The organism is Cedecea sp. B1(4) (assembly GCF_059414925.1).
In genome coordinates, this window is record NZ_JCAHMZ010000001.1 from 454,235 (window position 1) to 681,305 (window position 227,071).

Genomic DNA, 227,071 nt, shown 5'->3' on the forward strand with positions numbered 1-227,071 from the left:
CAGCAGGAGCCCGCGCTGCAGGCGGAAATCCGCACGATGATGAAAGGCTATGACGACCCGGTTGAGTTCTACGTAGGCCGCCTGACAGAAGGGATCGCGACTTTGGGCGCGGCGTTCTGGCCGAAGCGCGTGATTGTGCGTCTGTCTGACTTCAAATCTAACGAATACGCCAACCTGGTGGGCGGCGAGCGTTATGAGCCGGAAGAAGAGAACCCAATGCTGGGCTTCCGTGGGGCAGGTCGCTACGTGGCAGACAGCTTCCGCGACTGCTTCGCGCTGGAATGTGCGGCCATGAAGCGCGTGCGTAATGAAATGGGCCTTACCAACGTCGAAGTGATGGTGCCGTTTGTGCGTACCGTTGCCCAGGCAAAAGCGGTGGTTGAGGAGCTGGAACGTCAGGGCCTGAAGCGCGGTGAGAACGGGCTGAAGATCATCATGATGTGCGAGATCCCGTCCAACGCCCTGCTGGCGGACGAGTTCCTGCAATACTTTGACGGCTTCTCCATTGGCTCGAACGACATGACGCAGCTCGCGCTGGGCCTGGATCGCGACTCTGGTGTGGTGTCTGAACTGTTTGACGAGCGTAACGACGCGGTGAAAGCGCTGCTGTCGATGGCGATTAAAGCGGCGAAGAAACAGGGTAAATACGTCGGGATCTGTGGGCAGGGGCCGTCCGATCACGAAGACTTTGCCGCCTGGCTGATGGAAGAGGGGATTGACAGCCTTTCCCTGAACCCGGACACCGTGGTGCAAACCTGGCTCAGCCTTGCTGAACTGAATAAGTAACGTTCAACCCTTCTTTGCAATAAAGAGAGGGGATCCGGCCCGGAGCCTGCCAGCGTTATGCGGGGCAGGCCACCGGGCCGACACTTATCCCCGCTTAATCAATTCCTTCATGCCGGTAATAATGGCCTCGCACCAGGCGGCGTAATCATGCCCGCTCGACCAGGGATTAAAGCTCACCTCGTAGCCCTTTTCACGCAGCACGGCTTCAAGCTGTTGCGTATTACGGTAAATACCGCCGTCTGCGCCTTTGCTTTCAAAGCGTCCCGCCTGCAGCCAAAATCGCACCGGCAAGCGTGGGGATGCCTGATACTGACGGGTAAGCCAGCCCGGCGCTTCGCCCTCGGGTGCCCACCAGTAAGAGCCGGACAAACTCAGCACGTTGCCAAACGCTTCGGGGTGACGGAGCGCCACCCAGGCTGAAGCCAGGCCGCCGTAGCTGGAGCCTGCCACGATGGTTTTTTGTGCCGGGGTGGCGATGCCCTGGCGGTGCAGCCACGGCACTAACTCTTCGGCCATAAAATCAGCGAAATTAGGATTGGGCGGCAGCTCTTTTTCACGTCGTTCGCCGTCGAGGCTGTCGATAAACACGGCGTTAACCGGCGGCAGGGCATGACGGGCTATCAGGCCGTCCAGCACATTGGCGAGATGATAACGGTCCTGGTACATACGGCCATCGAACAGCATTAGCGTCCAGCGGGCAGGCTGCCCCCCGCGTGGCCGGTAGACGGCCACTTCCCGACGGTTGGCCAGCTTGTTGCTGTCTACCTGATAGCGAACCAGGGAGCCCTGCCGAATCGGCTCGGCGGTTGCCTGCGGGGTAAAATAGCGGTGGGTGGTCAGGTCCAAAAGCGAGAAACGATTCCAGCGGTCGCCTTTGCCTGCGGGGCTGAATTGCGGGTTAAGCGGGTCAGTCTGGGCCGACACCAGAATCGCCCGGCGCTGGTCGCGCGCGGTGCCTTCCACAAGGGGAACGTCGGGGGCAAGTTTGTACTGCATAAGCGTATCTGCCGGTACCACATAGCTGCGGTACCAGACATCGGACTGCCCGAGGCGGAACATCGGGTCATGGTCACCGGCCGGTGAACCGAGCACGAACACGTTGCCCTGTGCGCCTCGCCACAGGAACGTCACGCGTTTGCGGCTGGCATCGATGGGCTCGACTAGCGGCGTCCCCTGCTCGCGCCTTTCCTGCCAGAAGGCTTCCGTACTTGCGCCATGGCTCAGAGCCTGCTCAAGCGCCAGCAGTGCCGGGCTTTCCGGGGATTGTTCGTCGTTACGATTGAGCGGCACGGTTTCACGGATCTGCCAGCGAAACAGCCAGCGCCTGCCGGGTTCACCGCGAAGCACCAGCGTAGAAGGCTGACCGACGGGCAGGGCAAAAAGCGGATTATGCTGGCCATCCACCGGCCCATTTTCCACCAGCGAACGCCAGAGCCTGCCTTTGCTGTCCACCAGGCTGGCGTCGGTTACGCCGCTCAACCGGACGTTGGCGTAATTTTCACCCAGCGCCGGAAGGCCAAAGCAAATTTCGCCGCTGGCGTCGAACTTCCCATCCTGCTCACCCTGACTGCCGGTAAAAGTACAGGTCGCGGCCACCGCCGACGCTGAACAAAGCCCCAACATTAATGCGCTCCACGCGGCTCTCATCGTGTTTATCATTCCTGATAAAAAAGTGCATACACGCTAATGCAAATGAGAGTGATTTGCAATAACATTGCGAGTCGTTGCGTTTTACGACAAAACGTAACAGGAGAGAAAGGCGAACTTAATTCACCTAATCACATGGGATGTTACGGTCATGCACTTTAAAAATAATAAGGTAACCCGCGGCCTTTGGCTGATGGGATTCAGTGCCCTGGGGATGGGAAACGGCGTTCAGGCGCAGGAGCGGCAGGGCAGCGAGGAAACTCTGGTTGTCACCGGCTCCGTTAGCGAGGATCCTTCTGCGCCGCTGAAGGGGATGGTGGCTACCAAAACGCTGTCTGCAACGAAAACCGCGGCTGATTTGCTCAAAACGCCGCAGTCGGTTTCGGTGATTACCCGCGACCAAATGAACGCGCAGGATGTTACCTCCGTGTCGCAGGCTTTGCGCTATTCGGCCGGGGTGCTGACGGAGTATCGGGGCAGTTCGAACCGCAACGATGAGGTGTTTGTGCGCGGCTTCATCTATGTCCCAAAATATCTTGACGGACTGAGCTATGGCGCGACGGCGTCTTCCCAAACTGGGACGTTTGACCCGTGGCTGCTTGAGCGCGTGGAGCTGGTGCGCGGCCCGGCATCCGTGCTGTTCGGCCAGGTGAACCCCGGCGGGCTTATCAGCATGACCAGCAAGCGGCCGACAAGGGAAGCGATACATGAAGTGCAGCTCCGCTCAGGCAACCAGCATCTGGCCGAGGGGGCTTTTGATTTTGGTGGCTCGCTAAGCGACGATAATCGGGTGCTTTATCGCCTGAACGGCATCGCACGCACGCAGCACAGCCAGGTTGCCGATTACAAAGAGCAGCGCCTGGCGATTGCGCCGGCGCTGACCTGGTATCCCAACGAGCAGACTCGTTTTACTTTACTGACCAGCTACCAGAAAGACCCGAAGGCGGGCTATCGTAACTTCCTGCCTGCCGCAGGCCTGGTGACGGAAACCACGGCGGGGTATATCCCGCTGGACTTTAACGTTAGCGATCCCAATTACGACCAGTCGTGGCGCGAGCAAACGATGGTGGGTTATGAGTTCGAGCACAGCTTCAACGATATCTTCACCTTCCGCCAGAACGCCCGCTACGCCAGCATCAAACAGAAGTACCGTTACCTCGTGTATTCCACCTCTAAAAGCGAGACGCTACTTTCGCGCCGTGCGCAGCGAGAAACGCGTGATACCGATGAGTTTGGCTTGGATAACCAGCTTGAGGCGCAGTTTGATACCGGCGCGCTGGGGCATACGCTGTTAGGCGGCCTGGATTACAAGTCTAACCATGACCGGCAGCAGCTCAGCCGCGGTACCGGGGCGAAATACGATCTGTACTGGCCGAATCCGGTATATGGTCTCAATGTGGACGAAAGCACCTTCAGCGCGGTGAACGACGACCAGCAGAATCTCGACCAGACGGGCGTGTACCTGCAGGATCAGCTCAGCTGGAACAACTGGCAACTGCTGCTTTCCGGGCGTTATGATTGGGCCGAAGTGCGCACGACGGACAGGTTAAAAAGCAAAACGACGCAGCAGAATGACAGCAAGTTCACCTGGCGTACGGGGCTGCTTTACGCCTTTGATTTCGGCCTGTCGCCGTATATCAGCTACAGCACCTCGTTTGAACCCAATCTGCAGACCAACCGCGCGCCGGGCGCTGCGCCGTTCGACCCAAGCCTGGGCAAGCAGACCGAAGTGGGCCTTAAGTATCAGCCGCTGAAAGAGACCTTCATGACGCTGGCGCTGTTCGATCTCCGCCAGACAAACGTCGGGACCTACAACAGTGCGCTGGGTTGGTTTGAAAACGCCGGTGAAATCCGTTCTAAAGGGCTTGAGGCGGAGGTGCATTCCACGCTGTTTAACAGCCTCAACCTGATAGGCTCTTACACCTGGACGGATGCGGAAACCGTGAGCACCACCGTGGCGGGCACCGAAGGAAAAACGCCCGCGCGTGTTCCAACACATATGGCGTCGGCGTGGGGCAGTTACACTATTCCTGCAGGCCTGCTGAAAAACCTGACGGCAGGTGTTGGGGTTCGCTACATCGGGACCAGCTATGGCGATGCGAAAAATAGCTTTAAAGTGGCGGCCGTGGATCTCTATGACGCCATGCTGCGTTACGAACTGGGAGAAGTGAGTCCTGATTTAAAAGGGGCCGCCCTGCAGTTCAACGTCAATAATCTGTCGGACACAAAATACGTGGCGTCCTGCGCGTCGGATTCAGCCTGTTTCTATGGCATTGGCCGCACCTTAACCGCTACCGTCAGCTATCGCTGGTAAGGAGAACTTTTGCGCTATCTGCTTATGGCGCTTATCGCACTCGCTGCTCCTTCGGGGGCAGCGGTCATTGAGGATAAGCCCTACACGCTGGCGAATACGCTGGTACACAGTCTGCACTCGCCGGAAAACGGCGAGTATAAAATTATGGTTTCCTGGCCTGAAGGCGAACCTCCGTCAGAAGGCTGGCCGGTGATTTACCTTCTGGACGGTGAGTCCGTCTTCCCCGGCGCGGTGTCGCTGATGCAGCGCCTGACCTGCGAGCGTTGCCCGTTGACGCCGGGCGTGGTGGTGGCGATTGACTACCCGGAAAACAGCCGCCGGGAGCGGGATTATCGACCTGCGGTAGAAAAAGTGGTGCTGGAGCCGAATCCTGCAGGGGGCACTTATCCGCCTGGCGCACCCGGCGAGGCGCAGAAATTCTGGCGGTTTATTGACGCTGAACTCCGGCCCTGGGTCGAAAAGCAGTGGAAAATCAATCCGCAGCGGCAGGCGCTTTTTGGGCACTCCTATGGCGGCCTGTTCACTACCTGGCTGTTTATGACCTCACCGGGCGCTTTCCAGCATTATTACGCCTCAAGCCCCTCGGTGTGGTGGAACGACCGCTATCTGCTGCGAATGGCGCAAAACTGGCGGCCTGATAAGGGAAATGCTCAGCTATCGCTCTCCGTGGGGAGTTATGAACAGTCGCTGCAGCCGCAGGAGGCCAGGCTGTCGGAAGAGAAGCGCGCCACGCTATTAAAACATCGTGGGCAGCGAGCGATGGTAGACGGGAACCGCGAAATGGCTAATGCCTTGATAGCTAATGCCCCGACCCGGGTTGATTTTACGCTGGTAGAAGGGCAGAGCCACCTGACCGTTGCCCCGTTGGTTCTACATGGGGCGCTTATCAATCACTTTGCGAAATCAGAATAAAAAAAAGCCCATCATCAAGATGGGCAAAGACTACACACAGCAATTCGTTGTTTCACTCAGGGGATTTCGATGTTTATAAATCAACGTGTTGATTCATAACCGTGAGTTAAATAGTAGGCATCTCACTAAGTGGCGTCACTCAGATTCGTCTCAATCGTTAACAGAAGGTAAATAACTTGAGACAGCATAGCCCGGAGTGGGGGCTTCAATGGCCGGAATAGCGAAGGGAAAATGCGTTATTGATTAGATTTATTAACCATTTGCGTTAAGTCACTGCTTTAGTCGCAAGTTATTCTGTCGTTAAAAAAGTTCCTGTGGAGATGTAGAGGATGTGAACGGAAACTTAGCTATTGTCGCATAGAGGGTTTGAGCGAACAGGAACTCCTCAAACCCTCCGCATCCTTATTTCTTCACATTCAGCGTCTGCTGCTCCTCAAGCAGTTCGACCACCTCTTGTGGATCGTCCTGTGGGGCAGGCGCCTCGTGCATCCAGACCGAAATCAGGCGATAAGAAACCGCCAGCAGCACCGGGCCGATAAACAGGCCAATCATCCCGAAGGCAATCAAGCCGCCGATCACGCCGGAAAGAATCAGAATCATCGGCAAGTCCGCGCCCATGCGAATAAGCACCGGGCGAATCACGTTATCCATGGTGCCAACGACACAACTCCATACCAGCAGCACCGTCCCCCAGGTGGTATCCCCGCTCCAGTACAGCCAGATAATGGCGGGCACCAGAATCACCAGCGGGCCAAGCTGAATCAGGCAGCTAAGCACCATCAGCACCGTAAGCAGCGCGGCGTAAGGAATGCCGGACACCGCCAGGCCAATACCGCCCAGTACACCCTGTGCTAGCGCGGTGACAACCACGCCCAGCGCTACGGCGCGAATTGCCTGGCCGGCCAGCAGTACGGCAGCATCACCGCGTTTGTCCGCGAGGCGGAAGGCGAAATGACGAATGCCGTTCCCCAGCGTCTCACCTTTGGCATACAGCAGCACGCTGAACAGCAGCATCAGGCCGAGATGCACCAGCAGAGTACCTATGTGTACGGCCTGACCAAGGAACCAACTGGTCGTCGTGCCGATATAGGGCCGGATCTTTTCCATAATCGCACTGCCGCCGCTGCTCACCAGCGTGTTCCAGCCGCTGTAAAGTTTATCGCCAATAAGTGGGACGCTGTGCAGCCATTCGAAGGCGGGCAGCGCCATGTGCCCTTTGGTCGCCCAGTTAATCACCGGGCCGCTGTTGTCCACCAGGCTGTTCACTAACATCGCGACCGGGATGACAAACAGCATCAGCAGGAGCAGCGTCATCACCAGCACTGCAAGGGAGCGTTTGCCCCACAGCAGCTTTTGCAATTTGATGAGCAGCGGCCAGGTCGCAATGACGATGGTTCCGGCCCAGGCGAAGCCCAAAACAAACGGGCGGACAATCCACAGACAGGCAAGAATCATCACCGAAATAAACAGCACGGACAGCAGGATCTGCAGCAGATCCTTTGGCTGACTGACTTTGATCATAGGAAGAATCACCTCAATAAAATGCACCCGCGCTAAATTCGCATGGCGATAATTTAATGATGATGTATTTCCTCGATTTTTGACAGGTGCATTTCGCATCGCGTTATCTGAAATAACAGCCGCAAATCGCGACGGAATATGATAAAAACAAAACAGACACGCAAACGATAACTCTTACTAAGCAACACAGGGTCGACCCGTCAATGATCCCACAAATTTCTCAGGCACCAGGCGTCGTTCAGCTGGTGCTCAGCTATTTAGCATCACTGGAGCAACAGGGCTTTACCGGCGATACCGCCACCAGCTACGCAGACCGCCTGACCATGGCGACCGACAACAGTATTTACCAACTGCTGCCGGATGCGGTGCTTTTCCCTCGTTCAACCGCCGACGTCACGCTGATTACCCGCGTGGCCTCCGAAGAGCGCTTTAAATCCCTGGTGTTTACCCCGCGCGGCGGCGGCACCGGCACCAACGGGCAGTCGCTGAACGGCGGCATCGTGGTGGACATGTCCCGCTACATGAATCGCATTATCGAAATCAACCCGGAACAAGGTTGGGTGCGGGTCGAAGCCGGCGTGATTAAAGACCAGCTCAACCAGTTCCTGAAGCCGCACGGCTACTTCTTTGCCCCGGAATTGTCGACCAGTAACCGCGCCACGCTGGGCGGGATGATCAACACCGATGCCTCCGGCCAGGGATCGCTGGTGTACGGTAAAACCTCCGATCATGTGCTGGGCGTGCGCGCCGTGCTGATGGACGGTGAAATTCTGGACACGCACCAGATGGCAACCGAGCTTGCCGAAGAGCTGGGCCGCGAAGAGACATCGAGCGGTAAAATCTACCGTACCGTGCTTGAACGCTGCCGCCAGCAGCGTGCGCTGATTATCGATAAATTCCCCAAACTAAACCGCTTTCTTACCGGCTATGACCTGCGCCACGTCTTTAATGACGATTTGAGCAAGTTCGATTTAACCCGCATTCTTACCGGCTCAGAGGGGACGCTGGCCTTTATCACCGAGGCGAAGCTGGATATCACCCGCTTGCCGAAGGTGCGCCGGCTGGTGAACGTCAAGTATGACTCCTTCGATTCAGCCCTGCGTAATGCGCCCTTTATGGTGGATGCTCGGGCGCTGTCGGTGGAAACCGTCGACTCCAAAGTCCTGAACCTGGCGCGGGAAGATATCGTCTGGCACTCGGTCAGCGAATTGATCACCGACGTGCCGAACAAAGAGATGCTCGGGCTCAACATCGTTGAGTTTGCCGGGGACGATCAGGCACTGATCGACGGCCAGGTCACTGAGCTATGTACTCGCCTCGATGCGCTAATAGCCGCAGGCGAGGGCGGGGTGATTGGCTGGCAGGTTTGTGACGAGCTGGCCGGTATCGAAAAAATCTACGGCATGCGGAAAAAAGCCGTTGGCCTGCTGGGGAACGCCAAAGGCCAGGCTAAACCGATCCCGTTTGCCGAAGACACCTGCGTGCCGCCGCAGCATCTGGCGGACTACATTGTTGAATTCCGCGCTCTGCTGGACAGCCACAACCTGAGCTACGGGATGTTTGGTCACGTTGATGCAGGCGTGTTGCACGTTCGCCCTGCGCTTGATATGTGCGATCCGCAGCAGGAAATGCTGATGAAAAGCATCTCCGACGACGTGGTGGCGCTGACGGCAAAATACGGCGGTCTGCTGTGGGGCGAACATGGCAAAGGGTTCCGGGCCGAGTACAGCCCGGCCTTCTTCGGTGAAACGCTGTATGAAGAACTGCGCCGGATTAAAGCCGTGTTTGACCCGGCTAACCGGCTGAACCCCGGGAAGATTTGCCCGCCGCTCGGCGTGGACGACCCGATGATGCAGGTCGATGCCGTTAAGCGCGGAACGTTTGACCGACAAATCCCGATTGCGGTACGCACCTCCTGGCGCGGTGCGATGGAGTGCAACGGCAATGGCCTGTGCTTTAACTTCGACGTGAAAAGCCCGATGTGCCCGTCGATGAAAATCTCCAGCAACCGTATCCACTCCCCGAAAGGGCGAGCCACGCTGACCCGTGAATGGCTGCGGCTGCTGGCCGAGCGAGGCGTTGACCCGCTGCAGCTTGAGAAACAGCTGCCGGAGCAGCGCGCCAGCCTGCGAGGCCTTATCGAGCGTACCCGCAACTCGTGGCACGCCAGCAAGGGCGAGTACGATTTTTCCCACGAAGTGAAAGAGGCGATGTCCGGCTGCCTGGCCTGTAAAGCCTGCTCGACCCAATGCCCGATTAAAATCGACGTGCCGGAGTTCCGCTCTCGCTTCCTGCAGCTTTACCACACGCGCTATCTGCGCCCGCTGCGCGATCACGTTGTGGCCTCCGTGGAGAGCTACGCGCCGCTGATGGCGCGTGCGCCAAAAACCTTCAACTTCTTTATGAGCCAGCCGTGGGTCCAGAATTTGTCCCGCAGGCACATCGGTATGGTTGACCTGCCTATGCTGTCCACGCCGACGCTGCAGCAGCAGTTGGTCGGGCACCGCTCAGCCAACGTCACGCTGGAAGAGCTGGAGCATTACTCAGATGAGCAGCGCGCCAAAACCGTGCTGGTGGTGCAGGACCCGTTCACCAGCTATTACGATGCTCAGGTGGTGGTTGATTTTATTAAGCTTGCAGATAAGCTAGGCTTTGAACCTGTGGTGCTGCCGTTCTCACCGAACGGTAAGGCTCAGCATATTAAAGGGTTCCTGCAGCGTTTTGCGCGCACGGCGAGTAAAACGTCTGAGTTCCTGAACCGCATTGCGAAACTGGGTATGCCGATGGTCGGCGTCGATCCGGCGCTGGTCCTGTGCTACCGCGATGAATATAAACAGACATTAGGCGAAGAGCGCGGTGATTTTCAGGTGCAGCTGGTGCACGAATGGCTCCAGACTGCGCTGAAAGAACGGGAAGTGCAGGGCGCGGGAGGGGAAGCATGGTACCTCTTTGGCCACTGTACCGAAGTAACGGCGTTGCCGGCGACACCGAATCAGTGGGCCGGTATTTTTGCTCGTTTTGGCGCGAAGCTCGAGAGCGTGAGCGTTGGCTGCTGCGGCATGGCTGGCACTTACGGGCACGAGGTGAAGAATCTCGCCAATTCATTGGGCATCTATGAACTCTCCTGGCATCAGGCGATGCAGCGCCTGCCTCGCAACCGCTGTCTGGCAACCGGCTACTCCTGCCGCAGTCAGGTCAAGCGCGTTGAGGGCAACGGCGTGCGGCATCCATTACAGGCTCTTCTGGAGATTATCGGATGATTTGGCGACGTGAAGCCACGCTTGCCGCGCTCAATAAAATGGGCGCGAACAATATGGTCGGCCATGTAGGCATTGAATTTACACGTTTTGACGACAACGAAATTGAGGCCACCATGCCGGTGGATGAGCGCACCCGGCAGCCGTTTGGCCTGCTGCACGGCGGCGCGTCGGTAGTGCTGGCGGAAACGCTGGGTTCCGTGGCGGGCTACCTGTGCACCGAAGGCGACCAGAAGGTGGTTGGGCTGGAAGTGAACGCCAACCACATCCGCTCGGCGCGAGAAGGCGTGGTGCGCGGCGTTTGTCGCGCGGTGCACGCGGGGCGTCGTCATCAGGTGTGGCAAATTGATATCTACGATCAGCAAGACCAGCTGTGCTGTACCTCCCGCCTGACCACGGCGGTGGTGTAAAACAACGGCTAAAATATTCCCACGTTCAGCCCTCGGGGACGTGGGATTGTTTTGATTTGTGATTATTTCCTTAAAAAACTATATATCCACTCCCCATTTTGCTAAAAAGCCTGTCTCAGGATATTTTCAAGCTTAAGGAAAAACGATGTGGATATTGCTGGCAACCGCCTTACTGATATTACAATTTAATAAAAAGATTTCCCTCGGATTATTACTGGCGACGGTGATATGGGGGGCCGTTGACGGCGTACTCGACTGGCAGGCGCTGGCTTCACTGGCGATAATCACCGTGCTTGCCGTCGCTTATTTAAAAGCCGTAAACAGAAAACCCGTTCGCTACGTGCTTGAGCTTTTGCTTGTCGCCGCCGCGGTAGCGCTGACCATCCATGTTATTCCTGGTTTCCATAATCCAAAGGTGCTGGACTCGGTGAGCGCCGGGCCGCAAAGCGCGCCGTTTTCCATGTATTACAACTTCGACAAAGCGCTGGTGCCCTTTATTTTGCTGGTGATGATGAAGTCGCTGTTTGTCAGCGAGCCGAAATATCAGCCCGCTAAGCTCTGGTGGATCTTGCTGGTTGCTTTGATCCCAGGGCTGTTGCTATTGGCGGTAGCTTTGGGTGGCTTAAAGATTGAACCTCATTTCCCGCAGTGGCTGCCGCCGTTCCTGTTCGCAAATATTTTCTTTGTTTCGCTGGCGGAGGAAGCGCTCTTCCGGGGGTATCTCCAGCAGCGTTTATCCGGCTTTATGCACTCGGTTGTGGCGCTGATTATTTCAGCCGCGATATTTGGCGGACTGCATTTCGCCGGTGGCCCGCTGCTGATTGTTTTTGCCGCACTGGCGGGGCTTATTTACGGCCTGGCGTGGATGTGGAGCGGGCGGCTGTGGGTTGCCGTGGCGTTTCATGTCGGGCTGAATATGACCCATTTATTGCTGTTTACCTATCCGGTGCTGCAGCATTCTGTGCACTAGTTTTTTACGACATCGGAACCTGGCTCCGATGTCGTAAATCTCATCGCCTTAACAACCGAATAACCAGCCATGCGCTTCCCGCAATAGCAAACAACAAGCCAAGTACAGGGAAAAATGGGATGCCAAACAGCGTCCAGTTCAACCCGAGCAGCCATGGAGCTATCGCGATTGTCAGGGCGGCTAAAACAAGGGCGAGCGCCAGAGTAGAGGCCGCTCGCTCCAGCGACTTTCCGAGCTGGTTAATATTCTCTACGTTAATGTCCGCGTGCAGCTTACCGTGACGAAGCCTTTGCATCACCAGACGTAGGGTCTGCGGCAGAGAATCACCTCCCTCAAGAAGCTGGTTGCCGAGTTTAAGCAGGCGTCTGCGGCTTCCGAGGCGGGTATAGCGTTTTAACAGCTCCTGCTTAATCACCGGGCGAAGAATGCGAATAATGTCGAACTGCGGATCCATTCTCAGCAATACGCCGTCCGCGGTGATCAACGCCTTAAACAATAAAACCAAATCCGGCGGCAGCGACAGCTGGAATTCCCGGACGGTGGAAAGCATATCGGTCAGCGCTTTTCCAAGCTGTAGCGGGAGGTTGCCCTGTTTTTGCAGAAAATAGCTGGCGGCAAGTTCCAGTTCGGTAAGATCTAGTGTCTCCTGGCCACTCCAGGCGATGAGGGCATCGACAATCCCGCTGGCGTCACGCTCGCTGATGGCATAAATCAGCGACAACAGCTCGTCGCGTCGCGCCTGGCTCAGGCTTCCCACCATGCCGAAATCAATGAAGCCGACCCGGTTGCCCGCCAGGGCCATGACATTGCCGGGATGCGGATCTGCGTGGTAAGTCCGCAGGTCAAAGAGCATATTGATAAACGCTGTCGCGCCTTTACGCGCCAACAAGGGGCCATCAAACCCGGCGGCGGCAAGCTGCTGGCCGTCAACCGGCGCCACGCCGGGCAAAAATGCCTGCACCATCAGCGTAGGGTGGCACCAGTCCCAATAAATCCTGGGGATGACGACGTCGTTGTTGTCGGCGAAAAACTGATAAATCTTTTCCCCGTTGGCGGCTTCATGGCAAAAATCCAGTTCCTGATTCAGGGCGTTTTCCAGATAACGCACCAGCATCACCGGCTGAAAGCGAGCCAGCCCCGCGCTCTGCTGCTCCAGACTTTCCGCCAGGTAACGGAGTAAACGCAGGTCGGCCTTGAGGGTTGTTTCAATCCCGGGGCGCTGAATTTTGACGATAACCTCGTCGCCATTTTTCAGCGTGGCCCGGTGAATTTGTGCTATCGAGCCACTGGCCAGCGGGGTTTCATCAAAGATAGCGAAAACCTCCGCAGGCGGAGCCCCGAGCGTCGCTACAACGCCTGGTTCAAGCTGCGGCCAGGGCAGAGGGCTGGCGCTCGAATTCAACTGGCTAAGCGCTTCCGTCCATGCGGGGTCAAGCAGGTCGCTACGGGTCGAGAGGATTTGCCCGAGCTTAACGAACGTCGGGCCCAGTTCTTCCAGCGCCGCGCACAGGCGCTGCGGCATCGGCAAAGCATCGTGTTGGCTGTTGCCACGTATTTTGTCATGCAGCGAGGACAGGCCCAGCAAACGCACAATGTCCTGCAATCCATAGCGGAGGAAAACGCCGATAATTTCCTGCAGCCTTACGCGATCGCGGGCGGTGACCATAATCATTTTCAGCATTGGACAAGCTCCCTTTTTTCTTAACAGGAGGATAGTCGATAAATCGGAATATTTTCACGCCATTCTTATCTCAGGGCAGAGGGTTAGCCTGTCGCATACAGGCTGCGGGAAATTTGACGTTAAAGCGATGGAAGGTAATGAGAGTCGTCAATAAAAGCTAACTGATCTTCATCTCATCTATTTATCTTGTTTTTTTTTGGTATGTGTATGGTTTTCTCTTATTGCTAAATCTGATTTTTATTATCGATTTTTTACCACTTTTGCCCGAGGTGAATTCTGAAAGTCTGGTGGTTTTTGATGTGTTTGTTTATGTCTAATTTTTTGTTTTTTTGTTTTTATTGTTTTAAGAACAATGAGTTAATTTTATTTTTTATGGCTAAGAATATTCGCTTTAGGCTATTTTTATCATTATTTCTGTGTTGCCTTGTTAATTCTATTTATGAATAATTTCTCCGCACAGTAATGGTTTAATTATAATAATGGAGTAATTTTAATGAATAATAAGTCTTTGTTGGCCTTTCTTGTTTCTGGATTATTAGTCACCCAGTCTGTCTCTGCTCTTGAATGGGGGGACTGGTCATCAGACGTGACTTCCAGTAACTCCCATGCTGATGCTGATAAAACCAATGGAAATTTCGGTGATATTAAAAATAACGTTGATACCATTGATTCAGCGCTGAATGAAAGCATTCAAAAACAGCAGACAGTCAATGACCAACAAAAAATGCTCAACGATCGGCAGAATGCCACCAACGTCAAGCAGGCCGAGTGGAATGAGAACCAGAACAGCGTAAATAGCCAGCAGAATGCGGTGAATCAACAGCAGTCCACGGTTAATGCGAACCAGGCTAACGTCAACAATCAGCAGGGGGCCATTAATCAGACCCAGGCAAATCTGAACAATCAGCAGGGGGCCATTAATCAGACTCAGGCAAATCTGAACAATCAGCAGGGGGCCATTAATCAGACTCAGGCAAATCTGAACAATCAGCAGGGGGCCATTAACCAGTCTCAGGCAAATCTGAATACGCAGCAGAATACCATTAACCAGAGTCAGGCCAGGAGCAATGCTCAGTTCCAGGACTCCATCACCCAGCTTAATGGCGATCTTAACCATCTCGGTAACCGCGTGGATAAACTGGATCACAAAATGAAGCGTGGGTTTGCCTCCCAGGCGGCGCTCTCAGGGCTTTTCCAGCCCTACAGCGTTGGCAAATTCAACCTTTCTGGCTCGCTAGGCGGGTATGAATCTACCAGCGCGATGGCCATTGGTAGCGGGTATCGGTTCAATGAAAATGTCGCCGCAAAGGCCGGGATTTCAACCAATACCGAGGACTTCAAGGCCGTGACATACAATGCGGCAGTCAACTTTGAGTGGTAATGCAGCTCAACATAGCTAACTCAGTTCCCCTGGTTAACCTTATGCCCTGGTAACCAGGGGGCGGATTTTTCTGAACAGATACCTTAATCCCCCTGCGACCGCACCTCTTCTTGTTCCCGTAAAACTGAAAATTACTGGTACTTTATGGCGCTAATTTCGCATTCAGTGCGCTTCCAATCACATAAATAGATATTTTCTATACATCTTTTGTCTTGCCCGGTTCAGGCGTTTTTCATCTTTGATATTTCCTTTTACACCAGTGGCTTAAACAGCTCTTTTCGCCATCTGCAAGAGTTTCATGACGGTCTATCCTTAGTAAAGACGCCCAAAAAACCAGCGTTTCGCGAATACCCCTGTTTTCATAACGTTGTATTGATAATTGTTATCATTAACATAAGGGTATCGGCCTTCGGGCGCAGAGAATAATGAGGTGAAGAATGGATGTGCAAACCGGTTCCTTTGATCCCAATGATTTTGCCTGGCAGGGGCTGACCCTGACCCCGGCCGCCAGCGCGCATATCCGCGATCTGGCCGCCAAACAACCCGAGCTTAAAGGCATCCGCCTGAGTATCAAACAGACGGGCTGCGCTGGCTTTGGCTACGTGCTGGACACGGTCACCGAGCCGAAGCCGGACGATCTGGTCTATGAGTTTTACGGCGCGCGCCTGTGGGTGCCGCTCTCCGCCATGCCTTTTATCGACGGCACGGAAGTGGATTACGTGCGTGAAGGCCTGAATCAGATCTTTAAATTTAATAACCCGAAAGCGCAGCACGAATGCGGCTGCGGCGAAAGCTTTGGGGTATAGGCGGTACTATGTCTCGTAATACTGAAGCAACTGACGATGTCAAAACCTGGACCGGCAACCTCAATTATAAAGAGGGCTTTTTCACCGAGCTGCAGACCGAGCAGCTGGCGAAGGGCATAAATGAAGAGGTGGTTCGGGCAATCTCTGCCCGTCGTAACGAGCCCGAATGGATGCTGGAGTTTCGTCTCAATGCCTTCCATGCATGGTTGAAAATGGAAGAGCCGCACTGGCTGAAGGCGAATTACGACAAACTGAATTACCAGGATTACAGCTATTACTCTGCGCCATCCTGCGGGAGCTGCGACGACACCTGTGCGTCCCAGCCCGGAGCGGTGCAACAGCCACCTAATGCTTTCCTGACGAACGAAGTCGAAGACGCGTTTAAGCAGCTTGGTGTACCGGTGCGCGAAGGTAGCGAAGTGGCGGTTGACGCCATTTTTGACTCCGTGTCTGTGGCAACCACTTACCGCGAAAAACTCTCCGAGCAGGGCATTATCTTCTGCTCCTTCGGCGAGGCGATTCACGATTACCCGGAACTGGTCAAAAAATACCTGGGTACCGTGGTGCCGTCTAACGATAACTTCTTCGCCGCGCTTAACGCCGCGGTGGCCTCTGACGGCACCTTTATTTACATCCCGAAAGGCGTGCGTTGCCCGATGGAGCTGTCCACCTATTTCCGGATCAACGCGGAAAAAACCGGTCAGTTCGAGCGCACTATTTTAGTGGCGGATGAAGGCAGCTATGTGAGCTACATCGAGGGCTGTTCTGCACCAGTGCGCGACAGCTACCAGCTCCACGCCGCCGTAGTGGAAGTGATTATTCACCGCGATGCGGAAGTGAAGTACTCCACGGTGCAAAACTGGTTCCCGGGGGATAACAACACTGGCGGCATCCTGAACTTCGTCACCAAGCGCGCCCTGTGCGAAGGTGAGAACAGCAAGATGTCCTGGACACAGTCAGAAACCGGCTCTGCCATCACCTGGAAGTACCCGAGCGTGATCCTGCGTGGCGACAACTCCATCGGCGAGTTCTTCTCCGTGGCGCTGACCTCCGGCCATCAGCAGGCGGACACCGGCACCAAAATGATCCACATCGGCAAGAACACCAAATCGACGATCATCTCGAAAGGGATCTCCGCCGGCCATAGCCAGAACAGCTACCGCGGCCTGGTGAAAATCATGCCCACCGCGACCAACGCCCGTAACTTCACCCAGTGCGACTCGATGTTGATCGGGCCGGACAGCGGGGCGCACACCTTCCCGTACGTGGAGTGCCGCAACAACACGGCGCAGCTGGAGCACGAAGCCACCACGTCGCGCATTGGTGAAGATCAGCTGTTCTACTGCCTGCAGCGTGGCATCAGCGAAGATGACGCCATCTCGATGATCGTCAACGGGTTCTGCAAAGACGTGTTCTCAGAGTTACCGCTCGAATTCGCGGTGGAAGCACAAAAATTATTAGCCATCAGCCTCGAACACAGCGTCGGTTAAGGATTAAGGGAAAACTATGTTAAGCATTAAAGATTTACAGGTCAGCGTTGAGGATAAAGAGATCCTGCGTGGCTTAAACCTCGAAGTGAAGCCGGGAGAAGTTCACGCCATTATGGGGCCAAACGGCTCCGGGAAAAGTACCTTATCCGCCACGCTTGCCGGTCGTGAAGACTACGAAGTGACCGGCGGATCTGTGCAGTTCAACGGCAAAGACCTGCTGGAACTGTCGCCGGAAGACCGCTCCGGCGAAGGTATTTTTATGGCCTTCCAGTACCCGGTGGAAATTCCCGGCGTCAGCAACCAGTTCTTCCTGCAAACCGCGCTGAATGCGGTGCGGGAATACCGGGGCCTCGAATCGCTGGATCGCTTTGATTTTCAGGATCTGATGGAAGAGAAAATCAAGCTGCTGCAAATGCCGGAAGATTTACTCACCCGCTCGGTGAACGTCGGCTTCTCCGGCGGCGAGAAAAAGCGTAACGACATTCTGCAAATGGCGGTGCTGGAGCCGGAGCTGTGTATTCTCGATGAAACCGACTCCGGGCTGGATATTGATGCCCTGAAGATTGTGGCCGAAGGCGTTAACTCGCTGCGTGACGGCAAGCGTTCATTTATCGTGGTCACCCACTACCAGCGTATCCTTGACTACATCAAGCCGGACTTTGTTCACGTGCTGTATCAGGGGCGCATCGTTAAATCTGGCGATTTCAGCCTGGTGAAACAACTGGAGGAGCAGGGTTATGGCTGGCTTACCGAACAGCAGTAACGGCAACGCGCTCCAGCAGTGGCATCATCTGTTTGAAGCTCAGGGCACGGGCCGCTCGCAGGTGGCCCAGCAGCATATGCAGCAGCTGTTGCGCCTGGGTTTACCGACACGCAAGCATGAAAACTGGAAATACACGCCGCTCGACGGGTTGCTGAATAACCAGTTTGTCTTTGCGCCTCAGTCGCCTTTAAGTGCGCAACAGCGTGACGAGCTTGCCCTGCCTGTAGACGCGCTGCGGCTGGTGTTTGTTGACGGGCATTTCAGCGCCGAACTGAGCGATGACATCGCCGACAGCGGTTTTGTGATCAGCATCGACGATAACCGCCAGACGCTGCCCGCGCCGGTTCAGGGCGAAGTGTTCCTGCACCTGACGGAAAGCCTGGCGGAGACCGTGACGCATATCCGCGTGGCGCGCAACACGCAGCCTGAAAAAGCGCTGTTGCTGATGCACGTCACGCGCGGCAGCAAGGCGCAGGAGATGGCGACGGCGCATTACCGTCACCACCTGATCCTTGAGCAGGGCGCTCAGGCCACGGTGATGGAGCACTTCGTCAGCCTTGACGAGGCGGCGCATTTCACCGGCGCACGATTTACCGCCGAAGTGGCCGCTAACGCGCAGCTTAGCCACTACAAGCTGGCGTTTGAAAATGCCGCCAGCTACCACTTTGCGCACAACGATCTACTGATTGAGCAGGACTCGACGGTGAGCAGCCACAGCTTCCTGTTGGGGGCTGCAGTGCTGCGCCACAACACCAGCACGCAGCTTAACGGCGAGAACAACCAGCTGCACATCAACAGTCTGGCGCTGCCGGTAAATAACGAAGTGTGCGACACCCGAACCTGGCTTGAGCATAACAAGGGCTACTGCAACAGCCGCCAGCTGCATAAAACCATCGTGCGTGATAAAGGCCGGGCGGTGTTTAACGGCATGATCAAAGTGGCTCAGCACGCGATTAAAACCGATGGGCAGATGACCAACAATAACCTGTTGCTTGGCCGCCTGGCTGAGGTGGACACCAAGCCACAGCTAGAAATCTACGCCGATGACGTGAAGTGCAGCCATGGCGCAACCATTGGGCGCATTGATGACGAACAGATGTTCTACCTGCGCTCCCGTGGTATCAGCGAACAGGCTGCACAGCAGATGATAATCTTCGCCTTTGCCGCAGAGCTTACCGAAAGTATTCGCGACGAGGCCTTAAAACAGCAGGTGCTGGCACGTATCGCCCGGCGCTTTGCAGGGGGCGAGGCATGAGTTTTTCAATTGAGCAGGTCAGGGCTGATTTCCCGATTCTGAGCCGTGAGGTCAACGGCCAGCCGCTGGCCTATCTGGACAGCGCCGCCAGCGCGCAGAAACCACAGGCGGTGATTGACGCCGAGCTTGAGTTTTATCGCCATGGGTATGCCGCAGTGCACCGTGGCATTCATACTCTGAGCGCAGAAGCAACCACCCTGATGGAAAACGTGCGCAGTCAGGCGGCACGCTTTATCAACGCGGCAAAACCGGAAGAGATTGTCTTTGTGCGTGGCACCACCGAGGGGATAAACCTCGTGGCCAATAGCTGGGGCAGCGCCAACGTCCAGGCCGGGGATAACATCATCATCAGCGCCATGGAACACCACGCTAACATCGTGCCGTGGCAGATGCTGTGTGAGCGTACCGGCGCGGAGCTGCGCGTTATCCCGCTCAACCAGGACGGCACGCTGCAGCTTGATGTCTTCCCGACGCTGATTGACGAGCGCACAAAACTGTTGGCGATTGCCCACGTTTCTAACGTGCTCGGTACCGAAAACCCGGTGAAGGAGATGATCGCTACCGCGCATCAGGCGGGCGTCAAAGTGCTGGTGGATGGCGCACAGGCGGTGATGCACCACGTCACGGATGTGGCGGCGCTGGACTGCGATTTTTATCTTTTCTCCGGGCACAAGATTTACGGGCCAACGGGGATTGGCGTGTTGTATGTGAAAGAAAGCATTCTGCAGGATATGCCGCCATGGGAAGGCGGTGGGTCGATGATTGCTACCGTCAGCCTGACTGCAGGGACGACTTACGCCGCAGCACCGTGGCGCTTTGAAGCCGGGACGCCGAACACGGCTGGCATTATCGGCCTTGGGGCAGCGTTGAGCTACGTTGAAGGGCTGGGCATGGAGGCGATTGGCGAGTATGAACGCAACCTGATGCGCTATGCTCAACACGCGCTGCAGGCCGTGCCCGATCTCACCGTATACGGCCCGGCAGAGCGCCGTGGTGTGTTGGCGTTTAATCTCGGGAAACATCATGCCTATGACGTCGGCAGCTTCCTCGACAACTACGGCATTGCGGTCCGCACCGGACACCATTGCGCCATGCCGCTGATGGCGTTCTACAGCGTACCGGCCATGTGCCGCGCCTCCTTTGCCATGTACAATACCGAACAAGAAGTGGATCGCCTGGTCGCCGGCCTGCAGCGTATCCACAGCCTGTTAGGATAACGGAGACGGTCATGGCCACGCTGCCGGATAAAGACAAACTGCTAAAAAACTTCAGCCGCTGTGCGAACTGGGAAGAGAAGTATCTCTACATTATCGAACTGGGCAGCCGCCTGCCGGAACTGGCGGCGGAGCAGCACAAGCCTGAACATATTATTCAGGGCTGCCAGAGCCAGGTGTGGATAGTCATGCACCAGCAGCCCGATGGGGTGATTACGTTGGAGGGTGACAGCGATGCCGCTATCGTTAAAGGGCTGATCGCTATCGTATTTATTCTCTATCAGCAAATGACGCCGCAGGATATCGTGGCGTTTGATGTGCGCCCGTGGTTTGAAAAAATGGCGCTCGCACAGCATCTGACGCCGTCCCGCTCTCAGGGGCTGGAAGCGATGATTCGCGCAATTCGCAACCAAGCCACCAATCTCATTTAAGTTAGCTAAACTTAATCATACCTATGGTCCTGTTTTGCGAGGCGGTTTTCTGCCTCGCTTGTCTTTCAGCCTGCTGGCGCTCGCCAGCGTGACTACAGGAATAAAAAGTATGAAATACGCGTCTTTACTCACACTAGCCATTATCGGCGCGCTGAGCGCCATTCAGCCCGCTTTAGCCCTGGATTATCCCTTACCGCCGGAAGGCAGCCGCCTGATTGGCCAAAACCAGACTTATACCGTACAGGAAGGCGATCGTAACCTGCAGGCTATTGCCAGGCGTTTTGACACCGGTGCGATGCTGCTGCTGGAGGCCAATAACACCATTGCGCCAGTGCCTAAACCCGGCACGGTGCTGACCATCCCCAGCCAGTTGCTGCTGCCGGACGTGCCGCGCGAGGGGATTGTGGTGAATCTTGCCGAACTGCGGCTGTATTACTTCCCGCCGGGGCAAAACATTGTGCAGGTTTATTCGATTGGTATTGGTCTGCAGGGGCTGGAGACGCCGCTGATGACCACCAGGATTGGGCAAAAGATCCCCAACCCTACCTGGACACCTACCGCCGGTATTCGCCAGCGCTCCCTGGAAAAAGGGATCAAGCTGCCGCCTGTCGTGCCTGCCGGGCCTAATAACCCGCTGGGGAGATTCGCCATGCGGCTGGCCTACGGCAATGGCGAGTACCTGATCCACGGCACCAGTGCGCCGGACAGCGTGGGGCTGCGCGTCAGCTCCGGTTGTATCAGAATGAATGCCCCCGACATCAAGGCCCTGTTTGAGCAAACGAAAACTGGCACGACGGTGCGGGTGATTAACGATCCGGTGAAATTCTCCGTTGAGCCAAACGGCGTTCGCTACGTCGAAGTCCATCGGCCGCTTTCTCAGGATGAGCAGCAGAACACGCAGACTATGCCTTACGTTCTCCCCGCTGGCTTTAGCGAGTTCCGGGCCGGTAGCGGCGTGGAGAAAGAGTTAGTGGAGAAGGCGCTATACAGGCGTGCGGGGTATCCCGTTGTGGTCTCTGCGGGGCAAACACCTGCGGCAACGATGGCGGTGCAGTCGGCAAGGAATGGCGAGGTAAATGCTGAAGAGGCGACTAGCGCGACACAGTAGCAGGTGGGGATAAATGACCGGCAAAAAAAATGGCGCACATTGTGCGCCATTTTATACCAGTGACTCTTACTTACGGTAAGAGTGAGCCTGGTTGTCCAGACGCTGGTTAGCGCGAGCGGCGTCGTCTTTAGCAGCCTGAACGTCAGAACGCACTGCGTTCACGTCGTTGCTCAGCTGATCAACTTTAGCGTTCAGAGTCTGAACGTCAGAAGACAGTTGATCGATTTTAGCGTTAGAAGAACAACCTGCCAGCATAGTAGAAGCCAGGATTACCGCGCCCAGTACCAGTTTAGTACGATTCATTATTAATACCCTCTAGATTGAGTTAATCTCCATGTAGCGTTACAAGTATTACACAAACTTTTTTGTGATGAGAATAATTTTTTGTCGTGAATACCCCTAAATTTGATCGTTCGCTCAAAGAAGCACCGAACGGAGCCGGAAAGTTAAAAAAAAGAGAGAAAACAGGGGAATTTCATCGGATTCATCTTAATTAAGAGTAAGCTTAAATAGTAAAATCCGATTTGCATTTTTATTAAGATCTGACTGCAAGTGATATAAAAAAAGCGCCCGGAGGCGCTTTTTGGTTAATTAAACTTGTTAACAAGTCAATTACAGAACATGGACCGAGGCGGTGTTAGTGGTGCCGCTTGGGACCAGCGCACCAGAAACCATCACCACGATGTCGCCTTTTCGAGCCAGGCCACTTTCCAGCGCCACTTCTTTACCCAGGCGGTAGAAGTCGTCGGTGGAGGCAATCTCTTTCACCATCTGGGTGACAACGCCTTTGCTCAGCACCAGCTGGCGCGCGGTTACTTCGTTGGTGGTCAGCGCCAGAATAGTCGCGTTCGGGAAGTATTTACGGACGGCTTTAGCGGATTTACCGCCCTGGGTGGCAACCACGATCAGCGGTGCTTCCAGTTTTTCTGCGGTTTCAACGGCGCCACGGCAAACGGCTTCGGTGATGCGCAGTTTACGGCTGTCGTTGCTGTTGTCCAGGCGGCTGGTCATCACGCGGTCGGTACGCTCGCAGATAGTGGCCATGATGGTCACAGCTTCCAGCGGGTATTTACCTTTTGCAGACTCACCGGACAGCATCACTGCGTCGGTGCCGTCGATGATGGCGTTAGCAACGTCACCGGCTTCTGCGCGGGTAGGGCGCGGGTTTTTGATCATGGAGTCGAGCATCTGGGTTGCGGTAATAACCACTTTACGTGCACGAACGCATTTCTCGATCATCATCTTCTGCGCGAAGATAACTTCTTCCACCGGGATTTCAACGCCCAGGTCGCCACGAGCAACCATGATGCCGTCAGATGCTTCGAGGATTTCGTCGAAGTTGTTCAGGCCTTCCTGGTTTTCGATCTTGGAGATGATCTGAATCTTCTCGCCGCCGTGGGCTTTCAGGTGCTCGCGAATTTCAACCACGTCAGAACGCTTACGGATGAAGGAGGCTGCCACGAAGTCAACGCCCTGTTCGCAGCCGAAGATCAGATCCTGTTTGTCTTTCTCAGCCAGCGCTGGCAGCGCGATGGACACGCCCGGCAGGTTAACGCCTTTGTTCTCACCGAGGTCGCCGTTGTTCAGCACTTTACAGATAACTTTGTTGCCTTCGATAGCGGTGACTTCCATGCCGATCAGGCCATCGTCCACCAGAACGGTGTTGCCCACGGTCAGGTCATTGGTGAAGCCTTCGTAGGTCACTGCGACGATTTCGCTGTTGCCAACCACGGATTTGTCGGTGGTGAAGGTAAAGGTTTGGCCTGCTTTCAGGGAGACGTCGTTACCGTCTTCCAGCTTGATGGTACGGATTTCTGGCCCTTTGGTGTCCAGCAGGATAGCGGCTTTTTTACCTGTTTTAGCAACGACGTTGCGCAGGTTTTTGATGCGCTGGCCGTGTTCTGCATAGTCACCGTGGGAGAAGTTCAGACGCATAACGTTCATGCCCGCGTCGAGCATTTTAGACAGCATCTCTTCGGATTCGGTTTTTGGACCGATGGTGCAAACGATTTTAGTCTTTTTCATGACAGTCTTATCTATAAGTTGAGGAGGAATGTTGAAATCGTGTTCCGGGAGACCGGGCTGCCGGAGCTTAAAAGAATACTGTGGTGTTGAAAGTGGCACCTGGTAAGGATAGGTGACAGAAATAAAGCGTGCAGAGGAAAGTGTGCTTGTGGTTCAGCAGGGGAAAGCGTTAGACGATGTTGTTGTATAAAAAAGGAGTCCAATGAGCTGAAACCATTCAAGTTAAGAACGGGCGTAGTATAGATAAATCTGGCTGGAAAAGGAATCAAAACCGTTGATTCAGCGACGGAGTGCACAGTTTTACAGCGAGTTGTTATCAGGGCGTTGCCAGATGTTTGAGCGTTTTCAGAGATGATGAAAATAAAAAGAAATGGTGCGTTCAATTGGACTCGAACCAACGACCCCCACCATGTCAAGGTGGTGCTCTAACCAACTGAGCTATGAACGCATTTAATACAATTTATAAAACGATAACCGACTGAATTGATTATTGTTTTATATTCTTTGGTGAGAATTGACAACATTATGACGGGCAATCGGGATGTTGACAAGCCCCGTAGAAACTGTCCGGTGAATGTTTGAGCTTTTTATGCTTGTTCTGGCTGGCGTTTCAATCTGGCTGCTGATAAAACCGTTTCTTCTCCGACAGTCAGAGGCATTTTTATGATAACCATTATTGGCGCTGGTGTAGCGGGGCCGCTGCTGGCTTACATGTTGCACCGCCAGGGTATTGCGGTCTGTATTTCCGAGGCTGATGCTTTTCTCGATTCACGCCATCAGGGTGGCATGCTCAATCTGAACGAAGGCACGGGTAAACCTGCACTTCGAGCGGCGGGATTGTATGAAGCCGCAATGGCTCTGGTGTTGGAGGGGGCGGATGCAACTCTGATGCGTGATAAAAACGGCCATATCTTGTATCAGGATGAAGGTGATGGCTCCCGCCCGGAAGTCGACCGCGGCGCGTTGCGCAAACTAGTGATAGAGGCGTTGCCCAAGGGGATCATTCGTTGGAACAGTCGGGTAAGGTCCGTCGAACGACAGGGCACAGGCTTTCTTCTCCGGCTAGAGAACGGCAGTACGCATGTTTGTGATGCCCTGATAGGCGCCGATGGTGCGTGGTCGAAAGTCAGGCCTTTGTTAACGGGACAGCAACCGCTTTATTCCGGAATAACCTTTGTTGAGCTGCGTTACCCGAACGTAAGCCAGCAATATCCTGCGGTGAAAGCGCTGGTGGGCAAGGGGTCGTTGTTTGCTCTGAGCGAAGGCCGGGGCATCATGGCTCACTGTGAACCTGGAGACGAGGTTTCAGCCTATGCCGCCATACCCGTACCGGAAGCGCAATCGCGCAGAACCTTTACTCGTGATGAATTGGCTGAACACTTCCGTGACTGGGGCGAATGCTATCGCGAGATGTTAATGCAAAGTGAGGGGCCGATGGTTGCCAGGCCAATCTATGTGTTAGCTACCGCGGAGTTCTGGAAGGCAGCGGGAAATGTGACCCTGATTGGTGATGCCGCGCATGTTATGTCACCTTTTGCCGGGGAGGGCGTGAATCTGGCGATGGCGGATGCCGTCGATCTCGCCTATGCCATCATTTCCCAGCCTTCCAGCCTGGAGGGTGCTTTTAAGGTATATCAGGAGGCAATGGCTGCACGAACCGTTCGTTTTCAGCAGGAGTCTGCCGCGAATTTTGCCATGGGGTTTGCGGCTGATGCGCCGCGGGAACTGCTGGGGTTATTCACCGGGTTAGGATCGCGGGATTAGGGCCTGTAATCTCCACAGCATTTCATCGGGATGTTGTTAATGGGCCATATGCTTCACCAGGCTGTCGATAAACAGCCTCACTTTGGCTGCCAGATGTTTCCGATTAGGGTATACCACGCTCGCGTTCAGTGGCGTGCCGCCTAATTCAGGCAGTACAGGCACCAGTGTGCCCTCTGCGACATGCCGGGCAACGAGAAAAGCTGGCAGAAAAGCGATGCCTAAGCCTGCAACAGCGGCGGCGCAAATAGCCTCTCCGCTGTCGAAGCGGATCCTGCTGTGCCCTTCAACCAACACGCTCTCATTGCTGGCCGTGAACAGCGTCCAGTTTGTCGTTTGAGGGCTCAGGCCGTAAATCAGCCGCTGGTGAAGGCGAAGATCTTCTGGCGAACCTGGTATACCTGAACTGGCCAGGTAGTCTGGGGAAGCAAACAGATGAGGGCGAATGCGCTGCACGGTTCGTGCAATAAGCTGCGAATCTTTCGGTAAATCACCCAGTCGGAGGCTGAGATCGAACCCCTCCGCGACGAGGTCCACCACGCGGTCGGTGAAATTGACTTCAATATCCAGTCTCGGGTAGGCCGCCATGATGTGCTTCAGAAAAGGCAGAAGCACTACTTTGCCCCACGTTTCCGGGACGCTGAGCCTCAGCACTCCGCTGGGGTTGGAAAAATTCTGCCGGACACTCGCTTCTGCTTCTTCAATATCCTGCAAAATCTGTGCGCAGCGTTCATAAAAACCGTAGCCATCGCGGGTCAGGGCGACGCTTCGCGTCGTACGATTAAATAGCCGCGTTTCCAGCTGTGCTTCAAGGCGTGCAATCGCTTTTCCTGCGGCGGAACGGGTTAAGCCCAGCGCCTTTCCTCCGGCGACAAAGCTCCCGCTTTCCACGATAGCCACGAAAACTCGAAGGCTGCCGAGATCGAGGTCTGAATGGCTTTTAGTGCCTGTGCGGAGCGGCATTGGCGAACCTATTTCGTCAAAAAATTAAGCATAATCTTTTTTGTTTAATCATAGTAGACAATGGAGAAAGAAATGCTTCCTGATAACGCACAGGCAGCCCTTAGCGGCTGGATAAAAGCCGCCGGGCCGGTTGTGAAGAAGGTATATGGCCAGTCTGATGCTGACTGGAAAGTAGTTCGGGCTGACTATGTGAAGCAGCTTGATGAGTTGTTCCCTGCCGTGGAGGGCGTAACCTTTGCGGATGCCAGCCTGGGCGGTATTGGTGCGATGTTGGTCACGCCTGAGGAAGTCATTGAGGGTCGGGTGATGATTTATATCCATGGCGGAGGCTATGTTCACGGTGGAGTCGAAGCTTATCGGGGATTAACCGGGCGTTATGCTCGCGCCTTGAAGGCTAAAGTATATGCGGTAGATTATCGTCAGGCGCCTGAGTTTCCTTTCCCGACGCCAATTGATGATGTCTTTCAGGCCTACCGAGCCTTGCTTGAGCAGGGGACAAACCCGCGCTCGCTGATGATTTCGGGGGATTCTGCCGGTGGGGCGATGGTTGTCACAGTAATGCGTAAAGCGCGCGATGCTGGCCTGGCATTACCCGCCGCCGCAGTAGCTATTTCACCGTGGGCTAACTTAACGCATAGCGGCGCATCTGCAACGGTGCGGGATGGGCTGGACCCTTTATGCAGCGTAGCTTTCCTGAACCAACTGGCCCGAAGTTTCCTTGCCGGAGAACTGCCCACACATCCAGATGCTTCTCCGGTTTTTGCCGGTGTACAAGGCCTTTCTCCCACGCTGATACAGGTTGGTGAAAACGAGGTGATGCTGAGCGACGCCATTCGCCTTGCATCCCACATGAGTGAAAGCCGGGTTCGTACCACACTAGAAGTTTGGCCGGAAATGTTTCACGTCTGGCATTTGTTTGCCGGGATATTGCCGCAGGCAGATCAGGCGCTACGAAACGCGATAAGATTCTTCGAAGATGCGCTAAACCCGGCCAGCATCGGGTGAGATAAAAATGATTCATCTGCAGGCGCGTGAATTGCGCGCCTTTGTATAATGGGGAGAGACAGTCGTGTCAGACAGAGAAATTATTATGCCACCTTCCATGCAAGTACTTGCTGAACGGGCGGGATATGCACCTGCGGTGGTGGTAGGTAACACGGTTTATTGTGCCGGGCAGGTTGGGCGCACGTCTGATTTACAGGTGATAGCTGACCCAAGGGCACAGTTTATGGCCTGCTGGGAAAACCTGCGTCTGGTCCTTCAGGCCGCGGGCTGCAACTTTGAAGACGTTGTGGAAATGACGACTTACCACGTAGACATGAAAGAACACATGGATGTTTTTCGGGAGGTGAAAGACGAGCTGTTTCCGCGGGGACACTGTGCCTGGACATGCATCGGCGTGTCTGAACTGGCTCGCCCAGGGCTGCTGGTGGAAGTGAAATGTATTGCCGTGAGAAGAACGGCGTAACATAAAAAAACCGGCTGAGTAAGCCGGTTTTTTATCAGATTTTGCAGGCGTCGCCGCAGTCGTCATCGGCCACAACGGCCTGAGCTTTTTTGTCTGCGTCTTCCTGGCGCTCAGCGTTGCGCGCTTCGGCTTCATCTAACCCGGAAAACACCAGATTATTGAGATCGATTTCCATAAGTTACCTGTCGTGGTTTAGTGAATAACTCGCTTTATGATATGCAACCTTTCGGGTTTTCGCATCCCCATACACAGGCGGACGCTCAAAACGCTAAAAAAGACGTTTTCATGCGCTACGGGCTTGCGTGTAAAAATGAAATTTGGAATTTATCAGCTTGAAGAAAAGCGAGTTAAAGAAGGGAACTGCTTTAGCAAATATGGTGCGTCCGAGTGGACTCGAACCACCGACCCCCACCATGTCAAGGTGGTGCTCTAACCAACTGAGCTACGGACGCACTGATATATTTGAAAATGGTGCGTTCAATTGGACTCGAACCAACGACCCCCACCATGTCAAGGTGGTGCTCTAACCAACTGAGCTATGAACGCATTGTTGTCTTGGCGACAGCGGGGACGAATATTAGCGATACACCTCGGGGCTTGCAAGGGGAAACTCGCAATTTTATTCCAGATTTCACACGATTGCCGAGCATCTGCGCAGAATGGAGAGAAAGTAGCCGCGGATGCGGCTACTGTTGTTTAATTAACGAGCGGCGCGCTGCAGGATTGTGACGGAAGGCTGACGCTGCAGCCAACGCATACGCAACATCATCATGATCGCAGCGGAAGTCAGGCCGATAATAAAGCCGATCCAGAACCCGGCCGGGCCCATCGGTTCAACGACCCAGTCGGTTAGCCCCAGAATATAGCCGGCTGGCAGCCCCAGCACCCAGTACGCGATGAACGTAATAAAGAAGATCGAGCGGGTATCTTTGTAGCCACGCAGAACGCCGCTGCCAATTACCTGGATTGAGTCGGATATCTGGTAAATGGCCGCCAGCAGCATCAGATGCGCCGCCAGCGCGACAACTGCCGGATTGTCGTTGTACAGCAGAGCAATGTGCTCCCGGAAAATAACGGTAAACAACGCGGTGCACATCGCCAGGCAAATGGCCACGCCAACCCCAGTGCGGGCGGCGATTTGTGCATCCAGGGTTGAGCCCTGCCCAAGACGGAAACCGACGCGAATAGTCACCGCGGCCCCTAAAGAGAGCGGCAGCACAAACATCAGCGAGCTGAAGTTGAGGGCAATCTGGTGCCCGGCAACGTCGGTGATGCCCAGCGGGGAAACCAGCAGGGCGACAACGGCAAACAGCGTGACTTCGAAGAATAACGCCAGGGCAATCGGCAGCCCGAGCTGGCTCAGGCGCTTGACCACCGCCCAGTCCGGCTTGCTGAAACCTTCCGGGTTTTTGATGTCGCGCATCGAACGCGCTTTCTTGATGTAAGACAGCATGCTGAAGAACATCACCCAGTACACCGCCGCCGTTGCCACGCCGCAGCCCACGCCGCCCAGTTCGGGCATGCCGAAATGGCCATAAATGAAGACGTAGTTAACCGGAATATTGACCAGCAGGCCGATAAAGCCCATCACCATACCTGGCTTGGTTTTGGCCAGGCCTTCGCACTGGTTACGTCCTACCTGGAAGAACAGGTATCCCGGCGCCCCCCACAGCAGCGCGCGGAGATAGCGGACGGCTTTATCCGCCAGTTCAGGATCGATGTTGTGCATAGCGTGAATGATATGGCCCGCGTTCCACAACACCACCATCACCAGCACGGAAACCATGCCAGCCAGCCAGAACCCCTGGCGAACCTGGTGCGCAATGCGGTCACGGCGTGCCGAACCGTTGAGTTGCGCAACGGTTGGCGTTAAGGCCAATAGCAGCCCGTGGCCGAACAGAATAGCGGGCAGCCAGATGGAGGTGCCGATCGCCACGGCGGCCATGTCGGTGGCGCTGTAGCCGCCAGCCATCACGGTATCGACGAATCCCATTGCAGTTTGAGCGACCTGCGCGATGATGACAGGTATCGCCAGGGCAAGGAGCTGGCGAGCTTCGGTGAGGTACTTCTGCATGATTACACCTGATTATTTTTATATGTATGAGAGACTAAAAAAGCCGCCAAAACAGGCAGCAAGAAGATGAACTGGGGAAATAACCAGTCTATTGTAGCGGGAGTTTATTTATACGCCAGTCAAAAATAGAGTCAGCGCACGCCCCGCACTGGCAAGCTGATTTTCCAACTGCTAAAGTGCGAAAATGTCTGTTAATGGCGGTAGCGTTACCGTCTGCGAATTGCCAGGAGTTTTTAGATGTTTACAGGTATTGTGCAGGGCACGGCGACCCTGGTTTCCATCGATGAGAAACCGAATTTCCGCACCCACGTAATTGATATGCCGACTGAAATGCTGCCAGACCTCGAAACCGGGGCTTCGGTGGCGCATAACGGCTGCTGCCTGACCGTAACCGAAATCAACGGCAATCACGTTAGCTTTGATTTGATGAAAGAGACGTTGCGCATCACCAACCTCGGTGAGCTAAGCGTGGGTGACAGCGTGAACGTTGAGCGTGCTGCCAAATTTAACGACGAAATCGGCGGACATTTAATGTCGGGTCATATTATGACCACGGCCGAAATTTCAAAGATTCTGACCTCAGAAAATAACCGCCAAATCTGGTTTAAGATTCAGGATAAGACCCTGATGAAATATATCCTCTATAAAGGTTATGTGGGCATCGACGGGATTAGCCTGACGGTGGGTGAGGTGACCGCCACGCGTTTTTGCGTGCATCTGATCCCTGAAACACTTGAACGCACTACGCTTGGTGCTAAAAAACTGGGGCAGCGCGTGAACATTGAAATTGACCCGCAGACCCAGGCAATTGTCGACACCGTTGAACGCGTGCTGGCTAGCCGTGAAGCGGCAATGGCAGCGGCGATTCCCGCTAGCGAATAAACATTCTTCAGCCATAAAAAACGGGGCCAATTGGCCCCGTTTCTCGTTCTTAACCAGGATTAATCTTCTTCGTTAAACCCGTTTTCGACTGCAGTTTTCATAAACCACTCGCCGCTTTTCTTAATCGTGCGCTGCTGTGTATTAAGATCCAGCGACACAAAGCCATAGCGGTTTTTGTAGGCGTTGCACCACGACCAGTTATCGATAAAGGTCCACATGTGGTAACCAAGGCAGTTGCTGCCCTCGCTGATCCCTTTATGCAGCCACTTCAGGTGGTCACGAACGAAATCAATCCGGTAATCATCGTTGATTTGGCCGTTGTCGATAAAGCGCTGTTCGTTTTCGACGCCCATGCCGTTTTCTGAAATATAGCAGGCCGGATTGCCGTAATTTTCACGCAGGTTGGTGAGAATGTCGTAGATCCCACGCTCGTAGATTTCCCAGCCACGATAAGGGTTCATTTTGCGACCCGGCATTTCGTAGGACTCAAAGAACCACTCCGGCATAAACGGACTTTCCGGGTTAACCAGCGTGTCGCGACACTTAATGCGGCGCGGCTGGTAGTAGTTAATCCCCAGTAAGTCTACGACGCCCGCGGCGAGCAGGGCTTTGTCTTCAGGCTGACAGGCCGGAAGTTTATCGTGCTCTTTCAGGAACGCGACCAGCTCAACAGGATATTCACCGCGCAGTGCCGGGTCGAGGAAACTGCGGTTAAACATCAGGTCGGCCAGGTTGGCGGCCTTTACGTCAGCCGGGTTTTGCGAACGAGGGTAAGATGGCGTCAGGTTGAGAATGATGCCAATCTGACCGTCATCGCTGCGGGCATGGTAAGCCTTGACCGCTTTAGCGTGGGCAAGCATGGTGTGGTAAGCGACGGTCACCGCGCGGTTGAAATCCACCACGTTAGGGTAGTGGTAGTCATAGAGGTAGCCGCATTCAACCGGAACAACCGGCTCATTGAAGGTAAACCAGTGCTTCACGCGATCGCCGAAAAGCTCGAAACAGGTATTGGCGTAGGCGGCGTAGGCGTCAACCACTTCACGGCTTTCCCAGCCGCCTTTTTCCTGCATCACCATTGGCATATCAAAGTGGTACAGGTTGATAAATGGCTTAATGCCCTGAGCCAACAGTTCGTCAATCACCTGGTTATAGAACTCAACCGCCAGCGGGTTGACTTCCCCCGTGCCCTCGGGAATCAGACGAGCCCAGGAAATGGAGGTGCGGAAAGTATTGTGATTGAGCTTTTTCAGCAGGGCGATGTCCTGCTTCCAGCGCTGATAAAAAGTTGAGGTGTTTTGCGGCCCGACGCCGTGGTGGAAACGGTTAGGCTGCTCGGCGAACCATCGGTCCCAGATGGTTTCAGATTTGCCAAAGTTCAGCGCTTCACCCTCGGTTTGTGGGCCGGAGGCTGCGCTGCCCCACCAGAAATGCTCAGGAAATGCGTATTTCATCGTTGTCCTCACGGTCTGACCTGCCATCTCCGACAGGCAATCATTGATACGGCTAATGCCCAGATTGTCTGTGATTGATGAAACCGGTTTCCATCATAGGAAATGATATCTGTTAAGCAGATCAAGCCGCTAAGCGCAGACAGGGCTAAACCTGTGAGGTGAATCACATTGGTGCGCAAAGAGAGACAATTGAAAAGAAGAAAACCCGGCATTCACCGGGTCTGTTTTAACGGGGTACGCGCAGACCGTGCTCAATGCCTCGGCTGAAAACAACCTGCCAGAGCTGAATGTCGCGCGCCCGGAAAGCGCCGGCGCAGGCATTCAGGTAGTAGCTAAACATCCTTTTAAAGCGCTCAGAATAGTTGCCTTCGATTTCTGACCAGGTTGCCAGAAAACGCTCGTGCCAGGCCATCAGCGTTTTGTCATAGTCGGCGCCGAAGTTGTGCCAGTCTTCCATCACAAAATGCGGTTCGCTGGCGTCGGCAATCTGCCGTACCGACGGCAGGCAGCCATTAGGGAAAATGTACTTATTGATCCACGGATCGACATTATTGTCGGTCTTTTTAGAACCTATTGTGTGTAGCAGGAAAATGCCGTCTGGCTTGAGGTTGCGGTCGGCAACGTCAAAGTAGGTGGCATAATTTTTAGGCCCGACGTGCTCAAACATGCCGACGGAAACAATGCGGTCAAATTGTTCGTTCAGGTCGCGGTAGTCCTGTAAAAGGATGGTGACATCCAGACCTTTGCAACGCGCCTGCGCCATTTTTTGCTGTTCCGCGGAGATCGTCACACCAAAGACGGATACGCCGTAGTTGCGTGCTGCAAACTCGGCCAGACCGCCCCAGCCGCAGCCGATATCCAGCAGCTTCATACCGGGTTTCAGCTGCAGTTTTTCGCAGATCATTTTGAGCTTGGCATCCTGAGCGTCGCTGAGATTTGTCGCGTCTTTCCAGTAACCGCAGGAGTATTGCATGTGCTTGTCCAGCATCCGGCTGAACAGATCGTTGCCAAGATCGTAATGCTCTTTCCCGACTATCCATGCGCGTTTTTTAGACTGCAGGTTAACCAGTCTTGCCGCCGCAATGCGCAGGGTATCTTTGAAATGGTGGGGGAGTTGGTTTTCCAGCCCGGCACGCAGGACTTTAGTGAAAAAGATATCCAGCCGTTCGCATTCCCACCAGCCGTCCATATAGCTTTCGCCAAGGCCGAGAGAACCTTCCTGCAGAACGCGTTTAAAAAAGTTCGGGTTTTTGACCTGAATATCAAAGGGGTTTGGGCCGTTGAGGGTGATACCTGCCCGGCTCAGCATTTCATTTGCGATACGATACCATTCGTTATCTCGTACGCTCACTTCTTCTATACACGATGAACTCATAGCTTCTCCATCACCTTGTTGTGATCAGAACCTTAAAACAGCGTAGACGCTATTCCCGGCTTGTGAGAACTCTCACGGAAAATTCCGCGTGCCTGATATCCGACGTAGAACAGAGAAAGGGGGGATTCTCCCTTACTGAAAGGCCATCCATGGAAAAACGGAAGCGCTCCGGCTTCCGCAAAATAAAATTGATAAGGCTTATCGTAGAACCGCAATTACTATAAGCCCGTTTAATTGAGGGTTCAATGGAATATTGTTAGCAAGCTAATCACACAACATTCACATTATCATGAAGGTTACTGTGCGCGGGACAGCTCGCTGTGGCCCTTGTTTGGTGCTTCGCGTTGGGCCGCGTGTTGCAGGGCATAGCCCAGACCAGCAAGCAGGACTGTCGCCAGCATCACGCTGGTGGTGGTCAGCAGCGGCGTAGTGACCAGCCAGGAAACCATTAAGCTTGCCAGGAAGCAAAGCCCAAGCTGCAGGGTGTTTTGCAGTGCTGCGGCTTTCCCGGTTGCCTGCGGGAAAGGCAGCAGGGCCGAGGACACCACGATAGGGTAGATGGCGCCGTTCGCCGCGGCCATCACGCAGAACGGAATAAGCAGCAGCGTCAGATCAGCATGGCCGCTCACCGCCACGCCCCAGGTGGCGACCACGCTCAGGGTATACAGAGCCAGCAGCCACGGAAGTAGCTGTTTGCCACTCCACTTTTGCAGCGCACTGCGGCAGCCATAGCCACCAACCAGGAAAGCGACAGTCTGCGGCATGTAGCTCAGGCCAATTGCCGCGGGGCTGTAGCCCATCTCATTCAGAATAAACGGCGAGCCGGTGAGCCAGGCGAAAAAGCTGGCGGAACAGGCGGCGTAAATCAGCACGTTGCCACCGTAAACGCGGGAACGTAATAAAGAGAAGAAGCTGACTTTATTGTCTTGGGTTTGCTCGTGGTGCTGAGTCCGGGGCTTGAGGCGCAGCGTGGGGATCATCAGCAGCAAAGCGACGGCGAACAGCACGGCGAAAATAGCCTGCCATTCAAAATGGTTCAGCAGCCAGCTGCCGAGCAGCGGGGCCAGCGCCGGAGAAAGCCCGACCAGCGGCATGATGGTGGCAAAAATGCGGCCAGCGCGGTTGGCGGGATAATAATCAGTCACCAGGGCCTGCCAGCTAACGGCGGCTGAGCAGACGCCCACGGCCTGAATAAAGCGCAGCACCAGCAGCGTGGTGGCATCCTGCACCCAAAGCATCCCGATACAGCCGACGGCAAACATGACCAGGCCAATCAACAGCACAGGTTTACGCCCGAAGCGGTCGGAAAGCGGGCCCCAGATTAGCTGGGCGAAAGCAAAGCCAGCGAGGAACAGGCTCAGGCTGGCACTCACGGCGGAGGCGGTGGTACCCAGATCTTGTTGAATGGCGGCAAAGGCGGGCAGGTACATGTCGGTGGCCAGGAAACCCAGCACGCTCAGCCCCGCAAGCCAGATAAGAAATCCCTTTGATGGTTGCATATTTCACTCTTGATTTTGATAGCAGGTTAACGGGGCAGGAGTCTACGGAGTGCAAAACCGCTTGTGAAACGCTAATATTTGCAAATTGCATTCAAATTTTTTGCAGGCAGAAATATGTGGTCTGAATATTCGCTGGAAGTGGTTGATGCCGTGGCGCGAAACGGCAGCTTTAGCGGTGCGGCCCAGGAGCTGCATCGCGTGCCCTCTGCCATCAGCTACACGGTGCGTCAGCTTGAAGAATGGCTGGCCGTACCGCTGTTTGAACGGCGTCATCGGGACGTTGAGCTGACCGCCGCCGGGGCGTTTTTTCTCAAAGAAGGTCGGTCTGTTATCAAAAAAATGATGGCAACGCGCCAGCAGTGCCAGCAGATAGCCAACGGCTGGCGTGGGCACCTGTCCATTGCGGTAGACAATATCGTTAAACCTGAGCGTACTCGTCAGCTGGTGCTGGATTTTTATCGTCATTTCCCGGATATCGAGTTAAGGGTTTCCCAGGAAGTGTTCAACGGCGTGTGGGATGCGCTTGCCGACGGGCGAGTTGAGGCGGCGATTGGCGCCACGCAGGCTATCCCGGTCGGGGGGCGTTACGCATTTCGGGACATGGGGGCGCTAAGCTGGCGCTGTGTGGTTTCCGCTGACCATCCGCTTGCGCAACGGGAAGGTATCATTCTGGATGATGACATTCGTCCCTGGCCATCCCTTGTGCTAGAAGACACATCCCGTTCGTTACCCAAGCGCATTACCTGGCTGCTGGACAACCAGCGCCGCGTGGTGGTGCCGGACTGGGCGTCGGGGGCGGATTGCCTGACGGCGGGATTATGCATTGGTATGGTGCCGACACACATTGCCCAGTCGTGGCTCGTCAGGGGCGACTGGAAAGAGTTGATGCTGGAGAATCCATTCCCGGACGCGGCCTGCTGCTTAACCTGGCGGCAGGATGATGCTTCGCCCGCTTTGAGCTGGCTGCTGGACTATTTGGGTGACAGTGAGACGATGAATCAGGAGTGGCTGCAGGAGCCGGGTAACATATTCCCGGCCCCCGAAGAGGCTTAGCGGCGGTAATCGCGGAACGGGCCGTCGGCCACCGAGCGGCGTTCAATCAGACGAGGATGGACTTCAATCGTCTGCGACTCTTCGCGCTTATTAATGATGCGGTCGAGCAGCATGTTAAACGCCGTTTCGCCCAGGCGCTCTTTCGGCTGGTGGATTGTGGTCAGCGCCGGAGAGAAATAGCGGGCGTTGCGCACGTTGTCATAGCCAATGATAGAAATGTCCTGCGGCACGCGCAGCCCCATTTCGTCTGCGGCGCAAATTGCACCCATCGCCATAATATCGCCGCCGCAGAAAACGGCGGTAGGGCGATGCGGCTGGTTAAGCAGTTGCTGCATGGCGCGATAACCAGACTCTGGTTCGAAATCACCCTGAACCACCCAGTTATCCGGCACTTTGATATTGGCTTCTTCAAGCGCCTTCAGGAACCCTGCATGGCGGCCGCCGCCGGTATTTCGCTCCAGCTGACCCGGAATAGCACCGATATCGCGATGGCCACGTTCAATCAGGTAGCGGCCCGCAAGGTAGCCGCCGTGGAATGCGTTATCGACCACGGAATCGGTAAAGTCCGCACGAGCTTCGCCCCAGTCCATCACCACCATCGGAATATGGCGGTACTCTTCCAGGGTTGAAAGCAGCGTCTCAGGGTATTCGGAACACATGACCAGCAGCCCGTCCACGCGTTTTTGCGCCATCATGGACAGGTAAGCGCGCTGCTTTTCAAAGTTGTTGTGCGCGTTGCCCAGAATCAGGGTGTAGCCCTTGGCGAAACAGCTGTTCTCAACGGATTCAATAATTTCCGCAAAATAAGGGGCTTCGCTTGAGGTGGCAAGCAGGCCGATAGATTTGGTGTGGTTGACCTTCAGGCTGCGAGCCACGGCGCTTGGCGAATAGTGCAGCTCTTTGATGGCTGCCCAGACGGCGTTGCGTGTCTCTTCCGCCACAAAACGGGTCTTGTTAATGACATGTGACACAGTGGTAGTGGAAACGTTTGCGCGCTTCGCTACGTCCTTAATCGTTGCCATTAGATGTCACTCCAGACCATATCGTAAACTCCTGATAACTCATGTGTTAAACGTTTGCCTTCGCTAACTCCTGGGGCAACACGTTGGTTGCAGGCCTGTCGGGGATGCGACATACAGCGGGAGGAGGGCGTTGCCGGGCGATACGCGGTAAATTAGCGAAGGATTTTGGCTTATCCCGGGGCAAAGTGGAAGAGGGAAAACCGATATCTGTGCAAATCCAGCAGGATTTTTATCGCTAATTGTGGGAAAATCACCCCACATACACTTTGTAGGGAAATAAAAGGAGCTTACGATGAGTACCGATCTGAAGTTTTCCGTGGTGACTACGGTTATCGTACTGAGTCTGATTGTTGCCGGGGCGCTAACCGCCGTCCTGCACTGATTTACAAAGGGCCGCTTTCGCGGCCCTTCTCGTATATAGAAGAAAAGCGTTGCTTCCCTCCTTCGTGACTAACCGTTAAAAATCAGCCTGCCAGGTTTTGCGCAACAAATTCCCAGTTGACCAGCGCCCAGAAGTGGTCGAGATAAACCGGGCGCGCATTGCGGTAATCAATGTAGTAGGCATGCTCCCATACGTCCACGGTCAGCAGCGGTTTTGCTCCGGTTGTTAACGGGGTGCCTGCGTTAGAGGTCGAGACGATTGCCAGGCTGCCGTCGCTCTTTTTCACCAGCCATGTCCAGCCGGAGCCAAAGTTTTTGATGGCCGCTTCGGTGAACTGCTTTTTAAAGGCTTCCACGCTGCCAAAAGCGTGGTTGATGGCTGCCAGCACGTCACCGGTCGGCTCCCCGCCGGCATTCGGCGCCAGGCAGTGCCAGTAGAACGTATGGTTCCAGACCTGGGCTGCGTTATTGAAGATCCCGCCGTCAGATTCTGTCACGATCTCTTCCAGCGTTTTACCTTCAAACGGGCTGCCTTTGATCAGATTATTCAGGTTAGTGACGTAGGTCTGGTGGTGTTTGCCGTAATGGTACTCGAGGGTTTCGGCTGAGATATGCGGTGCCAGCGCATCTTTGGCATAGGGCAGGGCGGGTAGTTCGAACGACATGGCTTCACTCCTTGTTATTTTGCTTCACAATATAACTACATTTTGTGTGGTCATAAGGTTAGCAAATTACGAGAGTGCAAAAAAGCGCAATGAAACAACAAAATAAAACAGCCCGTTGCCGGGCTGTTTTATTTTAATCAGTCTGATTAGCCCGAAAGGGCGCGATAAGATTAACGAATAGTTTTTGGCGTCATGACCCGGCGGGCGCCGACGTAATGGCGCTGCCAGTAATCTTCGCTTAGGGAGGTGATCTGAATATCGCGGCCGCTGCGCGGGGACTGAATAAACTTCCCGTTGCCAACGTAGACGCCAACGTGATCGGCGGTGCCACGGCCCTGGGTACGGAAGAACACCAGGTCACCGCTTTCCAGTTCGCCGCGGTCAACGGAGGAGGCATCGCGCAGGTGATACATTTCATTGGCGGTGCGTGGAATACGGATATTCACCAGATCTTTATAAGCGTAATAAATCAGCCCGCTGCAGTCGAAACCGGTGCGCGGAGAAGTGCCACCCCAGCGATACGGTTTGCCAATTTGCCCCATCAGCTTGTTCATGGCCGTTTTTTGAGCTTTCTGCACGCGCACTTTATGTGCCTGCGCGATGGTCAGATTTTTTTCCGACTTCACCTTAACGCACTGCTTTTTATGCCCTTTACGATGAGTGCATTTTTCAGTGTAGGCAACGGTGGCTGAAGCTGGCTGTAGGGCTAATTTCTGCGAGGTTTTTTTGCTGCTGGTTTTAGCGAGGGTGCTGCTTTTGCCGGTGGTGGTGTGTTTAGCCACTTTGGCTTTTGCCGGCGAGGTGTCTTTTTTACCGGACTTCTTTTTTGTGGAGGCTGTGCTGACCTTCGGTTTTGCTTTCTCTTTGCCCTTGTTGCTTTTACTGGTTGTTGTCTTGGCCGGATGGCCTTTTTGTGCAACAGGATGGCGGACGTGCTCAGACGCCTGCGCCAAAGGTGTATAGGGCAAAGCAAATAGCAGAGCACATAGCGTGATAGAGATTTTATTTATCCGCGCCACTCGTCAATCCCCTGATAAATGAAGACATGATGCTAACGATCATGCCTGCGTATGATTTTTGCGAAACCCGACGATTCTAATGCATAAAAGCCGATAATGTTAATAGGCAAATACTATTTAACGGCCAAAAGTGGAAGCTATAGCTAAAAAATTAGCCATTCCAGGGTGTTATCCGCTGTTTAATTGATCTTGAATGAAGCAAATTGCTCATTTTCGCGCGCCGTAAAAGTGTTATTCTTAAGGTATGTTTGCGCGCCAGGCGGGGGAAAGAGAAACCCTGATAAAAATGGTGTTTTCTGCCCGGGGCGCAACTGGCTACAATGGCAGACTATTGCCGTATCAAGGTTTGAGGAAGCAAGACAATGAGCACTATTGAAAAAATTCAACGCCAGATCGCTGAGAACCCGATTCTTCTCTATATGAAAGGTTCCCCGAAGCTGCCGAGCTGCGGCTTCTCCGCTCAGGCCGTTCAGGCGCTGTCCGCCTGCGGCGAGCGTTTCGCCTATGTGGATATTCTGCAAAACCCGGACATCCGTGCCGAGTTGCCAAAATACGCTAACTGGCCAACGTTCCCGCAGCTGTGGGTGGACGGTGAGCTGGTCGGCGGCTGCGACATCATCATCGAGATGTACCAGCGCGGCGAACTGCAATCGCTTATCAAAGAGACCGCAGAGAAGCATAAATCTGAAGAGCCTGGCGCAGAGTAATTTCGCCGGCCAGTAAAAAAGCGACCCTTAGGTCGCTTTTTTTATGCCTCAGATTCCGGCTCGTCGGCCATTGGCAGCGGCCAGCCGCCGAGGCGTTTCCAACGGTTGACGATTTCGCAGAACAGCAGGGCGGTTTGCTCGGTGTCGTACAGGGCGGAGTGGGCCTGCGAGCTGTCAAACTTCTGACCTGCGGCGATGCAGGCTTTTGCCAGCACGGTTTGCCCCAGCACCAGGCCGCTCAGGGCCGCAGTATCAAACGTCACAAACGGATGGAACGGGTTGCGTTTCAAAGAGGCTCGCTCTGCGGCCGCCATCATAAAGCTGTGATCGAACGTGGCGTTGTGCGCCACCATAATCGCCCGGCTGCAGCCGCTGTCTTTAATCCCTTTGCGCACGGCTTTGAAAATCGCGTGCAGGGCATCGTATTCGCTGACGGCACCACGCAGGGGGTTATGCGGGTCAATGCCGTTAAACGCCAGGGCTTCAGGCTGCAGGTTCGCGCCCTCAAACGGATCGACATGGAAGTGCAGCGTTTCGTCGGGGGATAACCAGCCGTCTTCATCCATCTTCAGGGTAACGGCAGCGATCTCCAGTAACGCATCGGTTTTAGCGTTAAAACCTGCGGTTTCAACGTCGATCACTACCGGATAAAAACCACGAAAACGGTCGCACAGGCCATGCAATTGCGTGTTGTCTGACATCAGCTTCTCTTAATACGGGGAAAATGCAGCGCGCATTATGGCAAATTTCGGGGAGTGTTGCAGTAAAGGCCGCACAACGTGCGCCTTCAGGGTGTGGTAACTCTCCAATAATAGGAGAGGCGACCCGAAGTCATTATGAAATAAACCAGAAAAATCAATTCATTGATTTTCATCTGTTAACCACAAAGAGGGAAAAACCACGCTTTTTCCCTCTTTGTTAGCAACCTTCAGGGCGCACAACACGCCCCTTGTTTGACGCTAATCGCCTGAAAATCAGTTACCCAGGCCTTTGCCCGCGTGCTTCTCTTCGATCAGCTCGATTTTGTAACCGTCCGGATCTTCGACAAAAGCGATAACGGTGGTGCCGCCTTTTACCGGGCCGGCTTCACGGGTCACGTTGCCGCCGTTATTGCGAATGCGTTCGCAGGCGTCTGCGGCGTTATCCACGCTAAGCGCGATGTGGCCGTAAGCGGTGCCCAGCTCATAGCTGTCCACGCCCCAGTTATAGGTCAGTTCGATAACCGCCGTGTCGCTTTCATCGCCATAGCCGACAAACGCAAGAGAGTATTTGTATTCGGTGTTTTCGCTGGTACGCAGCAATTTCATGCCCAGCACTTTGGTATAGAACTCGATGGAGCGTTGCAGGTCGCCAACGCGCAGCATGGTATGAAGTAGACGCATAAAATCCTCGTCGAATGAGACAGTTATTTCTGGAATCGTTGAGTATAGCGGCGTTTGTGCGCCGCTATCAATGAAAGGTACTGCGGAGTTACAGCGTTGGGTAGTCGGTGTAGCCTTCCGCGCCGCCGCCGTAGAAGGACTCTGGGCGCTGTGGGTTCAGCTCGGCATTTTTGTGCAGACGAGCCACCAGGTCCGGGTTGGCAATGAACGAACGGCCAAACGCGACGGCGTCGATCAGGCCTTTGCCGATCAGGTCTTCTGCTTTCTCCGGGGTATAGGCGCCAGCGCCAACGATCACGCCGCTAAAACGCTCACGGACTTTGGCACGGAATGCTTCGGTGTACGGTTCGCCACCGGCCCAGTCCGGCTCGGACATGTGCAGATAAGCAATACCGCGTTTGCCCAGCTCTTCAATCAGGTACAGCGCGTCAGCTTCTTCGTTCGGGCCGTTGTCCACGTTCTGGAACGAGCCAATCGGCGACACGCGGATCCCGATGCGATCGGCACCCCATTCTTTGATCCCGGCATCAACCACTTCCAGCACCAGGCGAGCACGGTTCTCGCGGCTGCCGCCGTATTCGTCGGTACGGTGGTTCGAAGAAGGAGACAGGAATTGGTGCAGCAGATAGCCGTGGGCGGAGTGCAGCTCAACCAGGTCAAAACCGGCGTCGCGTGCATTGCCAATTGCTTTGCGGAAGTCATCCACGATGCCCGGAATTTCGTTCAGTTCCAGCGCGCGAGGCATGGAAGTATCTTCACGAACGGCGTTGCCGTTTTCGTCACGCAGCGAGGTACGGGTCCCGGCACTCAGCGCGGAAGGCGCGACCGGAGCCTGCTGGCCTGGCTGGAGGGTAAAGTGGGAAATACGGCCGGTGTGCCACAGCTGTACCGCCATGTGGCCTTTTTCAGCGTGAACGCCAGCGGTGATTTTTTTCCACGCGGCGATTTGCTCTTCGCTGTGCAGACCCGGTGCGCCCGCATAGCCTTTAGCCTGAGCGGACATCTGGGTTGCTTCGCTGATGATAAGCCCGGCGCTGGCGCGCTGGCGGTAATATTCGCCCATCAGCGGGGTTGGGATATCGCCTGGCTCGATGCTGCGCAGGCGCGTCAGCGGAGCCATAAAGATACGGTTTGGTACGGTAATAGCGCCAACTTTGAGCGGCGTAAACAGTTTATCTGCTGACATGGAGGTTCCTCAAGTAGACCGGTCGTCTAGTAATTCAGTAAATAAAAAACCTGTCAGGCGACAGGTTCTGCCAATAAGATTCTTACATGTGCTAACGCGCTTTCCAGCGGCAGCGCACTGCGGGAAATTTTTGCCTGCAGGCTGGCGCCTAACCACAGCGAGTACAGCACCATGGCCTGCTCGAGCGCTTCGCCCTCAAAGCGCAGGCTTTTTTCGCTGCGGCCTTTCTCCAGCGCATCCGCGAGCAGGGAGATGACCTGCGAGCCGCCGTTATTCAGTGCGCCACGCATATCTTCCGAAAGGTCACAGACTTCTGCTGAGAGTTTCACTATCAGGCAGTTGCTCAGGTTTCCACTCTGGCAGAAGTAGCTCAGCATATCCTGGTACCACTTCAGCAGGCGCTGGCGATAATTGCCTTCGCCGTGCGAAAAGTGTTCCGCCACGCGCAGATTAGAAGCCTGGTAATAGCGCTCCAGCATTGCCACGCCAAACGCTTCTTTCGAGCGGAAGTAGTGGTAGAAAGAGCCTTTGGGCACTTCCGCAGTGCGCAACAATTCGCTTAACCCCATGCCGGTAAAGCCCCGGGCAAGGCACAGCCGCTCGCCAATGGCGAGGAGATGTTCGCGAGTGTCGTGTTCAGGATGTCGATTCATGTAGACAAATGTAGTAGACCAGTCAGTCTAATGCAATAGGCGGCGGACACTTTTTTGTGACCGCCATCCCATTAGCTCCTGCGGCAGTCGGCAAGAATATCCGTATCTTTTTGATAAACCGAGGTATGAATATTCATCATACCAAGCAGGGTAGAGAACAAATTGTCCTGGGACTCGGGGTCGCTGGCGGCCTTATTGGCCAGGCACTCGCTGTCCAGCGCAAAGCTTCGCTGATAATCCTGTGACAGCCAGAACAGCAGCGGGATATGTGTCTGCTGCGAAGGCGCGAGCATATACGGCGTACCGTGCAGGTAAATACCGCTTTCCCCGAGAGATTCCCCGTGATCGGCCAGGTAAACCAGCGCCGTATTCAGTTTATCCTGATGCTGTTTCAGCTTGTCGATAGTGCGGCTCAGCACGTCGTCGGTGTGCAGGATAGTATTGTCGTAGGTGTTAATCAGCGCCTGGCGATCACAGTCCTGAATTTGATTACTGTCGCAGGTGGGAGTGAAGCGACGGAAGCTGGCCGGATAGCGCTGGTAATAAGCCGGCCCGTGGCTGCCCATCAGATGCAGCACCAGGACGGTATCCCGCTGCAGGCCGTCGAGAACATTGTCCAGGCGGTGGAGCAGCACATCGTCAAAGCAGGCGCCGTCTTTGCAGTAAACGTCCAGCTTCCACTGGGTCATATCCGTGTGTGGGACACGGTCGCAGGCGCCTTTGCAGCCGCCGTCGTTATCCCGCCACAGCACGTTCACGCCGCCGTGAGCCAGCACGTCCAGCAGGCCTTCCTGGTGCCGGGCGAGATCCGCATCGTAGGTTTTACGCGGCATAACTGAGAACATACAGGGCACAGAAACCGCGGTTTCCGTCCCGCAGGACGAGGCGTCCTGGAAGTAAATCACGCCCTGTTTTTTGAGCTGGGGATTGGTTTCACGCCCATAGCCGCCCAGCGAATAGTTCTCGGCTCTTGAGGCTTCACCGACGACCAACACCACCAGCGTTTTCTTCGGCTGCTGTTTAATCAGCGGGCCTCTTTGCGCGTCTTCGCCAATTTTAATCAGCGTCTGATCCCCGGCAAACCAGCGTTCTTTGCTGTAGCGGCTAATGGCGCTGATGTAGTTTGCCGGCGTGACCATTTTCACCACGCTTTTATTGTTCCGGAACAGCGAAGCGTAGTCTTTGTAAAACACGGCGGCGATGAGGATTATCACCAGCAGTCCGGCGAGAATGCCGACCAGACGAGTCAGCACGGTATGCCACCAGCGCGCCGGCTGAACCTTCACCAGGGAAAGCAACAGGGCGGGGATAATACCCAGCAAGGCCAGCCAGCTGACTAGCTGCGGCGTAACCAGCGCGGTGGCTTCCTGAGAATCGGTTTCAAACACGTTGACCATCATGTTTTTATCAATGACGGCGCCGTAGGTGAACATAAAGTAGTTGCTGGCAGCGCAGCCGATGACCAGCAGCACCAGCACGGGTTTGCGCATCCAGGGCAGGTTCACCACGCTGAAAATCATTAGCCAGCCGCAGAACAGCACCACCGGCACCGAAGCGGCAAACAGCCAGCTATGGAGCGAGTCCGGGGCAATTAGCTGCCAGCTGCGGTGGATAAAAAGAGAATTGATCAGCGTAAAGAAAAATGCGCAGCAGAGGTTAAACTGCGCATCGTTACACTGTAACTTTTTTAAAAGGTTCATATAAGCCGTGAAAACAAAACTGAATATGCGCTATCCTGGAGAGAGAAGATTAGTTGAACCTTAATTTTCAGCCGCTTTCAGTCGAGAGGCGATTTTTTAGCCGCCCCGCTTGCATCCGGGGCAGACTCAGGCTTCAATTGATGCAAAGTCGTTAATGAGGCGGGTTAGTGTCTGAGCAGCTAGAGTTCTTCCCCATTCAAAGCCCCTGCCGCGGGATCTGCCAGTCGGATGAACGCGGCTTTTGCCGTGGCTGTATGCGCAGCCGGGACGAGCGTTTCCAGTGGCAGCAAATGAGCGACGCCCAAAAGCAGGACGTGCTGCGGCTCTGCCGCCAGCGCTTATTGCGCAAGTTACGAGCAAACAAGCCAAATTCTCCTGAAGAACCTGAGCAGCCCTCACTGTTTTAATCATTCACCGCCGTTATACTCGGGGAAGTTTTTTTCCTTTTTTGAGGTCATTTTTTTATGGTACAGCGTATTACGATTGCCCCGCAGGGCCCGGAGTTTTCACGCCTGGTGATGGGCTACTGGCGTTTGATGGAATGGAACATGTCCCCGCGCGAGCTGGCGAGCTTTATTGAAGAGCACGTTGAGATGGGGATCACCACGGCGGATCACGCCGATATTTACGGCGGTTACGCTTGTGAAGCGGCCTTTGGCGAAGCGATGAGTCTGGTACCACATCTGCGCAGCAAAATGGAGATTGTCACCAAGTGCGGTATCGCCACCACCGCGAAGCCAGAAAATGCCCTTGGCCACTATATTACCGATCGCGATTACATCATCAGCAGTGCAGAAAGCTCGCTGAAAAAACTGGCCACCGACTATCTGGATTTGCTGCTGATCCACCGCCCGGACCCGCTGATGGACGCCGACGAAGTGGCGGAAGCCTTCACCGCGCTGCATCATAGCGGTAAGGTGCGCCATTTCGGCGTGTCTAACTTTACCCCGGCGCAGTTTTCCCTGCTGCAGTCTCGCCTGCCGTTCACCCTGGCAACAAACCAGGTTGAGCTTTCGCCTGTGCACCAGCCGCTGCTGCTGGACGGCACGCTGGACCAGCTCCAGCAGCTGCGCATTCGTCCGATGGCGTGGTCCTGCCTTGGGGGCGGCCGTCTGTTTAACGACGATGAATTCCAGCCGCTGCGCGCCGAACTGCAGAAGGTGGCGGAAGAACTTGGGGCCGACACCATTGAACAGGTGGTTTATGCCTGGGTGATGCGCCTGCCATCTTCCCCGCTGCCGATCATCGGGTCCGGCAAAATCGAACGTGTGCGCTCTGCCATTCACTCGCTGTCTCTGGAGATGACTCGCCAGCAGTGGTTCCGCATTCGTAAGGCCGCGCTCGGCTACGACGTGCCTTAATCGTTACTGACCGCCTGCCAGGGTTCCGGCAGGCGGTGCCTGTTCCAGCTGGGACAGCGAGCAGTAAAGCCGCCAGATAATTCCCGCCAGTTCCCGCGCCGCCGGGTCGTGATGATGCGACAGCGTGTCGCACATTCTTTGCAGTTCTTTCAGTGATTCCGCCAGCGGCCTTTGCAGTACACCCCGTTCACTCATCACGTCCCGCAGCGTGTGCAGGCAAACGTCCCTGACCATCGACAGCGGGTCGGAGCGTGTTTCCCAGCCGCGCAGCTGCCAGACTACGTGCGAGCAGTTGAGCAGCACCACGCCCCAGCGCAGAAGCCAGCGGCGGGCCGCCTCTTCTTTGCTACTGCTAAGCTGGCTGATGTGGTGGTACACCAGCGATTCAAACTGGCTCTCGCTGTGCTGCGGTTTGCGGCTGAGCTGGTCGATAAACCCGCGCCGCAGCGCCCGAATATGGCGGCGGCTCCTGCGGGTGTCGGAGCTGGGGCGCAGCACCGAAAAAGCCAGCCATGAAATGCCCACGCCGAGGACTTTGGCGAGGTTGTCATTCATAAACCCGGCAAAGTCGTACACCGGCGGATTGCTGACCGACAGAAACGATCCCATAAAGACAATGAGCTGCCCCCAAAGCGCGGCGCGCTTTGCCTGCTGGAGTTTCAGTAACTGCATGGTGAGCAGCAGCGGCAGCAGGAAAATAAGGAACTGCCACAGCTGGGTGACCTGAATCATCAAGCCAAATTTCACCAGGAAACTGAACAGCGACAGCCAAAGCAGGGTCCGCATCAGCAGCGTGAGCGAGCCGAGCGGCGAGGCGACCGAAGAGTAGAGCACACAGCTAATGGCGGCGAGGGACAGCGCGCCGCCGCCGGACTCCCACTGGGTACCGATGCACCAGGCGCCGGTCAGGACGATCGTTGCAAAAGTGCGCACGGCACTCCACAGCGCTTCGGCATTGTCGGTATGGCGCGCCAGCGGCGGGGCTTCGGGCGGCGTAATTACCGACACCGGCGTGGCGTTTTCCAGCTCTCTTAGCCAGCGGCTGCTGTTGAGATAGAGCCAGCAGAAATAGCGCAGGCGGTGCCAGAATGCCTGGTGGCGATAATCGTCCTGAGAATGAGGGGCGATTTGTTGCAGCAGCCGGGCAACGGTGTATTTATCGGCGTTGGGCTTTGCCAGCTCCCGCAGCAGGCTGTCCAGCACCGACCAGATATTGGCGGGTGCCTCCGGCCAGTTGAGCAGCATCCGACGCAGGCTGGATATCACGCTGGTCAGGCGCAATTGCTGGTGAAGCAGATAGTTCAGCAGGTTGTTCTGGCGGCGGAAGCGATAGTGGCTCCAGAAGGCCTGAATGCGCAGCAGATTCATGGTCAGGATCTGGCCGATAATCCCTTCATGCGCGGTGCGAATAGCGTCGGTGGTTTCCGGCTGCCAGAGCAGGCTGGCGTGTTCGAGCAGCCGGGCGTGCATGTTCTTCAGGGCGCTAACCAGGGCGCTGCCGTCCGAGGTGCTGGGCAGCACCATCATCATAAAGCCGCCGCACAATATCCCGACCACCACCTCGCACACGCGGGCCTGGGCGATATCCCACAGCTCCGTTGATTCCACGGTATTGATCATCGGGAAGGCAATAATCGCGGCGGTGTACCCGGCGAGCATGAAGGCGTAGGCCACGTTATTCTGAAAATGGCTGGAGGCCCAGGTACAAAGCGCCAGCCAGCTTGCCATGGCGAAGGTGAACAGCCAGGGATCGTTCAGCGCGTTGCCGGCAATCATTAACGAGGCTGCCGCGCCGATAAAACTGCCCGCAATTCGCCCCAGACTTTTGCTTATCACGCCGCCAACGGTGGGGAAGCTGACCACGGCGGCGGAGGTCATCGCCCAATAGGGCTCATCCAGATTCAGGCCGTAGGCAATGGACAGCGCCATGCCCATGGCAATGGCGTTACGCAGCGCATAGCGCCATTGCCCGTCGGTGGCTTTTCCCCACGGCGTGTTATGCCACGCCAGAAAACTGAGATTCATCAGGGCTGAACGCTAACGGTGCAGGTGGTGCCCGACACCAGCGTCACGCCATCAGGAATGGCATCCAGGCTAATGCGCACCGGCACGCGCTGCGCAAGGCGAACCCACGGCACGTTCGGCTTAATGTCCGGGACCAGGTCGCTGTCGCTTTCGATGCTTTGGTCGTAGATCGCGCGACCCATACTTTCTACTTTGCCGCTCAGCTTTTGGTTGCCGTTGTACAGCACGATCTGCACGGCATTACCCGGCTGAATGCGGCGCAGCTTGGTCTCTTCGAAATAGCCCACCACGTAAAACGAGTGGCTGTCCACCAGCGCGAAGACCGGCTTGCCTTCGCTGGCGTAGTTCCCGACGCGGGAGGTCAGGTTGGTGACCCAGCCGTCTACCGGGGCAGTGACTGTGGTTTGCGAAAGCTGCCACTGCGCCTGCTCCAGCGTGGCCTGGGCGACTTTCACCGCCGCCTGCATCGCTTTAACGTTAATGTTGGCGGTGTCCATGTCTTCGGCAGAAATGTAGTTGCGCGGCAGATTCTGGCGGCGGTTCGCCTCGTTGCTGGCTTTGGCCAGATCGGACTGGGCCTTCGCCAGCTGCGCCTCGGCGTTTAGCACCGCAATGTGGTAAGGCGTGGCGTCGAGGGTGAACAACGGAGTGCCTTTACTCACAAACTGGTTGTCTTTCACGTTCAGGGTCGCGATGGTGCCGGACACCTGCGGCGTGATGCTCACCTGTTCGGCGCGCACTTTGCCGTCCCGCGTCCAGGGCGACTGCATGTAATAGTTCCATAACAGCCAGCCTGCCAGCAGCGCGGCGGCAAAAACGATGAGGGTAGAAAAATATTTTATTGTTTTGATATTCATTGCGTTACCACATCACCAAAAGAGCCATGCCGGCGCTGACGGACAGCGCGAAAAGGGATAAGTCCATTAACGTGGGGTGCCAGATTTCGCCGGAATAAATCCAGTCGCGCAGCAAACGGTGGACGATCAGCCAGATGAAAAAGCCGACAAACACGGCCTTGAACAGCGGAGGGAAGTAGACCGATGCCCCGACCACAAGATCCTGAAGCGGGAAGCCGGACGGGCTAAAAGTGAGACTCACGTAGTGATAATCCTTTAAAAAACGGGGGTGGCTGCCGTTTCCCCTCACTTAGATGTAGAATAAAAGTATAGCTGGTTGCATAACTTCAGTGAAAGTAAGGGATTTGTTTTTAACAATTAATGCCTGCACAATAGTCTAAAATCAGTATAATAAGTTAGCAAGCTAATTATAAGGAGATGAAATTGGAATCGCCATCGCCATTAGGTTCGGATCTGGCCCGCCTGGTACGTATCTGGCGTGCTCTGATTGACCATCGCCTGAAACCTCTGGAATTGACACAGACACACTGGGTAACGCTGCATAATATTCATCAGCTGCCGCCAGATCAGTCACAGATTCAGTTGGCTAAAGCGATCGGCATTGAGCAGCCATCACTGGTTCGTACGCTCGATCAACTCGAAGAGAAAGGGTTAATCTCGCGCAAAACCTGTGCAAACGACCGTCGGGCAAAACGGATTAAATTGACCGAGCAGGCCGCGCCTATCATTGAAAAGATGGAAGGCGTAATAAACGAAACGCGGGGAGAAATTCTGTCGGGTATTACTCGCGAAGAGCAGGTGCTGTTAAGCAGCCTGATTAATCGGCTTGAGCAAAATATTATTGAACTGCAGGCCCGGGATTAATCTCCGCGGTTGAACCAAAGCCTCGCTGCTTATCCAGCGGGGTTTTTTTTTACCTGACGATCCGTTACCTGCAAAAATATTCGCCCGGTAGCAAAGCGTTGAGCAGGCGTGTGAGTTTGTTTATCTCTATTTCAGAAGTCTAAATGTAAATTAATTGTTTCTCACCGCCGTCTCCCGCTTTTAATAATGCAGGCATGTTTTTAACAATGAGCCTGCATTATGTCTTATCGCATCAGTATCCTGGATAAAAGTCCGCTTGCGCCCAACGACAGCGCGTCGGATGCCCTGGCCCGTACGCTGCATCTCGCGCAGCAGGCAGAAACCTGGGGCTATCACCGCTTTTGGCTAGCTGAGCACCACAACACGCCCCAGCTTGCCAGCCCTTCCCCGGAAGTGCTGATTGCCTGGATTGCCGGGCAGACTCGCCGGATTCGCGTGGGCTCCGGCGGCGTGATGCTTCAGCATTACAGCCCTTACAAAGTGGCCGAAAACTTCAATCTGCTGTCGTCCCTTGCGCCTGGCCGCATCGATCTCGGCGTCGGTAAAGCGCCGGGGGGCTTGCCGCTTTCGACGCAGGCGCTGCAGCACGGGCAATCGCCGGCGGTAAAAGGCAGCTTTGATGAACAGCTCACGCAGCTCGATGACTGGCTCTCGCGACGTGAACCCGCGACGGACGAAAGCGTTCGCGCCACGCCGCTACCGGCCCAGCGCCCGGAAGGCTTTTTATTAGGCGCCAGCCTGCAAAGCGCCAGGCTGGCGGCCAGCCTGGACTGGAACTTTGTTTTTGCCGCCCATTTAAACGGCGATAAAACACTGCTGCGCGACGTAGTGACTGACTGGAAAAAGAACAGCCGCCGCGACGTGCTGGTGGCCGTACAGGCTATCGTGGCACGGGATGCAGGCCGCGCAGAAGAGCTTGCCCGACAGGTGGAAATCTGGGGCGTGGAGCTTGAAAACGGCCAGCGCGTGAGCGTGGCAAGCGAAGAGCAGGCCCACAGCTTTGCCCGCCAGTCCGGCAGTACGCTGCGTAGCCTGACGCGCCGTGAACCTTCGTTGTTCAAAGGCACGCCTGAGGCGGTGCGGGAAGCGCTGCAGGCGCTGCACGAAGAGTACGGCATCGATGAATTTATTATTGATACGCCGGTGGCAGAAGGAGCAGAACGTCTGGCTTCGCTGCAGCTGCTGGCAGAGGCCCATGCGGCTGCGGAGGTGGCTGTATGACGTTTGCTCAGCAACTGATCGACTGGCGTCGCGAGCTGCACCGGTTCCCGGAATTATCCCTTGAAGAAGTGGCAACCACTTCGCGCATCTGCGACTGGTTGCAAAGCGCGGGTATCCGCCTGCTGCCGTATTCGCTTCACACCGGTGTAGTGGCGGAAATTGGCGAAGGGGAGAACGCTATTGCGCTGCGGGCTGATATCGACGCGCTGCCCATTGAAGAAGCCAGCGGCGTGGCCTTTAGTTCGCAGAATCCGGGGGTAATGCACGCCTGCGGACATGACGTTCACAGCAGCGTGATGCTGGGCGCGGCGCTGTTGCTTAAGCAGAACGAAGCGCAGCTTAACGGCCGGGTTCGCATTCTGTTTCAGCCCGCAGAGGAGCGTTTCGGTGGGGCAACCACGCTGGTCAAGGCCGGCGTGCTGGAGGGGATCTCCGCCATTTTTGGCATGCACAATGAGCCAGGCCTGCCTGTCGGGGCGTTTGCCACACGCGGCGGCCCGTTCTATGCCAATGTTGACCGGCTGGTCATTCAGGTGCGGGGCAAAGGCGCGCATGCGGCGCGCCCGCATGAAGGCAAAGACGCGATATTGCTTGCCAGCCAATTAGTTACCCTGCTGCAAAGTATCACCAGCCGGGAGGTCAACACGCTGGATTCAGCCGTATTGAGCATTACCCGTATTGCGGGCGGTAACACCTGGAACGTGCTGCCGGAAAGCGTTGAGCTGGAAGGTACGCTGCGCACCCACAGTGCCAGCGTGCGAGAGGCGGTTAAAGCTCGCGTTATTGAGATTGCGGCCGGTCTTGCCAGCGCCTTTGGGGCGGAAATCGACGTCACCTGGCATTTGGGGCCTGACGCGCTGGTTAACGATGAGCGCTGGGCAGCCTTTGCCAGTGAAGTTGCTGCCGCGGAAGGTTACGCCACGCATCATGCCGATCTGCATCTGGGCGGCGAAGATTTTGCGGTTTATCTCCAGCATATTCCCGGCGCGTTTGTCAGCATCGGCAGCGACAGCCGCTATGGGCTTCATCATCCGGCCTTCGATCCCGATGAAAGACTGATTGAACCCGCAGCCCGTTATTTCGCCCGGTTAGCCCAATCGGCGCTACAACAACTTTAACTCTAATCAGCGACGGCGGATTTTAACGTTCCGCATAAGGATAAGGCATGTCTGCAACACGACAATTAAGACTGGGTACGATATTACATGGCGCGTCGGGAAATATGTCGGCCTGGCGCCATCCTGCTGCGGTAGACGATGCCAGTATTAATTTTGAGTTCGTCAAACAAACGGCATTCAAGGCGGAAGAGGGGAAGCTGGATTTTATCTTTGTGGCCGACGGACTTTATATTAACGAAAAATCTATCCCGCACTTTTTAAATCGCTTTGAGCCGCTGACGGTATTATCTGCCCTGGCGAGCGTGACGAAGCATTTGGGCCTGGTGGGGACATTGTCGACGTCGTACAGCGACCCTTTTACCACGGCGCGCCAGTTTGCGAGTCTCGATCATCTGAGCAACGGCCGCGCGGGCTGGAACGTGGTCACGTCTCCGCTGGAAGGATCGGCTAAAAACTTCTCCAGAACCCAGCATCCTGAACACGCGCTGCGCTACCGCATCGCCGATGAATATCTGGACGTCGTAAAAGGGCTCTGGGATTCATGGGAAGAAGATGCTTTTGTGCGCAATAAAGAAAGCGGGCAGTTCTTCGCCCCTGAAAAGCTGCACGCGCTCAATCATCAGGGGGATTTCTTCCAGGTCGCGGGGCCGCTGAACATTGGCCGCACGCCACAGGGCAGACCAATTTTGTTCCAGGCCGGAGCCTCGGAAGACGGCAAAAAGCTGGCGGCAAAACATGCTGATGCCATTTTTACTCACCATGAATCGCTCGATGAGGCAAAAGCCTTTTACCGGGATGTGAAAAACCAACTGGAAGGGCAAGGCCGCGAGGCTGACTCGCTGCACATTTTCCAGGGGGTGAGCGTCATCGTTGGCACGGATGCCGAGGACGCCGAGCAGCAGTATCAGACCACCGCCGCGCTGGTCTCCGTCAGCGATGCCCTGAATTACCTGGGCCGCTATTTCGAACACCATGACTTTAGCCAGTACCCACTGGACGAGCCTTTTCCCGATATCGGCGAACTGGGCCAGAACAGCTTCCGCAGCACCACCGATGAGATCAAACGCAACGCCCGCGAGCGCGGGTTAACCCTGCGCCAGGTCGCGCTTGAAGCCGCCAGCCCAAGACCGCGTTTTTCCGGTTCGCCGGAACAGGTGGCGGACGGCCTGCAACAGTGGTTTGACGAGCGAGCGGCAGACGGATTCATCATCCAGGGCGGCACCCCGGACACCTTCCCGCGTTTTGTGGAGCAGGTTGTACCGGTACTTCAGGCGCGCGGCCTGTTCCGCACCGAATACCCCGGCACCACGCTGCGCGAAAGCTTTGACCTTGCGCAACCCAAAAATCGCTACGGCAAATAAAACAAATAAAGAGAAAAACTATGCAAAAAACATCCCTGCTGCTGGCTATTGCGCTGGCGTGGACGCCGCTTACCTGGGCGAACGACGTGACCATCAACGGCACCGGCGTCAGCCTGGAAGCCAACAAAGCGCCGATCAATACCGCTAAAAATCCTCAGGCCATCGCGCAGCTGCCTAAAGATTATCGATTTGCCGTTCCCGGTAAATTTACCGTGGCAGTGGCGGCGCTCAATTCGCCGCCACTGACGGTTTTTTCTGATGACAATAAAACCCTGCTCGGCAGCGAAGTCGACATTGCCCGCCTGGTTGCCGACAGTCTTGGGCTGGAGCTGAACGTGGTCCCGACCTCCTGGGAGGACTGGCCGCTCGGCGTAGCTTCCGGGAAATATGATGCCGCGATCAGCAATATTACCGTCACCAAAGATCGCAAAGAGAAGTTCGATTTTGCCACCTACCGCAAAGACTCGCTGGGCTTTTATGTGAAGTCCAGCAGCCCGATTAAATCGCTCGCCCACGCGGAAGATATCGCCGGATTGCGCATCGTCGTTGGGTCCGGCACCAATCAAGAAGCGATCCTGCTGGCGTGGAATGCGGAAAACGAGAAAAAAGGGCTGAAGCCGTTTACGCCGGTCTACACCAAAGACGATGCCGCGCTCACGCTGGCTCTGCAGTCCGGGCGAGCCGATGCCTGGTTTGGGCCTAATGTCACCGGGGCATGGAAAGCAGCGCTGACCGGTAAAACAAAGCTGGTGGGCAGCGTGGACGGCGGCTGGCCAAAAGCGGCACACATCGCGGTGACGCTGAAAAAAGGCAGTGGCCTGGTAGAACCGGTGCAGACGGCGCTCAACGGCGCGATTCAGCAGGGCGATTACGACAAAGTTTTAAAGCGCTGGGGTGAGGACGTGGAACGTATTCCTGCCTCGGAAGTTAACCCTGCCGGTTTAGGCGATTGAGGAGGCGCACATGAGCGAACATTTTCGCGTTTTATCCCCAGAAGCGCCAGAGCTGCAGCCGATCATTCGCGGCCTTTTTGGCGAGTATGCCGCCCGCTACGGGGATTTTTTCTCCCGTGATGCCGAAGTGGAGCTGACCGAATGGTATCTGCCGCCGCAGGGCATTTTTATCGTGCTGGAGCGCGAGGGTGAAATTATTGCCACCGGGGCCTACAAGCCCTACGACCAGCAAACCGCCGAGATCAAACGTATCTGGACGAAAAGTACGCTGCGCAAGCAGGGCCTGGCCGGACGAGTGGTTCGCGAACTGGAGCGTCTGGCCCTTCAGGCTGGCTACAGTCGCATCTATCTCACCACCGGCTTTCGTCAGCCGGAGGCCGTCAGGCTTTATCTGAGCGAGGGCTACGATCCGCAGTTCAGCCTGGAGGTTGACCCCGAAACGTTCAGCCTGCCGCCCTACGACGGGCGGCTACGGTTCACCAAAATCTTAGCGCTGGAAAGCCTGAGTAAAACGGCCTGAGGAGTGACGATGAAAACGTCTGAAACCATTAAAGTGGTGCCCGCGCGTTACCCGCTGCGCACCGTGGGGGCAGTGGTTGCTCTGTTTGTGCTGGCGGTGGTGGTGCAATCCGTCGCGTTTAACCCTCGCTGGGAATGGGGTGTTTTTGCCCACTGGTTTTTTGATCCGGTCATTCTGGAGGGGTTAGGGCAAACTCTGTTGTTAACGCTGCTGGGCACGGCGCTGAGCGTGGTGCTCGGGGGCTTACTCGCGCTGGCAAGACTCTCTTCTTCCTGGCTGTTGAGCAGCCTGGCCTGGAGTTACATCTGGCTCTTTCGCTCCCTGCCGCTGATTGTCGTGCTGATCGTGCTCTACAACTTCTCCTACCTGTACGACACGCTGTCGATTGGGCTGCCTTTCACCAGCATCGTCTGGGGCAGCTACGACACGATTAACGTGTTGGGGCAGTTTTCGACGGCAGTAGTGGGGCTGACGCTGGTGCAGAGCGCCTACACCGCAGAGATTGTTCGAGGTGGTTTTCTGGGGGTGGATCACGGGCAATACGAAGCCGCCGCAGCGTTAGGCCTGCCCGCGTGGCGGCGTACCGTGCGGATTATTTTGCCGCAGGCGCTGCGCACGATCCTGCCCGCCGGGTTCAACGAAATCATCAGCCTCGCCAAAGGCACGGCGATGGTTTACGTGCTGGCGATGCCGGAACTATTTTACACCATCCAGATGATTTACAACCGCACGCAGCAGGTGATCCCGCTGCTGATGGTGGCGGCGGTCTGGTATCTGGTGATCACCAGCGTACTGTCGGTGATTCAGTACCTGGTTGAACGCTCGCTCGCCCGCAGCGAACGCCGCTCCGCCATCAACCAAACGCGCACCGCCCGCAGCGCTGCGCCGTCCACAGCCCCCGTTGCCCAGGAGCCGGTCCATGCCAACCTCTCATAACGGCCATATTTCCATTACCGGCGTCAGCAAATATTTCGGTCGTCATAAGGCGCTGGATGATGTCTCGCTTGAGATCCCGCCAGGCACGGTGACGGTGATCCTCGGGCCATCCGGCTCCGGTAAATCTACGCTGTTGCGCACCATCAACCACCTTGAGCGGGTGGACGAAGGCTACATCCAGATTGACGGCGATTACATTGGTTACCGCCTGAAAGGGGACAAACTGTACGAGCTGAAAGAAAAGGAGATCCTACGCCAGCGGGCCAACGTGGGCTATGTCTTTCAGAACTTCAATCTGTTTCCCCACATGACGGTGCTGGAAAACCTGATTGAAGCGCCGGTGGCCCATAAACAGCTGAGCCGTAAAGAGGCGATTGAGCGTGCGTATGACCTGCTGGACGTCGTCGGGCTGCGCAATAAAGCCGATGCCTGGTCGCGGCATTTATCCGGCGGGCAGCAGCAGCGTATTGCCATTGCCCGCGCGCTGGCGCTGAGCCCACGGGTGATGCTGTTTGATGAGCCAACGTCAGCGCTTGACCCTGAGCTGGTTGGCGAAGTGCTGGACGTGATTAAAAGACTGTCCCGTTCGGGCACGACGCTTGTAGTCGTCACGCATGAAATAGGCTTTGCACGGGAAGTGGCCGATCAGGTGGTGTTTATGGTCGACGGCAAGATTGTTGAGCAGGGAAGCAGCGACGAAGTGCTGAATCGCCCGCAGCATCCGCGCACCCGTCAGTTTTTATCGAAGGTGCTGTGATATGAAATATGGATTTATCGCGCTGTTGGTCTCTTTTTCCGCTTTGTCCGCGCAGAGGAATATTGACCTTGTTGCCAATGAAAAGCCTTTGAGCGTGGCGCGGGATGAAAAGGCGATTGCCAAAATCCCCGCAGGCTACAGGTTTGTCGAGCCCGGTACATTAACGGTGGCGATCTCCGCGCTTAACTCTCCGCCGCTGGCGCTGCTGGCCAGCGATAACCGCACGCGCGTAGGCAGCGACCCGGACATAGCCCGCCTGCTGGCCGGTAGCCTTGGCCTGAAACTGAAGCTGGTGCCGACCGCGTGGGAAGACTGGCCGCTGGGCATCACCTCCGGGCGCTATGATGTGGCGCTGGTAAACATTGCCGTGACGGAGCAGCGGAAAGAGAAATTTGATTTTGCCACCTATCGCGTGGACTCGCTCTCTTTTGCGGTGAAGGCCAGCAGCCCGATTCAGTCTATCGCTAAGGCAGAAGATCTCGCCGGGCGGAAGGTTATCGTCGGGTCAGGCACAAATCAGGAGCGTATTTTGCTAGGCTGGAATGCAGAAAACGAAGGTGCCGGGCGCGAGCCCGCCTTGCCTGTGTATGTGACCGACGATGCCTCCGCCAACCTTTATATTCAGTCTGGCCGGGCCGACGTGTTCTTTGGGCCGCAGTCAATTACGGCTTATAAAGCGGCACTAACCGGCACCACGCGGGTGGTCGGGCTGGGGCCGAAAAAGGCCTATGTGGCGACGACAACGAAAAAGGGCAACGGGCTGGTGTACGCCCTGCAGGCGGCGCTGGATGGCGCTATTCAGCGGGGAGAGTATCAGCAGGTGCTTGCGCGGTGGGGGGAACAGGGGGAAGAAGTTGCCCAGTCGGAGGTGAATCCGCCCGGCATTACGTACTAACAGAAAAGGCCCGCTATGCGGGCCTTAAATCATTTGGCGATGTTGTCTTAGCGAGGTGCAACGGTGATGTTGTTGCCGCTGCCGGAGATGGCTACACGCTGGCCAACGGAGTAACGGGTGTCACCCTGTTTCTGCACGGCGATGATGGTCTGGCCGTCATCTTTACGGATTTCCAGCTCAACGCCTTTGCTGTTGCCCATTGCGCCGCCGACGGCATCACCCGCCAGGCCACCGGCTACGGCGCCGCCTGCGGTTGCCAGAGTACGTCCGGTGCCACCGCCGACGGTGTTACCCAACAGGCCACCCAGTACCGCACCGCCGATAGCCCCGATAGTGCTATTGCTGTCGCTGCCTTTGATTGTCACCGCGCGAACGTGGGTAATGGTACCGTAGGTCACGGTTCTTACCTGTTTAGCTTCAGACGCGTTGTAAACATCGCCGGACAGCCCTTCGTTGGCGCAGCCAGCAAGGGTGAAAGCAACCAGTGAAACTGCCAAAATACGTGAAATCATTTGTACCTCTCCTGTGAACCATCAACGCTCGGTGAGCATCCGTTATGACTAAATTATATGGCAATTCCTGGCCATAGTTCATGTTTGTTCTACAACAATCCTGTAAAAATAGTAAATCAAATGTCTTTAACAACAATTAAACCGCCGCGCTGTGCGAGTTTGGCTTAAATGCCGTACTGCTTTCTGCCGCGACTGACACAGATTATTAATTAAAATTATTAATAAATCATAATATTGCGTGCTAGTTTAACCACATTAATTTACCGCCCCGGCGAGAATAAGGAGTGACGGATGAAGTCAGGTCGTTATATAGGCGTGATGTCAGGCACCAGTCTGGATGGTATCGATGTGGTGCTGGCTGCTATCGACGAATATCTGGTCGTTCAGCAGGCGAGCTACAGCCACCCGATGCCGCTGGCCATCAAAAACGCGGTTCTTGCCGTTTGCCAGGGGCAGCAACTCACGCTGTCCCAGCTAGGCCAGTTGGACAACCGGCTGGGTAAATTGTTCGCCGAGGCGGTGCAAATCCTTATTAAGCGCGAAGGGCTGCGGCCTGAAGACGTCACGGCCATTGGCTGCCACGGGCAAACCGTCTGGCATGAGCCGCAGGGCGAGGCCGCCCACACTATGCAAATTGGCGACAACAACCATATTGCCGCGCTGACCGGTATTACCGTCGTCGGTGATTTTCGCCGCCGCGATATGGCGCTTGGCGGGCAGGGCGCGCCGCTGGTGCCGGCGTTTCACCAGGCGCTGCTTGCGCATCCGGTTGAGCGCAGAATGGTGCTCAACATCGGCGGCATTGCCAACCTCTCTTTGCTGATCCCAGATCAGCCGGTGAGAGGCTACGACACCGGGCCCGGTAATATGCTGATGGATGCGTGGATCTGGCGGCAGCGTGGAAAAGGCTATGATAAAGACGCTGAATGGGCGAGCCAGGGCAAAGTCGTTCTTCCTTTATTGCAGCAAATGCTGAGCGATCCTTACTTCGCTGCACCTGCGCCCAAAAGTACGGGCCGCGAATACTTTAACTATGGCTGGCTTGAGCGCCAGCTTGCGATGTTCCCGGCGCTTGCCGGAGAAGATGTGCAGGCCACGCTTACTGAACTGACGGCGACAACTATCGCCGAGCAGGTACTCCTGAGCGGCGGGTGTGAACGTCTCATGGTGTGTGGCGGAGGCAGCCGTAACCCGCTTCTGATGGCGCGCCTCGCTGCGCTGCTGCCGGGTACGGAAGTGACGACGACCGATGAAGCTGGGATAAGCGGGGACGATATGGAAGCGCTGGCGTTTGCATGGCTGGCCTACCGAACAATGTCCGGCCTGCCGGGCAACCTGCCTTCGGTAACCGGTGCCTCTGAGCCGACCATCCTCGGTGCCATTTATCCTGCTAATCCGCGTCATAATCAGAGTTAACTGAAATTATCTTCATCCCGCAGCCGCTAAACTGCTAGCGTTAAGGAGGGCGCATGCCCTCCAGGGATAACAAGATCTTCAGGATACTCAGATGAAAAAACTGCTCGTTGCCACCTTGCCAATGCTGCTCGCCGGCTGTAGTTACTACAACGCTTTTCTCGAAAAAATGCATACCGATACGCTGGCGTATCAGTGCGATGAAAAACCGCTCACCGTGAAGCTGAATAACGACAAACAGCAGGTTAGCTTTGTCTACGATAACCAGATGCTGAACCTGACTCAGGGGCTTTCCGCGTCCGGCGCACGTTATACCGATGGCGTGTATGTCTTTTGGTCGAAGGGCGACAGCGCAACCGTCTATCGCAAAGACACTATCGTGCTGAATAATTGCCAGCGACAGACGGCCAAACGTTGAGATTTCTCAGGGTGGAGAGCACAATAGCTTCACCCGAGGATAGCCTGATGTAACGCCATGTCTGATAACGACTCTTTGCAACAGATTGCGCATTTGCGCCGCGAATACACCAAAGGTGGCCTGCGCCGCCACGATCTCACCGACACGCCGCTGCCGCTTTTTGAACGCTGGCTGGCACAGGCCTGCGAAGCCAAACTTGCCGACCCGACCGCCATGGTCGTGGCCACGGTTGACGAAAACGGCCAGCCGTATCAACGCATCGTCCTGCTAAAGCATTTTGATGAAAAAGGGCTGGTGTTTTACACCAATCTGGGCTCCCGCAAGGCGCACCACATCGAACACAATCCCCGCGTTAGCCTGCATTTCCCGTGGCATATGCTGGAGCGCCAGGTGATGGTGCAGGGCACCGCCGAGCGGTTATCCACCCTCGAAGTGTTGAAATACTTCCACAGCCGCCCGAAGGACAGCCAGATAGGCGCCTGGGTATCGAAGCAATCGAGCCGCATATCCGCGCGCGGCGTGCTGGAAAGCAAATTCCTCGAGCTGAAACAGAAGTTTCAGCAGGGGGAAGTGCCGCTGCCGAGTTTTTGGGGCGGCTACCGCGTCAGCATCGACCAGATGGAGTTCTGGCAGGGGGGCGAACACCGTCTGCACGATCGCTTCCTCTACCAGCGCGACGGAACTGCCTGGAAAATAGACCGCCTCGCGCCGTAAAGTCAGGATTTTCACCTTAAGCGCTGGTGCTAACTGCGCCAGCCCTTTATTCTATGTCCCCTAAAAAATGAATTCTTTCGCCAGTGGGCGAAAAGCCGTGTACCGGCAAAGGTGCAGTCGTATTAGAGATGGAGAATTTGATGTCGAACATCAATTTGATCAAACAATTGCAAGAGCGGGGCCTGGTGGCCCAGGTGACGGATGAGGATGCGTTAGCAGAGCGACTGGCGCAAGGGCCAATTGCACTCTATTGCGGCTTCGATCCGACCGCCGACAGCTTGCATTTGGGCCATCTGGTTCCACTGCTGTGCCTGAAACGCTTTCAGGAAGCAGGCCATAAGCCGGTTGCCCTCGTGGGCGGCGCCACCGGTCTTATCGGCGACCCAAGCTTCAAAGCCGTTGAGCGTAAGCTGAACACCGAAGATACCGTGCAGGAGTGGGTGGAAAAAATCCGCCGTCAGGTTGCGCCGTTCCTCGACTTTAACTGCGGTGATAATTCTGCCGTCGCCGCAAACAACTACGACTGGTTCGGCAGCATGAACGTGCTGACCTTCCTGCGTGACATCGGCAAGCACTTCTCTGTTAACCAGATGATTAACAAAGAAGCGGTAAAACAGCGTCTGAACCGCGACGACGTGGGGATCTCTTTCACCGAGTTCTCTTACAACCTGCTGCAGGGTTACGACTTCGCCTGCCTGAACAAACTGCACGGCGTGGTGCTGCAGATTGGCGGTTCTGACCAGTGGGGCAACATCACCTCCGGTATCGATCTGACCCGCCGTCTGCATCAGCAGCAGGCTTTCGGCCTGACCGTGCCGCTGATCACTAAATCCGACGGCACCAAATTCGGTAAAACCGAAGGCGGCGCGGTCTGGCTTGATCCGAAGAAAACCAGCCCGTACAAGTTCTACCAGTTCTGGATCAACACCGCGGATGCCGATGTGTATCGCTTCCTGAAGTTCTTCACCTTTATGGACATTGCAGAGATCAATGCCCTGGAAGAAGAAGACAAAAACAGCGGAGCGGCACCTCGCGCCCAGTACGTGCTGGCCGAGCAGGTCACCCGTCTGGTGCACGGTGAAGAAGGTCTGACCGCGGCCAAGCGCATTACTGCCAGCCTGTTTAACGGCAACCTGAGTGAACTGAGCGAAGCCGACTTTGAGCAGCTGGCTCAGGACGGCGTGCCGATGGTTGAAATGGATCGCGGTGCCGACCTGCAACAGGCGTTGGTGGATTCCGAGCTGCAGCCATCCCGTGGCCAGGCGCGTAAAACCATCTCGCAGAACGCAATCACCATCAACGGTGAAAAACAGTCTGACCCGGAATACACCTTCACCGAAGGCGACATTCTGTTTAACCGTTACACCCTGCTGCGCCGCGGTAAAAAGAACTACTGCCTCGTCTGCTGGAAATAAGTTATCGGAATAGAAAAGCACGGCTTATGCCGTGCTTTTTTTTAGCAAGCACAACACCTGGCGATACCTGAGTCGAAAATGAAAAACATTCTTGCCATCCAGTCCCACGTGGTATTTGGTCACGCCGGTAACAGCGCCGCCGAATTCCCGATGCGCCGCCTGGGCGCCAACGTCTGGCCGTTGAACACGGTGCAGTTCTCCAACCACACGCAATACGGGCAATGGACCGGCACGGTGATGCCCGCCAGCCACCTGAGCGAGATTGTGCAGGGGATTGCGAATATCGGCCAACTGGAGCGCTGTGATGCGGTTCTGAGCGGATATCTGGGCTCGGCTGAGCAGGGCGAACATATTCTTTCCATAGTGCGTCAGGTAAAAGCGGCTAACCCGAAGGCAAAATACTTCTGTGATCCGGTGATGGGCCACCCGGAAAAAGGCTGTATCGTGGCGCCTGGCGTGGCGGAATACCACACGCGCTACGCCATGCCTGCCAGCGATATCATCGCGCCGAACCTGATTGAGCTGGAAATTCTCAGCGGCCACAGCGTAAACAACGTGGACGAAGCCGTGGCAACGGCCCGGGAGCTGATTGCTCAAGGGCCGGAAATTGTACTGGTGAAGCACCTGGCTCGCGCAGGCTACCAGCAGGATCGTTTTGAAATGCTGCTGGTGACGGCGGACGAAGCCTGGCACATCCATCGCCCGCTGGTGGACTTTGGCGAGCGCCAGCCGGTTGGCGTGGGTGACGTGACCAGCGGCCTGCTGCTGGTTAAGCTGCTGCAGGGTGCAACGCTGCGTGAAGCGCTGGAGCACGTTACGGCGGCGGTGTACGACATTATGGTCGTCACCAAGCGTATGGCCGAGTATGAACTGCAGCTGGTCGCGGCTCAGGACGGGATTGCCAAACCCGAACACTATTTCACCGCGGTGAAGCTCTGAAATAAAAAACGCCCTCATTTGAGGGCGTTTTGCTATCCAGGTCTGATTTAAATCCCTTCGGCGGTCAGCGCCGCAGACACCGCCGGGCGCGCCTTCATGCGCTCAACGTAGGCTTCGATATTTGTCAGCCCGGCCAGATCCAGCTTCAGACCATAGGCCCAGCGCAGCACGGTAAACAGGTAGGCATCCACCACGGTGAAGCGGGCCCCCATCAGCCACTGCTTGTCCTGCAGCGACTCGTTCACATAGTGGAATTTCTTCTCCATCTGCTTGCGAACCACGGCCTTGAACTCTTCAGGGGTTGCCGGGTTGAACAGCGGAGAAAAGCCTTTATGCAGCTCGGTTGCCACATAGTTCAGCCACTCCAGCGTGTGGTAGCGAGTCATGCTGCCTGCTGGGGCCAGCAGATGGCGATCTGGCACTTTATCCGCCAGGTATTGCACGATAGCCACGCCCTCGGTCAGCAGAGAGCCGTCATCCAGTACCAGAGCGGGCACCTGTCCTTTGGGGTTAATGGCGAGAAAATCGTCACCGTTTTCGGTGCGCTTGGTCGCGAGGTCAACTTTCACCAGCGAAAAGTCCAGGCCAGATTCACGCAGGATAATGTGTGGAGAGAGGGAACAGGCACCGGGCTTGAAATACAGTTTCATGACGAACTCCTTTAGGGCGCTAAGATAACTTATGTTAGTGCGGACGCAGTGAAAAAAAAAGCCGCCAGCTGTGAGGCCGGCGGCTAAATAATCATTTTTCCTGGCGAAATTACGCGGTAGCGGTTTCGTTAACCTTATCGGCTTTGTCTTCGCTCAGCGTCATGCGGTTCAGCTTCGGTGCGGTCAGCAGCATCAGCACGGCAATCACGCCGGTGACGATACCGATCTGCATGAAGACACGACCGTACACTTCCAGAGACTGCAGCGGGTCAGTCACGTTTTCCGGCACCGCCATCAGGCCTGCAACTTTACCGGCGATGATTGCTGCACCCGCAGTCGTCAGGAACCAGCTGCCCATGATGAAGCCCATCAGGCGCTGTGGTACCAGCTGTGCCACCATTGCGAGGCCCAGGCCGGAGATCATCAGCTCACCAATACTCTGCAGCGCATAGCTCAGAATCAGCCAGTTTACGGACACAATACCCGCTTCGTTAGCGAACTTCGCGCCAACCGGCAGAACCAGGAAGGCGAAGGAGCACAGCACCATCCCGATTGCGAACTTGTGCGGCATCGGCAGGCGGTCGCCCATTTTGTTGTAGATAGCGGCGAGAATCGGGCTACCAATCATGATCCAGAACGGGTTCAGCGCCTGGAACTGCTCGGCTTCGAAAGTGATGCCCAGAATTTCGTGGCCCACGTTGCGAATAGCGAAGAAGTTCAGGGAGGTTGGCATCTGGCTGTAAAGCACGAAGAAGACGATAGCTTCAACCATCAGGATGAAGGCCACGATCATCTTGCGGCGAGCCGCGCCTTTCATCGCAAAAGCTTCTTTCGCGAAGATAATAACGATACCCAACGCAACAAGGCCCAGTACCGCGCGAGCGATGCCCTGGTTGTGCAGCAGCCAGGTTGCCACGGCAATCAGCACTACAACGCCGGCGATGGTTGCCATCAGCTTACCGAAGTGCACCGGTGCGAAGTCAGGTTTGGAGCCATAGTTCTTCACCCACTTCTTACAGAAGATGAAGTTCACCAGGGTAATCAGCATGCCCACGAAGCTCAGGGAGAACGCGGTGCTCCAGCCATACTGCGCCGCAAGCCATGGAGTAGCGAGCATAGAGAAGAAGGAGCCGATGTTGATGGACATGTAGTACATGGTGAATGCACCGTCCAGACGCGGATCGTCTTTCTCATAGCAGGTTGACAGCAGCGCGGAAGGGTTAGCCTTGAACAGGCCGTTACCTACGGCGATGGTCGCCATCCCTATATACACCACGCTCACGTCGTGGCCGGAGTAGGCCACAAGGGCGTAGCCGATAGCCAGTACGATGGTACCCAGCATGATAACGCGTTTGGTGCCGAGGACTTTATCGCCCAGCCAGCCGCCAATCGCGACCAGGCCATAAACAAGGGCGCTAAAGGAGGAGAACAGCGTGATGGAGTCCGCTTCGGACATGCCCAGCATTTTGACCAGGTAAACGGCCATGATGCCTTGCAGGCCGTAATAGCCGAAACGCTCCCAGAGTTCGATAGAGAAAATCAGGTAGAACGATTTAGGTTGCTTAAAGGCGTTTAGACTAACGCTTTCTGCTGGTTCTTTGTTTGCAGTCGACACATATACCTCTTTTTTTACATCCCGCTTTAATTAAGGGGCTTACTAATGCCTTACCGCATGGGTAAGCATTTTTCTTGTTATTAGGAAGGAAAAACGGGGGGTAATGTTCACTATCCACGGGTTGCAGGCAAGGGGTTTGTAATAATCTGTTACATATATCCATGGCGAGATAATACGCCATCAGGTGAATTGTTATTCAGCGTTAAATTTTACCAATTCATTTATTAACGATTTTTTGTCTTTTTTCAAAGCGATTTTTTAACATTATAGTTATATATTCTGCTTTTAAAGCTGAAGTGCAGTGTTAATGACCGCTATATTCAATATGTCTGGCCTATTGTATGGCCGTAGATCCATTATTGCTAACGATAGCAAGGCGTTAGTGCTGATTTCGTTACCTTTTTGCAACCTCAAGTTATCAAAGTGATGCAGATCACAAATTTATAGAAATTTCTTATCGCAAAAAAACGATTAACCTGGTTAGCCGGTTAATCAACGAACAATATAAAATCTCACTGCGTTATTCATGGGATAAAAGTGTGCAACTCAGGTAGTTTTTAGGCAGGGAAGTTCAGAGGAAGCCCGGTATAGACCCGGGCGAGGCTATCAGGCGTCAACCTTCTCTTTAAATTCGCAGAGATCTTCGATAATGCATGAGCCACAGCGCGGCTTACGCGCGATGCAGGTATAGCGGCCATGGAGGATCAGCCAGTGATGGCAGTCGACCTTAAATTCTGCCGGAACCACCTTCAGCAGTTTTTCCTCTACCTGCTCGACGTTTTTCCCGGCAGCAAACTGAGTGCGGTTACACACCCGGAAGATATGCGTATCGACGGCAATCGTTGGCCAGCCGAAGGCCGTGTTCAGCACGACGTTGGCGGTTTTACGGCCTACGCCCGGCAGCGCCTCAAGCGCCGCCCGCTCCTCAGGGACTTCGCCACCGTGCAGGTCAAGCAGCATGCGGCAGGTTTTGATCACATTCTCCGCTTTGCTGTTAAACAGGCCGATGGTTTTGATGTACTCCTTTACGCCGTCTACACCAAGCGCCAGCATCGTCGCCGGGGTATTGGCGACAGGATACAGCTTTGCCGTCGCCTTGTTGACGCTGACGTCGGTGGCCTGAGCGGACAGCAGAACCGCAATCAGCAGCTCAAAAGGGCTGCTGAAATTGAGTTCGGTTGTCGGATGAGGATTGTTGTCTCTCAGGCGGGTGAGGATCTCAACGCGCTTGCTGTTATTCATTAAGCCTTCTCTGCATTGCCTGCTACGGCGGTGGCGCTTTCGCGGGCGCGACGTGCCTTCATTTTTTCATCAATGAGGTATTTTACCGCCAACAGCATACCCAGGCCAATAAAGGCGCCCGGCGGCAGCATGGCGAGCAGGAAAGGCGTGTCGGTATGGAAGACTTCAATGCGAAGCACTTTCGCCCAGTTGCCAAGCAGGCCGTCCGCGCCGTCAAACAGGGTGCCGTTACCAATAATCTCGCGAATGGAGCCTAAAACAAACATTGCGCTGGTCGCGCCCAGCCCGGTGGCAAACCCATCCAGCGCGGCATAAGGCACGCTGGCTTTTGCCGCGTAGGCTTCGGCTCGCCCAACGACGATACAGTTGGTGACGATGAGCGGGATAAAGATCCCCAGCGACTGGTAGAGCCCAAATGCATAAGCGTTGATCAGCATCTGCACGATACTGACCACCGAGGCAATGATCAGCACATACACCGGAATACGAATTTCAGCGGGCACCCAGCGGCGCAGGGCGGAAATTGTCCCGTTGGTCAGCGTCAGTACCAGCGTGGTCGCCAGCCCAAGTCCGAGGGCATTGGTGGCGGTGGAGGTGACGGCCAGCAGCGGGCAAAGGCCCAGCAGCTGAACCAGCGCCGAGTTATTTTTCCACAGCCCGTTTACCAGGACGCGTTTTGTTTCGCTCATTGTTGTTCTCCACAGGCCGGCAATTCGTTGAGCTGCGCGGGCAGGGTCTCTGCAAACAGGCCAGCGCGCTTAACGGCATTGACTACCGCGCGCGGGGTAATGGTTGCCCCGGTAAATTGCGTGAACTGCCCGCCGTCTTTTTGGACCGCCCAGCTCGGATCATTGCTGCCCTGAATGCGTTTGTTAGCAAAGTGGGTGATCCAGTCGCTGAGACGCAGTTCTATTTTATCCCCAAGCCCCGGCGTTTCGTGGTGTTCGGTCACGCGGGTACCGAGGATGGTGCCGTTAAAATCGGCGGCAACCAGAATCTGTATAGCACCAGAATAGCCGTCCGGCGCGGTGGCTTCCATGACAACAGCAACGGGCTTATCGCCTTTACGCGCCACATAAATATGTCGGGCGCCTTTGCCGAGCGGGGAGTCCTTCACCACCAGGCAGCTGTCCTGAATAGGGTTATCGTAGACGTCGTCGGCAATCACCTGATCAAATAACATTTTTTGCTGCAGCGCCGATTGCTGGGCAATTGTCGGTTTGGTGAGTTCGTTGACCAGCGCCGTCAGCCCGGTAAACAGAGCGGCAAACAGCGCCAGGGCTACGCCATGTTTTTGCATTGTTTTAAACATAGCGTCTCCTTAGCGGTGGCCGTACGCGCGAGGGCGGGTGTAGTAGTCGATCAGCGGCACGGTAATATTACCTAGCAGCACGGCGAACGCCACGCCGTCCGGGTAGCCGCCATAGGTGCGAATCAGCCAGACCAGCAGGCCAACCAGCGCCCCGAAAATCAGTCGCCCACGGTTGGTCGTTGAGGCGGTGACCGGGTCAGTCAGGATAAAAAACGCGCCGAGCATGGTCGCACCGGAGAACAGATGTACCATCGGCGACAGGCATTTTTCCGGGGCAATAACCCAGCCGAGCGTGGAGCAGACGACCAAAGCCACCAGGAAGCCCGCCGGGATATGCCAGCGAATAGTGCCGCGCCACAGCAGGAACAGACCGCCCGCCAGATAAGCCAGGTTAACCCACTGCCAGCCGAGGCCCGCCAGTGCGCCACCATAGATTGGCGCACTCAGAAGTTGCTCTGCGGAGTGCCCCGCGTGCAGACCGGTTTTGAAGGTGTCCAGCGGCGTGGCCTGGCTGATGCCGTCCACGCCCATGCGCAGCGTATCCATGGTACCGCCTGTGGCGGTTGCGCCGTGGAAAATCACCTGCAGGCTGTCAACAAAACCCGGTACGTTGGCGGCAATGGACTCCGGCGGCAGCCAGGAGGTCATCTGCACCGGGAAAGCAATCAGCAGGACAACGTAGCCAATCATCGCCGGGTTAAACGGGTTATTGCCAAGGCCGCCATAAAGCTGCTTGGCAATGATGATGGCAAACACTATCCCGACAACCACCATCCACCATGGCGCGAGAGGCGGAATACTGATCCCCAGCAACAGGCCGGTGAGCAGCGCCGAGTTATCGGCAAGATGGTTTTGTACGGATTTTTTGCGCAGACGTAGCACCAGCGCTTCGGCGACCATAGCGCTGACGATCCCCAGCACAACCTGAATCAGCGTTCCCCAGCCAAACCAGTACCACTGCATCGCGATGCCGGGCAGGGCTGCGAGACAAACCAGCATCATAATCCGCGCGGTGCTGCGCTGATTATGGGTAAACGGGGAGCTTGCGATTTTAAAAACCATTTATTCCTCTGGAGACATCTGAGCGGCTTTACGCGCCTGAACGCGGGCAATTGCCGCAGCCACTGCAGCTTTGCGTGGATCTTGTTCTTCTTGTGGGGCTGATTGTTCGCTTTCCGCTTTCTGCGCCGCTTTGCGAGCTTTGGCTCGGGCAATGGCGGCCTCAACGGCGGCTTTGCGCGGGTCAACGACTTCTTGCTCAACGACAGCTGGCTCAGGGCTTTCTGCGTTTTGCGCAGCTTTGCGGGCCTTAGCACGGGCAATGGCAGCTTCAACGGCGGCCTTGCGCGGGTCAACGGCTTCTTGCTCAACGACAGCTGGCTCAGGGCTTTCTGCGTTTTGCGCAGCTTTGCGGGCCTTAGCACGGGCAATGGCAGCTTCAACGGCGGCTTTGCGCGGATCAACGGCTTCGGGCTCAACGGCCGCTGTCTCAGGGCTTTCTGCGTTTTGTGCGGCTTTGCGAGCCTTGGCACGGGCGATCGCGGCTTCAACGGCAGCCTTACGCGGATCGGTTTCGGTGCTGGTCGCCGATTCTGCCTGTAGCGCTTTCTCTGCCTGGCGCGCGCGCGCTTCAGCTTTACGAGCTTCGCGGGCGGCAATCATTTCGCTATTGTCCGGCGTACTGCCGGCTTTCACGACTATAGGTTCGTCGCTGGCCTGCGCTTTTTTGCTTTTTACGCGGGCAAGTGCGGCCTGAATGGCATCGTTATCTTTTGCCGTCGGCTGAACCGCGGCATTTTTATGGCGCTCAAGGCGAGCGGCTTTCTCACGCTCCAGCCTTTCCTGCCGTGCCTCAAAGCGAGCCTTAGCCTCAACGGTGCGTTTGGCTTCCAGCTCAATCTCACGGATTTCGGCCTTTTCCTGGCGGAAGTACTGCACCAGCGGAATATTGCTTGGGCAAACGTAGGCGCAGGCCCCGCATTCGATACAGTCAGACAGGTTGTAGGCGGTGGCTTTGTCGTGCTGCTGGCCTTTGCTGAACCAGTACAGCTGCTGCGGCAGCAGATCGGCCGGGCAGGAGTCCGCGCAGGCGCTGCAGCGAATACAGCCTTGTTCTTCTTCCTGTTCGCCCATTTCAGCCGGAGACGGGGCCAACAGGCAGTTGGTAATTTTCACTACCGGCACATCAAGCCACGGTAGGGTGAAGCCCATCAGCGGCCCACCCATAATCACTTTCTGATCCTGCCCTGGGCGGAAGCCCGCAAAACTGAGGAGGTGGCTGACCGGCGTGCCCAGACGCGCCCAGACGTTGCCCGGCTGAGTTATGGATTCACCAGTTAAAGTGACGACACGCTCGGTCAGCGGTTCGCCGTCGATGACCGCACGTTTAATGGCATACGCGGTGCCGACGTTCTGCATCAGAATGCCAATGTCGGACGAACGGCCCCCGTGGGGCACCTGCATGCCGGTTAAAATCTGCGTCAGCTGCTTGGCGCCGCCGGACGGATATTTCGTCGGGATGACCCGCAGCTGCATATCGTGGCTATTAGCCAGCACCGCCCGCATCATGGAGATCGCCTGCGGCTTGTTGTCCTCAATGCCAATAAGAATGCGCTGCGGCTTCAGAATATGGGCCAGAATGCGCACGCCTTCGATAATTTGCGCGGCACAGTCCTGCATCAGGCGGTCATCGGCGGTAATGTAGGGCTCGCATTCGGCGGCGTTCACGATCAGCGTGTCAATTTTATCGCCGCCGCCCTGCAGTTTGCTGCCGGTCGGGAACCCTGCGCCGCCCAGCCCGGCCACGCCGAACTGGTGAATGCGTTCAATAAGGGCTTCACGGCTCTGGCAGCGGTAGTCGCTCCAGCCGTCTCGTTCAATCCAGCGGTCCTCACCGTCGGCATCAAGAATGACGCTAAGTTCGGCGAGGGCAGAAGGATGCGCGGTTGAGTGCGGCTCAATAGCCTTAATGGTGCCGGAGGTTGGAGCGTGTACCGGCAGCATACGCCCGCGCCCACGGGTCAGAGGCTGGCCGCGCAGCACATAATCACCGGGTTTGACGCACAGTTCACCTTCCGCGCCGATGTGCTGCTTCAGCGGAATCACAAACTGGGATGGCAGCGGAACCTGGCGCAGCGGCGTGCCGTTGGACTGGGTTTTCATCTCCGGGGGATGAATGCCGCCGTCAAAGTCCCAAATTCTGTCTTTTTTAAAGCGATTGAAGATATTAAGCATGGTTATCCGCCGGGATCATACGCACCGGGATGGTCTGCAAATCCCATTTCCAGCTTTCGGTCGTCGGGCTGACGGGGATCAGGTCGATGCAGCGGGTAGGGCAAGGGTCGACGCAAAGGTTACAACCTGTGCACTGGTCGCTGATCACGGTATGCATGGCGCGGGTCGCGCCTACAATCGCGTCAACGGGGCAGGCCTGAATGCATTTTGTGCAGCCGATGCAGTTTGCTTCGTCAATCACGGCGAGCATGCGCACTGGCTCTGCGGCGGTGGCGTCGCCGTCAATCGGCTGGGGCTCCACGTTCAGGGCGCTGGCAATCTTCAGCATTACGGCTTCGCCGCCCGGCGCGCAAAGGTTGATTTTCGCGCCCTGGTTGCCAACGGCCTCTGCGTAAGGACGGCAGCCTGGGTAACCGCACTGGCCGCACTGGCTCTGGGGCAGCAGTTCGTCAATGCGGTCAACAATCGGATCTTCTTCTACTTCAAAGCGGCGAGAGGCATAGCCCAGGATCAGGCCGAAAAGCAGCCCCATCAGCGTGACCGAAATAATGGCCATCCACAACGTTGTCATCAGAACTTCACCAGCCCGCTAAAGCCCATAAAGGCGAGGGCCATCAGGCCTGCGGTCACCAGCGCGATAGCGTTGCCGCGAAACGGGGCTGGAATATCGGCTACAACCATACGCTCGCGAATGGCCGCGAACAGCACCATCACCAGCGAGAAGCCAAGCGCGGCGGAAAAACCGTACACCGCCGACTGCAGGAAGTTATGGCCCAGGTTGATGTTGAGCAATGCCACGCCGAGTACGGCGCAGTTGGTGGTGATCAGCGGCAGGAAGATCCCCAGCAGGCGATAAAGTGCGGGGCTGGTTTTACGCACCACCATTTCGGTGAACTGCACGACAACCGCGATAACCAGGATAAACGCCAGGGTGCGCAGATAGATCAGGTCCAGCGGCACCAGGATAAGTTCGTCAATGATCCACGCAAAAATAGAGGCGAGCGTCATCACGAAGGTGGTCGCCAGCCCCATGCCGATGGCGCTTTCCAGTTTTTTGGAAACCCCCATAAACGGACACAGACCAAGGAACTTCACCAGCACGAAGTTATTGACCAGAACGGTACCCACAAAGAGCAGCAAATAATCTGACATGATTCGACCTGAAACAAAAAAAGCCGCCTATTATCGACGAATCGGCGGGCGGCGACAACGGGCTATCTATAGGGTTATTACGGGTTAATGAAGGTCTGCTTCACTCGCTTCGAACGCTTCAAATAAGGCACCAGTAATGCCGCCGCAAGCAGAGAAGGCAGCAGCAGTTGAACCGCGACCTTGTCGCTGACCGGCGAAAATGCAAAGGATTTAATCGCCAGCAGCACGGTGAGCAGCAGCCACAAAATATAATGACGGATCACATTCTGGCGGCGTTTAAAGAACGCGATAGTCAGCCAGAGGGTATAAGCCCACATTGCCATCGCGCAGGCGACGGACAGGCTGAACAACAGCGTTGTTTTTGCGTCTGCGCTGCCCAGCGCCTCGCGGGCCGCCGGGGACAAAATCATCATCAGGAAACTTAACAGCGCCACCGAGCTGCTGAGCAACGACATCAGCAGCCAGGCCAAAGGGGCAAGGAGCCAGCCGGCAATGCGCGGGGGTTGGGGCGTCGTCATGTGTCCTCCCGATTTTAAATAAGGTGAATAAAGCGGGGGGATTATAAGGGATTTTGCCGCTAATGCTACCGGCAGCGGCTATACAACGTAACGCCAGACCGTTTTCGGCACGCATCCAAGGTCAAAAAGACGTCCGCCGGCGGCCAGTTCGGCCCTGCGGTGATCGGCCGCGCGGTACATATTCATGATTTCCTGGCTGTCGGTCAGGGTGTAATTCAAGTGATCAAAAAGCTTTTCCAGATTTTCCTGCGAGCTTATTTTGCGGAATTTCATCAGGTAGTCCAGGGCACTGAGAGGTGTTGCATTTTCCATGGCGGATATCAATTAATCACGTTCGGCGGATTGAGAGGCGATGATAATCGCAAACTCGGTCGCGACTTAGCGCTATTATTACTCAACGGAACAATTAGGAGTTTTCTTTGCAAGATCCAGGAATATCGCGCCCTGGACTACATAAAATTTCCTTAATTTAATTTACCCTGGCCGTTCGGGCTAAATGAAGACAGTTATTTAAAGCCATAATAACTGTCAGGATGATTAGCAATAATGGCGGTCTTATGCCTGGACAATGCGCAATCCAGAAACTTGCTGTTGTCGCCCACCGGGGGATAATGTGAAATGCCGGAGTTCATTACAGAGAGGAAAACACATGAGTGATACCATCCGCGTCGGGCTTATCGGTTACGGTTATGCCAGCAAGACTTTTCATGCACCGCTGATTTCCGGTACGCCAGGAATGATCCTCGCCGCAGTTTCCAGTAGCGATGCTGAAAAAGTGCACGCTGACTGGCCGGGGATGACGGTCGTGTCCGATCCTCAGCACCTGTTTAAAGATCCCGCCATCGATCTGATTGTCATTCCTACCCCGAATGACACCCACTTCCCGCTGGCTAAAGCTGCGCTGGAAGCCGGAAAACATGTTGTCGTTGATAAGCCTTTCACCGTCACGCTATCCCAGGCGCGAGAGCTGGATGCGCTGGCTAAAAAGCTCGGCCTGCTGCTGTCCGTGTTCCACAACCGCCGTTGGGATAGCGACTTCCTGACGGTGAAAAATTTGCTGGCGGAAGGGACGCTCGGCGAAGTGGCCTATTTTGAATCCCACTTTGACCGCTACCGCCCGCAGGTACGTAACCGCTGGCGTGAACAGGCGGGCGTCGGTAGCGGTATTTGGTACGATCTGGGGCCGCATCTGCTTGATCAGGCCATCACTCTGTTTGGGCTGCCGGTCAGCCTGACCGTGGACCTCGCGCAGCTTCGCGCCGGGGCGCAGGCGACCGACTACTTCCACGCCGTGCTGGCTTATCCGCAGCGTCGGGTCGTGCTGCATGGCACGCTGCTGGCGGCGGCGGAAACGGCGCGTTACATCGTGCACGGCACGCGTGGGAGCTACATTAAATACGGTCTTGATCCGCAGGAAGATCGCCTGAAAGCGGGGGAACGACTGCCGCAGGAAGACTGGGGTTACGACATGCGCGACGGCGTGCTGACTCTGGCACAGGGCGAGATAATGGACGAGCAGACGCTACTGACCGTGCCGGGTAACTATCCGGCTTATTATGCGGGAGTGCGTGATGCTCTGGCCGGTAAAGGTGAGAACCCTGTCCCGGCAGCCCAGGCGATTCAGGTCATGGAACTGATTGAGCTGGGCATCGAGTCCGCTAAAAAGCGCGCGACGCTGAACTTTGTCTGAGAATACCCCTCACCGCGCCCGGTGAGGGTTAACCGTTAATGCAGATCGTTAAAGTTGTAGGTAAAGGTCAGGCTGAAGCGGACATCGCGGCGGCTGCTGTCGCTGGGTAAATCAGCCAGTGGCCTCGCCGCCTCAACGGAGACAGTATAGTGGCGGCTGTCGCCCACCGTTACCCCGGTTGCAATCGAGGCCAGACGCTGGTGACGGAAGCCCGGCTGATTGAACCAGGTCTGGGCGGTATCTGCCACGACATAGGGCTGCACCGTGTTAATCCACACGCCCTGATCGAGACTATGGAGATAGCGCATTTCAACCTGCCCGCCGTAGCCGTAATCTCCGCTGGCCTCGCCGTCAGGATATCCCCGGCCAAAACGCTGCGCCCCGAAGCTTACGCGCTCAGCTTCGGGCAAATTATTGTTCGACCAGTCCCCCTCCAGCGACGTACTCAATCGCCATTTAGGCGCGACCAGCCAGGCGGCATCGACGTTGCCCTTCCAGCGCGTAAAGTTGAGATTAGTGTTTAATCCCGGCGTGACGCTGGCCCCAAAGGCATCAATACCCTTGCGCAGAGTCAGGCGTGCGCTCCAGTTGGCGGTGTCGTACTCGCGGTAGCCCCAGGCCGAAAACTCTGCCGCCGGGTAGCGAGCGCGCTGGCTGACGCCGGACAAATCAATGGTATTGCCGAAGCCGCTGGCGCGCAGCGCATAATCGTCGCGCTTATCGACATAATCCAGCCCGCCGCTGACCGAAAACTGCTTCTTGCGCTCAAGCAGCAGTGGGTAGCTGAAGGCTATTCCCCCGGTGTACTGGGTGGTTTTTTCCTTTGCGTCGATAGAAATGTTCTGTGGCAAATAAAGCAGCGGCGTGTAGTCGCTGGGGTTTTCACGATAGAAGCTGCCTTTCAACTGCATCAGCAGGCCGTTATCGGTGAGGTATTGCTGATAGTTGGCCCCAAAGTAGGTTTTTTTTGTGCTGCTATCCAGCGGCACCAGCGTGGCAAGCCCCAGTTGATCGCCGTGGCTGGTGAGGTTGCTGAGCGTGCCGTTAATCAGCGCCAGGTTTGAGCCTTTGCGCGTGTCTATCGTGGAGGAAATATCCCAGATATGCGGCTGCGTGGCGTCGACTTTCATATCCGCCGCACCGTAAATGTTGTTAGGTAGCGCAGCATTTGCTTCCACTTTTGTCGCCGGCGTGCGCTGCATCAGCAGGCTGTAGCGGTCAAATGTGGCCTGGCTGAGGGGTTTTTCATTCATCATTAGCGCCGACAAACGGCTTAGGCGTTCGCCCGTATTAGCGTTATCGCTTTTGATGTTGCTGTGCGCAATATAGCCTTCAACCAGCACAATACGCACTGTGCCATCATGGAAATTGTCGCTCGGCAGGTAAGCGTAGGACAGCGGCAGGCCATCCTGCTGATAGCGCTGGGTAATGCTGTTGGTCAACGTTATCAACTGGGCCAGCGGGACTGTTTTGCCGACCAGCGGCATAAACGGCTGAACCAGCGAGTCGAGTTTATAGCGCGTGCCGCCAATAAACTGCAGATGTTTCACCGTAATCGGCGTCTGCGGGGTTAACTGCGGAGCCGGCAGCGGGGTTTTTACTTCTGGCTGTTTTTGCGGGGCAGCAGGTATGGCAAGAGAACGAGCAGCTTTTGCAGGGTTATTAGGGTCGATAAGCGTGGGGGACATATCGGCATAGCTGATACTCAGCGTAGCGCCATAAAGCAACACGATACCCAGACGAGTGTCCATGATGATCTCCCTTAACTGCGCAGCGAAGAAGATGCTGTGAAAAAAGTGCTCCCGCCGTTAGCACGGGAGCACATGTGCCATAGTGAGCACTATTTGGTTTTCAAAAGACCGCTGACCGCGCCGGTAAGCCCGACTTGCTGGCCTGAACTTGTGCTACTGCCTGTCGCACTGGCGTTGACATTGGTGGTTAGCGAAGAGGTCAGGCCGCTCACTGTGGTGCCAAGGCCGGTCACCAGGCCATTGCCCCCCACGCCGAGCGAGCCAGAAGCCCCCGCTGAAACGGAGCCTGAGCTGCTGCCGGTTTGCACTGGTTTCACCAGCGTACCGCTGTCAGTCACCACCTGGCCGGTATTCTGGACAACTTGCCCCAGGCCGCCGAGAGATGGATTGCTGCCGCTTATATTGGTCCCCAGGCCGCTGACGGCTCCCCCTGTGGTGGTCAGCAGGTTACTGACAGGCGTACCTAGCCCGGTAGCCCCGCCCACGGCCTGAGTGGCTTTCTGCGTATCTGAAAGGGTGGTGTTAACCAGCCCCGTAGCACCGGTTGTCAGGTTTGACACGCCAGGGCTTTGTACCGTTTGAGTCAGGGCATTCCCTGTACCGGTCACGACTTGCCCCGCAGTATTGACCAGTCCACCTGCGGCACCAGTTACCCCGCCGACTGGCGTATTGGCTGTGGAGCTTGCGAGATTAGTCCCGACTGCTGAAACGGTTGTCCCAAGGCCAGATACGGCATTGGTCGCACCGGTCACGGTGGTGCCCACCCCGTTAGGGTTGTTAGCATTGCCAAGGCCATTTACTACGCCGTTGCCGACGGTTGAAATGGCGCTGCCGGTGCCGTCCACGGCCACGGCAATCGTGGAGGTGACAGGATTATTCACCGGTAACTGAGAACCTACGCCGCTGACGGTACTGCCAACGCCGCTTACGACGCCGCCGGCATCGCCGATAATGTTATTACCTGCACTATTAGCGACGGTTGTTCCGCCTCCAGTGCCTCCACCAGTACCGCCACCGGTTCCACCTCCGCCCGAACCGCCACCTGTTCCAGTACCTGTACCTGTTCCAGTACCAGTACCTGTTCCGGTACTGCCACCCGAGCCGGTTCCTCCACCGGAACCGTTACTCCCCGAGCCGCTACCGCCATTGCTTGCGGTGTCTGTGCCCGTGGTGCCGGCAGATCCGGCTGTTTTCGCCGTATTGTGCGAACTCCCGCCGCCGCCGCTACAGGCCGACAGGGAGAAGGCAAGAAGTACCGCCATCGCAATAGCGCTGAGGCGGCCAAAGTTATTTGAGCGCATAGCAATACTCCACTATTAGCACGCCGGACGGCGTATTAATAAGTGTATGGCGTATTTGAATCACTGCCACATCACGGCGCATATAATATGAATTTAAATTTCCAAATGAGATTTTTGTCGTATTTCTGCATTTTGAAATTGAATGTTTTTGATATTAAATTTCTAATTATCATTAGGTTATATTTTTACCAAAAGGTAAAAAAATTTTTATGACGATTGCCTTGATTTACGATGAAATGTCTTCTTTAAATAGCTATAAAATTAAGCCGTGCTGTATTCATATTTTAGTTTTAGTTTCGCTTAATTGATAACGTTTCGCTTTAAGATAAAGCGATATGAACCCACTGTGCATTTTTTGGAAGTTTGCAGAATTGTTAACTCGCCAGCGCGGCCGATTTGTTGCAAAGTAACAGCCAAAATGATGTCTGGCAGGTAGAGGAACAGGATGGGTTGGCTACAAAAACTAAAAATTGATAATTTTTTACTGATAATGATTGGCGTGGTGATCGTGGCATCGCTGTTCCCGTGCGAGGGGATAGTGAAAACGGGGTTTGAATACCTGACAACGTTTGCCATCGCGCTGCTCTTCTTTATGCATGGGGCGAAGCTTTCCCGCGATGCCATTGTGGCGGGCATGGGGCACTGGAAACTTCATTTAGTGGTGTTTCTCAGTACCTTTGCGCTGTTCCCGCTACTAGGGCTGGCGATGGGCTTTCTCTCTCCGGCTATTCTGAGTCAGCCGCTGTATATGGGCTTCCTCTATCTTTGTGCGCTGCCCGCCACGGTGCAGTCAGCTATCGCCTTTACTTCGGTTGCCGGGGGTAACGTGGCGGCGGCGGTGTGTAGCGCTTCTGCATCCAGCATCCTGGGGATCTTCCTCTCGCCCGTTCTGGTCGGGGCGCTGATGCAGACTCAGGAAGGGACAACCGACACGCTGCATGCCATTGGCAAAATCATTATGCAGTTGATGGTGCCGTTTGTTATCGGGCACCTTTCCCGGCCGCTGATTGGCAAGTGGGTGGATCGCCATAAAAAACTCATTGGCCTGACCGACCGATCGTCCATTTTGCTGGTCGTCTATGTGGCGTTTAGCGAAGCGGTAGTCGAAGGCATTTGGCATCAGGTCAATGGTTTCTCGCTGCTGATGGTGCTGGTCTGCTCGCTGGTGCTGCTGACCATTGTGTTGGTGGTGAATACCCTGGCGGCGCGCCTGCTGGGCTTTAATACGGCTGACGAGATTACTATTGTGTTCTGTGGCTCGAAGAAAAGTCTGGCCAATGGCGTGCCGATGGCAAATGTGCTGTTCCCGGCAAGTGCGGTAGGGATGATGGTGCTGCCGCTGATGATTTTCCACCAAATCCAACTGATGGTTTGCGCCGTTCTGGCTCAGCGCTATGCCCGCAAAACGGCCGAACAAAAACGGCAGCTGGAATCCGCGTCCTGACGCCAGCTGCCGGTATTTTTACGCCGCCTTAACCTTAGCGATAAGCGCCTGTTTTTCGGCTTCGCTCAGGAACGCAATCTTCAGTCCATTCTCCTGCGCGGTGCGAATGTGCGCCGCGCTGAGGCCGGCCTGAGGTGCCGCGACGTTGTACTCATGAATAATATCGATGCCCTGAACCGCAGGGTCATCGGTATTGATCGTCGCCAGCACGCCGTGATTGAGGAAAGCAATAAGCGGGTGTTTGTCCAGAGCCGCAACGGTGCTGGTCTGAATATTCGAGGTCAGGCAGGACTCAATGCCGATTTTATGCTCGGCCAGGAAATCCATCAGCGCCGGATCTTCAACCGCTTTTACGCCGTGGCCGATACGCTCCGCGCCCAGCTCGCGAATAGCCTGCCAGATGCTCTCCGGCCCGGCAGCTTCGCCGGCATGCACGGTGATCCGCCAGCCAGCATCCCGCGCACGATTAAAGTGATTCAGGAACAGGCTGCCCGGGAAGCCAAGTTCGTCTCCGGCTAAGTCCAGCGCGGTAATGCTGTCGCGGTGGGCGAGCAGGGCGTTCAGTTCCGCTTCACAGGCGGCTTCACCAAAGGTTCGGCTCATAATGCCGATCAGGCGGGCTTCAACGCCAAAATCGCGGCAGCCCTGGCGTACACCTTCAATTACGGCTTCAACCACGCCGGCCACCGGCAGGTTATGGCTCATCGCCATGTAGCCAGGGGAGAAGCGCAGCTCCACATAGTGCAGGCCGTTGCGGGCGGCGTCTTCAATGTTTTCCCAGGCGACGCGGCGGCAGGCCTCGAGATCGCCCAGCACTTTCACGCCCCAGTCCAGCTTCTGCAGGAAACTGACCAGGTCCGGTGCAGTCTCAACGACCTGAACGTGTGGACGCAGGGTTTCGAGGGTGTTGGCAGGCAAAGATAAATTAAACTGGCGGCCGAGATCGAGGATAGTTTGCGCACGAATATTGCCATCAAGGTGGCGGTGCAAATCGGTTAACGGCAGGGTGGTATCAATCATGGTCGCACTCTTTTTTTGATTAAAGTGCGGCGTATTATAAAAAGAAATGAGGGGCAATTGCTACGGCTGTCAGCATTTTGTTGCGCAAACGTCCCTGTCGCGCTTTTGCCGCGAAAAATTACTGCAGTGTTAGCTTGTAGCCAAGATGGCTGGCCTCAAAACCAAGGTTGTCATAAAAGCGGTGTGCATCCGTCCGTGTTTTGTCCGTAGTGAGCTGAACGAGGTGACAGCCTCTTTCTTTGCACTGCTGGACTGCCCAATCCACCATCTGTTTGCCAAACCCCGTCCCTCTCTGTGAACGCGCAATGCGTACCGCTTCAATCTGGCCGCGCCACGCGCCTTTGCGCGCTAAGCCCTGAATAAAGGTCAGCTGTAACGTCCCGATGACCTCATCTCCGGATACGGCTACGGCAAGTAGCTGGTTTGGGTCGGCATCGATGGCATGAAAAGCCTCAATGTAGCGCTGATCTAAGGGAAGGCTGGGATCTTCTCTCAGACGGCCCAGAATGTCGTCGGCTAACAGCGTGATAATGGCGGGAACATCGGCAAGCTGTGCTTTACGAAAAAGTATCTCGGTCATTGGCTGGATTCCATCAGGGGAAAGAAGGCTTGTGTCGGCAAATGTTAGCACAGCCCGCTTTTGGGGCTGGCTGTTTTTGGGTTTTATAAAAAGTTGTTTGTAAGCATATTTAAATAAAAAAGATCTTTTTATTCGCCTGTTTCACCGACGGCTGCCAACCCATTTTTAATCGCGCAGGTAGCTATAAACGTCGGCATAAACTGATCAATCAAGAAACGCGGGTTGGGCTGCTTATCTTCATAAAAACCGGCCAGAGCGAAACCCGCCTCAAGCTGCCCGCCGATCTGCTCTTCCAGTGAATGGCCGAAGACGAACGCTTCTCCCCGAACCTGCTTTGCGGCCCGCTCGTCGGCCGTTAGATCATTGACGTCAGAATAGGGCAGGCTGAATCTTGGGCGGATAACGCCTTGTTCGGCATAGTTGGCTGCACGATCGCCGATGAAAACAACCGGATTAAAAAAGCTGGATAACAGCTTTCCGCCGCTCGCTAAAATCCGGTAACAGCCGTGCCAGATGGGGCGAATATCCGGCACGTACTGGTTGGATATCGGGTGGATAATGTAGTCAAAGCTTTTATCCGCGAAACGGGACAGATCGCGCATATCGCCCTGGACAAATGTCAGCGTCAGATTGTCCCGTTGCGCAACAAAGCGGTCTTTATTGAGCTGCTCCTGCGATAAATCATAGACGGTGACTTCCGCCCCGGCGGCGGCGAGCACCGGGGCCTGCTGCCCCCCGGCAGACGCCAGGCAGAGAATGCGTTTTCCCTGCACGTTCGGTAGCCAGCTGGCAGGGAGCTTGCCTGGCGTTAAATGAATCTGCCACTCGCCGCGGCGGGCTTGTGCAATGATGTCGGCACCGACAGGCTGTGACCATTCGCACTGCTGGCGGGCAAGGGCATCCCATGCGGCGCGGTTGTGCTCGAGTAAGTCGGAAGAGTGGGTAAATGTATCAGGCATCTTATTTTCCTCTGGGGAGTGAAAAGCAGAGCCAGGGAATAGCGGCAAGATGTGTGGCAGAAGCCACAGCCGAAACTGCAAAAAAATAAACAGCAATGCATATTCACACTGGCATAAGTCAGGCAGCGAGCGCATTAGTTGTTCATTTCGTTGCAAACCTCGGGGAGAAAGAGTGGGCGATTAACTCTAGTTCCTGCCGGGAAGGGCGTCAACCGCCATTTAAGGTAGTCCAAAAAGCGCGGGTTACCCCGCACTCAGTGACTCAAGCCTGAACCGTATTTTTTTGCTCGATCAGGCGGCGCAGCAGCGGAATCAGCAGCAGTAAAATGACGCCGGTAGCGACGGAGCCCCAGCCCAGTTGGCTAAAGACTTTACTGTAGCCAGGGTCGGTCAGTACCGGCGTGCTGCCGCTGTTTTGCGGCATGCGGCCGGAAACATAGCCTGCCAGTACGGAGGCCACGCCCGTAACCATCATCCAGCAGCCCATCATCAGGCCCTGCAGGTTGGCCGGGGCCAGTTTGCCGATCATCGAGTAGCCCACCGGGGAAATCAGCAGTTCGCCGATGCTTTGCAGAATGTAGCTCAGCACAATCCATTTCAGCGCCACCATGCCGTCCGCACCTGCCATGGAGATACCCAGCGGCAGCACCAGCATGCCAACGCCCATACAGAACAACGAAGAGGCAAACTGGGCGGGAATGTCGATGCGCACGCCGCGATCGCGCAGGCGTTTGAACAGCCAGGCCATCAGCGGGCCGCCGATCACGATGACGATAGTGTTGATGTTTTGCAGCCACTGCGGAGAAACTTCCCAGCCGAAAGCGTTCAGGGTGACGTTATGCTCGGCGAACAGCGTCAGCCCCATGGGTGCCAGCTGGTACAGCGACCAAAACACCAGCGAACCAGCGGCCAGCAGCAGGTAAGCTGCCATGCGGCGACGCTCGTGCTTGCGAGGGTGGCGGGCGGTCATGACGCACAGTGCCAGGAAGACCAGTGCCCCTAGGACGATAACAAACGTGCTGCTGAATTCGGTATGGCCGAGCAGCAGGCGCAGAACCGGGACCAGAAGAATCAGGATCAGCAGCCCAAAAGCCATGCGCAGATAAAACCCTTTCCCCTTGATGTGCTGCAGCGGCGTACTGATATCTGCCAGCACCGGCCAGCGGAGCAGGGTAATGACTACGGCGGCGACGTTGCCGAGGGTGGCAAACAGGAACAGCGCCCGGTAGCTTTCGGTCAACTGGTAGTAGCCCGCCACGGTAAAGCCGATAAAGAAGCCCAGGTTCATCCCGGCGTAGTTCCACAGGAAGGCGGCTTCACGGCGATCGTCGTCCGGCGCAAAACGCTGGGTCAGCATCATGTTCAGGCAGGTGACGTTCAGCCCGCTGCCGCTCAGGAACATCGCCAGCCCCCACCACAGGCCAGTCAGGCCCGCATCGGCAATCAGATAACAGCCCGCGACCTGCAGCAGCATCCCCAGTACAAACAGGTTCCGGTTGCTGAGATAGCGGCCCCCGAGGCAGCCGCCAAACAGGTGCAGCCCGTAGTTGAATGCCCCGAAGATCCCCATCATGGCATCGGCCTGGCCTTCGCTAAAGCCCAGTCGCTTGGTGACGTACAGCACCAGCGTGGAGTAAAGCACCGCAAAGCCCAGGGTGGCGAACATCTGAATAAAGAACAACGCGCCCGAGCCGGGAGGAATGGCCTGATGCGAGGCGTGGCCGGAAGATAAACTCATATTGTCTCTCTCAACAACAAAAAGACCCGGGAAGCGCGGCGTCACCGGGTCTTAATTTCTATGACTATGATGAGAGAGCATTTTCGTCGTATTTAGCGGTTTTATGCAAAGCAGAACGACTAAATATTCACATTAAATAATTTCAAAATTTTACAAACCAAAAAGATAACCAGACGAAAGTGCTTAAAAATCACTCCGAATCGATGCCGCGGGGAAATTCAAGGTGGCCGGTCACCTCGCCCCAACTTGCGCCGACAGGCGAGAGAAACAGCGGATGCTGAGCGCAGTAAACCGGGTTGATCATGCCCTCCAGCGTGCCGTCCTCACGGCGGATATCCCAGCGAATCCACGCATGTTTTTTCATATCTGCGTGAATGTCTTGGGGAGTGTTTTCCAGGGGATATTCAGCCAGAATACCCGCTTCCGACACAACCTGGAGCGTGTAGCGCTGTTCGCTATCTTTTACCGCTACAGTCAATACGATCTGTTTGCCGTCAGCAGCGTCGCCCGGCAGCAGCGCGCCGTCATTCAGGCTGAACGTCAGGCCGCAGCGGCGCTCAAAGTAACAATGCCCGCTTTTGATGGCGGCAAGAATAGCCTCTCCGCTGAGCGCCTCGGCATAAACCCAGGTTGCCGGGTCGCCGTAAATAGACGGCTCTGTCGCCTGCGGATAGCGCTCGTGGGGCTGCATATGGCAGTCGCTGCCGCCGACGGCATAAATCCGGTGCCCCGCGTTCCACAGCGTGGTGAAGATCTCAACTACCTGCTCGTTCGCGGTGGTGGCGTTTTTCCAGGTTGGATCGTTGAGCACTTCCAGTACGTCGATCTCCGCCATCGGCATGTCGTTATAGAGCCAGCTCCACGGGTGCAGCATGGCGTGGTTTACGCTCAGTACGCTTTCTGGCCGCTTGAGCGCAATGCCCTGAGTGAGCAGACCGCGGCTGCTGTAATCCGCATGGAACATATTCAGCGTGGCGGCGGGGCCGTGCACGTTCAGGTGGCCTTTGTCGGCGGTGACTTCAATGCTCGGCAGCAACAAAACGCTGTCGTGGCGCGGGAGACAGGCGTGGGACAAGTTGTGCTCGGTCAGGAAGAAGAAATCCAGCCCCTGCGAAGCCATGATATCCAGCGCCTCAGGCAGCGTATTGTTGCCGTCGGACTGCGTGGTATGGCCGTGCAGGTCGCCGCGATACCAGCCGGGACGATCGCTGAGCGTGCGCTGGTAGTCAAAAATGACCTGGTGATCTGGGCGTAAAACGTCTTGTTTTTCAAAATCAACGGGGGCGGCCAGTGCGTCGAAAGTCACCTCCAGCCGATAGCTCATGGGCTGCGGCGAACGGCTTTCACCGATGACGTTATAGATATGCAATTGCCATTCTCCGGCGGGGAGTTCACCGGGGAGAGCACCGATGGAAGCCCAGTCCGCGCAGACTGTCAGCACCTTTTCCGGTTTTTGCAGCATTACCGAGGCTCTTAGCTGCTGGCGGCTGTCGTAAAGGTAGCAGTAGAGGTGTCCGGTACGCAGAGTCGTGCCCGTCAGGCTAATCGCCGGGATATTGTCTGCTACAGAGAAGGTGTGGACGGCATGACCGAAGGGAATTTCACCGGTAAAAACGTGCATGATTTGCTCCTGTTCTTAATTGTCATGAGCTTAAGGGGAGCGAGTGAAGATTGTGTGTCGCTTGGGTGTCGGAAACATGACGAAGTGATGGATGCCGCAGGAGAGGAAGGGGAGCTGGCTCCCCTTTACGGGCTATAACAGCGAATGGATCCCGGCAATAAGCCGCTCGACGCCAGCCTCAAGTTTGACGCGCGGGCACCCGGCGTTCAGGCGCACAAAGCCGTTGCCTTCAGGGCCGTAGGTGTAGCCCGGCATGATGGCGACTTTCTGCTCTTCAATAAGCACTTGCTGCAGCGCTCTGTCGTCCAGCCCCAGCGGGCGTAAATCAATCCATGCCAGGTAAGTGGACTGCGGTGGCTGCCAGTTAAGTTCAGGAAACGCCTGGTTCAGCCTGTCGGCCACGAACTGTAAATTGCTTTGCAGGTAGTCCCGCAGCGCGTCAAGCCAGGGTTGGCCTTCACGGTAGGCGGCAATATGAGCCACAATCGCCAGCACGGCCGGAGAGGAGAGGCCATCCTGCCCTTTGAGCACGTTCAGGTATTTTTGGCGGTCGTCTGCATGATTAATCAGCCCGTAAGCGCCGGTAAGTGCCGGGATGTTGAAGCTTTTCGAGCCGGATGTGAGCAGCGCCCAGCCGCCGAGGCCAACTTCGCACCATGGAATGTGACGGTTATTGCCCCACACCATGTCCATATGAATCTCATCGCTGATAACCTGCACGCCGTGGCGTGCACAGAGTTCAGCTATGGTGGTCAGCTCTTCCCGTGTCCAGACTTTGCCCGTTGGGTTATGCGGGCTGCAAAGCAGCATGATTTTACATTCAGGCCGGGCGAGCAGGGTTTCCAGCTCCGTCATATCACAGTGCCAGCCTTCCGCTGTTTTATGCAGCGGCGCGCTCAGAACCTGACGCTGGTTGCCTTCAATTGCTTTGTAGAACGCATCGTACGCGGGGGTATGAATCAGCACGCCGTCGCCCGGCTGCGACCACTGGCGTAGAAGCTGCGAAACCATGTAAATCACCGAAGGACCGTAGACTACGCTCTCCGGGTCGATGCTGCTGCCGAAACGCTGCTGGTACCAATGGGCGATGGCGGAGAGAAAATCGTCGTTCTTCCAGCGGCTGTAGCCGAGTACGCCATGGGCCAATCTTTTTTGCAGGGCAGCAAGAATGCAGGGCGCGGTAGGGAAGTCCATGTCGGAGATGGTGAAGGGCAGCAGGTCAGCGACGCCGAAGCGGTCGGCCACATAATCCCACTGGGTGCACCAGGTGCCGTGGCGGTCTACCGGAACAGAAAAATCAAACATAAAACCTCACAGCTTTTAACCACAAAGAGGGAAAACCGCGCTTTCCCTCTTCGTCTGATAATGAAGAGCGCCGAAACGCTCCTGATAAATTAAGCCTCGACTGTGCGCATCAGGCCGGCCATCTCATCTTTTACCGACTGAACCTGTGGCCCGATAACCACCTGCAGGTTGTGCTCGTTGAGCTTCACTACGCCGATGGCGCGGTTAGCCTTAAGCGCCGCGGTATCCACCAGCGACATATCTTTAACCGACAGACGCAGGCGGGTGATGCAGTTATCCAGCGTCGAAATGTTATCGCTGCCGCCCAGCGCCGCGAGAATCGCTGGCACGTTATAGCCAGATTTGCCCGTGTGGCCGCCAACCGGTTTTTCTGCAGTGGTGGTTTCAATATCACGCCCTGGGGTTTTGATATTGAAGCGGGTAATGGCGAAGCGGAAGATGGCATAGTAGCCAGCAAACCATACCGCGGCTACAACCGGGACCATATACCATTTGGTGGACAGGCCGTGCAGCACGCCGAAGACGAAGAAGTCGATAATGTTGCCGTCGGTGTTGCCGATAGTCACGCCCAGCACGGACATCATGGTGAAGCCAATCCCGGTCAGCACGGCGTGAATCAGGTACAGCACCGGCGCGACGAACAGGAACAGGAACTCGATAGGTTCGGTGGTGCCGCCCACTACGCAGGCAATCACGCCGGAGATCAACAGCCCTTTAATTTTATGGCGGTTTTCCGGGCGAGCACAGTGGTACATCGCCAGCGCTGCACCTGGCAGGCCGCCGAGGAACGCCGGCATTTTACCCTGAGACAGGAACTGCGTTGCGCTTTCAGAGAAGCCGTGGGTGGTCGGGCAGCTCAGCTGCGCCTGGAAGATAGTCAGCGCGCCGCTCACGGTGTGACCGCACACGTCCATGGTGCCGCCCGCTTCGGTGAAGCGAATCAGGGCCACCAGGATGTGCTGCAGGCCGAACGGCAGCAGCAGACGTTCCCCGGTGCCGAAGATCATTGGCCCAAAGATACCTGCGCTATGGATCATGTAGCCCAGGGCGTTGATCCCTGCGGCAAAAATTGGCCAGATCAGCGGAATAACCAGGCCAACCAGGCCCATCACCAGGGTGGTAATAATGGGCACAAAGCGGGTGCCGCCGAAGAACGCTAATGCGTCCGGCAGGCGGATATTGTGAAAACGCTCGTGCAGCAGATAAACGATAATCCCGGCAATGACCGCGCCGAGAATACCGGTATCAATCGACTGCACGCCGAGCACGCTTTGAATGTTATTGGCTTTGAGGATTGCCGCATCGGTCGTTGGCAGGATGCCTTTGGCGGTGAGCCAGAAATTAACCGCGAGGTTCATCACCATATAGCCGACAAAACCGGCGAAGGCGGCCACGCCTTTATTTTCACGCGCCAGGCCCAGCGGGATGGCGATACAGAACATCACTGGCAGGAAGCTGAACGCGAATGAGCCCATTTTGCTCATCCAGGTAAAGATCAGCTGTAAGACTGGGTTGCCCAGCCACGGGATCTCGGTAACAACGTCATGGCTGCTCAGCGAACTGCCAATCCCCAGCATGATGCCGCAGAACGACAGCAGCGCCACCGGCAACATAAAAGTTTTGCCGAGGTTCTGGAAAAACTCCCAAAGCGATTTTTTTTGTGGTGTATTAGCCGCCATCACGACTCCTTGACCCGGTTAAAATGAAGTGTTGTGTAAGTAAAGTTTGAAAATGATAAAACGTTTTACCCAATTTTATCGTGAGGACGATCGCAGAATTACCGCGCATAATGAAGTTGAATATGCCAGCATAAGTAAAACGTTTTATCTTTATATTTATCGATTCACGGAGGATCTGACTTAACGATGTCGACGCTGACCAAAAGAATCACTATCAACGAGGTTGCCGAGGCCGCAGGTGTCTCGGTGACCACGGTATCGCTGGTGCTCAGCGGTAAGGGGAGGATCTCCACCGCCACCGGTCAGCGGGTGAATGAGGCTATCGAAAAGTTAGGCTTTGTGCGTAATCGCCAGGCCGCTTCGCTGCGCGGTGGCCAGAGCGGGGTGATTGGCCTGATTGTTCGCGACCTCTGTAATCCTTTTTATGCGGAGTTAACCGCCGGGTTAACGGAGGCGCTGGAGCAACAGGGCCAGCTTCTGTTTCTCACCCAGAGCGGTAGCCAGGGGCAGCATATGCAGCGCTGTTTCGACACGCTGGTGGCCCAGGGCGTGGACGGTATTATTATTGCCGGTGCGGCAGGTCAGGGCGCGGATCTGCGGGATATGGCAGTACAGAATAAGGTGCCGCTGGTGTTTGCCTCGCGGGCAAGTTATCTGGACGAGGTTGATATCATCCGCCCGGATAATATGCAGGCGGCGCAAATGGTGACCGAGCATCTGATTAAGCGCGGACATCAGCGTATTGCGTGGCTGGGCGGGCGTAGCTCGTCGTTAACGCGTGCGGAGCGGCTGGGCGGCTTTTGCGCCACCCTGATGCAGCATGGGCTGCCTTTCCATAGCGACTGGATCCTTGAGTGCGAGCCGAGCCAGAAGCAGGCGGCGGATACCATCACGGAACTGTTGCACAACTTCCCGACCATCAGCGCCGTGGTTTGCCACAACAGCACCGTGGCGATGGGGGCGTGGTTCGGCCTGACCCGCGCGGGTTGGCAGATGGGCGGCGGCAGCGTGGACAGTTATTACGACCGGCACATCGCGCTGGCAGGCTTTGCCGAAGTCACAGAAGATGACCTGGACGACGTGCCAATGACGTGGGTGACGACGCCTGCGAGAGAAATTGGCCGCAGCGCGGCACAGCGTATTCTCCAGCGAGCACAGGAAAGCGACGTCGTGTTCAGCAACCAGATTATGCCCGCCCGGTTAATTACCATTAAAAACTAACATTTGCAGGAATCACATGAGCGACTTTCCAACACTTATCGGCCAGCGTATCAAGCTTAGGCCCCTGGAGCTGAGCGATGCCCCGTTGCTGGTTGAGGCCGCCTCGGACGGTGAGCTGTGGAATTTGCCGTTTACCGTTGTGCCGTCCGCGCAGACGGTAAACGACTACATCCAGCATGCGCTCAATGGGCGGCAGGCAGGAACTATTTTGCCGTTCGTGACGACGGATATTGAGTCTGGACACGTGATTGGCTGCACGCGGTTTTGGAAAATAGATATGAAAAACCGCAAGCTTGAAATCGGCAGTACGTGGCTTGCCGCCCGCTGGCAGCGAACCTGGGCCAATACCGAAGCCAAATTTCTAATGCTGCAATATGCGTTTGAGACGCTGGATTGTGTTCGGGTGCAGTTCACCACGGATGTGATTAACGAAAAGTCTCGCCGGGCTATTCTAAGATTAGGCGCGAAGCAGGAAGGGATAGTCAGGCACGAGCGAATCATGCCGGATGGGCGCAAGCGTGATTCGGTAAGATTTAGCATTATTGACGATGAATGGCCAGAGATACGGGATTCACTCGCGGCGCTGCTGGCCGACAGAAACTAAAAAACCCGCCAGATGGCGGGTTTTTGTATGGCTTACTGCTGAGGTGCAGGGTCGGCGTCCGGAGACGCATCATCCCCCGGTGCTTCGTCCTGCGGCTGCGGCACGGCATCGCTGTCGTTATCCTGCAGCGCCGGGCCACCCATGCCTGCCGGCAGGGCGAACATGCTGAACAGTTCACCCAGTGACATCTGCTCACCGTTCAGAGAGGCTTTCCCGCTGCCGTACTGCAGGCTGGTGGTGATGTTATCGCCGTCGACTTTGGTGACGCGGAACATCTGGCCCATGGCGGCGAGCCCCTTGATCTGCTGGTCTGCGAGTTTGTCTGACTCTTCCGGGCTGTAGCCTTCCAGCTGCGCCACCTGGGACATCAGCCCCGTAGCCATTGGCATAGGGATAACCAACTTCGCGTCGAGAGATTTCACGTAGCGATCCAACTGCTCTTCCGGTGTGTTGGCCGGGCCGGTTGCGCCCTGCGGATCCTTCATAAACAAGGACAGGTTAAAGGTCGATTCGCCTTTCGCGTTCTTCCAGCTCAGCGGGGCGACGGTAATGATTGGATTGCCCTTCAGCAGAAGCGGCAGGTTAGCGCTAATCAGCTCCACGGATTTTTGCTGGTAGAGCTCAGGGTTTTGCTGCAGCGCTGGATCGGCCATCAGCTGCTGTACGCCCGCGTTGTATTTCTGGGTAAACTCGCGCAGCGCGGCGGCATCAATATTGCCGAGCTTGAGCGTCAGCTTGCCGCTGCCCATATTTTGGTTCTGGACTTTCAGCGCATCAAGGCTGTAGTCGAACTGGCCGGTGAAGTGTTTTTTGTCGTCCTGCACGTCAGATTTTGCGTTCAGGTTAAAGCCTTCCACGACGGCAATTTCTTTGCCATCCACAACCATAGACAGCTTATCGATGGTCGCCTTCTGAGAGCCTACGCGCTGGTCAAACAGGCTGCGTTTGCTGTCGCCGTCGGTTTTGATCCCGTTGAAAGAGAGCTGCACGCGCTGGCCGTATTCGTTAACGGTGTTGACAAGGCCGCTGTCGGCCGAGCCGGACAGGGCGATTTCATTGCCCGCGCCATCAACGTCGGCGGTAAATTTGCCGCCGCTGAAGCTGAACTTGTCTTCACCCTCGGTGGCATCAATGGCCGCCAGGGCGATATCCGAAGACGTTGCACCGCTGTAGCCCACGCGGGTTTCCACGCCGATAAGCGGCTTCTCTTTGGTCAGCGTGAAGAGGTGTTTGGTTGTGTCGTTATTCACCAGCTCGGTGTGGATCGACGCCATGCTCGGGATCAGGTTGAATTTCTTCAGCTGTGCGAACGGGAAAGGACCATGGTCGATGGTTTCGTTGAATAACACGCTTTGGTCTGGCGTGAGCAGGGCGTTTTTCGTCCCGGCAGCCTGTTTAACCACCAGCTGTACCGAACTGTGGAAAAGCCCACGCTTGTAGTCCTGATAGCTGAGGACCAGCCCTGATTCCGGTGCTGAATTCTTGATTTCAGCATTGGCATTATCAATCATTTCGGCCATACGGCCTTCGAGTTGTTTACCCGTAAACCAAGCCCCACCGGTCCATACCACGCCCAGCGCAACAATTACCCCAACCGCAACCAGAGATTTTTTCATCGTGTCATTATCCATGTATAGAAGCCGGCAGCCGTCCCCCACCGGGCGAAAGAAAAACGCCTGTTATCAGGCGTTTTCGTCAACATGCTTACTAGCTTAGCAATACGCGCTAAAAAGATCAGTAAGTTAAAGTTTATTAAACACTCGTGCTACCCGACCAACGCCGCTAACGGCAATCGGGGATTCTGCGGCGCTAATAAAGGCTGACTCGCCCGGCTTCAGCACCAGGCGCTGGGCGTCTTTGGTTAGCACGGCTTCACCTTCAACGCAGAACACAATGGCAGCGCTTTGTTGTGCCAGCGCGGCTTCCTGCGTGCTCAGGTCGTGCAGGGAGAAGGCAAAGTCATCCACTGGAATAGGGAAGTCCAGTTCGCTGCCGTTTTTCTGCGGCTCGGTCAGCAGTTGATTGGCCGGTTTTGGCTCAAATTTGACGTTGGCCACCAGTTCAGGGATGTCGATGTACTTCGGCGTTAGCCCGGCACGCAGCACGTTGTCAGAGTTAGCCATCACTTCCAGCGCGACGCCGTTCAGATAGGCGTGTGGGGTTTCGGCGAACAGGAACATCGCTTCGCCCGGCTCAAGCTTAACCACGTTCAACAGCAGCGGGGAGAAAAGGCCGCTGTCGTCCGGGTAGAACTCGGAAATCAGGCGAATGGTTTCCCACGGCTCGCCCTGCTGATTATTCAAGGCAGCTTTTAGTACGCCAAGGGCCAGGGCTTTTTCTTCGCCCTGCATATTTAGCAGGCCGGCAAACAGCTGCGCCAGGGTTTCGGCCCTAGGCTGCTGGAGGAAATGCGCAATCAGCGGATGTGCGCCAGAAACCGGCTGCAGCAGCGACACAATGTCGGAGAATTCGCGGAAAGCGTTCATCGCGAGGAACGGCGTCAGGGCAAAGACCAGTTCAGGTTTGTGGTTAGGATCTTTGTAGTTACGCTCTGCGGCATCAAGCGGAATGCCCGCTGCATTTTCTTTCGCAAAGCCGATTTCAGAGGCTTTTTTGTTCGGATGAACCTGAATGGAGAGAGGCTGGGCGGCGCACAGGACTTTGAACAGGAAAGGCAGCTCGCCAAAACGCTCGGCAACGGCTTTCCCCAACAGCGCTTGTTTGTCGGCGTCAATCACATCGCGCAATGCGTGCGGTTGCCCGTTGGTATCGAGCACTTTTGAGCTACTCTTTGGGTGAGCGCCCATCCACAGTTCGGCCATGGGCTTATGCTGCGGGTTGGCGATGCCGTACAGTTCCGTTAGCGCCGTTTCACTTCCCCAGGCATAATTTTGTACCGCATTGATCAATTTTTGCATCTCAGGTCCCTGTCATCATTGAATCGAAGTTTCAGTTATTAAACCAATTATCCGCCGGGAAGTAACCAGGGCAACAAAAAGTCGTATTAGTCTCAGTTTCTGTTAAAAAATTGTGTAGCATGTTATGACTTGTTTTTGGAACGCAGCGTAAGATCCTGCGCTGAAATATAAAAATTAACGTTACTGTTGTCGCAAGTGAGAGAAATATGTCGAATAAACCCTTCCATTACCAGGAGCCTTTTCCGCTCCAAAAAGACCCGACCGAATATTACCTCCTGAGCTCCGACTATGTTTCCGTCGCCGAGTTTGACGGCCAGCAAATCCTCAAGGTTGATCTTCAGGCCCTGACGCTGCTGGCTCAGCATGCCTTCCACGACGCTTCGTTTATGCTGCGCCCGGCGCATCAGCAGCAGGTGGCGGACATTCTGAGCGATCCGGAAGCCAGCGAGAACGATAAATACGTTGCGCTGCAGTTCCTGCGTAACTCAGACATTGCCGCCAAGGGCATTCTGCCGACCTGCCAGGACACCGGCACCGCTATCATCATGGGTAAAAAAGGCCAGCGCGTCTGGACCGGCGGGGGCGACGAAGAAGCGCTGTCTCGCGGCGTCTACAACACCTTTATTGAAGATAACCTGCGCTATTCCCAGAACGCCGCGCTGGATATGTACAAAGAGGTGAACACCGGCACCAACCTGCCAGCGCAGATCGATCTCTACAGCGTGGACGGCGACGAGTACAAATTCCTGTGCATCGCCAAAGGCGGCGGTTCGGCTAACAAAACTTATCTCTATCAGGAAACCAAAGCGCTGATCACCCCGGCGAAGCTGAAAGATTACCTGGTGGAGAAAATGCGCACCCTGGGCACTGCGGCCTGCCCGCCGTATCACGTGGCGTTTGTTATCGGCGGAACCTCTGCCGAAGCGACGCTGAAAACCGTGAAGCTGGCGTCAACCAAGTACTACGACGGCCTGCCAACCGAAGGCAACGAATACGGCCAGGCGTTCCGCGACGTGCAGCTGGAAGAAGAGTTGCTGAAAGAAGCGCAGAATCTTGGCCTGGGCGCGCAGTTCGGCGGCAAATACTTTGCCCACGATATCCGCGTTGTTCGTCTGCCTCGCCACGGCGCATCCTGCCCGGTTGGCATGGGCGTGTCCTGCTCAGCCGACCGCAATATCAAAGCCAAAATTAACAAAGACGGCATCTGGCTTGAGAAGCTGGAGCACAATCCGGGCAAGTACATCCCGGAAGAGCTGCGTCAGGCGGGCGAGGGTGAAGCCGTTAAGGTCAACCTGAACCGTCCGATGAAAGAGATCCTCGCCCAGCTGTCCGACTTCCCGGTGTCCACCCGACTGTCGTTAACCGGCACCATTATTGTGGCGCGTGACATCGCTCACGCTAAACTGAAAGAACGTCTCGATAACGGGGAAGATCTGCCGCAGTACGTGAAAGATCACCCGATTTATTACGCAGGCCCGGCCAAAACGCCGGACGGCTACGCATCCGGCTCCTTAGGGCCGACCACGGCGGGCCGCATGGACTCCTACGTGGATCAGCTGCAGGCCAACGGCGGCAGCATGATCATGCTGGCGAAAGGCAACCGCAGCAAGCAGGTGACCGACGCCTGTCACAAACACGGCGGATTCTACCTGGGCAGTATCGGTGGCCCGGCAGCGGTGCTGGCGCAAAATAGCATCAAGAGCCTGGAGTGTGTTGAGTACCCGGAACTGGGTATGGAAGCTATCTGGAAAATCGAAGTGGAAGACTTCCCGGCGTTCATCCTGGTGGATGACAAAGGCAACGACTTCTTCCAGAAAATTCAGGCCTCACAGTGTTCTCGATGCGTTAAGTAATACTCAAGCCGCCGCCTATAGTGGCGGCTTTTTTTATCGCAAAGGAGAAAGGCATGACATCCAGTCGCAGTGAAAAAGACTCAATGGGCCCGATCGACGTCCCGGCAGATAAGCTGTGGGGGGCGCAGACCCAGCGTTCACTTGAGCACTTCCGCATTTCTACCGAAAAAATGCCGACCGAGCTGATTCGAGCGCTGGCGCTTACCAAGCGCGCGGCGGCGAAGGTCAACGTTGACCTCGGTTTGCTGCCCGCAGAGCGCGGTACGGCCATTATCGCGGCCGCAGATGAAGTGCTGGCAGGAAAGCACCCCGGTGAGTTCCCGCTGGCTATCTGGCAGACCGGCTCCGGCACCCAAAGCAACATGAACATGAATGAAGTGCTGGCGAACCGCGCCAGTGAAATTCTGGGTGGCGTACGTGGGATGGAGCGACTGGTGCACCCGAACGACGACGTGAACAAAAGTCAGAGTTCGAACGACGTTTTCCCGACCGCCATGCACGTGGCGGCCATTATCGCAGTTCGCGAGCACCTGCTGCCGCAGCTAAACGTGCTCAGGCAAACGCTGGCCAAAAAAGCCGATGCTTTTAAGGATATCGTCAAAATCGGCCGTACCCACCTGCAGGACGCCACGCCGCTGACGTTGGGGCAGGAGATCTCCGGCTGGGTGGCGATGCTTGAGCATAACCTGAAGCACATCGACCATAGCCTGCCGCATCTGGCGGAGCTGGCGCTGGGCGGTACGGCGGTGGGCACCGGGCTGAATACCCACCCTGAATATGCGGTGCGCGTGGCAAAAGAGTTGGCTGACTTCACGAAGCAGCCTTTCGTCACTGCGCCAAACAAGTTTGAAGCACTGGCCACCTGCGATGCCCTGGTTCATGCGCATGGCGCGCTGAAAGGGCTGGCCTCGTCGATGATGAAAATTGCCAACGACGTTCGCTGGCTGGCTTCCGGCCCGCGCTGCGGCATTGGCGAGCTGTCGATTCCTGAGAACGAGCCGGGCAGCTCCATCATGCCGGGCAAAGTGAACCCGACCCAGTGCGAGGCCGTCACCATGCTGTGCTGCCAGGTGCTGGGGAACGACGTGGCGGTGAACATCGGCGGTGCGTCCGGTAACTTCGAGCTGAATGTTTATCGCCCGATGGTTATCCATAACTTCCTGCAGTCCGTTCGCCTGCTGGCCGACGGCATGGAAAGCTTCAACGAGCACTGCGCGGTGGGCATTGAGCCTAATCGCGATCGCATCAGCCAGTTGCTGAACGAGTCGCTGATGCTGGTGACCGCGCTCAATACCCATATCGGCTATGACAAGGCGGCAGAAATTGCCAAAAAGGCCCATAAAGAGGGGCTGACCCTTAAAGCATCGGCACTGAAGCTCGGTTATCTGACCGAGGATGAGTTCGACGCCTGGGTTCGCCCTGAGGATATGGTCGGCAGCATGAAGTCCTGAGTTTTACGTTTCGCAGTACAGATGCAGCCGCGGGATAATCAGTCTCAGCGGCTGCGCTTGAGGCTTATAGCGGTGCTGAATGTTTTCGGCATCGTAATTCTGCAGTTCGCCTAAATCGGGCGAGGTTTCACCACTTTCCTGCTTACACAACACAATCAGCGGAGAAGGGCAGGCATACTGCACCTGTTTCTGCTGCGCCTGATACCACACGCGGGCCACGGGCTGAACCTTCACCGGGCGCTTGATTTTCAGCCGTGCGTTTTCCGGCAGCCTTTGCACTTCATCCATTTCCTGCCTCACGCGCTCGGCCCACTGTTCCTTCGTCCACGGCGGCACGGCTCGACCGGCATTCAGGCTTTTTTCCAGCATCTCCAGCACCTGCTGGCGGCTAAGGTTTTTGACAATCTGTTTATTCGCCCAGCCAAAACGCACGGTGTCCGGTGTTTCAAGCAGGGTAATGGCGCGGTAGGCGTTGAGGGTAAGCAGGCCGGGAATATGGCGGTGAACCCATTCAAAACGCTGGGCGGAGGGAAGCGCCGACTCGACGCTGATAATCTGCTCCAGAGCGTGTTTCAACTGATTGATGTTTTCCAGGAGCCCGGAAGTTTGCTGGTATTGCTCTTCGCTGACCGAATAACAGAGTGCGCCGGGTAGGCGCACGGCGGCCTTGGTGCTGATTTTTTCCGACTGCTGCTGGATAAACAGCCGCGTAAAGTGGGCGACGGCGGCGTGATGCGCCTCCAGTCCGACGCGCTGGGTGACTTCAATCTTAGAGAGCGGATCGTGCTCTTTGCTTTTTTCTATCTCCGGCAGCGTAAAGACCCGCCCGCTGAGCAGTCGAAGCTGACCGAGCTGTGCCCTGAGCACAGCCAGGTGCTGCTCCAGCTCCCGGCAGGTGGACGTTAAACGTTCAATAAGATCGTAGCGTGGCATAGCGACTCACATTAGTTACAACATACTTATGAACTGTAGCAACGGGAGACCACATCAGCAACTGTGAATCTGGCGCTTAACAGGGAAAAATCGCCCGGTAGGGGTTACCGGGCTGACGAATTCAGGATTCAGGAAAGGTACGTGGTATTGACCGGCCATGAAAAGCGGAAGCTGGCGCCGCCCAAAGAGCTGCTTTCAATGGTGACGTGTCCACCCATCGCCACGGCAATAGAATGGACTATTGCCAGGCCAAGCCCGCAGCCGCCGGTTGCCCTGTCCCGGCTGGGGTCGAGGCGAACAAAAGGCTCGAATACGCGGGCGCGCTCTTCCTCGGGAATGCCCGGGCCGTCATCTTCTACCTGCAAATGGGCGATATCATCTTCACGCCACAGGCTGACACGCAGTTGCTGCTCACTGTAACGCAGGGCGTTATTGATCAGGTTATCCGTGACGCGTTCCATGAGGCGCAGATCCAGCGCGCCATAGTCAATGGCGGTGAGGGTATCTGTCTCTAGGCTAATCCGGCGCTGACGGTGAATGAGCTGGACGTCGGCAATATGCGTTTCCATCCAACTGGCAAATTTGACGTGCGCCAGATGAAGCTCGGTCTGCGGGCGGTCGAGGCGCGCGTAGGTTAGCAGCTCGTCAATCAGCGCTTCTAGCTGGCCAATATCCCGATTGAGCGCCAGAGATTCCTCTTCGCTGAGGTTGTCGCTCATTTCAAGACGATAACGCAGGCGAACGAGCGGGGTACGCAGCTCGTGGGCAATGCCGTCAATCAGCTGCTTCTTGCTGGCAATCAGGGCGTTGATGTTATCGGCCATTTGGTTAAAGGCGATGCCCAACCGTTCAAAGCTTGAGGCGTTATCAAAATGGATGTGCTCATCCAGATGCCCTTTACCAAATCGCTGGGCGGCGCTTTCCAGTTTGAGCATGTCCTGCCAATGCGGGCGCATCCAGATGAACACCGGGAAGGCGAGCGAAATGGCGATAAATGCGATCAGGCCAATATCCAGCAGCCGCATCTGATGCAGATAAAAGAGATACGGAATTGGGCCGACGGCCAGAACGTAGTGGCTGCGTGGAATGCGCTGGATGAATGTGTATTCTTCGTCCAGCGCCACAATCTCGCCTTCTCGCAGGTGGCGAGCGGCAACGTCATCTAGTTTGAACTTGCTCATCGGCTCAATATTGAGCTTGAAGGAGAGGTTCAGGTCGAGATCGTTGATCGTTTTATTCCAGTCCCGCGGTGGAATTTCACGTAGCTCGCTGCGCATCAGGTACAGCGAACTTTTCATTAAGTCATCCAGCGACTGGCGTCCCGCCCGCTCGGCGGTGAACTTATACACCAGCCCGACCAGCATGGTCATCACCAGGAAGCAGACAAACAACAAAAGATAAAACTGTACAAACAGCTTTTTCATTGAGCGTTACCGTCAAATCCGTATTTCATTAAGCTTCGCTTTCCCAGGCGTGAGGAGCAAATAAATAGCCTTTGTTGCGCACGGTTTTGATACGGAAGGGCTCAGTCGCATTATCCAGCAGCTTTTTACGCAGGCGGGAGATGGCCACATCCACGCTGCGATCCATGCCGTCGTACGTTACTCCGCGCAGATTTTTCAATAAGGCATCACGGTCCATTATCTGGCCTGCGTGGGTGGCTAGCTCCCACAACAGATCGAAATCCGCAGTCGATAACACGACGTTTTCATCCCCAAGCGTGACCTGGCGGTTCAACGGGTCAATACACAGCGTACCAAAACGTATAGCTTTATGCGGTTTGAGGTTGCTGGCCGTTGTGTCTGCCGTTTGTTGGGCTGAAACACGTTGACGGAGGTGTAAACGTAAACGCGCCAGCAGCACCGCAGGCGGCGTTGTTTTTAAAATGTAGTCATTTGCCCCCATTTCCAGCGACAGAATGTGGTTCATGTCACTGTCTAATGATGTCAGCAGAACAATCGGGCCGTCCCACTGTGGGCGAAGGTCGCGGCATAACGTCATCCCGTCTTTCCCTGGCAGCATAATATCCAGCAAAACCAAATCCGGCTGCTGTTGCTGGATAACCGCTTCGGCGCGGTCACCGCGGGTTTCAACGATAACGTCAATGTCATGTTTCCCGAGATAGGCGGCTATCAGGCCGCCAACTTCCGGGTCGTCTTCCACGTAAACTATTTTGCTCATAATCCGCCGCGTCGGCTTTTAAAATTTGAACATACAATGATGCAATAGATTACACCATTAATGGTTGGTAAACAGTGTTAGCGTAGGTGCCGGCCTCCGTCTACGGCATGGCTTCTGCCGGTGACATAGCGGCTGGCCAACAGATACTCAACCAGACGCACAATTTCCTGTTCCCCCGGGGCGATTTTCATCAGCGATTTGTTAAGCGAGCGCTGGCGGTAGTCGGCATCGTCGTCGGTGTTAAACATGATCAGGGCAGGCGCGATGGCGTTGACCTTGACTTCCGGGGCCAGTTTAAGCGCAAAAGAGAGCGTCATATTTTCCAGTGCCGCTTTACTGGCGGCGTAAGCGATATGTTTGTCGCTGCCGCGCTCCGCCACGTAATCGGTCAGATGGATGATATCGCTGCCCGCCTGACCGTGTCCCCGCAGCAAGCTCTCCAGCTCATGGTTAAGTAAGTAGGGCGCGGCAACATGAACCTGCATCATTGCCTGTAGCGTATCGCAAAGGGCCGTGTCGCGGGTTTCTGGCTTCCATTCGCTGGCATTATGAATGATGGCGCGCAGCGCGGGCGTGAGTGATTTCACCCGTTCAGCGAATTCAAGGATGCCTTCATTCGTTGAAAAGTCGGCGTACAGGCAAGTGACACCGGCCTGTTCGAGCTTGTCGACAGCGGGATGGCGAGTGCGATAGCTGACAATTATCGGCTGAGATTTAGCCAGAAAATGCTGAGCCAGTGCCAGGCCAATACGCTGGCCTGCACCGGTGATAAGAATAGGTCGGTTAATAGCTTGGTTCCCCTCATCCAGAATCGTTGCCGGGGAAAGGATTCGTTACCCCACCAGCATCCACGTTGCCGGAAATGCTGCCAGCAGCATCAGGCAAATCATCGTTCTTTCTTTTAAATTTAGCGACTTTTCGTGCGTATGGGTACGACGCGCGTAAATAAAGACTAACAATCCAGGCGCATACAATACGACCGAAAGCAGCAGATGCATCGGGCCTGACGCATAAAGTAGCCACAAACCGTAAAGGCAGGCTCCAAAACCAATCGCCTTGTGTAGAGGGCGAGTTGCGATTTTTAGCAGGTATGCACCCACCAGGAAATAAGGCACCAGAATCATTTCTGAGGCGATGGTTAGCAGCGTGTTGTAGTCCGACCCGGTCAGCCAGATCAGCACGAGGCACACCTGCACGCTAATATTCGTCAGCCAAAGAGAAGCCGACGGTGCGTTGTTTTTGTTCTGACGGGCAAACATTTTGGGGAAAGCTTTATGGGTTGCCGCCAGCAATGGCACCTCTGCAGCCATAATTGTCCAGCTCAGGTACGCGCCGCACACGGAAACAATCAATCCGGCAGCAATAATCACTTCCCCCCACGGGCCCATCATTTCGACCATCAGGCCTGCCATCGACGGATTGCGCATTGCAGCAAGCTCAGGGCGAGCAACTACGCCGAGTGAAAGTAGCGTGACCAGCAGGTAGACGCTGAGTGCGGCAATGACAGCCAGAAGCGTTGCTCTGCCAACGTCTTTTTTATTTCTTGCTCGTGCAGATACCACCACGGCCCCTTCCACGCCGATAAAGACCCAAAGGGTAATCAGCATGGTGTTTTTCACCTGCTCCCAGACGGGAACGCCGAGTTTAATACCGGTAAAATCGAGAGAGAAGGTGGATAGCTTAAAAGCAACTGTCGCCAGTACCACAAACATCCCTAAAGGCAGCAGCTTCGCAAGCGTTGCGACCAGGTTGATGCTGGCCGCTGTTTGTACGCCTCGCAGCACCAGCCAGTGCACCATCCATAACAGCACGGATGCGCCAACGATGGATTGCCAGGTATTGCCGTCGCCGAACAGGCGCAGCTCAGGCGTGTCGGTAAAGAAGCTAAGTGCGGAGAAAACAATGACCAGGTAAGAAACGTTGGCTATCACCGCGCACAGCCAGTAACCCCAGGCCGAGAAAAAGCCGATAAGCTCCCCAAAGCCCTCACGCGCGTAGGTGAATATTCCGCCGTCTAGATCGGGGCGGAGTCGGGTAAGCACCAGCATCGCCAAAGCCAGAAGCAGAATACCTACGCCAGTGATCGCCCAGCCGATCAGCAACGCAGCCGGACTCGCAACGCTTGCCATATTTTGCGGCAAGCTAAACACGCCTGCGCCGAGCATGGAGCTTAATACCAGCGCGGTGAGCGCTGCGAGGCCAAGTTTCTTTTCCATACGCATCCTGTTGAGGTCAGAAGTGTTCCAGCATAATTATTATGCTTTTTCGCATATAAATGGAGGATCACGCTAAGGCGCGGGATTTTACGGAGTGTGCACACTGCTTGCAATGCGTGTGGTGCGATAAAATGATTTGAGTACAAAAAAAAGGGCAGCGGAAGCTGCCCTTGGAGTGATGGTGTATCTTATTTAAACAGGTCTGCGCTGACGGTTAAGTTGTTACCTTGTTCCTGCCACTGGCGAGTGATGTGGTAGAACTTAGCCCCTTTATCAGCTGCACGCTTCGCAACCTGGTAGGAAACTTCGGTCATGCTGCTGAAGTTACCGGTGAACTTAATGCTGTCAAACGGCACCATTTGGGCAGCTGTTATCTTGTTGACTTCCTGTACTTTGGTGCCGTTTGGTAGCGTTACGGTATAACGTGAACCCTGAGATGACTGGGTTTCAAAGAAACGGCCAACGTCGGAAGACGGCGTTTCTGAAGAAGCAACACCTGGAATTTCCACATTTTTGGCAGCAGCGCCGCCCGCGGCGAGCGCGGCTTTACCTGCTTCGGAGTTTGCTGGTAGCAGGTCCGGACTTTGCACAACGCGTTTTTTAGCGTCAGCTTTATAGATAAACGCCGTTACGCGCTGGTTGCCGCCCTGGTTGGTATCGACCTGGCGCACGATAAAGAAGGAGGCAGCCCCTTTTTCGCGTGCAGCTTTAGTAATGGCATCATTAACGTCCGGTTGGGTACGGAAGAAACCCTGAACGGTGACGGTATCAAAGGGTTCAAGTCGATAAGCCTGGTCTTTCGGCAGCTCCATCACGCCATTAATGACGCGGTTTTTAGGCGCATCGGCTTTAGGTGCATCATTCTTATAAACATCAGCCACGACGCGGGAGTTGCCGCTTTCGCCCATTGCGCTGGTGTCCAGCACGTAGAAAGAGGCGGCCCCGATAGCATCTGCGCGGCGAGAAACGGCGGCAACAGCATCGCCGATAGCATTAAAGCGGCCTGTGATAGTGATTCGATCGTACGGCTTAAGTGCGGCCGCCTGCTCTGGTGTCAGTTCGGTGGCCGCCTGAGCGGACAGCGAGGTGACGGAAATAAGAGCTGACGCCAGAAGGGTGTTCTTGAGATTCATAAAAATAATCCTTCGCCTTGCGCAAAATGAATACAGGTACTTCTCTGATTAGGACCGATTAGATGCCGATTATGTCTTGAAATAGCGTCCTTGTCTGCGGCATTTTTCGCGCCTTGTGCCTTCCTGGCGATGAATAACAGCGACAAACCTTATTAAGTTAAAAAAAGAGGCATTCACCGCTAAAACTGATAAAGCTTATGACTTATTTAGTTAAAATGTTGTTAAAAATGGGTTTTGTTGCGGCGTAGAATCATGTCTTACCGTCTCGGTTAAGCGTATTATCAGGCCTCGGCGTGTAAATAAAGATTAAAACAACTGTCTGAGCGCCTGATGACTGAATTTTTGCGATAAAAATAGAAATACCAGGATGCGGATGTAGATCACAGTCGTTATTTTCAGTAGGTTATAAAAAGTTTGTTACAGATGTATTTTTTGTTGAAGTGGTAATGGAACAGATATCTGCCTGCGCGTGCGGGCGGATGCTTGCGTCTGGCCATGGCAAGGTCTGGCAAACCATCATCAAAAACAGATGGAAGGGAATACTATGCGTATTGGTGTACCAACAGAGCGGTTGGCCAATGAAACCCGTGTAGCCGCCACGCCGAAAACGGTAGAGCAGCTGATTAAACTGGGGTTCACTGTCGCCGTTGAAAGCGATGCGGGGAAACTGGCAAGTTTTGACGACGAAGCGTTTGAGCGCGCGGGGGCGATCGTTGCCAGCGGCGCGGATGTCTGGCAGTCGGACATTATCCTTAAAGTGAACGCCCCGCTGGATAACGAAATTGAGCTTGCTCGTGAAGGTTCGACGCTGGTCAGCTTTATCTGGCCGGCGCAAAACCCGGAGCTGCTTGAAAAACTGGCGGCGAGGAACATCACCGTTATGGCGATGGACTCAGTGCCGCGTATTTCACGTGCACAGTCGCTGGACGCGCTTAGCTCCATGGCTAACATCGCCGGTTACCGTGCGATTGTCGAAGCTGCACATGAGTTTGGCAGGTTCTTCACCGGGCAAATCACCGCCGCCGGTAAAGTTCCGCCAGCTAAAGTGATGGTTATCGGCGCGGGTGTTGCGGGCCTGGCAGCGATTGGCGCGGCCAACAGCCTCGGGGCAATTGTTCGTGCGTTTGATACCCGTCCTGAAGTGAAAGAGCAGGTGCAAAGCATGGGCGCCGAATTCCTGGAGCTGGACTTCAAAGAAGAAGCCGGCAGCGGGGATGGCTATGCGAAGGTGATGTCCGAAGCCTTTATCAAAGCCGAAATGGCGCTGTTTGCGGCTCAGGCGAAAGAGGTGGATATCATCGTCACTACGGCGCTGATTCCGGGCAAACCTGCACCGAAGTTGATTACCCGTGAAATGGTGGATGCCATGCAGCCGGGCAGCGTGATTGTCGATCTGGCGGCACAAAACGGCGGCAACTGCGAATACACCGTTGCGAACCAGGTAACCGTGACGCCTAACGGGGTGAAGGTCATTGGTTATACCGATCTTCCGGGCCGTTTGCCGACCCAGTCCTCCCAGCTTTATGGCACTAACCTCGTCAACCTGCTCAAGCTGCTGTGTAAGGAAAAAGACGGCAATATCACCGTTGATTTTGATGATGTGGTTGTGCGCGGCGTGACCGTTATTCGCGAAGGTGAAGTCACCTGGCCTGCGCCGCCGATTCAGGTTTCCGCTCAGCCGCAGGCCGCAGCAAAACCAGCAGCGGCAGCGGTCGAAGAGAAAAAACCAACGTCTCCGTGGTTTAAATATGGCCTGATGGCGCTGGCAATTATTCTGTTTGGCTGGTTCGCAAGCGTGGCGCCAAAAGAGTTCCTTGGTCACTTCACCGTCTTTGCGCTGGCCTGCGTGGTGGGCTACTACGTGGTATGGAACGTCTCCCATGCTTTGCATACGCCGCTCATGTCGGTGACGAATGCTATTTCAGGGATAATCGTGGTAGGTGCGCTGCTGCAGATTGGCCACGGCGGCTGGGTTAGCTTCCTGAGCTTCATTGCGGTACTGATCGCCAGTATCAATATTTTTGGTGGTTTCACCGTCACTCAGCGCATGCTGAAAATGTTCCGGAAGAACTAAGGGGTAACACATGTCTGGTGGATTAGTTACAGCTGCATACATTGTTGCCGCGATCCTGTTTATTTTTAGCCTGGCTGGCCTGTCGAAACACGAAACCTCAAAGCAGGGTAACCTGTTTGGTATCGCGGGGATGGCGATTGCGCTGGTGGCGACCATTTTTGGCCCGGAAACTGGCAACGTCGTGTGGATTATCATCGCGATGGTGATCGGCGGGGCGATTGGTATTCACCTGGCGAAGAAAGTCGAAATGACCGAAATGCCGGAGCTGGTTGCCGTGCTGCACAGCTTTGTGGGTCTGGCGGCGGTGCTGGTTGGTTTTAACAGCTACCTCGATCACGGTCCGGGCCTTGAGCCGATCATGGAGAATATCCACTTAACGGAAGTCTTCATCGGGATCTTCATCGGGGCAGTGACCTTTACCGGCTCTATTGTCGCCTTTGGCAAGCTGCGCGGTAAAATTTCGTCTAAACCGCTGATGCTGCCAAATCGTCATAAGCTCAATCTGGCGGCGCTGGTGGTTTCTTTCGCGCTGCTGCTGGTGTTTGTGCGTACCGAAAGCGTTGGTATGCAGGTTCTGGCCGTGCTGGTGATGACTATCATTGCGCTGGCGTTTGGCTGGCACCTGGTGGCGTCCATCGGCGGGGCAGACATGCCGGTTGTGGTGTCGATGCTTAACTCTTACTCCGGCTGGGCTGCAGCGGCTGCGGGCTTTATGCTCAGCAATGACCTGCTTATTGTCACCGGTGCGCTGGTGGGGTCTTCCGGTGCCATCCTGTCCTACATTATGTGTAAGGCGATGAACCGCTCATTTATCAGCGTGATTGCCGGTGGTTTCGGGACCGATGGTTCTTCAACCGGTGAAACGGAAGAGGCGGGGGAACACCGTGAAATCAGCGCAGAAGAAACGGCTGAAATGCTGAAGAACTCCACGTCGGTTATCATCACCCCAGGCTACGGCATGGCGGTGGCCCAGGCGCAGTATCCGGTGGCGGAAATTACCGAAAAACTGCGTGCCCGCGGAGTCAAAGTGCGTTTTGGTATTCACCCTGTCGCGGGGCGTCTGCCGGGCCACATGAACGTACTGTTGGCTGAAGCCCGAGTGCCATACGACGTCGTGCTGGAAATGGACGAGATCAATGACGACTTCGCCGACACCGATACCGTGCTGGTTATTGGGGCTAACGATACCGTTAACCCTGCTGCACAGGACGATCCGCGCAGCCCAATCGCCGGTATGCCGGTGCTGGAAGTGTGGAAAGCGCAGAACGTGATTGTGTTTAAGCGCTCAATGAACACCGGTTACGCAGGCGTGCAGAACCCGCTGTTCTTTAAAGAGAACACCCAGATGCTGTTTGGCGATGCTAAAGCCAGCGTGGAAGCAATTCTGAAAGCGCTATAAACGTCAGTTGTCTTGTGAAAGCCGTCCGAAAGGGCGGCTTTTTTGTTTGTGGAGAAAAAATCCCGCGACGGGTGCGGGATTTCTGTTTCAGTGCTTCGGGGTCAGTCGTCTTCCGGGTCATCCATCTCAACCGGCGTCTGGTAATCGTCCGGTTTTATCACCAGTAGATCACAGCGCAAATGGTCGATAACCTGCTCAGCGGTATTCCCCAGAAATGCCGCAGAAAGCCCAGTGCGCCCGACTGTGCCGAGCACAACAATCCCGGCCTGAAGATGCTCGGCCAGGTCAGGGATAACCTCTTCCGGCAGGCCTTTCTCGACGTGCGTCATCTTTTCATCAATGCCGTATTTCTGACGCAGTGCTTTCATGGCCACCAGATGCTGGCCGCGAATGGCGTCGTTATACACGCTCGGGTCAAAATCAGGCAGCTCAATGGCAATGTTGATGGGGGTAACCGGATACGCGCCAATCAGGTGAACCTCGGTGTGGTTGACATCATCTGCCAGCTTCAGCGTTTCTCTCACCAGTTTTTCATTCAACGCGTTGTGGTAAAGCTCTTCGCTGGCAAGGTTTACCGCCACCAGCGCCTTGCCGCCTTCCGGCCACGGCTGGTCTTTGACCATCCACACAGGGCAGGGGCATTTACGCAGCAAATGCCAGTCGGTTGGGGTGAAGATCACGGCTTCCAGTTTGTCATGCTGGTGCGCCATTTTTAGCAGCAGATCGTGCCCGCCGGCGATCACTTCCTGGATGATGGCTTCGAACGGGCGGTTATGCCACACCACTTTGATATCAATAGGAATACCGGCTTCTATATAGTACTGCGCCTGTTGCTTAATCCAGGCCGTTCGCTGGCTGATAACCCCTTTGCGCATTGCGGTACGTTCATCGGGGGACAGAAGCGTGGTCATTTCGTAGGAAAAATCATAGATAGGCAGGAAGGCTTTGATCCTGCCGCCAATCCGTTGATGCAAATAAACAGCGCGCCGCAGGGCAGGTTGATCGTCCTGGTTAGGATCAATCGCGACTAGCATGTTTTGGTAGTTTGCCATACAGGTCTCCTTACAACTGCTTAACCACAGTCTGTGAAGTAAGATTAACCCATAAGAAAGGAATGAAACAGGTGGAGAGCCCTTGCCGGATCAATAAAAGGGATAAAAGCCGACCCGGCAAAGGTGATGGTTATCAGGCAACGTTGCGTGACTGGCCCGCAAGGTCGGATAACAGATCGATATTCTCGATGGTGATGTACTTGCCTTTCACCGCCAGCATACCGTTTTTCTGGAAGCGCCCCAGCAGGCGGCTGATGGTTTCTACCGTCAGGCCCAGGTAGTTACCGATATCGCCACGGGTCATGGTCAGGCGGAACTCACGCGGTGAGAAGCCACGCTGCGCAAAGCGGCGAGAAAGGTTGTAGATAAAGGCCGCCAGACGCTCTTCGGCATTCTTTTTGGACAGCAGCAAAATCATGTCCTGATCGCCTTTAATTTCGCCGCTCATCAGGCGCATCATCTGCTGGCGCAGGCTCGGCATCTTACCGGACAAATCGTCGAGCGTTTCAAACGGGATTTCACAAACCATCGAGGTTTCGAGTGCCTGAGCAAAGCTCGGGTGATGGCCAGTGCCGATGGCGTCGAAGCCGACCAGGTCGCCCGCGAGGTGGAAACCGGTGATTTGCTCATCGCCTTGCTCGGTAATGGTGTAGCTTTTGATGGTGCCAGAGCGAATAGCGTACAGCGATTTCAGTTCATCACCTGCTTTAAACAGGGTTTGACCCTTTTGAATCGGCTTTTTACGCTCGATGATATTATCAAGCTGATCGAGTTCATGCTCATTAAGCGTGAAGGGGATGCATAATTGACTGATGCTGCAATCCTGGCAATGGATAGCACAACCGCCAGACTGAATTCGTCGAATAATACGCTTTTCAGGGATCATAGATATGCTCGGACCGTAATTGATATTGGTCAATTTTAACATCTTTTTCGCGATCAGGTAAGTCTGGCAAAACGTTATTCGGACAAGAATAAAGGTAGGGGGCTAAAAAAGGGTCTTCATCTTGTTGAATTCCCTGAAACATTAAAATGCAGCTACTCTGTTTTGGAATAAATAGCCGCACTTTTGGCACCATTACAGTAATAAATAGCCTTCATGGCGCAGCAGCCACTCTTTCCGCGCCACGCCGCCTGCGTACCCGGTCATCGTGCCGTTTCGACCAATGACGCGATGGCACGGCACCACAATGCTCACCGGGTTTGAGCCGTTCGCGGCGCCGACAGCGCGAGCGGCCCCACCGCGGCCTAGCTGTTCTGCCAGTTCGCCATAATGCATCACTCGCCCACAGGGGATATCGCGCAGCGCCTGCCAAACCTGACGCTGGAAATCTGTGCCTGCCGTCGCTGTGGGCAGAGTATCAATCACCGCCAGATCGCCAGCAAAATAGTCGCGCAGCTTGTCGCTAAGGCCCCCAGGGTTACGACTGCTAACGCGTTGAATTCCTTGTTTCCCATAGTGAATATTCAACAGCTGTTCCATGCGGTCGCTGTGTTCTTCCCATTCCACTGCCCGAAGCCTGAATTGTTCGTCGCACAAAATCCACAGCGGCCCAAGCGGGGTGTCAATCTTATCTTCCAGTATTGTCAGCACGGTATTACTCCGTTTTTTGGCAGGCCTGAACGAATGCGCGGCCCATTTTGAGGCCGAAAAGATAACATACCCCCAATGACGCCAGCCAGACCTCAAAAGGATTATCACCGCATCTGAATTCCCAGTCGAAGACGGAAAATAATGGCCGGACGTGGAGAAAAAAGTTTGATAACTTCCCTGACTCATCGCCCGAAATAGTTAGCGACTGACCGTCCGATTGCGGCGGTGATTATTTTCCCGGTTAAGGGAATAATAATTTCTTTTACGGTCATTTGATTTACCTTTCTTTAACGTAAATGCAAACTTTATATTTTCATTTTAAAGAGCCGATGACATAAATAATTTGTCCACTATTCTGGAATATCTCCCACGGCTGTCCCGTTGAGCCTCAGGCAGGGCGGGGTTATAGTAGCGGCAGCTAACTCAGGAGGATTGACCGTGAACCTTGACGACAAATTGCTGTTTCTTGACGCCATGGAGGATGTCAAACCGCTGAAAAACTGTGCGGACAGCCAGTGGATCAAACCTCAGAAAGAGCACATTGGCGTGAAGCCAGACCCCATCCAACTGGACAACTTTCTCACCACCGATTTTTTGGACATCATTCCCCTCGACACGCCGCTGGAGTACAAGCGAGAGGGTCTGCAGAGCGGCGTCCTGGACAAGCTCCGGCTCGGAAAATACGGCCAGCAGGCAAGTCTTAATCTGCTCCGCCAGCCCGTGGAGCGCTGCCGGCAGATGTTGTTTGCCTATATCATGCAGGCTAAGCAGGATGGCCTGCGTAATGTGCTCATCGTGCACGGCAAAGGACGAGAAGATAAATCCCATGCCAACGTGGTGCGTAGCTTCCTTGGGCGCTGGCTGGCCGAGTTTGAAGAAGTGCAGGCTTTTTGCGTGGCGATGCCGCACCACGGCGGAAGTGGGGCCTGCTATGTTGCTTTAAAGAAATCAGAACAGGCCAAACTGGAAACCTGGGAGAAACACGCCAAACGAAGCCGTTGAGCGGCAGGATGGCGGCGAGCTCCTTCAGGACGGCATTGATTTACGAATCGACGACAGCAGAATTTGCGCGGCCGTTGAGAGCTGCGTATCTACCCGCGTAAGAATACCGATAGGTTCCCCGACGCCCGGAATCGGGACCGGAAGCGCGGTCAAGGTGCCATGGCGTAAATCGTCCTTCACCGCGCCGGAAGGCACAAACCAGACATAGTTGTAGTCGACGGTAAGTTGGCGGGAGAGCGAAGCCGAAAGCGTTTCGATGCAGGTAGAAGGCAGCTTGCAGCCCTGTGACGCGAGCAGAGATTCCGCATTATCACGCGGCACCGTGCCCTGGGGGGAGACCACCGCGGGCCATTCCATCACCCGGCTAAGGGTAATATTTTCATGCAGCAGCGGGTGGTTAGGGCGAACAACCAGCTTGAGAGACTCAAGGAACAGCAGTTCATAGTTCAGGCCCGTCATTAGCTCAGGATCGGACATGCGGCCGATGCCTAAATCCAGTTCTCCAGACTTCAATCCCGCCAGCAGCATGGTGTTGTTCATGGTGCCAACCTGCAGGGTGACGTCGCTCTGCTGCCTATGAAACTCGCCGATCACCGCCGGTAAAATACCCAGCGCGGCGGTAGGCAGCGCGCCAATCCGTATCACATCAGAAGGCCGGTCTTCCCGGCGTACAAACGACTGCCCGGCATGATTCAGGGCATCAAGCACTTTTACTGCATGGGTTAAAAACTGCTCGCCGGTAAGCGTTAGCTGAGCGCCTAACCGCCCGCGTTCGAACAGACGAGTGCCGGTAAGCTGCTCCAGCTCATTGAGGGTTTTAGAGAGTGCTGGCTGGCTCAGGTTAAGAGTTTCAGCCGCGCGACCCAGTGTTCCCTGCTGAGCGACGGCCACGAAAGTATGTAAATGGCGCAAGCGAATGCGCTGACTGAAGAGACCATTTTTTTCCATAAGCAATGTTAAAAACAGTCCGGCTTCGCTGACAAGCCTCGGTGTTGAATTTTGATAACTTCATTGCAAAATATTATTAACATTTTGTTATGGCCAGGCACATAACCACTTTAAATCAGAGAAGATTTTTTCGACAAAAGGGCGCTATTTTGCTGAAAAGTGATGCCGGTCTGCAGATTTTAACGCGACCTGTTTTAGTTAATTTTTTGTTAATTTATACTCTTTGTAGCAGGCATTCTGCATAACGCTGCGTTATGTAATGCGCTGAAAAAATTACTTTTTAGGTGCTGCAAAGCAGATCACAAAATGGAAATTCTTCCTGATAAGTGATCCACCAGGCTCTACGCTTTCAGCACTATCCACTGGAGGCATGACATTATGGCGAACACCCTCACGGCCGATGAGATTCGGGACAAATTTTCGCAAGCTATGTCGGCGATGTACCAGCAAGAAGTTCCGCAGTACGGCACGCTGTTAGAACTGGTGGCGGATGTAAACCTGGCCGTGCTGGAACACGATCCTGAGCTGTACCAGCAACTCGAAAATGCTGATGAGCTGGCAAGATTAAACGTAGAGCGCCACGGCGCGATTCGCGTAGGTAAGGCCGAAGAGCTGGCTGTGCTGAAGCGAATTTTCGCGGTGATGGGCATGCATCCAGTGGGTTACTACGATCTTTCCCAGGCCGGGGTACCGGTACATTCCACCGCTTTCCGCCCGATTGACGACCAGGCGCTGGCGCGTAATCCCTTCCGTGTGTTTACCTCTTTATTGCGTCTGGAGCTTATCGACAACCCGACGCTAAGGGCCCGTGCTGCCGCAATCCTCGATAAACGCGACATTTTCACTCCCCGCTGCCGCGAAATGCTCGATCTCCACGACAGGCAGGGCGGATTCAGCGAGGCAGAGGCGAACATCTTTGTGGCCGAAGCGCTGGAAACCTTCCGCTGGCATCAGCATGCCACCGTTGACGCCGACACTTACCGCGCCCTGCATGACGAACATCGCCTGATTGCCGATGTGGTTTGCTTCCGTGGCTGCCACATTAACCATCTCACGCCGCGCACGCTGGATATCGACCGCGTTCAGGCGATGATGCCGGCGCGGGGCATCTCGCCCAAAGCCATTATTGAAGGCCCACCTCGCCGCGAACGCCCTATCTTGCTGCGTCAGACCAGTTTTAAAGCGCTGGAAGAGCCTATTTTGTTTGCCGGTGAGCACCACGGCACGCACACCGCCCGGTTTGGTGAGATTGAGCAGCGCGGTGTGGCGCTGACGCCTAAAGGCCGCGCGCTGTATGATGAATTATTGCTCGAAGCGGGAAACGGCACGGACAACCTAAGTCATCAGCAGCATTTGCAGGAAGTCTTCAGCCGCTTCCCCGACAGCGACGCGCTGCTTCGTCGCCAGGGGCTGGCCTATTTTCGCTACCGCCTGACGCCGGTGGGCGACATGCATCGTCAGTCCATCAAACCCGGCGACGATCCGCAGTTGCTGATTGAGCGCGGCTGGCTCATCGCCCAGCCTATCATCTATGAAGATTTCCTGCCGGTTAGCGCCGCGGGCATCTTCCAGTCAAATTTAGGCAGTGACGGTGGCCAGCGGCAGCACGGGCACTCCAGCCGCAGCGAGTTCGAAATGGCGCTGGGTGCGGCGGTGGCCGATGAATTCAGCCTTTATCAACAGGCGGAGGATCGCAGCAAACGCCGTTGCGGTTTACTGTAAACGCGTTACCCTGCTGGGATGTCAGCTACAAGGAACAGCAGATGGAACACGTTGTTAACGTCGCTCAGGGTCAACTGAGCGGCGTCCTTCAGGGGGATATTGCGGTATATCGCGGTATTCCCTTTGCCATGCCTCCCACTGGAAACCTGCGCTGGCGAGCGCCTCAGCCGCCAGAAAACTGGCAAGGTATTCGCGTCGCCGATACCTTCGCTCCGGCCTGCTGGCAAAGCCTGGAATACTGCAAAGCCGTCGGCGGCGGCGATCCGGGCCAGTTCTCAGAAGACTGCCTTTACCTCAATATCTGGGCTCCCGCCCGGCGAACGGGCAAACCCTTGCCGGTGATGGTCTGGCTGCACGGGGGCGGCTACACCATTGGAGCCGGTTCTTTACCTCCGTATGATGGCGCCGCGCTGGCCTCGCGAGGGGTGGTGTTAGTGACGGTGAACTACCGGCTTGGGCATCTGGGCTTTTTTGCTCATCCCGCATTGGATGAAGAAAATCCGGCTGGGCCGATCCACAACTTTGCCTTGCTCGATCAGATTGCCGCGCTGAAGTGGGTGCAGGCCAACATCGCTGCTTTTGGCGGAGACGCCAGCAACGTCACGCTGTTTGGCGAGTCAGCAGGCGCCCGTAGCGTGCTTTCTCTGCTGGCATCGCCTTTAGCCAGCGGCCTGTTCCACAAGGGGATTATACAAAGCGCCTACACGCTGCCGGATGTCGATCGCCGTAAAGCGTTGAAGCGCGGCGTGGCGGTGGCAGAACATTTTGGGCTGAAGAATGCGAATGCTGAAGCGCTGCGTTCCCTTCCCGCCAGTGAATTATGGGCGCTGGAAGCCCCGCTAAACATCGGGCCGACGCCCGTCAGCGGCGATATTGTTTTGCCTGAACCCATGCTGGACACGTTTTTTGCTGCACGGCAGCACCGGATGCCGCTGATGGTGGGCAGCAACAGCGATGAGGCGAGCGTGCTGAGCTACTTCGGGATAGATCCGGCCGGGCAGGTTGCGCTTCTGCGCCGGGAAAAGCGTCTCGGTCTGGGGCTTATCAAATTGCTCTATCCCGGCGTTAAGGGCGACGCTGAGCTGGGGCGTCAGGTGTGCCGGGACATGGCCTTTACCACGCTGGGGTTTGTGGTGATGCAGGCGCAGCAGCGCGCAGGCCAGCCCTGCTGGCGGTATTATTTTGACTACGTGGCGGAGGCCGAGCGTGAAACCTACGCCAACGGAACCTGGCATGGCAACGAAGTGGCTTATGTCTTTAACACACTACAGCTTTCCCCGCCCGCCAGTGAATATGTGACTGAACGCGACCTGCAGTTTGCCGCTCAGATTGGCGATTATTGGGTCAGCTTCGCCCGCAGCGCCGGGGCGCACAGCAAAGCGTTACCTGGGCCGTTAAGCTGGCCTGCCAGCACCAAAGGGCGGGACCGCACGCTGCGGCTGGGCGTTCATCTGCGGGCGCAGTTTAAGGTCGAAAATCGCTTTATGCGGCTGAGAATGCAGTTATTTAAACGAGTGATGAAACACCACGTCAGCCTGGACTGAGTAACGCATTGCAAAATGCCTCCAGCCCGGCGGCGCCTTCGCTGCCGGGCCTCACCGCCAGCCTGTAACTGGCCCCGGTTTTTACGCTCCCGGCAAAAGGCCGTACTAACCGCCCGGTGCGAAGATCTTCGGCCACCAGCGTTTCGTCTGCGATGGCTACCCCAAACCCCTGAATAGCGGCGCTGATCGCCAGATCCATGGTGTCGAAATGCTGATTTTTCTGCATTGTCTGCCACGGCGGCGAAGGGTTCTTTCCAAGCCATAATGACCAGTCGGTGCGATCGCGAGTCGGGTGCAAAAAGGTCAGCCGTTCCCAGTTGCTCGTCTCCGGCGGGAGCAACGCCTGACTGATCACCGGCGTCAGACTCTCTTCAAACAGCAGCGCGCCGCTTTTGGCCTGCTGACCAAACACAATGGCGGCATCAAACGGCTCGTTTTTGAAATTGACGCCGTGCTCCACGGTCGTGGTTAACGCGACCTGGATCTCCGGCATACGCTGCTCAAGCTGAATCAGCTTCGGTACCAGCCAGCGCATGGCGCAGGTGGGGGCCTTAAGACGAATAATCTCAGGCTTATGGCAGGCCCGGTCGGCCACGTCCAGCAGCGTGTTGAAGGCGTTCTGGAGATCGGGCAGCAGGGCGCTTCCCTGGGGTGTGAGGCGTAATCCGCGTGCATGGCGCTCAAAAAGCGCGAACCCCAGCCACTGCTCCAGTGCCGCAATTTTACGGCTGACGGCGCCCTGGGTCAGGCAAAGCTCTTTTGCCGCCCGGGTGAGGTTCAGGTGCCTGGCCGTGACCAGAAAAGCATCGAGAGTATTTAGGGGAAAATTACGCCGGGTCATGATGCTCTCCGCTGAGCTATGCATTTTTTGCATGGCTATTATGACAACAATTCGATTGTCGTGGCAATGGCGGCGATATTGAATAGTTATGCAAATCGCATCACGTTCAGGAGCCGCTATGGCCATACAAACCCCGGTACAACAACGTTCAAAACTGCCGGACGTCGGAACCACGATTTTTACGGTGATCGGCCAGCTTTCCGCGCAGCACAAGGCGATAAATCTTTCTCAGGGGGCACCCAACTTCCCCTGCGACCCGAAACTGGTCGCTGGTGTCACCAAAGCCATGCAGGAAGGGCATAACCAGTACGCCCCGATGACCGGTCTGGCGTCCCTGAAACAGCTGATTGCCGACAAAGTGGCGAGCCTTTACGGGGCCGTGTATGACCCTGCAGAGGAGGTGCTGGTCACCGCCAGCGCCAGCGAAGGGCTTTATTCTGCGATCGGCGGCCTGGTACATCCCGGCGATGAAGTTATCTACTTTGAGCCTTCTTTCGACAGCTACGCGCCGATTGTCCGCCTTCAGGGCGCCAAACCGGTGGCGCTCAAGCTGAGCCTGCCTGATTTCACCGTTGACTGGGAAGAAGTGCGGGCGGCGATTACGCCACGTACGCGAATGATCATCGTGAACACGCCGCATAACCCAAGCGGGCAGGTATTTAGCGCCCATGACCTTGAAATGCTGGCGGCGGTAACTCGCGACACCGACATTGTGATCCTGTCCGATGAAGTGTATGAACACATCGTCTTTGACGGCAAAAAGCACCACGGCATGGCGACGCACCCGCAGCTTGCCGAACGCAGCGTGATTGTGTCGTCATTCGGTAAAACCTTCCACGTCACGGGCTGGCGGGTCGGGTATTGCCTGGCCCCGGCGGCGCTGATGGATGAGATCTGCAAGGTGCATCAGTTCCTGATGTTCTCCGCCGACACGCCGATGCAGTATGCGTTCGCCGACTATATGAGCGATCCGCAAACTTATCTTTCACTGGCGGCGTTTTATCAGCGCAAGCGTGATTTAATGCAGTCTTTGCTGGCTGATTCGCCGTTTGAACTGCTGCCGAGCGGCGGGTCATTCTTCCTGCTGGCCCGCTTCGGGCACTTCAGCGATGAGTCCGACAGCGAGATGGTGAAGCGGTTAATTACGGATTACGGCGTGGCGACCATTCCGCTCTCCGCGTTTTATACCGACGGTACTGACAATAAAATTATCCGGCTCTCATTTGCCAAAGATGAAGCCACTCTTCGGGCGGGCGCTGAAGCGCTGTGCCGGGTTAAGCCACGCTGATAAGGGGTCATGATGAAAAAAGTGTATGCGTTAAGTTTGCTGCTCGGGCTGTGTTCTTCGTTTTCTGCGCTGGCCGCCGGCGAGCTGCGCTATGGCCTCGAAGCGGAGTATCCCCCGTTTGAAAGCCGCAACAGCGCGGGCGAGCTGGAAGGGTTTGACGTCGAGCTGGGGAAAGCCATTTGCCAGGCGGCCAGCCTGAAATGTACCTGGGTAGAAACGTCGTTTGATTCGCTGATCCCGGGGCTGGTGGCGAAGAAGTTTGACGCCATCAACTCGGCAATGAACATCACCGAGCAGCGTCGTAAAAGCATTGACTTTACCCAGCCAATCTACCGTATTCCGTCTCAGCTGGTGGGCAAAGAAGGCAGCGGCCTTGAAGCCACGGCGGAAGGGCTAAAAGGCAAAACCATCGGCGTGCTCCAGGGCTCCATTCAGGAAACCTATGCCAAAGAGCACTGGGAAAAGCAGGGCGTGAACGTCGTGTCTTACAAAGACCAGAACATGGCCTGGGCTGACTTGCTGAATGGCCGTATTGATGCCTCTCTGGTGATGTCCGCGGCGGGTCAGGCGGGCTTCCTCAGCACGCCGCAGGGTAAGGGTTTTGGCTTTATCGGCAAGCCGGTGAGCGACGACACTATCCTCGGCAGTGGGATTGGCTTTGGCCTGCGTAAAGGTGACACTGTCACGAAAAAAGAGTTGGACGCGGCCATCGATAAGGTGAAAGCCGACGGCACCGTAACTAAGCTCGCGCAGAAGTTCTTCCCCGGCATCGACGTCAGCGTGAAGTAACGTTTACCAGGGCTTGTCGGCACACAGGCTGACGGGCCTTTAGCGTTTTTTTCGCCAGGCAATCGCGAATTTTTCGGTGATATCTGGTTTCCTGAAAAAAAACCTTCGTTCCTCCCCCAAACGCCTTCTCCGCCCATTGGATTCACTGTGAATTTTGTCTAGAGTGTGCGGTCGTACAGGTAGCAGTCTCTTGCCGCTGTTCTTCCCGTCGGGAGGAACAAAACACATCGACACATAAGGACGATTTCTCAGGCATGAATCGCAGACGTTTTATCCAGGCCTCTATGGCCCTCGCCGCTGCCTGCGGCACGCCAACCCTTGCCACGCTGTTCTCCCGAAGCGCCTTTGCCGCCGAATCGGGCATCGCTGACGGGCACTCCACCGCCTTCGATTTTGCGGTGCTTCAGGGCATGGCGCACGACCTGTCGAAAAAACCATGGGGCGGTGCACCGCGCGCGCTGCCCAACACCCTGGCTAACCTGACGCCTCAGGCTTATAACGCCATTCAGTACGACGCCGATCATTCGCTGTGGAACAACATCGAAAACCGCCAGCTTGACGTGCAGTTCTTCCACGTCGGCATGGGGTTCCGCCGCCGCGTCAGAATGTTCTCGCTGGATTCCGCCACCCATCAGGCGCGCGAAATCCACTTCCGCCCGGAATTGTTTAACTACAACAATGCTGGCGTAGACACCAGGCAGCTCGAAGGCCAGACGGATCTCGGCTTTGCCGGCCTGAAAGTCTTCAAGGCACCGGAGCTGGCGCGCCGTGACGTCGTCTCCTTCCTCGGCGCGAGCTATTTCCGTGCCGTAGACAGCACGTACCAGTATGGGCTGTCCGCCCGTGGCCTCGCGGTGGACACCTTCACCGACACGCCGGAAGAGTTCCCGGACTTTACCTCGTTCTGGTTTGAAACGCCGAAAGCCTCCGACACGACTTTTGTGGTCTATGCCTTACTCGACAGCCCAAGCGTGACCGGCGCGTACAAATTTATTATCAGCTGTGAAGCCGAGCGCGTGGTGATGGAGGTGGACAATCACCTTTATGCTCGTAAAGACGTCAAGCAACTGGGTATCGCGCCGATGACCAGCATGTTTGCCTGCGGCACCAACGAACGCCGGACCTGCGACACCATTCACCCGCAAATTCATGACTCCGACCGCCTGGCCATGTGGCGCGGTAACGGCGAGTGGATTTGCCGCCCGCTGAATAACCCGCAGAAACTTCAGTTCAACGCCTTTATGGACGAGAACCCGAAGGGCTTTGGCCTGCTGCAGTTGGATCACGACTTTGCCAGCTATCAGGACATCATGGGCTGGTACAACAAGCGTCCTAGCCTGTGGGTGGAGCCGCGTAACAAGTGGGGCAAAGGCACCGTTGGCCTGATGGAAATCCCGACCACCGGCGAAACGCTCGACAATATTGTCTGCTTCTGGCAGCCGGAAAAACCGGTCAAAGCCGGGGACGAATTCGAGTTCAAATATCGCCTCTACTGGAGTGGTCTGCCGCCGGTGACGACGGATCTGGCCCGCGTTTACGCCACCCGCACGGGGATGGGCAGCTTCCCGGAAGGCTGGGCGCCGGGTGAACACTTCCCGGAAAAATGGTCCCGCCGCTTTGCTATCGACTTTATCGGGGGCGATTTGAAAGCCGCCGCGCCGAAGGGGATTGAGCCGGTGATTACGCTCTCCAACGGCGAAGCGAAGCAGATTGAGATCCTCTACGTAGAACCGTTTGACGGCTACCGCATTCTGTTTGACTGGTATCCGACCAACGACTCCACCGACCCGGTCGAGATGCGCATGTTCCTGCGCTGCCAGGGCAAAGCGATCAGTGAAACCTGGCTGTACCAGTACTTCCCGCCACCGCCGGACAAACGTAAATACGTTGACGACCGCGAAATGCGTTAATCATCCAGCCCCGCCGCGTAAAAGCCGCGGGGCTTTTTTATTCCCGTTTCACCATCTCGTCCTCTTATTGCATAAATACTCTTTCATAATGAATTTCTATATGTTCATTTTTGGCGGTGTTTTAAATCTCGTGCGTTGCCACAAAAAAGTGACATAAGATAACTGTCACCTTCTAACAAAAACAGGAGTCACGAGTGGAACAACAGCAGGCCTGGCAGGATGAAGTGATTGCGGTTAATGATGATATCGAACTACATTCGGTGAACGAGCGGTTCGTGAAGGACGTTTTTGCCCTGGTGCAGCGCAATAAAAGCTGGCTGCAAAAAGCGATGAACTGGCCGCAGTATGTTGTTTCCGAGGACGACACCCGCAAAACGCTGCAGGGGAACTATGTTCTCCACCATAAAGGCTACGCTAAGATGTTTATGATCCTCTATCGCGGCGAGCTGGCGGGCGTCTTTTCCTTTAACCAGATAGTCCCGACCGACAAAACGGCCTACATCGGCTACTGGCTAAGCGAGGATCGGCAGGGCAAGGGGATCATTTCCGCCGTGATTGAGGCCGCTATCGGCAAGTACGCGGGGGAAGGGACGGTGCGCCGGTTTGTCATCAAATGTATCGTCACTAACCAGGCCAGCAACCGGGTGGCCCAACGCAACGGCTTTGTCCTTGAAGGTTGCCTGAGGCAAGCCGAGTTTCTGAACGACGAGTTCCACGATCAGAATATTTACGGGCGCATTGCTGATTAAAAAATGCCATGAAACGGCGTGCGGATAATTCGCTGTGTGCCGTTAATATCCTTCATGCCGCGAAGATGAATTAGTTCGCCGCCAAAGCCTTCCACCGCTGCTTCATCATAAATCTGCACGTTGTTTTCGATGAGCACGTTACCCATCACTTTCGCCTCGCCATACACCTGTACATTGTTGTCCAGCAGAACCGGGCCGCCGATAAGCGCCGCATTGCCGTAAACCTGGACGCGGTGCTTGAGCACGCAATCCCCTTCAATAAGGGCGTTGCCGTAGACTTTAGATGAGTAGCGGATGGTCGGGATCTGGCTGTCACCGCTGCCGGCAATAATACGTGCGTTACCGGACACCTGTGCGCAATCACAAACCCAGACATTGTTCTCTGCATTGCCCTCAATAACGGCGTTATCAAAAATGGCTGAGCGGTGTTCGACAAAGGCGTTGTTCACGCGCGCGTGGCCGTAGATTTGTGCCTGATGGACGATGCGTGAGGCCAGCACCGTGGCGTTCCCGTAGATTTGCAGCCGCATTTCTGTATCTTCGGTCAGCCCCAGCACGGCAATCACCTGGCTCTGCTGCAACACGCGGGCCGAGCCCCAGATAAAGCATTCGCCGCTGATGCGGGAATCCTCGACCAGCACCTTGCCGCCCACTTTTGCGTGATGGCAAATTTCAGACTCGCCGAGGATTTTTGCGTCATCTTCAACCGTCGCACCGTTCCAGATCAGGGCGTCAGGCTCAAGCCAGCAGGTTCCCTCGTGGCTCAGGTTCGCTTCTTCCTCAATCCAGCCGCCGCCTTGCCCGGCCACGACGTTGCCAAAAGCGCAAAGCGACTCAATTTGCCAGAGTCGAACTTGCCGCTGTTCGCCATCATGCTGATAATCATGAAGCCGCGAAACATCCGTGATCCGGTATTTTTTCATGGTGATTTCTCGCTGTGCACTGCTGATAAACGTAGCAGGTAATTCACCGGCGTAGCGTTTGGCGGCGTAATCGCATAAAATGCATTTAAAATACATTTTAAAAAATAAACAAAATGAATAAACCGATCCCCGGCAGCTTTATCAATCTCCCCGCAGGCTACTTTGGCATGGTGCTGGGCACCATCGGCATGGGGTTTGCCTGGCGCTATGCCGCCACGATTTGGCCGGTGCCGTCGGTTGTTGGTGAGGCTCTTGTGGCGCTTGCCGCCGGCATCTGGCTGCTGCTGGCGTTAGCGTTCCTGACGCGGCTGGTGCGCTACCCGCACAGCGTGATTGCAGAAATTCATCACCCTTTAATGAGCAGCTTCGTGAGTCTGTTCCCGGCGACGACCATGCTGGTGGCCATCGGCGTGGCCCCTTATCTGCGCCCGCTCGCTGCAGTGATGTTTGGCTTTGGCGCCGTGGTGCAGCTTTGTTATGCCGCCTGGCAGTCCGCCGGATTATGGCGGGGTACGCACCCGCAGGATGCCACGACGCCGGGGCTGTATTTGCCCACCGTCGCCAATAATTTTATCAGCGCGATGGCCTGCGGCGCGTTGGGTTATCACGACCTGGGGATCTTGTTCCTCGGGGCCGGTGTTTTTTCCTGGCTCAGCCTGGAACCGGCGATTTTGCACCGTATGCGCAGCGCCGGGGAACTGCCCGCGCCGGTACGCACCTCGCTGGGCATTCAGCTTGCCCCTGCGCTGGTGGCCTGTAGCGCTTACCTTGCCGTGAACGGCGGCGTGACGGATTTCTTTGCCAAAATGCTGTTTGGTTACGGCCTGCTGCAATTGCTCTTCATGCTGCGCTTAATGCCCTGGTACCTGGCGCAGCCGTTCAATGCCTCCTTCTGGAGTTTCTCCTTCGGTATTTCTGCGCTGGCAACCACGGCGCTCCATCTGAGCGCAGGCAGCGGGGACGGGCTGTTTCACGTCATTGCCGTGCCGCTGTTTATTTTTACTAATGTGATTATCGGCCTGCTGCTGGCACGTACTTTTATCCTGCTGATGCAGGGGAAATTGATTGTGCGCACCGCGCGGCCTGAAAATAAGGATCTGTCATGACCGAGAAGTCTGAAAGCTACTACAGCGAAAAATACGGCTTAACTGCCACACATTCTGACGTGCTGAATGCCGTGAAGTACGTTGCCCCCGGCAAAACGCTGGATCTTGGCTGCGGCGGCGGGCGCAACAGCCTGTACCTGAACCAGAAAGGGTTCGACGTCACCGCCTGGGATAAAAACCCGATGAGCATCGCCAGGCTGAATCAGATTATCGAGACGGAAGGGCTGAAAAACATTGCCACCGCCGAGGTTGACCTGAACCAACTGAGCTTTGACGGCGAGTACGATTTTATTCTCTCCACCGTGGTGATGATGTTCCTCGAGCGCAGCACGATCCCTGGACTTATCGCCAATATGCAGCGCTGCACCAAACCCGGCGGCTACAACCTGATTGTGGCGGCCATGGATACCGAGGATTTTCCGTGCACGGTCGGTTTCCCGTTTGCCTTTAAAGAGGGCGAACTGCGGAACTACTATGAAGGTTGGGAACTGATTAAATACAACGAAGATGTGGGGCAGTTGCACAAGACCGATGAGAACGGCAACCGCATCAAGCTGCGTTTTGCCACGATGCTGGCGCGTAAGAAGTAAAAATTAACCCTCACCCCGGCCCTCTCCCCTATGGGGAAAGGGTTAGGGTGAGGGGCAAACTACTTCGCCGCCAGCAGGCAAAGCTTGAGCGCCACATTGTAAGAAGCCTCAAACGCCCGCAGCGGTAAAAACTCAAAGCGAGAATGGAAATTGTGCGCGCCGGTAAAGAAGTTCGGCGTCAGCAAGCCTTTAGCTGACAGCGCCGCGCCATCCGTGCCGCCGCGCATGGGGATCACCTTCGGCTCAATCTCCAGCTCATCCAGAGCGGCAAAAATCAAATCAATGGCCCGGCGATCATCGGTAATGGCGTTACTGATGTTGCTGTAGGTATCGCTGAGGCTGAACTCCACGCGTGCGGTCGGGTATTGCGCGGCAATCTTCTTCGCCACTTCGCCAATTTGCTGTTTGCGGCGTTCAAAGTTGGCCAAATCGAAGTCGCGAATATTTGCCTTCAGCAGCGCTTCGCTTTGTGAAGCCTGCATCCCGTTAAACCAGACGTAGCCTTCGCGCCCTTCGGTGTGTTCAGGCGTTTGTTGGCGGTCAAAATGGCTAATGTAGTCCATCGCCATCAGCAGCGGGTTAACCAGCACGCCTTTGGAGGACATCGGATGGCTGGTCACGCCGGTGAATTTCAGCTCCGCGTGGGCGGCGTTGAAGTTTTCATACACCACTTCGCCCAGCTCGCAGCAGTCAATGGTCCACGCGAAGTCCACGTCAAAACGTGCCAAATCCAGCGCTTTGGCGCCACACAGGCCAATTTCTTCATCCGGGACGAAGGCCACCACGATGTCACCGTGCTGGTGCTCTGGCGTCAAGTTTTCCAGCAGCGTCATCACCACCGTGACGGCGGCTTTGTTGTCCGCGCCCAGCACGCTGGTGCCGTCGCTGAAGATAATCTCTTCGCCAGGATAGGCGTTGATTTCCGGGTGCTCCGCCGTGCGCAGCCAGATGTTCTCTTTGGCGTTCAGGCATAAATCTTCGCCGGTGAAGCGCAGGATCTGCGGATGAATGTCCGGGGAAAGGCCAACGTCAACGGTATCAATGTGCGTAATAAACCCCACGCGCGGTGCGCCAGCGACGTTGCCTTTCTTCACGGCGGTTACCGTGGCGTGCTCATCAATCACAATATTTTCAAGGCCCAGCGTGCGCAGTTCTTCCGCGAGCAGGCTGGCCATTTCGTGTTGTCCTGGGGTACTGGGCAGGCTGCTGACGCGCGGATCGCTTTGGCTGGTCACCGCCAGATAACGAAAGAAGCGCCGGGTGAGCTGCTCGCTGAGCGACGAAGACATAGTGTTTCCTTATTGTTCGATGTTGTTTGTTGGCAATGTAAATTTAATGTTATTTATTAAGGCGCTTTGCACAAGCTTTATTCATTCAGGGTCAGGACAAACACCACAGGAAGACAGCGATGAAAACAAAGATTACAACGCTTGCACTTGCCGTAGCGGCGCTCTCCATCAGTACCAGCGTGGCGGCCAGCACGCTGGTTTATTGCTCCGAAGGCTCACCGGAAAACTTCAACCCGCAGCTTTACACCTCGGGCACCAGCGTGGATGCCAGCGCGGTGCCGGTTTATAACCGGTTGGTGGATTTTAAAGTCGGCACCACGGAACTGCAGCCCAGCCTGGCGGAAAGCTGGGACGTCAGCGAAGACGGCAAAGTCTATACCTTCCATCTGCGCAAAGGCGTTAAGTTTCAGAGCAACAAATACTTTAAGCCCACCAGAGACTTTAACGCGGACGATGTAATTTTCTCGTTTATGCGCCAGAAAGATCCTAAGCATCCGTACCACAACGTTTCCAACGGAAATTACTCCAACTTTGAAAGCCTGGAGTTTGGCAAGCTGATCACAGCGATTGATAAAGTGGATGACAACACCGTGCGCTTCACGCTAGCGCACCCGGAAGCGCCGTTTGTCGCGGATTTAGGCTGGTATTTTGCCTCGATTCTCTCTGCCGAATACGCCGATGTCATGATGAAGGCCGGCACGCCGGAACGCGTCGATTCCGACCCCATCGGCACCGGGCCGTTTGAGCTGAAGCAGTACCAGAAAGATTCCCGTATTCTCTATACCGCTTTCCCTGATTACTGGCAGGGCAAATCAAAAATCGACCGTTTAGTGTTCTCGATTACGCCAGATGCGTCGATCCGCTACGCCAAACTTGAGAAAAATGAATGCCAGGTAATGCCGTTCCCGAACCCGGCGGATTTGCCGCGCATGAAGGAAAACAAAGACATCACGCTGATGCAAAAAGCGGGTCTAAATACCGGTTTTCTGGCATTTAACACCCAAAAACCGCCGCTCGATAACGTGAAAGTGCGCCAGGCGCTGGCAATGGCGATTAACAAACCGGCCATTATCGAAGCGGTGTTCCACGGCACGGGCATCGAGGCGAAAAACCTACTGCCGCCGGGCGTGTGGAGCGCGGACGATAAGCTCAAGGATTACGATTACGATCCTGAAAAAGCGAAGGCGCTGCTCAAAGAAGCCGGGTTTGCCAACGGCATGAGCATTGACCTGTGGGCAATGCCGGTTCAGCGTCCGTATAACCCGAACGCGAAACGTATGGCAGAGATGATTCAGGCCGACTGGGCAAAAGTTGGCGTGACGGCGAAAATTGTCACCTACGAGTGGGGCGAATACCTCAAGCGAGTGAAGGGCGGCGAGCACCAGGCGGCGCTGATGGGCTGGACGACGGCCACCGGCGACCCGGACAACTTCTTCGGGCCGCTGTTTACCTGCACGTCGGCCAACGGCGGGTCTAACTCATCCAAATGGTGCTATCAGCCGTTTGATAAGCTGATTCTTGAAGCCCGTGCCGAGGGGAACCACGATAAACGAGTCGAGCTCTACAAAGAAGCGCAGCAAATGATGCACGACCAGATGCCTGCGGTGATGATTGCCCACTCCACGATTTTCGAGCCGGTGCGTAAAGAGGTGACCGGGTATGAAATTGACCCGTTCGGGAAGCATATCTTTTATCAGGTGGATGTGAAGAAGTCACTGGACTGAAGGTCCCTCTCCCAGAGGGAGAGGGAATAAAGAAGATTACATGTCGTTTTTCCGCCCTCTCCCTTTTGGGGAGAGGGCCGGGGTGAGGGCTTTCCCTCTTTCGGACACAAAGAAAGCGCTACACCGTACTACGTTCGCTCACCGCCTCAACCGGCGCAGTTGCCGTCGCCTGATTCGCCTGTTGCTCCTCGCGGAATTTCAGGTTATCCCAGACCCGGAAGAACGGGTAATACATCACCAGCGAGATAGCCAGGTTCACAATCTGCAGAATCGAGCCGGAAACATGGCCGCCTGTCGCTAAATAGCCGCTGACGATAATCGGCGTGGTGAACGGCAGCGCAATCCCCGCAGGTGGCGCTACCAGACCTGTTGCCATCGCCGTGTAGGAGACAATCACCAGCACCACCGGGGTCAAAATAAACGGCACCACCAGGTACGGGTTCATCACCAGCGGAATGCCAAACACCATCGGTTCGCTGATGTTAAACAGGCTGCCCGGTGCGGCAATTTTACCCAGTTGCTTCATTTGCACACTGCGGCTGCGGATCAGCATAAAGATCACCAAACCTAACAGCGCCCCGGTGCCGCCAGGGGCGATCCACAGGTCATAGAACTGCTGGGTAATGATGTGCGGGATAGGCAGGCCGTTCTGGAATGCCGCCAGGTTCTCGGACATATTGGTCAGCCAGACCGGGCGGATAAACACCAGCACGATGGTGTCGCCGTGCAGGCCGAGCGTCCACAGAATACCAATCAGGATCACCGACACGATCATTCCCGGTAACGAGCCGCCAATGTGGCTCATCGGAATGCCGACCAGATCGGTGATCATGGTGTTGATGTCACCAAACGGCGTGGCTTCCACCAGCAGGCGAAGCGCCAGCACCACGGCCAACACGCAAAAACCCGGCACCAGCGCGAGGAACGATTTAGCTACCGCAGGCGGCACGCCCTCCGGCATGCGGATCACCAGATTACGGTTGCTGATAAACCGGTAAATTTCGGTAGAAAGCAGGGCGATCAGAATTGCGACAAACAGCCCCTGGCTACCAATTTGCCCCATTGGCAGCACGCCCTTCACAAACTCAGCTGGGCCCCCGGACGGCGGAGTGAACATAATGTTCTGCGGGATGGTCATGATAAAGGCTACCAGCGACACCGCCCCGGCGGTGAGCGGGTCGATGGTGCGGTATTTTTCGGCCAAACGATATGCGATCCCGAAACTAGAAATAATCGCCATGATGTCATAGGTCGCTTTGACCGGATAAAGCAGCTTGGTCTGCCACGTGGCGCCAAACAGATCGGTCATTAGCTGGGGGTAGCCCGGCACCGGCAGATAGGCGAAAATCAGGAAGAACGAGCCAATCAGCATGAACGGCATGTTCAGAATGATCCCGTCGCGGACGGATAGCACGTGCTTTTGCCCGGCGATTTTCAGCGCCACGGGCAGCACATATTTTTCAAGAAACGATTTCTTTGCGGACACGGTTACCCCTGTCCCGGCGCATGGCCGGGCATTATTGTTATTGATTTCTGTTGTGGGGTGGACGTAAAGCATCGCCCACCGGTAAGCGGCGCTAATTAAACTGCGGCAGCCACGCCTTGTTGCTTGCAAGCACTTCGTCGAGCAACGCCTGAGCGATATTCACGTCAGCCACTAGCGGGTTCGCTATCAGGGCCAGGAGCGCCTGCTGCTTATCGCCGTGGACCGCCGCTTCAATCGTCAGTCGTTCAAAGTCTTTCACCTGCTGCGTCAGGCCATTCATCAGGGGAGGAAGTTTGCCGAATGCCAGCGGATGGGCCCCCAGGGCGTCGATCACGCAGTTGGTTTCAATCACCGCGTCGTCCGGCAGCGCCTGAATAGCGCCGTTGTTGGCGGTATTTACCACCATCTGCTTGCCGAGGTTATTGTGCAGGGCGTCGATAAGCTCCAGGGCCACTTCGGAATAGAACGAGCCACCGCGCTGGCTCAACTGCTCCGGCTTTTTGTCGAGCTGCGGGCTGGCGTACAGCTCAAACAGCTCAGCTTCGACTTTCATTACCTGTTCGGCGCGGGTGCCTCTCCCGTTCGCCGCATCCGCCAGCTCGTCTTTGAGCATGGTGCGGGTTTGCCAGAAATAGCGATGGTACGGGCAAGGGATCGCTTTCAGAGCACGCAACAGGGCTGGCGGCCACGGAATCGCTTTGATGTTGTTCATCGACAACTGCTCACCATCGCACAACATCTCAATCACCTCGGCGGTCGCGTCACGCCCATCGGCAATCACCTCGTGCACCCACACCATGTGGTTGAGCCCGGCGAAGCGCAGCGTGACTTTGTCGTAAGGCAGTTGGAGCATGTCAGCGATGGTGTGGTGCATGGTCACCGGCACGTTGCACAGGCCAACTATGTTGGCGGCGCTGTAGCGGGAAACTGCCTCGGTGACGATCCCCGCCGGATTGGTGAAATTAATAATCCACGCATTCGGGGCCAGGCGCTCCACGCGTTTAGCAATGTCCAGCATCACCGGAATGGTACGCAGTGCTTTTGCAAAACCACCGACACCGGTGGTCTCCTGGCCTAGCAGTTCGTGGCTGAGGCCCAGGCGTTCGTCGGCGGCGCGAGCGGGCAGTTGCCCCACGCGAAGCTGGGTCAGCACAAAGCTGGAACCCGCAATCGCGGCGTCTGGTTCGTAATGCACCGTCACTTTGACCTGCTCCAAACCTTTGCTGTCGAACATGCGGCGAGCCAGCGCGGCGATGATTTCAACCTTCTGGCGGCCCGCTTCTACATCCACCAGCGCCAGCTCCGTCATCGGCAGGGCGGCATGGCGCAGAATCAGGCCTTCAATAAGTTCCGGGGTGTAGCTGCTGCCCCCGCCCACAACGGTAATTTTCATTGGTTTCTCCCGGTTATCAGGCCATCAGAGTTATGGCTTTATCCAGCACGCGGTCGCCGCGCATGGTGCCGTAATCCATCATGTCGATCACCGCCACAGGTTTGCCGAGAGGAGCCGAAAGCTCGGAAAGGCGGGCCAGTTCGAACTGCACTTGAGGGCCGAGCAGCACCACGTCGGCGCTCTGCAGGTGACTTTCAATTTCGGCTACAGACACCGCATCAATTTGAATGTCCAGGGCGCGTTTTGTGGCCTCGGCGCGCATTTTTTGCACCAGCATGCTGGTGGACATCCCTGCGGCACAACACAACATGATCTTTTTCATTACCTTTATCCTTCAAATTGAAAACGTGTTTCAAACAACAGCGCGTTTATTCAGCATGTATGAAAATTATTTTCATGACCGTGATCTGCGTTGGATTATTGGTTTCCCGAATGTTAAAGGAATAACAAGACTTTTACGGAGGAGGGTGAAACGGCGGCAAGGCATCGCGGCAAAGTTAATTGAAAAATAATTTCAACGCATTATGATGATTTATCCGCCTGTGACGCAGACACAAGGAACCTTTCAGCGATGGATATTGTTTATCACCTGGTCCATGGGTTAGCCGACTCTTCTCCACAAGAAACGCGGCTGGCCCGCTTTTTTCTGGAGAATTTCTTCCAGCTACCGGATGCCACCATGGAGCAGCTGGCGGCGCGCGCGGGTGTCAGTCAGGCCACGCTCCAGCAGTTCGCGCGCACCATTGGCTGCAGCGATATGAATGATTTCCTCGGCCAGGTTCGCCACCAGCAGCACGACAGCCGGGTACAGGACTTGCTGGCAGCGCCGTCTCAACTGTTGGGGGATGCCGCCTGGGTGGATAATGACACGCTGCAGTTTCTGGCCAACCGGGGTGGCGTGGCGAAAGACGTGCTGGAGCGCTTTTCTCATTCCATAGGGCGGGATGCTGAGGGCGACATTATCAGCCGGATCCGCCAGCGGCTGGCGGAGTTCAGCCAGCAGGAGGCGAGAGTTGCGCAGGCTATTTTGCACGATCCGGGCTTTGCGTCGTCGGCGACAATCGACCAGCTTGCCCAGGCGGCGGGCGTCAGTCCGGCCACTATCACGCGCTTTGCCAGAGCCGCAGGCTGCGACGATATTCGTGATCTACGCATGAAGCTGGCGCAGGCCAGCACCGCCATACCGGGTAGCGAGCTACCGGCTTCCTGGCAACAGCGGTTGAGCGGCATCCAGCAGGCGCTAACTCAGCAACTGGAAACGCTTCCGGAAGCTAATGTTTCGCGCGCCGTTTTGCTGCTGAAACAAGCGAAAACGATTCATATTTTCAGCGCAGGTACGGCAGACACGCCTTTTGCCAGCCTTTTGCAGTACCGCCTGCTGACGCAGGGCCAGCCCGCCAGCGTCTGTTATGACCCGGCGCTAATGAGCTTCACCGCCTCAATGCTGAATCGCGAGCAGACGATGATCGTCTTTGCCAGCTCGACGCCGGACAGCATCTTGTTAGCGGCCGTGCAGCAGGCCAGACGGCAGGGCGCAGCCATCGTTATGGTGACGAAAGATCCTTCCAGCGCGGGGCATGCCGGTGACGTCTGGCTGCCTACCGGGGAAGGGCATTACGGCGCATTATTGATTGTTGACCTGCTTTGCGATGGGCTTGCCGTCCCCGGCGATGAGCGCTCGATCTGAGTTTTGACATCAAGACCGCTTAACCCCCACACAAAGTGTCGTTTTTTGCTATACCTGAAAGGCTTATACCCACAAACAGGATCAAACGATGCGGAGCAAAACGTATTTTAAAGTGGCTTGTCTGGCAGGTTTATTAGCGCTGGCGGGGTGTGCTTCAAAAACCACCGCGCCAGAAAAATACTCTGGGTTTCTAAAAGATTACTCCGGTCTGCAGGAGACAAAATCAGCAACCGGTAAAACCGTTATGCGCTGGGTTGACCCGAATTTCAAACCCGGCAACTACGACAGCCTGGTCTACAATCCGGTGGTCTACTACCCGACGCCAAGGCCTACGACTCAAATAGGCCAGAGCACGCTGGATGGTCTGCTGGCGTACACTAACACCAAATTAAAAGCCGCGGCGGCGCAGCGGAAACCGCTGGTCACGACGCCAGGTCCGCACAGCCTTATTTTCCGGGGCGCGATCACCGGCGTGGACAGCAGCAAAGAAGGGCTGCAGTTCTATGAGGTGATCCCGATCGCGATGGTTGTCGCAGGCACGCAAATGGCCACCGGGCACCGCACCATGAATACCGATCTCTATTTCGAAGGCGAACTGATTGATGCGGCAACCCATAAACCCGTTTTACGCGTGGTCCGTAAGGGCGAAGGGAAAACGCTCAGCAACGAAAATGCCAAAGTCACCGTTGATACCCTGAAACAGGTTGTGGATGATTTGGCCACCGATGCCACGATGTTTGACGTGCCGAATAAATAACCTTTTTTGCAAACAAAAACCGCAGCCCTGAACAAGCTGCGGTTTTTTATTACGCCAGCTTTCTCCGCCACGGCAGCCACTGTTCCGGCTTAGCAAACATCACCAGGTTACCCAGCAAGATCATCACCAGCCCCAGCACGGCGTTAGCTTGCCAGACGTACCCTTCGTAAAGCGTCGACAGCGTCAGCGCCACCAGCGGGAAGAGCAGCGTACTGTAGGCGGCCTGGCTCGCCCCGATGCGGCCTACCAGGGTGAAATAGGCGCCAAAGGCTATCACCGAACCAAAAATCGCCAGATAAAGCAGCGAGCCAATGTAGCGCACGGTGAAATCCGGCATAAACGATTCGCCGCTCGCCAGCGCCACGACGCCCATAATCGCGGTACCGTAAAACATCGCATAGGTATTGGTGGACAGCGTTTCCAGGCCCCGGCCTTGATGGCGGGCGCTGATCATATTCCCCAGCGAAAAACCAAAGGTGCCGAGCGCGCTAAGGCCAATGCCGATCGGCAGCGAAGGCGCCATTTGTGTGGCTGCAAGATCGTGCCAGAACAGGGCCACGATGCCGGCAATGCCCAGCGCGGCGGCGGGCAATACGCGGGGAGACGGTTTCTTGCGGAAGAACAGAAAATTGTTGAAGGCGTTGAACAGCACCGCCATCGAGAAGATCACTGACTCCAGACCGGAGCTGATATAGGCCGCCGCGTGGTAGAAGCAGAAGAAGTTGAAGCCGAACACGCACGCGCCCTGCAGGACGCAAAACAGGTGGTCTTTGAGCCCGATACGCTTCAGGCGGCCCAGCGCGAGCAGCACAACCAACATCACCACGGCCGCCACGGCAAAGCGCCAGAAAATAGACACGGGGACGGAAACAACGCCCTGTTGCATGTAAATGGCTATCCAGGTCGTTCCCCAAATCACCACCACCAGAATATAAAGCAAAGCGTTCATTGTTGTTCTCGTCAGTCAAAACCAGATGACGAGTCTCCTTTTTTTTCCGCTCTGCGGCTTTCATCCGCGCCAGCGACTTGCATATTCTTGCGGTTTTTTTTCACGGCGGCAGTGGCGAGGGCGGCGCGCAGTCCTTACACTAGCCATTATGTTCCAGAAGCCGACTCCCGCTATGACCGCGCCATACCACGCCTTTGAAAACCTGCAGCAGCACAAAGCCCGCCTGAACGGCAGCGTTCAGCTTGGCTCAGGGATTCAGCTTGCCGCCTGGTCCAACGGCAATGACTGCATTACCCAGCGCTGCGATCACCACACGCTGAGCCTGTACGTGACCGAAGGGTACGAAACGTATCAAAAAACGAGCTCAGGCTGGCGCAACGGCGGCGGCCCGGATCGCTTCTGCATTATGCCGGAAGACAGCGAATCAACCTGGGACGTGCGGGATGACTTCTCGTTTGTGCACCTGTACTGCACCGACGAGCATTTGAAAGAGATTGCCGCGCAGATTTGGGACCGCAGCCCGGCGGCCATCAACCTTGATGAAAAAACCTTTGCCGACGACCCGCGCATAACCCAGCTTTATCGTCACTTTCTGCTGAGCAGCGACTGGCAGCAGCGGGCTAATCACCTGACGCTAAGCACGGCTTCTACGCTGCTGTTGACGCATCTGGTGCAGCATTACAGCAGCGTGCAGTGGAAACTGCCGGCGGTGCGTGGCGGGCTGGCGCCGGCGGTACTGCGCAATGCCCAGGCGTATATCGAGCAGAACCTGAGTGAGGCGCTGACCCTGGGTGAACTTGCCCGGCAGGCGGATCTCAGCGAATACCACTTTGCACGTATGTTTAAACAGTCCACCGGCCTGGCGCCACATCAGTACGTGATGCAGCGCAGAATGGCGAAGGCGGAAATACTGGTTCGCCAGGGAAAACTGCCGTTGACGGAGATCGCGATGACCTGCGGGTTTAGTTCGCCCAGCCACTTCAGCACCCGCTTTAAAAGCGTCTTTGGCGCAACGCCCTCGCAGCTACGCGCGCTTCAGCCTTGAAAGCGCGGTGTAGCAAATCCCCCCGGCGATCACCCCCCAAAATGCAGAGCTGACGCCCAGCAGATTGACGCCTGAGGCGGTAACCAGAAACGTCACAACGGCGGCATCTCTGTCGCGCTCGTGGTTCAGCGCCTGATGCAGGCTTCCGGCAATGGTGCCCAACAGGGCTAGTCCGGCAAGGGTATGGATCCAGGCGAGCGGCAGGGCCGTCAACAGCGTCGAAATCGCCCCGCCAAACGCCCCTGCGAGTAAATAAAACACCCCAGCAGCTGCGGCGGCAAGCCAGCGTTTGTCTTTGTCCGGATGCGCTTCCGCGCTCTGGCAAATGGCGGCGGTAATGGCGGCGATGCAAACCGAAAACACCCCGAACGGCGCCAGCAACAGGGCGATTAACGCCGTCACGACGATCGGCGGTGAAACCGGGACTTTGTAGCCGGAAGCCGCCAGCGTGGCGACGCCAGGGGCATTTTGCGAGGCCATGGTCACCAGGAAGAAGGGCACGCCGATGCCCAGCAGGCTGGCGAGGCTAAACGAGGGGGCGATGAATTCAGGCATCACGACAGAAACCGGGACGCTCCCGGCGTGAAGCTCGCCGCTGATAAAGCAAATCAGCAGGCCAACCAGCATGGCGACAACCACGGCATAGCGCGGAGCAAACACCTTCGCCAGCAGCCAGCCGGCCAGCATACAGATGCACAGTAAGAAGTGACCCTGTAACGATGTGAAGGTGTCGAGGCCAAACCGCAGTAAAACCCCGGCCAGCATGGCGGCGGAGAGCGTAGACGGGATCAGGCGCATCAGCCTGGCGAACAGCCCGGTGAGGCCGCAGATCAGGATCAGCCCAGAGGCGAAAATAAAAATGCCCACCGCCTCGTTCAGGCTGTAGCCCGGCAGGCTGGTGGCCAGCAGCGCCGCGCCCGGCGTGGACCAGGCTGTGAGTATCGGCGCGCGATACCATAGCGTTAATCCCAGCGTGCTGATGCCCATCGCCAGGCCCAGCATTGTCAGCCAGCCAGCGATTTGGTGCGGGCTGGCCCCTGCGGCATCTGCCGCCTGCCAGATAATGGCGGCGGAACTGGCATAGCCGACCAGGACGGCAACAAAACCGGCCAGAACGGTGGGAAACGGGGGCAGATAAAGGCGCATGGTTGTCTCGCTGTGCGTTATAACGTCCGGGGAATATAGCATCGTGCGTTATAGCGCACAAGGCGCTATACTGCGCCCTTAACGGGAGGAGAGAATGGATATAGCGCAACATCTGGCAAACACCCTGAAAGGCCTGCGTCAGGCCAGAGGCTGGAGCCTGACCTTCGCGGCGGAACAAACCGGCGTGTCGAAAGCGATGCTCGGGCAGATCGAGCGCAACGAATCCAGCCCGACCGTCGCCACATTATGGAAGATTGCCACCGGCTTTAACGTGCCGTTTTCGGTTTTCCTCGAAGCCGGTTCAGCGCCCGTGCGCCCGGTCTTTGACCCGCAGCACCGGGAAATGGTGGTGGTGCCGATTTTTCCTTACGATCCGCACCTTCGTTTTGACCACTTTTCTATTCGCCTCGCCCCCGGCGCGCTCAGCGAGTCGTCGGCGCACGACAGCGGCGTTATCGAGCATGTGGTGGTGATAAGCGGCGTGTTGGAGATGAATGTTGACGGAGAATGGCAGACGTTGCAGGCCGGAGATGGCTTAAAATTCTACGGCGATCGCCCCCACGCGTACCGTAATTCAGGTGCCGATGAGACGCATTTTCACTCGCTGATTCACTATCCGGTGACGGCGGCATAATCCCTCTGTTTTTGCGCGGGGGAAGTGACTACAATAGCCGCCTTTCGCCATTACAGAACACGACAAATTTTATGCGCCTGCACGCACATCAACTTGAATTACTCAGCCCTGCCCGTGATACCGCCATCGCCCGCGAAGCCATTCTCCATGGTGCGGATGCGGTTTACATCGGTGGGCCTGGCTTTGGCGCTCGCCACAACGCCGGCAACAGCTTGCAAGACCTGGCCGAACTGGTGCCGTTTGCCCACCGCTACGGGGCGAAAATTTTTGTTACCCTGAACACCATTCTGCATGATGACGAACTGGAGCCTGCGCGCTCGATGATCGTCGACCTGTACGAAGCCGGGGTTGATGCGCTGATCGTGCAGGATATGGGCGTGCTGGAAATGGATCTGCCGCCGATCGAGCTGCACGCCAGTACCCAGTGCGACATTCGTAGCGTGGAAAAAGCGAAGTTTCTGTCCGATGCAGGTTTCTCGCAAATCGTGCTGGCGCGCGAACTGAACCTGCAGCAAATTGCCGCCATACACCAGAATGTTGACGCGACGATTGAATTCTTCATTCACGGCGCGCTGTGCGTGGCGTATTCCGGGCAGTGTAATATTTCCCACGCTCAAACCGGGCGCAGCGCCAACCGCGGCGACTGCTCGCAGGCCTGCCGTCTGCCGTACACCCTGAAAGATGATCAGGGCCGCGTCGTCGCCTACGAAAAACACCTGCTGTCGATGAAAGACAACGATCAGAGTGCCAACCTGGCGGCGCTGGTCGAGGCGGGCGTGCGCTCCTTCAAAATTGAAGGGCGTTACAAAGACATGAGCTACGTGAAAAACATCACCGCGTACTACCGCCAACTGCTGGACGAGCTGATGGAAGGGCGCAGCGACCTGACTCGTGCGTCTTCCGGCGTGACATCGCACTACTTTATTCCGTCCCCGGACAAAACGTTCCACCGCGGCAGCACTGACTACTTCGTGAACGAGCGCAAAATCGACATCGGTGCGTTTGATTCACCGAAATTCGTTGGCCTGCCGGTGGGCGAAGTGCTGAAAGTGAGCAAAGACCATCTGGACGTGACCACTGCCGATACGTTGACTAACGGCGATGGCCTGAACGTGCTGATCAAGCGTGAAATCGTCGGCTTCCGCGCTAATACGGTGGAAAAAACCGGGAAAAATCAGTATCGCGTCTGGCCAAACGAAATGCCGGAAACGCTGAAAAAGGTGCGCCCTAACCACCCGCTGAACCGTAACCTGGACCACAACTGGCAGCAGGCGCTGCTAAAAACCTCCAGCGAGCGCCGCGTGGCGGTGGATATCGAACTGAGCGGCAGCCAGCAGCAGTTGGTGATGAAAGCCACCAGCGAAGAGGGCGTCAGCGTCAGTCAAACGCTTGTCGGCCGGTTTGACGTTGCTAATAACCCGCAGAAAGCATTCGACAACCTGCGTGACGGCCTGACCAAACTGGGCCAGACCATGTACTCCGCGCGGAAAGTGAACATCTTGCTGGAAGAAGCTTTATTTGTGCCAAACGCTCAGCTTAACCAGCTGCGCCGTGATGCCATTGAAGCGCTGACCGAAGCGCGTCTGCAAAACTACCAGCGCGGCACCCGTAAAGCGGTGAGCGTGCCGCCGCCGGTCTACCCGGACAGCCATTTAAGCTTCCTGGCGAACGTGTATAACCATAAAGCGCGTGAGTTTTATCACCGCTATGGCGTGCAGCTGATTGACGCTGCCTATGAAGCACATGAAGAGAAAGGCGAAGTGCCGGTGATGATCACCAAGCACTGCCTGCGCTTTGCGTTTAACCTCTGCCCGAAACAGGCGAAGGGGAACATTAAGAGCTGGAAGGCCACCCCGATGCAACTGGTCCACGGCGATGAAGTGCTGACGCTGAAATTTGACTGCCGCCCGTGTGAAATGCACGTCATTGGCAAGATGAAGAACCATATCCTGAAGATGCCGCTGCCGGGGAGCGTGGTGGCGTCCATCAGCCCGGACGATTTGATGAAAACGCTGCCGGGCAAATCGAAGCGTTAATTTTCCTGCTTATTATTTAAAACCGCCTGCTTCAGGCGGTTTTTTTAACCACTCAGGGAGGATGCATTATTATTTGTCACTTACGGAATTATTCCGCTATTCAACAAACATGCCTTAACCATGATATTCAGATGACAAGCTGGCGTTGTGAAGGGCATATGCTCGCCAGCCGACGCTTAACTTCACGATTTTTCGTTATATCTCATTTTCTTAATACTGTTCTAAGATTTCTTTGTTAAATTCTTTTCATTGATAAGATGTTTAGCTAAACAGGCCGTACTTCCCAAGTGTTGTGCTTTTATTTAATTAGCCTGATTCATTATCCCGTCAGCTTTTGGCGTTTAGCGATTTAATAAGGAATCCACGTAATGAGTGATTTTCTGCCTTTTTCACGCCCGGCGTTAGGTGCGGAAGAAATTGCAGCGGTAACGGAAGTCATGCAATCCGGCTGGATCACAACCGGGCCGAAAAACCAGGCGCTTGAGAAAGCATTTTGTGACTTAACCGGCAATAAACATGCCATTGCGGTAAGCTCGGCCACCGGCGGGATGCACGTTACCTTGATGGCACTTGGGCTGCAGGCGGGTGACGAGGTGATTACTCCCTCGCTGACCTGGGTCTCCACGCTCAACATGATTGTGCTGCTGGGCGCCGAACCGGTGATGATCGATGTCGATCGCGATACGCTAATGGTTACGCCAGAAGCCATTGAAGCGGCCATTACTCCACGCACTAAAGCGATCATTCCCGTGCACTATGCGGGCGCGCCTGCCGACATCGACGCTATTCGCGCCATCGGGGAACGTCACGGCATTCCGGTGATTGAAGATGCTGCGCACGCCGCGGGCACCGAGTACAAAGGCAAGCACGTTGGCGGCAAGGGCACTGCTATCTTCTCTTTCCACGCCATCAAAAACATGACCTGCGCCGAAGGCGGCCTGATCGTCACCGACGACGACCAGTTTGCTAACCGCATTCGTAGCCTGAAATTCCACGGTCTGGGCGTAGATGCCTTTGACCGTCAGACGCATGGCCGCGCGCCGCAGGCTGAAGTTATCTCCCCGGGGTTCAAATACAACCTTGCGGACATTAACGCGGCTATCGCGCTGGTGCAGCTGGGCAAGCTGGAGCAAATCAACGTCCGTCGTCAGGAAATCGCCGAACGCTACCTCAAAGAGCTGGCCGACACGCCATTCCTGCCGCTTGCCACTCCGACCTGGGAGCACCGTCATGCCTGGCATCTGTTTATCATCCGCGTGGATGAAGCCACCTGCGGTATTTCCCGCAGCGGCCTGATGGAAGCGCTGAAAGAGCGCGGCATCGGCACCGGCCTGCACTTCCGCGCGGCGCACACCCAGAAGTATTACCGCGAGCGCTATCCGCAGCTTCAACTGCCGAACAGCGACTGGAACAGCGAGCGCATTTGTTCTATTCCGCTGTTCCCAACCATGACCGACGATGACACTTCCCGCGTCATTACCGCTTTACGTGAAATAGCAGGACTCTAAGATGACGACCCCGGAACCGATCAAGAAAGTTTCCGTTGTGATCCCGGTGTACAACGAACAGGACAGCCTGCCTGAACTGCTGCGTCGTACCACTGAAGCTTGTCAAAAGCTGAACCGTGATTACGAAATTCTCCTTATTGATGATGGCAGCAGCGATGACTCTGCCGCTATGCTGACCCGCGCGGCAGAAGCCCCGGACAGCCACATCGTCGCGGTGCTGCTGAACCGTAACTATGGCCAGCACTCGGCCATTATGGCGGGCTTTAGCCACGTCACCGGCGATCTTATCGTCACCCTGGATGCTGACCTGCAGAACCCGCCGGAAGAGATCCCTCGCCTGGTTGAGAAAGCCGACGAAGGCTATGACGTGGTGGGCACCGTGCGCCAGAACCGCCAGGACAGCTGGTTCCGCAAGCGTGCGTCAAAAATGATCAACCACCTGATCCAGCGCACCACCGGTAAAGCGATGGGCGACTACGGCTGTATGCTGCGCGCCTACCGCCGCCATATCATCGACGCGATGCTGCACTGCCACGAACGCAGTACCTTTATCCCGATTCTGGCCAACACTTTTGCCCGTCGCGCCATCGAAATCCCGGTGCACCACGACGAGCGTCAGTTTGGCGACTCGAAGTACAGCTTCATGCGCCTGATCAACCTGATGTATGACCTGATCACCTGCCTGACCACGACGCCGCTGCGTTTACTCAGCGTCGTCGGCAGCATTATCGCACTGTCCGGTTTTGCCCTCGCGGTACTGCTGGTGGTGTTACGTCTTGCACTTGGCCCGCAGTGGGCGGCGGACGGGGTGTTTATGCTCTTCGCCGTTCTGTTCACCTTTATTGGCGCCCAGTTCATCGGAATGGGGCTGCTGGGTGAGTACATTGGCCGTATCTATAACGACGTGCGTGCTCGCCCTCGTTACTTTATTCAACGCGTAGTTAGCAGTGAAACCGCTTTATCTTCAGAGGAAAATCAATAATGAAAGCAGTTGTTTTCGCCTATCACGATATGGGCTGTGTGGGTGTTCGTGCCCTGGTTGAAGCAGGCTATGACATTGCAGCAATTTATACTCACCCGGATAACGCCGCTGAGAATAACTTCTTCGGTTCTGTGGCCCGCACGGCGGCAGAATTCGGCATCCCGGTTTTTGCTCCTGAAGATGTGAACCACCCGCTGTGGGTCGACCGCATTAAAGACGCGCAGCCTGAAGTGATTTTCTCCTTCTACTACCGCAATCTGCTGAGCGAAGAGATTCTGGACTGCGCTTCCGTCGGTGCATTTAACCTCCACGGCTCCCTGCTGCCTAAATTCCGTGGCCGTGCGCCGCTGAACTGGGTGCTGGTGAAAGGTGAAACCGAAACTGGCGTTACCCTGCATCGCATGGTGAAACGTGCGGACGCGGGCGACATCGTTGCTCAGGAACGCGTGGCGATTGCCTCAGAAGATACTGCCCTGACCCTGCACCACAAACTGTGCGAAACCGCGAAATCCCTGCTGGCGAAAAGCCTGCCGGTGATCAAAACCGGTCACTTCCCGCAGACCGCTCAGGACGAATCCAAAGCAACCTATTTCGGCGGCCGTTCGCCAAAAGATGGCGCGATCAGCTGGGAAGGCTCTGCAGCAGAAGCTAACAACCTGGTGCGTGCGGTGACCGAACCGTGGCCAGGCGCGTTCAGCTACGTGGGCGGTGGCAAATTCATCATCTGGAAAAGCCGCGTGCTGGAAAGCAACAATGGCGCGAAAGCCGGGACAGTTATCTCCGTTAACCCGCTGGTTATTGCCTGCGGCACCGGTGCTCTGGAAGTAGTGACCGGCCAGGCTGAAAACGGCGTGTACATGCAAGGTTCCCAGCTGGCACAGTCTCTGGGCCTGGTCAGCGGCGCGATTCTGAGCAGCAAACCCGTTTCCGCTATCAAACGTCGTACCCGCGTACTGATTCTGGGCGTGAACGGCTTTATCGGTAACCACCTGACCGAACGTCTGCTTCGTGATGACAACTTCGAAATTTTCGGCCTGGACATCGGTTCCGACGCGATTTCTCGCTTCATCGGCAACGAGCGTTTCCACTTTGTGGAAGGTGACATCAGCATTCACTCCGAGTGGATCGAATACCACATTAAGAAGTGTGACGTTGTTCTGCCGCTGGTAGCCATCGCGACGCCAATCGAATATACCCGTAACCCGCTGCGCGTGTTTGAACTCGACTTCGAAGAGAACCTGAAGATCATCCGCGACTGCGTGAAATACAAAAAACGCATTATCTTCCCGTCCACCTCCGAAGTGTACGGCATGTGCACCGACAAGTCGTTTGACGAAGATAACTCCCCGCTGATCGTTGGGCCAATCAACAAACAGCGCTGGATCTACTCCGTGTCCAAACAGCTGCTTGACCGTGTTATCTGGGCATACGGCGAAAAAGAAGGGCTGCGCTTCACGCTGTTCCGTCCGTTTAACTGGATGGGCCCGCGTCTGGACAACCTGAACGCCGCGCGTATCGGTAGCTCCCGTGCCATTACCCAGCTGATCCTGAACCTGGTAGAAGGTTCCCCGATCAAGCTTATCGACGGCGGCAAGCAGAAGCGCTGCTTCACCGACATCGGCGACGGCATCGAAGCGCTGTTCCGCATTATTGAAAACAAAAACAATAACTGCGACGGCCAGATCATCAACATCGGTAACCCGGACAACGAAGCGAGCATCAAACAGCTGGCAGAAATGCTGCTGGAAAGCTTCGAGCGTCATCCGCTGCGTAGTCAGTTCCCACCGTTCGCCGGTTTCCGCGAAGTGGAAAGCAGCGCGTACTACGGCAAAGGTTATCAGGACGTTGAGCACCGTAAGCCAAGCATTCGCAACGCCCAGCGCCTGTTGGACTGGACGCCTGAAGTGCACATGGAGAAAACCATCGACGAGACGCTGGACTTCTTCCTGAAAACCGTTGAGCTTACGGACCCTGCTTCATGAGAAAAGTCGGCCTGCGTATTGATGTCGACACCTGGCGAGGCACCCGTGAAGGGGTGCCAAACCTTCTGGAGACGCTAAGTTTACACTCGACTCAGGCAACCTTTTTCTTCAGCGTTGGGCCAGACAACATGGGGCGCCACTTGTGGCGCCTGATCAAGCCTAAATTCCTGTGGAAGATGCTGCGCTCCAACGCAGCATCGCTGTATGGCTGGGACATTCTGCTGGCGGGTACCGCGTGGCCGGGGCGCGTGATTGGCGCAGGCAACGCAGAGGTTATTGCGGCGGCGGCGGACCACCATGAGGTGGGCCTCCATGCCTGGGATCACCATGCCTGGCAGGCCTGGGCGGGCGTCTGGGAACAGGACAAGCTCGAACAGCAAATTCGCCGTGGGCTGGATGCGCTGCAGAAAATTGTAGGGCAACCCGTAAGCTGCTCGGCCGTGGCGGGCTGGCGTGCTGACCAGCGCGTGGTGAAAGCGAAAGCCGCTTTCCCGTTCCAGTACAACAGCGACTGCCGTGGTACGACGCCGTTTATCCCCGTTCTGTCTAACGGTAGCGAGGCTGCGGTGCAAATTCCCGTGACGCTGCCAACGTGGGACGAGGTGATTGGTACCGAAGTCAGTAAAGAGAACTTTAACCGCTTTATCCTTGATAAAATTCACCAGGACAGCGGCACACCGGTTTACACCATTCATGCCGAAGTCGAAGGGATGGTGATGCGAGATTCCTTTAGTGAATTGCTGGCGATGGCTGCCGCCGAGGGGGTTCAGTTCTGCCCGCTTAGCGAACTTCTGCCGGACGATTTATCCACGCTGCCGAGAGGCAAAATTGTGCGCGGGACAATTCCAGGCCGCGAAGGCTGGCTGGGTTGCCAACAACTTATAGAGTCGTGAACCGATGAAATCTGCAAAATATGGAATGACCCTTCTGGTCTGTTTTGCCTTGCTTTACCTTGTCCCCCTGGAGTTTCGTCACCTGTGGCAGCCGGATGAGACGCGCTATGCGGAAATCAGCCGTGAAATGCTGCTGTCTGGCAACTGGATCGTTCCTCATTTCCTTGATCTGCGCTATTTCGAAAAGCCGGTAGCGGGGTACTGGATCAACAATATCAGCCAGTTCATCTTCGGTCATAACAATTTTGCCGTGCGTTTTGGTTCCGTGTTTTCGGTGACCCTGAGCGCGCTGCTGACCTACTGGCTGGCGTTCCGCCTGTGGCGCGATAAAACGGTCGCGGTGCTGGCCGGGGTTATTTTCCTCACCTGCCTGCTGGTCTACGGCATCGGCACTTATTCCGTGCTCGACCCGATGATCACCCTGTGGCTGACGGCGGCGATGTGCAGCTTCTGGCTGGCCAGTACCGCACAAACCACCGGCGGCAAGATGGGTGGTTACGTGCTGCTGGGCCTGGCCTGCGGCATGGGCGTGATGACCAAAGGGTTCCTGGCGCTTGCGGTGCCGGTGATTGGCGTTCTGCCGTGGGTGATTGCACAGAAACGCTGGAAAGAGGTGTTGTTGTTCGGGCCGCTGGCGGTGCTGAGCGCCGTGCTAATTACGCTGCCGTGGGCGGTTGCGATCGCCAAAGCCGAGCCTGACTTCTGGCACTACTTCTTCTGGGTGGAGCACATTCAGCGCTTCGCTGAGAAAGACGCGCAGCATAAAGCCCCGTTCTGGTACTACATTCCGTTCCTGATTGCAGGCTCTCTGCCATGGCTTGCTCTGCTGCCGGGCGCGCTGAAAAGCGGCTGGAAAAGCCGAGGCGAGCAGGGCGGCGCGTTCTACCTGCTGGGCTGGGTTGTGATGCCGTTGCTGTTCTTTAGCATCGCCAAAGGCAAACTGCCGACCTACATTCTGCCGTGCTTTGCACCGCTGGCGATCCTGATGGCGCGTCATGCCGTTGAGCTGGCGAAAAGCGGTTCCGCTATTTTACGCGTCAACGGCTGGATTAACCTGCTGTTTGGGGCGGCCTGCGTGATCGCGGTGGCATTCTTCCTGGCACCGTGGGGTCTGGCCAGACATCCGGTGTATGCCGCCAATGAAACGCTGAAAGTTGTACTGGCGTGCGTGGCCTTTGCAGTCTGGGGGCTGTTCGGTCTTTTGACCCTGAGCCAGACCGCGAAACGCTGGTACTGGGCGGCGCTGTGCCCGCTGGGTCTGGCGCTGCTGGTGGGCGTGGTGATTCCATCGAAAGTGGAAAATTCCAAGCAGCCGCAGGCGTTTATCCATGAGATGCGCCCGCAGCTGGAAGACAGTCGCTACATCTTCACCAACAACGTCGGCATTGCCGCCGGAGTGGCGTGGGAGCTGAAGCGGAGCGATATCAATCTTTATAATCAGGCGGGCGAGCTGCGCTACGGCCTTGATTATCCGGATGTATCTAATCGCTTTGTTTACGGTGATGAGTTCGCATCCTGGCTGGCGGAACACCGCAAGCAGGGCAAAGTGTCGCTGATGTTGCTGGTGTCGAATAACACCGATCTCAATGACCTGAAGCTGCCGGAGCCGGATCACCGGGCCAACAGCGGGCGCTTTGTGCTGTTTGAGTACGACGCGCAACCATGAATATTGCGCTGATTATTCTGGCCAGTTTGTTTAGCTGCGGCGGGCAGCTGTGCCAGAAGCAGGCGGCTCAGGGGGCGGGGCGCCGCCACCTGATGCTGTGGCTTGGGCTGAGCGTTCTCTTATTAGGGCTGGGGATGCTCGTCTGGCTGCTGGTGCTCCAGCACGTCGAGGTGAGCATCGCTTACCCCATGCTGAGCCTGAACTTTATTTTTGTCACCCTTGCCGCGCGCTGGATCTGGAAAGAGAAAATTTCGGCGCACCACTGGCTGGGCGTGATGCTGATTATTCTGGGGATTATCGCGCTGGGAGGGCACGCCTGATGGGCTATATCTGGGCGTTAATGAGCGTGCTGCTGGTCAGCGGGGCGCAGCTCAGCATGAAATGGGCGATGATTCAGTTCCCTCCCGCCGCAGCGAGCCTTGAGTTTATTCAGGCCGTGTTGTTCGGCGGTTACGGGCTGCTGGCGCTGATCGGCGGGCTCGCGGCCTACGCGTTTTCCATGGGCTGCTGGTATATGGCGTTGAAACGCATTCCGCTCAGTAAAGCGTATCCGCTTTTAAGCCTGAGCTATGTGCTGGTGTGGTTCGCGGCTATTAATCTGCCGTGGCTTAACGAAGCGTACAGTCCGGGCAAACTTCTCGGCGTGGCGGCGATTTTCGTCGGCCTGGTGCTGATTTGCCTGCCTCATCAGCTACGCCACAAAAAGGAAAAGTAATGCGCTAGTTGTTCAGGCAAACTGACGGCAACCTGATGAAAACTGGATGCGAACTATGAACCCACATATCATTGAAGTGCCGTTAGAAAAGTCTTATCGCCTGATCAACCACGGCCCAACCGTGCTGGTGTCTGCCCACCACAATGGCGTGGACGACGTGATGACCGCCGCCTGGGCCTGTGCGCTGGATTTTACCCCATCCAAGCTGATGGTGGTGCTGGATAAAATGACCGCCACCCGCACGCTTATCGAAAACAGCGGCACCTTTGTGATTCAGGTGCCCTGTGCCGCCCAGCTCAAAATGACCCATTTTCTGGGTACCCACAGCCTGAAAGAGATGCCCGACAAGCTCGAGCAATCCGGCGTGGAGCTGTTCCGCGTCCCTGGCCACAGCGTACCGCTGGTAGCGGGCTGCACGGCCTGGATGGTCTGTAAGCTTATCCCCGAACCGCATAACCATCAGGCCCACGACCTGTTTATCGGCGAAATTATCGGTGCCTGGGCCGACGACCGCGTGTTCCAGAACGGTCACTGGTCGTTTGAAACCTCCCCGCCGGAATACCGCAGCCTGCACTATATTGCCGGCGGCCAGTACTACGCCATCGGCGAATCACTGGTGGTGCCGGGAGTGGAGGCGTCATGAAGAAGATTGAATTACCCGCCGAAGACTACCGCAAGCTGAGCGACTTTATCAGCGACTGGCTGGACGACAAACACGACCTGCAAATAGGGCAGTTTGAAGCCGAATTCTTCCTTGATGAGCTGGTGAAAAAAATGGCACCCGCGCTCTACAATAAAGGACTGGACGATGCGCTGGCGATAGCCCAAAGCAACATGCTGACGCTGGAAGAGTTGCTGGATCTGGAAAAAATCGTCGATTAGTTTTATCAGAGGCAGGCGAGGCGCGTTTTCCTCTACCTGCCGTTTTCTGTAAGGCTATTTTGCCGCTGTGCCAGAATAAAATCGCTGATAAAGTCGACAAAAACGCGGATCTTCGACGAAAGCTGTTTCCCCGAAGTCCAGACCATCTGGAATTGCCCTGGCGCCTTCAAATACTCACCCAGCAGCGGGTGCACAATACCGCTCGCCAACTGGGGTTCAATCATAAAATCAGGTACGGCCCCGACACCCAGGCCATTAATAATCGCGCTGCGTACCATCTCCATGTTGTTCGAACTGAACACGGTGCGAGTGCGAACGTCCGCCAGTTCAGATAAGTCACGCAGCGGCCAGGCCTGCAGCTTGCCGGTGTTCACATAGCGGAAACGAATTCCGCAATGCCCCTCTAGTTCCCGGGGCGATTGTGGCACGCCATGCCGGGCAAGATAGGCCGGAGAAGCGCAGAGAATAAGCTGCAATGAGGGCAGCGTGCGACGCATCAAGCGAGAATCCGGGAGTTCGCCGGTTCGGATAGCAATATCCACGTCCTCGTCAATCAAGTTCACCAGCCTGTCGCTGAAATCCAGATCGAGATCGATGTCCGGATAACGGCGAACGAAAGCGATAATGGCAGCTTCAAACAGGATATGGCTGGCGGCGGGCAGGCTAACTCGCAGGCGGCCTCTAGGCGTTTCACTGGCATGGGAGAGCAGGGCATCTGCCTCATCCAAATCCTGCAGAATGCGCCGGCAGCGTTCAAAGTAAACCCGGCCTTCGGACGTCATTTGCAGGCTGCGGGTGGTGCGGTGAAAAAGCCGCACGCCAAGCTGTTCTTCAAGCCTCGTAATCCCTTTTCCCACCGCCGAAGCGGAAAGCCCCAGAGCTTGTCCGGCGCGGACAAAACTGCCCAACTCTGCGGTGCGAACAAAATAGGTCAGGCTGGACAGGCGATCCATAGTGATACCTCTATTCGAGCGTTTTATTCCGTAATGTTCGGACGTTTTATCATTTTTGTCACTGAAAAACACCCGCTACTCTGCACGGTATCCCACCTGCTTACTGCAGGCCCTGTTTTTAGATTGTGACTTTCCGCTAAGGATATGAATGATGCCCGTTACCCGTTCTCACCCGTCGCAAGAACAGCTCCTGACGCTGGTCGCCGTGTGTCTTGCCTCGATCACTATGCCTTTTAATTTTACCGCCGCTGCCGTGGCCTTACCTGCTATCGGGCAAAGCTTCCACGGCTCGAGCATGGCCGTTAACTGGGTGGCTAATGCATTTATGTTGACCTTTGGCAGTTGCCTGATGCTGGCGGGCACACTTGCCGACAGCTACGGGCGTAAACGCATGTTTGCCGGGGGGATAGCGGCCTTTGCATTACTATCAGCTGCGCTGCTTGCCGCGCCAAACTTGTTTGTTTTCGACCTGCTGCGTGGGGCGCAAGGCATTGCCGCCGCTATCGCGTTTTCCGGCGGGATGTCGGCACTGGCGCAGGTTTTTGACGGGACCGCCAGGATGCGTGCTTTCAGCTTCGTCGGCTGCAGTTTCGGTATTGGCCTGGCTTTTGGCCCCGTGGCAGCGGCGGTAATGATCGATCTCTTCAACTGGTCAATTGTCTTTATTCTACTGACGCTGGTGGCAGGTATTGCCTGTTTTCTGTCCTGTCGCTATATGCCCGAATCCCGCAATCCAGCGGCAAACGGTATCGACTGGGCTGGAGCCGTGGTGTTTACGTGGACGCTGGGTGTTTTCACTTATGCCGTCCTGCGCGTACCGGAAGTTGGTTGGGGGGATGCCTTTAACCTGGCACTGTTTGCGGTGGCCACGATTTCACTGCTGGTATTTATTCGCATTGAACTGCGCGTTCAGCAGCCGATGCTCGACCTGACTTTATTCAAGTTTCCCCGGTTTGTTGGCGTTCAGCTCCTCGCTGCTGCCCCGGCCTATTCCTTTGTTGTTCTGCTTCTGCTCTTACCGCTGCGCTTTGTTGGCGTGGAAGGGATGCCGGTGCTTGAGGCCGGACGGTTAATGATTGCGCTCTCTGCGCCGCTGTTGTTCCTGCCGATTATTGCCGGTTCCCTGACCCGCTGGTTCTCTGCATCCCTCCTGTGCGGGGTTGGGTTGCTGATCTGTGCGGCCGGATTATTGTGGCTCAGCCGCATTCCGGGCGGGGCATCGGCGTGGCAGTTTGCCTTGCCGATGTGGACGATCGGCTGTGGGATAAGCCTGCCCTGGGGATTGATGGATGGCCTGGCGGTGAGCGTGGTGCCCCGCGAAAGGGCGGGTATGGCAACGGGTATTTTCAGTACCACGCGGGTGGCTGGGGAAGGGATTGCAATGGCAATTGTGAGCGCGCTGCTCTCTTCACTGATGGCAAATAACCTGCACCAGGCGGTGTCCGGCAGCCCTCAGCGGCTGGCCCAGGTCGCGCAAAGCGTTGTTACTGGCGATGTCGCGACCGCAACCACCTCGCTGCAGGGCGTGACCTATAAGACGATTGCCGCCAGCTACGATGCGGCGTTCAGCAACCTGTTGCTGCTGTTGATGAGCATCACGTTGCTGGTCGCACTGGTGGTGTTTTTATTTCTGGACAAAGGACAAACCGGGGATGAAACCCGGTCACAAGCGACGGCGAATTGATCGCCATTTTAAGTCAAGAGTGAGAATGCAACGATGACCACACATGTCAAAGATCTGTTCAGCCCGCTGCGGGCAGGCAGGCTCAGTTTACAACATCGGGTAGTGATGGCGCCGCTAACCAGAATGCGTGTATCCGGGCCAGAAGGCGCACCTGACGCGCTTAACACCGAATACTACGGCCAGCGTGCCAGCGAAGGCGGCCTGATTATTACCGAGGCGACGAATATTTCGCTGCAGGGGAAAGGCTTTCCACAAACGCCAGGCATCTATAGCGATAGTCAGCAGGCAGGCTGGAAGCAGGTTGTTGAGGCCGTGCATAAAAAGGGCGGCGCTATTTATCTCCAGCTTTGGCATACGGGGCGCATTTCTCATCAGAGTCACCACCCTGAAACCCCGTCGATTGCTCCCTCGGCTATTCGCCCTGCGGGTGAAGCTCTGGATGCTAACTTTACACCTCAGCCGTTTGCCATACCGACAGCCCTTGAACTCTCGGCCATTCCTGCGGTGATTGAGGAGTATCGCGAGGCGGCGCGGCGAGCGAAGGCTGCGGGTTTCGACGGCGTGGAGTTGCACGCGGCGAACGGTTTTCTCATTGATCAGTTTTTGCAGGACAAAACGAACCAGCGCACGGACGAATATGGCGGCAGCATAGTAAACCGAATGCGTTTCATGCGTGAAGCGCTTGCAGCGCTGCGTGAGGTTTACTCCGCCGGAGAAATCGGTGTCAGGCTTTCCCCATTCGGCAAGCTGGGAGACATAGGCGACAGTTATCCGCTGGCGCTGTTTACGGACATTGCCACCTGGCTTTCAGAACAGCAGATTGGCTATCTGCATTTGGTCGAGCCGCGAGCCAACACCGGGCTAAATGAAGAGCAGGATATGACGCAACCAGCCTCTGTTGCCGCATTGCTACGGCCCTGTTTTGACGGCGCTATTATTGCCTCAGGCGGTTTTACCCGCGAATCAGCGAATGCGCTTATTGCCGCGGGAAATGCGGATGCCGTGGCCTTCGGGCGAGCATTTATTGCTAATCCCGATCTGCCGTATCGGCTGTCCGTAAATGCGCCTTTAAACGCCTATGACCGTTCAACGTTTTACGCCGGGGATGCCCGCGGTTATACCGACTACCCGACTTTGCCACGTCACTGACCTTTCAGGAGAGTTCTATGTTATTTAACGACACCACATCCCCCATTCTTGATGTACAGGGGCCACCACCCTGGCTGGCAATACTTGCTGATGAGGCGAGCCTGCAAGGTGTGGTGCTGAAAGCGCCAGTTCAGGGTAAAGCGGCGATTCTGGCGATCCTCAAAGCTGCCATTCCGCTGTATGACTTCCAGCGCTTTACTTACCGGGATTATGTCAACGAACGGTTCTTTATGGAGTCTTATCGCGCAAGCGTGGACGGCGTGGCCGTGGAGTGTGCAGTGTGGGTGCATATCAATGAGCAAGGGCAGGCTGATTCGCTGATGATTCATCACCACCCGCTGCCTGCGGCGCTCTATTTTTCCCAGCGGATGTGGCAGCAGGTTGATGACAGGTATCGCGAACTTTACCTCAGCCCGGAGGAGTACGCGGCGTTAACTCGCGGGTAAGAAGAGGGGCGCATTGCGCCCCTTTTTCGTATTACTGGCTAACCGGCACAACCGCGCCGTGGTACTTCTCGTTGATCCAGTCCTGAATTTGCTTAGAGTGCAGGACTTTCACCAGCTCGACGATGTCATGTTTATTCACGTCGGCGCGGTGCACGGTGATGATGTTGGCATACGGGTTGCCTTCGGTGCTTTCGACGGCAATCGGATCTTTAATCGGGTTCAGGCCCGCATCCAGCGCGTAGTTGGCGTTGATCACTACCGCATCGCCTTCGTTGTTGGCGTACATCTGCGGCAGCAGGGCGGCTTCAATATCCGCTTTGAACTGCAGGTTTTTCGGGTTGCTGGCAATGTCGCTGATGCGCGCGTTAACCGGCTTCACGCCAGGTTTCAGGGTGATCACGCCTTCGCGCTGGAAGATAGCCAGAATACGGCCTTCTTCGGCCACCGAGTCACGCAGAATGATTTTGCCGTTCTGCGGCAGATCCTTCAGGCTTTTATACTTCTTCGAATAGATGCCGATCGGCTCCACGTGGATTGCTCCGGCGCTGACGAAATCGTAGTTTTTATCGCCTTTATGATCCTGTAGGACCGAATCCAGATAGGGCTGATGCTGGAAGTAGTTGGCGTCAATTTCATGCTCGGCCAGCGCCGTATTCGGCAGGATATAGTCCTGGAAGGTTTTGATCTCAAGATCGATGCCTTCTTTCGCCAGAATCGGCTTCGCCTGCTCGAGAATTTCAGCGTGCGGGACGTTGGAGGCGCCCACAATCAGTTTTTCAGCGGCGTTGGCGTGAAGGCTTAACGCGGTTAAAGAAGCCAGAGCTAACATCATAAACTGTTTTTTCATTATTTCGTCCAGTCGTGATTAGTGATTAAAAGTGCATTGCCGTGGAATTCCAGGCGGCAGAGTTTGCTTCTGTCGCCCGAAAGGTGTGAAAGCTGTGAAAGCTCTTAGCGTTTATCGAGCAGGTTGGTGATGCGGTCACCGATAAACTGAATAATAAAAACGATGGCCAGAATAGTGGCCGTGGCCACCAGCGTGACGTCATTATGGTTACGCTGGAACCCTTCCAGATAGGCGAGGTTGCCTAAGCCGCCAGCACCGATAACCCCAGCCATGGCGCTGTAGCTCACCAGCGCAATCAGAGTGACGGTCATCCCGGACACCAGCGCCGGAGAGGATTCAGGCAGCAGCACGCGGAAGATCAGCGTGTGGGTTTTGGCCCCCATTGAACGCGTGGCTTCAATAACGCCTTTATCGACTTCGCGCAGTGCAATTTCCACCAGGCGGGCATAGAAGGGGGCCGCTCCGACGATCAGCGCCGGCAGCGCGGCGTTGGTGCCGAGAATGGTGCCAACCAGCGTTTTTGTGAACGGGATCAGCAGGACGATCAGAATGATGAACGGGATCGAACGGAAGACGTTGACCAGCACGGTCACCACCGAGTAAACCAGCCGATTCTGCAGCAGCTGACCGCGAGAAGTGAGAAACAGCAGCACGCCGAGGGCGATGCCAAACACGAACGTTGCGACTCCCGACCAGGCCGTCATGTAGAGCGTTTCGCCCGTGGCGGCCCACAGTTTGTCGAGTTTTAAATGCGGGAAGTATTGCTCAAGCATGTCGAATAACCTCAGTCTCTACCCGCTTTTGATTCAGGTATTGCACAATATTTTCTAGCTGGCTGGCGTCATCCATATGGACGTACAGCTCGCCAAACGCGCCGTCTACCGTCTGGGTAATGTTGCCGTGCAGGATATTCAGCGCGACGTTGAAATGCTGAATGACATCGGCAATCACCGGCTGCCGGGCTTCTCCGCCAGGGAAAATCAGCTTCAGAATGCTGCCGCCGATGCCCTGAACCCAGAGCGGATTGAATGGTTCTCTGGGCGTATTTTGCCCCGCAATCTGACGCACAAAAGTTTGCGTGATGGGTTGCTTCGGGTGGGTGAAAATATCCAGCACCGGGCCTTCTTCAACGATTCTGCCGTTTTCCATCACCGCCACGCGCTGACAAATTTTGCGCACCACATGCATCTCATGGGTGATGAGCACGATGGTTAAGTTGAGCTGGCGGTTAATGTCGAGCAGCAGATCGAGAATCGCGTCGGTCGTTTGCGGATCCAGCGCCGAAGTGGCTTCGTCGCACAGTAAAACATCCGGGTTATTGGCCAGCGCACGGGCAATGCCGACTCGCTGCTTTTGGCCGCCGCTTAGCTGAGCAGGCCAGGCATTTTCGCGCCCCTCCAGCCCCACAAGCTTAATCAGCTCGTTAACGCGCTGCTGAATCTGGCTTTTATTAACACCGGCAATTTGCAGGGGAAAGGCAATATTCTCGGAAACGGTCCGGGACCACAGCAGATTAAAGTGCTGAAAGACCATGCTGACTTTTAGACGAGCCTGACGGAGCTGTTCGCCTCTGGCCTGGGCAATATCCTGCCCGGAGACAATGATCGATCCTGACGTGGGTTTCTCCAGCCCATTTAATAATCTTATTAATGTGCTTTTACCCGCGCCGCTGTAGCCAATAATGCCGTAAATTTGGCCTTTATTGACGTTGATATTAATATTATCTACGGCGGTAATGGCGCCATGTCTGCTGGCAAATATTTTTGATACGCCCGAGAGAACGATCATTATCTGGTCCTTAACGGCTGAAATTTTCCGCAACGCAACAGCATGATATGCTGCCAACTGGCGCACGAATGCCGTGCTATGGGCGTTGAATCATTTTTATGTGGCTGATACTACCTGCTAATACCGTTGCCCAGAAGAATATAAAAATATGACTTATAGCCATAAGAAATATAAATACATGATGGTTCTTTCCTGGTCGGGATTAATACGCCTTAGCAAAAATATGGCATTGCTTATCATTAAATTGATTAATTGCGTGTGTTTAAATAATAATCATCAGAGGATGGGGTGATAAATAATGAACGGACTGTTAATCGATTTTATTAACGATATGTTATTGGTCGATAATTGTCCTGCTTGGTTTTTTTAGTTTTATATTGGTACTCTTTGGTGCCGTTTTCGCTGTTATTTTCGTACCAAATTTAACAAATCTGCGCCATGCCCCGGAAATTCTATTCTTATTAAGGTATCTTGCCCGCCTCGAGAGCGGAGATTGTCTGAAGATGTACGAATTCAATTTAGTCCTGCTGCTACTGCAGCAGATGTGCGTGTTCCTGGTCATCGCCTGGTTAATGAGTAAAACCCGGCTGTTTATCCCCCTGATGCAGGTGACCGTGCGCTTACCCCACAAGCTGCTGTGCTACATCACCTTCTCGGTTTTCTGCATTATGGGCACCTATTTTGGTCTTCACATTGAAGGCTCCATTGCCAACACGCGCGCCATTGGCGCCGTGATGGGCGGCCTGTTAGGCGGGCCGGTGGTGGGCGGGCTGGTGGGGCTAACCGGCGGGCTGCATCGCTATTCTCTCGGTGGAATGACGGCGCTGAGCTGCATGATCTCCACCATTGCGGAAGGACTGATTGGCGGATTAATCCACAGCGTTTTAATCCGCCGGGGCAGGACGGACAAACTGTTTAGCCCGCTGGTTGCCGGAGCGACGAGTTTTGTCGCCGAACTGGTGCAGATGATCATTATCTTGCTTATCGCACGGCCCTTTGAAGATGCGCTCCACCTGGTGGAAAGCATCGCTGCGCCGATGATGGTCACCAACACGCTGGGTGCCGCCATGTTTATGCGCATTCTGCTGGATAAACGCGCGATGTTTGAGAAATACACTTCCGCGTTCTCCGCCACCGCGCTAAAGGTCGCGGCCTCAACCGAGGGGATCCTCCGGCAGGGATTCAACGAACAAAATAGCCTGAAGGTGGCGAAGGTGCTGCACCAGGAGCTGGACATCAGCGCCGTGGCGATCACCGACCGGGAAAGGTTATTGGCGTTTATTGGCACCGGGGCCGATCACCACCTGGCGGGCAAGCCTATTTCGTCGGGTTACACCTGGCAGGCCATCGAGAATAACGAAGTGGTTTACGCCGACGGCAATGAGGTGCCTTATCGCTGCTCGCTGCATCCTAACTGCAAGCTGGGGTCGACGCTGGTTATCCCGCTGCGGGGTGAAAACCAGCGGGTGATCGGCACGATAAAACTCTATGAGGCGCGTAACCGGCTGTTTAGCTCCATCAACCGCACGCTCGGCGAAGGGATTGCGCAGCTGCTGTCGGCGCAAATCCTGGCCGGGAAATACGAGCAGCAAAAAGCGCTGCTGGCCCAGTCCGAGATTAAGCTGCTGCATGCGCAGGTGAACCCGCACTTCTTATTTAACGCGTTGAACACGCTGAAAGCGGTTATTCGCCACGACGGCGACAAAGCCGGGCAGCTTGTGCAGTACCTCTCGACATTTTTCCGCAAAAATCTCAAACGCCCCTCTGAAATCGTCACGCTTTCAGATGAAATTGAGCATGTGAATGCCTATCTGCAAATTGAGCTGGCGCGTTTCCAGACGCAGCTGGCGGTGGACTGGCAGGTGCCCGACGAACTGGCGAATCAGCGTTTGCCAGCTTTCACGCTACAGCCGATTGTGGAAAACGCCATTAAGCACGGCACCTCTCAGCAATTAGGCCACGGTATGATTACTATTCGTGCCCGTACAGAGGGAAAAGACGTGCTGGTGGATGTCGAGGATAACGCCGGGTTGTACCGGCCAAAAGAGAACGGTAATGGATTGGGAATGAATCTGGTGGACAAGCGGCTGCGGGCGAAGTTTGGGGAGGATTATGGCCTGGCCGTGAGCTGCGACCCCGACCGTGTTACCTGCATCACCGTGCGCCTGCCCGCCGAGGACTTGGTATGTTTAGAGTATTGATTGTTGATGATGAACCGCTGGCGCGTGAGAACCTGCGCGTCCTGCTTGAGAATGACGGTGAGATTGAGATAGTCGGGGAATGCGCCAACGCGATAGAGGCGATTAGCGCGGTGAACAAACTGCGACCGGACGTGCTGTTTCTCGATATCCAGATGCCGCGTATTAGCGGGCTAGAAATGGTGGGTATGCTCGACGAGCGCCATCGGCCGCGTATTGTGTTTCTCACCGCTTTTGATGAATACGCGGTACAGGCTTTTGAGGAGTGCGCTTTTGACTATTTGCTCAAACCTATCGAAGCGCAGCGGCTGCAAAAAACGCTGGCTCGTCTGCATCAGGAGAGCGAAGCGCAGGATGTTTCCCGCCTGCCGGACAGCCAACAGCCGCTAAAATTTATCCCGTGCAGCGGCCACAGCCGCATCTGGCTGCTGCAGATGGAGGAGGTGGCCTACGTCAGCAGCCGGCTAAGCGGGGTGTATGTCACCAGCCGGGATGGCAAAGAAGGCTTTACCGAATTAACACTGCGCACGCTGGAAAGCCGCACGCCTCTGCTGCGCTGCCACCGGCAATATCTGGTGAACATGAATTATTTGCAGGAGATCCGCCTGGAGGATAACAGTCAGGCGGAGCTGTTGCTGCGGGATGGCCGCACCGTGCCGGTGAGCCGCCGCTATTTGAAGTCGTTAAAAGAGGCGGTGGGGCTTTAAGGTTATTGCTCTACGCGGCAGGTTTTAATCCGGCAAAAGCGTCGCGGATTTCGGCCTCCGGGAGCGACACGCCGATGAACACCAGCGTGCTCTCCGGCGTTTCTTCCGGCTGCCATTCGCGGTCCCAGTCGGCGCTGTAAAGGCGCTGCACGCCTTGGAACAGCAGGCGACAGGGCTGGTCTTCAATCCACAGCATTCCTTTGTAGCGGAGCAGGTTGTTGGCGAAGCCGGACAGCAGGTTTTCCATCACGGAAGAGACGGCGGACAGCGCAACCGGGTAGTCCAGCGTCACCACAATGGATGAGACTTCATTTTGCTGCGGGGCAATGCGGTGGAAGCGAGGTTTTGTCGCCACGACGTTTTCTTCCAGCATAAAGCCGCGGGTGTTAAACAGCAGCGGAAGATCGATATTGCCGTGCAGGATAGGGTATACCGGCGCGCGCGCGTTAATGCGCTGCAGGCGTTCAGTCAATGCAGCGGATTCACCGGCCACATCGGTTTTTGTCAGTAAAATACGGTCGGCGTAGCCGATTTGCGACTGGGCGAGCGGGAACTGATCCAGCTGTGAATCAGCATGTACCGCGTCGACCAGGGCGATCACGCCGTCAAGCAGGTAGCGTTCACAGATGATTTCATGGGCGAAAAAGGCCTGCAGGATAGGGCCAGGGTCGGCCATGCCCGTGCATTCGACGATGAGCCTGTCAAAGTGAATTTCACCTTTGTCCCGGCTATCAAGCAGATCCAGCAGGGCATCTTCCAGCTCGCTTGAGCGCGTGCAGCAAATACAGCCGTTGCTTAGGGTAGTAATGCGGGTGGCGCGGTCGCCAATCAGTTGGCTGTCGATAGGCGTTTCGCCAAATTCATTTTCAATAACGGCAATCTTCTCGTCCTGCTGAGTATGCAGGATATGACGTAACAGGGTGGTTTTCCCTGCACCCAAAAAGCCGGTTAATACGGTTACTGCAATCGGTGTCATCGCGTCCTTCCTGTTAACAGCAGCGCATGCCGCCTTTACCGTCTCCGCCGTAGCGCGCCTGCTGGCGTTCACGGAAGAATTCTTTGTAGGTCATGGGCGGCTGATCCGGATGGTTCGTCTGCATATGCAGCACGTAGGTATCGTAGTCCGGAATGCCAACGAGCATTCTTGCCGCCTGGCCGAGGTACTTTTTTGCAACACCTAAGTTATCAAACATTCGTCGCTCCTTTAGTGATTTAAGCCCCGCTAATGCGGGGCTGTCAGATGAAGCGATCAGTGTCCGGAAGAAATCTTAATGCCTTCCTTCGGCACCGGCTGGTAAGGCGTTTCTTTGTCCGTCGGCTGGCCGGATTTACGCGCCTCTTTCCAGGCCTTAATGCCATAGAAAATAATGCTGTAAACCACCACCAGGAACAGAATGCTCAGGCCCGCGTTGGTGTAGTTATTGACGACAATGTGGTTCATGTTGGCGATTTCTTGTGCCGTCAAATCCGCCCCACCGGCGGCGATGCGCGCCTTATACTGGTTGGCCATGAAGAAGAAGCCTTCCATCTGCGGGTTGCTGCTGAACAGCTTCAGACCCAGCGCCCAGGTGGTGCAGATAAGCAGCCAGACCGCAGGCACCACGGTGACCCAAATGTACTGGGTACGCTTCATCTTCACCAGCACCACGGTGGCCAGCACTAACGCCACGGCCGCCAGCATCTGGTTGGAGATGCCGAACAGCGGCCACAGACTTTTCACGCCGCCCAGCGGATCGACCACGCCCTGATACAGCAGGTAGCCCCAAAGCCCAACGCAGCCTGCGGTACCGATGATGCCGGCCACCAGCGAGTCGGTTTTCTTCAGGAACGGGATAAAGTTGCCCAGCAGATCCTGCAGCATAAAGCGGCCAGAACGGGTGCCAGCATCCAGCGCCGTAAGAATAAACAGCGCTTCAAACAGGATCCCGAAGTGGTACCAGAAGCCCATGTCGGCGACGGGCACAATTTTGTGGAACACATGTGCAATACCGACGGCAAGCGTAGGCGCACCGCCTGCGCGGTTAAGCACGGAAGGTTCACCGATATCTTTTGCCGTCTGCAGGATCTGCTCAGGCGAAATCACAAAGCCCCAGGAACTGACGGTGGCGGCCGCATGCGCGGTCACTTCTTTGAGCTGCGCCATAATCATTGGCGCGTTTTCCCCGCCCAGTTCGTGCAGGTTTGGCATGGTAAAGCCCAGACCCGCCGGTGGCGTGTTCATGGCAAAGTACAGACCTGGCTCAATGATGGATGCCGCCACCAGGGCCATAACGGCCACAAATGACTCCATCAGCATCGCGCCGTAGCCGATAAAGCGAGCATCGGTTTCACAGGCCAGCAGTTTTGGCGTGGTGCCGGAGGCGATAAGCGCGTGGAAACCGGATACTGCGCCACAGGCAATGGTGATAAACAGGAACGGGAACAACGCACCTTTCCACAGCGGGCCGGTACCATCCACGTACTGCGTAATCGCCGGCATTTTCAGCTCAGGATTGAGGATAACAATCCCAATTGCCAGGCCGACAATAACGCCGATTTTCAGGAAGGTCGCCAGGTAATCGCGCGGCGCGAGGATCAGCCAGACCGGTAGCAGGGCAGAGACAAAAGCATAGCCGATAAGTGTAAAGGTAATGGTGGTGTCTTTAAAGGTTAACGCCGGGCCCCAGTAAGGGTCGTGGGCAATCACGCCGCCGAAGTAAATCGAGGCGACCAGCAGCACAATCCCGATAACGGACACTTCACCGACCCTGCCGGGGCGAATAAAGCGCATATAAATGCCCATAAACAGGGCGATCGGCACCGTCGAGCAAACGGTAAATACGCCCCACGGGCTTTCAGCCAGTGCTTTCACCACGATAAGAGCCAGCACGGCCAGGATAATAATCATGATCAGGAAGCAGCCGAACAGGGCAATGGTGCCCGGCACTGGCCCCATCTCTTCTTTGATCATCTCGCCAAGAGAAGCCCCGTTTCGGCGCGAGGAGATAAACAGCACCATAAAGTCCTGCACCGCCCCGGCCAGCACAACGCCCGCCAGCAGCCAGAGTACGCCAGGCAAATAGCCCATTTGCGCCGCCAGCACCGGGCCGACCAGAGGCCCGGCCCCGGCGATTGCCGCGAAGTGGTGGCCAAACAGCACGTTACGGTTGGTTGGGACATAGTTCAGTCCGTCGTTATTGATGACGGCAGGTGTGGCCCGCGTAGGATCCAGCTTCATCACCTTCTGGGCGATGTAGAGACTGTAGTAGCGGTAAGCCACCAGATAGACCGACACCGAGGCGACGACGATCCACAGGGCGCTGATGTGTTCCCCCCGTCGCAGGGCGACGACGGCCAGACAGCAGGCCCCGATGATACCCAGAATCACCCAGGGTATATGTTTGAAAAATTTATTTTTATTCATAATTCATCCGTTTGTCAGCCCCGGCGTAATGCCTGTTCGCCGTCTCGCTGAACCTGGTTGTTGTAAAAGAAGGGCATAAAATAGGCCAGCTATAGCGTGACGATTTTTGCAGCAAGAGAGGGAAAAGAGTGGCCGAGTGGTCGTATTCAGGGCCAAGCGGTTGTGGGACAGGCTAAGCGGTTTTAACCAGGCGCTAATTCACTGAAAAGCGTGATTTAGATCTCATGATAAGCAGAGCGGATTTAATGATATAGCCGGGTTGGTTTCAATTGGGCTGAGAGTAAATTTCGCTATGGGCGTTGAAATAAATAACAGGATGGCATTTACAGAAACTATTAATCGCAACGTGTTATTACGACTGAATTGAAATTCCATTTCATGCACTTGTTAATACATGGGGTGATGTTAATTGTTTGGTGTTTTTTGTTCGTTTTTTGCAAAGACAGGTTGTGGTATCTCAGGACGGCGGAAGTAAGCGTGCTCTCTACCTTAAACTGAATGTATGTCGATATCATTATTAATGAATATTTTGTTATTAACTTTTAAAAACATAAGGTTACATGACTCTTTATTGTTATATATTAATTGATGTGATTTGTTATTTGTTTCTTAATTAAGGCGTTTAGCGTTGTGCAAATCGTGCTGGCAGGGATAATGCGCAGCAATTAAATTAATTAATGGCGATGCTTTTATGTCTTTATCTGAAAACAAACCGACTAAAATAAAAAATGCGACATCCACAGCCTTGCCTTTGACTATGTTAATGACTCTGGCTATGCCGGCAGTCGCTGGCCCGGTGATCAATGTGGGTCCGTTAAATGAGTATATCTATTCCGGTAAAAATACCCTCGCCAAACGCATTTATAACTCCGGGGATGCTACGGCTTTTGTTCGCGTTGAGGTTAGTGAAATAGTTTATAACGAGAATAACCCGGCAAAGGAAATTCCGCTTGATAATGAGGCCATTGTTAACGGGCAAGGTGCGGGGGTTATTTCGTCACCGCCGCGGCTAATTATTCCTGCGGGCGGAATGCAAACCAATAGATTGGTCTATACCGGCTCCAGGAATAAAGAGTCTTATTATCGCGTGCGTTATATTCCCGTTGTGCCGAAAAACATGGATGAATTTACGCTCAGCAATGATGAAGTTGAAAAGTATCAGGGTGCCATTAACGCCAGCGTCAGCGTACTCACCGGGTTTGGCACCATAGTGACCGTTCATCCCGATAATGTTCGCTTCGATACGCAAATTACGGATAAAGGTAAAAAACTGCGTATCAGCAACAGGGGGAATGCCTCCGTGGTTATCAGCGACCTGAAATCCTGCGATGCAAAACTTAAAGACTGTAGTTCACCCGTCAATATTCAGTTAAGGCCCGGCCGGAGCCTGGAGCGGGACATTGTGCCGCAAAAAATCTGGCACTACACGCTGAATGAAGGCAGTCAAAAAAAGGCGCTGAAATCAGGTTCGTAATTTGAAGTAACACTGTTCTATCTATTATCAAAAGGAATGATATATGTACGCAAAAAAAATGACTTTACTCGGTGCCCTTCTGGTAACGGCATCGGCGGTTCACGCAGCCCCTCACCAGGTTGATTTCAACGTAGAGGCGGTGATCCCTGCTACTGATTTCTTCGTCACGCCAGTTAACGGCTGGAATACCCAGACGCAAAAAATGGCATGGAATGCAGCGACGGGCTCTCTGGATGGATTTTCTCGGCAGCTGCAAATGAAAAATTCCGGCGGGAACATCAAAGCTTATCTGTCCGGGCAGCCTGTGCTCAGCTCGACCAGCGGTACGGATACTATCGATCTCCAGGTGAATATTGCCGGCCAGACGTTGCCGATTGACGCAGCGTCAGCGGTCACGCTGTACAGCGCTTCCGAAGCCGCAGCAGAGAAAACGGCCACCATGACGGTAAGCCAGAAAGCTGGCACTAAACCAACGGCCGGAACCTACATCGGGTCCGTGACCATGATGTTTGATACCGAAACGCCTTAATTTTAGCGGCAGCATTATTGATGGTTTGTTCGGTTAACGATTCATCGTGATTTGAGGAGAAAAGAGAGAGGGATTTCTCTTTTCTTTTTCGGAAAAAAATTTCAGGCGTTTGATATTATGGGATTCTTGCGTCCATTAACAGGGTCGTTATTTCTGGTTTTCAGCAGTGTAAATGTTTTGGCTCAACCTGCGACGCTTGCCAGCCAGGCAGCTGCTATGCCGGATGATTTTCAGGCGCATTTCTTCAATGCCCCGCTTTCAGCCCGCATTATGGTAGATAACCGGGTCTTGGGCGATGCCATGATCATAGTGACGGAGGATAACCGGGCCAGGATTATCCATTTTACCGATAACGGCGACAGTGAGTTTAGCGAGGCCGAACGCCAGCGCTGGTTAAAGGCGTTCACTGACTTTGTTCCGCTTGGGAAGTGCAGTGACCATGCCTGCCCGCCGGGGCTGCTGGCGGCGGATTACAGTCTGAGCGATGCCCGCCTCGTTTTACTCACTCAACTACCGGGAAACGACGCGAATAAATACTGGTATACCTTACCCGAAGATGGGGATTCAGGCCTGCTGCTGAATAACCAGCTTAATCTCAGCGGCAGCGAGCAGCAGTCAGGCATGAGCTGGAACGGGGGCCTGGAGGCCGCGCTTGGGACCTGGACATTAATGAGCCAGTTTCAGCATGACCAGACCCGCAGCAACAGCCTGGGCAGCACTTCCCGCCATGCCATAACCTCTCTCTACGTTCAGCGTGAATTTCAGCAACACTTTCTCCGTACCGGGCTATTTACGCCGGACAGCCAGGGCCTGTTACGCCAGCCTTATACGCCGGGAGGCGGTATCAGCACGCTGGCGGGCATGATGGCGGGCAGCGGCGATGCATTACTGAAGGGCGGGGATATTCCGGCGCTTTATCCCGTCTACGTCTCCGCCAACCGGGAAGGTGTGGCTGAAATTTACCGCGACGGCACCCTGATAAATTCTCAGCCTGTTGAACCCGGCCTGCAAATGTTAGATACCGTGCCGCTGCCAATCGGTATCTATGAAGTTGAAATTCGCCTCATTGAAGACGGCCGTGAGAGCAGCAGGGTCACTGAAACTATTAATAAACCCACCCGCTGGCGAACGCCGGGCCAGCGCCTGCGCTATAACGTGTTCGCCGGGCAGCAGCAGACGCTGTGGAACAGTGACAAAAGTGAGGATAACGGTGAATTTGCGGCCGGGGCCAGCGTCAACTACCTGTTGCATCCGCTGGCGACGGTCGGCGTGGCCGTGCAGAAGACGGGGGAAGAGCGTCAGGCCGGGGTTTCACTCGACTGGCAGGCGGCAAAGCCGGTGCAGCTGTACGGTAATATCTGGCGGAGCAATCTCACCGGTCACGGGTTTGATACCCAGGGAATATGGTCGCACGCGCAGGGTAACGTCGCCCTCAGCCACAGCCGGAGCTGGTATCGCTATGAAGATGACCCCTACCGGTACACGGCCCGCCCGTCGCTGGAGCACAGCAGCGTGCTGTCCACCACCTGGCGCCTGAACAGCGAGAACAGCCTCACCGCCCGTCTGACGCACAGAAGCCGTCACAGCGGTATCGGTGCCGACGTGGGCTTTAATACCCGTACCGTAATTGCCGGCAGCCCCATTAACTGGCGGCTGGCCGCGTTTGATCGCCCCTACGGCAATGGCAGCACGTTACGCAACCGCGGCGTGAGTCTCTCCGCCAGCTTTGCGCTCGGCGGGCAGAAACGCAGCGGCAATATCAGCGTCGGCAGCCGAACGGATACCAACGGCAGCCGGGATCTCTATACCTCCGCCTCGGTCAATCAGACCTGGGACAAAGGCCCCGTGAAGATGACGACGGCGACGCTGACGGCGGACCGCCACGGCGCAGGGTTCAGCACTTACAACCAGTTTGATACGCCGGTGATGGCGGGCACTTTCTGGGGGCAGAGTTCAACGCTGGACGGCAGGTTGTCCGGCGGCCTCAATACCGGCAGCCTGCTGGCGTTGGGGGGCGGGCGGGTCACAATGTCGAAACAGGCGGCACATTATCAGGGCGGCGGCATGATAGTGGATGTCTCCTCCGACGATAAAAATGCCGAACTGGTGGCGCTTTATCCGGGTGGTGCAGTGCCGCTCAAACCGGGCAGGAACTTCATTCCGGTCGATGCCTGGCAACCCGGCACGGTGCAGATTGACTTCCCCGGCACGGAAGCCCCGGCTCTGAAAGTCGAGCCTGAATACCTGAGCTACCAGCATATTCGCGGGGGCGTCAGTGCGTATTCCGTGAAAGTGATGAAAACGGTGACGGTGATGGGTCGGCTGGTGGACGGCAATGGCCACGCCCTGGGCGGTGCTCAGGTGGTAAATCATGCCGGCAGGACGGTCACCGAATCCGACGGGCTGTTCACCCTCGAGGTGCATGAAAACAACCCGGTGCTGGCGGTGGAGTACCGCGCAATGAACCAGTGTGAAATACGCCTGAATCCCACCACGCAGAAAACGGCTGATGAGGTTATTTTCCTCGGCAATCTGACCTGTGACGAATTACCGCTGGCGGGGAACGCAGGCTATGCGGCCAGCAAAGCAGCCAATAATAAGGACATATAATGTTTACCCGACAGATGTATATTATCGACTTCATTAATAACGCCCTGTTTCGCAGAAGAAATACGGCAGCACTCTCCGCGCTGCTTTTATTGGCGATGATATCCACAGTCAACGCTGCAACGGTGAACCTCACTATGGAGTTTATCGCCGACCTGCAGCAGCCGCAGAAGAATGCGTTTGTGAATACTACACCGGTCACAGGGTATTGTTCTCGGTACCCTCAGTATTGTGGAGTGGGGGAGTTCAGTATTGCGATTCCTGGGGTATCGGCGGAAAAGTATTTTGACTCTACGAGCGATAACATACGCAATCATACATCAATGTCACTTGATGGCACGGCAAGGAATATTGTTTTAAGAGATGATAAAACAGGGAATCAAATTACAGGGGTATTTCGTCTGGCTTCTTTTGGTGTGACACACACGTCGATAGATGGTTATGACCTGCTTAAAGTAATGTACCTCACGAGTACTAATCCTCAGGGCGGGTGCTCAGGGCGGTATGGCTCTGTCTTTGGTCTTGGGTTTTCTTCCTACATGGGTGCATGGGGAGTGCCAGAAAAAAAGCTGACCTGCTACAGGAAGTTTGATGACCCTTTTCAAGGTAATATGCGCATTACCGATTTTAGCTTTGGCTATACGTTAGAAATACCCAATCCATTAGGTGCTTATAGCGGCGAGTACGAAGGTGAAGTGGTTTATACCGTTGGTGAAGGCGAAGATATTGACGTTCATGCCGAAACGATCTCTGACTCTGAAATTAGAATAAAAATAAAGGCGACCGTACGCCAGGCCTTCCAGCTGGAGTTTCCCTCCGACGCGGAGTTTATCAAGGTCAGCCTGGCCCCGAAAGGCGGCTGGAGCCAGTGGGCAAACGGTGGGCGTGTCCCTGATTCCCTGAGTCAGGAGGTCCCCTTCACCCTGTCGTCTACCTCCGGCTTTATCGTCAATATGCGTTGTGAACACGATTCAGGGACGGGATGTGCGCTGCGGGAGTCAACATCGCCCACCGGAGACGAAATACCGCTGGAGGTTTCTCTGACCTTACCGGGATTTAAGACCAAAGGCGGCAGCGAAGTCAGAAATCTGCTGTTAAATTCACTACCGGCTGGCCATGTTATTTTACCTCCCGGCGGGTTAGTTGTTCATCGTCGCTCACAGGTTGATTTTAAAGTCCGGAAACCCGGCGTTGAAATGATGGTGAAATCCCCAGGTTCAACCTGGCGGGGAGCCGTGACGCTAGTGCTTGATGCGCAGGTGGACTAGAAATGTCGAAAAATAGCTGATTGAGATCAATTAAAACTTCATAAATACAAATTCTTACGGTTCTTTACTGCCATGCCTTTGACCTTCCCCCAGGGGAAAGGTGTAACGTCCGCGTCAGTGGTTGTTAAACCTTACTCTGGAAAAGGAAACAGGATGAAAGTACGTATCATGACGGCGTGGCTGGCGCTGGCCCTTAGCGGTTCTGCACTGGCGGCCACACCTGAGGCAAATGCCTTTCTGGCGAAACACGGGCTGGCGGGGAAAACTACCGAGCAAATGGTTGAGGCTATCGACCAGTCCCCGCAGGCTCGTCCGCTGGGTTTTAGCGCCGGTGTGACCAGCCGTGCGCTGGTGCTTTCGGATGGGCAGCAGAAGTTTAGCTACCCGCTGGGGAATAAGTTCTATCTGTCGTTTGCGCCATACCTGCAGCAAACGCATCCCTGCTTCAATCACAGCCTTTCCGGCTGCCAGGGTGAGATGGTCAATACGCCCTTTGAGGTCAAAATTACCGATAAATCGGGCAACGTTATCCTGAATAAAACGCTTACCAGCCAGCAAAATGGCTTCATCGGCGTGTGGCTGCCGCGCAATACCGAAGGGACGGTCAGCGTCAGCTATCAGGGCCGCACCGCGCAATCCGCGTTTGCCACCTTCGACGACAGTCAAACTTGTATGACCACCTTGCCATTGCAGCAATCATAAGCCCGACGGGCGGCGGCCTCATGTCACACTGCCCAAACTAGGGGTACTGTTGCTCTTCGTCGGTATAAATGAGCAGGCAGGCCTCATTAAAGTTGGCCAGTCCCAATCTCTCGTAAAGTTCATTCCGTCGGCGATAAAGACTTTTCAGTGACGTGCAGAGTTTTTCCGCCACGGCTTCCATAGGTAAACCCTTTCTTAGCCACATCATCATCTTCCGCTCCTCCTCACTCAGGCGCATGGTATAAAACCATTCCCCCGCCTGGCGGTCGAGTTTCACTTTTTGCAGCACCCAGAACAGTCCTTCAATGTCCCGGTACGGCATCGACATATCAAGGCTCCACTTTTGTCTGAGCGGAAAAAGTTCAGTGTGGCGCATATCCAGCACGAGGCAGCGCACTGGCGCCTCAGCTTTCTCTGCGCTGGTGATAATGTTTTCCCACTGCGCCAACGGTAGCCGGCTATCCACCAGGATAACGTACTCTTTGTAGCCGTAGCTGAAACTTCTTCTGCCCACGGAGTGCAGCAGAATGACGTCGGGAAAATAGTTTTTTATTCCCTGATAAAGATAGCGATCTTGTGTGATCAAAATTGTCGCATCCACCGCAGCGTATCCCTTTAATATTGCTCGAATCCAAATGCCTGATCATGGAAACCATGTACGCGGCGCGTCTCTCTATTTCATGACAAATGCCTAACTTACCTTCAGGTAAGTTAGGCGGTATTTTTACTTATTCTTTAACAAGATGTTTAAGTCTCGAGGATATCCTTTTTCATTCCTGGTGATAAAATTATAAATAAAAAGGAGTGCGAGGGAAGGTACGGGTTTTTAAATTAGGATTTTTTGCCAGGAAATCTCCTGATTAATACATTGAATTGCACCTGAACATATCGGTAAAAACATCGATCATAATATTTTTTTATTTTCGATATGGCTGGTTTATTTTGTTAAATCAATGCATTGTGTTTTCTATCTTGTATGGTGAATCGTTCATTGAAAAGCCGGTGCAGAGTATTCTTAAAAGCATGTTTTTGGCCGTTAGGAAGTGTTCACAAAATTATTCATGGTGACTTATCATTCTTGCTATCTGACCTAATGTGTAATCTCCGCTATTTTGAGTTTGTTCCTAAAGCCAGATGCAGAAAAAGACGTTACGTGAGGTGTGCCCGTTTAAATAAATACTCTGCATATCAAAAGAGTGTTTTACCGTGTGAATTACATCCGCTAATGCCGATATCCGGCATTTAACGCGGCGGATAAACTATGCTCATTCATAATGGAATAATAGATATTTATGGAACAGCGACTGAGTATCAATAAGTTATTCTTTTATCGTGGCGTGAAGCTATCGTTATTTTTAATCATGCCAGGGTTGCTTTCAGCGCAAGGGGTGGGGGCAACATCGCGCTATGACAGTCAGGTATTACAAGCACGAAATGGGGATTATCAACCCCTGCTTGACGCCTTAAAACATAAGGCACAGCAAAGAGCATTGAACCCGGAACAGGTGGCCGACTGGTTGCAGGTCGCCTCCTGGGCCGGGCGTGATGATGAAGTGGTCAACGTGTGGCAGCGTTATCAGGAGCGTACTGCTATCCCGGCTCGTGGGGTCGCCGCCACTGCGCAATCTCTGCGTAACCTTCATCGCTGGACGGAATCACTTTCCCTCTGGGAGCGGGTGCTTCAGCTATCGCCCGGAAACGATGACTATCGTATAGGGCAAATTAAAACGCTGGCCGACGGGCAAAAAGCCTGGCAGGTCAGAGATGAAGCCCTGCGTTTGATCGAGGAAAAGCCGACGCTGGCGCATTGGCAGACGCTCTCTTATGTCTATCTTCGGCAGGGAAAAACCTGGGACCAGTTGCTAAGCGACACGCAAGCTATCGCGCTTGCTCCAGGGGATAAAACGGCGCTGCAAAACCTGATATCCAGCCTGACCGCGAACAGGGTGAATACACCAGCGCTGGCGTTTGCCAGGCAAGCGAACCTTCCGGCAAATGAGCGCAGAAGTCTGGAACTTAACGCGTTGGCCGAAAGGGTGCGCATGGCTGAAATCCCTCCAGGAGAGGAAAAAGCGCGTTTTACCGTCGCGCAGCGGGCGTTGGATCGTTACGACGTTTTGTTCGCCAAATGGCGTGGTAATCCGCAGGCTCAACAGGACGTCACTAGAGCGCGAATAGACCGGCTTGGTGCACTCTATGCCCACAATCATTACCCAAAGGTCATCCAGGAATATGAAGCCCTGGCCTCAGAAGGCGTGCGCGTTCCACCCTGGGCTTTACGCTGGGTTATTGCGTCGTACCTCGCAGTAAAGCAGGTAGAAAACGCGCAGGCGTTAACGCCGCAGCTGTTCAGCGGCGCGACGAATGAGAATGAGCAGGCGATGTTTTATGCCTTGCTGGACAGCGGACAGTACGACGCTGCCGCTCGTTATCTGCAAAACCTAACTCAGACAACGCCTTACCGTCGCTACGTGCCGGGTTTCCCGAATCCCGAACCGAACGATCGCTGGCTGGAAGCAAAAACGCTCTCCCTGCAGTACCTCGTCTCGACCAATGCACTTCCGGAAGCACAAACGTTGTCCCAGCGGCTGGCCAGTACCGCGCCGGGGAATCAGGGATTGCGCATCGATTATGCCAGGGTTTTGCAGGCTCGCGGGCTGCCGCAGGCGGCTGAACGAGAGCTTAAAAAGGCGGAAGTGCTCGAGCCGTCCAACCTTGAGCTTGAGCGGCAGCAGGCTTATGTCGCGGAGGATCTGCACGAGTGGCGACAGATGGATTTGCTGACCGACGATGTGATGCTGCGTGCCCCGTGGGATATTGCTTCTCAGCGGCTGAACCGCACGCGCGAAATTCACCGCATGTCCGAGCTGCGAATTAACGGCCAGCAGGGGATCCACTCTGATACGCCCGTCAGCGGCGCGCATGACTTTAGCTGGGATATGGCGATTTACGGCCCACCCGTAGCCGACAGCTGGAGGCTGTTTGGCGGTCATCGCTTTGAGCGCGGTCGTTTTGAAGAAGGTAAGGGCTTAAGCCGCAGCGTGTTTGGGGGCCTCGAATGGCGGCCGCGCAATAGCTGGGTCGAGTTTGAACTGGCAAACAACAACTTCACCGGCGGGAATAAGCCGGGTGGGCGCGTCTCGGCCTGGCACAGCTTCAGCGACAACTGGCGAGTGGGGGCAGAGGTCGAACGGCTGGCCCGGACAACGCCGCTGCGGGCGTTGCGCAACGGGGTAAGCGCGAATCAGGCCAACCTGTGGGTACGTTGGCACCAGAATGAACGCCGTGAATATCAGTTGACCACTGCGACCAGCAGGTTTTCAGACCATAACCACCGGCAGGAATACACCTTCCAGGGCCAGGAACGGCTGTGGCAGACGGCGCGGATCACGCTCGACCTGCAGCCCGGTGTGGCATACAGCACCAACAGCAAGACCGACACGGTGTATTACAGCCCGAAATGGGACTTATCCGCCGCGCCGACGCTCGCCGTTAATCACGTGATGTACCAGCGCTATGACACCGTCTGGAGCCAGCAGATTAGCGCCGGTGCAGGGCTTTATCGGCAAAAAAATTACGGGGCGGGGGCGATGACGTCGCTCGGATATGGCCAGCGTATCCAGTGGAACAACGTCCTCGACACCGGGGCCATGCTGAACTGGGAAAAACGGCCCTGGGACGGCAAGCGGGAAACGCATCTTGCCGTCGCTTTTGATGCGAATTTACGATTTTAAGGACAAACATGCTGACCAACAGTTTTCGCCTCGGCCTGATCGTTTTTGGCTGGTTATTGACCTTTTCTGGTCTGTACGCTCAGGACATCCATTTTCTACCGCCAAAAGATCGGCCATTGCCTGAAGCCAACCGGCCCTGGCCGAAGAACCATTTTCTGGTGCTGGCTTACCATGACGTTGAAGACCGCGACCCCGATCAGCGGTATCTGGCGGTGCGCACCAGCGCCCTTAACGAGCAAATCAGCTGGCTGCTGCAAAACGGCTACCGCGCGGTAAGCGTGCAGGCGATTCTGGACGCTCACCGGGGCGGTACGCCGCTGCCGCCAAAGGCATTTTTGCTCACCTTCGATGACGGCTACAGCAGTTTCTATACCCGCGTTTGGCCGCTGCTTAAAGCATACAATGTGCCCGCACTCTGGGCGCCCGTGGGCAGTTGGGTGGATACCCCGTCAGGGAAGAAGGTGGATTTTGGCGGGCTAATGACCGCCCGCGATAAGTTTGCCACCTGGGATATGGTGCGCGAGCTTAGCCAGTCTCCGCTGGTTGAGATAGGGGCGCACACCTGGGCTTCACATTACGGTATTCAGGCGAATCCCCAGGGAAGCCGTGAGCCTGCGGTGGCCAACCGGGCGTGGAATAAGCTCACCGGCCAGTATGAAAGCGATGAGCAATTCACCCGCCGTATTGACGACGATGTGCGCCAAATCAGTCGCAAAATTCAACAGCTCAGCGGGAAGTCCCCTCGCGCCTGGGTCTGGCCCTATGGTGCGGCTAACGGCACCTCACTTAGCGTGCTCAAAAAGCAGGGGTACCAGCTGGCGTTCACGCTCAATGATGGTCTCGCTGACGCCCGAGATCTGGACAACATCCCGCGCGTGCTGATTTCGGGAAACCCAACGCTCAAGGCGTTCGCCAGCATGGTCAGCCGCGTCCGGGAGCCGGATCCGGTGCGCGTTATGCATGTGGATCTCGACTATGTCTACGACCCGAACCCGGTGCAGCAGGCAAAGAATATCGATGTCCTGGTGCAGCGTGTATATGACATGAAAATCAGCCATGTCTTTTTGCAGGCGTTCTCCGACCCGCTTGGCGACGGCAATATCAAGTCGCTCTATTTCCCCAACCGCTGGCTGCCCATGCGCGCCGACCTGTTTAACTTTGTCGCCTGGCAGTTACGCACCAGAGGCGATGCCAAAGTGTTCGCCTGGCTGCCGGTGCTTTCTTTTGATCTGAACGCCACGCTGCCCAGGGTGCAACGCTGGGACGCCGCCAGCGGGAAGATGCAGCGGGCCACCAGCCCTTATCTGCGGCTTTCCCCATGGAACCGACAGGTTCGCCACCAGATAATCGACATCTACGAAGATCTCGCCCGATATGCGGTGTTTGACGGCATTCTTTTCCACGACGACGCGCTGCTCACGGACTTTGAAGATGCCGGGCCGGACGCCATGGCCGCCTACCGGCAGGCAGGGTTCCAGGGCAGCATCGGCGACATTCATCAAAACCCTGCCGAACTGCGAAGCTGGACGCGCTTTAAAAGCCAGACGCTAATCGAATTCACGCGCACGCTGACCGACGCGGTGCGGAATATTCGTGGCCCGCAGATAAAGACCGCCCGAAATATCTTTGCACTGCCGATTCTGGAGCCGGAGAGCGAGACGTGGTTCGCCCAGAACATTGACGATTTCCTGGCGGCATACGACTGGACGGTGCCGATGGCGATGCCGCTGATGGAGTCCGTGCCGCTGGAAGAGAGCAATAGCTGGCTGGAACGGCTAATTAAAGCCGTCGCGGCGAAGCCTTCGGGAATGAATAAAACCATTTTTGAGCTTCAGGCGCGCGACTGGAACCACGAGACGCAGAAAGGCATCGCTGATAAACAGCTGGTGGAATGGATGCGGCTGCTGCAGCTGAATGGGGTGAAACACTACGGCTATTACCCGGACGACTTCATCAATAACCAGCCTGATATTTCACATATCAGACCTGAAATTTCCTCTTACTGGTACCCAAACAATGACTGATCGTCTTCTTTCCTTGCTGATTCTGGGCCTGGTCTTTGGGCTGCCGCTCGGCATGGCGGCGGTGTTTACCGGGAAAATCCTGCTGGACTTTGTGTTCTTCTGGCCACTGTTTATGTCGGTGCTGTGGATGACCGGCGGGCTCTACTTCTGGTACCGGCTGGAACGCCACTGGCCGTGGGGCGAAGACGTCCCGCCGCCACAGCTGGAAGGCAATCCGCTGATTTCTATTCTGATCCCGTGCTTTAACGAAGGCAAAAATGCCCGGGAAACGGTCGAAGCCGCGCTGGGCCAGCGTTATACCAATATCGAGGTCATCGCCATCAACGACGGCTCTCGGGATAACACCGCCGAGATCCTGAACCAGCTTGCGGTGGAATACCCAAAACTAAGAGTGATTCACCTGGCGGCTAATCAGGGTAAAGCCGTAGCGCTAAAAGCCGGAGCCGCCGCCGCGCGCGGGGACTTGCTGGTGTGCATCGACGGGGATGCCTTGCTGGAGCGGGACTCGGCGGCTTACCTTGTGATGCCGTTGATTCGGCACCCCAATGTGGGGGCCGTGACCGGAAACCCACGGATCCGTACCCGCTCGAACCTGATTGGCCGGATTCAGGTCGGTGAGTTTTCTTCGATAATCGGGCTGATTAAACGTACCCAGCGTATTTATGGCCGTGTCTTTACCGTTTCCGGCGTGATCGCCGCTTTTCGCCGCCAGGCGCTGGCGGATGTCGGCTACTGGAGCCCGGATATGATCACCGAGGACATTGATATCAGTTGGAAACTGCAGCTGCATCACTGGACGCTCTATTTTGAGCCGCGCGCGCTGTGTTGGATCCTGATGCCGGAAACGCTCAAAGGGCTTTGGAAACAGCGACTGCGCTGGGCGCAGGGCGGGGCGGAAGTGTTTCTGGTCAACCTGCGTCGCCTGTTCCGCTGGGAACACCGCCGGATGTGGCCGCTGTTTATGGAGTACGTGTTGTCGACGGTGTGGGCCTTCGCCTACGCGATCACCATCCTGCTGTTTATTGCCAGCCACCTGATCACGCTGCCGGCAAACCTGGTGGTTGAAACGCTCTTTCCACCGGCGTTTACCGGGCTGCTGCTGGGCGTGATGTGCCTGATGCAGTTCCTGATCAGTCTGTTCATTGAGCGGCGCTATGAAAAGCGGATCGCCGGATCGCTGTTCTGGATCGTCTGGTTCCCGTTGATGTACTGGATGATAGGCCTGTTTACCACTCTGGTGTCGTTCCCGAAAGTGATGCTTAAACGCCGCCGCGCCCGCGCGCGCTGGGTAAGTCCTGACCGTGGAAAAGGAAGAATATGATGCAGACCAACACGCTGATTTTGACTGAAGATCGACTGGGGCCGCGCCTGTTCGACGGTCTGCTCACCGCCATGGCCTGGGCCGGATTTCTGTACTTTGTGTGGAAAAACCTGCTGCTGCAGCTGATGTTATTGCCCGACCAGCGCGGGGAAATCGTCGCGCAGTCGCTCAATTCTGTGCTGCTGTACCTGCTGATTGCCGCCATAAACGGTTGGCTGCTGATCCTCTGGTATCAGTACAGCCTGCGCAGGTACAGCGACCGATACCTCGATGAACACAAACCGTTTCAGCCTGGCGACCTGGCCCGCAGCTTTAACCTGTCGACGCAGCTGGTTTCCGAGATGAGCCGCTATAACCAGTTAACGGTTTATCATGACCAGATTGGGCAGATAATCGAACTTAAAAATAATCGTGCAGAGAGCGAGACAGGTTTCCCGGAGGAGGGGGCGGAGTAAATCCTTGTCAGATAGGGGCTCCCTGAGCCCTCTGCCAGATGCTTTCAGCGCAGCAGCGTCAATGTGTCGGGCAACTGCCGGGGAACAGCTTCTTTTAGAGCATCGCCCAGCAGCGTGATATGGGCTACACGAGCCGAATGCTTCGGCCAGACCAGCCAGTAGCCTTCTCCGCTGGCAATCGCTTCGGCAAATGGCAGCGCGAGCTGGCCACTCTGGATTGCCGCCTGACATAACAGCCCATCGCCTATTGAAATACCGTGGCCGCTGATGGCCGCCCGAATGCCCTGTTCCAGCGTGTCGAATACCGTGCCGCGCGCGATATTAAGCCCGCTGAATCTTCCGGTACGTTTTAGCCATCTTCGCCAGTCACGGCGGTCCGGGGAGGGATGGATCAGCTCACAGCGAGACATGTCCATGCGGGCCTGTTCAACCTGGGCTGGCGAGCACACTGGCACCAGCCACTCGTCGAACAACAAGCGGGACTCCGTTCCCGCACCAAACCGACCATCGCCCAACAGTATCGCGCAGTCATAAGGCTCGTGGGTAAAGTCCACGCTATCGGTATCCATCCACACGCTGGTCATTTCTATTTCCGGCTTAGCGTGCCGCTGGCGGAAGGCGCTTAGTACATCCAGCAGCCAGCGCATGGTCAGCGTCGACGGCGATTTTAAACGCAGTTTACGGTTGCCGCTGCGAAATGCATGACAGGCCTGATCCAGCCGATGAAAGCCCTCCGAGAGCTGCATCGCCAAAGCGTTACCTGCGGCGGTAACCTCGACTTTGGGGCCATTACGGTGAAACAGCTCGCATTCGAACCAGGCTTCAAGCGTGCGGATATGTCTGCTGATTGCGCCAGGCGTGACGTTTAGCTGTGCGGCGGCTTTGCTGAACGAACCTGACCGGGCGGCAACCTCAAATGCACGCAGCGCATAAAGTGGGGGGAGCGTCATAACAGAGCGCCTCTATTGTGAGTATTACTCACATTGAATCGCAGTTTTTTCCGTTTTTCAACGCCTGGAGTAGAGCGTTTAATGCATCACAATAAAAACGATTGTGAGAATTTAACACTATGAATATTCCCCTGCTCGGTACCTACACGCTCGCTGTCTTTATGTTGATCCTGACCCCAGGCCCGGTTGTTGCCCTGGTGACCGGCACGGCGGCGCGGCACGGCAGCAGGAAGGCGTTTCTGACCGTCATCGGCACCAACAGTGCTTCGCTGGTGCTGATTGCCTTTGCGGCCATGGTGCTGGCGGGCATCGTTTCACTCTCGCCACTGCACCTGTCTTTGTTGGGCCTGGCGGGCTCGGTGTTTATTGGTTGGGGAGCTATCGTCAGCCTGCAAAGCAGGCATGAAGAAGGCGGTGAAAAAACGGCAATAAGCGACGGGGGAGGACTCTTAAAAGGCTTTGTGGTTGGCGTCTCTAACCCAAAAGACATTCTGTTTTTTGTCTCTTTTTTCCCTCAGTTTATGGCGGTTACCCAGGATTTTAGTGCCAGCATTCTGACGCTTTCCCTGGTATGGATTGCGCTTGATTTTGCAATCCTGGCGCTTTATATCCTCACCGTGCAGCGCTGGGTGCCTGAGCGGCACGGTAAATTGCTCGACCGTATCTCAGCGCTGTTTCTGCTTGCCGTGGCGTTGTTTGGCCTGGTTTACAACGCCCGGGCGCTGCTCTCGTTTTGAGAGTGATTCACCTCTTCGCCTGCCGCTTCATGATATTGCCGATGATCGGCCCGAAGGCGACCAGAATAATAAAGCGGGTCATCTGCATCGACATCACAAAGGCGATGTCGATGTGCTTGCTGGAGGCGGCGATAATCGCCACAGAATCTGCCCCGCCGGGGCTCATGGCCAGATAAGCGGTGAGCGGATCGATATCGGCCACGACCACCAAAAATGCCGCCATCACCCCGCAAAGGGCGATCAAAATCACAATACTGACCGCAATACGCGGCAGCACCTGGGCGGCATGTTTTAACAGCGGACGTGTGAATTTCAGCCCAATGCGCCAGCCGACAATGGTGTACGCCAGCACCAGCACCCACTGTGGCAGCGCGATCTCTATCCAGTTATTCTGTGAGAGCACCACGCCAGCGACCAGGGTTATCAACAGCGCCCCGGCGGGCAGACGCAGCAGTTTGGCCGCAATACAGCCGAGAGCGATAAGCCCAAAGGTTTCAGCCATCGCAACGTAAGAGCCGTGCGCAAAAAAATCGATCGTTGCCGATGTGGCAGGGACGTGCTCACCTGAGACTTTCATCAGCACGGAAGCGACGCTTGCTACCATAATCACCCGCAGATATTGCATGGCGGCGACAAGCTGTGTGTCTGCGCCGTTGGCTTCGGCCATTAGCGTCATGGCGGTAGCTGCGCCGGGGCTTAATCCCCAGAGCGCGGTAGTACCGGGCAGGATGCGCATACGGGTCATTATCCAGCCGAGCAGCATACAGATAAAAATCACCGAAAAGACGCAGACAATAAACAGCAGCCAGTGAGAGCCGAAGGTGTCGGCGAGGCTGCGGGGCATTTTGCTGGCAATCATGCAGCCGATAACGCCCTGGGCGATGAGAAACAGCGTGCCGTTGGGCTGAATTTTTGCACCGTTGAGGGAGACGACAATCCCGGCGGCCATCGGCCCCAGCAGCAGGGCGGCGGGAATATTTAGCCAGGTGAGCAGCCCGCCGAAAAGCGTGGTGGCAGCAATCAGCGTGCTCCACTGCATGCGCTGGGGTGACAGCAGGTGGTAACCGTTGGGTTTAGCAGGATCTTGTTTCTTCATCGTTGTATAGCCGCCCGCAGCGCGGAAGAATATTCGGTTTAAGCTGGCTCACGCCTGAGTCGTGGCTTAAACTCAGGGAGAGTAAGTTATGCGAGGATTCCCTCACATAACTTAGATTCTAGAGGATGCCCTCGCATATCTCAATGGGCGTTATGCGAATAAATGTTAGCGGATTGAAACGAAATATTTTATGACGAAACCAGCGCCCTTAGCGGCAAACCAGCCTAAACGCCTGCGCGGCCATCTTCGCGTGGCGGCGATAACCGAAGCGGCCACCCGACTCTTCGCCGAGAAGGGCTTTGACGCCGTGACCATGACCGAGATTGCCGCCAGCTCGGGTACGGCCATTGGCTCGCTGTACCGGTTTTTCCCCAACAAAGAGTCGCTGGCCGACGCGCTGCTGCTGGAGTACACCCGCGAAGTGATCGACCGGCTGGAAGTGCTGGAGGCCAGCGTTACCGGGGTGGATATCCCCACCGCTGCTGATCTGTTCACTCGTTTTGTGCTTTCGCTGCAGTCGCAGCGAACCTTCGCCCTGAGGCTGGTGGAAGAGCGTGGCGAGCATGAAGCGGCCCGCCTTCAGTTCAGGGATGCCATGCGCGGCGGGTTCTCCACCGCGCTTCAGGTTGTGATCCCCAGTTTATCCGCCGAACGTGCCGGCCTGATGACCATTGTTATCCTGCAAATGCTCAAAGGCGCGGCGGCGGCCAATCTGCAGAATGACGCAGAGCGTAAAGCGGTGCTCAACGAAGCGCAGGCGCTGCTGGAACTGTACCTCTCAACAGAACAGGCGAAGAAATAGCGGCAGGTTACCAGCCGACGATCCGCTGCCAGACCTCGTGCCCCGCGCCATCTTCGCTCAGAACCTGATAGTGCTGATGCATGGCGGCGGTGGCGCAGGCGTGGTTGGGCAGAATACGCACCCGGCTGCCGACGGGGAAATCATCGACGGCAAAGGCTGACGCTTCCGGCAGGGCAATGATGCCGTGCTCCTGGTTGGTCGTGGTGACCAGCAGGTTTTCTAAGGGATTACCGTTCAGGCTGCACACTTGGCCGTAGCCGTAGTCCTGACTTTGCGCCGCCGTGCCCCTGTCGCGGGAAAGCGCCATCCACCCGGCATCAATAAATACCCAACCTTTCTCCCTGTTGTGGCCGATCACCGTGGCGACTACGCTAATTGCAATATCCTCCAGGCGGCAGATACCGACGTTTTTCATCACCAGGTCGAAGGTGGTAAACACCCCGGCTCTGACTTCACTGATGCCCGTGAGATCGTCTGCAAAATGGGCTGTCGGCGTGGCACCTACGCTTAATACGGGGCAGCTGTAGCCCTGCGAGCGCAGACGGTTTCCGGCGGTTTTAATGGCGGCACATTCTGCTCTGGCGGCCGCGAGAATAGCGTCGTCCGTGCGGCAGCTATAGGATTCCCCGGCGTGAGCCAGCAGCCCGGTCAGCGTCGAGCCGCTTGCCTCAATGATGTGGGCCAGGGTCAAAAGTTCGTCGCTGTGCGGCGGTAAACCGCCCCGGTGGCCGTCGCAATCCACTTCAATAAAGACCGAAAACTTGAGGCTGTGCGCCCGGCTGAATTCGGCCACGGCGCTAGCCTGTGGTTCGCTGTCGAGCAGAATGTGCAGGTTCACGCCTTTAGCCATCAGCGCCGCCACGCGGGGAAGTTTATGGGGCGCGATGCCGACGGCGTAAAGCAGGTTGGTGTATCCCGCGGCGGCAAACGCTTCCGCCTCGGCGAGGGTGGAAACCGTGGCTGGGGAATCACTTTGTTCAAGCAGGTAGCGGGCGGCCTCAATGGAGCGCAGTGTTTTCAGATGTGGCCGGACCTCGCTGCCCAGGGCGTGAACGCGCGAGTACAGGCGCTCAATGTTGCGCAAATATTTGCTTTTCTCGATCAGCAAAAAGGGGGTATCACGGGTGGTGATCCATTCGGCGGACATAGCGGGTCTCCTGTTGGGTGAGGCTGCATCTTGTCATCCGGCTAATTAGGTATAAATTAATATAAAATCAATTAATGGTTAGGTTCAGGCTTAATGATAAACAGCGACGATCTGGCTTTCTTCCGTATTATCGCTACTCACGATACGCTGGCCGCCGCCGCAAGGGCGATGAACGTCACGCCGCCGTCCGTTACGCAGCGGCTGCGCGGGCTGGAACAAAAGCTTGGCGTCGACCTTATTCTGCGACCCTCTCGGCAGGTTTCACTCACCGATGAAGGCTCGCTGCTGCTGAGCCGGGCGGAGAAGATCCTCACCGAGCTGGCTGGCCTGCAGTCTGCTCTGGACGACAGGCGGCAGCAGGTCAGAGGCAAGCTGCGCGTGCTGGCCCCGCTGGGGTTTGGCAACGACTATATTGCGCCGCTGCTGGGGGAATACGCCGCCCAACATGAAAACCTCGAAGTGGAGCTGACGCTTTCCGACGACCCACATTGGGCTACGCTACACAAGTGGGATTTAGTTGTTTTCATCGGCGAGCTACGCGACTCCAGCATGCACTGCATCAAGCTTGCGCCCAACCAACGCTTTATCTGCGCTTCCCCGGACTACCTGAACCGAAAAGGCACTCCGCTGACGCCGGAACAGCTGGTGGATCACGACTGCATTGCGCTGCGGGAAAACCGCGAAGACGTGACGCTGTGGCGCTTCTCTGGCCCCAAAGGGGACTGCCCGCAGCGGATCTCGCCCAAATTGTCGAGCAACGAAGGGCGAGTGGTAAAAGAGTGGGCGCTGGCGGGCAGGGGGATCATTATGCGGTCCGAATGGGATGTGCTGCCGCAAATCCACAGCGGCGAGCTGGTGAGGCTCCTGCCGGAATATACGCTGCCGGATGCTGACATCGTGGCGCTGAGCGGCGCGTCGCAGGCAGAAAGAAGCCCGAGGGCGCAAAAGTTTATCGAACTGCTTAAGACGCGGTTAGCCGGGAGGCCCTGGGGGGAATATACTCATGCGATTGGCCCCAGGGCATAGGAAATAGCACCCCCATCATCAACCATGCCAAGGGTAGCAAAGCCTGTCCGGTCCAGATGCATACCTGCAATAAGCAGTTTTTCCCTTGCGGCTTGTTTCAGCACGTTTTTCCGCGTTTGTTCAGCTTGCACCGGATCAACGTCAAAGAGAATAGAGGCGCAGGGCTGGGCAGTTTGAATGTGGGGATAATGAACGATATCCCCCCATATGAGTAAGCTTTTATCATCCGCATCAATGCGAAAGCCGGTGTGGCCCGGCGTGTGACCCGGTAACCAAACCGGGAGGATACCCACCGTGATTTCACGCGGGCTAAAAAAATGCAGGTTCTGTGCATAGGCCTCTAATGTTTGACGTGCCAGCCTGAAGTTAAGCTTGCCCCGTTCGTTGGCGCCTCTTTGTTTTTCATCATCCCGCCAGTATTCTGCTTCCAGAGGGTGCAAATGAAGTTCCGCCTGTTTATAGACAGGGTTTCCTTCAGCATCCAGCAGGCCGCCAATATGGTCAGGATGACAGTGACTCAACAAAACCATGTCCACGTCATCAGGACCGACACCCAGGGAGGCAAGATTTGCTCTCAATTGCCCACCAACGTTATGCCGTCCCCCCGTACCTGTATCCACCAGCAGGGTTAGACCCTGCCCGCGAATCAGGTAAGCGTTAATGTGAATATTACCGGACTCAGACAGGCCTGCGCTCTGCTGGATGGATTCTGCTTCAGCGATGTCGATGCCAGAGAGTAAATCCAGGCTAGCAGGCATAGCGCCATCACTTAAGGCGGTAACCAGAAAATCGCCAATCTGGCAGGACGGAAAAGATGAATAATTCATAAAGACCTCAGGAGGCGTTCAGGAGATAGACCCGGTTTTTATGGCTGACGGCGGTGGAGCAAAATCATTCGACGCTTGCTCACTCCCAGAGACCTGACATCGACTAATCTCCGCAGGCGTAAATCAGCTTAATGATTTTTTGTCATGCTACTGGCTATACTTCGGCAAATGAATCGATAATATTTCATTGATCAGTGATATTTAGTCACTGATTGTTCATTGCCTGTCTGGAGGCGTATGCGTAGAAAAATTCCGAGCAGTACATCTCTGCAAGCTTTTGAAGCGGCGGCCCGGCACGGTAACTTTGCCCGGGCAGCCGAGGAGCTTTCGCTGACGGAAGGAGCCATTAGTCGCCAGATTGCACGCCTTGAATCGTTACTGGATTGTCGACTATTTGACCGGACAGGGAGCCGAGTGAAACTCAACCCTGTCGGTACGCGTTATGCCTCTCATGTTCGCGAAACGCTAAAGCGAATGGAAAGAGATACTCAGTACATCATGGGTATGCCCAGGGACAGCAGGAGTCTGGATATTGCCGCGCCGCCGACATTTTCGAGCCGGTGGCTTATCCCCCGGCTGAGCCGTTTTGCCACTTTGCATCCGGACATCACGTTAAATATTGCCGCCAGAACCGATCCTTTCGTTTTGAGCGGAAGCGGTTTTGATGCCGTAGTGCATTTTGAGCATGCCGCGTGGGCCGGGATGCGCGTGCAATTTCTCTTTGAGGAAAAACTGGTTCCCGTATGCCACCCGAGCTTGTTAACAGATCATGAGGGAAAGGGGCAGTTGAAGGATTTACCAAGAATTCACCGACGACTAAACCCGGATGCATGGCTTCACTACGCCCGTGCAACGGGCATAAGCCTGGATAATCTGGCGCAGGGTGCCCGGTACGATCTTCATGAAATGGCCATTGCTGCCGCACTGGCTGGACAAGGCGTTGCCCTGGTACCACGCATGTACGTTGCACAAGAACTCGATAGCGGAAGGCTGGTCGCCCCCTGGCCGGAATCAGACTCGTTGAGTAAAAAATTCTGTTTAGTTAAACCGGTGGAAACGGGAATCAACGAATCTGCATTAAGCGATTTTGAGCGCTGGCTACTGGCCGAAATAAATACGCAAACAGGGACATTCCGCTAATATAGTGACGCAGCCTATAGCGTAATACCATTAAGGTGAAGAATGACTATTCAGGTTTTAATTCCAGACGATTATCAGCTTGCCACTCAGGCACTCACTTTTCTCCACAACTATGATAAGTTCCGCTGCACTTCGCTTGGGGATTTGACGAAAAGCGCTCAGGCAGACGAGGCGCTTTTGAATGCTCAGGCATTAATCCTTATTCGTGAAAGAACCGTGGTTGATGAGGCATTCTTACGCCGAACACCAAATCTAAAGCTGATCAGCCAAACGGGTAAATTGGCAAGAAATGTTGATATTGAAGCCTGTACTCGGGCAGGTGTTGCGCTGGTCGAAGGGGTGGGTTCTCCGGTGGCTCCGGCAGAATTAGCCTGGTTATTGATTATGGCCTCGAGGCGTAAACTGGTCTCCTCAGTGAATGCGATGAGAGAAGGGCGATGGCAAACGGAAATAGGATCTGCGGTTAGTCAGCAAGTCATCGGTATTCTTGGGTTCGGCAAGATAGGTAAACGCCTTGCAAGTTATGCGCAGGCATTTGATATGCAGGTTCAGGTTTGGGGAAGTGAACGGGCTAAGGAGGAGGCGCGGTCTGCCGGATTTCTGGTGCCGGAAAATCGTGAACAGTTTTTTGCTACATCCGATATTGTCACCGTGCACCAGCGTTTAGTGGCGCAAACAGAAGGTAATATTACCTTTGCCGACCTGTCTGCGATGAAAGCCGACGCCTTGTTCGTTAATACCAGTCGTGCGGAGCTGGTTGCGGAAGGGGCACTTTACGAAGCGCTAAAACAGGGTCGCCCTGGCTATGCTGCGCTGGATGTTTACGAGGATGAACCTGTTTATAACACAACTCACCCTTATTTAAGTATGCCGAATGTATTGTGTACTCCTCATCTTGGCTATGTAGAACAGGCCAGTTACGATTTATATTTCAAAGTAGCGTTTGATAATGTCATTCGGTATTTCGAAGGGGATAGATCACAGGTGATAAATTTATCATTTTGATAACCGATGGTGTGCAAAATAGATAATGTCAGATGCCACTGGAGTGCTGGATAATTTGCACTTCTCGACGTTAATAATGCGGTAGCCAGAGGTTATAGGTGAAGTTGAAATTTTATTTTTCTCTCTGGTTGCCCAGCTGTTTTTATTCAAAGCATCACGTAAGCGAGCGCTAAGGACCCCAACATGAATCCATTTCATCAACTGACGGCCACCAGCCTGACTGGCCAGCAGATCGCTCTGTCCGATTACGCCGGTAAGCTGGTGCTGGTGGTGAATACCGCCAGCCAGTGCGGCTTTACGCCGCAGTACGCAGGCCTTGAGGCTCTCTATAAAAAATACGCCGCACAGGGGCTGGTGGTGCTGGGTTTCCCCTGCAATCAGTTTGGTAAACAGGAACCCGGTGACGCCAATGAAATCGCGCGGACCTGCCACATTAACTACGGTGTGAGCTTCCCGATGTTCGCAAAGGTTGAGGTTAACGGCACCGCTGCGCATCCTGTGTTTCGTTATCTGAAAAATGAATTGCCGGGCGTGCTGGGGGGGCGCATCAAGTGGAACTTCACAAAGTTCCTGATTGGTCGGGACGGAAATCCGCTGAAGCGCTTTGCACCGTTCACTACCCCGGAGAAAATGGAAGCTGCAATCGTGGCGGCACTTAAAATCTGAGCGTGCCCAGCATTCAATCAATAAAGAAATCAGGCGTGGCTAAAAGCGACAGTAATACATCCGGAAAAATAGAAGTTAAACAACTCTGTTACTCGCAAAAACTATCCTGCCCATTTTCCTGCAGGCAGGATAGTCGCTTCGGGGTCTATAAATTAAAGATTGGTACACTGTCCGGTGGTTTTACTCCGCCATGATTTACCCCCGGAGTTTTTGCAATTATGCGCATCCTTATTATTAAGGATTTTTCCGGTACAATTTTTTGCTGACCAGCATTCATTACGATTGGCATTTGCCTCGCTCGTTTTATGTTCGTCAGCTGGCTGAACGAGAGGGGGTTTTTCATTTGCTGGCAAAGCCCCGGTTGCTGGTTTCTGTGTATCAGCCATCGCCATGCCCTGGCAAAGAACAGCGGTGAGAATTGCGATAACGAGTGTTTTCATGACGCATCTCCAGACTCAAGTTTGAACAGGGTTTGTACTCTGTAGCTTTTAAAGAACTGCATTTGTGCCCATTCAGAAACGGCGACCAGGCTGACATTGCCTTTTTTAGTCCGGCGGTAAATAACTACCGCAGTACTAAATACCCAGGGAACAATCAGCACATCGCTGTCCTGTGGCGCGGTGAAGGACTCTTCTACAATTTTTTCAGTCACGGATTCACGGCTCACTTCCAGGACATTGGTTACGCCAAATTCCATATCCATACTGGAAGCCACTTCTGAGCCGGTAATTGGGTCGGCGGCTTTTTCTGAAAGAGATGTTTTGAGTGACCAGTTGACGGTGAGGACGTTTTTAATGGCCGAAGTGACCGTTACTTTCTCACTGGTGCTGCGCGTTGAACCGGCCGGAACGTTAATAAAGGTTCGCGGGTTATTGCCTACGCTATAAATTGCCACGGCAAAATATTCGTCAATGAACAAGTCTTGTGCATACGGTGTTGGGTAATCAACATCACCAATACCCTCCCAAAGCGCTGGCTCTACAACCAAAGGTTCTGAGCGTGCTAATAGGCGCTTCGTCAGGTAAGGCCCATCAGGGATGTACTGCAGCGGGTTAAAATCATCAATGGCCTGCAAATCTTTCTCGACATCGCTCCAGTTGCGCACGTCCGGGTTTTTTGCAGCCAGCTCGAGGAGCCAGGTACGGTACTCTTCCTCGACAGCATCATTCTCTTTTATGTTCACCGGGGTGACTCCTTCATCCAGTATTAACAGCTTTTTGTCCCGCCCGGCCCGGATTGTTATGGAGCGACTAAAGTCATGGCCGCCGCTCGGCAAATTCGTCCACCCGCTGGCGGTCAATGCGCCTCCCGCGATCAGGCTGGAGTCGTTAGACCCGCTGAAAGGGACATCGATCATCAGAGAGACGGCGCCGTACCCTTTTTGACCTGGAGGGACTTTATCTTTCCATTGCGCGTGGCATTCATATCCTGTCCATGTTCCCCTGGCCGCGCGGATACCCAAAGCCTGAACGGTCGCGTTAGGCTCAATGCTTATTGGCCCCCTGTCATCGACGGAGTTGCGGTACCAGGTTCCCCATTCTATTGAACTACTGTCTACCTCGAGCACCCTGTCCGTGGCATTGGTTATAGTCAGATAAAAAGTCCAGGCCATATTTATACTCCTCATTAAAAGTCAGCTAACTAAATAGCGAGCAGAGCAAATATCAAAGGCGAGAATATTGCTGTGTGAGTTGAAAAATTAGAGTGGTGCTGTTTTTTTGTCAAAGCCACCATTTTTGGTGTGGGGATATATTCCTTATAAAACACAGGGGCCCTTTTATGCTGACTTAAAGGACTAATAACCAGAGCGACGGGGTTGTAGGGATAAATTATTTTTGGCTGATTTTTTATGCTGACATGAAGAAAATAAAGATGATATTTATCTTATTTTAGGGTGGGTGTATTTATTTATAATCACTTTCATGAAAGCTGGAATATAGAATGCAAGATATTTTAAGCGGTTACTCACTTAATTAATAATATATTCAGATCTGTCATTGACGGAGAGCTTAAAGATTGGGTAAAAAAGCCCAGCGGTTATTCAACCGCCAGGCTGGCTAGATAAACTTCCGGTTATTTACCCAGAATCTCTCTACGGACGATCTCGGCACCGGCGCTTAACGCGTGCAGTTTGCCTCTGGCCACATGGCGCGGCAGCGGAGCCATACCGCAGTTGGTGGAAGGGTAGAGATTTTCGGCATCAACGAACTGCAGCGCTTTGCGCAGCGTGTTGGCGACTTCTTCCGGGGTTTCAATGGCGTGGTTGGCCACGTCGATGGCGCCCACCATCACTTTCTTGCCGCGAATCAGCTCGAGCAGGTCCATCGGTACGTGGGAGTTGTGGCACTCCAGCGAGATGATGTCGATGTTTGAGGTCTGCAGCTTTGGAAACGCCTCTTCGTACTGGCGCCACTCCGAGCCCAGCGTTTTCTTCCAGTCGGTATTGGCCTTGATGCCGTAGCCGTAGCAGATGTGCACGGCGGTTTCGCACTTCAGGCCTTCGATGGCGCGTTCCAGCGTGGCGATGCCCCATTCGTTAACTTCGTCGAAGAACACGTTGAAGGCCGGCTCATCGAACTGAATGATGTCCACGCCGGCAGCTTCCAGCTCTTTCGCTTCCTGGTTCAGGATTTTGGCGAATTCCCAGGCCAGTTTTTCGCGGCTTTTGTAGTGGTTGTCATACAGCGTGTCGATCATGGTCATCGGGCCAGGCAGCGCCCATTTGATTGGTCGGTCTGTCTGTTTGCGAAGGAACTTAGCATCTTCCACAAACACCGGTTTCTGGCGAGCCACGGCGCCGACCACGGTTGGGACGCTGGCATCGTAGCGGTTACGGATGCGCACGGTTTCGCGTTTTTCGAAATCCACGCCGTCCAGGTGTTCGATAAAGGTGGTCACAAAGTGCTGACGAGTCTGCTCGCCGTCGCTGACGATGTCGATATCGGCCAGCTGTTGTTCGTGCAGCGCCAGGCGCAGGGCATCCTGCTTACCCTCAATCAGTTCCTGATCCTGCAGTTTCCACGGTGACCACAGCGTTTCAGGCTGGGCCAGCCAGGACGGTTTAGGCAGGCTGCCGGCAGTGGACGTAGGCAATAATCTTTTCATGTTGAATAACCTTGTATTTGGTGTCTCAAAGAGGGTAGTTGGCAGACCACTGCTCTAAAATTGTTTGGTACGGTTTGATGAAGTGCTCTTCAGTAAACTTCCCTTGTTCGATGGCCAAACGGCTGCGTTCTTCACGATCGTAAACAATTTGAGTAAATGAATGATCCTGGTGGTTCAGGCTTGGCTGGAAGCACAGCCCGGCCGGAGAGTTCGCGTTGTAAATCTCCGGGCGATAGATCTTCTGGAACGTCTCCATGGTGCTGATGGTGCTGATAAGCTCGAGATTCGAGTAGTCATTCACCAGGTCGCCCGTGTGGTAGAAGGCAAACGGTGCCACGCTGTTTGGCGGCATGAAGTAGCGAGCCTTCAGCCCCATTTTGTTGAAATAGAGATCGGTCAGGGAAGATGAATCTTGTTCATATTCGATGCCGAGCACCGGGTGGCGGTTCCCGGTCTGGCGGTAAACGTTTTTGCTGGAGACGCTCAGGCAAATGACCGGCGCTTTGTTGAAGTTTTCTTTGTAGGTGTCTGAGCCAACAAAGTGTCTGAACAAGTTCCCGTGCAGGTCGCCGTAGTTTTCCGGAATGGTGAATTTTTCACGATCCTGGTTGTACTCTGGCAGCAGAACGCTGAAATCATAGTCGCGGACGTAGGAGGAGAAGTTGTTCCCGACGATGCCTTCGATGCGCTGGCCGGTTTTCTTATCCAGCACGTGCGTTTTTAAGATCTCAATCGCCGGGAAGGTGTTGCCCTTGCCCTCGACATCCAGCTCAACGGAGATAATTTCAAGTTCAACGCCGTAGCGGTCGGAGGTGGGGTTGTCCCAGTTCGCCAGGGAGTTGAAGCGGTTATCAATCATGATCAACGCGTTACGCAGGTTCTCCTGACGCTTCTCGCCGCGGGCCAGGTTAGCAAAATTGGTTGTGATGCGCGTATTCCCTGATGGGTTGTAATTCTCATCAAAAACAATGCTCTTAAGAGTAAAAGTAAACGCTTTAGTCATGGTAATCCGGCACCTTAATTCTGTTTTTTGCCTGTATCTACTGCTTGATTTCTCACAGATAACCTTTGGTTATCTGTGGTTTTACCTGTCAGTAATCTTCACATTGCATGTCGTTAACAATATTGCATCTTTTATGCCTGAGTCACAGTTTTAGTAAAAGTGATTTAATTTCATTAGAACATGAGCGGTGTTCATGATTTGGAATATGGCCCGGAGAGGTGTCCTCCGAGCCGGATGAATCGGTCAGTTATCGACCTTTGGTGGGCGAATTTTGAACCAAATCGCATACATGGCGGGCAGGAACAGCAGCGTCATAAAGGTGCCGCCAAACGTCCCGCCGATGAGCGTGTACGCTAGTGCTCCCCAGAAGACGGAATGGGTCAGGGGAATAAACGCCAGAATCGCCGCCAGGGCGGTCAGCAGCACCGGGCGTGAACGTTGGATCGTCGCTTCAACCACGGCATCAAAAGGCGTCAGCCCGGCCTGCTCGTTATGCTTAATCTGGCCGATGAGGATCAGCGTGTTGCGCATCAAAATCCCCGAAAGCGCAATCAGCCCCACCAGGGCGTTGATGCCGAACGGCTGGTTGAAAATCAGCAGCGTCGGCACCACGCCGATAAGCCCCAGCGGGCTGGTGGCGAACACCATCAGCATGGCTGAGATCGACCTAACCTGAAGAATAATCACCAGCAGCGTTAGCGCGATCATGATCGGGAACAGCGGAGCCATTGCCGCCGTGGCCTTGCCGGATTCTTCAATGGCGCCCGCTTCTTCGATGCGGTACCCCTCCGGAAGCTCAGCCACAATAGGTTGAATTTGTTTCACGATCGCCGTCGACACATCCGGCGGCTGAAGGCCATCGGCGACATCGCCCCGCACGGTAATGGTTGGCGTTCTGTCGCGACGTCGGAGCACCGGATCTTCCATCACAACTTCAACCTTACCGATTTGCGAGAGCGGCACTTTTTGCCCGTTCGCGCCAAAGAGCGTTAGCGCGGCGAGCTGTGCCGGGTCGTCCCGCACGCTGCCTCGCGCTCGCCCGGTAACCTGCACGGAACGGATATCTTCTCGTACTTCGGTCAATGGCGCGCCGGAAAGCAGAAACTGTAATTGCTGCGAGACGGAAGCGGTGGTTAAGCCCACGGCGTAAAGCCGGTCCTGGTTCAGGGTGAAATGCAGGGTAGGAACCCGGGAGCCCCAGTCGATGTTCACGGTGCGCATCAGCCCGCTTTGATTCATCACTTTTTCAACCCGTAACGAAATCGTTCTGAGCACGTTAGGGTCTGGCCCCATCACGCGAAACGCCACCGGGTAAGGCGTATAAGGTCCGAAGACAAGTTGGGTGACGCGCACCTGCGCCTCCGGTGCCAGGCCGTTGCTGATGGCCTGCCGCAGCCGCATTTTCAAGGCTTCTCGTGCATCGGGATCGGGTGTGAGAATCACGATTTTTGCGAATGAAGGATCGGGCAGCTCCGGGGCCATAGCCAGGTAGAAACGCGGCGCGCCCTGGCCAATGTAGGAGGTGACGATTTTTGACTCTTTCTGAGCGCTGAGCCATTGCTCAATGCGCTCGGTAGTCTTCGTCGTTTGCTCGATAGACGTCCCGTAAGGCAACTGAACTTCTACCAGCACTTCCGGGCGGTCTGAGATGGGGAAGAACTGCTTTTTCACCACGGCCATTCCGGCTATCGCCAGCACAAACAGGCCGACGACCGAACCGGCGGTCAGCCACTTGCGGGCGATGACTTTTTTCAGCAATACCCGGAAGCGATTGTAATTTTTGCTGGTGTACAGCGCGTGTTCCGCCAGTGCGGCTTTGTGCATATCGGGTAGCAATTTCACGCCGAGATAGGGCGTGAATACCACGGCCACCAGCCAGGAGGCGATGAGCGCGATTCCGACGATCCAGAACATGTTGCTGGTGTACTCCCCGGCGGTGGAGTGGGCGAAGCCATTCGGCATAAAGCCGATGGCGGTTACCAGCGTGCCCGCCAGCATGGGCGCGGCGGTGTGGCTCCAGGCGTAGGCGGAGGCTTTCACGCGGCTGTAGCCTTCCTCCATTTTCACCACCATCATTTCAATGGCGATGATCGCGTCGTCCACCAGCAGGCCCAGCGCCAGAATGAGTGAGCCTAAGGTTATCCTGTCGAAGTTTTTATCTGTGGCGGCCATGACGATAAACACCACTGCAAGCGTTAGCGGCACGGCGGCGGCAACCACGATGCCCACTCGCCAGCCCATGCTGACAAAGCAGACCACCATTACCACCAGCAGGGCGACAAAAAACTTCACCATAAACTCATCGACGGCGGAGCTGATGTTCACTGACTGATCGCTGACTTTACTGAAGCTCATGCCGAGCGGCATCGTGTCGTTGATTTTACGGGTTTCCTGATCCAGGGCTTTGCCCAAATCAAGCCCGTTCCAGCCGTCGCGCATGACCACGCCGAGCAGCAGGGCTGGCTCGCCGTTGTTTCTGACGAGGAACGTGGCCGGATCTTCATACCCGCGCTCGACGTCAGCTACGTCGGACAGTTTCAGCGTTTTACCCTGGGCCACAATGGGGGTATCGCGGATTTTTGAGAGCTGATCCAGCGCGCCATCCACGCGGATAAACACCTGCGGACCAGCAGTTTCTATTGAGCCTGCGGGGGTGAGCAGGTTCTGGTTACTCAGCGCCTGAAAGATGTCCAGCGGCGAAACACCAAGCGTGGCAAGCCTGTCATGAGAGAACGAAACAAAAATGCGTTCCGCCTGTTCACCGATAATATTTACTTTTTTCACGCCGGGGACGTGCAGCAATTGCTGGCGCAGGTTCTCAGCATCGCGCACCAGCAGGCGCTGCGGCTCGCCTTTTGCTTTCAGGGCAAACAGCGCGAAGGTCACATCCGAAAATTCGTCATTCACCAGCGGGCCAATCACGCCATCAGGCAGATTTTTGGCCTCATCGCTGATTTTTTTCCGCGCCTGGTAAAACTCCTCCGGCACGCTGGCAGGCAGCGTGCTGTCTTTTAGGGAGACCACGCTGTAGGCAAGGCCCGGACGGGTATAGGTTTCGGTGCGGTCATAATCGTCCAGCTCCTGCATTCTCTTTTCCAGCGGCTCGGCCACCAGATCCTGCATTTGCTGCGCGGTGGCCCCCGGCCAGGCGGTGATCACGGTCAGTTGTTTCACCGTAAAAGGCGGGTCCTCGGCTCGGCCCAGTTTAAAGAACGCGATGATCCCGGCCAGCGTAATGAGCAGGATCAGGAAAAGCGTGACTGATTTTTCGCGTACCGCGAGGGCGGAAAGGTTAAAGCGAGAGTCGCTCATTACGGTGCTCCCGCCAGATCGGTAGCGCCCTGTGCAAGCAGTCTGACTTCTTCGCCGTCATGCAGCAGATGTGCGCCGAGGGCAACGATGCTCGCGTGGCCGTCGATTTGGGTGGCAACAATGGCGGATTCGTCGGTGATGCGGCGGATGCTCACCGGGTGCCAGCTCACTTTGGCGGGTTTGCCGCTCACTACCCAAACGCCGGTGCCTTTATCTTTCCCGGCGTCATAGAGCGAGGCCAAAGGCACAATCACGTTTTGTGAGGGAGTACCTGCGTCAGGAATGGTGACGGTCACCGTGCTGCCGAGCGGTGCCTGGGCAAGTACGCCAGCGAGCACAAACTTCGCTTCAAATGTGCGGGTTTGTGGGTCGGCGGCGTCGGAAAGCTGACGTAAGGTAGCGGCCACGGGAGCGCTATCTGAACCGTAAAGATGAGCCTGAGCTACGGTGCCCAGCGCCGGGCGCAGCGTTTCCGGCAAATCGACGACCGCTTCACGCAGGCCCGCCCGGGCGAGACGAATCACCCCTTGCCCGGCGGCGACAACCTGGCCTGGCTCGGCCAGCGTATCCACTATCACGCCGTCAGAATCAGCCGTCAGCACCGCATAATTCATGGCGTTTTTAGCCACATTGGCCTGTGCAATGGCCGCCTGCAGATCCGCTCTGGCGCTGTCGGCCTGGGCTTTGATTTGATCGTACTGCGAGGCCGAAATCGCGCCGCTGCCGACAATGCTTCTGTAGCGGGCCTCATCGGCGGCGGCCTGTTTAGCGCGGGCTTTGGCGGCTGCGACGGCCTGATCCTGCGCTTTAGCCTGCAGGCTTAAATCCTGAGGATCGAGTCGCAGCAGGGGCTGGCCGTTTTTTACCGTCTGGCCTTTGTCCACCAGGCGCTCAAGAATTTTTCCCGGAACGCGAAAACCGAGGTCGCTTTGGATTCGGGAGGCGACAATGCCGGTAAAAGCCCGGGCGTCATCATTGGCGGACTGAACCGCGACAACGCGAACCAGCGGAGGCTGAGTACGCGGATCCTCTGGCTGAGATGAGTCACCGCAGGCGGTAAGCGCCGAGCACAGCAGCGCCACGGCAACTGGAAAAGGCTGAAGACGAAACATACGTTCCCTTATAAACGCGGAGCAGGAACGCAGATAATTATTCAAGTGACCAATTTAGTCAATGGTCACAAGATGCGGTCAGGGCATTAAACTTTTCAGGATCAGCGCGGGCAAAAGCTGTTCGGCCTGCTTAGCCAGTTCAAGGTTGTATTGCAGCTGTATCGGGCTGATAAACGGCAGCATAACCAGAAAAACGGCATTCACGGTGTCATCCATCGGGCTGCGGCGCTCGAATTCGCCGGACTGGCGGCCTGCATGAATAATGGCGGTAAGCACTTCCCGCAGCTGCAGCTTGTAGCGTTCGGCCGAGGGCCAGTTCTCCAGGCAGGAAACAATGGCGATGTCGTGGAGCTTACGGTCGTAGAAAAACAGATCGCTGCCTGCGGCAATGAGCGCGCTGAACATCGCCCGCAGCTTAGCCGACGCCCCGGGGGCGTCATCCACTGACTGACTGACGATTGCCATCATTTTTGTCAGGCGGTTGTCGCAGATAACTTCGCCGATTTCCTGCTTGGATTTGAAGAACTTGTAGATATAAGCCTTGGAATAGCCGATGGCTTTGGCGAGATCGGATACCGTCGTTTTTTCAAACCCGTAGTGGCCAAAGAATTCGGTCGCCGCCTCGATGATCTGTTCCCTGACGCTATGTTCCGCAGGCCCTCTGGTTTCCCCGCCCTGAACGTGAGTTTCAGACATATTTTCTCCCTGTGTTCGGATTTGTGAATGGGGACTATTGTAGCATTGGGTCACTTTGATCGGGATGTTATAAGCTTTAAAACGTCAGGTACGGCATAACAGCATGGGGAATGATTTGAATGAATATCGGTGAACTTGCCCGAATGACCGGGCTGAACGCCTCACGTATTCGGTTTTACGAACGTGTTGGTTTGCTGAAAGCCATAAAGCGGCAGTCCAATGGCTACCGGCACTATTCTGCGGAAGCCGTATTGATACTGAATCTGATTGTGACCGCTCAGAAAGCAGGTTTTTCACTCGATGAATTGCGCGCGCTGTTGCCTGGCGATCTTATGAAATGGGACCGTGAGCAGCTCCTGACCACATTACGCCGGAAAGTCGCTGATATTGAACAGATTGAGCTGCAGTTAGCGCAAAACAAAGCGCAACTCGCTTCGCTGCTGGAGGAGATTGAGAACAGGCCGAATGATCTCGATTGTGAGGCAAACGCCAGACGGGTGTTAACAAAAATCCCTAAAAACGATTGACCTTAAACTTAACTTTAAGCTTAGGGTCTGGGTTTGTTATCTCCCCAGGTATAAACCCATGAACGTATTTGACGAGTTATTTCTGCCGAATGGCACGCGCGTAGCGAACCGCCTGGCTAAGGCCGCCATGGAAGAGAACATGGCGGACGCGGATCACGCGCCCTCTCAGCCGCTTATTCAGCTTTACCGGCGCTGGGCTGAAGGTGGGGCTGGTTTGATTATCACCGGCAACGTGATGATAGACAGCCGCGCGATGACCGGGCCGGGCGGAGTGGTGCTGGAAGATGACGGCCAGCTGGAGAAATTCCGCCGCTGGGCACAGGTTAGCCGCGCACATGGGGCTCAGGTGTGGATGCAAATCAATCATCCGGGGCGGCAGATGCCGGCGGGATTAGGGCAAAAAACCTGGGCACCTTCTGCGGTTGCGCTCGACCTTGGGAGCATGTCCCGTCACTTTGCTGTGCCGCAGGCAATGGACGAACAATCGATCGATGAGGTCATTACTCGCTTTGCCACGACGGCGAATCTGGCAGAGCTGGCGGGCTTCTCCGGCGTCGAGATTCATGCCGCCCACGGTTATCTGCTAAGCCAGTTTCTATCTCCTCTGTCTAATCAGAGAACGGACCGCTGGGGTGGGTCGCTTGAGAACCGGGTTCGCCTGTTGTTAGAAGTTATTAACGCAGTGCGCGCAGTGGTTTCTCCTCGATTTACCGTGGCAGTAAAACTCAATTCTGCGGATTTTCAGCGTGGGGGATTTAGCGCCGGGGATGCAAAAGAGGTCGTTCGGTTACTTGGGGAACTGGCGGTGGACATGGTCGAGCTTTCGGGCGGCAGCTACGAAGCGCCAGCCATGCAGGGCGAAAGCCGCGACGGGCGAACGCTGGCACGTGAAGCTTACTTTCTTGAGTTTGCGACGGATGTTCAAGAGATTGCCCGAATGCCGCTGATGGTGACGGGTGGGGTTCGTCGCCTTGCTGTGGCGCAAACGGTGGTTGAAAGCGGCGTAGCAGTGGTGGGAATGGCTACCGCACTGGCGCTTAACCCGGCATTGCCACGTGAGTGGTTCCAGGGCGACTACGCCGAACCACAGCTTCCCCCCGTCAGGTGGAAAAATAAGCCTCTGGTCGCGCTGGCAAATATGGCTTTGGTAAAATATCAGTTGCGCAGAATGGGCGGGAATAAACGCCCCAACCCCTCTGTTTCTCCACTGTGGGCGCTACTGTTGCAGCAGGCTGACAGTATGTTAAGAGCCAAAAAGTATCGTAAGTGGATAGCAAGCCGTCAGCGGTAATTGGCTCAGTGGGCAAACAGCTGGATAAAGCGTTTCACCGTCGGAGAGCGTTCAAACTGCCGCCAGGCCAGCGCAATGTCCGTTTTCACCTGGTCACCGCGAATCGCGTGGAAGGTGACGTTGGGGCAGGCGATGCAGGTCATCGATTGAGGAACTAAGGCAAACCCGAAGCCTGCCGAGACCATGCTTAACGAGGAAGAAATTTGCGAAGCCTGGCAGGCACTTTTCAGATCGATGCCCGCCCGCAGGCAGGCGTTATACATCAGTTCATATAATCCGGGGGCCACTTCTTCCGGGAACAGCACTGGCGGGACATCGGCCAGCGCCTGCAGGGCCAGTTCTTTCTCCCCGGAAAGAGGATGGTCCCTGTGCAGGGCAATCATCATCGGCTCTTCGTCAATTAGCTTGAGCGTAAACCGCTTGCTGCTTTCACAGGGCAGGCGAACAAACGCCACGTCCAGCAAGCCATCATCCAGTTCCTGCATCAGACCCGCCATATTGGTTTCTCGCTGGCGCAGTTCGATGGCCGGATAGTGCGCCTGAAACTGGCGCAGCAGAGAAAAAATCTTTGGATTAAACGCGTTTGAACTGGTTATCCCGAGCGACAGCTTGCCGTTAATACCGCGGGCGATGCCGCGGGCTTTCTCCAGCGCGGCATCGCTGTGGGCCAGAATCTGACAGGCATCCTGATAAAACGCTTCTCCCGCATCCGTCAGCTCTACACCTCTGGTTAAGCGGTGCAGCAGGGGCGTGCCCACTTCACGCTCCAGCCGCTGAATCTGCTGGCTAAGAGGAGGCTGCGAAATACCCAACAGCTCGGCTGCCCGGGTGAAATTATGCGTCTGGGCAACGGCGACAAAATAGCGGAGATAGCGAAGTTCCATATCGAAAACGTCTCAAACCAGAAGGGCTTTTATATTGGAACTGTGAGCTGGATCACGTCAACATTTAATTAATGTTTCTTAACCTTCAGCCCGAGGTGACAGACGCCATGAGCGATCTAACTCTATGTTCCTGCGAAGAAAGTCTTTTAGAGATGGTCGAGACCTTCGCCGCAGCCAATAAAGAAAACATGATATATCAGACTTCATTGATGAGCGCATTATTGAGCGGCGTCTATGAAGGGGAAACCACCATGGCCGACCTGCTTAAGCACGGTGACTTTGGCCTGGGGACTTTTAACGAGCTGGACGGCGAGATGATTGCCTTCAACAGCAACGTGTATCAATTACGGTCAGACGGCAGCGCCAGAGCGGCCAGCCCGCAGCAGAAAACCCCGTTTGCGGTGATGACCTGGTTTAAACCGCAATACCGCTTGCGCATCAATAGCCTGACCAGCCGTCAGAAACTGCACGAGATTATCGACGCAAAAATTCCCTCCGATAACCTGTTTTGTGCGCTGCGCATCGACGGTCATTTCCACCACGCGCATACCCGCACGGTACCGCGCCAGAAGCCGCCATATCGCGCCATGACTGACGTGCTGGACGACCAGCCGGTGTTCCGCTTTAACGGCCGTAAAGGCGTGCTGGTGGGGTTCCGCACCCCACAGCATATGCAGGGCATCAACGTGGCGGGCTATCACGAACACTTTATTACCGATGACCGCCAGGGCGGCGGGCATCTGCTCGATTATCAGCTGGAGCAAGGCGAGCTGACCTTCGGTGAGATCCACAAGCTGATGATCGATCTTCCGGCAGACAGTGCATTTCTTAACGCCAACCTGCACCCCGAAAATCTCGACGCGGCTATCCGCGCGGTTGAAAACTAGCGTTCCCTGAGGAGATGTGAGCCATGAATAATAAAAAACCTTTGCGCCAGTGGGCGCACGGCGCTGACATGGTGGTCAGCCAGCTTGAAGCTCAGGGCGTGAAGCACGTCTTTGGGATCCCAGGGGCGAAGATTGATAAGGTCTTTGATTCGCTGAACGACTCGCCGATTGAACTTATTCCGGTCCGCCACGAAGCCAATGCAGCCTTTATGGCGGCGGCGGTGGGGCGCATCACCGGGAAAGCGGGCGTGGCGCTGGTGACCTCCGGCCCTGGCTGCTCAAACCTGATCACCGGCATGGCAACAGCCAACAGCGAAGGCGACCCGGTTGTGGCGCTGGGCGGGGCGGTAAAACGTTCCGATAAAGCCAAACTGGTACATCAAAGCATGGACACCGTGGCGATGTTCAGCCCGGTGACGAAATACTCGGTGGAAGTCCCTTCTTCGGACGCCATTGCGGAGGTGGTTTCAAACGCTTTCCGCGCCGCCGAGCATGGTCGTCCTGGCAGCGCTTTTGTCAGCCTGCCGCAGGACATCAGTGACGGCCCGGCAACCGGGAATATTTTGCCCGCTAACGGATTGGTGAAAGCAGGTGCAGCGCCTGACGCCGCTATTAACGATGTGGCGAAACTTATCTCGCAGGCCAAAAATCCTGTATTCCTGCTTGGGCTGATGGCAAGCCAGCAGGAAAACAGCGCGGCGCTGTTCCATCTGCTGGAAAAAAGCCATATCCCGGTCACCAGTACCTATCAGGCCGCTGGGGCGGTGAATCAACAGCACTTTTCTCGCTTTGCCGGGCGTATTGGGCTGTTCAATAACCAGGCCGGTGACCGCCTGTTACAGCTTGCGGACCTGGTTGTTTGTATCGGCTACAGCCCGGTGGAGTATGAGCCGGCGATGTGGAATACCGGTGATGCCACGCTGGTTCATATCGACGTTCTGCCCGCCTATGAAGAACGCAACTACGTGCCGGACGTCGAGCTGGTGGGCGATATCGCCAGCACGCTGGACAAACTCACCGCCCGTATAGAAAAACCGCTGGTCCTTAGCCCACGTGCGTCAGAAATCCTTGTGGACAGGCAGCATCAGCGTGAACTGCTGAGCCGCCGGGGGGCGCAACTGAACCAGTTTGCGCTTCACCCGCTGCGTATTGTCCGGGCGATGCAGGACATTGTGAACGACGACGTGACCCTGACCGTCGATATGGGCAGTTTCCACATCTGGATCGCCCGTTACCTTTATAGCTTCCGCGCCCGTCAGCTGATGATCTCTAACGGCCAGCAAACCATGGGCGTAGCGCTGCCGTGGGCCATTGGCGCATGGCTGGTGAATCCGGGCCGCAAGGTGGTTTCGGTGTCCGGCGACGGCGGTTTCCTGCAGTCCAGCATGGAGCTGGAAACGGCGGTGCGCCTGGGCGCTAACGTGCTGCACATCATTTGGGTGGATAACGCCTACAACATGGTGGCGATTCAGGAAGAGAAAAAGTATCAGCGTCTGTCCGGTGTGAACTTCGGGCCGGTGGACTTCAAAGCTTACGCAGACGCCTTTGGCGCTCGAGGCTTCGCGGTGGAAAGCGCGGAGGCGCTGGAGCCAACTTTACGCGCCGCTATGGATGTGAATGGTCCGGCGGTGGTCGCGATTCCGGTTGATTACAGCGACAACCATCTGTTGATGAGTCAGCTGCACCTCAGCCAAATTCTTTAAACTACAGAAGGATATTGTGATGAAAAAAGTAGCATTGGTTACCGGGGCCGGTCAGGGGATCGGGAAAGCTATCGCGCTGCGTCTGGCTAAAGACGGCTTTGCCGTCGCCGTGGCGGACTACAACGCCAAAACCGCAAAAGAAGTGGCGGACGAAATTAACCGCAACGGAGGCCGCGCGCTGGAAGTGACTGCGGACGTGTCCGACCGCGATCAAGTCTTCGCCGCCGTTGAGGCTGCCCGCAAAGGACTGGGCGGTTTTGATGTCATCGTTAACAACGCTGGCGTAGCCCCTTCTACGCCTATCGAGGACATCACCCCGGAAATCGTCGATAAGGTCTATAACATCAACGTGAAGGGCGTAATTTGGGGTATTCAGGCTGCGGTTAAAGCCTTCAAAGCAGAAGGTCACGGTGGGAAAATCATTAACGCCTGTTCCCAGGCGGGCCACGTAGGTAACCCGGAACTGGCGGTTTACAGCTCCAGCAAATTTGCCGTGCGCGGCCTGACCCAAACCGCTGCGCGCGACCTGGCCCCGCTGGGCATCACGGTGAACGGCTACTGCCCAGGGATCGTCAAAACGCCGATGTGGGCCGAAATCGACCGCCAGGTGTCTGAAGCAGCGGGTAAACCGCTGGGTTATGGCACCGCAGAATTCGCCAAACGCATCACTCTGGGACGTTTGTCCGAGCCGGAAGATGTGGCTGCCTGTGTGTCTTACCTGGCCAGCGCGGACTCTGACTATATGACCGGGCAGTCGCTGCTCATCGACGGCGGAATGGTCTTTAATTAAAAAAAGGTTTTAATGTGGAGTACCTTTTGGCCTGGCGGGGAACCGTTGGGCCTTTTTTATTTGCCACTGTTTATCTTAAGTTTTTTATCCACCTCTATACTTTGTCATGGCAACGGCCAGAAAAATCACAGAAAGGACCGGACATGACAAACCTGTCGCAGACGGACGGCGCGGAAGCCTCCGGGACAACGCCGCATAAATTTATCCTCGCAGGAAGCGCTCTTGGCGTGGTGTTTGGCGATATCGGCACCAGCCCGCTTTACACCCTGAAAACGGTGCTGCTGTTATCCGGTAACAATCCCACCCCGTCGGTTATCCTGGGGCTGCTGTCGCTGATTATCTGGACGCTGATCCTTATCACCTCGGTGAAGTACGCGATGTTTGCGATGCGCATCGACAACCACGGCGAGGGCGGCATTATGGCGCTGATGTCGCTGCTGGTGGCGAGAGACAAAGGCTCGCGCTGGGTGGTACTGGCGGCTTTATTGGGCGCGGCGCTGATCTACGGTGACGGGGCGATTACGCCCGCGATTTCAGTGCTCTCCGCCATTGAAGGACTGAATATGATCCTGCCGGAGGCAGAAACCTGGGTGCTGCCAATTGCGGTGACGATTCTGGTATTGCTGTTTGCCGTGCAGCCCTTCGGCACGGCTAAAATCGGTAAAGTATTCGGACCGATTATGGCGCTGTGGTTTATTGCTATCGCCGGGCTTGGGATTTGGGGTATCGCGCAGCATCCGGCCGTGCTGCTGGCTATCAATCCCTTGTACGGCCTGCAGTTTCTCGTCTCTAATGGTTTTGTCAGTTTTATGGTGCTGGGTGGCGTATTTCTGTGCGTCACCGGGGCGGAAGCGCTGTATGCCGACATGGGGCATTTCGGGAAAAAGCCTATCTGGATGGCGTGGTACGGCGTGGTTTTCCCGAGTCTGCTGCTGAACTACGCGGGGCAGTCGGCGCTGATCCTTTCCGGGGCCGATATCACCCAGAATATCTTCTTCCGCCTTTGCCCGCCGGCACTGCTGATCCCGCTGGTGATCCTTGCCACGCTGGCCACCATTATTGCCAGTCAGGCGATTATCACCGGGGCATTTTCGATGACCCGGCAGGCGATTCAATTGGGCTGGCTACCGCGCCTGCGCATTCGCCAGACGGCGGCGGAGAGCTACGGGCAAATTTATATCGGCGTGATCAACTGGCTGCTGATGGGCGTCACGCTGTTCCTGACGGTGTTCTTCAAGTCGTCCGAAAACCTGGCGGCGGCTTACGGGATTGCGGTATCTCTCACCATGCTGATGACCTCCGGGCTGCTGTACGTGGCGATGCGTCACATCTGGCAGTGGCGGCGGCTGACCAGCGCGCTGGTGGCGGGGGGCTTTTTGATCGTCGATACCTGCTTCCTGATCGCTAATCTGATCAAGGTACTGGAGGGCGGTTATATTCCACTGCTGTTGGCGGCGATTGTCTGCACGACGATGCTGGTCTGGCACCGTGGCGCGGCGGCGGCGTCCAGGGCGGTGAACGAAAAGGTGATCGATGTGAACACCTTCTTCGCCGCGCTGAAAGAGCGTGGCGTGCCGCGCGTGCAGGGTTCAGCGGTGTTTCTGACCAAAACGCGCAACGGTATTCCGCCGGTGATGCGGTGGCATGTGGCGCGCAACCACGCGCTGCAGGAGCAGGTGCTTTCGCTGACCATTTCTATCATGAACGTCCCGCGCGTACCGGCTGGAGAGAGGTTGGTGATCGTGGAGCAGGCACCGAACTACTGGCGCGGTATCGCCCAGTACGGCTTTATGGAAAGACCGCATATTCCTGAACTTATGGCGAGATTGGGAGAGATGGCTTGCGCCTTCAGCGTGGAGGATGTGACCTATTATTTGGGCCATGAAACCATCGTGGCCCGTGAGGACGGAAAGGGGATGCCAGCCTGGCAGCGTAAGTGCTTCGCGTTCATGGTGAGAAACGCCACGCACGTGACGCACTATTACCGCCTGCCGAGCGACAGCGTGGTAGAGATCAGCCGCCGGATAGCAATTTAACCCGCCCGCAGGACCAGGCGAATAAAACTGTCGATGTCGTCCAGCGCCAGCTGCCTGTCTGCGGGGGCTGAGGCGACCAGCAGTTTGTCCGCATAACCGTTTAGCAGGGCGCTAAACTGGCGCGTAGTTCTGGCGGCATCCACTGCTTTAAACACGCCGGCCGCAATGCCGTCATCGACGATATCGGCCAGCACTTTTTCCCATTTTTGCGTCATCACCAGCGCAAGCTCGGCCCATACGCTGCTGTGCGCAGCCTGGTGCCACAGCGCGCCGTAAAGCTGCCAGACAGCGTCCGGCGCGTGAGGGAGATACGTGTGGATCAAGCGTTGCAGCTTATCTTCCGGGGAAAACGTGTTGGTTTCAGCGGTAAACTTGTGCAGATCGGCCATCAAAAACGCCGTCATAGATTCAATGCAAAGCGTTTGCCAGTCGCTGAAGTAGTGGTAAATGTGGCTCCGCGAGATGCCCACCCGCTCGGTGAGTTCGCGGGTGGTCACCTTTTCAATGCCTTTCTCAATGAACAGCTCAATGGCCCCGCTCAGGATTTTGCTTCTTAGCGTGTCCGGTGCTTCTTTCATGACGTTTCCACGGTTATCTGAATCGCTGGTGTAGCATCTTATCAGTTTTTAACTCGTTGGCTGGACAGCTTTTCCGGCTGGCGCAGCACATATTTCAAGATCGCGGTGCTGACGGCGACCAGCACGGCGGCACAGATAATCACCGTCAGATAGGCATGGCTGAAGGCGTTTCGCGCCAGCTCTTTCAGCAGGGCGGCGCTTGCCGTGCTCATCGAGCCTGCAAGGTGTAGAGCCTCATCCAGACTGTCGTACGCGCTGTTTCCTGCGACCAGGCCTTCAGGCAACACCAGGCTTGCGCTGTAGACTGCGGTCATCAGGCCACCCAGCAACGTGACGCCAAGTACGCCGCCCATTTCCCATGAGACATCCTCAATCGCGGCGACCATGCCGGCTTTTTCTTCCGGGGCATTGAGCATGATGGATGTTGATGCAGCGGTAAACGCCACGCCAAGTCCAAGCCCGATGATAAACAGCGCGGCGAGCTGTGGCGTCAGGCTGTAATCGGCCAGCAAAGCCATACTCGTCATGCCCATCGCTGTCACCAGCAGGCCGAAGACCATAAGTTTGGCGCCGCCCCAGCGTGGCAACACGACGCCGGCCAGCGGTGAAGCCAGGGCCGAGCCAATCGGGATAGGGAGAATCGACAGCCCGGCTAACAGCGGCGTCAGGCCCAGGACAAGCTGCAGGCGCTGGGTCAGCACCAGCTCAATGCCGGTAAGCGCGATCATGGTGATAATCGCCACGCTAATGCCGCTGGCAAACATGCGGTTACGGAACAGCGAGAAATCGATCATCGGCTGGGCCGAACGCTGTTGGCGACGAACAAACAGCGTTAAAAAGACGACGCCAGCCAGCAAAGAGCCGGCCACGGTTAGCCACGAGGCATCCATCTTGCTGAGTTCCTTGAGCGCGTAAATCACGCCTACCAGGCCAAGCATAATCAGCAGTGAAGCGGTGAAATCACAGGGACGGTTGGCGTTCCCCGCATCCCGTGGGATCAAGAACCAGGCAAAAACGATAACCAGCAAGACGACCGGCACGTTAATCAGGAAGACCGATCCCCACCAGAAGTACTCCAGCAGCACGCCGCCAATAACCGGGCCAAGCGCCGCGGCGGCAGAAGCCACGGCAGACCAAATGCCGATGGCCAGCGCCCGTTCGCGCTCGTTGGTAAAGACCTGACGCACGATGGCAAGCGTGGCTGGCATCATCATCGTGGCACCTATAGCAAGAAACACGCGTGAAGCGATCAGCAGTTCAGCCGTGGGCGAGTAGGCCGCGCAGAGCGAAGCGAGGCCGAAAACAGGTAACCCGGACATAAAGAGCAGCTTGTGGCCCAGGCGGTCACTCAGCATGCCCGCGCCGGGTAGCAGGCCCGCCGCCACCAGCGGATAGGCGTTAATGATCCACAGTTTTTCAGACGCCGTAGCGTTTAAGGCCTGGGTGAGCCTGGGCAGTGCCGTGTAAAGCACCGTCATATCTATAATGATCAGGAAAAGGGTGCTGGTCAGGATCGCCAGAATCAGCCAGCGGTTAGTGAAGCGCATGTTGAATGCCTCTAAAATAATCCAAACTTGAGCGGTTGCTCAAGCGTGAAATATACTTGAGCGGTTGCTCAAAAACAAGTTCGATATTGCCGCGTATTTAGCGGCGGTTTACTTGTTGTGAAGGGGGGGATCGCGATAAGGTAGCCGCCTGCGAGGATATTCATTCAGGTTTGAGCACAGGGCAGGGAAATGAAAAAACTGATCGTGATGTTACATGGCGTAGGGAGTTCCGGGGCGGATCTCGAAGGGCTGGGACTTTTTGTCCAGCAGGTCATGCCGGAAGTGCTATTTGCCTCACCGAACGGTAGCGAGCCTTTTGACGGCGGCGGCGATGCCTGGCAGTGGTTCAGCCTGGAAGACGTGACTGCACAAAACCGCCCGCAGCGCGTTGTAGAGGCCCGGGCCGCGTTTGATGCGAAGCTGGAAGCTATTTTTAAGCAGCATGACGTGATGCCGGGTAAAGATCAGGTCATTCTGCTGGGCTTCTCTCAGGGATCTATCATGGCCCTGGATGTTCTGGCCACCTCCCGTTTTCCACTGGCGGGCGTGGTGGCGTTTTCCGGGCGTCTTGCTTCACCCAAACCGTATCACGTGGCGGCAGATGCGTCGGCGCTGTTGATTCATGGTATGGCGGATCAGGTGATCCCGTGGGCTGAAAGTGAAGCGGCTGCCGCGGCATTAATTGAAGCCGGCGCGGAAGTTGAAACGCTGTTTGAACCCGGCGTGGTGCATACCATTAGCGCCGATGGCGTGTCGCAGGCGCTGGGGTATATTGCGGAGCGTTTTGAGTTAGATCCTGAGTGATTTTTTCCCACACCCCAAGCGGGGTGGGAACTGGAACGAGCATAGGTGTTCGGTTTGCACCCTCACTCTACCCCTCTCCCTGAAGGGAGAGGGAAAATAGATTGTGTACTGTTCTAACCTGGCTTGCTGTTTCTCCTTCGCCCCTCCAGGGAGAGGGGCAAAATCTTCAGGACTTGCTCATATCACTCAGCAGCACCGCAATACTTTTCCCGCCTTCCGTTTGTTCCAGCGCAATCTTCACCGCAATCGTCAGCGGCACAGACAGCAGCATACCGACCGGGCCGAGCAGCCAGCCCCAAAAGATGAGCGACAGGAATACCACCAGCGTAGAGAGTCCAAGCCCTCGGCCCATCATGCGCGGCTCCAGGATATTGCCAAACACCAGGTTAATCAGAAGATAACCCGCTACGACAATCAGGGCCTCGTACAACCCGTTAAATACCAGAACCTGCACCACCGGCGGGATGGCCGCCAGCACCGAGCCGATGTTTGGAATATAGTTGAGTGCGAAGGCCAGCAGCCCCCAGATAAAGGCAAAGCGGACGTCAAGGGCGGCAAGCATGCCCCATACGACAAGGCCGGTGACGATGCTGATGGCCGTTTTTAGCACCAAATAATGGCTGACGCTGTCCAGCGCACGCTGAATGGCGCCCATACCTTCTTCCGGGCGAGCCATCAGCTGCTGCAGCTTGCGCGGCAGTTGTGGGACCTCAATTAGCATAAACACCACGGTCAGCAGCAGTAAAAAGATAGACGTCATCGCGTTGGAAAGCTGCGTCAGAAGACCGGTAACCAGCGTCATCAGGGCATTAGGATCGACATACTTCATTAACTCATCGACAGAAACAGACATTCCCGCGCGCTGCAGCCAGGGTTCAAGGGTTTTTAACGGCACCACCAATGAAGAGCGGTACTGCGGCAGGGTCCGCGCAAGTTCGTTTAGCGAAGTGCCGAGATAGGCCAGCAGCAGCACCATGCTCAGGATAATGACGACAATCACCAGGCTGATGGCCAGCACGCGCGGCACCCGAAGCCGTTCAAGACGACGAATTAGCGGGTTTAGAATAACGGCAATAAATAGCGCCAGAATAAATGGCACGATGATGTCGGCAGCCGCTTTAATACCCACCAAAATAATGACCAGCATGCCCAGCATAATCACGGCTTTCAGTGCGTTGAGTGTAATAATTGGTTTTGCCATCGTGGCAGGTTCTCCAGTGTGCGGGCGGGGAAATAATACATCACCGTTAAAACAGGTGTCCCTTTATTACGTTATTTTAAACGTTAAAAACAGTTTAATACATTGTGTTTTTGCTGTCGCTTTGCGTAAAGGAGTGTAAAGGTAAGCCGCTAACATGCCGAATTATGGTATAAAATCGCCGTGTTTAACTACTGAGGACAATTTTCTATCCGCAACTGATGAGAAGCAACACCGCGGGTAAGTTGGAAATATTATGGACAATACGTTCAGCACTTCATTCAATCAGCATTCTGTTTTTACCACCTCCACATCTTCACTCTCTGGTGAGCAGCACTGGCGCAACGCGCTATAGTCCCTTTCTTCTGACATTTTTTCTGGTTTTCAAATTTTCGCTTGCTCGTCGTGTGACGTGGCTTGTCGGTTTTTTGTATCTTTATTTTCTCTGTCAGGAGAGAAATCATGATTTATTGGATTTTATTGGGGTTAGCCATCGCTGCCGAAATTACCGGCACCTTGTCAATGAAATGGTCAAGCGTAAACGAAAGTAATATGGGGTATATTTTCATGCTGGTCATGATCGCGATCTCCTATATTTTTCTGGCATTTTCGGTTAAAAAAATCGCACTTGGCGTGGCATATGCCATGTGGGAAGGCATCGGTATTCTGTTTATTACAGTCTTCAGCGTCATGCTGTTTGATGAGTCCATTTCACCGCTAAAAATACTTGGCTTAACTACGCTGGTTATTGGTATTGCGCTGATTAAATCGGGTACGCGAGAGAAAAAATCACGCCCGGTGATATCAGAGAAAGGGGAACATCATGCAGCCGTTTGAGTGGGTACACGCCCTGTGGCTAACGTTAGCCATTATTCTGGAAATCGTCGCCAATATCTTTTTAAAACAATCTGATGGTTTCAAACGCCCGATTTACGGCGTGCTGTCTCTGCTGGCCGTGCTGGCCGCGTTCAGTGCTCTGGCTCAGGCCGTTAAAGGCATTGAGTTATCCGTCGCCTATGCGCTCTGGGGCGGGTTTGGTATCGCTGCCACCGTGGCCGCGGGCTGGATCCTCTTCGGCCAGCGCCTTAACCGCAAAGGTTGGGTTGGTCTAAGTTTGTTGCTGATAGGGATGGTTATTATCAAAATTGCCTGATCCATCACGCTGCCCGTTAATTATTCGGGCAGCGCTTTCCTCAGGGTGTATTACGCTTATTTTACGGTAAAAGCACTTCTCTAAATCAAAAGCCTAAAAACCTTCACGTTATTTCACTTAGAAGAGAGCTGAAATTGCGTAATCCTCTTAGCTGGAAAAGCACGCCCGTTGCTGGAGCCCTGTTTGCCATGGTGTTTATGGCTGGCATCGGGTTGATCGTGTCTATTATCGCGCTCCTCTACCTTTCACTTCACCTTATTAGCAGTAAAACCAATGAGATAGATGAACACCGAAGCGCCCTGTCGGTACAGGGGGCCATTCAGACTTCGGTCAACCGCGTGTGGGCGTTGGTTATTGATAATGCGGTCTGGGACGATGCCGTAAATCAAGTTTATCGCCCTGAGCTGGACGTTAACTGGCTGTATAACACCTGGGGCGCGGGTTACAAAATCAATAACCTCTATGATGGCGTGTACGTGCTGGATGAAGGGTTCAATGTGCTTTGGGGCTCGTTTCGTGGGCAACGCGTAACGGGGCAAAACATTTCTCAACTTGGGAAGGGGTTTGCGTCCCTCGTCTACCAAAACGCGCAAACGCTTAAAGACGACAAAAAAATTTTTGCCGGGATCACGCAAACCGAGAACGGCGTTTCGTTTATCGGCATTGGGCTGATTCGGCCAATGTTGGGGCGGCTTCACGTTCACGACGCCACGCGCCGTTACCTGGTGATTGGCCGTCAGATTAATAACTCGATGCTAAAAGAGCTGGGAAACACGTTTCAGATTGAAAACCTACGCCTGACGCCCACGCCATCTGATTCTTCAAGTGTCCCGCTGAACAGCGCCTCCGGTGAAACGTTGGGATACCTTAGCTGGCAGCCGCGGTTGCCAGGAGCAGAGGCGGCCCGCGCCGCTTCGGCAGATATTATGCGCATTACGATGCTTGCGACGGTGCTAATCCTGGTCTTTATCGTCATCAGCAGTCTGGGGCTGTACAAGCTGGCTCGAGGTGAAAAGCAGGCGAGAAGTATCGCGTTAACCGACTGGCTCAGCCATTTACCTAACCGACGAGCGCTCATCGAGCGGCTGGAAACCATCAGCAAACGGGGAGATAGCGACGAAAAAAGTGTGGTATTTATCGATCTCGATGGTTTTAAGGACGTGAATGATATTTACGGGCACGATAAAGGCGACCAGTTAATCGTGACCATTGCTCATGCTCTTCGCGATCGCGTGCCCCCAAACGGCATGTTGGTGCGCATGGGAGGGGATGAATTTGCCATGATGATCGGCGGGGAGAGAGCCGGGGAACACTCAGCCGCCTTCGCGGGTTCAGTCCTGGATTTTCTTAGCCAGCCTGTCCCCGTGGGAGAAAGTACCATTCATATTAGCGCCAGTATCGGAATAGCTTCGGGCTCGCTGGTGGATTGCAGCAGCTCGGAGCTGTTCCGCCGGGCCGATATCGCTATGTATCACTCTAAAATTACCGGAAAAGGGCGCACGACTTATTATGATGCCGCGTTAAATAACGTTCGCGAGCGCCGTTTAACCATCGAAAATGACATTCGTGCGGGCCTTGTACGGAATGAGTTTGAGGTTTGGTACCAGCCGATTATGGATGCAGATAGCCAGACGATGGCCGGTGTGGAAGCGCTGGTACGCTGGCCGCGTCGTCCTGGCGGAGAACTGTTGCCAGATGAGTTTATTCCCGTGGCTGAAACGAGCGGTCTTATCTATTCGCTCGGATTGTTTGTGCTCCGCCAGGCGTGCTGTGATTTAGCTCCCCATGAGGATCTGCGGCTGTCGGTAAACATTTCTCCGGCGCAGTTCCGCGACCCGGAATTTGAAGACAAGGTTGCCCGGGTGCTACAGGAAACGGCGTTCCCGGCGCAAAGGCTTGAACTGGAAGTGACGGAAAGCTATGTGCTGGAAAACCCGGAGCGCGCCCTGGCGGCAATTCGCAATCTTAAGTCTCAGGGCACGGCGGTGGCGCTGGACGATTTCGGCAACGGCTATTCGAGCATTGGCTATTTGCGCCGTTTTAACTTTGACACCATCAAAATAGACAAGTCCCTGGCCGGACTGGTGGACAGCGATGAACAAGCCCTGGCGCTGGTGAATGGAACGGTACGTATTGCCACCGCGCTGGGTATGGCAGTGACGGCAGAGGGCGTAGAAAACGAAGAGCAGCTCAAGCTGCTTTGCCAGGCAGGCTGCGACCGGCTGCAGGGCTATTATTTCAGCCCGCCTAAGCCGCTGGATGCAGTATTAACGCTGCGCCCGGCGTAGTGGGCTATTAAATTATGGGTTAATATTCCTGCTATTACAGAGGGTTATTTTATTTTTTAAGTTATTGGGTTTTTTCTTTTCAATATTAACTCTTTGTTTAATTACTGGTTATAAATCACCTTGCTTTTGCAATCCCATGTTATAAGCTATGAAGAAATGGAATGTTAAGTTGAGTTTATCAAGGAGAGACATGTGAAAGCCGCAATACACCTGATCATTACAGTGTTAATTTCGTGTTCTTCATTTGCTGCAGCGCAGCCAGTGGAAGATAAAAATAAAATAGCCAAAATTTATTATACCGGAGAAATGCAACCTTCCGCCGTATCGAGGCTGGTCAGCGCTTTTGATGAAGTTAATAAAAATAATGATGTAGAAAGAATTTATCTCTACATCAATAGCTATGGCGGTGATATGGATGCGGGCTTGATGGCCGCCGCTGCCGTCAGAAGCTCTGCTATCCCCGTAACAACCGTGGCTATGTCCACCGTCGGCTCTTCAGCAACGATCATGTTTTGCGCCGCAGACGACAGGCGCTCATTGCCTGAAGGCAGCCTGTTCCTGCACCCGGCCTCTATCTCACATCAGGGAGATGTCAGGCCAGCAGATGTGGCATATCTTGAAAAAGAAACACGTCGTTTCAATGAGATGTTTAAAAAAACGTATCGGGCATGTACAAAACTTGATGATGCCAAAATAGCCGAGATACTGCATAGCGAGTATAACCTTACAAACTATTCTCCCAGTGAGGCGATGGCCATAGGGTTAATATCCTCCGTGGATAAAAAAATAATTCCGGCCACCTACAGCTACGCTATCACCAGCAGCTCAAATTAATAGTCAAATATTACCGGGTAAACTATCGGGTCATGACGTGGATATGGAAATAACGCTGAGGGCAATCCGCTAGTTTGTCCCGTGAATATATCAGGAACCATGCCTGAATTACCTTGTGGTGGCAGAGGTATTACATGGAAAATATTCACCAGAAAAGAATGTTTTGGCTAAAGATGCATCTTGATGCTTCGCTGCTGCTGTTGATTATGCTGCTGCTTGCCTACAGCGCGTTTGTGATGTGGAGCGCCAGCGGCCAGGATCCTGGGATGATGGAGCGCAAAGCCGGGCAGATAGCGATGGGGCTTATCGTGATGATCGCCATGGCGCAAATCCCTCCTCGCTTTTATGAAAGATCCGCCCCCTGGCTCTTTGCCCTGTGCGTGATTTTACTGCTAATGGTGGATAGCATCGGGCAAATCAGTAAAGGGGCTCAGCGTTGGCTGGATCTCGGCGTTATCCGCTTCCAGCCTTCTGAAATCGCAAAGATTGCCGTCCCGCTGATGGTGGCGCGGTTTATCAATCACAATCCCTGTCCTCCATCGCTGAAACATACCGCCATCGCCCTGGCGCTGATTTTTGTTCCCACCTTGCTTATTGCGATGCAGCCCGACCTTGGGACCGCCGTTCTGGTGGCCACATCCGGTCTTTTCGTGTTGTTCCTGTCCGGCATTAGCTGGCGGATTATCGCCGCCGCTGCCGCGCTGATTGCGGTGTTCATTCCGGTGCTGTGGTTCTTTCTTATGCATGACTATCAGCGTGAACGCATCATGATGCTGCTGGATCCGACCCGCGATCCGCGTGGGGCGGGCTATCACATTATTCAGTCAAAAATTGCTATTGGTTCCGGCGGTATGGTAGGGAAAGGCTGGCTGCACGGCACACAGTCGCAGCTGGAGTTTTTACCGGAGCGGCACACCGACTTTGTGTTTGCCGTTCTGGCGGAAGAACTGGGCTTTATCGGCATTTTAGTGCTGCTGGCGCTGTATCTGCTGGTGATTATGCGCGGGTTGATCATCGCCGCTCAGGCTCAGACGCTTTTTGGCCGCATGGTTGTCGGCAGCCTGATACTGATTTTGTTCGTTTATGTGTTTGTGAACATCGGTATGGTCAGCGGAATCTTGCCGGTAGTAGGTGTTCCGCTGCCGTTAATAAGCTACGGAGGCTCGGCGCTGATCGTGCTAATGGCCGGGTTTGGCATCATTATGTCAATACATACGCACCGCAAGATGATGTCAAAAAATGTTTAACTGCCGGGCAACCGTTATTGCTACGGTGCCCGACGGTATCGGGTTGAGCGCTTATTGTGCCAGCGCTTCCAGTCTGTCGCGGAAGCCGGTGACTGAGATGGCGCGGTTGTCAGCTCTGTATCGGTCTTTGGCTGCCGGGGCAGAACTTTGCACCGCAATCAGCTGCCAGCCCTGATCGGTTTTCAGCAACAGCGGTGAACCGCTATCGCCGGGGAGCGTATCGCACTGGTGCGACAGCACGGACGCTTGCGCCCAGCCCGTCACCAGGCAGTTGCTGTGGGTATACAGATCGTCGAGATGATCCAGCGGATAACCGGACTGCGTCACTTTACGATCCTGCGCCTTTAATGCTTCGGTTAGCGCGTCTTTGTCGCCGGTAAACAGCGGCAGTGGCGTGATGCCCGAAGGCGGATTACGGATAATAATCAGGCCAAAATCGTAAGGCGCTGCGTTAGACGGAACCAGCCATCCGTCACCGTCCGGCTTAAGGCGGCGACCGAGGGATTTGTCCACGCGGCCTTCGATATCATGGATCTCATAGCGCCATTGCCCTTTGTGGGAAATAAAGCGCAGGGCGATGGCTTTGTCTGCCTTACCACGCGGCGGCTGCAGCAGGCAGTGCCCAGCAGTTAAGGCCAGATGCGGTGAAATCAGGGTGGCGGTACATAAGTTGCCGCTGGCGGTTTCCAACTGGCCAATGGCATCCCAGGGGGCGTCCTCAGGATTGGTCACGCGAATACGGTCATCTTTGCCGAAGAACAGTGTTTTAACGTTCGCCGGGCTGTCGTCTTCGTCCGCGTGAACGAGTTGAGGTAAAAGGATCAATGCTCCTAAAAACAACACAACACTTTTGCGCATAGCTCTCTCTGAAGGGGCTAATAATTATGGTTTTTATAGATGCAGTAACTATAGTCGGAACGGACCGAAAGTGGGAGTGAAAACAGCAGACTACGCTATCAGAGCCAGAAGCTCAGCGTAATAATACCGCAGATGATCAGCAGGGCGAGGATTAACTCGAAACTGTAGCGTCGCAACATTATCCGCACTCCAGAAATAAGTACGTGCTAAAGGCTGTGCCTTATTCCTAATAAAACACCCGGCAAGCCGGGTGTTTATGTAAACGCTTCAAGCTAACGGGTCGCCCCGTTTAACTTATGCTGCTGGCTGTGCAGCTGGTTTAGCAGCGGCTTTGTGATGTTTTTTCACGTGTTTTTTAGCAGCCTGAGCTTTCTGTGCAGCTGGTTTTACTGCTTTTTTGTGGTATTTTTTAGCAGCCTGGGCTTTCTGAGCAGCTGGTTTGGTTGCTTTTTTGTGGTGCTTTTTAGCAGCCTGAGCTTTCTGCTCGGTCGCTGGTTTAGCGGCTTTTTTGTGTTTCTTTTTAGCAGCCTGAGCTTTCTGAGCGGCAGCTTTTTTGTGTTTCTTGTGATGCGTTACTTTTGCAGCTGGCGCTTTAGCAGCAGCAGCAGCGGTGGTTGCTGGAGCAGCAGCTGGAGCGGTAGCGGTGGTGTCAGCAGCGAAAGCGGCAGAAGACAGACCCATAGCAGCGGCAACAACCAGAGCTAATACTTTTTTCATTTCGACATCCTCGAATTTGTTTGTGTGTCAACCCCACTGCGGGGCCGTTGAAATGAACTATAGGCTGGGGAATCAAAGTGTTCAGTGAGTGATTGGTATCGGCATGTAACGTAATGTACAACGCCGGGTACAGACGACCCGGCGTGAGGAAATTACAGGTAACGTGATTCTAAATGTTTGCGGAAATACAACGGGTTAAGATCTTCTCCGGTGGCGTTGGTTATCAGCTGTGAGGTGGTGAAACGGCTGCCGTGCTGCCAGATATTTTGCTTCAACCAGTCAAATAAGGTGGTGAAATTCCCGCTGGCGACCGCCTGCTCCAGGTCCGGCAGCGCGCGTGATGCCGCGCTAAAGAGTTGCGCCGCGTACATCGCGCCCAGGGTGTAGGACGGGAAGTAGCCGAAAGCGCCGTCAGTCCAGTGAATATCCTGCATACAGCCGTGGCGGTAATTGCCTTCGGTGGACAGGCCCAGCCAGGACTGCATCTTCTCATTCCACATCGCCGGAATGTCATCCACCTCGATATCACCGTCGATCAGCGCCCGTTCAATTTCATACCGCAGCACGACGTGCGCCGGGTAGCTCACTTCATCGGCATCGACGCGAATATAACCGCGCTCCACCTGCTGGTTGACGTTTATAAAGTTGTTCAGCTCGAACGCCGGCTGCGGACCAAAACGCTCAATCACTTTGGGTAACAGCAGTTTCAGGAACGGCGCGCTGCGCCCAAGCTGCATTTCAAAGAACAGGCTTTGGGATTCATGAATGGCGGTAGAGCGCGCCAGCGCAACGGGTTGGCCGAGCCATTCCCGTGGCAGGTTTTGCTCATAGCGGGCGTGGCCGGTTTCATGAATCACGCCAAACAGCGAGCTGAACATCTCTTCTTCGTTATAGCGAGTGGTGATTCGCACATCTTCAGGCACGCCGCCGCAGAAGGGGTGCGCGCTGACGTCAAGGCGGCCGCCGTTAAAGTCAAAGCCGAGCAGCGCCATGGTATCCAGCCCGAGCTGACGCTGGGTTTCGGTGGCGAAAGGGCCCTGTGGCGTCAGCATTTTTTCTTTGGCCTGCTTATCAACCACCTTCTGGAGCAGGTCCGGCAGCCAACTGCGCAGGTCGCCAAACAGCACGTCGAGTTTGGCGCTGGTCATGCCTGGCTCGTAGATGTCCAGCAGCGCATCATAGCGGGAAATGCCTTTTGCCTCCGCGCGCAGTCGCGCCTCTTCGCGGCTGACGCGCACGACTTCCTTCAGGTTCGTGGAGAAACCCTGCCAGTCGTTGGCCGGGCGCTGGGTACGCCAGCCGTGCTCACAGCGCGTACCTACCAGTGATTTCTCTTCTACTAACGCATCCGGGAGCAGCACCGCTTCCTGGTAGTGGCGAGTCATTTCACGCAGGTTGGCACGCTCCACATCGTTCAGATCTTCCTGAGCTGCGGCCTGGAGCAGGGTGGCAATTTTCTTGTCGGTCAGGATCTGGTGCTTAAGCACGCTGAGTTCAGCGAGAGCCTCGCCGCGCGCCTTGCTACCGTTAGCGGGCATCATGGTGGACATGTCCCAGCCGGCAATGGCTGACAGATGATCAAACCGGGACAGACGCTGGAAGGTACGGGTCAGGTGATTATAGTTTTGCTTTTCCATATGGCCTCGTGAACAGGTTGTTAACGCCAAAGAAAATAGCATTAAGCTTGCCTGAACACGAGAGCGGCAGCAGGTTAGTGCGCCTTATGATGCAAACGGGTGGCAACCAGCAGGGCGACCAGCAGCAGCGAGCCGATAAACGCCGCCACGCCGTTCCAGCCAAACTGGTGCCAGAACACGCCGCCAAGGGTACCCGCCAGGCTGGAGCCCAGGTAATAGCTGAACAAATACAGCGACGAAGCCTGGCCTTTGGCCCGACGTGCGCGTGGCCCAATCCAGCTGCTGGCAACCGAATGGGCGGCAAAGAAACCGGCGGAGAACAGCAGCATCCCGGCAAAAATAACGATAAGCGAGGAGAAAACGGTCAGCGTCAAACCAAGGAACATAATGGCCGTGAAGCCAATCAGCACGGGGCCGCGGCCATATTTCGCGGTCATGGCACCTGCTTTAGGTGAGCTCCATGTCCCGGTCAGATAGGCGACGGACAGCAGGCCCACCACCGCCTGGCTCAGAAACCATGGGGCTTCCATCATGCGGTAGCCAATGTAGTTAAAGAGGGTGACAAACGCCCCCATCAACAGGAAGCCTTCCGCAAACAGCAGCGGTAACCCCTGGTCCCGCCAGTGCAGGCGGAAGTTAATAAACAGCGTTTTAGGGCGAAGACTGGAGGCGCGAAAATGCTGCGACTGCGGCAGAATCTTCCAGAACATCAGCGCTGAGGCAAGGGCAAAACAGCCGATAGCCGCGACGGCCACGCGCCAGGTAAAGAAGTCGGTGAGTACCCCGGTGATCAGGCGGCCGCTCATTCCGCCGATTGAGTTCCCGCTGATGTACAGGCCCATCGAAAACGCCACCACGCTCGGGTGCATCTCCTCGCTGAGGTAGGTCATGCCCACGGCAGCAACGCCGCTAAGGGAAAGGCCGATGAGCGCGCGCATGATCAAAATGCCGTGCCAGCTGGTCATCAGCGTTGACAACAAAGTACAGCAGGACGCCAGCAGCAGAGCCGTAACCATGACCTGTTTACGGCCAATGGCGTCCGACAGCGGGCCGGTAAACAGCAGCCCGATAGCCAGCATGGCGGTAGAAACCGATAGCGAAATACTGCTGCTTGCCGGGCTGACGCCAAATTCATGAGAGAGCACCGGTAAAATAGGCTGGACGCAATAGAGCAGGGCAAAGGTAGCCAGCCCGGCGGAAAACAGCGCCAGCGTGACGCGCATAAACTGAGGGGTACCGCGTTTGATATAGCTGACAGAAGGGGCAGACCGGCTTTCGTCAACATCCTCTGTCGGGGCTGTGCTGACGGTAGTTGTACGACTCAAGGGAGATCCTTACACAGGTGTTAACTTATTCTTTACAGAGTAGAAAAGTGTAAATGTTATGTCTAATATATTAATAATCTCAAATGATACTTTAAACATATGAATGTCGAGCTGCGCCATCTGCGCTATTTCATCGCCGTTGCCGAAGAGCTGCATTTTGGCCGGGCGGCAGCACGGCTGCGGATCTCCCAGCCGCCTCTTAGCCAGCAAATTCAGATCCTTGAAGAGCAAATCGGCGCTCGCCTGCTGGCGCGCACCAACCGCAGCGTTAACCTGACCGCGGCGGGCCAGCAGTTTCTCTCCGATGCCAGGCAAATTCTCGGCCAGGTGGATGCCGCGGCCGCTCGTGCTGCCCGGTTGCACCAGGGGGAAACTGGCGAACTGCGCATTGGCTTTACCTCCTCTGCGCCGTTTATTAAGGCCGTTTCTGACAGCCTGTCCCGCTTTCGCAAGCGCTACCCTGACGTGCATCTCCAGATGCGGGAAGTGAACACCCGGGAACAAATTGCTCCCCTGAATGAGGGCGAGCTTGAGCTGGGATTGATGCGCAATACGCGTCTGCCGGATACCCTGAACTGGACGCTCATCCTGCGTGAACCGCTGCTGGCGATGGTCCATCGCGATCATCCGCTGGCCAGCAGCAGTTCGATATCGCTGACACAGCTTGCTCAGGAGCCGTTTGTTTTCTTTGACCCGCACGTAGGCACCGGGCTTTACGACGACATTATTGGGCTGCTACGCCGCTATAACATCGTGCCGTACATCACCCAGGAAGTTGGCGAGGCGATGACGATCATTGGGTTGGTGTCTGCCGGGCTGGGGGTTTCCATCCTGCCAGCTTCGTTCCAGCGTATTCGCCTGAGTGATGTGGTTTGGCTCCCCATTGACGAGCCAGAGGCACAGTCTGAGCTGTGGCTGGTCTGGCCAAAGCATCGGGAGTTATCGGAAGCAGCGAAGCGGATCTCGGCGCTGCTGACCGAGGCATCATGGGCGTTAAAATAGGCCAAATATGGCGGGAATATGTGCGGTAAATCACAACCCTACGTAAATATTTGACGACCCCACTTGAAGTGTTTCACCATAGCCTAAAAGTTTATTTCGAAGCGCGAAAATAAAGGGAGTACCACGTGGTTGCTGATAGTCAACCGGGCCATATCGATCAGATTAAACAAACCAATGCCGGCGTTGTTTATCGTTTGATTGATACCCACGGTCCGGTGTCGCGAATCGATCTTTCCCGCCTGGCGCAGCTGGCTCCGGCCAGTATCACCAAGATTGTGAGGGAAATGCTTGAGGCGCATCTGGTACAGGAAACGGAGATTCAGGACCCCGGCAGCCGTGGTCGCCCCGCGGTGGGCTTAATGCTTGAAACAGAAGCCTGGCATTACCTCTCAATTCGCCTGAGCCGCGGTGAAATTTCACTGGGGCTGCGCGACCTTAGCAGCAAACTGGTTGTGGAAGACACGGTAGACTTGCCGACGGACGACCCGCAGCCTTTACTGGAACGCATCATCTTTCAGGTCGATCAATTTTTCATTCGCCATCAGCAAAAGCTTGAACGCCTGACCGCCATCGCCATTACGCTACCGGGCATTATTGATACCGTTCATGGTGTTATTCATCGCATGCCGTTCTACGATGTCTGCGATATGCCGCTGGGCGAAGCGCTGGGCAATCATACCGGCGTCCCGGTCTTTATCCAGCACGATATCAGCGCCTGGACCATGGCAGAAGGGCTGTTTGGTGCCTCTCAGGGCGCAAGAGATGTGATTCAGGTGGTGATTGATCACAACGTTGGCGCAGGCGTTATCACCGATGGGCGTTTGCTTCACGCGGGCAGCAGCAGCCTGGTGGAAATTGGCCACACGCAGGTCGATCCTTACGGAAAACGCTGCTACTGCGGCAACCACGGCTGCCTTGAAACCATTGCCAGCGTCGAAAGCGTGCTGGAGCTGGCGCAGCAGCGTATGAGCCAGTCAATGGGCTCAATGCTACACGGCCAGCCGCTGAGCGTGGAATCCCTGTGCGACGCCGCGTTAAGCGGAGATTTGCTGGCAAAAGATATTATTATCGGCGTCGGGCAAAACGTGGGTCGCATTCTGGCCATCATGGTTAACCTGTTTAATCCGCAAAAAATTCTTATCGGTTCGCCGCTTAACCGCGCCGCCGCCATCCTTCACCCAGCGATTACGGACTGTATTCGCCAGCAGGCATTACCCGCCTATAGCAGTCATACGGTGGTGGAAGGGACGCAGTTTGATAACCGAGGCACCATGGCCGGCGCGGCGCTGGTAAAAGATGCAATGTATAACGGCTCTTTATTAATTCGTCTGCTGCAGGGCTAATCTTCGGCCCTGATTCACCAAAAATTGCGCTATCTCAATCTGGCTACAGCGCCATTCTTTTAGACTTTCCCGCGTTAGTTTTTCTCTTAATTTATCTGGCTAGCATTACCTCGGGAGACAGCCATGCTTAAGCGTTTCTTTATAACGGGTACGGATACTGCCGTAGGGAAGACGGTGGTGTCACGAGCCTTACTGCAGGCGTTGTCGGCCAGCGGGAAAAGCGTCGTTGGCTATAAGCCGGTCGCGAAGGGCAGTAAAGAGACGCCAGACGGGCTGCGCAATAAAGATGCGCTGGTACTGCAAAGCGTCTCCACGATTAAACTGCCCTATGAAGCGATCAATCCTATCGCGCTTAGCGAAGAAGAGAGCAGCATCAGCCATCACGGGCCGATTAACTACTCGCTGCTGTCAAGCGGCCTGCAAAGGCTGGCCGACCAAATGGACCACGTCGTCGTCGAAGGCACGGGCGGCTGGCGCAGCCTGATGAACGATCTTCGTCCGCTGTCGGATTGGGTGGTACAAGAGCAGCTGCCGGTGCTGCTGGTGGTGGGGATTCAGGAAGGGTGTATCAACCATGCGCTGTTGACGGCGCAGGCGATTGCCAACGACGGGCTGCCGTTTATTGGTTGGGTAGCGAACCGTATCAACCCAGGCCTTGCGCACTACGCGGAAATTATCGAGGTGTTGAGCAAAAAACTGCCGGGGCCGCTGGTCGGTGAACTGCCGTACCTGCCCCGGGCCGAACAGCGTGAGCTGGGAGCCTATATCGACCTAGCCCGGCTGCGTAGCGCTCTGACGGTAGACCGACTGCGGGCGTAGCCAGCGCGAAAGCGTTGAGGCTATCACGCAGGTCAGCAGCAGGCCGGGGAGCAGCGTAAACTCCCCGGTCATTTCACAAATCATCAGCGTCGCCATGATCGGCGCGTGCGTCGTGGCCGCCAGCAAAGACGCCATTCCCGTCAGCCCCAGCAGGATCATCAGCGGTTCACCGCCGCCCCACAGGCCACAAACCTGGCCAAACAGCATGCCCAGTGCCGCCCCCATAAACAGCGTGGGCGTAAATACGCCGCCCGGCGCGCCGGAGCCGCTGCTTGCCATCACCGCCAGCAGTTTGCAAAGCAACACGCCACCGACAAACAGCAACGCAGGCGGGCTGGAAAGAAACGACTGCACCACGCTGTAGCCGTTGCCCCATGCCGTCGGGGTGACCAGCGAAAGCAGGCCGACAATCAGCCCACCGAGCGCCAGCTGCAGCGGCGGCGACAGCTTAAGTGAACGAAACAGCGCGCTGCTTTGCGCCAGCAGCCACAGAATTAGCGGCCCGAGCACGCCCGCGGTTAAGCCGAGCAGCGCCATTAGCCCATAATGCGAAGGCTGAGGGGGATCAAGAAGCGTGACGATATACAGCGGAGCCTGCCCGCCGTTCAGCAAATGCGTCATCAGCAGGGCGCTGACGGCGGCAATCACCACCGGCCCCAGCGAGGCAAGCATCAGTGAGCCAAACAGAATTTCCGCAATAAACAGGCTGCCCGCCAGCGGCGCGTGATAGGCGCTCGCCATCCCCGCAGCTGCGCCGCAGGCGACCCACAGCTTCCACTCTTTGTCCTGGGTAAAGCGCTGGGCAAACAGCGAAGCAAAAACCGTTGCCAGCAGAATCATCGCCCCTTCGCGCCCTATTGCGCTCCCGCTGGCGACGACTATCAGCGAAGCGGCGGACTTCACCAGGCTGGACGGCACGTCCAGACGACCATCGCCGGTTTCGATGGCTTCCATATAGTCGGTGGGGGCAGAAGGGCGCTGGCGAGTGGCTCGTTGCCAGCTCCACAGCAAAAGCCCGGCCAGCAGGCCACCTGCGGCAGGCGTCAGGACGCGTCGCCAGGGGTCGAGTGCCGCAGCGGCTGCAACCAGGCTGCCGCCGTGATCGCCGAGGAAGACGTTTTCAAGCAGGTACATGGCCTGCCGAAATAGCCAGACCACCAGCGCGGAAGCCAGGCCAATGAAGACCGCAATCACCAGTCGGCGAAGCATCACTCTGATGTCAGGCAAGGCTTGTATTCGGTGCATAGCGCATAAGATGGCGAAAGAATGGCGCTATTGTGGGGGAGAACGTCGCTAAGCTCAAAGGAAAATGCGCCGCCACAAAGCAGCGCATAGGATTGATTAACTTTGTTGGATATTCAGCGCCCGACGGGTGCGGCCCGAGCTGAGATAATCGGCAATATAATCCTGCGAAATTTCGCCACTGTAGCGGCCATCTTCATCGGTGATCGGCATCCAGACCATGTTGTGCTCATAGAGCTTAGAAAGCACGATGCGCAAGTTTTCCTCCGCGCGGCCGGTGACGCGGAACGGGTGAAGGAGGTCGGTGCAAGTGCCCGTCGCGCCTCGCGCTTCACGCCGCTTAACGAAGCCCAGCGGTTTACCTCCGGCGTCAACGACGGTGATGGAACGCATGTCGTTGTCATCCATGGTGGCGAAAGCTTCCGCCAGCGGCGTGGATTCACGAGCCGTGATGGTCGGCTGCTGGTCGGTTACGTCCCCGGCCTGCACCAACAGGAGGCGCTTCAGCGTGCGGTCCTGGCCAACAAACGAGCCGACGAAGTCATTGGCCGGTTTCGCCAGCAGCTCGTCAGGGCTGGCGCACTGTACAATTTTACCCTGGCGGAAGACGGCAATCCGGTCGCCAAGCTTCAGCGCCTCGTCGATATCGTGACTGACGAGCATCACCGTTTTCTTCAACTGGCGCTGCATCTCCAGAAACTCGTTCTGAATGGTTTCGCGGTTGATCGGGTCAACCGCGCCAAAAGGTTCATCCATCAGCAGCACCGGAGGATCCGCCGCCAGGGCTCGGATCACCCCGATACGCTGCTGCTGGCCGCCGGACATTTCGCGCGGATAGCGGTTGAGGAAGCGGTTAGGGTCGAGGGCGACCATGCTCATCAACTCCTGGGCACGTGCTTTACAGCGCGCTTTGTCCCAACCCAGCATACGTGGCACAACAGTGATATTCTCTTCAATCGTCATGTTCGGGAACAGGCCGATTTGCTGGATAACGTAGCCGATATTGCGGCGCAGTGTGACGGAATCCAGATCGTTGGTGTCCTGGCCGTTGATTAAAATCTTGCCGCCGGTGGGTTTTATCAGGCGGTTGATCATTTTCAGGGTGGTGGTTTTTCCGCAGCCGGAAGGGCCGAGCAGCACGCACATTTCACCTTCTGGCACGTTCAGGCTGACGTTGTCGACAGCGTTAAAAGTCTGCCCGTTTTTCTGTACAAATTGTCGCGTGAGGTTTTCAAGTTTTATCATTATCGGGTCCTCTTTGGCGCTGGTCTCAGCGCCTTAATTCATAAGCTTGCGGCGGGAGTCTTCACACTTTTGTTTCAGACGCTGTACCGCGTCCGGCAGCATAGGTGCGGTCATCATATGGCGATAGTTCATGCACTCTGGGGTGTCCTGAGGCGGTTCCGGCGCTGGCCGGGAAGAGCAGGCGGTCAGCAGCGCCAGCGCTGAAAGTATGCAGAGTGGGATAAAACGCATAGCGGCCTCTTTTACCATTTAGTGAAATGCAGCTGCAGACGATGCAGCAGCCAGTCGAGCACGATGGCTAACAGGCAGATCATCACCGCCCCGGCAATGAGCATGCGGATATCACTCCCGCCGATGCCATTAAGCAGCAGCAAGCCCAGACCGCCCGCGCCAATGACGGCGGCAATGGCCATGACGCCAATGTTCATCACCACCGCGGTTCGAATTCCGCCAAAAATCACCGGCAGCGCCATAGGAATTTCCACCCAGCGCAGGCGCTGCCAAAACGTCATCCCGATGCCTCGCCCGGCCTCACGTAACCCCGGCGGCAGGCTGTCCAACGCGGTGTGGGTATTGCGGACAATCGGCAGCAGCGAATACAGGAACACCGCCGTCACCGCAGGGACTACGCCAATACCCTGACCGATCAGAGAAAACAGGGGAATCATCAGGCCAAACAGCGCCACGGACGGAATGGTGAGCAAAATAGTGGCAAAACCGAGTATTGGCGTGGCAAGCCATTTATGGCGCACGATAAGAATGCCCAGCGGCACGCCAATCAGGATTGCCAGGCCGACGGCGATCAGCACCAGCCACAGGTGATGCAGGGTGAGGGAGCCAATATACCCTGCGTTATCAATCATATAATGTAACGTTTCCACGATACCTCCTCAGAGCAAGCCTTTCTGCTGCAGGAATTCACGGGCCACCTGCTGCGGGGTTTCATGGTCGATATCAACTTTAGCGTTCAGGGTTGTTATCACCTCATTGTTCAGCTCGGACGATAGGGTGTTCAGCGCCGCCTCAAGGCCCGGGTGCGAGTCCAGCACGTCTTTACGCACCACGGGCGTGACAGCGTAACTTGGGAAGAAGCCCTTATCGTCCACCAGCGCTTTCAGGTCAAAGCCCTTCATACGCCCGTCGGTGGTGTAGATCAGACCGGCATCAACAAACCCGTCTCGGATGGCGTTATAGACAAGGCCGGGGTCCATCTGGCGAATTTGCGGGCGGTCCAGCGGCATGTTGTACACCTGCTGCAGCGGCTTCAGGCCGTCGCTGCGCCCGGCAAACTCCAGATCCAGGCCCAGCATCCAGTTATGTTTTGGGTCGGTCTGGCGCACATGTTCGATGCGCTCCACCAGCTGCGACATTGTGGTAATGCCTTCTTTTTCTGCCCGTTCGCGCTTCATGGCAAAGGCGTAAGTGTTGTTCATCTCCGCGGGTTTAAGCCAGACGAGGCCCAGCTTTGCGTCCAGTTTTTTGACCGTGTTGTACGACTCTTCCGGCGTCATTCGCTGGTTAATGTGGTTAAAGATAATCAGCGAGGTGCCGGTGTACTCCCAGGTCATATCAATCTGCTTGTTGATCATCGCATTGCGGGAAATTACGGTGGCAATGTTGGTCTGCGGCGTCACCTGAAAGCCCTTTTTAGCCAGATACTGCGTGGTCATGGCCGACAGAATATGCTGCTCGGTAAAGCTTTTGGTCGCCAGAATCAGCGGTGCGGCCTGAGCCTGGGTGGCGATAAGGGAGGCTGCGGCAAACGCCGTAGTTAGCATCCGTGAAAGCAGTTTCATACACGCTCCTTATTGTTGTTATTGGGCGGTGTGGGGGCTGAGCACCCGCCCGAGGCTGGCAAGCGCTAAGTCGAGGATGAGCGCAAACAGGGCCGTCGCCACGGCGCCGAGTATCAGCGTTGGGAAATCGTTCAGGTAAATCCCCGGGAAAATAAGCTCTCCGTAGCTGCTCGCGCCGATAAGAAAGGCCAGCGGGGCGGTGCCGACGTTGATGGCGGTGGCAATCCTCACGCCGGACAGGATCACCGGCCAGGCGTTGGGGATCTCCACCTGACGCAGCCGCTGGAATTTGGTCATGCCAATCCCATTGGCGGCTTCTATCAGTGACGGAGGAACGCTGCAAAGCCCGGCATAGGTATTACGGACAATCGGAAGCAGTGAGGCAAGAAACAGGGCGACGATCGCCGGTTTGTCGCCAATGCCGATAATCACCATCGCCAGAGCTAACACCGCCAGCGGCGGCAGCGTGTTGCCGATATTAAAAATCTGCATGACGTACTCGGCCCAGCGACGAGCCGCAGGGCGGCTGAGCAATATTCCGCTGGGGATACCGACCAGCAGGGCGAGCGCCATTGAGCTGAACACCAGAATCAGGTGCTGCTGCCCGAGATAGAGTAAATCGACCTGCCGGGCTTTCAGTGTGTCGAGACCGATGCCCCAAACCACCAGAGCAAGCACTAAAATCAGCGCCACTAGCCCGAGTAAGAACCGTGTTGCGAAGGATGCGTTTTGCATTGCAGTGTGTCTCCCTGTGTGCACGCGTTATCGCCGCCGGGGAGGCGGCCTGTTGTTATGCCATGTGTCGGCAGGGTGTCTGGAGCTATAGCAACGCAGCGGGAAGGATTCCAGTTTAAGGGACAATTAAGAGGCTAATGATTTAGTCGATAAACTGATGCTCAGGCCTTACGGCATCTGGCCTGTGGAAGAAAAGTAAAGATTTGTCTTAAAAATGTTAATGCAAAGTGACGTTGTCACATTTAGGAAATGCAGAAATCCTCGTTTTTTTCAGGAAACCGGATGCGCCCGGCTTCCTGAAAGCCCAGGATTCTTAGAAATGCAGTTCTTTACTGGCTACGGGCATCAACATGCCGTTTTGCCAGCCTGAGAGGGTCAGTTTTGCCAGCTCGCCCAGGCCAAGATAGAAATCATTCGCTGTGTTTTCGGTAAACAGGCTCAGATAACGTTCGGCCCAGGGCAGCAGATGCCAGGCCAGCAGCTCATCCAACGGCTGTCGCTGCCCCTGGTCGGCCAACCAGGCTGCCAGCATCAGCATCAAGCCAAAATGATCTTCAGGCTCGTTTTGTTCCGTCTGTGGGGCAAAGCCTTGGGTTCGCATCCACTGGCGAAGTTCAAGCAGCGAGTCGCCAAACAGCACATTTTCTTTGTCGAGATAGACCGAGCCCCACGGCGGGGCCGGCAGCGCATAAGGGCCGATGAACAGGCGCTGGAACTCTTCGTTTATCGGCGTGGCCTGATCCGCAAGGCCTGCAGTCATTAGAGGCGCAACTGTCGCCAGCGTTGGGGTCTGGAACGGCCATTCGCTCACCCAGTCCGGTGCCGCAAGCATGGCTATCAGCGCGGCGCTGTCCGGGTGGTTGGGGGCATGATAAAACAGGGCTCCGAGCACCCGGCCGCTAAGGGCTATCGCCGACAGGCGTTGTTGTTCAGAGAGCATTTTCATTCCTTTTAGTCGGGCACCTGGCTCCGCTATACGTCGCTGGAGCCGGGTGAATACAGGCAAAGCGATAAGCCTTTGCCATCAAGCTTAAATCTTCTTAATTTCAACCAGATTGGTATGCTGCGGGTTGCCTTTTGCCAGCGGTGAAGGGCGGTGCGTGGTTAGCGTATTAATGCAGGCGCCGTGGTCAATGCGGTCGCCGTTCATGTCGGCATCATGCCAGGCACCCTGGCCCATAGCGGCAACGCCAGGCATGATGCGCGGGGTGACCTTCGCCTCAATATGCACTTCACCGCGCCCGTTAAACACGCTGACTTTGTCGCCGTTGGCAATGCCGCGACGTTTAGCATCGAGCGGATTAATCCAGACTTCCTGACGCGCGGCGGCCTGCAGGACGTCAATGTTACCGTAGGTTGAGTGGGTCCTGGATTTGTAGTGGAAACCAAACAGCTGGAGGGGAAACTCGCTGCGCTGCGGAGAGTCCCAGCCTTCAAACGTCGAGGCATACACCGGCAGCGGACTGATGGTTTCATCTTTTTCCAGTTCCCAACTGGTGGCAATTCCGGCGAGCTTGCGGGAGTAGATTTCAATTTTCCCGGACGGCGTTTTGAGTGGGTTGGCCAGAGGATCTTCGCGGAATTTTTTGTAAGCCACAAAATGGCCAGCCGGATCTTTACGCTTGTAAATGCCCATCGCCCGCAGATCTTCATAAGCAGGCAGCGCCGGGTCTTTCGCCAACATTTTCGCGTACAGATATTGCAGCCACTCGCGCTGGGTTCGTCCTTCCGTGAAGGCCTGATGCACCTCGTCGCCCAGGCGTTTAGCCACTTCGCTCATCATCCAGTAGATAGGCTTGCGCTCAAACTTAGGCGCGGTGGCGGGCTGGATGAAAATCAGGTAGCCCATATTACCGGCGTAATCGTTAGGAATAATGTCCTCCTGCTCGACGGTCATCAGGTCCGGCAGCAGGATATCGGCGTATTTCGCCGACGAAGTCATAAAGTTCTCGATCACCACAATCATTTCGCACTGCTTATCGTCCTGCAAAATGGCGTGGGTTTTATTAATGTCGGAATGCTGGTTAATAATCGTGTTGCCGGCATAGTTCCAGATGAACTTGATCGGCACGTCCAACTTCTCTTTCCCGCGCACGCCGTCTCGTTTGGCCGTCATTTCGGGGCCGCGAGTGATGGCGTCCGTCCAACTGAAGCAGGAGATCTGCGTTTTGACCGGGTTTTCCAGCACCGGCATACGCTCAATGGTGATGGTATAGGTGGATTCACGTGCGCCGCTGTTGCCGCCATGAATCCCCACGTTGCCGGTCAGGATCGGCAGCATGGCGATGGCCCGTGAGGTCAACTCGCCGTTGGCCTGGCGCTGCGGCCCCCAACCTTGGGCAATGTAAGCGGGTTTTGCACCCGCAATTTCTCGCGCCAGCTTGATAATTCTGTCCACCGGAATACCGGTTATCCGGGAGGCCCAGTGCGGCGTTTTCTCTGTCCCGTCATCGCCTTCACCTAAAATATAGGCTTTGTAGTGACCGTTGCGCGGGGCATCTGCGGGCAGGGTTGTCTCGTCATAGCCGACGCAGTATTTATCCAGGAAGGTCTGATCGACCAGATTTTCGCGAATCATGACGTGGGCAAGCCCGGCCACCAGCGCGGCATCCGTTCCGGGGCGAATAGGGATCCATTCATCTTCCCGGCCAGCCGCAGTGTCGGTGTAGCGCGGGTCGATAACGATCATGCGGGCGTTGGAACGTTCGCGAGCCTGTTCAAGGTAATAAGTGATACCGCCGCCGCTCATCCGCGTTTCTGCTGGATTATTGCCGAACAGGACGACCAGTTTACTGTTTTCGATATCCGAAGTGCTGTTGCCGTCATTGCTGCCGTAGGTGTACGGCATGGCGCAGGCAATTTGGGCGGTGCTGTAGGTGCCGTAGTGGCTCAGAAAACCGCCGTAGCAGTTCATCAGCCTGGCGACCAGCGAGGCGTAAGGGGAAGAGCGGGTGATATTCCCGCCAACCACGCCGGATGAGTAATTAATGTAGACCGCTTCGTTGCCATATTTATCAACGGTCTGCTTCAGGCTGTGGCTGACAATCTCCAGCGCTTCGTCCCAGCTGATGCGTTCAAATTTACCTTCACCCCGTTTGCCCACGCGCTTCATCGGGTAATTCAGGCGTTCCGGGTGGTTGATCCTGCGGCGGATGGAGCGTCCGCGCAGGCAGGCGCGAATCTGGTGGTCGCCATAGGCGTCCAGCCCGGTATTGTCCGTTTCAACCCAGTAAACCTCTTCGTCGCGAACGTGCAGCCGCAGGGCGCAGCGGCTGCCGCAGTTAACCGAGCAGGCTCCCCAGACAACTTTGTCTTTATTTTCCGGCGACAGGGCGTCGGCAACCGCGGCCGCGGCGCTACGCATACCAAAAGGCAGCGAAATGCCGCCTGCGGCGAGGGCAAGGCCGCCAATGGCTGATGATTTTACCAGGCTGCGGCGGCTAATCCCGCCTGGATGATTGAGGTTCGACATCGCTCTCTCCATGACTTTTTGTCGTGTGGAAGACGTTATTATTTGTATTTTTTGTGGTTCGGTGATTGCTGAGGCTGCCCGTCAGGGGGCGCTCGGGGGAAGAGTGTTACTTAATTAGGAGTAGACGTTATTAACGCCAGTCAAAGTTGCGGTGGATGAGGGAAAATAGATGAAGAAAAGCAGGGTGCCCGGCACCCTGCAGGGGATTATTGCGGTTCATTTTCCGGCGCAGCACCGCCCGCGATGCGGGTATAAACGATTTTTTGCGTGTCGTTCGCACAGTGACCGACGACCTGGCCGCCGGCTTTGTCTGCCTGATCGTTAGGTACGATAGTGAGCGAGAAGCCTGACTCAGGCACGCCGTTATTGACAATTTTCTGCTGAATATCCGCTTTCACTTTTTCGCAACTGCCCTGTGCGGCCAACGCCGGTGCGGCAGCGATCAGCAGTATCGTGCTTAACCAAACGGTACGTTTCATCATCTCTTCCTTATGTTGAGTTGAACGTTAAGAATAGCGCTTTTAGTGTAAAGTGTTGTATTTGCTTATATCATGTTATGACACAAAAACAGGAGAGCGGCAAAACGTGAAGAAAATCATTACCCTCGGTGCGCTGGTTTTGAGCCTTGTAGGCTGCGATAACTCGACGTCGCCGCAGGCGTACACGCCGGAAATGGCCAGTTTTTCTAACGAATTTGATTTCGATCCGATGCGCGGCCCGGTAAAGGATTTTAGCCAGACGCTGATGAACGACAAAGGCCAGGTTTTGAAAAGGGTCAGCGGTACGCTGTCGGAAGAAGGCTGCTTCGACACGCTGGAATTTCACGATCTGGAGAACAACAGTGGGGCATCGCTGACGCTCGATGCAAACTACTATGTTGATGCGGTCAGTCTTGAAAAACGCGTTCGGCTGCAGGGGAAATGCCAGCTTGCTGAACTGCCTGCCGCGGGCATCAGCTACGACACCGACGACAACGACTTTGTGACCGCCGCCAAAGGCAAAGATGTGCTGGTGACCTATAAGTACGACAGCGAAGGCTATCCGCTGGGGAAAACCACCCAATCGAAAGACAGCGAACTTGCCATCGTGGCGAAAGCGGGTGTCGATAAAAAGAAAAAGCTGGATTACAGCGCGACAACCAGCCTCAACGGCAAAATCATCGGGGTCGCAAAGCAAAGCTGTGACTATGATAGCCATTTCAACTCGCTGTCCTGCGATCTGGAAATGACGGATGATTCCGTCACGCCGCCAAAGGTGGACCATTACACCATTAAAAATACGGTGGAGTATTATTGATCGTATCGGTGTTACAAATGCCGGATGCCACAATGCCATCCGGCAAATGAAGTTAACCAAACAAGCGGGATAACCAGCTGCGCTTCGGTTGCTCTGGCGGGGCGACAGGCATCTCTCCCAGCCCCTGATCAATACTTTGCCCAATGGCTGCAAGCGCCGTGTGGGCGTCGGTGCCATTCGCCGTGAACCGTATACGGTGGCCCGTTTTTACCCCCAACGAAACCATCTTCATCAGATTCTTGCCGTCAACGGGCCCGGCCGGACTATCCATATTCTCAACGGTGACACGGCTTTGAAACTGCTTAATCAGTTTCACCAGCACGGCGCTCGGTCTGGCATGTAGCCCATGAGGATTACGGACAACAAACGTGGCCTGTTCACCTTCCGTGTGGGATTCCTGGGGGGCGTTTTCGGCGTTATTACCGGTCAGAATCGCTAAAACCTCCGTCGGCGTTGTGGCCTTCGCCAGCGCGTGCGGCACGGCTTCATCGCTCAACGCCCGGGTGAGCTGACGCAAAATATCGAGATGTTCGTTCGACCTTGCGGCAATCCCTGCCACCATATACGCCACATTATCTTCTCCCCAGTTCACGCCCTGCTGGAAAACAATCACTTTTACGCCAGTGCTCAGCACCGCATGACGGGTATCCGGTGTGCCATGGGGAATGGCAATGCCGTGGCCCAGGTAAGTGGAAATCTGCGCTTCTCTGACCAACATGCCTTGCAGATATTCCGGCGTGGTATTGCCCGCTGATACCAGCCTGTCGCTGACTTGCTGGAGCGCAGT

Annotated in this window: 205 protein-coding genes, 3 tRNA genes, 1 other RNA gene and 1 pseudogene (2 of these 210 cut by a window edge); 105 read left to right on the forward strand and 105 right to left on the reverse strand. The window is 55.5% G+C overall.

Annotated features, from left to right (window positions below; translation table 11 throughout):
- Positions 1-786: the 3' portion of a phosphoenolpyruvate synthase gene (gene ppsA, locus ACR6JA_RS02275; RefSeq protein WP_213715769.1), read on the forward strand. Its footprint begins 1,593 nt before the window's first position; 786 of the gene's 2,379 nt are visible here — the last part of the coding sequence; its start codon lies beyond the left edge, outside the window; its stop codon occupies positions 784-786.
- 84 nt (positions 787-870) lie between these two features.
- On the opposite strand, the gene ACR6JA_RS02280 is transcribed toward ppsA, so the two are convergent.
- Positions 871-2,433, reverse strand: a complete 1,563-nt coding sequence (locus ACR6JA_RS02280; RefSeq protein WP_494493482.1) for an alpha/beta hydrolase-fold protein — start codon at positions 2,431-2,433, stop codon at positions 871-873.
- 151 nt (positions 2,434-2,584) lie between these two features.
- Between ACR6JA_RS02280 and ACR6JA_RS02285 the strand changes: the two genes are divergently transcribed.
- Both ACR6JA_RS02285 and ACR6JA_RS02290 read left to right on the forward strand, forming a co-directional pair.
- Positions 2,585-4,747, forward strand: coding sequence for a TonB-dependent siderophore receptor (locus ACR6JA_RS02285; RefSeq protein WP_494493483.1), 2,163 nt, complete (start codon positions 2,585-2,587; stop codon positions 4,745-4,747).
- A gap of 9 nt (positions 4,748-4,756) precedes the next feature.
- Positions 4,757-5,659, forward strand: a complete 903-nt coding sequence (locus tag ACR6JA_RS02290; RefSeq protein WP_213715772.1) for an alpha/beta hydrolase — start codon at positions 4,757-4,759, stop codon at positions 5,657-5,659.
- Here the strand turns inward: ACR6JA_RS02290 and rprA are convergent.
- Both rprA and ydiK read right to left on the reverse strand, forming a co-directional pair.
- Positions 5,656-5,762: antisense sRNA RprA (gene rprA / locus ACR6JA_RS02295), an RNA gene on the reverse strand. The genes ACR6JA_RS02290 and rprA overlap by 4 nt on opposite strands.
- 299 nt (positions 5,763-6,061) lie before the next feature.
- A complete protein-coding gene (gene ydiK, locus ACR6JA_RS02300; RefSeq protein WP_494493484.1) occupies positions 6,062-7,180 on the reverse strand; it encodes an AI-2E family transporter YdiK in 1,119 nt (372 codons plus the stop codon).
- Positions 7,181-7,383: 203 nt separating this feature from the next.
- Between ydiK and ydiJ the strand changes: the two genes are divergently transcribed.
- From ydiJ to ACR6JA_RS02315, 3 genes are all read left to right on the forward strand, one after another.
- The gene (gene ydiJ / locus ACR6JA_RS02305) at positions 7,384-10,440 is read left to right on the forward strand and encodes a D-2-hydroxyglutarate dehydrogenase YdiJ (protein WP_494493485.1); all 3,057 of its coding nucleotides are present in this window, start codon (positions 7,384-7,386) and stop codon (positions 10,438-10,440) included.
- Positions 10,437-10,847 carry a 1,4-dihydroxy-2-naphthoyl-CoA hydrolase gene (gene menI / locus ACR6JA_RS02310; RefSeq protein WP_008456522.1) on the forward strand — a complete coding sequence of 137 codons (411 nt, stop codon included), beginning with the start codon at positions 10,437-10,439 and terminating at the stop codon, positions 10,845-10,847. Before ydiJ ends, menI begins: the two co-directional genes overlap by 4 nt.
- 145 nt (positions 10,848-10,992) lie before the next feature.
- Entirely contained in the window at positions 10,993-11,817 is an 825-nt protein-coding gene (locus ACR6JA_RS02315) for a CPBP family intramembrane glutamic endopeptidase (protein WP_494493486.1), read from the forward strand.
- A 40-nt stretch (positions 11,818-11,857) separates the two neighbouring features.
- On the opposite strand, the gene ACR6JA_RS02320 is transcribed toward ACR6JA_RS02315, so the two are convergent.
- Positions 11,858-13,498 carry an ABC1 kinase family protein gene (locus tag ACR6JA_RS02320; protein ID WP_494493487.1) on the reverse strand — a complete coding sequence of 547 codons (1,641 nt, stop codon included), beginning with the start codon at positions 13,496-13,498 and terminating at the stop codon, positions 11,858-11,860.
- Positions 13,499-13,991: 493 nt separating this feature from the next.
- Here ACR6JA_RS02320 and ACR6JA_RS02325 point away from each other — a divergent pair, with 493 nt between their 5' ends.
- The 8 genes from ACR6JA_RS02325 (at position 13,992) to ldtE (ending at position 21,946) form a co-directional block, all read left to right on the forward strand.
- On the forward strand, positions 13,992-14,879 hold the full coding sequence (locus ACR6JA_RS02325) for a YadA C-terminal domain-containing protein (RefSeq protein WP_336817681.1): 888 nt from the start codon (positions 13,992-13,994) through the stop codon (positions 14,877-14,879).
- Between the two features lie 437 nt (positions 14,880-15,316).
- Positions 15,317-15,685, forward strand: a complete 369-nt coding sequence (sufA, locus tag ACR6JA_RS02330; protein ID WP_494493488.1) for a Fe-S cluster assembly scaffold SufA — start codon at positions 15,317-15,319, stop codon at positions 15,683-15,685.
- Positions 15,686-15,693: 8 nt separating this feature from the next.
- Positions 15,694-17,175 carry a Fe-S cluster assembly protein SufB gene (sufB, locus tag ACR6JA_RS02335; RefSeq protein ID WP_008456512.1) on the forward strand — a complete coding sequence of 494 codons (1,482 nt, stop codon included), beginning with the start codon at positions 15,694-15,696 and terminating at the stop codon, positions 17,173-17,175.
- Positions 17,176-17,191: 16 nt separating this feature from the next.
- Entirely contained in the window at positions 17,192-17,938 is a 747-nt protein-coding gene (sufC, locus tag ACR6JA_RS02340; RefSeq protein ID WP_008456510.1) for a Fe-S cluster assembly ATPase SufC, read from the forward strand.
- Positions 17,913-19,193: a Fe-S cluster assembly protein SufD gene (sufD, locus tag ACR6JA_RS02345; protein ID WP_213715777.1), complete on the forward strand. Its 1,281-nt coding sequence runs from the start codon at positions 17,913-17,915 to the stop codon at positions 19,191-19,193. Before sufC ends, sufD begins: the two co-directional genes overlap by 26 nt.
- Entirely contained in the window at positions 19,190-20,410 is a 1,221-nt protein-coding gene (sufS, locus tag ACR6JA_RS02350) for a cysteine desulfurase SufS (RefSeq protein ID WP_166874784.1), read from the forward strand. Before sufD ends, sufS begins: the two co-directional genes overlap by 4 nt.
- Positions 20,411-20,421: 11 nt before the next feature.
- A complete protein-coding gene (gene sufE / locus ACR6JA_RS02355) occupies positions 20,422-20,838 on the forward strand; it encodes a cysteine desulfuration protein SufE (protein ID WP_008456507.1) in 417 nt (138 codons plus the stop codon).
- Positions 20,839-20,947: 109 nt separating this feature from the next.
- Positions 20,948-21,946, forward strand: coding sequence for a L,D-transpeptidase LdtE (gene ldtE / locus ACR6JA_RS02360; protein ID WP_494493489.1), 999 nt, complete (start codon positions 20,948-20,950; stop codon positions 21,944-21,946).
- Between the two features lie 66 nt (positions 21,947-22,012).
- On the opposite strand, the gene ACR6JA_RS02365 is transcribed toward ldtE, so the two are convergent.
- The 3 genes from ACR6JA_RS02365 to ACR6JA_RS02375 all read right to left on the reverse strand — a co-directional run bounded on the left by ACR6JA_RS02365 (position 22,013) and on the right by ACR6JA_RS02375 (position 24,419).
- Positions 22,013-22,249 carry a major outer membrane lipoprotein gene (locus ACR6JA_RS02365; RefSeq protein WP_008456504.1) on the reverse strand — a complete coding sequence of 79 codons (237 nt, stop codon included), beginning with the start codon at positions 22,247-22,249 and terminating at the stop codon, positions 22,013-22,015.
- A 309-nt stretch (positions 22,250-22,558) separates the two neighbouring features.
- The gene (gene pykF, locus ACR6JA_RS02370) at positions 22,559-23,971 is read right to left on the reverse strand and encodes a pyruvate kinase PykF (RefSeq protein ID WP_494493490.1); all 1,413 of its coding nucleotides are present in this window, start codon (positions 23,969-23,971) and stop codon (positions 22,559-22,561) included.
- 371 nt (positions 23,972-24,342) lie between these two features.
- Positions 24,343-24,419: transfer RNA gene (locus tag ACR6JA_RS02375), tRNA-Val, on the reverse strand.
- A gap of 215 nt (positions 24,420-24,634) precedes the next feature.
- On the opposite strand from ACR6JA_RS02375, the gene ACR6JA_RS02380 reads away from it, so the two are divergent.
- Positions 24,635-25,735, forward strand: a complete 1,101-nt coding sequence (locus tag ACR6JA_RS02380) for an FAD-dependent oxidoreductase (RefSeq protein ID WP_494493491.1) — start codon at positions 24,635-24,637, stop codon at positions 25,733-25,735.
- 36 nt (positions 25,736-25,771) lie between these two features.
- On the opposite strand, the gene ACR6JA_RS02385 is transcribed toward ACR6JA_RS02380, so the two are convergent.
- On the reverse strand, positions 25,772-26,695 hold the full coding sequence (locus ACR6JA_RS02385) for a LysR family transcriptional regulator (RefSeq protein WP_494493492.1): 924 nt from the start codon (positions 26,693-26,695) through the stop codon (positions 25,772-25,774).
- Positions 26,696-26,767: 72 nt separating this feature from the next.
- Between ACR6JA_RS02385 and ACR6JA_RS02390 the strand changes: the two genes are divergently transcribed.
- Both ACR6JA_RS02390 and ACR6JA_RS02395 read left to right on the forward strand, forming a co-directional pair.
- Entirely contained in the window at positions 26,768-27,700 is a 933-nt protein-coding gene (locus ACR6JA_RS02390) for an alpha/beta hydrolase (protein WP_213715782.1), read from the forward strand.
- 85 nt (positions 27,701-27,785) lie between these two features.
- Positions 27,786-28,163: a RidA family protein gene (locus ACR6JA_RS02395; RefSeq protein WP_494599132.1), complete on the forward strand. Its 378-nt coding sequence runs from the start codon at positions 27,786-27,788 to the stop codon at positions 28,161-28,163.
- A 34-nt stretch (positions 28,164-28,197) separates the two neighbouring features.
- Here the strand turns inward: ACR6JA_RS02395 and ACR6JA_RS02400 are convergent, their stop codons facing one another.
- The 4 genes from ACR6JA_RS02400 to mdtK form a co-directional block, all read right to left on the reverse strand.
- The gene (locus ACR6JA_RS02400; protein WP_008456485.1) at positions 28,198-28,338 is read right to left on the reverse strand and encodes a hypothetical protein; all 141 of its coding nucleotides are present in this window, start codon (positions 28,336-28,338) and stop codon (positions 28,198-28,200) included.
- A 200-nt stretch (positions 28,339-28,538) separates the two neighbouring features.
- A tRNA-Val gene (locus ACR6JA_RS02405) sits at positions 28,539-28,615 on the reverse strand.
- Positions 28,616-28,632: 17 nt separating this feature from the next.
- A tRNA-Val gene (locus ACR6JA_RS02410) sits at positions 28,633-28,709 on the reverse strand.
- A 154-nt stretch (positions 28,710-28,863) separates the two neighbouring features.
- Positions 28,864-30,237: an MdtK family multidrug efflux MATE transporter gene (mdtK, locus tag ACR6JA_RS02415; RefSeq protein WP_166874765.1), complete on the reverse strand. Its 1,374-nt coding sequence runs from the start codon at positions 30,235-30,237 to the stop codon at positions 28,864-28,866.
- Positions 30,238-30,474: 237 nt separating this feature from the next.
- Here mdtK and ACR6JA_RS02420 point away from each other — a divergent pair, with 237 nt between their 5' ends.
- The gene (locus ACR6JA_RS02420) at positions 30,475-31,119 is read left to right on the forward strand and encodes a riboflavin synthase subunit alpha (protein WP_213715783.1); all 645 of its coding nucleotides are present in this window, start codon (positions 30,475-30,477) and stop codon (positions 31,117-31,119) included.
- 59 nt (positions 31,120-31,178) lie between these two features.
- Here the strand turns inward: ACR6JA_RS02420 and ACR6JA_RS02425 are convergent, their stop codons facing one another.
- The 3 genes from ACR6JA_RS02425 to punC all read right to left on the reverse strand — a co-directional run bounded on the left by ACR6JA_RS02425 (position 31,179) and on the right by punC (position 35,444).
- The gene (locus tag ACR6JA_RS02425; RefSeq protein ID WP_494493494.1) at positions 31,179-32,570 is read right to left on the reverse strand and encodes a glycoside hydrolase family 1 protein; all 1,392 of its coding nucleotides are present in this window, start codon (positions 32,568-32,570) and stop codon (positions 31,179-31,181) included.
- Between the two features lie 226 nt (positions 32,571-32,796).
- Positions 32,797-33,945, reverse strand: coding sequence for a cyclopropane fatty acyl phospholipid synthase (cfa, locus tag ACR6JA_RS02430; protein WP_166874760.1), 1,149 nt, complete (start codon positions 33,943-33,945; stop codon positions 32,797-32,799).
- A gap of 296 nt (positions 33,946-34,241) precedes the next feature.
- Complete coding sequence (gene punC / locus ACR6JA_RS02435) at positions 34,242-35,444, reverse strand: purine nucleoside transporter PunC (RefSeq protein WP_494493495.1); 1,203 nt, start codon at positions 35,442-35,444, stop codon at positions 34,242-34,244.
- Positions 35,445-35,558: 114 nt separating this feature from the next.
- Here punC and punR point away from each other — a divergent pair, with 114 nt between their 5' ends.
- Complete coding sequence (punR, locus tag ACR6JA_RS02440) at positions 35,559-36,497, forward strand: DNA-binding transcriptional activator PunR (protein WP_494493496.1); 939 nt, start codon at positions 35,559-35,561, stop codon at positions 36,495-36,497.
- Here punR and purR read toward each other — a convergent pair.
- Positions 36,494-37,519: an HTH-type transcriptional repressor PurR gene (gene purR, locus ACR6JA_RS02445; RefSeq protein WP_008456478.1), complete on the reverse strand. Its 1,026-nt coding sequence runs from the start codon at positions 37,517-37,519 to the stop codon at positions 36,494-36,496. The two genes, punR and purR, sit on opposite strands and share 4 nt — an antisense overlap.
- 292 nt (positions 37,520-37,811) lie before the next feature.
- Between purR and cydH the strand changes: the two genes are divergently transcribed.
- Positions 37,812-37,901 carry a cytochrome bd-I oxidase subunit CydH gene (cydH, locus tag ACR6JA_RS02450; protein ID WP_008456477.1) on the forward strand — a complete coding sequence of 30 codons (90 nt, stop codon included), beginning with the start codon at positions 37,812-37,814 and terminating at the stop codon, positions 37,899-37,901.
- 82 nt (positions 37,902-37,983) lie between these two features.
- Here the strand turns inward: cydH and sodB are convergent, their stop codons facing one another.
- Positions 37,984-38,565 (reverse strand): superoxide dismutase [Fe], encoded by a 582-nt coding sequence (sodB, locus tag ACR6JA_RS02455; protein ID WP_494493497.1) that lies wholly within the window; start codon positions 38,563-38,565, stop codon positions 37,984-37,986.
- Positions 38,566-38,735: 170 nt separating this feature from the next.
- Entirely contained in the window at positions 38,736-39,584 is an 849-nt protein-coding gene (locus ACR6JA_RS02460; RefSeq protein ID WP_494493498.1) for a C40 family peptidase, read from the reverse strand.
- Positions 39,585-39,946: 362 nt separating this feature from the next.
- Between ACR6JA_RS02460 and ACR6JA_RS02465 the strand changes: the two genes are divergently transcribed.
- On the forward strand, positions 39,947-40,291 hold the full coding sequence (locus ACR6JA_RS02465; RefSeq protein WP_213715789.1) for a Grx4 family monothiol glutaredoxin: 345 nt from the start codon (positions 39,947-39,949) through the stop codon (positions 40,289-40,291).
- Between the two features lie 41 nt (positions 40,292-40,332).
- On the opposite strand, the gene rnt is transcribed toward ACR6JA_RS02465, so the two are convergent.
- From rnt to eptA, 5 genes are all read right to left on the reverse strand, one after another.
- Positions 40,333-40,992 carry a ribonuclease T gene (gene rnt / locus ACR6JA_RS02470; RefSeq protein ID WP_213715790.1) on the reverse strand — a complete coding sequence of 220 codons (660 nt, stop codon included), beginning with the start codon at positions 40,990-40,992 and terminating at the stop codon, positions 40,333-40,335.
- A 273-nt stretch (positions 40,993-41,265) separates the two neighbouring features.
- Complete coding sequence (gloA, locus tag ACR6JA_RS02475; protein ID WP_039292495.1) at positions 41,266-41,673, reverse strand: lactoylglutathione lyase; 408 nt, start codon at positions 41,671-41,673, stop codon at positions 41,266-41,268.
- Positions 41,674-41,761: 88 nt separating this feature from the next.
- On the reverse strand, positions 41,762-42,859 hold the full coding sequence (locus ACR6JA_RS02480; protein WP_213715791.1) for an alkene reductase: 1,098 nt from the start codon (positions 42,857-42,859) through the stop codon (positions 41,762-41,764).
- Positions 42,860-42,912: 53 nt separating this feature from the next.
- Positions 42,913-43,512, reverse strand: a complete 600-nt coding sequence (locus ACR6JA_RS02485; protein ID WP_494493499.1) for a TetR/AcrR family transcriptional regulator — start codon at positions 43,510-43,512, stop codon at positions 42,913-42,915.
- A 71-nt stretch (positions 43,513-43,583) separates the two neighbouring features.
- Positions 43,584-45,212 (reverse strand): phosphoethanolamine transferase EptA, encoded by a 1,629-nt coding sequence (gene eptA, locus ACR6JA_RS02490; RefSeq protein WP_494493500.1) that lies wholly within the window; start codon positions 45,210-45,212, stop codon positions 43,584-43,586.
- A 167-nt stretch (positions 45,213-45,379) separates the two neighbouring features.
- Here eptA and ACR6JA_RS02495 point away from each other — a divergent pair, with 167 nt between their 5' ends.
- Together ACR6JA_RS02495 and ACR6JA_RS02500 are read left to right on the forward strand one after the other, a co-directional pair.
- Positions 45,380-45,619: a DUF1289 domain-containing protein gene (locus tag ACR6JA_RS02495; RefSeq protein ID WP_008456463.1), complete on the forward strand. Its 240-nt coding sequence runs from the start codon at positions 45,380-45,382 to the stop codon at positions 45,617-45,619.
- Positions 45,620-45,676: 57 nt separating this feature from the next.
- Positions 45,677-46,573, forward strand: coding sequence for an aldo/keto reductase (locus ACR6JA_RS02500; RefSeq protein ID WP_494493501.1), 897 nt, complete (start codon positions 45,677-45,679; stop codon positions 46,571-46,573).
- A gap of 3 nt (positions 46,574-46,576) precedes the next feature.
- Here ACR6JA_RS02500 and ACR6JA_RS02505 read toward each other — a convergent pair whose 3' ends face one another.
- The 3 genes from ACR6JA_RS02505 to ACR6JA_RS02515 are packed head-to-tail and all read right to left on the reverse strand — an operon-like array spanning position 46,577 to position 49,696.
- Positions 46,577-48,598 (reverse strand): FUSC family protein, encoded by a 2,022-nt coding sequence (locus ACR6JA_RS02505; protein ID WP_494493502.1) that lies wholly within the window; start codon positions 48,596-48,598, stop codon positions 46,577-46,579.
- Complete coding sequence (locus ACR6JA_RS02510; protein WP_213715795.1) at positions 48,598-49,455, reverse strand: efflux RND transporter periplasmic adaptor subunit; 858 nt, start codon at positions 49,453-49,455, stop codon at positions 48,598-48,600. The genes ACR6JA_RS02505 and ACR6JA_RS02510 overlap by 1 nt, the downstream gene beginning before the upstream one ends.
- 4 nt (positions 49,456-49,459) lie before the next feature.
- On the reverse strand, positions 49,460-49,696 hold the full coding sequence (locus tag ACR6JA_RS02515) for a DUF1656 domain-containing protein (RefSeq protein ID WP_008456455.1): 237 nt from the start codon (positions 49,694-49,696) through the stop codon (positions 49,460-49,462).
- A gap of 176 nt (positions 49,697-49,872) precedes the next feature.
- Here ACR6JA_RS02515 and slyA point away from each other — a divergent pair, with 176 nt between their 5' ends.
- The 8 genes and pseudogenes from slyA to ACR6JA_RS02555 all read left to right on the forward strand — a co-directional run bounded on the left by slyA (position 49,873) and on the right by ACR6JA_RS02555 (position 58,080).
- On the forward strand, positions 49,873-50,319 hold the full coding sequence (gene slyA, locus ACR6JA_RS02520; RefSeq protein ID WP_494493503.1) for a transcriptional regulator SlyA: 447 nt from the start codon (positions 49,873-49,875) through the stop codon (positions 50,317-50,319).
- 219 nt (positions 50,320-50,538) lie between these two features.
- Positions 50,539-51,540 (forward strand): LLM class flavin-dependent oxidoreductase, encoded by a 1,002-nt coding sequence (locus ACR6JA_RS02525; RefSeq protein WP_494493504.1) that lies wholly within the window; start codon positions 50,539-50,541, stop codon positions 51,538-51,540.
- Positions 51,537-52,658, forward strand: a complete 1,122-nt coding sequence (locus tag ACR6JA_RS02530) for an amidohydrolase (RefSeq protein ID WP_494493505.1) — start codon at positions 51,537-51,539, stop codon at positions 52,656-52,658. The genes ACR6JA_RS02525 and ACR6JA_RS02530 overlap by 4 nt, the downstream gene beginning before the upstream one ends.
- Before the next feature lie 47 nt (positions 52,659-52,705).
- Positions 52,706-54,972 (forward strand): annotated as a pseudogene (locus ACR6JA_RS02535) (NtaA/DmoA family FMN-dependent monooxygenase).
- Between the two features lie 10 nt (positions 54,973-54,982).
- Complete coding sequence (locus ACR6JA_RS02540; RefSeq protein WP_494493506.1) at positions 54,983-55,492, forward strand: GNAT family N-acetyltransferase; 510 nt, start codon at positions 54,983-54,985, stop codon at positions 55,490-55,492.
- A 9-nt stretch (positions 55,493-55,501) separates the two neighbouring features.
- Positions 55,502-56,428 carry an amino acid ABC transporter permease gene (locus ACR6JA_RS02545; RefSeq protein ID WP_494493507.1) on the forward strand — a complete coding sequence of 309 codons (927 nt, stop codon included), beginning with the start codon at positions 55,502-55,504 and terminating at the stop codon, positions 56,426-56,428.
- Positions 56,412-57,185 carry an amino acid ABC transporter ATP-binding protein gene (locus ACR6JA_RS02550; protein ID WP_494493508.1) on the forward strand — a complete coding sequence of 258 codons (774 nt, stop codon included), beginning with the start codon at positions 56,412-56,414 and terminating at the stop codon, positions 57,183-57,185. The genes ACR6JA_RS02545 and ACR6JA_RS02550 overlap by 17 nt, the downstream gene beginning before the upstream one ends.
- A 1-nt stretch (position 57,186) precedes the next feature.
- Entirely contained in the window at positions 57,187-58,080 is an 894-nt protein-coding gene (locus tag ACR6JA_RS02555) for a transporter substrate-binding domain-containing protein (RefSeq protein ID WP_494493509.1), read from the forward strand.
- 47 nt (positions 58,081-58,127) lie between these two features.
- Here ACR6JA_RS02555 and ACR6JA_RS02560 read toward each other — a convergent pair whose 3' ends face one another.
- Entirely contained in the window at positions 58,128-58,592 is a 465-nt protein-coding gene (locus ACR6JA_RS02560) for an outer membrane lipoprotein (RefSeq protein WP_008456437.1), read from the reverse strand.
- Between the two features lie 291 nt (positions 58,593-58,883).
- Here ACR6JA_RS02560 and anmK point away from each other — a divergent pair, with 291 nt between their 5' ends.
- The 5 genes from anmK to pdxY all read left to right on the forward strand — a co-directional run bounded on the left by anmK (position 58,884) and on the right by pdxY (position 63,491).
- On the forward strand, positions 58,884-60,008 hold the full coding sequence (gene anmK / locus ACR6JA_RS02565) for an anhydro-N-acetylmuramic acid kinase (RefSeq protein ID WP_213715805.1): 1,125 nt from the start codon (positions 58,884-58,886) through the stop codon (positions 60,006-60,008).
- A gap of 91 nt (positions 60,009-60,099) precedes the next feature.
- Entirely contained in the window at positions 60,100-60,423 is a 324-nt protein-coding gene (mliC, locus tag ACR6JA_RS02570) for a C-type lysozyme inhibitor (protein ID WP_494493510.1), read from the forward strand.
- Between the two features lie 57 nt (positions 60,424-60,480).
- Positions 60,481-61,137: a pyridoxamine 5'-phosphate oxidase gene (gene pdxH, locus ACR6JA_RS02575; protein ID WP_008456433.1), complete on the forward strand. Its 657-nt coding sequence runs from the start codon at positions 60,481-60,483 to the stop codon at positions 61,135-61,137.
- A gap of 140 nt (positions 61,138-61,277) precedes the next feature.
- Positions 61,278-62,552: a tyrosine--tRNA ligase gene (tyrS, locus tag ACR6JA_RS02580; RefSeq protein ID WP_085541816.1), complete on the forward strand. Its 1,275-nt coding sequence runs from the start codon at positions 61,278-61,280 to the stop codon at positions 62,550-62,552.
- A 78-nt stretch (positions 62,553-62,630) separates the two neighbouring features.
- Positions 62,631-63,491: a pyridoxal kinase PdxY gene (gene pdxY / locus ACR6JA_RS02585; RefSeq protein WP_008456431.1), complete on the forward strand. Its 861-nt coding sequence runs from the start codon at positions 62,631-62,633 to the stop codon at positions 63,489-63,491.
- Positions 63,492-63,538: 47 nt separating this feature from the next.
- Here pdxY and gstA read toward each other — a convergent pair whose 3' ends face one another.
- The 11 genes from gstA to ydgT form a co-directional block, all read right to left on the reverse strand.
- Complete coding sequence (gene gstA, locus ACR6JA_RS02590) at positions 63,539-64,141, reverse strand: glutathione transferase GstA (protein WP_273971099.1); 603 nt, start codon at positions 64,139-64,141, stop codon at positions 63,539-63,541.
- Between the two features lie 109 nt (positions 64,142-64,250).
- On the reverse strand, positions 64,251-65,756 hold the full coding sequence (dtpA, locus tag ACR6JA_RS02595; RefSeq protein ID WP_494493511.1) for a dipeptide/tripeptide permease DtpA: 1,506 nt from the start codon (positions 65,754-65,756) through the stop codon (positions 64,251-64,253).
- Between the two features lie 606 nt (positions 65,757-66,362).
- A complete protein-coding gene (gene nth / locus ACR6JA_RS02600; RefSeq protein WP_494493512.1) occupies positions 66,363-66,998 on the reverse strand; it encodes an endonuclease III in 636 nt (211 codons plus the stop codon).
- Complete coding sequence (locus ACR6JA_RS02605; protein WP_213715809.1) at positions 66,998-67,687, reverse strand: electron transport complex subunit E; 690 nt, start codon at positions 67,685-67,687, stop codon at positions 66,998-67,000. Before ACR6JA_RS02605 ends, nth begins: the two co-directional genes overlap by 1 nt.
- Positions 67,684-68,310 (reverse strand): electron transport complex subunit RsxG, encoded by a 627-nt coding sequence (gene rsxG, locus ACR6JA_RS02610; protein WP_039302429.1) that lies wholly within the window; start codon positions 68,308-68,310, stop codon positions 67,684-67,686. Before rsxG ends, ACR6JA_RS02605 begins: the two co-directional genes overlap by 4 nt.
- 9 nt (positions 68,311-68,319) lie before the next feature.
- Positions 68,320-69,372 carry an electron transport complex subunit RsxD gene (gene rsxD, locus ACR6JA_RS02615; RefSeq protein ID WP_494493513.1) on the reverse strand — a complete coding sequence of 351 codons (1,053 nt, stop codon included), beginning with the start codon at positions 69,370-69,372 and terminating at the stop codon, positions 68,320-68,322.
- The gene (rsxC, locus tag ACR6JA_RS02620; RefSeq protein ID WP_494493514.1) at positions 69,373-71,544 is read right to left on the reverse strand and encodes an electron transport complex subunit RsxC; all 2,172 of its coding nucleotides are present in this window, start codon (positions 71,542-71,544) and stop codon (positions 69,373-69,375) included.
- On the reverse strand, positions 71,537-72,115 hold the full coding sequence (gene rsxB / locus ACR6JA_RS02625) for an electron transport complex subunit RsxB (RefSeq protein ID WP_008456423.1): 579 nt from the start codon (positions 72,113-72,115) through the stop codon (positions 71,537-71,539). Before rsxB ends, rsxC begins: the two co-directional genes overlap by 8 nt.
- A complete protein-coding gene (gene rsxA / locus ACR6JA_RS02630; RefSeq protein ID WP_008456422.1) occupies positions 72,115-72,696 on the reverse strand; it encodes an electron transport complex subunit RsxA in 582 nt (193 codons plus the stop codon). Before rsxA ends, rsxB begins: the two co-directional genes overlap by 1 nt.
- Before the next feature lie 77 nt (positions 72,697-72,773).
- Positions 72,774-73,214: a DUF2569 family protein gene (locus ACR6JA_RS02635; RefSeq protein WP_494493515.1), complete on the reverse strand. Its 441-nt coding sequence runs from the start codon at positions 73,212-73,214 to the stop codon at positions 72,774-72,776.
- Between the two features lie 78 nt (positions 73,215-73,292).
- Positions 73,293-73,526, reverse strand: a complete 234-nt coding sequence (ydgT, locus tag ACR6JA_RS02640; protein WP_494493516.1) for a transcription modulator YdgT — start codon at positions 73,524-73,526, stop codon at positions 73,293-73,295.
- A 337-nt stretch (positions 73,527-73,863) separates the two neighbouring features.
- On the opposite strand from ydgT, the gene ACR6JA_RS02645 reads away from it, so the two are divergent.
- Complete coding sequence (locus ACR6JA_RS02645) at positions 73,864-74,904, forward strand: oxidoreductase (RefSeq protein ID WP_494493517.1); 1,041 nt, start codon at positions 73,864-73,866, stop codon at positions 74,902-74,904.
- 35 nt (positions 74,905-74,939) lie between these two features.
- On the opposite strand, the gene ACR6JA_RS02650 is transcribed toward ACR6JA_RS02645, so the two are convergent.
- Positions 74,940-76,655, reverse strand: coding sequence for a ShlB/FhaC/HecB family hemolysin secretion/activation protein (locus ACR6JA_RS02650; protein ID WP_494493518.1), 1,716 nt, complete (start codon positions 76,653-76,655; stop codon positions 74,940-74,942).
- A gap of 89 nt (positions 76,656-76,744) precedes the next feature.
- Complete coding sequence (locus tag ACR6JA_RS02655; RefSeq protein WP_494493519.1) at positions 76,745-77,956, reverse strand: collagen-like triple helix repeat-containing protein; 1,212 nt, start codon at positions 77,954-77,956, stop codon at positions 76,745-76,747.
- A 445-nt stretch (positions 77,957-78,401) separates the two neighbouring features.
- On the opposite strand from ACR6JA_RS02655, the gene ACR6JA_RS02660 reads away from it, so the two are divergent.
- Positions 78,402-79,400 carry a bile acid:sodium symporter family protein gene (locus ACR6JA_RS02660; protein WP_039302450.1) on the forward strand — a complete coding sequence of 333 codons (999 nt, stop codon included), beginning with the start codon at positions 78,402-78,404 and terminating at the stop codon, positions 79,398-79,400.
- A gap of 18 nt (positions 79,401-79,418) precedes the next feature.
- Here ACR6JA_RS02660 and add read toward each other — a convergent pair whose 3' ends face one another.
- The 7 genes from add to malX all read right to left on the reverse strand — a co-directional run bounded on the left by add (position 79,419) and on the right by malX (position 88,302).
- Complete coding sequence (gene add, locus ACR6JA_RS02665) at positions 79,419-80,420, reverse strand: adenosine deaminase (protein WP_494493520.1); 1,002 nt, start codon at positions 80,418-80,420, stop codon at positions 79,419-79,421.
- A 118-nt stretch (positions 80,421-80,538) separates the two neighbouring features.
- Positions 80,539-81,000 carry a GNAT family N-acetyltransferase gene (locus ACR6JA_RS02670; RefSeq protein ID WP_039292568.1) on the reverse strand — a complete coding sequence of 154 codons (462 nt, stop codon included), beginning with the start codon at positions 80,998-81,000 and terminating at the stop codon, positions 80,539-80,541.
- A gap of 128 nt (positions 81,001-81,128) precedes the next feature.
- On the reverse strand, positions 81,129-81,959 hold the full coding sequence (locus ACR6JA_RS02675) for a class I SAM-dependent methyltransferase (protein WP_494493521.1): 831 nt from the start codon (positions 81,957-81,959) through the stop codon (positions 81,129-81,131).
- A 262-nt stretch (positions 81,960-82,221) separates the two neighbouring features.
- The gene (locus tag ACR6JA_RS02680; RefSeq protein WP_494493522.1) at positions 82,222-83,697 is read right to left on the reverse strand and encodes a peptide MFS transporter; all 1,476 of its coding nucleotides are present in this window, start codon (positions 83,695-83,697) and stop codon (positions 82,222-82,224) included.
- A 190-nt stretch (positions 83,698-83,887) separates the two neighbouring features.
- Positions 83,888-85,318, reverse strand: coding sequence for a CehA/McbA family metallohydrolase (locus ACR6JA_RS02685; protein WP_494493523.1), 1,431 nt, complete (start codon positions 85,316-85,318; stop codon positions 83,888-83,890).
- 132 nt (positions 85,319-85,450) lie between these two features.
- Entirely contained in the window at positions 85,451-86,623 is a 1,173-nt protein-coding gene (locus ACR6JA_RS02690; RefSeq protein ID WP_494493524.1) for a MalY/PatB family protein, read from the reverse strand.
- Positions 86,624-86,712: 89 nt separating this feature from the next.
- On the reverse strand, positions 86,713-88,302 hold the full coding sequence (gene malX / locus ACR6JA_RS02695; RefSeq protein WP_213715819.1) for a maltose/glucose-specific PTS transporter subunit IIBC: 1,590 nt from the start codon (positions 88,300-88,302) through the stop codon (positions 86,713-86,715).
- Positions 88,303-88,488: 186 nt separating this feature from the next.
- Between malX and ACR6JA_RS02700 the strand changes: the two genes are divergently transcribed.
- Together ACR6JA_RS02700 and ACR6JA_RS02705 are read left to right on the forward strand one after the other, a co-directional pair.
- On the forward strand, positions 88,489-89,523 hold the full coding sequence (locus tag ACR6JA_RS02700; RefSeq protein ID WP_213715820.1) for a Mal regulon transcriptional regulator MalI: 1,035 nt from the start codon (positions 88,489-88,491) through the stop codon (positions 89,521-89,523).
- 16 nt (positions 89,524-89,539) lie between these two features.
- A complete protein-coding gene (locus ACR6JA_RS02705) occupies positions 89,540-90,127 on the forward strand; it encodes a GNAT family N-acetyltransferase (RefSeq protein WP_494493525.1) in 588 nt (195 codons plus the stop codon).
- A 32-nt stretch (positions 90,128-90,159) separates the two neighbouring features.
- Here the strand turns inward: ACR6JA_RS02705 and ACR6JA_RS02710 are convergent, their stop codons facing one another.
- Both ACR6JA_RS02710 and manA read right to left on the reverse strand, forming a co-directional pair.
- Positions 90,160-91,743, reverse strand: a complete 1,584-nt coding sequence (locus ACR6JA_RS02710; protein ID WP_213715822.1) for a YdgA family protein — start codon at positions 91,741-91,743, stop codon at positions 90,160-90,162.
- A 126-nt stretch (positions 91,744-91,869) separates the two neighbouring features.
- Positions 91,870-93,045 carry a mannose-6-phosphate isomerase gene (gene manA / locus ACR6JA_RS02715; protein ID WP_494493526.1) on the reverse strand — a complete coding sequence of 392 codons (1,176 nt, stop codon included), beginning with the start codon at positions 93,043-93,045 and terminating at the stop codon, positions 91,870-91,872.
- 206 nt (positions 93,046-93,251) lie between these two features.
- Here manA and fumA point away from each other — a divergent pair, with 206 nt between their 5' ends.
- Together fumA and fumC are read left to right on the forward strand one after the other, a co-directional pair.
- Positions 93,252-94,898 (forward strand): class I fumarate hydratase FumA, encoded by a 1,647-nt coding sequence (gene fumA, locus ACR6JA_RS02720; protein ID WP_494493527.1) that lies wholly within the window; start codon positions 93,252-93,254, stop codon positions 94,896-94,898.
- A 53-nt stretch (positions 94,899-94,951) separates the two neighbouring features.
- On the forward strand, positions 94,952-96,349 hold the full coding sequence (gene fumC, locus ACR6JA_RS02725) for a class II fumarate hydratase (RefSeq protein ID WP_008456388.1): 1,398 nt from the start codon (positions 94,952-94,954) through the stop codon (positions 96,347-96,349).
- 3 nt (positions 96,350-96,352) lie between these two features.
- On the opposite strand, the gene tus is transcribed toward fumC, so the two are convergent.
- The 6 genes from tus to ydgH form a co-directional block, all read right to left on the reverse strand.
- Entirely contained in the window at positions 96,353-97,282 is a 930-nt protein-coding gene (gene tus / locus ACR6JA_RS02730) for a DNA replication terminus site-binding protein (protein WP_213715825.1), read from the reverse strand.
- A 128-nt stretch (positions 97,283-97,410) separates the two neighbouring features.
- Complete coding sequence (rstB, locus tag ACR6JA_RS02735; protein WP_008456385.1) at positions 97,411-98,706, reverse strand: two-component system sensor histidine kinase RstB; 1,296 nt, start codon at positions 98,704-98,706, stop codon at positions 97,411-97,413.
- Positions 98,707-98,734: 28 nt separating this feature from the next.
- A complete protein-coding gene (rstA, locus tag ACR6JA_RS02740; protein ID WP_008456384.1) occupies positions 98,735-99,463 on the reverse strand; it encodes a two-component system response regulator RstA in 729 nt (242 codons plus the stop codon).
- Between the two features lie 77 nt (positions 99,464-99,540).
- Positions 99,541-100,272, reverse strand: a complete 732-nt coding sequence (gene folM, locus ACR6JA_RS02745) for a dihydromonapterin reductase (protein ID WP_213715867.1) — start codon at positions 100,270-100,272, stop codon at positions 99,541-99,543.
- A gap of 24 nt (positions 100,273-100,296) precedes the next feature.
- Entirely contained in the window at positions 100,297-101,679 is a 1,383-nt protein-coding gene (locus ACR6JA_RS02750) for an amino acid permease (RefSeq protein WP_494493528.1), read from the reverse strand.
- Between the two features lie 188 nt (positions 101,680-101,867).
- On the reverse strand, positions 101,868-102,812 hold the full coding sequence (gene ydgH, locus ACR6JA_RS02755) for a DUF1471 family protein YdgH (RefSeq protein ID WP_008456381.1): 945 nt from the start codon (positions 102,810-102,812) through the stop codon (positions 101,868-101,870).
- A gap of 544 nt (positions 102,813-103,356) precedes the next feature.
- On the opposite strand from ydgH, the gene pntA reads away from it, so the two are divergent.
- Together pntA and pntB are read left to right on the forward strand one after the other, a co-directional pair.
- Positions 103,357-104,886 (forward strand): Re/Si-specific NAD(P)(+) transhydrogenase subunit alpha, encoded by a 1,530-nt coding sequence (pntA, locus tag ACR6JA_RS02760; RefSeq protein ID WP_213715828.1) that lies wholly within the window; start codon positions 103,357-103,359, stop codon positions 104,884-104,886.
- Between the two features lie 10 nt (positions 104,887-104,896).
- The gene (pntB, locus tag ACR6JA_RS02765) at positions 104,897-106,285 is read left to right on the forward strand and encodes a Re/Si-specific NAD(P)(+) transhydrogenase subunit beta (RefSeq protein WP_008456379.1); all 1,389 of its coding nucleotides are present in this window, start codon (positions 104,897-104,899) and stop codon (positions 106,283-106,285) included.
- A gap of 101 nt (positions 106,286-106,386) precedes the next feature.
- On the opposite strand, the gene uspE is transcribed toward pntB, so the two are convergent.
- The 3 genes from uspE to ogt all read right to left on the reverse strand — a co-directional run bounded on the left by uspE (position 106,387) and on the right by ogt (position 108,931).
- Entirely contained in the window at positions 106,387-107,337 is a 951-nt protein-coding gene (uspE, locus tag ACR6JA_RS02770; protein WP_008456376.1) for a universal stress protein UspE, read from the reverse strand.
- Between the two features lie 133 nt (positions 107,338-107,470).
- Complete coding sequence (fnr, locus tag ACR6JA_RS02775; protein ID WP_039292628.1) at positions 107,471-108,223, reverse strand: fumarate/nitrate reduction transcriptional regulator Fnr; 753 nt, start codon at positions 108,221-108,223, stop codon at positions 107,471-107,473.
- Between the two features lie 192 nt (positions 108,224-108,415).
- Complete coding sequence (gene ogt, locus ACR6JA_RS02780; protein ID WP_213715830.1) at positions 108,416-108,931, reverse strand: methylated-DNA--[protein]-cysteine S-methyltransferase; 516 nt, start codon at positions 108,929-108,931, stop codon at positions 108,416-108,418.
- A 438-nt stretch (positions 108,932-109,369) separates the two neighbouring features.
- Here ogt and smrA point away from each other — a divergent pair, with 438 nt between their 5' ends.
- On the forward strand, positions 109,370-109,933 hold the full coding sequence (gene smrA, locus ACR6JA_RS02785) for a DNA endonuclease SmrA (RefSeq protein ID WP_494493529.1): 564 nt from the start codon (positions 109,370-109,372) through the stop codon (positions 109,931-109,933).
- Between the two features lie 24 nt (positions 109,934-109,957).
- Here smrA and ACR6JA_RS02790 read toward each other — a convergent pair whose 3' ends face one another.
- Positions 109,958-110,881 (reverse strand): LysR substrate-binding domain-containing protein, encoded by a 924-nt coding sequence (locus ACR6JA_RS02790; protein ID WP_494493530.1) that lies wholly within the window; start codon positions 110,879-110,881, stop codon positions 109,958-109,960.
- A 378-nt stretch (positions 110,882-111,259) separates the two neighbouring features.
- Between ACR6JA_RS02790 and hglS the strand changes: the two genes are divergently transcribed.
- The gene (gene hglS / locus ACR6JA_RS02795; protein WP_213715833.1) at positions 111,260-112,603 is read left to right on the forward strand and encodes a 2-oxoadipate dioxygenase/decarboxylase HglS; all 1,344 of its coding nucleotides are present in this window, start codon (positions 111,260-111,262) and stop codon (positions 112,601-112,603) included.
- A gap of 41 nt (positions 112,604-112,644) precedes the next feature.
- Positions 112,645-114,147: a carboxylesterase/lipase family protein gene (locus ACR6JA_RS02800; RefSeq protein ID WP_494493531.1), complete on the forward strand. Its 1,503-nt coding sequence runs from the start codon at positions 112,645-112,647 to the stop codon at positions 114,145-114,147.
- Here ACR6JA_RS02800 and ACR6JA_RS02805 read toward each other — a convergent pair.
- Positions 114,134-114,988: a LysR family transcriptional regulator gene (locus tag ACR6JA_RS02805; protein WP_494493532.1), complete on the reverse strand. Its 855-nt coding sequence runs from the start codon at positions 114,986-114,988 to the stop codon at positions 114,134-114,136. The two genes, ACR6JA_RS02800 and ACR6JA_RS02805, sit on opposite strands and share 14 nt — an antisense overlap.
- Before the next feature lie 118 nt (positions 114,989-115,106).
- On the opposite strand from ACR6JA_RS02805, the gene ACR6JA_RS02810 reads away from it, so the two are divergent.
- The 4 genes from ACR6JA_RS02810 to rimL all read left to right on the forward strand — a co-directional run bounded on the left by ACR6JA_RS02810 (position 115,107) and on the right by rimL (position 119,724).
- Positions 115,107-116,276: a pyridoxal phosphate-dependent aminotransferase gene (locus ACR6JA_RS02810; RefSeq protein ID WP_213715836.1), complete on the forward strand. Its 1,170-nt coding sequence runs from the start codon at positions 115,107-115,109 to the stop codon at positions 116,274-116,276.
- A 12-nt stretch (positions 116,277-116,288) separates the two neighbouring features.
- Complete coding sequence (locus ACR6JA_RS02815; RefSeq protein WP_039292649.1) at positions 116,289-117,065, forward strand: transporter substrate-binding domain-containing protein; 777 nt, start codon at positions 116,289-116,291, stop codon at positions 117,063-117,065.
- A 254-nt stretch (positions 117,066-117,319) separates the two neighbouring features.
- The gene (locus ACR6JA_RS02820) at positions 117,320-118,975 is read left to right on the forward strand and encodes a glucan biosynthesis protein D (protein WP_213715837.1); all 1,656 of its coding nucleotides are present in this window, start codon (positions 117,320-117,322) and stop codon (positions 118,973-118,975) included.
- Positions 118,976-119,169: 194 nt separating this feature from the next.
- Positions 119,170-119,724, forward strand: a complete 555-nt coding sequence (gene rimL / locus ACR6JA_RS02825; RefSeq protein ID WP_494493533.1) for a 50S ribosomal protein L7/L12-serine acetyltransferase — start codon at positions 119,170-119,172, stop codon at positions 119,722-119,724.
- On the opposite strand, the gene ydcK is transcribed toward rimL, so the two are convergent.
- Positions 119,721-120,647: a YdcK family protein gene (gene ydcK / locus ACR6JA_RS02830; protein ID WP_494493534.1), complete on the reverse strand. Its 927-nt coding sequence runs from the start codon at positions 120,645-120,647 to the stop codon at positions 119,721-119,723. The genes rimL and ydcK overlap by 4 nt on opposite strands.
- Positions 120,648-120,760: 113 nt before the next feature.
- Here ydcK and tehA point away from each other — a divergent pair, with 113 nt between their 5' ends.
- The gene (gene tehA / locus ACR6JA_RS02835; RefSeq protein ID WP_494493535.1) at positions 120,761-121,753 is read left to right on the forward strand and encodes a dicarboxylate transporter/tellurite-resistance protein TehA; all 993 of its coding nucleotides are present in this window, start codon (positions 120,761-120,763) and stop codon (positions 121,751-121,753) included.
- Entirely contained in the window at positions 121,750-122,343 is a 594-nt protein-coding gene (tehB, locus tag ACR6JA_RS02840; protein ID WP_494493536.1) for a tellurite resistance methyltransferase TehB, read from the forward strand. Before tehA ends, tehB begins: the two co-directional genes overlap by 4 nt.
- A gap of 59 nt (positions 122,344-122,402) precedes the next feature.
- On the opposite strand, the gene pepT is transcribed toward tehB, so the two are convergent.
- Positions 122,403-123,632 carry a peptidase T gene (gene pepT / locus ACR6JA_RS02845; RefSeq protein ID WP_494493537.1) on the reverse strand — a complete coding sequence of 410 codons (1,230 nt, stop codon included), beginning with the start codon at positions 123,630-123,632 and terminating at the stop codon, positions 122,403-122,405.
- A gap of 119 nt (positions 123,633-123,751) precedes the next feature.
- Here pepT and ACR6JA_RS02850 point away from each other — a divergent pair, with 119 nt between their 5' ends.
- On the forward strand, positions 123,752-125,356 hold the full coding sequence (locus ACR6JA_RS02850; RefSeq protein WP_213715843.1) for an ABC transporter substrate-binding protein: 1,605 nt from the start codon (positions 123,752-123,754) through the stop codon (positions 125,354-125,356).
- A gap of 118 nt (positions 125,357-125,474) precedes the next feature.
- On the opposite strand, the gene celB is transcribed toward ACR6JA_RS02850, so the two are convergent.
- From celB to ACR6JA_RS02865, 3 genes are all read right to left on the reverse strand, one after another.
- Complete coding sequence (gene celB / locus ACR6JA_RS02855) at positions 125,475-126,842, reverse strand: PTS cellobiose transporter subunit IIC (RefSeq protein WP_008460739.1); 1,368 nt, start codon at positions 126,840-126,842, stop codon at positions 125,475-125,477.
- A gap of 91 nt (positions 126,843-126,933) precedes the next feature.
- Positions 126,934-128,235: a 6-phospho-beta-glucosidase gene (locus ACR6JA_RS02860; protein ID WP_494493538.1), complete on the reverse strand. Its 1,302-nt coding sequence runs from the start codon at positions 128,233-128,235 to the stop codon at positions 126,934-126,936.
- Positions 128,236-128,251: 16 nt separating this feature from the next.
- Complete coding sequence (locus ACR6JA_RS02865) at positions 128,252-128,557, reverse strand: PTS sugar transporter subunit IIB (protein WP_008460736.1); 306 nt, start codon at positions 128,555-128,557, stop codon at positions 128,252-128,254.
- 249 nt (positions 128,558-128,806) lie between these two features.
- Between ACR6JA_RS02865 and ACR6JA_RS02870 the strand changes: the two genes are divergently transcribed.
- Together ACR6JA_RS02870 and ACR6JA_RS02875 are read left to right on the forward strand one after the other, a co-directional pair.
- Complete coding sequence (locus tag ACR6JA_RS02870) at positions 128,807-129,922, forward strand: MurR/RpiR family transcriptional regulator (RefSeq protein WP_494493539.1); 1,116 nt, start codon at positions 128,807-128,809, stop codon at positions 129,920-129,922.
- Between the two features lie 88 nt (positions 129,923-130,010).
- Positions 130,011-130,679: a DUF3313 domain-containing protein gene (locus tag ACR6JA_RS02875; RefSeq protein ID WP_213715846.1), complete on the forward strand. Its 669-nt coding sequence runs from the start codon at positions 130,011-130,013 to the stop codon at positions 130,677-130,679.
- Positions 130,680-130,728: 49 nt separating this feature from the next.
- Here ACR6JA_RS02875 and ACR6JA_RS02880 read toward each other — a convergent pair whose 3' ends face one another.
- Positions 130,729-131,628: a DMT family transporter gene (locus ACR6JA_RS02880; protein WP_494493540.1), complete on the reverse strand. Its 900-nt coding sequence runs from the start codon at positions 131,626-131,628 to the stop codon at positions 130,729-130,731.
- A 172-nt stretch (positions 131,629-131,800) separates the two neighbouring features.
- Between ACR6JA_RS02880 and ACR6JA_RS02885 the strand changes: the two genes are divergently transcribed.
- On the forward strand, positions 131,801-132,673 hold the full coding sequence (locus ACR6JA_RS02885) for a helix-turn-helix domain-containing protein (protein WP_213715848.1): 873 nt from the start codon (positions 131,801-131,803) through the stop codon (positions 132,671-132,673).
- Here the strand turns inward: ACR6JA_RS02885 and ACR6JA_RS02890 are convergent.
- Positions 132,653-133,819: a benzoate/H(+) symporter BenE family transporter gene (locus tag ACR6JA_RS02890; RefSeq protein ID WP_494493541.1), complete on the reverse strand. Its 1,167-nt coding sequence runs from the start codon at positions 133,817-133,819 to the stop codon at positions 132,653-132,655. The genes ACR6JA_RS02885 and ACR6JA_RS02890 overlap by 21 nt on opposite strands.
- A gap of 94 nt (positions 133,820-133,913) precedes the next feature.
- On the opposite strand from ACR6JA_RS02890, the gene ACR6JA_RS02895 reads away from it, so the two are divergent.
- The 11 genes from ACR6JA_RS02895 to ACR6JA_RS02945 all read left to right on the forward strand — a co-directional run bounded on the left by ACR6JA_RS02895 (position 133,914) and on the right by ACR6JA_RS02945 (position 145,117).
- Positions 133,914-134,453, forward strand: coding sequence for a helix-turn-helix domain-containing protein (locus tag ACR6JA_RS02895; protein ID WP_494493542.1), 540 nt, complete (start codon positions 133,914-133,916; stop codon positions 134,451-134,453).
- Between the two features lie 71 nt (positions 134,454-134,524).
- Positions 134,525-136,489: a peptidase U32 family protein gene (locus tag ACR6JA_RS02900; RefSeq protein WP_213715851.1), complete on the forward strand. Its 1,965-nt coding sequence runs from the start codon at positions 134,525-134,527 to the stop codon at positions 136,487-136,489.
- Between the two features lie 368 nt (positions 136,490-136,857).
- On the forward strand, positions 136,858-137,997 hold the full coding sequence (gene arnB, locus ACR6JA_RS02905; protein WP_213715852.1) for a UDP-4-amino-4-deoxy-L-arabinose aminotransferase: 1,140 nt from the start codon (positions 136,858-136,860) through the stop codon (positions 137,995-137,997).
- A 1-nt stretch (position 137,998) separates the two neighbouring features.
- A complete protein-coding gene (gene arnC, locus ACR6JA_RS02910; protein WP_008460725.1) occupies positions 137,999-138,979 on the forward strand; it encodes an undecaprenyl-phosphate 4-deoxy-4-formamido-L-arabinose transferase in 981 nt (326 codons plus the stop codon).
- Positions 138,979-140,961, forward strand: a complete 1,983-nt coding sequence (gene arnA, locus ACR6JA_RS02915) for a bifunctional UDP-4-amino-4-deoxy-L-arabinose formyltransferase/UDP-glucuronic acid oxidase ArnA (RefSeq protein WP_213715853.1) — start codon at positions 138,979-138,981, stop codon at positions 140,959-140,961. The genes arnC and arnA overlap by 1 nt, the downstream gene beginning before the upstream one ends.
- Positions 140,958-141,854, forward strand: coding sequence for a 4-deoxy-4-formamido-L-arabinose-phosphoundecaprenol deformylase (arnD, locus tag ACR6JA_RS02920; RefSeq protein WP_494493543.1), 897 nt, complete (start codon positions 140,958-140,960; stop codon positions 141,852-141,854). The genes arnA and arnD overlap by 4 nt, the downstream gene beginning before the upstream one ends.
- A gap of 4 nt (positions 141,855-141,858) precedes the next feature.
- Positions 141,859-143,520, forward strand: a complete 1,662-nt coding sequence (gene arnT, locus ACR6JA_RS02925) for a lipid IV(A) 4-amino-4-deoxy-L-arabinosyltransferase (protein ID WP_494493544.1) — start codon at positions 141,859-141,861, stop codon at positions 143,518-143,520.
- Positions 143,517-143,840 (forward strand): 4-amino-4-deoxy-L-arabinose-phosphoundecaprenol flippase subunit ArnE, encoded by a 324-nt coding sequence (arnE, locus tag ACR6JA_RS02930; RefSeq protein ID WP_213715856.1) that lies wholly within the window; start codon positions 143,517-143,519, stop codon positions 143,838-143,840. The genes arnT and arnE overlap by 4 nt, the downstream gene beginning before the upstream one ends.
- A complete protein-coding gene (gene arnF, locus ACR6JA_RS02935; protein WP_494493545.1) occupies positions 143,840-144,235 on the forward strand; it encodes a 4-amino-4-deoxy-L-arabinose-phosphoundecaprenol flippase subunit ArnF in 396 nt (131 codons plus the stop codon). The genes arnE and arnF overlap by 1 nt, the downstream gene beginning before the upstream one ends.
- Positions 144,236-144,290: 55 nt before the next feature.
- Entirely contained in the window at positions 144,291-144,878 is a 588-nt protein-coding gene (locus tag ACR6JA_RS02940; RefSeq protein ID WP_494493546.1) for a flavin reductase family protein, read from the forward strand.
- The gene (locus ACR6JA_RS02945) at positions 144,875-145,117 is read left to right on the forward strand and encodes a DUF2164 domain-containing protein (RefSeq protein ID WP_213715859.1); all 243 of its coding nucleotides are present in this window, start codon (positions 144,875-144,877) and stop codon (positions 145,115-145,117) included. The genes ACR6JA_RS02940 and ACR6JA_RS02945 overlap by 4 nt, the downstream gene beginning before the upstream one ends.
- A gap of 32 nt (positions 145,118-145,149) precedes the next feature.
- On the opposite strand, the gene ACR6JA_RS02950 is transcribed toward ACR6JA_RS02945, so the two are convergent.
- On the reverse strand, positions 145,150-146,070 hold the full coding sequence (locus ACR6JA_RS02950; protein ID WP_213715860.1) for a LysR family transcriptional regulator: 921 nt from the start codon (positions 146,068-146,070) through the stop codon (positions 145,150-145,152).
- 148 nt (positions 146,071-146,218) lie between these two features.
- Here ACR6JA_RS02950 and ACR6JA_RS02955 point away from each other — a divergent pair, with 148 nt between their 5' ends.
- Genes ACR6JA_RS02955 through ACR6JA_RS02965 form a run of 3 tightly spaced genes read left to right on the forward strand, consistent with a single transcriptional unit; the run spans position 146,219 to position 149,349 of the window.
- Positions 146,219-147,754 (forward strand): MFS transporter, encoded by a 1,536-nt coding sequence (locus ACR6JA_RS02955; RefSeq protein ID WP_494493547.1) that lies wholly within the window; start codon positions 146,219-146,221, stop codon positions 147,752-147,754.
- A 33-nt stretch (positions 147,755-147,787) separates the two neighbouring features.
- Positions 147,788-148,903: an alkene reductase gene (locus ACR6JA_RS02960; protein WP_494493548.1), complete on the forward strand. Its 1,116-nt coding sequence runs from the start codon at positions 147,788-147,790 to the stop codon at positions 148,901-148,903.
- A 17-nt stretch (positions 148,904-148,920) separates the two neighbouring features.
- Positions 148,921-149,349 (forward strand): hypothetical protein, encoded by a 429-nt coding sequence (locus tag ACR6JA_RS02965; protein ID WP_213715862.1) that lies wholly within the window; start codon positions 148,921-148,923, stop codon positions 149,347-149,349.
- Between the two features lie 31 nt (positions 149,350-149,380).
- Here the strand turns inward: ACR6JA_RS02965 and ACR6JA_RS02970 are convergent, their stop codons facing one another.
- The 3 genes from ACR6JA_RS02970 to ACR6JA_RS02980 form a co-directional block, all read right to left on the reverse strand.
- Positions 149,381-150,196 (reverse strand): MetQ/NlpA family ABC transporter substrate-binding protein, encoded by an 816-nt coding sequence (locus ACR6JA_RS02970; RefSeq protein ID WP_494493549.1) that lies wholly within the window; start codon positions 150,194-150,196, stop codon positions 149,381-149,383.
- A gap of 104 nt (positions 150,197-150,300) precedes the next feature.
- Positions 150,301-150,969: a methionine ABC transporter permease gene (locus ACR6JA_RS02975; RefSeq protein ID WP_039292753.1), complete on the reverse strand. Its 669-nt coding sequence runs from the start codon at positions 150,967-150,969 to the stop codon at positions 150,301-150,303.
- A complete protein-coding gene (locus tag ACR6JA_RS02980) occupies positions 150,962-151,984 on the reverse strand; it encodes a methionine ABC transporter ATP-binding protein (protein ID WP_494493550.1) in 1,023 nt (340 codons plus the stop codon). Before ACR6JA_RS02980 ends, ACR6JA_RS02975 begins: the two co-directional genes overlap by 8 nt.
- A gap of 503 nt (positions 151,985-152,487) precedes the next feature.
- Between ACR6JA_RS02980 and ACR6JA_RS02985 the strand changes: the two genes are divergently transcribed.
- Together ACR6JA_RS02985 and btsR are read left to right on the forward strand one after the other, a co-directional pair.
- Positions 152,488-154,185, forward strand: a complete 1,698-nt coding sequence (locus ACR6JA_RS02985) for a LytS/YhcK type 5TM receptor domain-containing protein (protein WP_494493551.1) — start codon at positions 152,488-152,490, stop codon at positions 154,183-154,185.
- A complete protein-coding gene (btsR, locus tag ACR6JA_RS02990; protein WP_494493552.1) occupies positions 154,170-154,889 on the forward strand; it encodes a two-component system response regulator BtsR in 720 nt (239 codons plus the stop codon). Before ACR6JA_RS02985 ends, btsR begins: the two co-directional genes overlap by 16 nt.
- Before the next feature lie 10 nt (positions 154,890-154,899).
- Here btsR and yjiA read toward each other — a convergent pair whose 3' ends face one another.
- Genes yjiA through ACR6JA_RS03005 form a run of 3 tightly spaced genes read right to left on the reverse strand, consistent with a single transcriptional unit; the run spans position 154,900 to position 158,292 of the window.
- Positions 154,900-155,865 carry a GTPase gene (gene yjiA / locus ACR6JA_RS02995; RefSeq protein WP_213716948.1) on the reverse strand — a complete coding sequence of 322 codons (966 nt, stop codon included), beginning with the start codon at positions 155,863-155,865 and terminating at the stop codon, positions 154,900-154,902.
- A 13-nt stretch (positions 155,866-155,878) separates the two neighbouring features.
- Complete coding sequence (locus ACR6JA_RS03000; protein ID WP_039302623.1) at positions 155,879-156,082, reverse strand: YbdD/YjiX family protein; 204 nt, start codon at positions 156,080-156,082, stop codon at positions 155,879-155,881.
- A gap of 56 nt (positions 156,083-156,138) precedes the next feature.
- Positions 156,139-158,292: a carbon starvation CstA family protein gene (locus tag ACR6JA_RS03005; RefSeq protein ID WP_494493553.1), complete on the reverse strand. Its 2,154-nt coding sequence runs from the start codon at positions 158,290-158,292 to the stop codon at positions 156,139-156,141.
- 775 nt (positions 158,293-159,067) lie between these two features.
- Here ACR6JA_RS03005 and ACR6JA_RS03010 point away from each other — a divergent pair.
- The 5 genes from ACR6JA_RS03010 to cueP all read left to right on the forward strand — a co-directional run bounded on the left by ACR6JA_RS03010 (position 159,068) and on the right by cueP (position 164,872).
- Positions 159,068-159,766, forward strand: coding sequence for a hypothetical protein (locus ACR6JA_RS03010; RefSeq protein ID WP_250153735.1), 699 nt, complete (start codon positions 159,068-159,070; stop codon positions 159,764-159,766).
- A 43-nt stretch (positions 159,767-159,809) separates the two neighbouring features.
- Positions 159,810-160,295, forward strand: a complete 486-nt coding sequence (locus tag ACR6JA_RS03015; RefSeq protein ID WP_213716954.1) for a CS1 type fimbrial major subunit — start codon at positions 159,810-159,812, stop codon at positions 160,293-160,295.
- A gap of 216 nt (positions 160,296-160,511) precedes the next feature.
- A complete protein-coding gene (locus tag ACR6JA_RS03020) occupies positions 160,512-162,905 on the forward strand; it encodes a CS1-pili formation C-terminal domain-containing protein (RefSeq protein ID WP_494493554.1) in 2,394 nt (797 codons plus the stop codon).
- A complete protein-coding gene (locus ACR6JA_RS03025; RefSeq protein ID WP_213716958.1) occupies positions 162,905-164,170 on the forward strand; it encodes a hypothetical protein in 1,266 nt (421 codons plus the stop codon). The genes ACR6JA_RS03020 and ACR6JA_RS03025 overlap by 1 nt, the downstream gene beginning before the upstream one ends.
- Positions 164,171-164,323: 153 nt before the next feature.
- Positions 164,324-164,872, forward strand: a complete 549-nt coding sequence (cueP, locus tag ACR6JA_RS03030; RefSeq protein ID WP_213716960.1) for a copper-binding periplasmic metallochaperone CueP — start codon at positions 164,324-164,326, stop codon at positions 164,870-164,872.
- Between the two features lie 37 nt (positions 164,873-164,909).
- Here cueP and ACR6JA_RS03035 read toward each other — a convergent pair whose 3' ends face one another.
- The gene (locus tag ACR6JA_RS03035; protein ID WP_250153736.1) at positions 164,910-165,458 is read right to left on the reverse strand and encodes a helix-turn-helix transcriptional regulator; all 549 of its coding nucleotides are present in this window, start codon (positions 165,456-165,458) and stop codon (positions 164,910-164,912) included.
- 706 nt (positions 165,459-166,164) lie between these two features.
- Here ACR6JA_RS03035 and pgaA point away from each other — a divergent pair.
- The 4 genes from pgaA to pgaD are packed head-to-tail and all read left to right on the forward strand — an operon-like array spanning position 166,165 to position 172,406.
- The gene (gene pgaA, locus ACR6JA_RS03040) at positions 166,165-168,606 is read left to right on the forward strand and encodes a poly-beta-1,6 N-acetyl-D-glucosamine export porin PgaA (RefSeq protein WP_494493555.1); all 2,442 of its coding nucleotides are present in this window, start codon (positions 166,165-166,167) and stop codon (positions 168,604-168,606) included.
- A gap of 8 nt (positions 168,607-168,614) precedes the next feature.
- Positions 168,615-170,630 (forward strand): poly-beta-1,6-N-acetyl-D-glucosamine N-deacetylase PgaB, encoded by a 2,016-nt coding sequence (pgaB, locus tag ACR6JA_RS03045; protein WP_494493556.1) that lies wholly within the window; start codon positions 168,615-168,617, stop codon positions 170,628-170,630.
- Positions 170,623-171,951 carry a poly-beta-1,6-N-acetyl-D-glucosamine synthase gene (pgaC, locus tag ACR6JA_RS03050; protein WP_494493557.1) on the forward strand — a complete coding sequence of 443 codons (1,329 nt, stop codon included), beginning with the start codon at positions 170,623-170,625 and terminating at the stop codon, positions 171,949-171,951. The genes pgaB and pgaC overlap by 8 nt, the downstream gene beginning before the upstream one ends.
- Positions 171,951-172,406, forward strand: a complete 456-nt coding sequence (gene pgaD / locus ACR6JA_RS03055; RefSeq protein WP_494493600.1) for a poly-beta-1,6-N-acetyl-D-glucosamine biosynthesis protein PgaD — start codon at positions 171,951-171,953, stop codon at positions 172,404-172,406. The genes pgaC and pgaD overlap by 1 nt, the downstream gene beginning before the upstream one ends.
- A gap of 44 nt (positions 172,407-172,450) precedes the next feature.
- Here pgaD and ACR6JA_RS03060 read toward each other — a convergent pair whose 3' ends face one another.
- On the reverse strand, positions 172,451-173,356 hold the full coding sequence (locus tag ACR6JA_RS03060; protein WP_494493558.1) for a LysR substrate-binding domain-containing protein: 906 nt from the start codon (positions 173,354-173,356) through the stop codon (positions 172,451-172,453).
- Positions 173,357-173,475: 119 nt separating this feature from the next.
- Between ACR6JA_RS03060 and ACR6JA_RS03065 the strand changes: the two genes are divergently transcribed.
- Positions 173,476-174,093 (forward strand): LysE family translocator, encoded by a 618-nt coding sequence (locus ACR6JA_RS03065; RefSeq protein ID WP_494493559.1) that lies wholly within the window; start codon positions 173,476-173,478, stop codon positions 174,091-174,093.
- 7 nt (positions 174,094-174,100) lie between these two features.
- Here ACR6JA_RS03065 and ACR6JA_RS03070 read toward each other — a convergent pair whose 3' ends face one another.
- A complete protein-coding gene (locus ACR6JA_RS03070; protein ID WP_494493560.1) occupies positions 174,101-175,189 on the reverse strand; it encodes an AbrB family transcriptional regulator in 1,089 nt (362 codons plus the stop codon).
- A gap of 190 nt (positions 175,190-175,379) precedes the next feature.
- Between ACR6JA_RS03070 and ACR6JA_RS03075 the strand changes: the two genes are divergently transcribed.
- A complete protein-coding gene (locus ACR6JA_RS03075; RefSeq protein WP_494493561.1) occupies positions 175,380-175,991 on the forward strand; it encodes a TetR/AcrR family transcriptional regulator in 612 nt (203 codons plus the stop codon).
- Positions 175,992-175,998: 7 nt separating this feature from the next.
- Here the strand turns inward: ACR6JA_RS03075 and ACR6JA_RS03080 are convergent, their stop codons facing one another.
- Positions 175,999-177,138, reverse strand: a complete 1,140-nt coding sequence (locus ACR6JA_RS03080) for a DSD1 family PLP-dependent enzyme (protein ID WP_494493562.1) — start codon at positions 177,136-177,138, stop codon at positions 175,999-176,001.
- Between the two features lie 93 nt (positions 177,139-177,231).
- Between ACR6JA_RS03080 and ACR6JA_RS03085 the strand changes: the two genes are divergently transcribed.
- Entirely contained in the window at positions 177,232-178,164 is a 933-nt protein-coding gene (locus ACR6JA_RS03085) for a LysR family transcriptional regulator (RefSeq protein WP_494493563.1), read from the forward strand.
- Here the strand turns inward: ACR6JA_RS03085 and ACR6JA_RS03090 are convergent.
- Positions 178,140-178,991: an MBL fold metallo-hydrolase gene (locus tag ACR6JA_RS03090; protein ID WP_494493564.1), complete on the reverse strand. Its 852-nt coding sequence runs from the start codon at positions 178,989-178,991 to the stop codon at positions 178,140-178,142. The two genes, ACR6JA_RS03085 and ACR6JA_RS03090, sit on opposite strands and share 25 nt — an antisense overlap.
- Positions 178,992-179,228: 237 nt before the next feature.
- Here ACR6JA_RS03090 and ACR6JA_RS03095 point away from each other — a divergent pair, with 237 nt between their 5' ends.
- The 3 genes from ACR6JA_RS03095 to ACR6JA_RS03105 all read left to right on the forward strand — a co-directional run bounded on the left by ACR6JA_RS03095 (position 179,229) and on the right by ACR6JA_RS03105 (position 181,802).
- Positions 179,229-180,131, forward strand: coding sequence for a LysR substrate-binding domain-containing protein (locus ACR6JA_RS03095; RefSeq protein ID WP_494493565.1), 903 nt, complete (start codon positions 179,229-179,231; stop codon positions 180,129-180,131).
- A gap of 42 nt (positions 180,132-180,173) precedes the next feature.
- Complete coding sequence (locus ACR6JA_RS03100) at positions 180,174-181,136, forward strand: D-2-hydroxyacid dehydrogenase family protein (protein WP_494493566.1); 963 nt, start codon at positions 180,174-180,176, stop codon at positions 181,134-181,136.
- A 183-nt stretch (positions 181,137-181,319) separates the two neighbouring features.
- Complete coding sequence (locus tag ACR6JA_RS03105; protein ID WP_494493567.1) at positions 181,320-181,802, forward strand: glutathione peroxidase; 483 nt, start codon at positions 181,320-181,322, stop codon at positions 181,800-181,802.
- Between the two features lie 152 nt (positions 181,803-181,954).
- On the opposite strand, the gene ACR6JA_RS03110 is transcribed toward ACR6JA_RS03105, so the two are convergent.
- The 7 genes from ACR6JA_RS03110 to ACR6JA_RS03140 form a co-directional block, all read right to left on the reverse strand.
- Positions 181,955-182,242: a hypothetical protein gene (locus ACR6JA_RS03110; protein WP_213716992.1), complete on the reverse strand. Its 288-nt coding sequence runs from the start codon at positions 182,240-182,242 to the stop codon at positions 181,955-181,957.
- The gene (locus tag ACR6JA_RS03115; protein ID WP_213716993.1) at positions 182,239-183,414 is read right to left on the reverse strand and encodes a hypothetical protein; all 1,176 of its coding nucleotides are present in this window, start codon (positions 183,412-183,414) and stop codon (positions 182,239-182,241) included. The genes ACR6JA_RS03110 and ACR6JA_RS03115 overlap by 4 nt, the downstream gene beginning before the upstream one ends.
- 461 nt (positions 183,415-183,875) lie before the next feature.
- Complete coding sequence (locus ACR6JA_RS03120; RefSeq protein WP_008459294.1) at positions 183,876-184,907, reverse strand: methionine synthase; 1,032 nt, start codon at positions 184,905-184,907, stop codon at positions 183,876-183,878.
- Between the two features lie 25 nt (positions 184,908-184,932).
- Positions 184,933-185,910, reverse strand: a complete 978-nt coding sequence (locus tag ACR6JA_RS03125) for a DUF1852 domain-containing protein (protein WP_045782386.1) — start codon at positions 185,908-185,910, stop codon at positions 184,933-184,935.
- A gap of 243 nt (positions 185,911-186,153) precedes the next feature.
- On the reverse strand, positions 186,154-189,222 hold the full coding sequence (locus ACR6JA_RS03130; protein ID WP_494493568.1) for an efflux RND transporter permease subunit: 3,069 nt from the start codon (positions 189,220-189,222) through the stop codon (positions 186,154-186,156).
- Positions 189,222-190,334 carry an efflux RND transporter periplasmic adaptor subunit gene (locus ACR6JA_RS03135; RefSeq protein ID WP_494493569.1) on the reverse strand — a complete coding sequence of 371 codons (1,113 nt, stop codon included), beginning with the start codon at positions 190,332-190,334 and terminating at the stop codon, positions 189,222-189,224. Before ACR6JA_RS03135 ends, ACR6JA_RS03130 begins: the two co-directional genes overlap by 1 nt.
- Positions 190,335-190,412: 78 nt before the next feature.
- Positions 190,413-191,030 (reverse strand): TetR/AcrR family transcriptional regulator, encoded by a 618-nt coding sequence (locus ACR6JA_RS03140; RefSeq protein WP_213716221.1) that lies wholly within the window; start codon positions 191,028-191,030, stop codon positions 190,413-190,415.
- A gap of 119 nt (positions 191,031-191,149) precedes the next feature.
- On the opposite strand from ACR6JA_RS03140, the gene ACR6JA_RS03145 reads away from it, so the two are divergent.
- Together ACR6JA_RS03145 and ACR6JA_RS03150 are read left to right on the forward strand one after the other, a co-directional pair.
- Complete coding sequence (locus tag ACR6JA_RS03145) at positions 191,150-191,557, forward strand: MerR family transcriptional regulator (RefSeq protein ID WP_494493570.1); 408 nt, start codon at positions 191,150-191,152, stop codon at positions 191,555-191,557.
- A gap of 58 nt (positions 191,558-191,615) precedes the next feature.
- Complete coding sequence (locus ACR6JA_RS03150) at positions 191,616-192,848, forward strand: NADH:flavin oxidoreductase/NADH oxidase family protein (RefSeq protein WP_494493571.1); 1,233 nt, start codon at positions 191,616-191,618, stop codon at positions 192,846-192,848.
- Between the two features lie 5 nt (positions 192,849-192,853).
- Here ACR6JA_RS03150 and ACR6JA_RS03155 read toward each other — a convergent pair whose 3' ends face one another.
- Positions 192,854-193,732: a LysR family transcriptional regulator gene (locus ACR6JA_RS03155; RefSeq protein ID WP_213716224.1), complete on the reverse strand. Its 879-nt coding sequence runs from the start codon at positions 193,730-193,732 to the stop codon at positions 192,854-192,856.
- Positions 193,733-193,839: 107 nt separating this feature from the next.
- Here ACR6JA_RS03155 and budA point away from each other — a divergent pair, with 107 nt between their 5' ends.
- The 4 genes from budA (at position 193,840) to ACR6JA_RS03175 (ending at position 199,148) form a co-directional block, all read left to right on the forward strand.
- Positions 193,840-194,619: an acetolactate decarboxylase gene (budA, locus tag ACR6JA_RS03160; RefSeq protein WP_034809472.1), complete on the forward strand. Its 780-nt coding sequence runs from the start codon at positions 193,840-193,842 to the stop codon at positions 194,617-194,619.
- Positions 194,620-194,642: 23 nt separating this feature from the next.
- The gene (alsS, locus tag ACR6JA_RS03165) at positions 194,643-196,322 is read left to right on the forward strand and encodes an acetolactate synthase AlsS (RefSeq protein ID WP_213716225.1); all 1,680 of its coding nucleotides are present in this window, start codon (positions 194,643-194,645) and stop codon (positions 196,320-196,322) included.
- A gap of 19 nt (positions 196,323-196,341) precedes the next feature.
- The gene (locus ACR6JA_RS03170; protein ID WP_008459277.1) at positions 196,342-197,112 is read left to right on the forward strand and encodes a (S)-acetoin forming diacetyl reductase; all 771 of its coding nucleotides are present in this window, start codon (positions 196,342-196,344) and stop codon (positions 197,110-197,112) included.
- A gap of 143 nt (positions 197,113-197,255) precedes the next feature.
- The gene (locus ACR6JA_RS03175) at positions 197,256-199,148 is read left to right on the forward strand and encodes a potassium transporter Kup (RefSeq protein ID WP_213716226.1); all 1,893 of its coding nucleotides are present in this window, start codon (positions 197,256-197,258) and stop codon (positions 199,146-199,148) included.
- Here the strand turns inward: ACR6JA_RS03175 and ACR6JA_RS03180 are convergent.
- Both ACR6JA_RS03180 and ACR6JA_RS03185 read right to left on the reverse strand, forming a co-directional pair.
- A complete protein-coding gene (locus ACR6JA_RS03180) occupies positions 199,145-199,726 on the reverse strand; it encodes a TetR/AcrR family transcriptional regulator (protein ID WP_213716227.1) in 582 nt (193 codons plus the stop codon). The two genes, ACR6JA_RS03175 and ACR6JA_RS03180, sit on opposite strands and share 4 nt — an antisense overlap.
- 41 nt (positions 199,727-199,767) lie before the next feature.
- Positions 199,768-201,273, reverse strand: a complete 1,506-nt coding sequence (locus tag ACR6JA_RS03185) for an MFS transporter (protein WP_213716228.1) — start codon at positions 201,271-201,273, stop codon at positions 199,768-199,770.
- A 189-nt stretch (positions 201,274-201,462) separates the two neighbouring features.
- Between ACR6JA_RS03185 and ACR6JA_RS03190 the strand changes: the two genes are divergently transcribed.
- Positions 201,463-202,077 carry an alpha/beta hydrolase gene (locus tag ACR6JA_RS03190; RefSeq protein WP_213716229.1) on the forward strand — a complete coding sequence of 205 codons (615 nt, stop codon included), beginning with the start codon at positions 201,463-201,465 and terminating at the stop codon, positions 202,075-202,077.
- A 166-nt stretch (positions 202,078-202,243) separates the two neighbouring features.
- On the opposite strand, the gene ACR6JA_RS03195 is transcribed toward ACR6JA_RS03190, so the two are convergent.
- Positions 202,244-203,278, reverse strand: coding sequence for an AI-2E family transporter (locus ACR6JA_RS03195; protein ID WP_213716230.1), 1,035 nt, complete (start codon positions 203,276-203,278; stop codon positions 202,244-202,246).
- A 253-nt stretch (positions 203,279-203,531) separates the two neighbouring features.
- On the opposite strand from ACR6JA_RS03195, the gene ACR6JA_RS03200 reads away from it, so the two are divergent.
- From ACR6JA_RS03200 to mrdB, 6 genes are all read left to right on the forward strand, one after another.
- Entirely contained in the window at positions 203,532-203,630 is a 99-nt protein-coding gene (locus tag ACR6JA_RS03200) for a protein YdgV (protein WP_434082336.1), read from the forward strand.
- A gap of 107 nt (positions 203,631-203,737) precedes the next feature.
- Positions 203,738-204,112 (forward strand): multidrug/spermidine efflux SMR transporter subunit MdtJ, encoded by a 375-nt coding sequence (gene mdtJ, locus ACR6JA_RS03205; RefSeq protein ID WP_250153690.1) that lies wholly within the window; start codon positions 203,738-203,740, stop codon positions 204,110-204,112.
- Positions 204,099-204,428 carry a multidrug/spermidine efflux SMR transporter subunit MdtI gene (gene mdtI, locus ACR6JA_RS03210; protein WP_213716231.1) on the forward strand — a complete coding sequence of 110 codons (330 nt, stop codon included), beginning with the start codon at positions 204,099-204,101 and terminating at the stop codon, positions 204,426-204,428. Before mdtJ ends, mdtI begins: the two co-directional genes overlap by 14 nt.
- A 134-nt stretch (positions 204,429-204,562) precedes the next feature.
- Positions 204,563-206,716, forward strand: a complete 2,154-nt coding sequence (locus ACR6JA_RS03215; protein ID WP_213716232.1) for a bifunctional diguanylate cyclase/phosphodiesterase — start codon at positions 204,563-204,565, stop codon at positions 206,714-206,716.
- 192 nt (positions 206,717-206,908) lie between these two features.
- Positions 206,909-207,550, forward strand: a complete 642-nt coding sequence (locus tag ACR6JA_RS03220; protein ID WP_494493572.1) for an ATP-dependent Clp protease proteolytic subunit — start codon at positions 206,909-206,911, stop codon at positions 207,548-207,550.
- A gap of 134 nt (positions 207,551-207,684) precedes the next feature.
- Positions 207,685-208,797, forward strand: a complete 1,113-nt coding sequence (gene mrdB, locus ACR6JA_RS03225) for a peptidoglycan glycosyltransferase MrdB (RefSeq protein WP_213716234.1) — start codon at positions 207,685-207,687, stop codon at positions 208,795-208,797.
- 51 nt (positions 208,798-208,848) lie between these two features.
- On the opposite strand, the gene ACR6JA_RS03230 is transcribed toward mrdB, so the two are convergent.
- The 5 genes from ACR6JA_RS03230 to ynfM all read right to left on the reverse strand — a co-directional run bounded on the left by ACR6JA_RS03230 (position 208,849) and on the right by ynfM (position 213,334).
- Positions 208,849-209,655, reverse strand: a complete 807-nt coding sequence (locus ACR6JA_RS03230) for a trypsin-like serine peptidase (protein WP_008459256.1) — start codon at positions 209,653-209,655, stop codon at positions 208,849-208,851.
- A 98-nt stretch (positions 209,656-209,753) separates the two neighbouring features.
- On the reverse strand, positions 209,754-209,834 hold the full coding sequence (ydgU, locus tag ACR6JA_RS03235; protein ID WP_483862443.1) for a small membrane protein YdgU: 81 nt from the start codon (positions 209,832-209,834) through the stop codon (positions 209,754-209,756).
- A gap of 115 nt (positions 209,835-209,949) precedes the next feature.
- Positions 209,950-210,372, reverse strand: coding sequence for an acid resistance repetitive basic protein Asr (gene asr / locus ACR6JA_RS03240; RefSeq protein ID WP_494493573.1), 423 nt, complete (start codon positions 210,370-210,372; stop codon positions 209,950-209,952).
- A gap of 152 nt (positions 210,373-210,524) precedes the next feature.
- Complete coding sequence (locus ACR6JA_RS03245) at positions 210,525-212,009, reverse strand: carboxypeptidase M32 (RefSeq protein ID WP_494493574.1); 1,485 nt, start codon at positions 212,007-212,009, stop codon at positions 210,525-210,527.
- A gap of 74 nt (positions 212,010-212,083) precedes the next feature.
- Positions 212,084-213,334: a multidrug efflux MFS transporter YnfM/SxtP(Kp) gene (ynfM, locus tag ACR6JA_RS03250; protein WP_008459250.1), complete on the reverse strand. Its 1,251-nt coding sequence runs from the start codon at positions 213,332-213,334 to the stop codon at positions 212,084-212,086.
- Between the two features lie 99 nt (positions 213,335-213,433).
- Between ynfM and ynfL the strand changes: the two genes are divergently transcribed.
- The 3 genes from ynfL (at position 213,434) to bioD (ending at position 216,498) form a co-directional block, all read left to right on the forward strand.
- Entirely contained in the window at positions 213,434-214,336 is a 903-nt protein-coding gene (ynfL, locus tag ACR6JA_RS03255; RefSeq protein ID WP_494493575.1) for a multidrug efflux transcriptional activator YnfL/SxtR(Kp), read from the forward strand.
- 125 nt (positions 214,337-214,461) lie between these two features.
- The gene (mlc, locus tag ACR6JA_RS03260; protein WP_008459245.1) at positions 214,462-215,679 is read left to right on the forward strand and encodes a sugar metabolism global transcriptional regulator Mlc; all 1,218 of its coding nucleotides are present in this window, start codon (positions 214,462-214,464) and stop codon (positions 215,677-215,679) included.
- Between the two features lie 123 nt (positions 215,680-215,802).
- Positions 215,803-216,498, forward strand: a complete 696-nt coding sequence (gene bioD / locus ACR6JA_RS03265; protein WP_494493576.1) for a dethiobiotin synthase — start codon at positions 215,803-215,805, stop codon at positions 216,496-216,498.
- On the opposite strand, the gene clcB is transcribed toward bioD, so the two are convergent.
- The 9 genes from clcB to ACR6JA_RS03310 form a co-directional block, all read right to left on the reverse strand.
- Positions 216,451-217,743, reverse strand: coding sequence for a voltage-gated ClC-type chloride channel ClcB (gene clcB / locus ACR6JA_RS03270; RefSeq protein ID WP_213716237.1), 1,293 nt, complete (start codon positions 217,741-217,743; stop codon positions 216,451-216,453). The two genes, bioD and clcB, sit on opposite strands and share 48 nt — an antisense overlap.
- Positions 217,744-217,839: 96 nt before the next feature.
- Positions 217,840-218,985, reverse strand: coding sequence for an osmoprotectant ABC transporter ATP-binding protein OsmV (gene osmV, locus ACR6JA_RS03275; protein ID WP_166992781.1), 1,146 nt, complete (start codon positions 218,983-218,985; stop codon positions 217,840-217,842).
- 33 nt (positions 218,986-219,018) lie between these two features.
- Complete coding sequence (locus ACR6JA_RS03280; RefSeq protein ID WP_213716239.1) at positions 219,019-219,216, reverse strand: hypothetical protein; 198 nt, start codon at positions 219,214-219,216, stop codon at positions 219,019-219,021.
- 11 nt (positions 219,217-219,227) lie between these two features.
- Positions 219,228-219,866, reverse strand: coding sequence for an osmoprotectant ABC transporter permease OsmW (gene osmW / locus ACR6JA_RS03285; protein WP_008459235.1), 639 nt, complete (start codon positions 219,864-219,866; stop codon positions 219,228-219,230).
- A 9-nt stretch (positions 219,867-219,875) separates the two neighbouring features.
- The gene (locus ACR6JA_RS03290; protein ID WP_008459234.1) at positions 219,876-220,781 is read right to left on the reverse strand and encodes a glycine betaine ABC transporter substrate-binding protein; all 906 of its coding nucleotides are present in this window, start codon (positions 220,779-220,781) and stop codon (positions 219,876-219,878) included.
- Positions 220,782-220,799: 18 nt separating this feature from the next.
- Positions 220,800-221,516: an osmoprotectant ABC transporter permease OsmY gene (gene osmY, locus ACR6JA_RS03295; RefSeq protein WP_008459233.1), complete on the reverse strand. Its 717-nt coding sequence runs from the start codon at positions 221,514-221,516 to the stop codon at positions 220,800-220,802.
- Between the two features lie 313 nt (positions 221,517-221,829).
- Positions 221,830-222,456, reverse strand: coding sequence for a Tat proofreading chaperone DmsD (gene dmsD / locus ACR6JA_RS03300; RefSeq protein ID WP_494493577.1), 627 nt, complete (start codon positions 222,454-222,456; stop codon positions 221,830-221,832).
- A 90-nt stretch (positions 222,457-222,546) separates the two neighbouring features.
- Positions 222,547-224,988 (reverse strand): selenate/tellurate reductase subunit YnfE, encoded by a 2,442-nt coding sequence (gene ynfE / locus ACR6JA_RS03305; RefSeq protein WP_494493578.1) that lies wholly within the window; start codon positions 224,986-224,988, stop codon positions 222,547-222,549.
- Positions 224,989-225,194: 206 nt separating this feature from the next.
- Complete coding sequence (locus tag ACR6JA_RS03310; protein WP_008459230.1) at positions 225,195-225,467, reverse strand: DUF1161 domain-containing protein; 273 nt, start codon at positions 225,465-225,467, stop codon at positions 225,195-225,197.
- 106 nt (positions 225,468-225,573) lie between these two features.
- On the opposite strand from ACR6JA_RS03310, the gene ACR6JA_RS03315 reads away from it, so the two are divergent.
- On the forward strand, positions 225,574-226,284 hold the full coding sequence (locus ACR6JA_RS03315) for a YnfC family lipoprotein (protein WP_213716242.1): 711 nt from the start codon (positions 225,574-225,576) through the stop codon (positions 226,282-226,284).
- A 52-nt stretch (positions 226,285-226,336) separates the two neighbouring features.
- On the opposite strand, the gene ACR6JA_RS03320 is transcribed toward ACR6JA_RS03315, so the two are convergent.
- Positions 226,337-227,071: the 3' portion of an HPr family phosphocarrier protein gene (locus ACR6JA_RS03320; protein WP_494493579.1), read on the reverse strand. 54 nt of this gene lie beyond the right edge of the window; 735 of the gene's 789 nt are visible here — the last part of the coding sequence; its start codon lies beyond the right edge, outside the window — the gene reads right to left on this strand; the stop codon is at positions 226,337-226,339.

What these genes read in the sequence shown, in the direction of transcription:
- ACR6JA_RS02280 (WP_494493482.1), bottom strand. Translation starts at nt 2,433, where the DNA reads ATGAGAGCCGCGTGGAGCGCATTAATGTTGGGGCTTTGTTCAGCGTCG.
- ACR6JA_RS02285 (WP_494493483.1), top strand. Translation starts at nt 2,585, where the DNA reads ATGCACTTTAAAAATAATAAGGTAACCCGCGGCCTTTGGCTGATGGGA.
- ydiK (WP_494493484.1), bottom strand. Translation starts at nt 7,180, where the DNA reads ATGATCAAAGTCAGTCAGCCAAAGGATCTGCTGCAGATCCTGCTGTCC.
- ydiJ (WP_494493485.1), top strand. Translation starts at nt 7,384, where the DNA reads ATGATCCCACAAATTTCTCAGGCACCAGGCGTCGTTCAGCTGGTGCTC.
- menI (WP_008456522.1), top strand. Translation starts at nt 10,437, where the DNA reads ATGATTTGGCGACGTGAAGCCACGCTTGCCGCGCTCAATAAAATGGGC.
- ACR6JA_RS02315 (WP_494493486.1), top strand. Translation starts at nt 10,993, where the DNA reads ATGTGGATATTGCTGGCAACCGCCTTACTGATATTACAATTTAATAAA.
- ACR6JA_RS02320 (WP_494493487.1), bottom strand. Translation starts at nt 13,498, where the DNA reads ATGCTGAAAATGATTATGGTCACCGCCCGCGATCGCGTAAGGCTGCAG.
- ACR6JA_RS02325 (WP_336817681.1), top strand. Translation starts at nt 13,992, where the DNA reads ATGAATAATAAGTCTTTGTTGGCCTTTCTTGTTTCTGGATTATTAGTC.
- sufA (WP_494493488.1), top strand. Translation starts at nt 15,317, where the DNA reads ATGGATGTGCAAACCGGTTCCTTTGATCCCAATGATTTTGCCTGGCAG.
- sufB (WP_008456512.1), top strand. Translation starts at nt 15,694, where the DNA reads ATGTCTCGTAATACTGAAGCAACTGACGATGTCAAAACCTGGACCGGC.
- sufC (WP_008456510.1), top strand. Translation starts at nt 17,192, where the DNA reads ATGTTAAGCATTAAAGATTTACAGGTCAGCGTTGAGGATAAAGAGATC.
- sufD (WP_213715777.1), top strand. Translation starts at nt 17,913, where the DNA reads ATGGCTGGCTTACCGAACAGCAGTAACGGCAACGCGCTCCAGCAGTGG.
- sufS (WP_166874784.1), top strand. Translation starts at nt 19,190, where the DNA reads ATGAGTTTTTCAATTGAGCAGGTCAGGGCTGATTTCCCGATTCTGAGC.
- sufE (WP_008456507.1), top strand. Translation starts at nt 20,422, where the DNA reads ATGGCCACGCTGCCGGATAAAGACAAACTGCTAAAAAACTTCAGCCGC.
- ldtE (WP_494493489.1), top strand. Translation starts at nt 20,948, where the DNA reads ATGAAATACGCGTCTTTACTCACACTAGCCATTATCGGCGCGCTGAGC.
- ACR6JA_RS02365 (WP_008456504.1), bottom strand. Translation starts at nt 22,249, where the DNA reads ATGAATCGTACTAAACTGGTACTGGGCGCGGTAATCCTGGCTTCTACT.
- pykF (WP_494493490.1), bottom strand. Translation starts at nt 23,971, where the DNA reads ATGAAAAAGACTAAAATCGTTTGCACCATCGGTCCAAAAACCGAATCC.
- ACR6JA_RS02380 (WP_494493491.1), top strand. Translation starts at nt 24,635, where the DNA reads ATGATAACCATTATTGGCGCTGGTGTAGCGGGGCCGCTGCTGGCTTAC.
- ACR6JA_RS02385 (WP_494493492.1), bottom strand. Translation starts at nt 26,695, where the DNA reads ATGCCGCTCCGCACAGGCACTAAAAGCCATTCAGACCTCGATCTCGGC.
- ACR6JA_RS02390 (WP_213715782.1), top strand. Translation starts at nt 26,768, where the DNA reads ATGCTTCCTGATAACGCACAGGCAGCCCTTAGCGGCTGGATAAAAGCC.
- ACR6JA_RS02395 (WP_494599132.1), top strand. Translation starts at nt 27,786, where the DNA reads ATGCCACCTTCCATGCAAGTACTTGCTGAACGGGCGGGATATGCACCT.
- ACR6JA_RS02400 (WP_008456485.1), bottom strand. Translation starts at nt 28,338, where the DNA reads ATGGAAATCGATCTCAATAATCTGGTGTTTTCCGGGTTAGATGAAGCC.
- mdtK (WP_166874765.1), bottom strand. Translation starts at nt 30,237, where the DNA reads ATGCAGAAGTACCTCACCGAAGCTCGCCAGCTCCTTGCCCTGGCGATA.
- ACR6JA_RS02420 (WP_213715783.1), top strand. Translation starts at nt 30,475, where the DNA reads ATGTTTACAGGTATTGTGCAGGGCACGGCGACCCTGGTTTCCATCGAT.
- ACR6JA_RS02425 (WP_494493494.1), bottom strand. Translation starts at nt 32,570, where the DNA reads ATGAAATACGCATTTCCTGAGCATTTCTGGTGGGGCAGCGCAGCCTCC.
- cfa (WP_166874760.1), bottom strand. Translation starts at nt 33,945, where the DNA reads ATGAGTTCATCGTGTATAGAAGAAGTGAGCGTACGAGATAACGAATGG.
- punC (WP_494493495.1), bottom strand. Translation starts at nt 35,444, where the DNA reads ATGCAACCATCAAAGGGATTTCTTATCTGGCTTGCGGGGCTGAGCGTG.
- punR (WP_494493496.1), top strand. Translation starts at nt 35,559, where the DNA reads ATGTGGTCTGAATATTCGCTGGAAGTGGTTGATGCCGTGGCGCGAAAC.
- purR (WP_008456478.1), bottom strand. Translation starts at nt 37,519, where the DNA reads ATGGCAACGATTAAGGACGTAGCGAAGCGCGCAAACGTTTCCACTACC.
- cydH (WP_008456477.1), top strand. Translation starts at nt 37,812, where the DNA reads ATGAGTACCGATCTGAAGTTTTCCGTGGTGACTACGGTTATCGTACTG.
- sodB (WP_494493497.1), bottom strand. Translation starts at nt 38,565, where the DNA reads ATGTCGTTCGAACTACCCGCCCTGCCCTATGCCAAAGATGCGCTGGCA.
- ACR6JA_RS02465 (WP_213715789.1), top strand. Translation starts at nt 39,947, where the DNA reads ATGAGCACTATTGAAAAAATTCAACGCCAGATCGCTGAGAACCCGATT.
- rnt (WP_213715790.1), bottom strand. Translation starts at nt 40,992, where the DNA reads ATGTCAGACAACACGCAATTGCATGGCCTGTGCGACCGTTTTCGTGGT.
- gloA (WP_039292495.1), bottom strand. Translation starts at nt 41,673, where the DNA reads ATGCGTCTACTTCATACCATGCTGCGCGTTGGCGACCTGCAACGCTCC.
- ACR6JA_RS02480 (WP_213715791.1), bottom strand. Translation starts at nt 42,859, where the DNA reads ATGTCAGCAGATAAACTGTTTACGCCGCTCAAAGTTGGCGCTATTACC.
- ACR6JA_RS02485 (WP_494493499.1), bottom strand. Translation starts at nt 43,512, where the DNA reads ATGAATCGACATCCTGAACACGACACTCGCGAACATCTCCTCGCCATT.
- eptA (WP_494493500.1), bottom strand. Translation starts at nt 45,212, where the DNA reads ATGAACCTTTTAAAAAAGTTACAGTGTAACGATGCGCAGTTTAACCTC.
- ACR6JA_RS02500 (WP_494493501.1), top strand. Translation starts at nt 45,677, where the DNA reads ATGGTACAGCGTATTACGATTGCCCCGCAGGGCCCGGAGTTTTCACGC.
- ACR6JA_RS02505 (WP_494493502.1), bottom strand. Translation starts at nt 48,598, where the DNA reads ATGAATCTCAGTTTTCTGGCGTGGCATAACACGCCGTGGGGAAAAGCC.
- ACR6JA_RS02510 (WP_213715795.1), bottom strand. Translation starts at nt 49,455, where the DNA reads ATGAATATCAAAACAATAAAATATTTTTCTACCCTCATCGTTTTTGCC.
- slyA (WP_494493503.1), top strand. Translation starts at nt 49,873, where the DNA reads ATGAAATTGGAATCGCCATCGCCATTAGGTTCGGATCTGGCCCGCCTG.
- ACR6JA_RS02525 (WP_494493504.1), top strand. Translation starts at nt 50,539, where the DNA reads ATGTCTTATCGCATCAGTATCCTGGATAAAAGTCCGCTTGCGCCCAAC.
- ACR6JA_RS02530 (WP_494493505.1), top strand. Translation starts at nt 51,537, where the DNA reads ATGACGTTTGCTCAGCAACTGATCGACTGGCGTCGCGAGCTGCACCGG.
- ACR6JA_RS02540 (WP_494493506.1), top strand. Translation starts at nt 54,983, where the DNA reads ATGAGCGAACATTTTCGCGTTTTATCCCCAGAAGCGCCAGAGCTGCAG.
- ACR6JA_RS02545 (WP_494493507.1), top strand. Translation starts at nt 55,502, where the DNA reads ATGAAAACGTCTGAAACCATTAAAGTGGTGCCCGCGCGTTACCCGCTG.
- ACR6JA_RS02550 (WP_494493508.1), top strand. Translation starts at nt 56,412, where the DNA reads ATGCCAACCTCTCATAACGGCCATATTTCCATTACCGGCGTCAGCAAA.
- ACR6JA_RS02555 (WP_494493509.1), top strand. Translation starts at nt 57,187, where the DNA reads ATGAAATATGGATTTATCGCGCTGTTGGTCTCTTTTTCCGCTTTGTCC.
- ACR6JA_RS02560 (WP_008456437.1), bottom strand. Translation starts at nt 58,592, where the DNA reads ATGATTTCACGTATTTTGGCAGTTTCACTGGTTGCTTTCACCCTTGCT.
- anmK (WP_213715805.1), top strand. Translation starts at nt 58,884, where the DNA reads ATGAAGTCAGGTCGTTATATAGGCGTGATGTCAGGCACCAGTCTGGAT.
- mliC (WP_494493510.1), top strand. Translation starts at nt 60,100, where the DNA reads ATGAAAAAACTGCTCGTTGCCACCTTGCCAATGCTGCTCGCCGGCTGT.
- pdxH (WP_008456433.1), top strand. Translation starts at nt 60,481, where the DNA reads ATGTCTGATAACGACTCTTTGCAACAGATTGCGCATTTGCGCCGCGAA.
- tyrS (WP_085541816.1), top strand. Translation starts at nt 61,278, where the DNA reads ATGTCGAACATCAATTTGATCAAACAATTGCAAGAGCGGGGCCTGGTG.
- pdxY (WP_008456431.1), top strand. Translation starts at nt 62,631, where the DNA reads ATGAAAAACATTCTTGCCATCCAGTCCCACGTGGTATTTGGTCACGCC.
- gstA (WP_273971099.1), bottom strand. Translation starts at nt 64,141, where the DNA reads ATGAAACTGTATTTCAAGCCCGGTGCCTGTTCCCTCTCTCCACACATT.
- nth (WP_494493512.1), bottom strand. Translation starts at nt 66,998, where the DNA reads ATGAATAACAGCAAGCGCGTTGAGATCCTCACCCGCCTGAGAGACAAC.
- ACR6JA_RS02605 (WP_213715809.1), bottom strand. Translation starts at nt 67,687, where the DNA reads ATGAGCGAAACAAAACGCGTCCTGGTAAACGGGCTGTGGAAAAATAAC.
- rsxG (WP_039302429.1), bottom strand. Translation starts at nt 68,310, where the DNA reads ATGTTTAAAACAATGCAAAAACATGGCGTAGCCCTGGCGCTGTTTGCC.
- rsxD (WP_494493513.1), bottom strand. Translation starts at nt 69,372, where the DNA reads ATGGTTTTTAAAATCGCAAGCTCCCCGTTTACCCATAATCAGCGCAGC.
- rsxC (WP_494493514.1), bottom strand. Translation starts at nt 71,544, where the DNA reads ATGCTTAATATCTTCAATCGCTTTAAAAAAGACAGAATTTGGGACTTT.
- rsxB (WP_008456423.1), bottom strand. Translation starts at nt 72,115, where the DNA reads ATGACAACGTTGTGGATGGCCATTATTTCGGTCACGCTGATGGGGCTG.
- rsxA (WP_008456422.1), bottom strand. Translation starts at nt 72,696, where the DNA reads ATGTCAGATTATTTGCTGCTCTTTGTGGGTACCGTTCTGGTCAATAAC.
- ACR6JA_RS02635 (WP_494493515.1), bottom strand. Translation starts at nt 73,214, where the DNA reads ATGACGACGCCCCAACCCCCGCGCATTGCCGGCTGGCTCCTTGCCCCT.
- ydgT (WP_494493516.1), bottom strand. Translation starts at nt 73,526, where the DNA reads ATGGAAAATGCAACACCTCTCAGTGCCCTGGACTACCTGATGAAATTC.
- ACR6JA_RS02645 (WP_494493517.1), top strand. Translation starts at nt 73,864, where the DNA reads ATGAGTGATACCATCCGCGTCGGGCTTATCGGTTACGGTTATGCCAGC.
- ACR6JA_RS02650 (WP_494493518.1), bottom strand. Translation starts at nt 76,655, where the DNA reads ATGGACACTCGTCTGGGTATCGTGTTGCTTTATGGCGCTACGCTGAGT.
- ACR6JA_RS02655 (WP_494493519.1), bottom strand. Translation starts at nt 77,956, where the DNA reads ATGCGCTCAAATAACTTTGGCCGCCTCAGCGCTATTGCGATGGCGGTA.
- ACR6JA_RS02660 (WP_039302450.1), top strand. Translation starts at nt 78,402, where the DNA reads ATGGGTTGGCTACAAAAACTAAAAATTGATAATTTTTTACTGATAATG.
- add (WP_494493520.1), bottom strand. Translation starts at nt 80,420, where the DNA reads ATGATTGATACCACCCTGCCGTTAACCGATTTGCACCGCCACCTTGAT.
- ACR6JA_RS02670 (WP_039292568.1), bottom strand. Translation starts at nt 81,000, where the DNA reads ATGACCGAGATACTTTTTCGTAAAGCACAGCTTGCCGATGTTCCCGCC.
- ACR6JA_RS02675 (WP_494493521.1), bottom strand. Translation starts at nt 81,959, where the DNA reads ATGCCTGATACATTTACCCACTCTTCCGACTTACTCGAGCACAACCGC.
- ACR6JA_RS02680 (WP_494493522.1), bottom strand. Translation starts at nt 83,697, where the DNA reads ATGAGTTTATCTTCCGGCCACGCCTCGCATCAGGCCATTCCTCCCGGC.
- ACR6JA_RS02685 (WP_494493523.1), bottom strand. Translation starts at nt 85,318, where the DNA reads ATGCACGTTTTTACCGGTGAAATTCCCTTCGGTCATGCCGTCCACACC.
- ACR6JA_RS02690 (WP_494493524.1), bottom strand. Translation starts at nt 86,623, where the DNA reads ATGTTTGATTTTTCTGTTCCGGTAGACCGCCACGGCACCTGGTGCACC.
- malX (WP_213715819.1), bottom strand. Translation starts at nt 88,302, where the DNA reads ATGGCGGCTAATACACCACAAAAAAAATCGCTTTGGGAGTTTTTCCAG.
- ACR6JA_RS02700 (WP_213715820.1), top strand. Translation starts at nt 88,489, where the DNA reads ATGTCGACGCTGACCAAAAGAATCACTATCAACGAGGTTGCCGAGGCC.
- ACR6JA_RS02705 (WP_494493525.1), top strand. Translation starts at nt 89,540, where the DNA reads ATGAGCGACTTTCCAACACTTATCGGCCAGCGTATCAAGCTTAGGCCC.
- ACR6JA_RS02710 (WP_213715822.1), bottom strand. Translation starts at nt 91,743, where the DNA reads ATGAAAAAATCTCTGGTTGCGGTTGGGGTAATTGTTGCGCTGGGCGTG.
- manA (WP_494493526.1), bottom strand. Translation starts at nt 93,045, where the DNA reads ATGCAAAAATTGATCAATGCGGTACAAAATTATGCCTGGGGAAGTGAA.
- fumA (WP_494493527.1), top strand. Translation starts at nt 93,252, where the DNA reads ATGTCGAATAAACCCTTCCATTACCAGGAGCCTTTTCCGCTCCAAAAA.
- fumC (WP_008456388.1), top strand. Translation starts at nt 94,952, where the DNA reads ATGACATCCAGTCGCAGTGAAAAAGACTCAATGGGCCCGATCGACGTC.
- tus (WP_213715825.1), bottom strand. Translation starts at nt 97,282, where the DNA reads ATGCCACGCTACGATCTTATTGAACGTTTAACGTCCACCTGCCGGGAG.
- rstB (WP_008456385.1), bottom strand. Translation starts at nt 98,706, where the DNA reads ATGAAAAAGCTGTTTGTACAGTTTTATCTTTTGTTGTTTGTCTGCTTC.
- rstA (WP_008456384.1), bottom strand. Translation starts at nt 99,463, where the DNA reads ATGAGCAAAATAGTTTACGTGGAAGACGACCCGGAAGTTGGCGGCCTG.
- ACR6JA_RS02750 (WP_494493528.1), bottom strand. Translation starts at nt 101,679, where the DNA reads ATGGAAAAGAAACTTGGCCTCGCAGCGCTCACCGCGCTGGTATTAAGC.
- ydgH (WP_008456381.1), bottom strand. Translation starts at nt 102,812, where the DNA reads ATGAATCTCAAGAACACCCTTCTGGCGTCAGCTCTTATTTCCGTCACC.
- pntA (WP_213715828.1), top strand. Translation starts at nt 103,357, where the DNA reads ATGCGTATTGGTGTACCAACAGAGCGGTTGGCCAATGAAACCCGTGTA.
- pntB (WP_008456379.1), top strand. Translation starts at nt 104,897, where the DNA reads ATGTCTGGTGGATTAGTTACAGCTGCATACATTGTTGCCGCGATCCTG.
- uspE (WP_008456376.1), bottom strand. Translation starts at nt 107,337, where the DNA reads ATGGCAAACTACCAAAACATGCTAGTCGCGATTGATCCTAACCAGGAC.
- fnr (WP_039292628.1), bottom strand. Translation starts at nt 108,223, where the DNA reads ATGATCCCTGAAAAGCGTATTATTCGACGAATTCAGTCTGGCGGTTGT.
- ACR6JA_RS02790 (WP_494493530.1), bottom strand. Translation starts at nt 110,881, where the DNA reads ATGGAAAAAAATGGTCTCTTCAGTCAGCGCATTCGCTTGCGCCATTTA.
- hglS (WP_213715833.1), top strand. Translation starts at nt 111,260, where the DNA reads ATGGCGAACACCCTCACGGCCGATGAGATTCGGGACAAATTTTCGCAA.
- ACR6JA_RS02800 (WP_494493531.1), top strand. Translation starts at nt 112,645, where the DNA reads ATGGAACACGTTGTTAACGTCGCTCAGGGTCAACTGAGCGGCGTCCTT.
- ACR6JA_RS02805 (WP_494493532.1), bottom strand. Translation starts at nt 114,988, where the DNA reads ATGACCCGGCGTAATTTTCCCCTAAATACTCTCGATGCTTTTCTGGTC.
- ACR6JA_RS02810 (WP_213715836.1), top strand. Translation starts at nt 115,107, where the DNA reads ATGGCCATACAAACCCCGGTACAACAACGTTCAAAACTGCCGGACGTC.
- ACR6JA_RS02815 (WP_039292649.1), top strand. Translation starts at nt 116,289, where the DNA reads ATGAAAAAAGTGTATGCGTTAAGTTTGCTGCTCGGGCTGTGTTCTTCG.
- ACR6JA_RS02820 (WP_213715837.1), top strand. Translation starts at nt 117,320, where the DNA reads ATGAATCGCAGACGTTTTATCCAGGCCTCTATGGCCCTCGCCGCTGCC.
- ydcK (WP_494493534.1), bottom strand. Translation starts at nt 120,647, where the DNA reads ATGAAAAAATACCGGATCACGGATGTTTCGCGGCTTCATGATTATCAG.
- tehA (WP_494493535.1), top strand. Translation starts at nt 120,761, where the DNA reads ATGAATAAACCGATCCCCGGCAGCTTTATCAATCTCCCCGCAGGCTAC.
- tehB (WP_494493536.1), top strand. Translation starts at nt 121,750, where the DNA reads ATGACCGAGAAGTCTGAAAGCTACTACAGCGAAAAATACGGCTTAACT.
- pepT (WP_494493537.1), bottom strand. Translation starts at nt 123,632, where the DNA reads ATGTCTTCGTCGCTCAGCGAGCAGCTCACCCGGCGCTTCTTTCGTTAT.
- ACR6JA_RS02850 (WP_213715843.1), top strand. Translation starts at nt 123,752, where the DNA reads ATGAAAACAAAGATTACAACGCTTGCACTTGCCGTAGCGGCGCTCTCC.
- ACR6JA_RS02860 (WP_494493538.1), bottom strand. Translation starts at nt 128,235, where the DNA reads ATGAAAATTACCGTTGTGGGCGGGGGCAGCAGCTACACCCCGGAACTT.
- ACR6JA_RS02865 (WP_008460736.1), bottom strand. Translation starts at nt 128,557, where the DNA reads ATGAAAAAGATCATGTTGTGTTGTGCCGCAGGGATGTCCACCAGCATG.
- ACR6JA_RS02870 (WP_494493539.1), top strand. Translation starts at nt 128,807, where the DNA reads ATGGATATTGTTTATCACCTGGTCCATGGGTTAGCCGACTCTTCTCCA.
- ACR6JA_RS02875 (WP_213715846.1), top strand. Translation starts at nt 130,011, where the DNA reads ATGCGGAGCAAAACGTATTTTAAAGTGGCTTGTCTGGCAGGTTTATTA.
- ACR6JA_RS02880 (WP_494493540.1), bottom strand. Translation starts at nt 131,628, where the DNA reads ATGAACGCTTTGCTTTATATTCTGGTGGTGGTGATTTGGGGAACGACC.
- ACR6JA_RS02885 (WP_213715848.1), top strand. Translation starts at nt 131,801, where the DNA reads ATGACCGCGCCATACCACGCCTTTGAAAACCTGCAGCAGCACAAAGCC.
- ACR6JA_RS02890 (WP_494493541.1), bottom strand. Translation starts at nt 133,819, where the DNA reads ATGCGCCTTTATCTGCCCCCGTTTCCCACCGTTCTGGCCGGTTTTGTT.
- ACR6JA_RS02895 (WP_494493542.1), top strand. Translation starts at nt 133,914, where the DNA reads ATGGATATAGCGCAACATCTGGCAAACACCCTGAAAGGCCTGCGTCAG.
- ACR6JA_RS02900 (WP_213715851.1), top strand. Translation starts at nt 134,525, where the DNA reads ATGCGCCTGCACGCACATCAACTTGAATTACTCAGCCCTGCCCGTGAT.
- arnB (WP_213715852.1), top strand. Translation starts at nt 136,858, where the DNA reads ATGAGTGATTTTCTGCCTTTTTCACGCCCGGCGTTAGGTGCGGAAGAA.
- arnC (WP_008460725.1), top strand. Translation starts at nt 137,999, where the DNA reads ATGACGACCCCGGAACCGATCAAGAAAGTTTCCGTTGTGATCCCGGTG.
- arnA (WP_213715853.1), top strand. Translation starts at nt 138,979, where the DNA reads ATGAAAGCAGTTGTTTTCGCCTATCACGATATGGGCTGTGTGGGTGTT.
- arnD (WP_494493543.1), top strand. Translation starts at nt 140,958, where the DNA reads ATGAGAAAAGTCGGCCTGCGTATTGATGTCGACACCTGGCGAGGCACC.
- arnT (WP_494493544.1), top strand. Translation starts at nt 141,859, where the DNA reads ATGAAATCTGCAAAATATGGAATGACCCTTCTGGTCTGTTTTGCCTTG.
- arnE (WP_213715856.1), top strand. Translation starts at nt 143,517, where the DNA reads ATGAATATTGCGCTGATTATTCTGGCCAGTTTGTTTAGCTGCGGCGGG.
- arnF (WP_494493545.1), top strand. Translation starts at nt 143,840, where the DNA reads ATGGGCTATATCTGGGCGTTAATGAGCGTGCTGCTGGTCAGCGGGGCG.
- ACR6JA_RS02940 (WP_494493546.1), top strand. Translation starts at nt 144,291, where the DNA reads ATGAACCCACATATCATTGAAGTGCCGTTAGAAAAGTCTTATCGCCTG.
- ACR6JA_RS02945 (WP_213715859.1), top strand. Translation starts at nt 144,875, where the DNA reads ATGAAGAAGATTGAATTACCCGCCGAAGACTACCGCAAGCTGAGCGAC.
- ACR6JA_RS02950 (WP_213715860.1), bottom strand. Translation starts at nt 146,070, where the DNA reads ATGGATCGCCTGTCCAGCCTGACCTATTTTGTTCGCACCGCAGAGTTG.
- ACR6JA_RS02955 (WP_494493547.1), top strand. Translation starts at nt 146,219, where the DNA reads ATGATGCCCGTTACCCGTTCTCACCCGTCGCAAGAACAGCTCCTGACG.
- ACR6JA_RS02960 (WP_494493548.1), top strand. Translation starts at nt 147,788, where the DNA reads ATGACCACACATGTCAAAGATCTGTTCAGCCCGCTGCGGGCAGGCAGG.
- ACR6JA_RS02965 (WP_213715862.1), top strand. Translation starts at nt 148,921, where the DNA reads ATGTTATTTAACGACACCACATCCCCCATTCTTGATGTACAGGGGCCA.
- ACR6JA_RS02970 (WP_494493549.1), bottom strand. Translation starts at nt 150,196, where the DNA reads ATGAAAAAACAGTTTATGATGTTAGCTCTGGCTTCTTTAACCGCGTTA.
- ACR6JA_RS02975 (WP_039292753.1), bottom strand. Translation starts at nt 150,969, where the DNA reads ATGCTTGAGCAATACTTCCCGCATTTAAAACTCGACAAACTGTGGGCC.
- ACR6JA_RS02980 (WP_494493550.1), bottom strand. Translation starts at nt 151,984, where the DNA reads ATGATCGTTCTCTCGGGCGTATCAAAAATATTTGCCAGCAGACATGGC.
- ACR6JA_RS02985 (WP_494493551.1), top strand. Translation starts at nt 152,488, where the DNA reads ATGTACGAATTCAATTTAGTCCTGCTGCTACTGCAGCAGATGTGCGTG.
- btsR (WP_494493552.1), top strand. Translation starts at nt 154,170, where the DNA reads ATGTTTAGAGTATTGATTGTTGATGATGAACCGCTGGCGCGTGAGAAC.
- yjiA (WP_213716948.1), bottom strand. Translation starts at nt 155,865, where the DNA reads ATGACACCGATTGCAGTAACCGTATTAACCGGCTTTTTGGGTGCAGGG.
- ACR6JA_RS03000 (WP_039302623.1), bottom strand. Translation starts at nt 156,082, where the DNA reads ATGTTTGATAACTTAGGTGTTGCAAAAAAGTACCTCGGCCAGGCGGCA.
- ACR6JA_RS03005 (WP_494493553.1), bottom strand. Translation starts at nt 158,292, where the DNA reads ATGAATAAAAATAAATTTTTCAAACATATACCCTGGGTGATTCTGGGT.
- ACR6JA_RS03010 (WP_250153735.1), top strand. Translation starts at nt 159,068, where the DNA reads ATGCCGGCAGTCGCTGGCCCGGTGATCAATGTGGGTCCGTTAAATGAG.
- ACR6JA_RS03015 (WP_213716954.1), top strand. Translation starts at nt 159,810, where the DNA reads ATGTACGCAAAAAAAATGACTTTACTCGGTGCCCTTCTGGTAACGGCA.
- ACR6JA_RS03020 (WP_494493554.1), top strand. Translation starts at nt 160,512, where the DNA reads ATGCCGGATGATTTTCAGGCGCATTTCTTCAATGCCCCGCTTTCAGCC.
- ACR6JA_RS03025 (WP_213716958.1), top strand. Translation starts at nt 162,905, where the DNA reads ATGTTTACCCGACAGATGTATATTATCGACTTCATTAATAACGCCCTG.
- cueP (WP_213716960.1), top strand. Translation starts at nt 164,324, where the DNA reads ATGAAAGTACGTATCATGACGGCGTGGCTGGCGCTGGCCCTTAGCGGT.
- pgaA (WP_494493555.1), top strand. Translation starts at nt 166,165, where the DNA reads ATGGAACAGCGACTGAGTATCAATAAGTTATTCTTTTATCGTGGCGTG.
- pgaB (WP_494493556.1), top strand. Translation starts at nt 168,615, where the DNA reads ATGCTGACCAACAGTTTTCGCCTCGGCCTGATCGTTTTTGGCTGGTTA.
- pgaC (WP_494493557.1), top strand. Translation starts at nt 170,623, where the DNA reads ATGACTGATCGTCTTCTTTCCTTGCTGATTCTGGGCCTGGTCTTTGGG.
- pgaD (WP_494493600.1), top strand. Translation starts at nt 171,951, where the DNA reads ATGCAGACCAACACGCTGATTTTGACTGAAGATCGACTGGGGCCGCGC.
- ACR6JA_RS03060 (WP_494493558.1), bottom strand. Translation starts at nt 173,356, where the DNA reads ATGACGCTCCCCCCACTTTATGCGCTGCGTGCATTTGAGGTTGCCGCC.
- ACR6JA_RS03065 (WP_494493559.1), top strand. Translation starts at nt 173,476, where the DNA reads ATGAATATTCCCCTGCTCGGTACCTACACGCTCGCTGTCTTTATGTTG.
- ACR6JA_RS03070 (WP_494493560.1), bottom strand. Translation starts at nt 175,189, where the DNA reads ATGAAGAAACAAGATCCTGCTAAACCCAACGGTTACCACCTGCTGTCA.
- ACR6JA_RS03075 (WP_494493561.1), top strand. Translation starts at nt 175,380, where the DNA reads ATGACGAAACCAGCGCCCTTAGCGGCAAACCAGCCTAAACGCCTGCGC.
- ACR6JA_RS03080 (WP_494493562.1), bottom strand. Translation starts at nt 177,138, where the DNA reads ATGTCCGCCGAATGGATCACCACCCGTGATACCCCCTTTTTGCTGATC.
- ACR6JA_RS03085 (WP_494493563.1), top strand. Translation starts at nt 177,232, where the DNA reads ATGATAAACAGCGACGATCTGGCTTTCTTCCGTATTATCGCTACTCAC.
- ACR6JA_RS03090 (WP_494493564.1), bottom strand. Translation starts at nt 178,991, where the DNA reads ATGAATTATTCATCTTTTCCGTCCTGCCAGATTGGCGATTTTCTGGTT.
- ACR6JA_RS03095 (WP_494493565.1), top strand. Translation starts at nt 179,229, where the DNA reads ATGCGTAGAAAAATTCCGAGCAGTACATCTCTGCAAGCTTTTGAAGCG.
- ACR6JA_RS03100 (WP_494493566.1), top strand. Translation starts at nt 180,174, where the DNA reads ATGACTATTCAGGTTTTAATTCCAGACGATTATCAGCTTGCCACTCAG.
- ACR6JA_RS03105 (WP_494493567.1), top strand. Translation starts at nt 181,320, where the DNA reads ATGAATCCATTTCATCAACTGACGGCCACCAGCCTGACTGGCCAGCAG.
- ACR6JA_RS03110 (WP_213716992.1), bottom strand. Translation starts at nt 182,242, where the DNA reads ATGAAAACACTCGTTATCGCAATTCTCACCGCTGTTCTTTGCCAGGGC.
- ACR6JA_RS03115 (WP_213716993.1), bottom strand. Translation starts at nt 183,414, where the DNA reads ATGGCCTGGACTTTTTATCTGACTATAACCAATGCCACGGACAGGGTG.
- ACR6JA_RS03120 (WP_008459294.1), bottom strand. Translation starts at nt 184,907, where the DNA reads ATGAAAAGATTATTGCCTACGTCCACTGCCGGCAGCCTGCCTAAACCG.
- ACR6JA_RS03125 (WP_045782386.1), bottom strand. Translation starts at nt 185,910, where the DNA reads ATGACTAAAGCGTTTACTTTTACTCTTAAGAGCATTGTTTTTGATGAG.
- ACR6JA_RS03130 (WP_494493568.1), bottom strand. Translation starts at nt 189,222, where the DNA reads ATGAGCGACTCTCGCTTTAACCTTTCCGCCCTCGCGGTACGCGAAAAA.
- ACR6JA_RS03135 (WP_494493569.1), bottom strand. Translation starts at nt 190,334, where the DNA reads ATGTTTCGTCTTCAGCCTTTTCCAGTTGCCGTGGCGCTGCTGTGCTCG.
- ACR6JA_RS03140 (WP_213716221.1), bottom strand. Translation starts at nt 191,030, where the DNA reads ATGTCTGAAACTCACGTTCAGGGCGGGGAAACCAGAGGGCCTGCGGAA.
- ACR6JA_RS03145 (WP_494493570.1), top strand. Translation starts at nt 191,150, where the DNA reads ATGAATATCGGTGAACTTGCCCGAATGACCGGGCTGAACGCCTCACGT.
- ACR6JA_RS03150 (WP_494493571.1), top strand. Translation starts at nt 191,616, where the DNA reads ATGAACGTATTTGACGAGTTATTTCTGCCGAATGGCACGCGCGTAGCG.
- ACR6JA_RS03155 (WP_213716224.1), bottom strand. Translation starts at nt 193,732, where the DNA reads ATGGAACTTCGCTATCTCCGCTATTTTGTCGCCGTTGCCCAGACGCAT.
- budA (WP_034809472.1), top strand. Translation starts at nt 193,840, where the DNA reads ATGAGCGATCTAACTCTATGTTCCTGCGAAGAAAGTCTTTTAGAGATG.
- alsS (WP_213716225.1), top strand. Translation starts at nt 194,643, where the DNA reads ATGAATAATAAAAAACCTTTGCGCCAGTGGGCGCACGGCGCTGACATG.
- ACR6JA_RS03170 (WP_008459277.1), top strand. Translation starts at nt 196,342, where the DNA reads ATGAAAAAAGTAGCATTGGTTACCGGGGCCGGTCAGGGGATCGGGAAA.
- ACR6JA_RS03175 (WP_213716226.1), top strand. Translation starts at nt 197,256, where the DNA reads ATGACAAACCTGTCGCAGACGGACGGCGCGGAAGCCTCCGGGACAACG.
- ACR6JA_RS03180 (WP_213716227.1), bottom strand. Translation starts at nt 199,726, where the DNA reads ATGAAAGAAGCACCGGACACGCTAAGAAGCAAAATCCTGAGCGGGGCC.
- ACR6JA_RS03185 (WP_213716228.1), bottom strand. Translation starts at nt 201,273, where the DNA reads ATGCGCTTCACTAACCGCTGGCTGATTCTGGCGATCCTGACCAGCACC.
- ACR6JA_RS03190 (WP_213716229.1), top strand. Translation starts at nt 201,463, where the DNA reads ATGAAAAAACTGATCGTGATGTTACATGGCGTAGGGAGTTCCGGGGCG.
- ACR6JA_RS03195 (WP_213716230.1), bottom strand. Translation starts at nt 203,278, where the DNA reads ATGGCAAAACCAATTATTACACTCAACGCACTGAAAGCCGTGATTATG.
- ACR6JA_RS03200 (WP_434082336.1), top strand. Translation starts at nt 203,532, where the DNA reads ATGGACAATACGTTCAGCACTTCATTCAATCAGCATTCTGTTTTTACC.
- mdtJ (WP_250153690.1), top strand. Translation starts at nt 203,738, where the DNA reads ATGATTTATTGGATTTTATTGGGGTTAGCCATCGCTGCCGAAATTACC.
- mdtI (WP_213716231.1), top strand. Translation starts at nt 204,099, where the DNA reads ATGCAGCCGTTTGAGTGGGTACACGCCCTGTGGCTAACGTTAGCCATT.
- mrdB (WP_213716234.1), top strand. Translation starts at nt 207,685, where the DNA reads ATGGAAAATATTCACCAGAAAAGAATGTTTTGGCTAAAGATGCATCTT.
- ACR6JA_RS03230 (WP_008459256.1), bottom strand. Translation starts at nt 209,655, where the DNA reads ATGCGCAAAAGTGTTGTGTTGTTTTTAGGAGCATTGATCCTTTTACCT.
- ydgU (WP_483862443.1), bottom strand. Translation starts at nt 209,834, where the DNA reads ATGTTGCGACGCTACAGTTTCGAGTTAATCCTCGCCCTGCTGATCATC.
- asr (WP_494493573.1), bottom strand. Translation starts at nt 210,372, where the DNA reads ATGAAAAAAGTATTAGCTCTGGTTGTTGCCGCTGCTATGGGTCTGTCT.
- ACR6JA_RS03245 (WP_494493574.1), bottom strand. Translation starts at nt 212,009, where the DNA reads ATGGAAAAGCAAAACTATAATCACCTGACCCGTACCTTCCAGCGTCTG.
- ynfL (WP_494493575.1), top strand. Translation starts at nt 213,434, where the DNA reads ATGAATGTCGAGCTGCGCCATCTGCGCTATTTCATCGCCGTTGCCGAA.
- bioD (WP_494493576.1), top strand. Translation starts at nt 215,803, where the DNA reads ATGCTTAAGCGTTTCTTTATAACGGGTACGGATACTGCCGTAGGGAAG.
- clcB (WP_213716237.1), bottom strand. Translation starts at nt 217,743, where the DNA reads ATGCACCGAATACAAGCCTTGCCTGACATCAGAGTGATGCTTCGCCGA.
- osmV (WP_166992781.1), bottom strand. Translation starts at nt 218,985, where the DNA reads ATGATAAAACTTGAAAACCTCACGCGACAATTTGTACAGAAAAACGGG.
- ACR6JA_RS03280 (WP_213716239.1), bottom strand. Translation starts at nt 219,216, where the DNA reads ATGCGTTTTATCCCACTCTGCATACTTTCAGCGCTGGCGCTGCTGACC.
- ACR6JA_RS03290 (WP_008459234.1), bottom strand. Translation starts at nt 220,781, where the DNA reads ATGAAACTGCTTTCACGGATGCTAACTACGGCGTTTGCCGCAGCCTCC.
- osmY (WP_008459233.1), bottom strand. Translation starts at nt 221,516, where the DNA reads ATGCAAAACGCATCCTTCGCAACACGGTTCTTACTCGGGCTAGTGGCG.
- dmsD (WP_494493577.1), bottom strand. Translation starts at nt 222,456, where the DNA reads ATGCTCTCTGAACAACAACGCCTGTCGGCGATAGCCCTTAGCGGCCGG.
- ynfE (WP_494493578.1), bottom strand. Translation starts at nt 224,988, where the DNA reads ATGTCGAACCTCAATCATCCAGGCGGGATTAGCCGCCGCAGCCTGGTA.
- ACR6JA_RS03310 (WP_008459230.1), bottom strand. Translation starts at nt 225,467, where the DNA reads ATGAAACGTACCGTTTGGTTAAGCACGATACTGCTGATCGCTGCCGCA.